Origin of the sequence: Azorhizobium sp. AG788, assembly GCF_004364705.1 — a bacterium.
GTDB lineage: Bacteria > Pseudomonadota > Alphaproteobacteria > Rhizobiales > Xanthobacteraceae > Azorhizobium > Azorhizobium caulinodans.
Window position 1 is genome coordinate 1 of record NZ_SOBM01000003.1, and the last position, 221,429, is coordinate 221,429.

The window sequence follows — 221,429 nt, forward strand, 5'->3', positions numbered from 1 at the left end:
ATCACTCCCCCGACCCGAGACCCGCAAGGACTCCGCCGTCCACGTTTCTCTTTCTTCTCTTCAACCTGTCAAACAGCACGCAGTCCCGAAAGACCGCAAGGGCAGAAGCCCGAATTCATATCCCCACACCTTTAGAAGGCATGGAACCGACAGCCTTTCCTCCGGTGTTTTAACCGGCGGTCACAACATCGAAGTCGTGAGAGGCGTCGGGGACAGCGGCACCGCGTCTGCGGCAACCCGTCGTCGATGGGCGGTTTATAGGAGCCACCGATTTTGGAGTCAACACCCCAAAATCAGCCGACAAATCAACGTCCCCGCGCCATGTGGACGACGCCGGCCCGTTAACCATCGACAGGCCTTATGTAGGCTGGATTTTGCGATGCGCAAGAACCTGTGTGCAAATGCGCAACGCAAATGCAAACGCCCAAAGAATGGGCGTGCCTTTCCGCTCGCACCTCGACGGAAACGCCTTGTTCACCGCGGAAAATGCGCCTGAGCGGGCTTTCAGACCTTGGCCGAACTGAGTTTGGCCGTTCCAACGCCGGTCAAGGCCGGCCAATGGAATAAGGCCACGGCGATAGGTTTGTTCCGGCGCCGCAACGAACCGGTTTGCTGACTGAAAGCGGGAAGCACAGGCGGTCCGCGTCGCCGGACGTCTCAGAAGGCGCCGGATGTTTGCGGCGTCGTGCAGAACCAGTAGCCGTTCGAACTCCCCACACCGCACGGGATCGGCCGTAGGGCGGGAGCAAACGGAGAGTCGGGACGAGACCGTAGTTTCCTGGAAGGACATTCGCCACGGCCGGCGGGCGCCGATCCGGAAGCGACAAGAGCACGACTGGAACAGTCCATCAGTCGTGCGCGGCCCGGTCCATCGGCGCAGCGCGCAGGGCGACGCGTGGAACATGGGGCCAAGCCGGAAGGAAAGCGGCGGGCGCACGGCGCGCCCGCCGGAAACGTCTCAGAGTGCGCCGAGCACGAGGCCGAGGCCCGCCACCGACACCGCCGCGCCGGCTCCGCGCATGAGAGCCGGGCCATGGCGCTCGGCAAGGCGGCCGATACCGAAGCCGACACCGATGCCGGCCAGATGCAGCAGGCCAGTCGCCAGGATGAAGCCTGCGCCATAGGCGAATCCGCTGGCGGTCTCCGGCATTTCGGCGCCATGGGCATGGCCGTGGAAGATGGCGAACAGGCCGACCAGAACCATCGAGACGGCGAGCGGGGCCTTCACGCCGAGCGCGACGGCGGCACCGAGCACGACCACGGACAGGGCAATACCCAGTTCCACATACGGCAAGGTCATGCCCATCATGCCGGCGACGCCGCCGCCCGCCATCAGCACCATGAAGGTGAGCGGGAGCATGTAGACCGCCCGGCCGCCGATCTGCCAGGCCAGCATGCCGACAGCAACCATGGCCAGCACATGATCGAGCCCGCCGATGGGATGCATGAAGCCATGCATGAAGCCATGGGCATCACCCACACCCGTATGGGCGAAGGCGAGCGACGGGGCGAGCATGAGGGCGCCGGCAAGGCCGAGCGTACGGAGGGGAAGACGGGTCATCAAACAAGCTCCTCGGAAGGTTGGCGATTTTTGCGTGATTGCAATGCACAATTCAATGCTTGGCGTCAGCAGATCCGCGGCAACTGATCTCCCACCAGCATGTCCACGATGCGCTCCCCGCCGAAGCGGGTTTCCATGACCACGCGGCCGGGCCGCTCGGCGGCAAGTCGCCCGATGATCGCGGCCTCCCGGCCGAGGAGATGTGCGCGCACAGCGGCAAGCGCTGCCTCAGCTTCTTCGGGAGGCACGACGGCGACAAGCTTGCCCTCGTTGGCGAGATAGAGCGGATCGAGGCCGAGGATCTCGCAGAAGCCGTTCACTTCGGGCCGCAGCGGCACGTCGGTCTCGCGGATGCGCACGCCGACGCCGCTCGCCTCCGCCAGCTCGTTGAGGACGGCGGCGACGCCGCCGCGCGTGGCATCGCGCATCATGCGGATGCCGGGGGCTGCCGCGATCAAGGTGGCGACGAGATCATGCAGGGGCGCACAGTCGCTCTCGATGGGTGTCTCCAGCGCGAGGTCGCCGCGCGCATTGAGGATGGCGGCGCCATGGTCGCCGAGCAGGCCGTTCACCAGCACCACATCGCCCGGCCGCCCCTTGCCGATGCCCACATCGAGCCCGGTGCGCACCACGCCGATGCCGGTGGTGGTGAGGAAGAGCTTGTCGCAGGCCCCCCGCGCCACGACCTTGGTGTCGCCCGTGACGATGGCGACACCTGCTTCGGCCGCTGTCCGCGCCATGGAAGCGGCGACGGCCCGCAGCGTCTCCAGCGGCAGGCCCTCCTCGATGATGACGGCGCAGGAGAGCGCCACCGGGCGGGCGCCGCCCACCGCCAGATCGTTGATCGTGCCACAGACGGCGAGCTTGCCGATGTCGCCGCCGGGGAAGAAGAGCGGATCGACCACGAAGGCATCGGTGGTGAAGGCAAGGCGGTCGCCCTGCGCCGCCAGCGCGCTCAGGTCGAACCGCGCCTGATCCTCCGGGGCCGCGTGGCCGGCGCCGGAGAAGGTTTCAAGAAACACGTCCTCGATGAGATCGCGCATGGCGGTGCCGCCGCCGCCATGGGCCAGCGTCACCTTGGGCTGCGTCACCTTGCGAGGCGCGCGGCGGGGAAGGGAGAAGGGTCCGTTCATGCTGCCCCCCGCAGGCCGCCATATTGATAGTAGGCCGCACAGGCGCCCTCGGATGACACCATAAGGGCCCCGAGCGGCATCTCCGGCGTGCAGGTGGTGCCGAACACCGGACAGGCCCAGGGTTTCACGGCGCCGGTCAGCACTTCGCCGCAGCGGCAGGCAGCGGGATCGGCCACCTTCACGTCCGGCACGGCGAAGCGCCGCTCGGCATCGAAGACGGCATAGGGCTCTCGCAGGCGCACACCCGAGCGCTCGATGGAGCCAAGGCCCCGCCACTCGAACGTGGGCCGAGGCTCATAGACCTCCTCCACGGCGCGCAAGGCGGCGGGGTTGCCGCGCTCGGGCACGACGCGGGCGTACTGGTTCTCGATCCGCGCCTCGCCCGCCGCCATCTGGCGCAGGATCATCAGAAGGGATTGCAGGAGATCGATGGGCTCGAAGCCCGCCACCACCAGCGGCTTGCGGAATTCATCGGCGATGAAGCGGTAGGGCGCCGTACCGATAACCATGGAGACATGGCCGGGTCCGATGAAGCCATCGATGCCGAAGTCCGGCTGCTCCAGCAGCGCCCGCAGCGTCGGAATGATGGTGATGTGATTGCAGAAGAGGGAGAAGTTGGTGATGCGCTCGCGCGCCGCCCGCTGCACGGTGAGCGCGGTAGAGGGCATGGTGGTCTCGAAGCCGAGGCCGAAGAACACCACCTCCCGGTCGGGATTGCGGCGGGCGAGTTCCAGTGCGTCCAAGGGCGAATAGACCATGCGCACGTCGGCGCCGTCGGCCTTGGCCTGAAGCAGGCTCTTGCGGGAGCCGGGCACCCGCATGGCATCGCCGAAGGTGGCGAAGATCACTTCGGGACGCTCGGCGATGGCGACGCAGTCGTCCACGCGGCCCATGGGCAGAACGCAGACCGGGCAGCCGGGGCCGTGCACGAATTCGATCAGGTCCGGCAACAGGCCTTCGAGTCCATAACGGAAGATGGCGTGAGTGTGCCCGCCGCACACCTCCATGACGGTGACGGGATCATCCTTCGCGCGCCCGAGGGTGGCGCAGACGGTCCCGATTTCCCGGATCAGCGCGGCGGCGAGCGCCGGATCGCGGAATTCATCGACGAAACGCATAGGCTCGCCTCCTCAATTAGCCGGAGCGAGGGGTGCGACGGAGCCGGTGCGCATGGCATCCAATTCGCCTTCCATCTCGCCGATCTCCGCCAGCACCTTCAGCGTGGCGGCGGCCTCCTCCTCGTCGATCCGGCTCATGGCGAAGCCCACATGGACGAGCACCCAGACGCCAATGAGTGCGTCCAGCGGTTCGCCCTCCTGCGCCACGCACACCACGTCCACGGTGCGGCGGACGCCGGACACATCGACCACGGCGAGCATCGCGTCTTCATCGGCGATGGCGACGATCCGGCCGGGAATGCCGAGACACATGGGGTCCTCCTAATGCCGGGCGAAGGTGCGGTCGCGGGCGATGCCGTAGCGGTCGAGCTTGGCCCTGAGGCCGACGCGGGAGAGGCCCAGTTCTTCCGCGGCCCGGCTCTTGTTCCAGCGGCAGCGCACCAGGGTTTCGTGCAGGATGGAGGCTTCCATGCGCTCGATCCGGTCCTTCAGCGGCCCGCTGTCCGGCAGCGTGATGGCGGCGAGCATGGGGTCGGCAGCGGCGGCACGCACCACATGGGGCGACAGGAGATCGGCCCCGAGTTCGGGGCCGGGCGCCAGCACCAGCATGCGCAGTACCTCATTCTGCAATTCGCGCACATTGCCGGGCCAGTCATAGGCCTCGATGCAGGCGAGCGCCTCTTCCGTGAAGCCCTTCACCGCCTTGCCGTGCTGGTTGCACAGGCTGTCGAGGATGGCGGCGGCGAGCACCCGCAGATCCTGCTTGCGCTCGCGGAGCGCCGGCATGGCCAGCACCATGGCCGAGAGGCGGTAATAGAGATCCTCGCGGAACTTGCCCGCACTCACCGCCTGCACGAGATCGCGATGGGTGGCGGCCAGCACCCGCACATTCACCCGCTTGGCATCGTTGGAGCCGACGGGACGGATTTCGCCTTCCTGAAGGAAGCGCAGCAGCTTCACCTGAAAAGCGGGAGAAACGTCGCCGATCTCATCCAGAAGAATGGTGCCGCCGTCCGCCTGATCGAGCAGGCCGACGCGGGTCACGTGGGCGCCGGTGAAGGCCCCCTTCTTGTGGCCGAAGAGTTCGGATTCCAGCAGTTCGTCCGGAATGGCCCCGCAATTCACCGCATGGAAGGCGCAGTCGGACCGCAGGCTGGAATAATGGATGGCGCGGGCGAGCAGTTCCTTGCCGGTGCCGGTCTCGCCCTGGATGAGCACGGGAATGTCGAAGACCGCCGCCTGTGCGGCGCGCTGGCAGGTTTCGTTCAGCGGGCTCTGGGGCGTGCGGATCAGCGTGTCGAAAGAGAAGTTGCGCACCACCTTTTCGCGCTGCGAGACGACACGCGCCTGCGCCACGGGCGCTGCGAGCTTCAGTTCCAGCGACAGGCGGTGGTGGTCGCGCTGGAGCGCGAAGAGCTGCGCGGCATTACGGGCCACGAGTAGCAACTGGTCGGGGTGCCAGGGCTTGGTGACATATTGATAGATGCCCGCGCCATTGATGGCGCCGATCATGTCCTCCGGCTCGGTATAGCCGGTGACGATGATGCGCACGATCTCCGGCCAGCGCTCGCGCACCTCGGTCAGGAAGGCGACGCCCGAGAGTTCCGGCATGCGCTGGTCGCAGAAGATGGCCTGCACCCATTCCTGCTCCAACACCGCCCGCGCCTCGGCGGCGCTTGCGGCGGTGAAGACGTCGAACTCCTCGCCGAGCACGCGCGCCATCACCTCCACGGAACGCGGCTCGTCATCGACCACGAGAAGGGCGGGACGCGAGGCGAGCGCGGTCATGGGCCTACTCCGCCGCCCGCCGGGCCGCACCGCGCAGGGCCGCCGCGCGAGCGGCGGCGGCCTCGGCCAGCGCTTCCAGCTTCTCCGCCCGCACATCCTCCAGCCAGGAGAGCCAGGCGCGCATGCCATCGCCGGAACGGCTGGAGAGCGTGAGCACCTTGGCGTGCGGATTGATGCGGCGGACGTTGGCGACGATGAGGTCCACGTCCACGTCGAGATGCGGCACGAGATCGGCCTTGGTAAGCAGTACGAGATGCGCACCCTCGAAGATGTCGGGATATTTGAGCGGCTTGTCCTCGCCCTCGGTGACCGAGAGCAGCGTCACCCGCTTGTCTTCGCCGAGGTCAAAGGCGGCGGGGCAGACGAGGTTGCCCACATTCTCGATGAACAGCACGCCCCCCGCCTCCAGCGGCAGGCGCTCCAGCGCATGGCCGACCATATGCGCGTCGAGATGGCAGCCCTTGCCGGTGTTGATCTGCACCGCCGGCGCGCCGACGGCGCGGATGCGCTCGGCATCATTGCTGGTCTGCTGGTCGCCCTCGATCACGGCAGCGGGGATCTTGTCCTTCAGCGCCTTCAGCGTCTCGACGAGCAGCGTCGTCTTGCCGGCGCCAGGGCCGGCGAGCAGGTTCAGCGCGAAGACGCCGAGGGCGGAAAGGCGAGCGCGGTTGGCATCGGCGAAGCCGTCGTTCTTGGCGAGGATGTTCTGCTCGATCTCCACCAGCCGGCGGGCCTCCAGCCCCGGCGCGTGGGAGCGCACCGGCTGCGGCTCATCTTGGCCATGGTGGTGGTGATCGTCGTGATGATGATGGTCATGGCCGTGATCGCCATGGGCGTGGGAATGGCCATGGTCGTGACCGTGGGAATGGTCATGGCTGTGCGCAGGGTCATGGTGCGTCTCGCCATTCGGGCCGGAAATGGTCACGGCATCGGGGCCGCAGCCGCAGGTCACGCACATCACACCACCTCCAGATCCTTGATGGTCATGCCCGTGCCGCCATTGGGCACGAGGCGCTCGCCGCCGCAGCAGGGACAGGGGTCGAGGCGGGTGGCGAGCGGCACCGTGCGGTTGCAGTCGAAGCACCAGGCGGTGCCCTCCTCTTCCAGCACCACCAGTTCCGCCCCTTCGGCCAGCGAGCCCTGCATCACCACGTCGAAGCCGAAGCGCAGCGCCTCCACCTCGACGCCAGCGAAGGCGCCGATGGCGAGCCGGACCCGCGTGACGCGGGAGAAATCCTGCGCCCGCGCCGCCTCTTCCATGGACACCCGAAGGCTCTCGCAGATGGCCATTTCGTGCATGGTCAGCCCCCCCGCCCCTCTAGCTTCACCGGCACGCAGGGATTGACCGCGAGGAGCGCGAGGCGGCCCAGCATCGGCGTCTCGGCGCGCGACGGCAAGGCGGCGAGCATGCGTTCCAACAGCCCGCCCGGCGCCAGCGTCCAGGCGCTCGGCGGCACGATGCGATAAAAGGCGATGCGCCCCGCCTCCACCCGTGCCCCATGGGCGAGCAGGCCGCGCGCAGCAGCAGCAAAGCCATTGCCGGCGGCCGTCCTGCCGCAGGACGCCGGGCCGCCCTTGAGCACCGACAGCAGATCGACCACCCGCGCCAGAAGCCGGGCAAGCAGGCTGCCGCCTTCGGCCGCCAGAAGCGCCACGAGCAGCGGCGCCTGCCGCACCCGCGTCAGCACCGTCGCATCCCGGGCCGGGAGGTCGCGAGGCGCATCCGCCACGGCAGCATCAAGATCGCTCAAGGTGAGCGGCGGCAGCCCCACACGACCCCAGGCGGGGTCGATGTGTTGGCGCACCTGGCGCAGCTGGCGGGCGGGCAGCGTCTCGCCACGCGCCAGCCACAAGTCGAAATCCGAGAGCGAGAGGCCCGCGAGGTCCACATCGCCGCTCACGCGCCGGGCCAGCTCGGCCCCGCCATCGGGGTTCGCCAGAAGGCCGAGCGCGTCGCGCTCGCCGGGCAGGCCCAGCGCCTCCGGGGCCTGATGGAACAGGGCCAGCGCATGATCGCGTAGCGTCTCCTGCCGGATCGAGGCCTCCGCATCCGGGGCCGGCAGATGGAGCGCCTGCGCGCTCGCCGCACCGTGGGCCGCGGCGCAGAGATTGAAGACGCGGGGGATGAGACGTGCAGCCTCTTCCACCGGCCGGCCCGCCAGCCAGCGGCCCGCGTCGGTGAACGCAGGCGCAGAAAATCCCCGGCGATGCGCGAGGACGGGGCTGGCGGCGAGCGGGCTCATGGGGCCTCCGCCGGACGCGCGGAACGGCCGAAGATCATCTCCCGCCGGGAGCGTTCGGGCGGCGGCACCAACGTCTGCGGCAACGCCTCGGCTCCGTCCTCGGCCTCGGGCTCACCTTCAGGCGCGAGGTCCGGTAGCTTGGGCTGCGCCGCCTCCATGGCCGCCAGTTCCGCCTCGCGCCGGCGGCGGATTTCCGCGCTCGGCACGCCGGGCTCGCGGTGAGCCGGATCGAACAGCGCGACCAAGGCCGCCTGCGCGGTCTCGACCGCCTGCAACATGGAGGAGAAATCGAACATGGGCGAGAAGAGGGAGCAGGCCTTGTAGGCTCCGACCTCCGGCCGCTGGGCGGCCAGGAACTCATAGAAGCCGGACGGGAACTCCACGAGGTCCTTCGCGCCCGTGGCCAGATGGCTCCAGTCCTCATCCGGCCCCGGCAGCAGGATGAGGTTCATGAACCAGGGGGTGATGAGCATGCCCAGCACGCGCCCCTCATGCACCCGGAAGCCCACGGCCTTCACGCTCAGCGTCTCGTTGACCATGGGCACGCCGCGCATCTGGCCGGCATGGATCTCTCGGAACGCGGCTTCCAGCTTGCCAGGCACGTCACGGGCGATGGCGAGAAGGCGCGGGTCCACATCCGGCTCAGCCGCCGCCGACGCAGGGCGAGCCTCCGGCGCGCCCGCATCGAGCACCATGAACTGGTCGCGGGCACCGTCGCACACCGGGCAGCGCCAGTGGTCCGGCAAGGCGGTGAAAGGCGTGCCCGGCGGCACCTGCCACACCTCGCAGCCCTCCGCCGGATCATAGACGTGCCAGCAGATCTTGCATTCGAGCCGGGTCGCCGGGTCGAGCGTCGCGGCCTGACCGCGATAGGAGCCTTCAAAGCGCAGGGAGGCGGTCACACGGGTCTCCTCACGCCAGAGCGTCCAGCACCTGCGCAAGGCGCGCGGCGCTGTCGGCGATGTCCTCCGGCGCAGCCTGCGCCACCTCCGGCAAAGACGTGATCTCCAGCGTGTCGAGGATCAGCATGTCGGTGGAATTGTAATAGCGCACCCGCCAAACATCCCGCCGCGCGGCGGCATCGATGCGGCAATTGCCATAGCCGCGCGAGAGAATGGTGAGGTGCCCCTGCCCCAGCACCTCGTCGATCAGCACGAGGTCTTCCGGCGTGTGCGGCAGCAGGGAGAAATTGATGACATGGGCCGGCGTGCCGGGCGCACGGGCGCTGGTGCGGTGGGCGATCTCGGCCAGGATGGGCGGCGCGTTCACCACGCCCGGGCGCGGCCGGGCGATGTCCTCAAGGTCCATCTGCCATTCCGCCGGGAAGGCGCGCAGCAATGCGCCCCGCGGAAACGCCCCCACCTCGATGCGATCGACGCCCTCCGCGCCGCGCACGCGCCACACGCCGGCGAAGGTCGCTTCCTGGATCTCCAACGGCACGACGCCGGTGACGCGCACCGCCACTTCGCCCTCGCCCAGCGCCTCGTCGATCAAGGCGCGGTTCCGGGCATCGAGCCCGGCCAGCGAAAAGCTCTCGTGGCCGCCCGGCTGCCAGCGGGCCAGCGCATCGCGCACCGCCGCCAGCGTGGCGAGCGCGGCGGCGCAGGGGCCCGCCACGTCCGCATCGAGAAGGTGGGGCTCGTAAACCCGCATGCCGGAGGGCATGGGCATGTAGGCGAGCCCCTCCTCGTCTCCCGTCTGGCTGCCGGGGCCGAATCCGAGGGGCGGCTGGATGGCAAAGGGCGAGGCCATGGAGGCTCCTCAGTGGGTGGCCGCGCCGAGGACGGCGCTCAGGCGGGCGAGATATTCATCCCAGTCGCGCATGCGGGCGACGGAGCCGATGGGCGTTCCGGCCCGCACCACCACCAGCGCCGGCAGAGCGAGCTGAAGCTGCTGGCGCAGTTCCAGTTCCAACGCCGGGCCGGCGACGGCGGCGGAGAGCCGGTCGGCAGTGCCGTTCAGCGACTTCACCAGCTCCGGCAGCACGGCGGCGATGTCCGGCGTCTCCAGATGCGGCTTGCCGTGGGAGGGCAGGAACAGGAGGAGATCGCGCGGCTCGCCTTCGAGGTCTGATAGCGCATCCGCATAGGAATACCCATGCGTGATGACCAAACGCTCAACCAGAGGATGAGGGAGCGGCGCCGGGGCCGTTGCGGCGGAAAGGGACATCAGGCCTCCGTGCGTCCCGCAGCCAGCGCTGCGGCCAGGTGGGGCGGGAGCTGTGGCTCCCGGTCGAGATCGGCAAAGGCGCGGTCGAGCGCGCCGGCGTCGCTTGTGCCGGACATTACGGCCGAGAGGGCCGCCAGCGCGTCGGCGATCTGGCGCGCCTCGACGGCATCGATGAGGCGGCGAGCGGCGCCGAGAAACACAAGCACGTAATCGCCCACCTGCGCCTCCGGCACGAGGGCGAGATCGATGCGCGCAAAGCCTTCCGGGCCGGAGCATTCGGCAAGATGCCCGCTCCGGCTCTCGATGCGCATGGGCAGGCCGACGCACATGGGCTCAGGCCTCGCCGAAGGTGCGAGCCAGCACGCGGGCATCGCCGATGCGGCAGGCCTCCTGCGCGCTCGGCCGTCCCGCCTCGTAGGCGGCCCGTGCCACCGCGGCCGTGACGAGCCCCTCCGGGCTTTCGCTGTCGCGCGGCCGCACCGGAACGTCGAACTCTTCAGTAAGGAGGCGCAAGACCTCGGCCACGGCGGGGGCGACCTGCGCCGCCACCGGCGGGGTCAGGCCTCCACCGTAATCATCAAGCGTATGGGGCTGGACGCCCACGAGGCGCAGATGGCGCGGCAGGCAGCCGCGCAGCTGCAGCAGCGCCAGCACCTCCTGAAAGCCGGTCTGGTGCAGGCTCAGCTTGCGCGCGCCGAGCACGGCGGGAACGTCGCCATCGGACAGGCAATGGAGGGTGCCGGGTGGCAGGCCGTAATCCACCGCATCGAGGATCACCACCACATCCGCCTCTTCCAGCGCGGGCAGGAGATAGAGGCCCTGCGTGCCGCCATCGAGCAGCGTCACATGGTCGGGGAAAGTGAAGGCGCGATCGAGGGCTTCCACCACGCGGACGCCGAAGCCTTCGTCCGCCCACAGGATGTTGCCGATGCCAAGCACGAGGATGTGTTCGCCGTCCATGCGACGCGCCTCTCTCCCTGAGGGACCTCCGACGGTGCGGTCTGCGCCGCCCTTTGGAAACTCTCCAATTCAAGAGCCATGCCAGAAGGTCGCAGGCCCGTGAAATGCAGCGCCGACAATGAAACAGGCGTTCAGGCGGCGAGGTCTACAAACGCCGGAATGAAACATACCCTTCCACTTTCTCCCTGAAATGGAAACCAATCTTCCATACAAAAAAGGCGCGGCCGAAGCCGCGCCAGAGGGGCAGGACAAGCCGCGCGCGCCCTATTCGGGATCGTCGTCGCGGAAGCTGCGGGTGCCGTTGGTCATGGCGGAGATCATCGTCTGGCGGGACATGATGTCCTCCCGGATCACCGAATAGACGTGGATGATCACGAACAGGATGAACACCCACATGCCGATGTGGTGCAGCGTGTGCACCTGCATGGAGCCGCCCAGCAGCGGGATGATCCAGCCGAACATGCGGTCCTGCCAGGAGCCGAGGCCCGCCCCCTCCGAATAGAGGGCGAAGCCGGTGCCGATCATGAACAGCCCGCCCAGCACCATGACGAAGAACATGAAGAACTGCGCCAGGGGGTTGTGACCGACAAACTTCAGCGGCCGCGGCTTCAGGAAGGCATACCACTTCACCTCGATGATGAGCCCGCGCCAGAAGCTCGCGCGCCAGAAGGGGAAGGTGAACAGCTCGCGGGAATATTTATTGCCCACGAAGGCCCACAGCACCCGCCCCACGAAGCCGACCGCGAAGATGTAGGCGGCGGCGAAATGGAAGAAGCGGATGTACCCCATCTGGTAATGCGCGCTCGGCTCACCTGACAGCGTCGGCAGGGGCGAAGCGATGAGATAGCCGGTGATGCACAGGACGACGATGCACAGGGCATTCACCCAGTGCCACAGGCGCACCGGCGCCTCATAGACGTAGACCGTCGGCAGGCGCCGCTCCTTGGGAGCCTCCGCCGCCTTGGGTTGGGAGAGGGGAATGTCGCTCATGGCGCCCTCCCCTCAGCGCACGGTGACGCGGGCGAGTTCCTCCCCGCCCGGCGCAAGCACGTGGGTGGAGCAGGCGAGGCACGGGTCGAAGGAGTGCAGCGTGCGCAGGATCTCCACCGGCTCGTCGGGGCGCTGCATGGGCGTGTTGAGGAGCGAGGCCTCGAACGCGCCGATGTTGCCCTTCGGGTCGCGGGGGCCGCCGTTCCAGGTGGTGGGCACCACGCACTGGTAATTCTCGATGCGGCCGTCCTTGATCTTGATCCAGTGGCCGAGGCCGCCACGCGGCGCGGCCACCGTGCCGACCCCCTTGGCCTCCTTCGGCCAGGTGGAGGGATCCCACTTCTCCACGTTCGCGGTGGAGGTGTCGCCCGCCTTGATGTTGGCGATGAGATGGTTGAAGTCGTCCATCATCATCACCGCGCAGTAATGCGCCTCCAGCGCCCGCGCCAGCGTGCGGCCGATGGTGGTAGGCAGCGCCTGCTTGGGCGTGAAATTCGTGCCGGCGAGGGTGTTGAAGCGCCCAAGCGCCTCGTCCACCTGCCCCTTCACGTAATCGACGCCCTTGGAATAGGCGAGGATGTAGCGGGCGAGCGGGCCCACCTCCACCGCATTGCCGCGCCAGCGCGGCGCCTTGATCCAACTGTATTTGGCAGCCTCGTCCACGGCCTCGATATTGGTCTTGGTGCCCTTGGCAGCCGGGCCGAGCTCATATTTCGGCTCGGTCACGCCATCCCAGGGGTGCAGGCCCTTGTCATTGTTGCCGCTGCCATAGGTGTACCAGGAGTGGGTGACGAACTCCTGCACCTGCTCGGGATCGCGCGGATCGATGGGATGGATCTCGTCCCACTTGCCGCCGAGGATGACGCCGCCCGGCAGACGGTCCGTGGACTTCTGGCCCTGGATGGCTTCGTAGTCGCCGTAATCCATCACGTTGAGCGCCGAGAGGCCGCCGCCATAGAGCCAGTCCTTGTAGAAGCTGGCGATGGCGATGACGTCCGGCACATAGACATTGGCGGAGAATTCCAGCGCCTCCTGAAGCTTCAGCTTCACGAAGTTGAGCCGCTCCATGTTGAGCGGGGCGCCCGCCGACATGTCCCCGTCCATGTTGATGGCGCAGGGCACGCCGCCCACCATGTAGTTCGGATGCGGGTTCTTGCCGCCGAAGATGGTGTGGACCTTCACGATCTCCCGCTGGAAATCGAGCGCTTCGAGATAGTGCGTCACCGCCAGCAGGTCCGCCTCGGGCGGCAGCTTGTAGGCGGGATTGTCCCAGTAGCCGTTCTTGAAGATGCCGAGCTGCCCGCTCTCCACGAAGGTCTTCAGCCGGTTCTGCACATCGCGGAAATAGCCCGGCGAAGATTTGGAATGGTTGGAGATGGACTGCTGGAGGGCGGAGGTCGCCTTGGGATCGGCCTTCAGCGCATTGACCGGGTTCACCCAGTCGAGCGCGTGCAGGTGATAGAAGTGGACCACATGGTCGTGCCACTGCAGCACCTTGGCCATGATCTCGCGGATCAGGAAGGCGTTGTTCGGGATCTTGATCTGAAGGGCATCCTCCACCGCGCGCACGGAAGTGAGCGCATGGCAGCCGGTGCATACGCCGCAGATGCGCTCCACGAAGGCCCAGGCATCGCGCGGATCGCGGCCCTTCAGGATCACTTCCAGCCCGCGCCACATGGTGCCGGTGGAGACCGCGTTGCGGATGACATTGTTGGCGTCGACATTCACCTCGCAGCGCATATGGCCTTCGATGCGGGTGACAGGATCGACGACAATGCGGCGCCCGGCATTATCCAGGCTGAAGCCGTTCGGGGTCTGGATGGTCACTGGGCGTCTCCCTTGTGCTGGGCGCGCTTCAGCGCGCTGACGGCCGCGTGCACGGCCACGGCGCCGCCCACGACGCCTGCGGCGGCAAAGCCGATCTTGTCCGCATTGGCCTCGATGCCGAAGCCTTCACCCTTGATGTCGGTGAGGCGGGCATACCAGGAGCCCTTGTCCCAGAAGCCGTCCTCGGAGCAGCCGATGCAGCCGTGGCCGGCCTGGATCGGGAAGGAGACGCCGTCATTCCAGCGCACGGTGGAACAGGCGTTGTAGGTCGTCGGCCCCTTGCAGCCGACCTTGTAGAGGCAATAGCCCTTGCGCGCGCCCTCGTCGTCGAACTTCTCGACATACTGCCCGGCGTCGAAATGCGGGCGGCGATAGCATTTGTCGTGGATGCGCTGGGAATAGAACATCTTCGGCCGGCCCTGGCGGTCCAGCTCCGGGATGCGGTCGAAGGTGAGCATGTAGGTGATGACGCCGGTCATCACCTCGGCGATGGGCGGGCAGCCCGGCACCTTGATGATCGGCTTGTCGAAGATCACCTCATGCACCGGGGTCGCGCGCGTCGGGTTGGGACGCGCCGCCTGCACGCAGCCATAGGAGGCGCAGGAGCCCCAGGAGATGATGGCCTTGGCGTCCTTCGCCACCTTCTTCAGCTGATCGACGAAGGGCTTGCCGCCGATGATGCAGTACATGCCATCCTCGTTGAGCGGCGGATTGCCTTCCACCGCGAGGATGTAGTTGCCCTTGTACTTCTCCATCACCTCATCGAGGATCGCTTCCGCCTGATGGCCCGCGGAGGCCATGAGCGTGTCGTCATAGTCCAGCGAGATCATGGAGAGCACCACGTCCTTCACCAGCGGGTGAGCGGAGCGGATGAAGCTTTCCGAGCAGCAGGTGCATTCCAGACCATGGAGCCACAGCACCGGCAGGCGCGGCTTGGTCTCCATCGCATGGGCGATTTCCGGCACCATCTCCGGGCCGAGGCCGAGCGCGGCAGCGGTCAGCGAGCAATATTTCAGGAATGAGCGGCGGGTGATGCCCTGCCGGCGCATCACGTCATAGAAGGTCTCGAGGCCGGCCATGCGGCGTCCCTCCGGGGCATGTGTCCAAGCGCGGGCCGGCGTCCCTATGGGACATCCGGCTCCGGCGCGCGCCGCGTCGAGGCGACACGCTCATGCCCCTTCAGCAACCGCCGTGCCACAGGCTGGAAGTTTTCCAGATCAACGGTTTGTGGCTCCCGCGCCAGGGCGACCGGCGGAAAGCGGAACGCCGCTTTCCACGCGCGACGGAAAGCCGCTTACCGGCCCTCTGACGCCATCAGCCGCGCCGCCGCGATGGCCGCCTGGCCGAAGGCGAGACCGCCGTCATTGGCCGGCACATCGCCGGGCAGCAGCACGGTGAGACCATGGGCGGACAGGCGGGCCGCCACGTCGTCCAGCAAACGGGCGTTCTGGAACACGCCGCCGGACAAAGCGACGGTGGACAGCCCCTGCCCTTCCGCCACCCAGGCGGCAAGGTCGGCGAAGGCCGCCGCGACGCCCGCATGGAAGCGCGCCGCCATCGCGGGGGCGGGCACGCCCGCTGCCCGGTCGGCCAAGGCCGCCCGCCAGAGCGGCGCCGGATCCAGTTCCATGAGGCCGTCGGCCTCCCGCACCGCCATGGGATAGGGCGCGGCCGCGATGTCGCCAGCGCAGGCTTCCAGCGCCATCGCTGCCTCGCCCTCGAAGGAGAGGCGATCAGGCGCGAGGCCGAGCAGCGCCGCCATGGCATCGAACAGCCGCCCGGCGGAACTGGCGAGTGGCGCGTTGAGCCCTTTGGCGATCATCGCCCGCACGGTGGCAAGTGGCTTTCCATCCAGAAGGTTCGCCGGAAAGCCTCCTTCCTCCACCGCAGCGTCCAGATGAGCCAGCAGCGCGCGCCACGGCTCGCGGCTCGCAACATCCCCGCCAGCGAGCGCAATGGGAGCGAGGCGCGCCATGCGGCGGCTCTCTCGGTAATCGCAGACGAGCACCTCGGCGCCCCAGAGCGTGCCATCCTCTCCGAAACCCAGACCGTCGAGGGCAAGGCCCACCACGGGACCGGCCGAACGGAGCCAGCCGTTCTCCGCCAGAGTCGCGGCGATATGGGCGTGATGGTGCGGAATAGCCAGCAGCGGCAGGCCCCGCTCCGCCGCCAGTGCCGTGCCGAACTGCGTCGCGCGATAGCCGGGGTGCAGGTCCACCGCCACCGCCTCAGGATGATGTGCGAACACCTCCGCCATATCCGCCAGCGCGCGGGCGAACTCCTCTTCCACGGCGGGCGTATCGAGGTCGCCCAGATGATGGGTCAGCAGCGCCTTGCGGCCGTGGCTGAGGCAGGCGGCGCTCTTGAGATCGCTCCCCAGCGCCAGAATGGGCGGCGCACCCTCGAAATCCGCCGGCCAGTCGAGGGCGCGGGGCGCCTGTCCGCGTCCCCGCCGCATCACCCGCACACCCTTGGCTGCAACCCGCACCACGCCATCCTCCAGCCGCCGGGCGATGGGCCGGTTATGGGTGAGGAGGCCGTCCACGATACCGGCGAGCGCTGTCTCGGCGTCTTCGTCGCGAAACACCTGCGGGGCATTCGCCTTGTTGGCGCTGGTCATCACCAGCGGCCCACCCACGCCCGCCAGCAGCAGGTGATGCAGGGGCGTATAGGCGAGCATCAGGCCCACATGGCTCTGGCGAGGCGCAACCGAGGGCGCGAGCGACCCATCAAGGTGCCGGCGCAACAGAACGATGGGCGCGGACGGATCCGAAAGAGCCTCCGCCTCAAGCTCAGACACTTCCGCCAGTGCGCGGGCGGCGGCAAGGTCCGCCACCATCACCGCGAGAGGCTTCGTCGGCCGCTGCTTGCGGCGGCGCAGGTCCGCCACCACCGCCTCGCGGGTGGCATCGCAGGCGATGTGAAAGCCGCCGATGCCTTTCACCGCAAGGATTGCCCCGGCCTTCAAAGCGCTCGCAGCCGCCGCCAGCGCCGCGTCACCTTCAAGGGCGCCGAAGCGCAGGCGCGGGCCGCAGGCCGGACAGGCGATGGGCTGGGCATGGAAGCGGCGGTCGGCCGGGTCGTCATATTCGCGCCGACAGTCGGGGCACAGGGCGAAGGCGCGCATGGTGGTGCGCGGGCGGTCATAGGGCAGGCCTTCCACGATGGAGAAGCGCGGGCCGCAATCGGTGCAATTGGTGAAGGCATAGCGGAAGCGCCGGGCCTTCGGGTCCGCGATCTCCGCCCGGCAGGCGGAACAGGTGGCGAGATCGGGGACGATGCCCACGGACACGGCCCCTGCCCCACTCTCCGCGATGTTGAACTCCGCCCCCTCGACCGGGGCAGCAGGGACGCGCGTCACCTGCTCGACGCGGGCAAGCGGCGGCGCCTCGGCCACGAGAGCAACCGCAAACGCCTCCCGCGCCGCCGCAGGGCCGGCAAGATGGATGCGCACTGCATCGCCGGTATTGCTGACGCTTCCCGCGAGTCCGAACCGGCGGGCGAGGCGCCAGACGAAGGGGCGGAAGCCCACCCCCTGCACGATGCCGCGCACCGTGATCTCTTCCGCTTCGCCCGTGCGCTCCATGGGCGCCTCAATGCACCGTGCAGACCATGCAGGGATCGAAAGAGCGCACGATATGCTGCACGGAAAGCGGTGTCGTCTCGCCCTCCCGCACCGGCGCACCGATCAGCGCCGCCTCCAGCGGGCCGGGCACGCCCGCCGCGTCGCGGGGCGAGAAATTCCAGGTGGTGGGGGCGATGATCTGATAGCGCGCGATGCGCCCGTTCCGGACCTCCATCCAGTGGCCCAGAGCCCCGCGCGCCGCTTCCGTCAGCCCGGCGCCCCGCCCCTCGGACGGGTTCGTCCCATGGGCGCACCAGGGCGCCGCAGGCTCCAGCGCCCGCACCCAGCCCTCCATGGCGATGAGGGTGCGCGCGGTCTCGATCAACCGGCCGATGACACGGCTGAAGACATTGCCGCCGCCCGCCGCCACCAGCGCGCGGGCGAGCGGCTGGCCGTCCATGAGCTGGCGGGCCAGCGCGCCGGTCTCGAAGGGCTGGCCGGCCAGGCGCGGCGCCTTGCACCAGGTGTAGCCCGTCTCGTCGAAGCCATCGGGAATGGTGGAGCCGGCGAAGGGGTGATGCGGGGCCGCGCGATCCTCCATGCGGGCGAAGGTGTGGTCCTCGGCGATGGCCGCCTCGTCCACGCTGCCCAAGACCCCGTCCGCGAAGGTGCCGGTGGAGTAATGCGGCCCCTCCTCGCCCGGATAGGCACCGAAGCTCAGGAAGCGGTCATAGGCCCGCCCAAGGCGGGTGAGATCTAGGTCAGCGGCGATTTCAAGGAACAGGCGGAAATCGCCATCGGGGCCCGACGCGCGCCACGCCTCCAACTCCTGCGGGTCCGCCAGAGCGGAGATCCGCTCCAGGGGCGCGCCATAGAGGGTTTGTTCCAGCGTTGCCCGCACCGCGCCCAGCGTCGCGAGAAGGCGCATCTGGTCGCGCGGCTCCGCCCGGCGCGTCACGCCGCCGGGCTGGATGGCAAGCGTGTGCGGCCAGCGCCCGGCGAGCAGGCCGAGGATATGCATGAGTGTCGCCCGCGCCTCGATGAGCCGCCGCGCGCTGGTGCCTCGCCCCGCCTTGAAGCGCGCCTCGGCGGCGGCGAACCACGGCCGGTCCGCATAGGCCGCGCGGGCGAAATCCGGCATGAAGAAGAGGTGGAAATGGGTGAGGTGGTCGGCCACATTCTCCGCCGCTACCAGCAGATTGGTGGCGATGCGCCCGTTGGCGGTGGGCGCGAGGCCCTGCCATTGCGCCAGCGCCAGCGCCGCCGCCTGCGACTGCGACACCGAGCAGATGCCGCAGATGCGCGGGGCGATCACCAGCGCATCGAAAGGATCACGCCCCTCCAATATGCGCTCGAAACCGCGGAACAGCGGGGAGGAGACGAAGGCCGCGCGCACCGCGCCGTCCGCCACCTCAAGGCGCACCTCAAGATCGCCCTCCACGCGGTTGAACGGGCCGACGATGAGCCGGGCCGTCCCCTCCTTCTCAGCGTTCATCGGCGCTTGATGTCCCGCACGGTGGGCGGCATCACCACATGGTCGGACACCGCATTGCGCCGCAGCCGCTCGGGCGTTGCCGCCTTGGCGAGCGAGGAGAGCGCGATGAACCAGGCCTTGGGCATATCGGTGGGCAGGCCCACCGGGATGCCGGCGATCTTGGGCGTGGCGAGATAGGGGTGGCCGGGCTCCTCGAATTCCGGCGCTGTGCAATTGATGCAGGCATAGCCGCCGCGCGTGCAGGAGCCCTCCCCGTTCCACGGCCGCGTGTTGCAGTCCGCATGGGCCTGCGTGCCGAGGCACCCCAGATGCTCCATCATGCAGCCGAGGTCCGAGAGCTTCTCCGCGCTCGCCTTGTACTCGTAATATTCGTTGCGCGGGCAGCCGTGGTGCACGAGGTGGTCCGCATAGAAGCGCGGGCGGCGATAGGCATCGAGATCGTCCGCGCCCAGAAGCCCGGCCGAGAGCAGCATCAGCGTCTCGGTGATCCAGTTGGGATGGGTGGGGCAGCCGGCAATGTTGATGACCGGCAGGCCGGAGCGCGAGCGGAAGGCAGCGCCCAGCGCCCCACCTTCGCGGCGCCCGTCATATTGCAGGCCGCAGGCATCCGCCGGATTGGCGCCCGCCGCCGTCACCCCGCCATAGGCCGCGCAGGTGCCGACCGCCACGACGTGCTCCGCGACAGCCGCGAGGTCCTGCACCCACTCGATGGTGGGACGCCCCGTTCCCGCGAGCACATGAAAGCGCCCGGTGCCGTTCGGGCCGCGCAGCAGCGCGCCTTCCACGCACAGCGCATCAAGGCGGATGTCGCCACGCGCTACCGCCTCCAGAAGCTCCACGGCCTCGGTGCCCGTCTCTTCCGACAGGCTCGGGTGCCACAGCAGGCGGATGCCGGCGAAATCCAGCGTCGTGAGCAGGTCCGGCGCCTCGGCGCAGAGCAGCGACATGGTGCAGCCGCCGCAGCCGCCCGATTGCAGCCAGAGCACGTTGAAGCCATTGGCGCGGGATTGGACCGTCATGGCGTGCTCCCGGCGGCGGGCAGGCTCAGCGTCATCACCGCCCCGCCCTCCGGGGCATTGGCGGCGGCAAGCGTGCCCTCGTGCTCCTGCACGATGCGATAGCAGATGGAGAGGCCGAGCCCCGTCCCCTTGCCGACCGGCTTGGTGGTGAAGAAGGGATCGAACACCCGCGAGAGAATGTCCGGCGCGATGCCGGGCCCACTGTCACGCACCCGCACCACCACGCGCTCGCCCTCGCGCCAGCCGGTGATTTCGAGCCGGCGGACGGGCGCGCCCTCCAGCGCATCAAGGGCGTTCTGGACGAGGTTCATCATCACCTGATGCAGTTGCCCCGGATGCCCCGTCACGTCCAGCCCGTCCGGCAGATCGGTGAAGATGGCGACATCCGGCTGCTGGGCCTTAGCCACCCAGTCGAGCGCCGAGCGAACGAGGCCGGCCATGTCCACCGCCTCGTCGCCCTGCCGCCGGTCGGACGAGAAGCGGCGCAGGTCCGCCACGATGTCGCGGACCCGCTCGGCGCCTTCCAGCATGCCGGCGAGCGTCGGACCGAGCTCGGCCAATGTGCGGTCGATCTTCAGCTCACCGCGCAGGCCCGAGACGGCGGCCGGGCTCGGGGCGCCATGCAGCGCATCGAGATAGGTGGCGAGGCGCTCGGCATAGCGCTTCATGGTGTGAGCGTTGCCATAGACAAAGGAGATGGGGTTGTTCAGCTCGTGCGCGACGCCGGCCACCAGACGGCCGAGAGAAGCCATCTTCTCCGCCTGCACTAGCTGCTGCTGGGTTTCCTTCAGCCGCTCATGGGCGGCGGCAAGGTCGCTATAGGCCTTGCGCAGTTCGCCCACCGGCCGGCCCATGAGGGTGATGCCCACGGCCCGCCCGCGCGGATCAAAGCGGATGGCGCCGTTGACCGAAACCGGCAGCGGCCCCTCCGGCGTGAGGAAGGTGAAGTCCCGGTCGGCGATCCGCTCGCGCCGCGCGACGGTCGCCAGAACATCGGAGAAGGAGGCCGGAGATTCCGGCGCGATGAGATCGGCGAGGCGCTGCACCTGAAGGACACTGGCCGGGCGACCGAACAGGCGCTCGGCGGCCACATTCACTTGCTCGATGCGCCCAGAGAGATCGCAGGCGATGAGCACGTCGGTCATGGAGGCCATCACGCCGGCGATGAAGGCGTGCGCTTCCTCCAGCGCCTCGTTCTTGGCCTCCAGTTCCACCTGCTGGGCCAGCAATTCGGCATAGGTCTCGTCCATCTTCTGGATGACGGAGATCCACGCCTGCTCGGCCTCGGCACCCGGCACGGCACCATCCGCCCCGAGGCCAGAGGCCGGGAGCACGGGCAGGGCGCCATCATCGTGCGGAAGGGACATGACCGGAACCGGTTGCAGCGACGGCCCGCATGCTACGCCCGCCGGCGGGCGAACGCCAAGGGCGGCGCGTTGGTGGGCGGCGCGCTCGGATGCGGCTCACCGCAGCGTTTCAAAGCCCGCGCTGACAAAGCGGACGAAATCTTCGCACAGAGCCGGATCGGCGGTTGCGGCGCGGCCCTCCGTCAGGCGCTCGATGCGCTTGTCGCCCACATACATGAGCAAGGCGCCCACCGCATATTCATAGGCCCAGACGATGCGGTCCGGCGGACAGGCGGGAAGCGCCCGCTGCATGGCGCCGAAGAAAGCACGGGCCAGAGGATCGTAGAAGCGCTCGATGATGGCGGTCGCCTCGGGACCCGGATCCCAGGCGGTGCGCGCCACGAGAAGCGCGAAGACGTCGCCTGCCTCCGTGCCGCGCATGGTGATGACCGGCTCGGCCCAGGCCCGCACAAGGGCCTCAACGGCGGCCGGATTGTCGGGCCGGGCGTCCACCGCCTCGATACGCGCGATGCGCTCGGTGATATAGGTCTGGCGCCGCTCGAAGATGGTGGTGAAGAGCTCCGGCTTGCGGCCGAAATAATAGCCCACCAGCGCCACCGGCACGCCCGCCCGCGTGGCGATATCGCGCACCGACACGTCCGCATAGCCGCGCTCGGCGAACAGCGCCTCGGCACTGGCGAGAATGGCGGCGCGGCGATCCGGGCGCCCTGGCGCCTCGGGCGCGAGCGCGGACCGTCTGGCCCCCGCAGCCTGTCCGGACGGCACCGCCCGGCGTCGGTCGCTCTTTCCCTTGTCCTCGCTCATGCCCCTCCGGACCGATGGCTTCATCCTGCGGCCTGCGCCCAAGCTCTTACACAGCCGGATGCCGTTGCGCCACGGGGGCCGCATCGGCTTCATGGCGGACTATTGAACAACCATACAAAATTATGTACGACTGTACAAACAGCCTCGCGCAGACGGGGCGACGCCGCGAAACCGCGGCACGGGAAACGCCAGAGCCGCACCGGACCGGCCTCAGATGCCGAACGGGACGTCTCTTCAGGGAGAGCGCCCTTTGCCACGCTTCATCGACATCTCCATCCCACTGGAGAATGACGTTCCGGCCGATCCGCCCTTCCAGAAGGTGCAGATCGCCTATCACACCCATGGGGACACGGCCGCGCAACTGGTCGCGAGCTTTCCCGGCCTCACCGTGGACCAGTTGCCGGACGGACAGGGATGGGCGGTGGAGATCGCCACCATCTCCACCCACAACGGCACCCATGTGGATGCGCCGTGGCATTATCACCCGACCATGGACGGCGGCGCGCGCGCCATCACCATTGATGAAATCCCGCTGGACTGGTGCTTCCGCCCCGGCGTGAAGCTGGATTTCCGCCACCTGCCCGACGGCCATGTGGTGACGCCGGTCGAGATCGACGCGGAACTTGCCCGCATCGGCCACACGCTTGCCCCCCTCGACATCGTGGTGGTGAACACCGCCGCCGGCGCCCGTTACGGCCATGAGGACTACATCCATTCGGGCTGCGGCTTCGGGCGAGATGCGACCCTGCATCTGGTCAACAAGGGCATCCGGGTCGTCGGCACGGACGGCTGGAGCTGGGACGCGCCCTTCAGCCACACGGCGCGGCGCTTTGCGCAGACGGGCGACGCCAGCCTCATCTGGGAAGGCCACAAGGCCGGCCGCGAGGCGGGCTATTGCCAGATCGAGAAGCTCCACAATCTGGAGGCGCTGCCGGCCACCGGCTTCACCGTTTCCTGCTTCCCCGTGAAGGTGAAGGGCGGCTCCGCCGGCTGGACGCGCGCCGTCGCCATCCTTCCCGACTGATCGCCTCTTCAGCCCCAAGGCGCCGGAACGGGCGCCGTTCACAAGATCCATCAGGGAGCCACGCGCTTGAGCAAGGTCATCATCACCTGCGCGGTCACGGGCGGCATCCACACGCCCACCATGTCCGACGCCCTTCCCATCACGCCATCCGAAATCGCCGAGCAGGCTATCGCCGCCGCCGAAGCGGGCGCCGCCATCCTGCACCTCCATGCCCGCGATCCCAAGGACGGGCGCCCGACGCCCGACCCGAAGGTGTTCATGGAGTTCCTGCCCCGCATCAAGCAGAGCACGGATGCGGTGATCAACATCACCACCGGCGGGGGGCTCAACATGACCGTTGAGGAGCGCCTCGCAGCGCCGCTTCAGGCGGCACCGGAAATGTGCTCGCTCAACATGGGCTCCATGAACTTCGCGCTGCATCCGCTCGCGAAGCGCTACAAGGACTGGAAGCACGATTGGGAAGAGCCCTATCTCTCGGGCACCAAGGACTTCATCTTCCGCAACACATTCGGCGACATCGAGCGCATCTACAAGCTCCTGGGCGAGGGCCACGGCACCAAGTTCGAGCATGAATGCTATGATGTGGGTCATCTCTACAATCTCGCCCACTGCCTCGATCAGGGCTGGTTCAGGCCTCCGGTGTTTCTGCAACTGATCTTCGGCATTCTCGGCGGCATCGGCCCCGATCTCGATAATCTCATGTTCATGAAGCGCACCGCCGACAAGCTGTTCGGCAAGGATTATCACTGGTCGGTGCTCGCCGCCGGTCGCCACCAGATGAACTTCGCCACGCAGGCCGCCATGATGGGCGGCAATGTGCGGGTGGGGCTGGAGGACAGCCTGTTCATCGGCAAGGGCCAGCTCGCGAAGAACAATGCGGAACAGGTGGCGAAGATCCGCCGCATCCTCGAAGAGCTGGGCCACGAGATCGCCACCCCGGATGAGGCTCGCGCGACGCTTGGCCTCAAAGGCGCGGATCTGGTGAAGTTCTGAAGGCGGGGGGCATCACGACCGCTCCTGCCCCAGGCGAGACAGATCCCCTCCCCCCTTGCGGGGGAGGGTTAGGGAGGAGGGTAACGCGGCGGGGGCAGACCGCAACCCAACTCTGAACGTGCTGAGCGTCGGCTTAAACGGAGAGGGCGTACCCCCCTCCCCAGCCCTCCCCCGCAAGGGGGCGGGGGAGCGTTCCTCCCGCCTGCGGGAGAAAGTTGAGAGGGGGCCACCGCCCCCTCTCAAGCGAGAGCATTCCGCGTCTAGGCTTCGAACCACCGCCGAGGCATGCCCATGGCCGCACCCAATCCCATCGATGGCTTCGAGATCGACCCGGCCGCGCTCACCTTTGTGGGCGAAGGATTGCAGCGGCCGGAGTGCATCCTCGCCGAGCCGGACGGCTCGCTGTGGAGCGCGGACGCGCGCGGTGGCGTGGTCCACATCCAGCCCGATGGCACGCAGGCCCTCATCACACAGCACCAGGCGGACAGCTTCGCCGCCGCCACCGACGAGGAACAGCGCTTCGTCTCCGGCACGCTTCCGAATGGCCTCGCCTTCGCCCGCAACGGCGACATCCTCATCTCCAATTTCGGTACCGACCGGCTGGAGGTGATGACCCGCGACGGCGCCCTGCGCGTGCTGGTGGATGAGATCGACGGCTCGCCCATCGGCAAGGTCAATTTCGTGCTGCGCGACAGCCGCGACCGCATCTGGCTCACCATTTCCACGCGCATCAAGAACTGGATGAGCGCCATGAGCCCGAACGTGCGCGACGGCTACGTGGCGCTCTATGACCAGGGCCGGTTGCGCGTGGTGGCGGACGGTTTCGGCTTCACCAACGAGATCCGCCTCGATGCACGGGAAGAGTGGCTCTATGTGGTGGAGACCTGCGGCCGGCGGATCACCCGCCTGCGGGTCGCGGAGGACGGCAACCTCTCCCATCGCGAGACCTTCGGCCCCTCGGATCACGGCGCCTTCATCGACGGCATCGCCTTCGACTCTTATGGCAACCTCTGGGGCACGCACGTGATGACGGACCGCCTGTTCGCCATCACGCCGGACGGCGACCTGCGTATCCTGCTGGACGATGACCGGAACAGCGCCGCCGGCCGCGCGCTGATGGAGGCCTTCGCACAGGACAAGGCGACGCCGGAACTCATGCTGGCCTGCGGCGGCACCATCGCCCCTTGGTTCGCCAGCCTCACCTTCGGCGGGCCGGACCTTCGCACCGGCTACATCGGCAGCCTGCGGGGCACGCGCATCCCCGCCTTCCGCGCGCCCGTCGCCGGTCTGCCCATGGCGCACTGGACCTCATGACCCTTTGAACACCACCGGCTTCAGCGGGCCGCCAGAGCCTGCCAGCCACATCGGGAGGACCCATATGAAACGCTACGTCACGGGCGCCCTTGCTGCGCTCACCGCCTTCTGCCTCGCCGGCACTGCGATGGCAGACATCTCCGACGGCAAGGTCAAGATCGGCGTGCTCACCGACATGTCGGGCGTCTATTCCGACATCACCGGCAAGGGCTCGCTGGTGGCCGCGAAGATGGCCATCGACGACTGCCTGAAGGCCGAGTGCAAGGGCATGCAGATCGAGATGATCTCGTCCGACCACCAGAACAAGGCGGACGTCGCCTCCGCCACCGCCCGCCGCTGGATCGACCAGGAGCAGGTGGACGTGCTGGCCGACATGTCCAACGCCTCCATCCAGCTCGCCATCGCCCCGCTGGTGAAGGAGAAGAACCGCGTTGCCCTGTTCCCGGGCGGCACGGCGCGCCTCACCGGCGATGCCTGCCAGCCGGACCATGTGGTGCAGTGGATGTGGGACACCTATGTGCAGGTGGCTGGCGTCGCCAACCGCCTCACCAAGCCCGGCACCTCCTGGTATCTCGTCACGGCGGATTACGCGCTGGGCCACCAGCTGGAGCTCGACGCCAAGACCGCCGTGACCGCCAAGGGCGGCAAGTTCCTCGGCTCCACCCGCCATCCCTTCCCGGCGGTGGATCTGTCCTCGCCGCTGCTCGCCGCGCAGGGCTCCGGTGCCGACATCATCGCGCTCGCCAATGCGGGCGGCGATACGGTGGCGGGCATCAAGACCGCGCGCGAGTTCGGCATCACCGACAGCAAGCAGAAGCTGGTGGCCTTCTTCCTCACCGCCAATGACGTGAAGAGCGTCGGCCTGCCGGTCGCGCAGGGCACGCTACTCACCGAAGGCTTCTACTGGAACCTCGACGACGGCACCCGCGCCTTTTCCGAGCGCTTCAAGAAGGAACAGGGCGCCATGCCCTCGGCCATCCAGGCCGGCGTCTATTCCTCCATCCTCCACTATCTGAAGGCGGTGGCGGCGGCCAAGAGCGACGATGCCAAGACGGTCGTCGCCAAGATGCGCGAGCTGCCCATCAAGGACGATGTGGTGCGCAACGCCAAGCTCCGCGAGGACGGGCGCATGGTCCACGATTTCTACGTCTTCCAGGTGAAAGCCCCCGGTGCCTCCAAGGGCGATTGGGATCTCTACGACCTCGTCGGCACCATTCCCGGCGACGAGGCGTTCCGGTCCATCGCCGATGGCAAGTGCCCGCTGCTGAGCAAGTGAGGCTTGGCCGGGGCCCCGACGGGCGCCCCGGCCTCTCGCCTATGACGCAGGGGCATGCACAATTGTGCGCATGCCCCTCGCGGAACCGGACACCTACGCTTACGTTTACCTCCCGCGGGCCGCATGATGCGGCCCGATGCGTAGGGAGGGCGCGATGGGCATCATCGGGACCATCATCATCGGTTTCATCGTCGGCCTGGTCGCCAAGTGGCTGCACAGCGGCCCCAATGAACCGTCGGGCTTCATCCTGACGACGATCCTCGGCATCGTCGGCGCCAGCGTCGCGACCTATCTGGGGCAGGCCATCGGCTGGTATCATGCCGGCGAAGGGGCGGGCTTCATCGGCGCGATCGTGGGCGCTGTTATCGTGCTGATGATCTGGAGCGCGCTGTCGCGCCGCATCGCCTGAGCACTTTCCGCTGCCGCCGGACTGGACCTTGGCCGCTCCCGTCGGCTAAGGCCCCTGTATCCATAGCACGGCGCCGGAAGGACAGGACGTGAGCGACGACATCATCGTGAAGGACAGCAACGGCACCCGCCTCGCGGATGGGGACTCCGTCACGCTGATCAAGGACCTCAAGGTCAAGGGCACGTCCGAGACGCTGAAGCGCGGCACGCTGGTCAAGAACATCCGCCTCACCGGCAATCCGGCCGAGGTGGAATGCAACACCAAGCAGGTGAAGGGCCTCGTACTGCGCACCGAATTCCTGAAGAAGGCCTGAGCCGGAGGGCTCGGCTTACGCAGCTTCAAAAGACAAAGAGGCCGGGGAGGATCGCCCTCCCCGGCCTCTTTGCGTCTGCGACCCGGCGCGGGGGCCGGGTTCCAGAGCCTCACTTGCGGGCGAGGGCCCGCTTCTTGGCCTCATCGTCCATCAGCTCGTACCACATGGCGTTGAGCACGGCGAAGGCCGCCGCCAGAGGCAGGCCGAGGATCCAGGCGAAATACCACATGTCTCAGTCTCCTCTTGCTCAGTAGGCGTGGCCGCGGTCTTCGCGGATGGCCTTGGCATCCACCTTGCCCCACATCACCCGGTACACCCACGTGGTGTAGAGCAGGATGATGGGCAGGAAGATCACCGTCGACACCAGCATGATGAACAGGGTGAGATGGCTCGAGGAGGCATCCCACACCGTCAGGCTGAAGCGCGGGTCCACGGTGGAGGGCAGGATGAAGGGGAACATGGACACCCCTACCGTGCTGATGATGCCGAAGATGCCGAGGCCCGAGAGCAGCACGCCCGCGCCTTCCCACTTCAGCCGCAGCGCCAGCCCGGCTGCCAGCATGCCGACGATGCCGATGGCAGGTGCCGCGAGTAGTCCCGGCGCAGTGGCATAATTGGCGAACCATGCGCCGGGGGCGGTGGCCGCCGTCTTCAGAAGCGGATTGGACGGCCCAAGCGGATTGATCGGGCTCGTGATCTTGTAGCCGGCGACGAAGCTGTACAGCAGCACGCCGGCGAGGACGAACAGCACCACGGCCACGAGAGCGGAAATGCTGCCGTAGGTCCGCGCCCGGTCCGCCACCGGACCATCCGCCTTCAGTTGCAGCCAGGTGGCGCCATGGGTCACGAGCATCGCCACGGAGAGCAGGCCGCACAGCAGAGCGAAGGGATTGAGCAGGCCGAAGAAGGTGCCGTCATAGAAGATGCGCAGATCCTCATCGAGCCGGAAGGGCACGCCCTGGAGCGTGTTGCCCACCGCGACGCCGAAGATCAGCGCCGGCACGAAGCCGCCGACGAACAGCGCCCAGTCCCAGCCCTTGCGCCACGCCTCGCTGTCCCGCTTGGAGCGATACTTGAAGCCCACGGGCCGCAGGATCAGCGCCGCCAGAATGGCGAACATGGCGAGGTAGAAGCCCGAGAACGACACGGCATAGAGCGGCGGCCAGGCGGCGAAGATGGCGCCGCCGCCGAGGATCAGCCACACCTGATTGCCTTCCCACACCGGGCCGATGGTGTTGATGGCCACCCGCCGTTCCACGTCCGTCCGGCCGACGAAGGGCAGGAGGGTGGCGACGCCGAGGTCGAAGCCGTCCGTCACGGCAAAGCCGATGAGCAGGACACCGAGAAGCAGCCACCAGATGAGGCGGAGCACCTCGTAATTGATGAGATCATGCAGGATCATGGTGTCACTCCGCGGGCACGACGGTGGCGGGGATGAGTTCGGCTTCCGGCTCATTGTCCGGCGCCGGACCCTTGCGGATCGCCCGCAGCATCAGGCCCATCTCGATGATGAAGAGGGTGGTGTAGATCAGGACGAAGCCGGCGATGGTCAGCAGCACCGTCATCGCCCCGAGGCTGGAGACCGCCGAGGCGGTGGGCAGGATGCCCTCGATGATCCAGGGCTGCCGGCCGAACTCGGCGACGAACCAGCCGCATTCGGCGGCGAGCCACGGCAGCGGGATCGCCAGAACGGCGATGCGCAGCAGCAGCGGGAAGCGGTCGAGCTGGCGGCGGGCCGAGAGGGTGAAGAAGGTAGCCATCAGCAGGATCATGAAGAAGCCGACGCCGACCATGATGCGGAAGGTCCAGAACAGCGGCGCCACCTGCGGCACCGTATCCCAGGCCGCCTTGGCGATCTGCTCGGGCGTTGCCTGACGCGGATCGTCCACATAGCGCTTCAGCAGCAGCGCATAGCCGAGCAGGTTGCCGTTCGCCTCGAAGGTCTTCTGCACGTCGGCCGGCACCGCTGCCGAGCCGGCGGCGCGGATCTTCTGGAGCGCGTCATAGGCGAGCACGCCCTTGGCGATGTTGCCCTTGGCGCGCTCGACCAGCTCCTCAATGCCTTCCACAGGCGTGTTGAGCGAGCGCGTATCGATCAAGCCGCCCACCCACGGGATCTCCACCGCATAGTGGGTCTCGCGGGCCTTCTGATCGGGGAAGCCGACCACGGTGAAGGGTGCGGGCACAGGCTCCGTGCGCCAGATCGCCTCCATGGCCGCGAGCTTCATCTTCTGATGCTCGGTGGTGAGATAGCCGCTCTCGTCACCCAGCACGACCACCGACAGGGCGGCGGCAAGGCCGAAGGAGGCGGCAACCGTCATGGAGCGCTTTGCGAGCTCGATGTGCCGGCCCTTCAGCAGGTACCAGGCCGAGACGCCGAGCACGAAGACCGAGGCCGTGGTGTAGCCGGCCGAGACCGTGTGCACGAACTTGGCCTGCGCCACCGGGTTGAACAGCACGGCATAGAAATCATCGACCTCCATGCGCATGGTCTGCGGGTTGAACACCGCACCCACCGGGTTCTGCATCCAGCCGTTGGCGATCAGGATCCAGAGGGCCGAGAAGTTCGAGCCGAAGGCCACCGCCCAGGTGGCAACGAGATGCCCCACCTTGGACATGCGGTCCCAGCCGAAGAAGAAGAGACCGACGAAGGTCGCTTCCAGGAAGAAGGCCATGAGGCCCTCGATGGCCAGCGGGGCGCCGAAGATGTCGCCCACATAATGGCTGTAGTAGCTCCAGTTCATGCCGAACTGGAACTCCATGACGAGCCCGGTGGCGACGCCCAGCACGAAATTGATGCCGAAGAGCGTGCCCCAGAACTTGGTCATCTGGCGCCAGATGGTGCGGCCGGTCATCACATACACCGTCTCCATGATGGCGACGATGATCGACAGGCCGAGGGTCAGCGGCACGAACAGGAAGTGGTAGAGCGCCGTCATCGCGAACTGAAGTCGCGACAGGGAAACGATATCGAATTCCATCCTCGTTCTCCTCGGGTTGCCCCGAATGAAGGGAGGTCCCGGCGGCGCGACCGTCGGAACCGAACAGCGGTGAATCAGTCGGGCCGAAGGCCGGCGAGCATGGCGTCGAACCCCGGTTCGCCTCGGGCCAGTCGTGCGATGATGCGGCCCTGCGCCATCACCAGCAGGCGATCGCACAGCTCCGCCTCACGGCGAATGTGTGTAGCCACCACCAGCGTGCGCCCTTCCGCGCACGCGGTGAGGCGGGCGAGCACCGCGCGGGCGGTCTCGCCATCCAATCCTTCCGTGGGCTCGTCGAGCAGCCACACGGGCGTGTCCCGCAGCAGCAGGCGCGCCAGCGCGAGACGCCGCCCCTGACCGCCGGACAGGCCGAGCCCGCCCTCCCCCAATCGGGTGTCCAACCCGGCCGGCAGGCCTGCGATATCGGCGGCAAGGCCGGCGGAGGTGAGCGCCTCCCACAGCGCTTCGTCCGACGCGGTGGGGGCCGCGAGGCGCAGATTGTCCCGCACCGTGTCCTGAAACAGCTCGGTGCGCTGGGTCAGCAGCGTGGCGCAGAGACTCTCTACCGTGCCGTCGGTTGGCGAGCGCTCACCGGCGATCAGCCCGAGCAGGCTCGACTTGCCCGCCCCGCTCGCGCCGACGAGCGCGACCCGCTCGCCCGGCGAGATTGTCAGGGAAACGTCATCCAGAAGGGCCCGATGCGCGGCCCGCTGGCGCAGATCGACGCGGGAGACACGCACCGCAATGCCGGCCTCCGCCCTCAGGGGGCCGCGCATCGGGCGCCGATCGGTGAGGCGCGGGCCAAGACGCCCTGCCGCCAGCAGGATCCGGCCCAGTTCCAAGGCCCCCCGCCGCAATCCTCCGAAGGGCTCGAGCACCGCCAGCGCGCCGAGCACGAGGGCGGCGGCCACGGGCCCGTCGATGGTGCCCTGCCCCGCGAGGGCCCCGGCCAGCAGCAGCGCCCCGGCCACGAGGACAGAGGCGGCGATGCCGAAGCCGGCGCCCACCCGCGTCTCGATGCGGTTCAAGGCCAGATCGGCCTCGGCCAGAGTCCGATCCGCCCGCGCCAACGCCTCGCACTGGGCGGGCAACCGACCCGCCATGACAAGTTCCGTCTGCCCGGCCACCAGATCGATGGCCCTCGCCCGCAAAGATTCGGTGGCATAGGCCCGCCGCCGGCTGTGACGATAGGCAGCGCGGGCACCGGCGAGCGGAAGGCCGAGCCCGACGACCATGAGACCGGCGCACAGGGCGATCCCCGGCCCGGAACCGGCAACCAGGCCAAGGCCGACGCCGGCCACAAGGGCCAGCAGCACGGCCGCACCCGCCGGCACCAGCACCCGCAGATAGAGTTGGCCGATGGCATCGATGTCCTCGGTCAGGCGGAACAGCAGGCGCGCTGGCCGCAGGCCCAGCGCGCGGGCCGCCTCCGGCGTCGCCCAGCCGCGGAACAGCCGCTCGCGGAGGCCGGCGAGCACGCCGAGCGTCGCATCATGGGTGACGAGCCGCTCGCCATAGCGCCCGCCGGTTCGAGCGAGCGCGAGGAAACGGATGGCAGCGGCCGGCGTGAAGACGTCGAAGGCGAGCGCCGTTCCGGCCGAAAGACCGGCGATGGCGGTGGCAGCGAGAAACCAGCCCGACAGGCTGAGGAGCGCAAAGCCGGCCAGCACCGTCACACCGGCCAGAAGCGCGCCAGCGAGGAGCCGCGGCCCCCTTTCGGCCCAGAACAGGCGCACGATGGCAGCGAGTGGCCGCAGCGGCACTCCGGCGCGGGCAAAGAGACGCGCGCTCATGGCCGAGGCTCCAGTTGAACCACCGTGTCCAGCCTTGTGGCGAGCACGGGGTCATGGGTGGCGACGATTAGCGTGCGGCCGGTCGCGAGGGTGAGGAGGGCCTCGGTCACCTCGGCTGCGGTCGCGGCATCGAGATGGGCGGTCGGCTCGTCCGCGAGCACGAGCTGGACGCGCGGGTCCACCGCCGCGCGGGCGATGGCAAGCCGCACCAGTTCGCCCCCGGACAGGCCGGCGCCACCTTCGCCGAGGCCGTCATCGGCGCTGCGGCCCCGCACGGCGCGGTCGAGCGTGGCGAAGGCCAGCGCCTCTTCCACGGCCTCGGGGCCGATATCCGGCCGCCCCATCTGCACATTGGCCGCGAGCGAACCGGCGAAGAAGTGGGGGCGCTGACCGATCCAGGCCATGCCGGAGCGCAGTTCTGCAGCGGTCTCCGCCGTGAGGGGGAGCCCGCCAATGCGCACCGAGCCCGTGTGGACCGGTGCAAGACCGGCGGCGAGCGCCAGCAAGGTGGACTTGCCGGCCCCGCTCGGGCCCAGCAGCGCCACGCGGCCGCCGGCAGGCACCGTCAGCGAGAAAGCGGCAAAGGGCGCCCGGCCTTCGGCATGGGTGAAGGAGACGGTGTCGAACACCACATCCGGGGCAGGAGCCGCCGCCGCGGGTACGGGATGCGCCATGTTGGCGCCCGGCAAGGGCAGGCCGTTGGCGGTGAGCAGCTTCAGCGCGGCGAAGGCCGCCTCGCCTGCCGCCCGGTCGTGCCAGACCGCCGACAAGTCGCGCATGGGCTCGAAGAAAGCCGGGGCAAGGATCAGGATGAACAGGCCGTCGCTGAGGTTCAGCGGCACGCCCCAGGTGCCGAACTCCAGCGTGCCGAGGAGATGGAAGCCCACGTAGACGGCCACCATGGCTACGCCCAGCGCTGAGAACAGCTCCAGCACCGCCGAGGAGAGGAACGCGATGCGCAGCACCGCCATGGTGCGGTCCTTCAGCGTCTCAGCACTCGCCCGCAGGCGCAGAGCGGTCACATCCACGGCGCCGAGCGCGCGAATGGTGGCAAGGCCGCGCAGCCGGTCGAGCAGGAAGCCGTTCATGCTTCCCATCTCCTTCAGGTGCGCCTCGCTCGCCGCCTGCGCCCGCCAGCCGATGAGGGCCATGAAGACGGGAATGAGCGGGAGCGCCACCAGCATGACCAGTGCCGCGGCCCAGGAGAGCGGCAGCACCACCGCCAGCATGACGAATGGCACCACGCTCGCCCGCAGGCGGGCAGGCTTGAAGCGCGACAGATAAGGCACCACCGCCTCCGCCTGCTCAGCGAGCGCGCTGGCGACGGCCCCGGCCGCAGGGCGGTTGCGATCCAGTGGAGACCGGGCCGCGACGGCGGCAGCCACTTCGCTGCGCAGCCGGCCAAGGGCGGCGCGGGCCTGCCGGTGGCAGAGCCGGGCGCCCAGCGCCTCCAGAATGGCCCGGACCACGCCCAGCGCTAGGATGCCGGCGGCCGGACCCAGCAGCGCGGGCACCGTGATGGCGCCGGACATGGTGCCGACAGCCCGCGCGATCAGCGCCGCCTGGCCGATGAAAAGGAGAGAAGCCACCAACTGGAGCAGCGCTCCGCCGCGGCTTTCGAGATTCCGGGCAGGACGAGACCGACGCCGACGCGCCGGCGCGGCGTGCGCACCCGCCGTATCCATGCGCGGGCGGGCAGACGTCCCTTCAGCGACGCTGCCGTCCACGAAGCGGCTGTGAGGCGCAGGAAACTGGATGCTCATGGCGCCACATCCTCACCGGGATGGGCGGAGGCCGCTGGCCGTTCGAGCTTGCCCAGCAGGCGGACGATCTTGCCGCCGAGCTTGAGCAAGCTGGAGAGGCGTGCATCGTCGAGACGCTTCACGTCGTCGTACCAGGACGTGAGTTGCACCACGAGATCGTTCATTTGCGCCATCCGGGCCTGGGCGTGGCGCTCGCTCTCCCCGGTCGGCTCGCGTACCAGAAGACGATCGAGCACTGCAAGCGTGGGCGCGACCTCTCGCCGCTTGCGTTCTTCCGCAAGGATACGAAGGATCTGCCAGACATCGTCGGGGGTCGTATAGAAATCGCGCCGGTCACCGGGGCGCGGCTTCATCACCAGCAGGTTCCACGATTGGAGTTCCCGCAGGCTCATGGAAACGTTGGACCGGGAAATACCAAGCGCTGCGACCATGTCTTCGGCGCAGAGCGGCTCGGATGACACAAACAGCAGGGCATATATCTGCCCGACCGTGCGGGTCATGCCCCAGCGACTGCCCATTTCGCCGAAATGGAGCACAAAATCTTGGATAAGGGGCGGCAAGGTCGTCATGGCGACCCAACACCTATTTCAGAATTTCCTGAAATGGTTTGATCTGGAGCAACCTATGTTGCGTCCGACGGGTCCGCCGCAGGCGAGCCGATCATAAGCTCAGCATAAGTATTTGATTTCCGTTCCTTTTCCTGTTGCCACCCGCATCGGCATGGGGTGCGGTAGGCCGTTCACCCTGCACAGAGTGTCCCATGAGCCGATCCAAGGCTGATGCCCGGGCTGCGAGCCGAGCCCCCGAGATCCCGTTGCGCATGAGCGCCTTGCATCTCGACGTGTTCAACGCCGTCGTGGTGACGGGCGGCGTGACCGCGGCCAGCCGCCAGCTTCACCTCTCGCAGCCCGCGGTCAGCCGCCGCCTCGCCGACCTTGAGCGGGTGCTCGGCTTCGATCTCTTCCTCCGGGACGGCAAACGGCTCATCATCACGCCGGAGGGGAAGGCCTTTCACGAAGAATTGTCCATCTCCTATCTGGGGCTCGAGCACCTCACCAAGGTGGCGCTCGACATCCGCGAACTGCGGCGGGGCCATCTGCGGTTCGTGTGCATGCCGGCCATGAGCTTCGGACCGGTGCCGAAGGGACTCGCCGCGTTTTCCGCAAGGCACCCTGACATTCACATCACCCACGAGACCCACTCGGCCGCGCGGATCGAGGACGCGCTGACCTCCAATCTCTTCGACGTGGGGATCGGCATGGCGCCCCGCGACATGGCGGGGCTGGTGAGCGAAGGCCGCTTCGCGTTCTCGTGCGTCTGCGTCATGCGCCCGGACCATCCCCTCGCCACGCAAGAGACGGTCACGGCGACCGATATCTGCCGCGAAGCGGTCGTGGGCATCAATCCGGACACCGAGATCGGGTCGCAGTTGCGGCGGCTCTTCGAGAGCCTGCCTCATTCCGTCAGCCTGCGCATCGAGACCCAGACGTCCATCGCCGCCTGCGGTCTGGTAGAGGCGGGCGCGGGCGTTGCGGTGGTCGACCCCTTCACGGCCGCGCATCTCGGCCGTGGCGGCGGCCTCGTCTCACGGCGGTTTTCGCCGATCATTCCCTTCGACATCCACATCCTGCGGCCGGAGCGGCGGGTTCCCTCCCGCGCGGCGCAGGCGCTCATCGCGGAACTGGCCGCAGCGATGACCTCCGAGGAAGAAGCCAGCTCATGACTGGGTCACATGCAGTCAATGCCTTTATGTCATCCACGCATAAACAGCACACAAAAGAGCATTGGAGCGGCACCCCTAGGTTGTGTTGTTTAGCCGCAGGCTCTTGCAGGGGCCTGGGGGTGAAAACATGGCGAAGGGATCGCGTTCCGTAGGGCAGCGCGCAGCGGAAGAGTACCGTGTGCCGCGCGCCGCGAAGCCTTGCCCTTACCCTTCGACCCATGCAGCCGGTGCTCTGCGTGCCCGCACGCGCATCGCCGGCACCCCCTCCGAATTTCGGGCGTCCGCTTGCGGATCGTCCGGCGCTTCCATGCCTCGCTCACGGCTCCGTCCCGCCGTGTGGGAGGCTGGAGGACATGCAACCAATCTTCAGCCACGGCTCGCCCTGAGGGCAGGCCTGAACGGCCGCTGCACCACTCTGGATTGGCAGCGGTCAAGCTGAAGCTCGGCTATGGTGGTTCCATCGCCGTGGGACGCAACATCGAAGCTAAAAGCTGGGCAGGAAATGCGCCGAGACCGAATTTCAAGGCGTGCGCGGACCTGAGGCTCTGCCCGTTCACCCAGCGAGCATTCATTATGATGGATACAGGTCGTTTGCCCCTTGAGGCAGCAAGGCTGCCTTTTGCGGGACGGCAAGAGGTGCAAGAATTGAGCACCGTTTCATTGGCAGGCGGGAGCGGCGGGCAGATCCGCCGCAGGGCGCCCGTGCAATTTCCCTTTACCTCAACGGGCCGGAGTCGCACCCTAGAGGCCCTGGGCACGCCGTTGGCGTCGTTCCGCTGAAGGATTTGCGGGATGCACATCGGATTTCTGTTCCGCAGAGCCCGCGTCTGGCACGGGGCAAGCGTCGCGCTTGTCGACCGGGTCGGTCCCTGGACGTTCGAAGCCCTGATGGCCCGGATCGCGCGGTTCGGTCAGGCGCTGGCCGGGCTCGGCCTGCTGCGGGGCGAGCGCGTGGCGCTGCTGCTGCCCGACATTCGCGAGCATCTGGAGGCGGATTACGGCGCCATGGCCGCCGGCTTCATCAGCGTTCCGCTGTCAGCCGGCATGCGCCGCCAGGACCTCGTGGCGCATCTGCGGCGCACCGGCGCGCGAGCCGTGGTTGCGGAGGCGACGCTCATTCCGATGCTCGCCGAACTCCGCTCGGAGCTGCCGGACCTCCAGCACATCATCGCGCTCGGCGGCACGGTCGCCGGCGCCCATGACTACGAGGACCTGCTGGCACGCGCCAGCGACCGCTTCCTGCCCCCCGGCGAGAGCGAAGATATCGCCCAGCTTGCGCTCTCCGCCGGCCGCACCGGTCAGCCCAAGATCGTCAAGCTGAGCCACGGCAACATCAGTGCCGTGGCTGGCAACCTCATCGCGGGCCTTCGCATCGGTTCGGACTCCGTCTTCCTGAACGTGCGCCCACTCTGGGCGCCGCTTCAGTTCATGGTGCTGGCCTATCTTCTGGCGGGCAGCCGGATCGTGCTGGGGGGCGCCTTCGATGCGGAGCGCTTCCCCTTCCAGATGGCGCGCTTCTCGGTGACCCGCAGCGCCATGTCTCCCGCGCAGCTCGCCGAGCTCCTGCCGCACCTCGCGCCGGAGGACGTGGCGCTGAACGCCATGGAGATGCTGCACATCGGCGGCGCGGCCCTGCCGGAGGCCGTGTGCGACGAAGCGCTGAACCTTGTCGGCCCCCGCCTCAGCGTCCATTACGGGCTCGCGGAAGCCCCCTTCACCTGCCTTCTGTCTGCCGAGCGCCTGTCGGTGAAGCGGGCGTTGCGCAACGAGCTGCGCACCACCGTGGGCCGCCCCTTCTTCGGCTATGAGACGCGGCTCGAAGGTGTCGAGGACACCTTCGCCACGGAACAGGAAGGCGAAATCCTGATCCGGGGTCCGCATGTGATGGCCGGCTACTGGGATGATCCGGAAGCCACCGCACGCGTGCTGTGCGACGGCTGGCTGCGGACGGGTGATATCGGCGTGCTGAGCAGCGGATATGACCTGAAAGTCATCGGCCGCACGCAGGACCTCATCTTCAGCGCCGGGCAGACCATATCCCTGAGGGAAGTGGAAGCCGCCATCGCGCGGCATCCGGCCATTCGGGAAGTCGCCGTTGTCGGGCTTCCGGATGGCGAGGCCGGCGAGGCGCTGACTGCTTTCGTGGTGCTCAAGGACGAGTCCGCAGCCAGCGCCGAGGAAATCCTCGCCTTCACGCACGGCGCCCTCATCGGTGCCAAGCGGCCGAAGGCGATCCACCTGCGCCGGGAACTGCCCCGGAGCGATTACGGCGGCATCTTCCTGCCGGGCCTGCTCACCGACATCGTGCCACTGCGCGGCTAACCCCCCATCGCGTCCCGATCAAGGGAGCCGGGGCGGCCCGGATCGCACCACCGTGTGTCGGCGCCAGGCGGCGGCCGTGATAGAAGACGATCCGGCTCGCGCCGCGAGGCGCGGGCCGAAGTGATTGCCTTCCCCTCCACCTGCACGGACCCGCACGCAGCCCTCGCGACCGGCCGTAACGGCCACGAAGGATGCTTGGCCCAGGGCCCGCCCGGACAGCACGGCTCGACGCATGCAGCACCGCCCCCTCGGCCGCAGCGGCCTTTCCATCGCCCCGCTCGTTCTCGGCACCAATGTCTTCGGCTGGACCGCCGACGAAGCGACCAGCTTCCGCCTGCTGGATGCCTTCGTCGACGCAGGCTTGAATGCGCTCGACACCGCCGACATCTATTCGCGCTGGGTGCCTGGCCACAGCGGCGGGGAGTCCGAGACCATCATCGGCAAGTGGCTCGCCGCCAATCCGGCCAAGCGGGACAAGGTGCTCATCTTCACCAAGGTGGGCATGGACCACGGTCCCAGCCGCAGCGGCCTCTCGCCCCGCTGGATCCGCGAGTCCGTTGAGGAATCGCTGAAGCGCCTCCAGGTGGAGCAGATCGACCTCTACCAGTCACACACGCCGGACGCCGCGACGCCCGATGCGGAAACGCTCGGTGCTTATCAGGAGCTGATGCGGGCGGGAAAAATCCGCGCCATCGGCGCCTCCAATTATTCGGCCGAGCAGCTTGGCAGGGCAATGGCGGTGGCCGCAGAACAGGGCCTGCCGCGCTATGAGACGCTGCAGCCACTCTACAATCTCTACGACCGCGCCAGTTATGACGGCGCGCTGCGCGATCTCTGCATGCGTGAAGAGATCGGCGTCATCCCCTTCTATGGGCTGGCGGCCGGCTTCCTCACAGGCAAGTACCGCTCGGAAGCGGATTTCGGCAAAAGCGCGCGCGGCGGCAAGATGGCGAATTACCTGAACCCGCGCGGCCTGCGCATCCTCGCCGCCCTCGATGAGGTAGCGGCGGCAAAGGGCGCGGCCCCAGGCGAGGTGGCCCTCGCCTGGCTCATCGCGCGGCCCGGCGTCACCGCGCCGATCGCCAGCGCCACCAGCCTCGCGCAGATGGACGGGCTCATCCGTGCCGTCCATCTCCAGCTATCGGCGGACGAGATCGCCGCGCTCGACGCGGCGAGCGCCTGAGGGATCCCCGCGTCAGGCGGTGCGGGCGCGGATCCACTCGATGATGCCGGAGAAGTCCCGGCCCGCATTGCCTGCCGCCTCGAAGGCGGCATAGAGGGCGGCCGCCTCGGCGCCGAGCCGTGTGGCCGCCCCCGCCTGATCCGCCGCCTGCTGCGACAGCTTGAGATCCTTGAGCATCAGCGCGGCGGCAAAGCCGGGCTGATACTCGCGGTTTGCGGGGCTCGTGGGCACCGGCCCCGGCACCGGGCAATAGGTGGTGAGTGACCAGCACTGGCCGGACGAGGTGGAAGCCACGTCGAACAAAGCCTGATGGGAGAGGCCCAGCTTCTCGCCCAGCACGAACGCCTCGCTCACTGCGATCATGGAGATGCCGAGGACCATGTTGTTGCAGATCTTCGCCGCCTGCCCCGCGCCCGCGCCGCCGCAATGGACGATCTTCTTGCCCATCCGCTCAAGATAGGGTTGCGCCGCCGAGAATGCCGCCTCGGAGCCACCCGCCATGAAGGTGAGCGTGCCCGCCTCCGCGCCGCCGACGCCACCGGAAACGGGCGCATCAAGGCTGGCCATGCCGGCCGCCTCGGCCCCCGCATGGAAGGCGCGGGCGCTCTCCACGTCAATGGTTGAGCTGTCGATGAACAGCGTGCCGGGCCGCGCCGCCGCGAACAGGCCATCCGCACCCGTGACCGCCCCCAGCACATGCGGGCCGGAGGGCAGCATGGTGACGACCACGTCCGCCGCCTTCACCGCCTCGGCCGCACTTACCGCCAGCGAGACGCCGCGCGCGGTAGCCGCTGCCTTGGCGGCCTCCGACAGGTCGAAGCCGTGCACCTCGTGCCCCGCCTTGACCAGATTGGCGGCCATCGGCCCGCCCATGTTGCCGAGCCCGACGAAGGCGATGACGGCCATGGTGTTCTCCCTTAAGGATGCAGTGTTCTGTTGGATGGGCGCGGCGTGCTTCAGTTGCCCCGCGCCACCAGCCCGCGCGCGATGATGACGCGCATGATCTCGTTGGTGCCTTCGAGGATCTGGTGGACGCGCAGGTCGCGCACGATCTTCTCCACCCCATAGTCCGCCAGATAGCCATAGCCGCCGTGAAGCTGGAGCGCCTCGTTGGCGACCTCAAACCCGGCGTCGGTGACGAAGCGCTTGGCCATGGCGCACAGGCGGGTGGCCTTCGGGTCGCTCCGGTCGAGCGCGCTCGCGGCCCGCCACAGGAAGGTGCGGGCCACCTCCAGTTCCGTCTCCATGTCCGCAAGGCGGAATTGCAGCGCCTGGAACTGGTTGATGGCCTTGCCGAAGGCCTTGCGCTCGGCCGTATAGGCCAGCGCCTTGTCGAGAGCCGCCTGCGCGCCGCCCAACGAACAGGCGGCGATGTTGAGCCGCCCGCCATCGAGCCCCGCCATGGCGAACTTGAAGCCATCGCCCTCCGCGCCGATGCGGTTCTCCACCGGCACACGCACGCCGTCGAAGATGACGGCGCGTGTGGGCTGCACGCGCCAGCCCATCTTCTTCTCATTGGCGCCGAAGGACAGGCCCGGCGTGCCCGCTTCCACGAGAATGGTGGAGACGCCGCCCGGCCCCTCGCCCCCTGTGCGCGCCATCACCGTATAAAGATCGGAGGCGCCGGCGCCGGAGATGAACTGCTTCTCCCCGTGCAGCACGTAATGGTCGCCGTCCCGCACCGCCCGCGTCTTGAGTGCGGCGGCATCCGAGCCCGAGCCGGGCTCCGTGAGGCAGTAGCTCGCCACGATGTCCATGGCACAGAGCTTCGGCAGCCACTTGGTGCGCTGCTCAGGCGCGCCGAAGCGGTCGATCATCCAGGCGACCATGTTGTGAATGGAGAGATAGGCGGAGGTGGCCGGGCAACCTTCCGCCAGCGCCTCGAAAATGAGCGTCGCATCAAGACGCGAGAGAGCCGAGCCGCCCACGTCGTCGCGCACATAGATGCCGGCCATGCCGAGCGCGGCGGCGGCCTTCAGCGTGGGAATGGGGAAATGATGCGCCTCGTCCCATTCCAGCGCATAAGGCGCGATTTCCTCGCGTGCAAAGGCGCGCGCCATGTCGCGGATGGCGATCTGGTCTTCCGTCAGCTCGAACATGAGATCCTCCCGTCTGAAACGCACGCTGGCGGTTGATCCGCCATGTCATGCCCCGGCGCGGACGGCAGCGTCCACGCCGGGAGGCCGAGCGTCAATTCATGGTCGGGATGACGAACTCCGCGCCGTCCTTCACGCCGGAGGGCCAGCGGGAGGTGACGGTCTTGGTCTTGGTGTAGAAGCGCACGCCATCCGGCCCGTGCTGATTGAGATCGCCGAAGCCCGAGCGCTTCCAGCCGCCGAAGGTGTGGTAGGCGATCGGCACCGGGATCGGCACGTTGATGCCCACCATGCCCACATTCACCTTGGAGGCGAAGTCGCGGGCGGCATCGCCATCGCGGGTGAAGATGGCGACGCCATTGCCATACTCGTGCTCGGTCGGCAGGCGCAGCGCTTCCTTGTAGTCCTTGGCGCGCACGACGGAGAGCACGGGGCCGAAGATCTCTTCCTTGTAGATGCGCATGTCGGGCGTCACGTGATCGAACAGGCAGCCGCCGAGATAGAAGCCGTTCTCATAGCCCTGCAGCTTGAAGCCGCGCCCGTCCACCAGGAGCTTCGCGCCCTCATTGACGCCGACGTCCACGTAACCCTTCACGCGCTCCAACGCCTCGCGGGTGACGAGCGGGCCGAAGTCGGCGGTGACATCGGTGGAGGGGCCGATCTTCAGGCTCTCCACGCGCGGCACAAGCTTCTCGATGAGCTTTTCCGCCGCCGCATCGCCCACCGGCACGGCCACCGATATGGCCATGCAGCGCTCACCGGCCGAGCCGTAGCCGGCACCGATGAGCGCATCCACCGCCTGATCCATGTCAGCGTCGGGCATGATGATCATGTGGTTCTTGGCGCCACCGAAGCCCTGGATGCGCTTCCCCGTCGCAGCCCCGCGGGCATAAATGTATTGCGCGATGGAGGAGGAGCCGACAAAGCCCACCGCCTGGATGTCGGGATCGTCGAGGATGGCGTCCACCGCCTCCTTGTCGCCGTTCACCACATTGAGGATGCCCGGCGGCAGGCCGGCTTCCAGCATGAGTTCGGCGAGCTTCAGCGGCACGCCGGGATCACGCTCGGAGGGCTTCAGGATGAAGGCGTTTCCGCAGGCGATGGCCGGACCGAACTTCCACATGGGGATCATGGCCGGGAAGTTGAACGGCGTGATGCCCGCGACCACGCCCAGCGGCTGGCGCATGGAATAGACGTCGATGCCCGGCCCGGCGCCGTCCGTGAACTCGCCCTTGAGCAGGTGCGGAATGCCGACCGCGAACTCGATCACCTCCAGACCGCGCTGGATGTCGCCCTTGGCGTCCGGCACGGTCTTGCCGTGCTCACGGGCCAGCAGGTCGGCGAGCGCGTCATAATCGCGCTGCACCAGTTCGAGAAATTTCATCAGCACGCGGGCGCGGCGCTGGGGATTGGTGGCCGCCCACGCGGGCTGGGCCGCCTTGGCGTTCTCGACGGCGGCGCGCATCTCGGCGGCGGAGGCGAGCGCGACGCGGCCCACCACTTCGCCCGTCATGGGCTGCCAGACGTCGGCATGGCGGCCGGACGTGCCGGGCACGTGCTTGCCGCCGATGAAATGGCCCATCTCCCGCATGATGCGATCCTCCCGATGATGCTTGTGTTCTGGTTGGGCGCTACGATGCCCTAGCTTTTTGCGCACATCCATCGCAATTTCCGCACTCGTATCGTGCATAAATCGATAAACCTGAGGTGCAGCGCAGTGACCGGAGCGGACTTCGAGTGGTCGGACCTGCGCTATCTGCTCACCGTGGCGCGCGCCGGATCGCTCACCGCCGCCGCCCGGCAGATGGGCGTGGAGCATTCCACCGTGAGCCGCCGCATCACCGCGCTTGAGACCGCGCTCGGTGCCAAGCTGTTCGACCGGCGGACCGGCGGTCTGCTGCTGACGCCGCAGGGCGAGCGGCTCATGGCGGCGGCGGAGGGCATGGAGGCGCTCGCCCTCTCCGCCCAAGGGGAGATTGCGGGGGCGGATCTCGGCGTGTCGGGCACGGTGCGCATCGGCGCGCCCGACGGCTTCGGCACCGTCTTTCTCGCGCCCCGGCTCGGCGCCTTCTCGCGCCAGCATCCGGCGCTGGAAATCCAGCTCCTCGCCATGCCCCGCCTCATCAGCCTGTCGAAACGCGAGGCGGATATCGCCATCTCGCTGAGCCGGCCCAAGGAGGGGCGGCTGCATGCCCGCAAGCTCACAGACTACCGGCTCGGCCTTTATGCGGCGGCGGCGTATCTTGACACGCACGGACCCATGGAGAGCCGGGCAGCGCTCGGGCGACATCCCTTCATCGGCTATATTGACGATCTCATCTATGCGCCGGAGCTGGACTATGTGCCCCTCGTGGCGCGCGAGCTGAAGCCGCGCATCAAGAGCTCCAACCTCGTCGCGCAGATGGAAGCCACCCGCGCGGGGGCGGGCGTGTGCGTCCTGCCCTGCTTCATGGGGGATGCCATGCCGGACCTTGTGCCGGTGCTGCGCGGCGAGGTGTCGCTCACGCGCACCTTCTATCTGGTGACCCACACGGACATGCGCGACCTAGCCCGCGTGCGGGCGGCAGCGGATTTCATCGCCTCCGAAGTGGGGCAGGCACGGGCGCGCTTTCTCGGCGCGCCCTGAACGGCGGGATCAGGCGATGGCGGCGGAGGCTTCCCGCACCTTGCGGGCGGCGGCCTCCACATGGCTGGTGGCGCTGGCGATCACGCCCATGTCCTGCCTCACCACCTCAATGCCGTGGGCGACGGTCTGCATGGAGGAGGAGACCTCCCGCGTCACGGACGCCTGGCGCTGCACCGCATCGGCAATGCTGCCCGCGATGGCGTTGAGCTGGGTGATGAATTCCGTAACGCTCGCAAGCGCCGTCACCGCTTGGCCTGTGGCGGCCTGGACCTCGGTGACCTGTGCGGCGATCTCGCTCGTCGCCTTCGAGGTCTGGCCGGCGAGGCTCTTCACCTCCTGCGCGACAACCGAGAAGCCCTTGCCGGCCTCGCCGGCACGCGCGGCCTCGATGGTGGCGTTGAGCGCGAGCAGGTTGGTCTGGGCGGCAATGGAATTGATCAGTTCCACCACATGGCCGATCTTCTCGGCCGCACCGCTGAGGCTCGCTACGATCTCGTTGGTGCGATTGCCCTGTTCCACGGCGGCGACGGAGAGTTCGCTCGACTGCTGCACCTGCCGGCTGATGTCGTCGACCGAGGCGGCCAGTTGGCCCGCGCCGGTGGCCACCGACTGCATGTTGTGAGCCGCCGTCTGGGTGGCCTCCGAGGCGGAGACGACGCGCGAATTGGTATCGGTCAGTTCACTGGAGATATCGGAGAGACCCGCGTCGATCTCCCGATAGGCCGCGGCCCGGCGTTCGCGCACGACAACGCGCGTGGTCACATCGGTTGCGAACTTGACGATCTTGGACACCGCCCCATCCGCATCGAGGACGGGATTGTAGGTGGCCTGGATCCAGACCTCGCGACCGCCCTTGCCGATACGCTTGTATTCCGCCGCCTGATATTCCCCGCGGCGCAGCTTGTCCCAGAAGGCCGCATATTGCGGCGACTGGCGCATCTCCTCGGGCACGAACATCGAATGGTGCCGGCCGACGATCTCGTCCAGCCGGTAGCCCATGGTGTCGAGGAAATTCTGATTGGCCTCGAGAATGTTGCCCTTGAGGTCGAACTGGATGACCGCCTGAGACTTGGAAATGGCCGCCAACAGGCTCTCGTGTTCGGCAAAGCGCATCTTCTGTTCGGTGATGTCGGTGGCAAATTTCACCACCTTCAGCACCTTGCCCGAACGGTCGATGAGCGGATTGTAGATGGCGCGAATCCAGACGACCGCACCGCCCTTGCCGATGCGGCGGTAGACTGCCTCCTGATACTGCCCCTTCCCCAACGCCTGCCAAAAGGCGCGATATTCCGCGCTCTCGGCCTCGCGCGGATCGACAAACATGCGGTGATGCTTGCCCTTGATCTCGTTGAGCCCGTAGCCGACGAGCGAGAGGAAATTCTGGTTGGCGTCGAGGATTTCACCCGTCGGGGTGAATTCGATGATGGCCTGTGCGCGATCCAGGGCGGATAGCTTCAGGAGTGCCTCGGACTGGCTGCCGACACCGAACATGGATCGCCTCACTCAGGAACACCGCGGCCAGGCGGCCACGGAACGCGAACGTCTCTCAGGCCGACATCGGACGCGAGGCGGGACGTCCGCCCGGAGACAACCTTCCAGAATACGCGGGAGAGCCGGCCATGGATCGGATTGCGAGCAATCTGATCCGGCCGCTCTCCGTCCGGGAGGCGGTTCGTGGGTGGATGTCATCCGACCCGCTCCATGTCCAACGCTTCAACGGGCGGCAGAGGCGGAGGGCAATCAGCCAATCTTCGGCCCCATGGCTAAGTTGCGTACCTTTCCTCAGGCTTGCATCGATAGATCTATACAACTTTAGATATTTCCTGCGCGCCGGAGTTGTGGGGCGGCGCGCAAGCCCCGCGATCTTGTCAGCGTGCGGGTGCGCGCCGATGATCCCTTGACCGATTCGAAGGTTTCCGCTTTTGGGGAAAGACTGCGGGCGGGGAAGCCGGGGGAGAAGCCTTTTGGGAGACGCCGACGCCGGATACCGGCTGGTCATCGCGGACGATCATCCCCTGTTCCGTGGCGCGCTGCGCGAAGCCGTGGCCGGCGAGTTTCCGTCCGCGGAGATCGTGGAGGTCGGCACGTTCGACGACCTGCACGCGCTGCTGGAACGCGAAGACGACTTCGACCTGATCCTGCTCGATCTCACCATGCCCGGCGCCCGAGGCTTTTCCGGCCTCATCTATCTCAGGGCGCAGTATGCCGGCGTGCCGGTGGTGGTCGTCTCCGGCAATGAGGAACCGGCGGTCATCCGCCGCTGCATCGATCTCGGCGCCTCGGGCTTTATTCCGAAGACCATGGGCATTGCCGGCATGCGGCAGTCTGTCGCCACGGTTCTTGCAGGCGGCACCTCCGTGCCCCCGGATCTTGGTCCCCCCACCGCGCAGGACGGGGAGGCCGACGCCATCATCTCCCGCCTCGCCACGCTGACGCCGCAGCAGGTGCGCGTGCTGATGATGCTGGCGGAGGGGCGCCTCAACAAGCAGATCGCCTATGAGCTCGGCGTCTCCGAGGCGACCGTGAAGGCCCATGTGTCGGCCATCCTCCAGAAGCTCGGCGTGGAAAGCCGCACCCAGGCGGTGATCGCCGTTTCCAAGGTGGATGCGGGCCTGTGGAGCGCCAATCAGGCGTGAGCGGCCGGTCGCACCCGATTGTTTCAGCACGGCGGCTGGCTCAACCTCTAAATTAACATGCGCGCGGGCATGATGCCGCCGGCTTTCCCGCGCGGGCCGGCCCGGCGCAGGCCTCTCCGGCGCCAGTGTCGAGCCGCCCGCCGCCCACGGAACAGGACATGAGCGAGAACACCCTCGAAGCCCCGGGCGCCCGCGCGTCCATGCTCGATGCCGTGAAGGTCTATCTGCGCCCGAGCGTGCTGGTGGTGATTCTGCTCGGCTTCTCCTCCGGCCTGCCGCTGGCGCTTACCGGCACCACGCTCGCGGTCTGGATGACCGAGCGCAAGGTGGACATCGCCACCATCGGCCTCTTCCATCTGGTCGGCCTGCCCTACACGCTGAAGTTCCTCTGGGCGCCGCTGGTGGATGCGCTGGATGTGCCGCTTCTCTCCCACTGGCTCGGACGGCGGCGCGGCTGGCTACTGGCGACGCAGCTCCTGCTCGCCGCTGCCATCCTCTATCTCGGCTTTCAGGATCTCGGCTTTGCTCCTTCCGCCGACGGCACCCGCATGGCGGCGCCCTTCGGGCTCATCGTCGGGGCGGTGCTGGTGGCCTTCCTCTCCGCCACGCAGGACATCGTGGTGGATGCCTATCGCGTGGAGAAGCTCGACACCTCCGAGCAGGCGGCCGGCATGGCCGGCTATGTGGCGGCCTATCGCATCGGCATGCTGGTGTCCGGCGCCGGCATCATCGCCCTCGTGGCGTGGTTCGAGTTCAAGGGCCTGCCGCACGCGCAGGTCTGGGCCTGGGGCTATGGCGTCGCCGCGGCCTGCATGGCGCTCGGCATCTTCGCGACCCTCATCGCCCGCGAGCCGGACGGCGCGCCGCGGGTCGCCCATGAGGGCGGCGCGCTCGGCGCCCTGAAGCGGGTCTTCACCACCGCCTTCGGCGCCTTCTCCGAGTTCCTGACCCGGAGCCACGCCTTCGCCATCCTCGCCTTCGTCACCCTCTACAAATTCTCGGATGCGCTGGCGGGCGGGCTCACCGCGTCCTTCGTCATCTCCATCGGCTTCGACAAGGCAACCTACGCCGCCATCGTGAAGGGCGTCGGCCTCCTCGCGGCCCTGGCGGGCGGCTTTGCCGGCGGCATGCTGGCGCGGGGGCGCTCGCTGGTCACGTGCCTCTGGATCGGCGGCGTGCTCCAGATGGCCTCCAACCTCGCCTTCTCCGTTCAGGCGATGATCGGGCCCGACGTGGGCTTCCTCACCTTCGCGATGATCGTCGAGAACTTCACCGGCGCCATCGGCACGGTGATCTTCGTCGCCTATCTCTCGTCCCTGTGCGGCGCTCGCGCGCACACGGCCACCCAGTACGCCCTGCTGACCGCGCTCACCGCCGTCGGCCGCACCGTCCTCGCCTCGGGCGGCGGCTATATCTATGACGTGACCGGCTGGGCGTGGTTTTTCGTCGTCACGGTCATCGCCGGCCTGCCGGGCCTCGCCCTGCTCGGCTGGCTGCAGGCGCGCGGCCACTTCCGGGAGCTTGGGGCAAAGGGGTGAGCCTCACCCCTTGCGAAAGCGCGGATGGCAGAAGGCCAGAAGGATAAGGGCGAGCGGCAGCGTCAGGTGGTCGGCGACGGCGCCGGGTGGGGTCGCGGTCGTTTCCAGCACCCGATAGGTGGCGACCAGCATGCGACCTGCATATTCTGCCGCCATGAGCAGCAGCAGGAGCGGGATGAGCCCGCGATAACGGATCAGCGCCACCACATAGACGAGGCCCATCAGCAACTGCGACAGCCCCCACAAGGCGAAGACGAAGATAATCGTGCTGGCGGCGGCCGCCGGATAGGTGGAGAGCGGAATGTGCGCCACCGACTGGGCGCCGCCATCGGGCGCGAACATGTGGAAGAGGCTGCGGCCAAGCGTGACCAGCGTGAGCGCGACGAAGATCCAGACCACCGCCGGATGGCCGGGGAAGCTGTTGTCGAGGCGCTTGGGCAATATCCAGTCCATCACCGTCTCGTCCTTCGGCTGGAGACGGCGTGATCCTATTACCGCCGGGCGGAGAGTTGAAGCACCACGCGCTCGGTGATGGCCTGTGCCATGCCGGCGTTGCGACGGGCGGCCAGCACCGCTTCGTCCACAAGCAGGATGGCCCGGAGACACCGCTCGGCATTGAGGCTGCGCAGCGCCCGCTCCAGCTTGGGCTTGCGGGAGAAATGCACCATGGGCCGCGCCTGATCGATGACCCGATCCGCCGGCGTGCCGGCCTGCACCTGCAAGGCCATCTGGTGCAGCGAAGAGAGCGCCCGCAACAGCGCACCGAGCACCGCGTCGGGGCGGGTCGCCGCGCCCCAGGCCTTGGCAAGCGCGGCGGTCGCCTCCACCGCCTGTCCGGCGAGGGTGGAATCCACCACATCATCCAGCGCCAGCGCGGACGCATCGCCGACGATGACGCGCACATCCTCAAGCGTCACCCGCCCCTGCCCCTGCGCATAGAGCGCGAGCTTGGCGATCTCGCCGCGCGAGGCGAGGCGGTCGCCGCCGATGAGGGAAACGAGGAGTTCCTTGGCGTCGCGGTCGATGGCAAGGCCCGCCTCTGAGAGCATGGTGTCCACCAGCTTGCCGAGATCGCGGTCGCCGTCCGCATAACAGGGAATGGCAAGCGCCTTGGGGGAGGCCTCGCACAGGGTGCGCAGGGGCGCGCCCTTCTTGAGGTCGCCCGCCTCCACCACCACCAGCGTCGAGCCGCCCACCTCCAGCACAGGCTCCAGCGCCGGCACGAAGTTTCGCGAGCCCGCCCGCACCCAGACCACGCGTTCGCCGCCGAACAGGCCGACGGTCTGCGTCTCGTCGATGAGCCGCTGGGGATCGCCCGAAAGTTCGTCCCCCTCCAGCCGCACCACGGCGAAGGGGTCGGCCACATCGGGCACCACGCGCTTCACCAGCCCCGCCGCGCGCTCGCGCACGAGGCCCATGTCGGGGCCGAAGATCAGGACGACGGCGTGGCGCGGATCGCGCCGCGCCAGCGCCGTATCGGCATCGCCGGCGCGGACCGCGACCATGGGCTCAGGTGCCCGGGGGCTTTGCCGCCGGCGCGGCGGGGGCCGCCGGGGGCGCCGGCGGGTTGATGAAGTAGGCGGCGAGCTGCGCGCGGATCTGCTCGACCACCATGCGGGCGGCGCGGCTCTCCGCGTCGCGAGTGGCACGCCAGTTGGCGAAGCGCTGCTCGCTCACGTCGATGGAGGCACTGCCGGAGGACTTGCCCTGCAGGACCGGAGGCTTGGTCTCCTCGCCCGCCCGCACCACGCGCCAGTTGGCGGTGACATGGATGATACGGTTCTGCGGCAGGCCAGACGTCGTATCGACGATGGAAGACGCCGAATTGGTCACCACCGTGATGAACATCTTGTAGGGCGCGCCGACCGGGTTTCCGGCCCCGCCCGTGAGCTCGAAGATGAGATCGTTGCGCAGGTCGTTGCCGAGCTTGCCTTCGATCTTCACGATCTCGACCTGGCGCATCATCTCGACCAGCGGCTGGCCGGCGGGCGTGACCGTCTTCTCCGCATACATGGGCTGGAAGCAGCCCGCGAGCGCGAGCGTCGCACCGCCCGCGAGGGCGAGGCGCAGGAGGGTCCGTCGGGCGGGGATGGGGGCGTCAGGCGACGACATTCACGATCCTCTGTGGCACGACGATGATACGCTTGGGCGCCTTGCCGTCGAGGGCCCGGCGCACGCTTTCCATTTCGAGAACAGCAGCTTCCACCTCGGCGGCGGTCGCGTCGCGCGGCACCGTGATGTCGTCGCGCTTCTTGCCGTTGATCTGGATCGGCAGCGTGATGGTGTTCTCCACCAGCAGCTCCGGCTCCGCCTTGGGCCACGCCGCCTCGGCGAGCAGGGTGTCATAGCCGAGCGCGGCCCAGCACTCCTCCGCCAGATGCGGCACCATCGGGCCGACCACCCGCGTCACGATCTCCGCCGCCTCGCGCAGGGCGAAGGCGAGGTCCGCCGGCACGGGGCTGGCGGTGCGGGCGCTCGCGATGGCCTGTCCGAAGGCATTGGCGAACTCGTGCACATGGGCCACCGCCACGTTGAAGCGCAGGCGCTCCACGTCATCGGCCACCTGATGGGCCAAGCCATGGGCGGCGCGGCGCAGCGCGGTCGCGGCGGCATCGAAGCTCGCGGGCTTGTCCGCGCCCTTCGGCGCGCCCAGCTCGATGGCTTCCTGCACCTGACGCCAGACGCGCTGCACGAAGCGCCACGCGCCCTCGATGCCCGACTGCGTCCACTCGCTGTCACGCTCGGGCGGGGTATCGGAGAGCATGAACCAGCGGCCGGCGTCCACGCCATAGGTGTCCACCACCACTTCCGGCGGCACCACATTCTTCTTGGACTTGGACATCTTCTCCGGCGGGCCGACGGTCACGGGCGAGCCGTCGTCCAGCTTCTCCGCCTTGCCGTCGCCGAGGAGCTTCACCTCCTCCGGGAACAGCCAGCGGCCGTCCTTATCCTTATAGGTCTCGTGGACGATCATGCCCTGCGTGAACAGGCCGGCGAAGGGCTCCGCCACATCCACGCGGCCGCAGGCCTTCAGCGCCCGCGTGAAGAAGCGCGAATAGAGCAGATGCAGGATCGCGTGTTCGATGCCGCCGATATACTGGTCCACCGGCAGCCAGTGGCGCACGGCATCCTTGTCCAGGGGCTTGTCGGGATTGTCGCTGGCGTAGCGCAGGAAGTACCAGGACGAATCCACGAAGGTGTCCATGGTGTCCGTCTCGCGACGGGCCGGGGCCCCGCACTTCGGGCACGGCACGTCGCGCCACGCCTTGGCGCGGTCCAGCGGATTGCCGGGCCGGTCGAAGGTCACCTCGTCGGGCAGTTCCACCGGCAGCTGTTCGCGGGGCACCGCCACCGGGCCGCAGCTGTCGCAATGGATGATCGGGATCGGGCAGCCCCAGTAGCGCTGGCGCGAGATGCCCCAGTCGCGCAGGCGGAAGTTCACCTTGCGCGTGCCCTGCGGCTGCTCGCCGACGCGGAAGCGCTCCAGGCGCCGGGCCACCTGCTCCTTGGCGTCCGCGATTGAGAGGCCGTCGAGGAACTGCGAATTGTAAAGCGTGCCCTCGCCGTCATAGGCCTCGCTGCCCACCGTAAAGACAGCCGGATCAGCGCCCGGCGGCAGCACCACCGGCGTGACGGAGAGGCCGTACTTGCGGGCAAAGTCGAGGTCGCGCTGGTCGTGAGCCGGGCAGCCGAAGATGGCGCCTGTGCCGTAGTCCATGAGCACGAAGTTGGCCACATAGACGGGCACCGTGCGGGCAGGGTCCAGCGGATGGACCACCGTGAGCCCGGTGTCGAAGCCCTTCTTCTCCTGCGTCTCGATGGCCTCGGCCGAGGTGCCGCCGGTCTTGCAGTCGGCCACGAAGGCGGCGAGGTCCGGCCGGGTGGCGGCGAGATGCTGGGTCAGCGGATGGTCGGGCGAGAGCGCGAGGAAGGAGGCGCCGAACAGGGTGTCCGGGCGGGTCGTATAGACCTTCACCGCCGACGTTCCGGCCGCCGCCACCGAGCCCTTGGAGAGTTCGAACAGGACTTCGAGGCCCTCGGACCGGCCGATCCAGTTGCGCTGCATGAGGCGCACCTTGTCCGGCCAGCGGTCGAGCGTGTCGATTGCGTCCAGAAGTTCCTGCGCGAAGGCGGTGATGCGGAAGAACCACTGGTTCAGCTTGCGCCGCTCCACCACCGCGCCCGAGCGCCAGCCGCGCCCGTCGATCACCTGCTCGTTGGCGAGCACGGTGTTGTCCACCGGATCCCAGTTGACCTCGCTCTCCTTGCGGTAGGCGAGGTCATTCTCGAACAGGTCGAGGAACAGGCGCTGCTGCTCGGCATAATAGGAGGGGTCGCAGGTGGCGACCTCGCGATTCCAGTCGAGCGAGAGACCGAGCAGCTGGAGCTGCTCCTTCATCGAGGCGATGTTCTCGTAGGTCCAGCTCTTGGGATGGATGCCGCGCTCGATAGCGGCATTCTCCGCCGGCAGGCCGAACGAATCCCAGCCCATGGGATGGAGCACGTTGAAGCCCTGCATGCGCTTGTAGCGCGCGAGCACGTCGCCCATCACATAGTTGCGGCCATGGCCGATGTGGATGCGCCCCGACGGATAGGGGAACATCTCCATAACGAAGAATTTCGGGCGCGGATCGTCGTTGCGGGTGCGGAAGATGCCGCGCTCGTTCCAGATGGCCTGCCAACGGGGTTCCGCGTCGCGCGCGTTATAACGATCTGTGCTCATGTCCGGGAATGCTGATCTCAAACGAGCGCGGACTAGGGCAGAAAGCGGCGCACGGGTCAACCGTCCGCTCCCCCGCCGTGACCTTCGCCGTGGCAGGCCGGCGCCCTGTGCATGGCTTCCGCCGGGGCGCAGGTGCAGCATCTTGAGCCCTGCCCTGCTTGCATCGCCGGAAGGCATCGTCCATCAACGCTATGAACCATCCATCCCACACGCGGGATGGGACGGGACGGCAGCGCGCCGCCCCGCTGACCGGCTCACACAGAACGAGGTGCGGCATGGCTGTAATCGGACGTTGGACCCCGCTGGCGCTCATTCCCGCGCTCCTGGTCCCGATGTCCGCGGCCCATGCGGCCGGCGATGCGGGCTTCAGCGGCGTCGGCCTTTCCCCGCTCTGGGGCGTGCCGTTCGCCGGCATGCTGCTCTCCATCGCTTTGTTTCCGCTGCTGGCGAGCCATTTCTGGCACCATCATTACGGCAAGGTCGCCCTGTTCTGGGGCCTCGCCTTCGTGGTGCCCTTCACCCTCGTCTATGGCCCCAACGTCACCACCCACGAGGTGGTCCATGCGGCGCTGCTGGAATACATCCCCTTCATCGTGCTGCTGGCCGCCCTGTTCACCGTCTCGGGCGGCATTCTGGTGGCCGGGCGCATCAAGGGCGGACCGGTCACCAACACGGCGATCCTCGCGCTCGGCACCGTGCTCGCCAGCCTCATCGGCACCACCGGCGCCTCCATGGTGCTCATCCGCCCGCTGCTGCGCGCCAATGAGGGGCGCAAGCACAACGTGCACACGGTGGTCTTCTTCATCTTCCTGGTGTCGAACATCGGCGGCTCGCTGACGCCGCTGGGCGATCCCCCGCTCTTTCTCGGCTTCCTGAAGGGCGTGAGCTTCTTCTGGACCACCACGCATCTTTTCCACGACACGGCTGTCGTCGCCGGCATCCTGCTGGTGGTCTATTTCATCATGGAGAGCCTCCTCCACGCCCGCGAGGACAAGACCGCCGCGCCGGTGGAAGAAGGCAGCGGGCGCATCGAGCTGCGCGGCCTCCAGAACGTGCCGCTGCTCATCGCCATCATCGGTGCCATCCTGCTCAGCGCTTTGTGGAAGCCCGGCATCGTCTTCGACGTCTACGGCACCCGCGTGGAACTCCAGTGGATCGTGCGCGACGTGCTTCTCGTGCTGGTGGCACTGATTTCGCTCGGCATCACGCCCAAGCTGGTGCGCGAGCGCAACGGCTTCGACTGGGAGCCGATCCTTGAGGTGGGCAAGCTGTTCGCCGCCATCTTCCTCACCATCATTCCGGTGATCGCCATCCTGAAGGCGGGCACCAGCGGCGCCTTCGCGCCGCTCGTCGATCTGGTGACGACCCCGGACGGCAAGCCCGTCAACGTCGCCTATTTCTGGCTCACCGGCATCCTGTCATCCTTCCTCGACAATGCGCCCACCTATCTCGTCTTCTTCAACCTCGCCGGAGGCGATGCCCACCAGCTCATGGGGCCGATGGCGGTGACGCTGGAAGCCATCTCGGCGGGCGCGGTGTTCATGGGCGCGATGACGTATATCGGCAACGCGCCGAACTTCATGGTGCTCTCCATCGCCCGCCACCGCGGCGTGAAGATGCCGAGCTTCTTCGGCTACATGGCCTGGTCGATCATCTTCCTGCTGCCCTGCTTCGCCCTGCTGACCTGGCTCTATTTCATCTGAGGGCGGAAAAGCTGCCGAACAAAAAAGGCCGGCGCGTCGCGCCGGCCTTCTGCATTCCGGAATGACCCGATCTCACGCCACGCAGGAGAGAAAGCCGTTTTCCAGCTTCTCGGTGGGCAGGTGGCGGCCGATGAAGACGATGCGGCTCACCTGGGGCTCGTCCGGCTTCCACGGGCGCTGGTGGTCGCCGTCGAGGATCATGTGCACGCCCTGGAAGACGAAGCGGTCCGGATCGTCCTTGAAGGCGAGGATACCCTTGGAGCGCAGGATGTTCGCGCCGTCGGTCGCCACCACGTTCTGCACCCAGGGGAAGAACTTGTCGGGGTCCAGCAGCTTGTCGGTGGAGAAGGAGACCGACTGCATCTCCTCGTCGTGATAGTGCTTCAGCCCGCCGTGGCTGTGACCATGGTGATGGTCGTGCCCATGGTCATGGTGGTGGCCATGATCGTGATGGTGGTGGTCGTGGCCGCAGTCCGGGCCGCAGGTGTGGTCATGGTCGTGGTCCTCACCCTCTTCGAGGAAGGCGGGCTCCAGCGCCAGGATGCGGTCGAGGTCGAAGGCGCCCTGGTTCAGCACCTTCTCGATCTCGATCTGCGACTTCTGCGTCCGGTAGAGCCGGGCATAGGGATTGATGCCGCGGATGCGGCCCTCCACCTCGGCGAGTTCGTCGGCACTCACGAGATCCGTCTTGTTGAGCAGGATCACGTCCGCGAAGGCGATCTGGTTCTTCGCCTCGGGCGCGTCCTTCAGGCGGTCGCTCAGCCACTTGGCGTCGGCCACGGTCACGACCGCGTCGAGCTTGGTCTTCGCGCCCACTTCCTCGTCCACGAAGAAGGTCTGGGCCACCGGGGCCGGATCGGCAAGGCCGGTGGTCTCGACGATGATGCCGTCGAACTGGCCCTTGCGACGTAGCAGACCGTCGATGATGCGGATGAGGTCGCCGCGCACGGTGCAGCAGATGCAGCCGTTGTTCATCTCGAACACTTCCTCGTCGGCGCCCACCACGAGGTCGTTGTCGATGCCGATCTCGCCGAACTCGTTGACGATGACGGCGTATTTCTTCCCGTGGGGCTCGGAGAGGATGCGGTTGAGCAAGGTGGTCTTGCCCGCCCCCAGATAGCCGGTGAGCACAGTCACGGGGATTTTTTCAGAGCCGGTCTCAGCCATGGGGTCTCCTGTGCGGGCCGCTGCCCGCGCATGCAACGGCGACCGCACCCCTTCCGGATACGGCCGCCGCACGTCAGAACATCCCGGCGCCGGAGCGCCGGATCACAGCCGCAAGGTCACTTGGTCAGCGCCCCCGAGAGCTGGCGGATATTGTATCGCACGAGGTCGATGTAGGTGCTCGCAGGGCCGTTGTCACGGGACAGGGCATCAGAATAAAGCGTGCCGCCGACGATGGCGCCGCTTTCCTTGCCGAGCCGCTCGATCAGGCGCGGGTTGGTGACATTCTCAAGGAACACCGCCGGAATGTGCTGTTCCTTGATCTGGCGGATGATCTTGCCCACGTCCTTGGCCGAGGCCTCGCTCTCCGTGGACACGCCTTCCGGTGCCAGCAGCTTCAGACCATAGGCATCACCGAAATAGCCGAAGGCGTCGTGGGAGGTGATGATGCGGCGGTTGGCCTCGGGAATGGAGGCCATGGCCGCCTTCACTTCGCTCTCCAGCTGGTCGAGCTTGGCGAGATAAGCGGCAGCATTGGCGGTGTAGACATCCTTGCCGGCCGGGTCGGCGGCGATCAGGCCGTCGCGGACGTTCGCCACATAGACCTTGGCATTGGCCACCGACTGCCAGGCGTGCGGGTCGATGGGGCCGTGGTCGTGGCCGGCGTCCGCCTTCTTGCCCTTGGGGCCGTGATCGTCGTCGTCCTGCGGCTCGTCCTTGCTGCGCTCCCGCGGCGTGATGCCCTTTGTGGCCACCACCACGGTCGCCTTGGTGCCGGAGGCCTTCACGAGGCGGTCCATCCAGCCCTCGAAGCCGAGGCCGTTGACGAAGATCACCTTGGCGCCGGCCAGCTTCTTCGCGTCGTTCGGGGTCGGCTGATAGACGTGCGTGTCGGCATTGGGGCCGACGATGGTGCTGAGCGCGATGCGGTCGCCGCCCACGTTCTTCACGAAATCGCCGAGGATGGAGAAGGAGGCGACCACCGGCAGCTTGGCGGCGGGCGCCGGCGACTGGGCAAGCGCCGGGGTTGCGCCGAGCACGAGTGCCGCGGCGAGCAGGGTACGACGGGACAGCATGGAAAGGCTCCGTTATGCCTCGAGATGACGACGTGGCATGAGGCGGGAGAGCACGCCTCCCGCCGGTCCGAAGACGACCGAGACCGCATAGGCGGCACCGGCCACCAGGATGATCGCGGGGCCGGAGGGGGCGCCCACATAATAGGAAATCAGCAGCCCCGCGACGCCGGCCACGAAGGCGATGACGGTCGCCACCACCACCAGCGCGGTGAGATCACGCACCCAGAAGCGGGCGGTGGCGGCCGGCAGCATCATCAGACCCACGGACAGGAGCGTGCCCAGCGCATGGAAGCCGCCCACGAGGTTCATCACCACGAGGGCGAGGAAGATGATGTGGCTCACCCCGCCCGCCCGGCTCACCGAGGCGAGGAAGGTGGGGTCCACGCATTCCAGCACCAGCGGCCGCCAGATGAACGCCAGCGTCACCAGCGTCAGCGAGGCGATGCCCGCCACCAGCAGAAGGGTCGGATCATCGAGACCCAGCACCGTACCGAACAGCACGTGCAGCAGGTCCACGTTGGAGCCCTTGAGCGAGACGATCATCACGCCCAACGCCAGCGAGACCAGATAGAAGGCCGCCATGGAGGCGTCCTCCTTGATCTCGGTCGCCCGTGCCACGACGCCGGCACCCACGGCGACCAGAAGACCCGCGGCGAGGCCGCCGATGGTCATGGCCGCGAGATCGAGGCCGGAGACCAGAAAGCCGATGGCGGCTCCCGGCAGAATGGCGTGTGCCATTGCGTCGCCGGTCAGGCTCATTCGACGCAACATGAGGAAAACGCCCACCGGCCCCGCTCCGAGCGAGAGGGCGAATATGCCCACCAGCGCCCGACGCATGAACTCGAATTCGACGAACGGCGAGACCAGCAGATCGTAAGGGGTCACGCGGCCGCCTCGCACGGCTGTGCCGTCTCGTCCCAGGCCTCGCCCATGCGGCGGGCCTTCAGCAGATTCTCAGGCGCCAGCGCCTCCGCCGTCGGTCCCCACGCCACGGCCGAGCGGGCGAGCAGCAGGGTCTGCGGGAAGTGCGCCCGCACCAGATCGAAATCGTGCAGCACGGCGAGCACCGTGCGCTTCTCGCCATGCCAGCGGCGGACCAGATCAAGCAGGTCCGACATGGTCTTGGCGTCGAGCGCGGTGAAGGGCTCGTCGAGAAGGATCAGGCGGGCGTCCTGCAGCAGCAGACGGGCAAAGAGCGTGCGCTGCATCTGGCCGCCGGAGAGCGTGCCGATGGGGCGGTTCTCGAAGCCTTCGAGCCCGACGGCGGCGATGGCCTCGCCGATGCGGGCACGGTCCGCGCGGCCGATGCCGCCGAACAGGCCGGCGCGGCGCCACAGGCCCATGGCAACCATGTCATAGACATGGATGGGGAAGGAGCGGTCGATCTCCGCGCTCTGCGGCAGATAGGCGATGTCGCGGGGATCGAGGCCGGCACGGTCGATGGAACCGTGAAGCGGACGCAGGGCGCCGGAAATGGCCTTCATGAGGGTGGACTTGCCGGCACCGTTGGGCCCGCAGACCGCCAGAAGCGCGCCTTCCTCCACCACGCCATCCAGGTGATGGACGGCCGGGTGGCGCTCATAGCCGAGGGTGAGATCGCGGAAGCGCAGTTGTACGCTCATGACTGCAACACCAGAAGAACGCCGGCCCACATCACCGCGCCCAGCGCCACCGCCACGCCCAGCCGGACGCCCAGGGAGGCGCGCAGGGCCGAGCCGCCCACGCGCACGTCCGGCCGCGGCCGGCGGGGCGGGGGAGAGGCGTGGGAATGGGACCGGGACATGGCAACTCCGATTTCCCGATTAGAGATACAGAGTATCATTACCCCTGTCCACCCCGGACCGCAGCCTCTGCCGTGCGAAAAATGCAGGGCCCGTGCGCGTTTGCGCGACCTCGGCCGCCTTCCGCAGGGGCGCCAACGGGTCTCCGCCTGAGCCGCCCAGCCTCCCAAGCGAGCCCGGCTTCCACGCCCCTGCCCTGCCGCTTTGCCCTCGACAGCGGCGGCGGGCTGGGCTTCAAAGGGCCATCCGCGCGAACCGGGCACCGGCGCGCGTCGTTGAAGATCGGGCCGCGCCTCAGGCGGCCGATGAGGGAGATGCGTTCATGAGCCAGTCCAACCCGCTTCCGCTGATCGCCCGCGCCCCGGTGATCCCCGTGGTGGTGATCGAGCGCCTGGAAGATGCGGTGCCGCTGGCGCGCGCGCTGGTGGAAGGCGGCCTGCCGCTCATCGAGGTGACGCTCCGCACCCCCGTGGCGCTGCGCGCCATGAGCCTGATCGCCGCCGAAGTGGAAGGCGCCATCGTGGGCGCCGGCACCGTCACCGACCGCTCCCAGATCGAGGCGGTGGTGGAAGCGGGCGCGACCTATATCGTCACCCCCGGCACGACGCCCGCGCTCGCGCAGGCGCTGGCCGAGGCGCCGGTCCCCGTGCTGCCCGGCTGCGCCACCGCGAGCGAAGCCATGGCGCTCGACGCGCTGGGCTTCAAGGTGCTGAAGTTCTTCCCGGCCGAGCCCTCGGGCGGCGCGCCCTTCCTGAAGGGTCTGGCCGGCCCGCTGCCCGCTTTGCGCTTCTGCCCCACCGGCGGCATCGGCCCCTCCAACGCCCCCGACTATCTGGCCCTGCCGAACGTCGTCGCCGTCGGCGGCTCGTGGGTGGTGCCGGGCGATGCCATCAAGGCCGGCAATTTCGAGAAGGTCCGTGAACTCTCGGCGGCTGCTGCGAAGCTCCCGCGCGCGGCCAAGTTCGACTGAGCAGGCGCTGAACCGGGCGGCATTGCCGCCCGGCATGTCCCCCTCAGTGCGACGCCACGCCCTCGTGGGCGGCGCGGGGGATGATGGCGCCGCGATGCATGATGACGCGACCGGCCAGCGCATGGCCGGCGCGGGCGGCGTCCACCGGAGTGGCACCCTTGAGGCGGGCGGCGAGATAGCCGGCGTTGAAGCTGTCGCCGGCGCCGGTGGTGTCCACGGGCTGCACCTCGCGCTCCACGGGCACGAAGACGGTCTGCCCCTCGGCATGGACATAGGCGCCGCCGGGACCGTTCTTCACCACCACTTCCTTCACGCCATAGGTGGTGATGCGGGCGATGGTCGCCTCGGGCGAGGCGTCGCCCCACAGCATCACTTCATCCTCGAAAGTGGGCAGGGCCATGGAGGCGCGCTTCAGCGCCTCGGAGAACACCATGCGGGCGCGGGCGAGATCGCCGCCCCAGCCGCGCGGGCGGAAATTGCCGTCGAACACCCGCCACGCGCCCCGCTCGCCGGCGAGTTCCAGCATCGCGAGGAAGCGGCCGAGGCCGGCGTTGGAGTAAAGCGACAGCGTGATGCCGGAGAAATAGACCGCCTGTGCGGCGACCAGATGCTCGGCCACATCCTGCCAGCCCTCCAGCTCGAACAGGGAGCGGGCGGGGGCGCTGTCGCGCCAGTAATGGAAGGTGCGCTCGCCCTTGTCGTCGGTGGTGATGAGATAGAGGCCCGGCACGCGGCCCTTCACCTCGACGATGGCGCCGGTGGAGAGATTTTCGCTGCGGGCGAGATCGACGATCTGGGCGGAGAAGACGTCATCGCCGAGCGCGGTGGCATAAGCGGTCTCGATGCCGGCGCGGGCGAGATAGACGGCGGTGTTGAACGTGTCGCCGCCGAAGGACTGGCCGTAGCGGCCGTCATTGCCGCGCGCCAGTTCCACCATCACCTCACCCACCGAAACCACCTTGGCCATGTGCGCTTCCTCATTCTGACGCAGGCACCTTTGGGCCAAGCCGCCGCCCGGCGCAAGGCCGGGCGGAAAGGTCGGGACGTGTCGGCGTCAGTCGAGCCGGGGCGTCGTCGGGTCGGTCCAGGTTGCGGGGTGGAAACCCTCGCCCTCCAGCGCCGCCATCTTCGCGGCCAGCACGGGCGGCACGACGGGCTTGGGATAGCGGGCCGCGAGATCGCGGGCCCGGCGGGCGTTGTTCTCAATGAGGCAGAGCGCCCGCTGCTCGAAATTGCCGATGCCCCGCGGCCCCTCGAAGGGCGCGACGCTCTGGCAGTCCAGATTGCGGAACAGCAGGAAGCGCGACTGCGCCTCGTCGAGCTGCCCCTTCCAGCGGTTGCGCTGCACGGCGGCAAGGTCGGTGCGCCCCTCCACCACCGCCATGGCGGCCTCGAAGGCGGCGGTCACCTCCCGCTCGCTCAGGGCCGCCGCCTCGGAGAGGCAGCGGCTGTAGTCGGGCGCGGGCATCCGGCCGGCGCAAGGGTTTGGCTCGCGCCAGGGCCTCTCCTGCGCGCCCGCCGGGGCGGCGGCGAGGAGGAACAGCCCGGCGCCAAGGCGCGCCAGCGTCCGGCCGGCGCGCGCCATTCAGGCGACCTTGCGCTCGGAGAGGAACGCTCCCATGCGCTCCAGCGCGCGGGCGATGTTCTCCGCCGAATTGGCATAGGAGAGGCGGATATAGCCCTCCCCATGAACGCCGAAGTCCGGCCCGCCGATGGTCGCGACGCCCGCGTCCTCCAGCAGCGCGGAGGCCAGCGCCTTGGCCGAGGCCCAGCCGGTGCGGGAGACATTCGGGAAGGCGTAAAAGGCGCCCTTGGGCGTGGCGCAGGTGACGCCGGGCAGCGCGTTGAGCCCTTCCACCACCAGCTTCCGGCGCCTGTCGAACTCCGCGAGCATGGCCGCCACCGGCTCCTGCGGGCCTTCCAGCGCCGCGATGCCGGCATACTGGGTCGCGGCATTGACGCACGACCAGGCGTTCACCGAGAGCTTGCGCACCTTGTCGTAGAGCGCCTTCGGCCAGATGGAATAGCCGAGCCGCCAGCCCGTCATGGCATAGGTCTTCGACCAGCCGTTGAGCAGGATGAGGCGGTCGCGGATCTCGGGGTAAGCCAGCAGCGTCTGGTGGTGCTCGCCGTCGAACAGGAACTGGTCGTAGATCTCGTCCGACATCAGCGCCACATGCGGATGGTCGGCGAGGCCCTTTACCAGCTTGTCGATCTCGGCCTTGGGCGTCACGCCGCCGGTGGGGTTGGCGGGCGAATTGATGATGAGAAGGCGCGTCTTCGGCGTGATCAGCGCCAGCGTCTCTTCCGCCGAGAAGGCAAAGCCGTTCTCCTCGCGGATCGGCACCGGGACCGGCGTCGCGCCCGTGTACTCGATCATGGAGCGGTAGATGGGGAAGCCGGGGTCCGGATAGAGGATTTCCGCGCCCGGCTCGCCGAACAGCAGGATGGCCGCATACATGGTGACCTTGCCGCCGGGCATGATCATCACGAGGCCGGGATCCACCTCCACGTCGAACCGCTTGTGCAGATCGCGCGCCACCGCCTCGCGCAGCGGCTGGATGCCGACCGAGGGCGTATAGCCGTGCTGGCCGTCCTTCAGCGCCTTGATGGCGGCCTCGACGATATGCTCGGGCGTGCGGAAATCCGGCTGGCCGATGCCGAGATTGATGATGTCGCGCCCTTGGGCCGCAAGCGTCGTGGCGCGCGCCAGCACGGCAAAGGCATTTTCCTCGCCGATGCGGTCGAAGGCGGCAACGGTGGTCAGCATGGCGTTCTCCTCGGGCCGGCTTTGGCCGGAACCCATTCCCTGTCCTCGTGTTGTCCGGGTGAGCTGGGGGCTTCCGGGCGCGCCGCATGAACGGGCCGCGCCCCGAACCGATACCATCCCGACACAGGAAAAAGGAGAGACCCCATGGCCAATCGTCTCGATGGACGCAAGGTCGCCGTCCTCGTCGCCGACGGGTTCGAACAGGTGGAACTCACCGAGCCGGTGAAGGCCCTCAAGGAGGCCGGCGCGCAGGTGAAGATCGTGAGCCCCATGAAGGGCCAGGTGCAGGGCGTCAACCACGACAAGAAGGGCGACGCCATCCCCGTGGACCAGCCGCTGGACGGCGCCAATGCGGGTGATTTCGACGCGCTGCTGCTGCCCGGCGGCGTCATGAATCCGGACACGCTGCGCATCAATGACAAGGCCATCGCCTTCACGCGCGCCTTCTTCGAGGCCGGCAAGCCGGTCGCGGCCATCTGCCATGGCCCGCAGTTGCTGATTTCCGCAGGCCTCGTGAAGGGGCGCAAGATGACCGGCTACAGCGCCATCCAGGTGGACCTCGCCAATGCGGGCGCGCAGGTGTCCGACACCGAGGTCATCGTGGATCAGGGCCTCGTGACCAGCCGCAACCCGAAGGACATTCCCGCCTTCAATGCCAAGATGGTGGAGGAGTTCGCGGAAGGGCGTCATCGCGGCCAGCGGGTCGCTGCGGAATAGCCCCGCGACGGTCTGGCATACAACCATACGACACGCCCCGGTCCCAAAGACCGGGGCGCATTGTTTGCGGTATATTTTTGGCCGTTTTTCAGAAGCTGTCAGTTACCGCTTGAATAAAAAGCCTTCGGCGTGTTCAGCTTTGGACGTTCCGTGCGGGAACGTGGAAAGGGACCGGCCTCAGCGAGGCCAAAACGCAACGGGTGTCCCATGGCCGGGCATTTGCGTCGCATCTCCGCGTGCCTGCTGCTCGGACTCCTCCTCTGGGCCGGGCTCGATGTCCGCTTGGGCGAGACGGCGGTGCGGGCGCAGGATTTTCCCAAGCGCGCGATCACGCTCGTGGTGCCCCGCCCTGCCGGCGGCATGAGCGAACGGCTGGCCGAGCTTCTCGCTCCCCCCTTGTCCCGCGCCTTCGGCGTTCCGGTGAACATCCGCCTCATGCCGGGCGACATGGGGGGCGAGGGCGCCCGCTACGTGGTTGCCGCCCCGGCGGACGGCTATACGCTGATGGTCGCCCCCAGTACGCTGCTGCTGTTCGACCCCACCACCCTGCCCAATCTCGGCTTCGTGCCTGACCGCGATCTCGATCCGGTGCTTCTGGCCATCCGCATGCCGACGGTGCTGGTGGTGCAGCCTGCGGTCGCGGCCCGTTCCCTCTCCGAACTGGAAGCGGAAATCCGGGCGAAGCCGGACCTGGTGTTCGGCGCGTCCGCCAAGGGCTCCATCAACGATCTGCTGGCCGCCGAGATGTTCCGGCGCGCCCGGATGCCGCGCAACATCACCTATCTCGGCGGCGGCGGCGCGGTCGAGGCAGCCCTGCTGAAGGGCCAGGTCCAGGCCTCGTTCCAGGAGGCCTCCATCTCCGCGGACGATATCGACCGCGCCCTCGTGCGGGCGCTCGCCATCACCGGCGACGAGCGCTCCCCTCGCCTCCCCGGCGTGCCGACATTTGCCGAACTCGGCGCGCCGGAGATGAACGTCTTCACCTGGCAGGCCGTGGTGGCGCCCGCCGGGCTGAAGGAAGATGTCCGGGCGGCGCTGGAAAACGGTCTGAAGACCGCGCTGCTTGATCGCACCGTCGTCACGGCCATGCAGGCCATCGGCGCGGAAGTGGTGGCCGCCGGCTCCCGGCAGCTCTCCCGCGTGCTGACCGAGGAGCGCGTGCGCTGGCGCGAGCTCGGCACGGCCGATCCCTATTCCGCCACCACGCGCTGAGCGCGCCGCGCGGCGTTTCATCCCGCCGCCTCCCGGTTTTGCCCCTTCCCCTTGAGCGCCGCGCGCTCAAGAATGGGCCGCCGCCGTCCGTGCGGCCCGCGGGCCATCACTGGCCCGTCTCCGGCAACAAATCAGGAAACGCCATGCCTCAGGAAGCGATGCCGCGGAACGCCTTCAAGCGCGCCATCCACGCCGGCCGTCAGCAGATCGGCCTCTGGTGCTCGATCCCGAGCCCGTTCACGGTGGAAGTGCTGGCCGGCTCCGGCTTCGACTGGCTGCTGCTCGACACCGAGCACGCTCCCGCCGACATTCCCGAAATCTTCGCCCAACTCCAGGCCACGGCCGGCGGCAGCGCCAGCCCGGTGGTCCGTGTCCCATCCAACGATCCCGTGGCGATCAAGCGGGCGCTCGACGCCGGCGCCCAGAGCCTGCTCATGCCCATGGTGCAGACGGCGGAGGAAGCCCGCGCCGCCGTGGCCGCCACCCGCTATCCGCCGGAGGGCATCCGGGGCTTTGCCGGCATGAGCCGCGCCACCCGCTTCGGCCGGGTGAAGGACTATTTCAAGCAGGCCCATGACGAGACCTGCGTGCTCGTTCAGGTGGAGAGCGCGCAGGCGCTCGACAATCTGGAAGCCATCTGCGCGGTGGAAGGCATCGACGGCGTCTTTATCGGCCCCGGTGATCTCTCCGCCAGCCTCGGCTTTCTCGACGGACAGGGCGCACCGGAAATGGTGAAGCTCATCGAGGAGACGCTCCACCGCATCGTCGCCGCCGGCAACCGGCCCGGCATCCTCACCGCCGACCGGACGCTCGCCCGCCGCTACATGGCGGCCGGCAGCGTCTTCACCGCCGTGGATATCGACCTCGCCTTGCTGGTGCGCCAGACGGAAGCGCTGGCGGCCGAGTTCAAGGCCGGCTGAGAGCGGAGCACGCCATGAGCACCGATACCTTCAAGGCCATCGTCGCCCGCAAGGCCGAGGGCGGCCAGAGCGTGGCGCTGGAGCAGGCGGACGAGAGCCTGCTGCCCGCCGCCGACGTCACCGTGGACGTGGCCTGGTCCACGCTGAACTACAAGGACGGCCTCGCGCTGAAGGGGCTGGGACGCATCCTGCGCACCTTCCCCATGGCACCGGGCATCGATTTTTCCGGTACCGTGCGCACCAGCGACAGCCCGGAGTTCAAGCCGGGCGATCAGGTGATCCTCACCGGCTGGGGCGTGGGCGAAACCTGGTCCGGCGGCTTCTCCGCGCGGGCTCGGGCCAGGTCCGAATGGCTGGTGAAGCTGCCCGAGGGCATGAGCCCCCGGCAGGCCATGGCCATCGGCACCGCCGGCTTCACCGCCATGCTGTGCGTGATGGCGCTGGAACGCCACGGCATCGAGGCCGGTGGCGAGGTGCTGGTGACGGGTGCGGCTGGCGGCGTCGGCAGCATCGCCGTGCGGCTGCTCTCGCGGCTCGGCTACCGTGTGGTGGCGCTCACCGGCCGTCCGGAGGAGGCCGGCTTCCTGACCGGTCTCGGCGCTTCGGAAATCCTTGATCGCACGGTGCTTCAGGCGCCCGGCAAGCCGATGCAGTCGGAGCGCTGGGCGGGTGTCGTCGATACGGTGGGCGGCACCATCCTCGCCAATGCCATCGCCGCGACCAAGGCGGAGGGTGCGGTCGCCGCCTGCGGCCTTGCGGGCGGCACGGACCTGCCCACAACTGTCCTTCCCTTCATCCTGCGCGGCGTCTGCCTGCTCGGCGTCAATTCCGTGGACGCCCCCATGGCCCGCCGGCAGGAAGCCTGGGCGCGCCTTGCCCGCGAACTGACCCCCGCCGATCTCGACGGGCTGACGCAGGAAGTGGCTCTGGAGGACGTGCTCGGTCTCGCCGACGACATCCTCGCCGGCAAGGTCCGCGGCCGCACGGTGGTGCGGATCTGAGGGGCCTGCCTCCTTACGCGGTTGCAGGAGGAAGTAAGTCAGCGGCAACGGAGCGCCTCGCCACAGAGGTCACAAAGATTGGAAGCCGTCTTACCCCCCTCCCTGCCCTCCCCCTCAAGGGGGGAGGGTCTTCCCGCACGCTGGGCGGAAGCGTTCCGATCGAGCGCCATAGCCCCCCTCCCCCCTTGTGGGGGAGGGCTGGGGAGGGGGGTAATAGCCTCTCCATTCAAACCCGGCTCTGATCTTCTTTCGGAGCGAGAACAGCCCCTCAGCCCTTCAGCTCGTTCATCAGCATGTCGAGCACGCGGCGCAGGCGATCGATGTCCTGCGGGCGGGAGAGGCGGTGGTCACCGTCCTTGATCAGCGAGAACACCACGTCGTCCTCCGCAAGGCAGGTGACGAGATGCATCGCGTGGCGCCACGGCACGTCCGCGTCCTGCGCACCCTGAAGGATGCGCACCGGGCAGCCCACCGAGAAAGGCGCGCCGAGCACCAGGTTGTGCCGGCCGTCCTCGATCAGCGCGCGGGTGATGACATAGGGCCCGCCGTCATATTGCGTCGGGCGCTCGAAGCGGCCCTTGGCCATGATCTCTTCCTTTACCGCCTCCGGGAAGGTCGCCCACATGAGGGCCTCGGTGAAATCGGGCGCCGGGGCGATGAGGACGAGGGCGGCGAGCCGCTTCACCCCCTCCGCCGCCAGCGCGCGGGCCAGCAGCAAGGCGATCCAGCCGCCCATGGACGAGCCGACGAGCACCTGCGGGCCGTCCGTGCTGTCGAAGACGGCGCGCGCCTCCTTGGCCCAGCGGGAGATGGTGCCGTCCTCGAAGGCCCCGCCCGAAGCACCATGGCCGGAATAATCGAAGCGCAGATATTCATGGCCCCGCTCGCCGGCCCAGTCAGCCAGCGCCTGCGCCTTGGTGCCGGTCATGTCGGAGCGGAAGCCGCCCAGCCAGATGACGCCCGGCCCCTGCCCCGGAACGCGGCGGGTGGCGATCTCGATGCCATCGACGGACAGATGCCCGGAGGTCTCCTCGGCCATAATGTTCTCCTTCTTGTCTCAAGCCGCGAAGGTGGCGAAATAGCGCGCGATCAGCCGCTCATAGATGGCGGTCAAGGCAGTGAGATCGGCGACGGGGGTCGCCTCGTTCACCATGTGCATGGTCTGCCCGACGAGGCCGAATTCAACCACCGGGCACAGCGACTTGATGAAGCGCGCATCCGACGTGCCACCGGTGGTGGACATCTGCGGCCGCTGCCCGGTCACGTCCGCCACCGCGTCCAGCACCGTCTCCACGAACGGGCCCGGCGCGGTGAGAAAGCTCTCGCTCGCCCCATCGCGGAACGTCAGGACATAGGGCTCGCCCGCCGTGTCGAGCCGCCGGGCGATCTCCGCCTTGAGGCTTTCGAGGCTGTAGAGGTCATTGTAGCGCACGTTGAACTTGGCGGTCGCGGCACCGGGAATGACGTTGTAGGCGGTGTTGCCCACGTCCACGCTGATGACCTCGAGGTTCGAGGGCGGAAAATGCGCGGAGCCGTTGTCGAGCGGCGCCGCCGTCAGCGCCGTCAGGAGCCGCACGAGGCGCGGCACCGGATTGTCGGCGAGGTGCGGATAGGCCACGTGGCCCTGCCGGCCCTCCACGGTGATGAGGCCGGAGAGACTGCCGCGCCGGCCGATCTTCACCATATCGCCCAGCGCATTGGGATTGGTGGGCTCGCCCACGATGCAGTGGTCGATGACCTCGCCCTTGGCGGCGAGCCAGTCCACGACCTTGGCGGTGCCGTCGATGGAGGGGCCTTCCTCATCGCCGGTGATGAGGAAGGAGAGGCTGCCCTGCGCCGGCGCGCCATAAGCCAGCGCCGCCGCGAGGAAGGCCGCCACCGCCCCCTTCATGTCCACCGCCCCCCGCCCGTAGAGCACGCCGTCCTCCACTGCGCCGGAGAAGGGGCCGTGCCGCCAGGACGCCGCATCGCCCGGCGGCACCACGTCCACATGGCCGGCGAAGCAGAGATTGGGCGAGGCCGTACCGATGCGGGCATAGAGATTGTCCACCGGCACGCCGGCCGTAGAGAAGACCAGCCGTTCCACATGGTAGCCCGCCGCCTTCAGCGCATCGGCCACCACGTCCAGCGCCTGCCCGGCGTCGGGCGTCACGGACGGGGCCTGAATCAGGGCCTTGGCGAAGGCAAGCGCCTGTTCGGAAACGGCGGTGGAAGCGGCAGCGTCGGTCACGGAAGGCCTCGGTCACGGTCGCACGTGGGGCGGGAACTGCCCTTGCCTCGCGCGGGCGGCAGCCGCCGTCAATGGCTTTTTCCCTGCCACGAGGCTGCCGCCTTCAACCCCTAACGGATCGCGGCACTTGCTTTTTGCGGGCCGCTCCCAATGCTGCGGGCGCAAAGTGAAGCGGCGCAGTCCCGCGCCGATCTGGCCCCTCAGCCCCGGAGACAGTCCTGATGCAGCGCGCTTTGGTGCGGATCGCGGTTCTGCTGACCTTGATGCTGGCGCTCGTCGCCGGCCAGAGCGTCTGGGCCGCCCCTCCTGCCGATCCCGCGCTCGCCACCGCCCGCGAGAAGCTGGAAGCCAACCGCTCCGTGCTCGATGCCGTCGAGGCCTCGCTGGGCGTGGACGGCCTGCGGGCGCCCGATCTCGATGAGCTGCGCTCCCGCCTCGATCCGGTCCGCCGTGAGATGCAGGCGCGCTCCGAAATGCTGGGCCCGCGCGCCACCGACGTGAAGACCCGTCTCGATGAACTCGGCCCGGTGCCGGCGGCCGGTGCGGCGCCCGAAGATCCCAACGTGACCGCGGACCGGGAGCGGCTGAAGGTGCTCTCCACCGACATCGACGCGCTGGTGAAGCAGAACCGTGCCCTCGCCGCGCGCGCCGACCAGCTCTCCGACCGCATCAGCACCCGGCGGCGGGAATTGTTCACCGGCCAGCTCTTCGAGCGATCCATCTCCATTGTGGACCCCAGCCTCTGGGGCACCGGCATGGCGGCGGTGCGCTCTGCGCTCCGCAGCATGTCGCTTCTGGTGAGCGATTCCTACGGCTACGCCCGCCAGCGGCAGGACACGCTGACGCTCATCGCGATCGGTGCCGGCATGGCCCTCATCGTGGGGCTCATCGTCTTCCTCGGCCGACTTCTGCGGCGGCGCCTCAGCAGCCATGCGCCGGCGGACGGCGAGCGGATGCCGCGCCTGCGCGCCTCCCGCGAAGCGGTGAAGACCGCGGTCTTCGAAAGCCTCGTCGGCCCGCTGGCGGCGCTCGCCGCCGTCAATTTCGCCAGCGGCTTCGAGGTCGTGCCGGCCCGCGTCGAGGAAATCCTGCGCGGGCTCATGGTGGCCATCTTCATCTATGCACTCGGCCGCGCGGTCGCCCGCGCCGTCCTGGCGCCGAGCCAGCCCTGGCGGCGCCTGCCTCCGCTGTCCGACACGGCGGCGGCCACCATCTTCCGCTTCTTCTCCTGGTCGGTGACCACGCTCGCCATCGGCTCCTTCGTGAATGCGCTCAACCGCGCCCTGTTCACGCCGGTGGCCCTCACCGTCCTCGTCTCGGGCATCATCGTCATCTTCATCAGCGCCTTCACCGCCCTGATGCTGGTGCGCATCGGGCGCATCGCCGAGGAGGAAGAGGCACGCGACACCGCCCTCGCCGAGAGCGGCGGCACGCCCTCCGGCAACCTCGACCTCAACGGCGCGCCGTGGATCCGCACGCTGCTCTGGCTCATCATCGCCGTGCTCGTGGCCTCGCTGGTCGCCGGCTATGTGAGCTTCGCGGTCTTCGTGGCCTCCCGCATGCTGGTGGCGGCGGTCGTCCTCAGCGCGCTCTACATCATCTATGCGCTGATCGACGCCTTCTTCGGCGAGGGCCTCTCGGCGGAAACCCACCGGGCGCGGGTCTTCTCCAAGACCCTCGGCCTGCGGCCCAAGAGCCTGGAGGTCATCGCGACCCTCGTCTCCGGCCTGCTGAAGCTGTGCCTGTTCATCGTCGCGCTGCTGCTGATGGCGGGGAGCTGGGGCACCTCCTCGGCGGACATCCAGGAGACCGTCGAGCGCGTCACCTTCGGCATCCACATCGGCAACACCACGATCACGCTCTGGAACGTGGTCTATGCGGTGACGCTGCTCATCATCGGCGTGCTGCTCGCCCGCGGCCTGCAGAAGTGGATGGCGACGAAACTGCTGCCGGGCACCGGCATCGAGGCCAGCCTCCAGACCTCCATCTCCACCATCATCGGCTATGTGGGCACCATCATCGCCATCATGGTGGCGGCGGGCGAGATCGGGCTCAACCTCCAGAACATCGCCCTCGTCGCCGGTGCCCTCTCGGTCGGTATCGGTTTCGGCCTCCAGTCCATCATCTCCAACTTCGTGTCCGGCCTCATCCTTCTCACGGAGCGCCCCATCCGCGTGGGCGACACCATCAATGTGAAGGGCGAGGAAGGCTACGTGCGGCGCATCAGCGTGCGCTCCACCGAGATCGAGACCTTCGAGCGGGCGACCGTCATCGTCCCGAACTCGGACCTCATCACCGGCATGGTGAAGAACTGGACGCACTCCAACACCACCGGGCGCGTCATCGTGGCGGTGAACATCGCCTATGACGCGGACGTGGAAGAGGTGCGGGACATTCTGGTCGCCTGCGCCTGCGACCATCCGCAGGTGCTCCAGACGCCTCCGCCGCGGGTCTTCATCACCAAGTTCGCCGACACCGGGATCGTCTTCGAGCTGCGCTGCGTGGTGGCGAACGTGGACTATTCGCTCACCGTGAAGAGCGACCTCCACTTCTCCATCCTGCGGCGCTTCCGCAAGCACGACATCGTGATGACCAGCCAGCCCTGGGCAGCGCTGAGCCGTGCCCCGGCCGACCTCGTGCCGCCGCATGTGGACGCAGATCCGGAGCCGCCCGCGGTGGAAGCCAAGCCCTCCACCCCCGTCAAGGGCGGCGGTTCCATCAGCGATTCCACCGGCTGAGCCGGCGCCGCCTGCGATAACCCTTCCTCAACCCTCCGGGCGCATAGAGGCCCCATGAGCGATCTCGGTCTTTCCCCCTTCGCGGGCGCCCGCGCCCTCACGTCTTCCCGCTGGACGCGCCGCGCCCTGCCCTTCGCCCTTCTGGGCGCGCTGGCGCTGGCCGGATGCGGCACGACGGAAGTGGAACAGCCGAGCCAGCCGGCCTTCTATGAGAATCTCGCCAAGACCGGTCAGCCGGTGAATGCGGAGGCCGCCGCCTCCATCATCTCCGACTATCGCACCGGCAAGGGCCTCAACCCGGTCACCATCGACCCGGCGCTGAACCAGGTGGCGCAGGAGCAGGCCAATGCCATGGCCCGCGCCGACACCCTCTCCCATGAAGTGGGCGGGCGCACCTTCGTGCAGCGCATGAACGCGTCCGGCTACAAGCCCAAGGTGGCGGTGGAGAATGTGGGCGCCGGCTATCACACGCTGGCCGAGGCCTTCTCCGGCTGGCGCGACAGCCCGCCCCACAACAAGAACATGCTGGCGCAGGGCGTGACCCGCATGGGCATTGCCACCGCCTTCAATCCCAAATCCAAGTACAAGGTCTATTGGGCGCTCGTGCTGGCGACGCCGGACGCGCGCTGACGCGCCATCCCGACCCCGCCGCCCAAAGCTGAGGCGCCGCTCCGCCTGCCGGAGCGGCAGATGCCGCACTGCGGCATTTTTTTCGCAGACGCACTGGAAGTTTGGCTGCCCAAGGCTTAATCACTTGGGATGCTCGCGAACCTCGGCGATTTCGACCGGCTGCGCGCTGCCTTCCAGTGGCGCATCCCCGCCCGCTACAACATGGCCACCCACGCCTGCGACGGCTGGGCGGCGCGCGATCCCTCTCGCCCCGCGCTCTATGTGCCGCAGGGCGCGGACTTCGTGCCGGTGAGCTACGGCCACCTCGCGGAAGCCTCCAACCGCTTCGCAAATGCGCTTGCCGCCAAGGGCATCACGCGCGGCGACCGGGTGGCGATCCTGCTGCCGCAGAGCATCGAGGTGCTGGTCACGCACCTTGCGGTCTACAAGCTCGGCGCCATCGCCGTGCCGCTGGCCTCCGCCTTCGGCGTCGAGGCCCTCACCTTCCGCCTGAACGATTCCGGCGCGCGGGCGCTGGTGGCCGACGCCGCCGGCCTCGCCAAGCTCGCCGAACGGCCGGACTGGCTCGACCTCATCGTCTCCCGTGACGGCCCCGCCCCCGGCATCGAGGGCTTCGACGATCTCGTGTCGCGCGCCAGCGCCACCGCTCCCGGCATCATCACGGGGCCCGACGATCCGGCGCTGATGATCTACACCTCCGGCACCACCGGCGCGCCCAAGGGCGCCCTGCACGGCCACCGGGTGCTGATCGGCCATGTGACGGGACAGCACTTCACCCACGATTCCATGCCCGCCCCCGGCGACCGCATGTGGACGCCCTCCGACTGGGCCTGGGCCGGCGGCCTGCTCAATACCGTCCTGTCGGCGCTCGCCCATGGCGTGCCCGTGGTGGTGCAGCCGCCCGGCCGGTTCGACCCGGAATCGGCCTTTCGCCTCATGAAGACGGCGGGCGTGCGCAATGTCTTCATCCCACCAACCGCGCTCAAGATGATGCGCGCCGTGGAGAAGCCGAAGGAACGCTTCGGCTTCAACCTGCGCACCGTGGGCACGGCGGGCGAGGCGCTGGGCGCGGAGACCTTCGAATGGGGCCGCGCGGCGCTGGGTGTCGCCGTGAACGAATTCTACGGCCAGACCGAATGCAATTACGTCATCGGCTCCAACGCCCGCCTCGGGGTCGCCCGCGCGGGCGCCACGGGCAAGGCGATTCCCGGCCATGACGTGCGCATCATCCGCACCGACGGCAGCCTCTGCGACATCGGCGAGATGGGGCAGATCGCCATCCGCGCGCCGGACCCGGTGATGTTCCTGCGCTACTGGAACCAGCCGGAGGCGACCGCCCGCAAGTATCTGGGCGACCTGTTCGTGACCGGCGACCTCGCACGGCTCGATGCGGACGGCTACATCCATTTCCAGGGGCGGGACGACGACGTCATCACCTCATCGGGCTATCGCATCGGCCCGAGCGAGATCGAGGACTGCCTGCTGCGTCATCCCGCCGTGCAGATCGCCGCCGTGGTCGGCAAGCCGGACCCGGTGCGCACGGAGATCGTGAAGGCCGTGCTGGTGCTGCGGCCGGGCTACAAGCCGGGGCCGGAGCTGGTGAAGGAGATCCAGGACTTCGTGCGCACGCGCCTTGCGGCCTACGAATATCCGCGCGAGATCGTCTTCATGGACGAACTGCCGCTCACCACCACGGGCAAGGTCATCCGCCGCCTGTTGCGCGACCAGACCTGAACGGCCGCCGGAGCCCGCCGCGACTCAGGCCGTCGCCGGCTGCTGCCACATGGGCATACGGGCGATGAGCGCCTTGTAGGGGCCGAGGAAGACAAGGATCATCGCCAGCTTCACCGCATAGTCGCACAGCGCCCAGGAGGTCCAAGGCAGGCCGGTGCCGGCGAAGGCGAGCGAGAAGAAGACCACCGTATCGATGGCGCTGGAGACGAAACCCGCCATGGCCGGGGGCATCCACCAGGCGCGGCGGCGCAGGCGGTTGAAGACGGTGGCGTCCATGAGCTGAGCCACCAGGAAGGCGCTGCCCGAGGCAAGCGCGATGCGCGGGGTGGCGAAGAGGACGGAGAGCAGCACCGCCAGCGCGAACCCCACATAGATGACGAGACGGGTCCGCTGAACGCCAAGGCGGCGGTTCGTCAGGTCGTTGATGAGGAAGGTCACCGGATAGGTGAAGGCGCCATAGGTGAGGTAATCCTCCAGCCCGAACGGGGTGAAGGGAAACTGCACCAGCACGTTGGCGGTGAGCACCGCCGCGCACATGGCAAAAACCGCGAGCGCGAACGCCCGCGGTTCGGATTTCACAGCTTGCGCGAAGAGACCCAAGGCGGGGCTCAGGCGGCGGCCGGAGCCTCGGCCTGAGCCTTGACGATCTGGCGTTTCAGCTCGAGCACGCGCGGGGCCAGCTCTTCGTCGCGGGCCTTCAGCAGGAAGGCATCGAGGCCACCGCGGTGGTCCACCGACTTCAGCGCATTGGCGCTGATGCGCACGCGGATCGAGCGCTGCAGAACGTCGCTCTGGAGCGTGACGTTGCAGAGGTTCGGGAGGAACCGGCGCTTGGTCTTGCGGTTCGAGTGGCTCACGAGGTGGCCGGTCAGAACCGCCTTGCCGGTCAGGTCGCACCGCCGAGACATGGCAGAAGTCCTTTATTGCTTGTTCGCGCGCTCGTGGCCCGGCCGCGTTCTGCGACCGCTGGCTTGAACCCGCAGGATCAGGAAGGCGCTCCTATAAGGGGCGGGGCAGGTCGCGTCAAGGCGAACGGCGCTGAAAGGCCCACAAGCGACGAGAGGAGCCCGGCGCCAGCATCGCGCGTCCGCTTGAGATACCTCCCATGGCGGTTCATAACCAAGGCGACAGACATCTGCCGGTGGGGGCACATGATGCGACGTTTGCCACGCGCCCTGCGGGCGCGAAATCTTTCGCGCGTGATCTGCCACCTCGCGCTGGCCATGGGAGCGGTCCCGGCCGGCGCCCAGAGCAGCGGCTGGTCGCTCTACAACGGATACAGCACGTCCTACAGCATCCCTTATGCCAACACGCCGGTGTTCGGCGGACCGCAGGCCCAGTTGATGGTGAACGTCACTGTCGGCGGACAGACGACGCAGGTGCAGGTGGACACCGGCTCCCAGGGGCTGGTGATTCCGCAGTATCTGTTCGGCAACCAGACCTTCACCGGCACGCCAGGCACCATCGTCTATTCGTCCAGCGGCAACAACGCGACCGGCATCTGGACCACCATGACGGTGAGCTTTCCGGGCGCGAAAGACCAGAACGGCAATCCCACCACGGCCTCCGCCTCGGTGCCGGTCTTCATCGAGCAAACCGCCAACAACGGCACCAAGGACTGCACCGTCGCCGGCACCGGCTGCTATTTCATGATGGGCATCGGCTACGGCCGGCCGGACAATGGCTGGACGGGCTATCAGCCGTCCCTCAACACCAATCCGCTGCTGCACCTCACCGGCATGGACGAGGGCACGGTCCGCTCCGGCTACATCGTCACCGCCACCGGCATCCAGGCCGGCCTCACCGCCGCCAATGCGGGGCAGGGCTATGCGCTGATCCAGCTTCAGCCCTCGACCGGGCAGGCCTCCGCCAACTGGACCACGCCCCCCGGCACGCTCATCGTCACGCCCAACGGCGGCTCGCCCGCCACGACGGCGCTGCCGGTGCTGGTGGACACGGGCATTTCCTATCTGTGGGGCAATCTCGGCACCGCCTCGACGGCCTGCACCTATCACAACCAGCAGTTCACCTGCGCGCCGGCCGGAACCGCCGTCACGGTCTATCTCGGACCGGGCAGCTATGTGGGCTATTCCTATGTGGTGGGCGGCTCGAACAACAATTCCGCCGCCCCGCCGGCCTCGCGCGACGATGCCATCGGCGCGCTGAACACCGGCATCTCGCCCCTCGCCCAGTTCGATCTGATGTTCGACGCGGTAGGTGGCTTCGCCGGCTACAAGGCCACGGCGCCGAACACCTCCGGCATCTATTTCTCGCCCTATCTCTCCACCGCAGGCGCGCTGTCCGTGCCGGACGGCTTCCTGACGACGCTGCCGGTCTATGTATCGTCGGCCACCACCCTTTCGACCACCGGAACCGCCACCCTGCAGGGCGCGGTGACCGGCGTTGCCGGCCTCACCGTCGCCGGCCCCGGCAACACCTCCTTCTTCGGCACCGTCACCCTGCCCTCCATCACCATCAGCGGCGGGGCGGCGAGCTTCCTGGCCAACGTGACGGCCCCGCAGTTCCAGGTGCTGTCTGGTGCGGCCGCCGCCAACAGCGCGACGCTCACCGCCACGGTGTCCAACGCCGGCACACTGATCAATGCCGGCACCATCGTGGGGGGCGTCAGCAATTCCGGCACGGTCTTCAACTGGCAGACCGTCACCGGCGCGGTGCAGTCCTCCGGCACGTTCGCCAATACGGGCACGGTGAACGGCACGGTGACGAATTCCGGCACCCTCACCAATGACGGCACCATCAACGGCATCGTCATCAGCACGGGCACGATGAACGGCAACGGCATCGTCACCGGGTCGCTCGCCGTCTCCGGCACCGTGGCTCCGGGCCATTCCATCGGCACCATGGCGGTGAACGGGAATGTGGAGTTGCGCCGCGGCTCGGTCTACGAGGCCGAACTCGGCCCCGCCGGCACCAGCGACCGCATCCTCGCGAGCGGCAGCGTCACGCTCGATGGGACGCGCATCGCGGTCTCGCCTTATGCGGGCTATACGCCCGGCCTCGGCAGCTACCAGATCATTACCGCCGGTGGCGGCGTGAGCGGCACCTACAGCGTCTCCGCGCCCGACTTCGGCACCTTGTCGGCCACCTATCCCTTCCTCGCGGCGAACGGCCGCATCACCGGCTCGGGCCTTACCATCGACATGGTGCGCAGCACGGTGCCCTTCGCCGCCGCCGGCATCACCGCCAACGAGACGGCCACCGGCCGCGGCCTCGATACGCTGGGGCAGCAGGGCACCTTGTTCAACGCGCTTCTCGGCCTCAATGCGGCGACCGCCGCCGGGGCCTATGACCAGCTCTCGGGCGAGATCTACGCCAGCACCCAGAGCCTGCTCATCGACCAGTCCTTCTATGTGCGCGACGGCGTGCTCGGCCGGTTGCGGCAGGAGAGCGGCGCGCCCGGCGCCGCCGGTGCGGTGCAGACGGCAACGCTGGTGCCGGGCCTGCCGCTCACCCTCTGGGGCGAGGGCTATGGCGGCTGGGGACAGGCGAGCGGCAACGGCAATTCGGCCGGCGACAGCCGCTCCATCGGCGGCTTCCTCATGGGCCTCGACCTGCCGCTCGGCACCAACTGGCGGGCGGGTCTCGCCGGAGGCTACAGCCAGTCCACCTTCAACACGGACGCGCGCGGCTCTTCCGGCACCAGCGACAATTACGATGTGGCGCTCTATGCGGGCGGCGCGCTGGCGGCGGTCGGCCCCGGCACGCTGAACCTGCGCACGGGGGCAGCCTACGCCTGGCACGACATCGCCATGAGCCGCAGCGCCGCCTTCTCGGGCTTTGCCAATGCGCTCACCGCCGGATACGGCGCCGACACGGCGCAGGTCTTCGCCGAACTGGGCTACGGCTTCACGCTGGAGAAGACGCCGCTGGGCCGCGTCGGTCTCGAACCCTTCGCGGGTCTGGCCTATGTACATCTGTCCACGGACAGCCTGACGGAAACCTTCGGTGCGGCGGCGCTCTCGGTCGCCTCCTCCAGCTTCGATACGACGCTGACGCAGCTCGGCGTCAGGGCATCGGCCGTCGTCCTGCCGGGACCGAACCTGCCGGCGGTGGACGTGCATGGCCTCATCGGCTGGCAGCACGCCTTCGGCGATACGGTGCCGATGGTGGCCGCCAGCTTCGCCAGCGGCAGCCTGCCCTTCACCGTCTCCGGCGCGCCCATCGCCACCGACAGCCTCTTGCTGGGCTTCGGCCTCGACACCGCCATCGGCCAGAATGCACGCCTCGGCGTCGCCTATACGGGCCAACTCGCCAGCAATGTGCAGGACAGCGCCGTGAAAGGCACCTTCTCGCTGCGCTTCTGAGCGCCCTCAGCCCCGCGTCGCCTGCCCGAGAAAGCCCAGAATGATCTGGCGCCGGTGCGGGCGGTCGCGGTGCTCGATCAGATAGATGCCCTGCCATGTGCCGAGACGCGGCCGCCCGGCGAAGACCGGAATGGCGAGCGTGCTGTCGGAGAGCAGCGTGCGCACATGGGCGGGCATGTCGTCCGGCCCCTCCGTCGTGTGCACCCAGCCGCGATTGCGCGGGGCGAGGTCGTTCAGCGCGGTGATGAGGTCCGTCTGCACGTCCGGGTCCGCATTCTCCTGAATGGTGAGGGACGCCGAGGTGTGCCGGCAGAAGACCGTAAGCACGCCCTGCCCGGCGCCGATCTCCGAGAGGAAGGCCGTGGCCTCCCGCGTGATGTCGATGAAGCCGGGACCGCGCGTCGGCACCTCCAGCTCGCACTGGGCCTGGAACTCCACAGGCCCGCTCACCGCCACGCTACGCCTCATCTCATGTCCTTTCCGCCGCCTCACCCTGAGGCAGCTTGCCAGCCGGGCGCGCGATGCCCACCTTGCGGCCGCATGTTCCAGCCCCCGGCCCCCCGGAGCCCGATGACCGTTCTCTCCATCGACCCGCACCTGTTCACCGATGCCGCCGTGGCGCCGGACACGAAAATGGTCAATGCCGCCATCGTCAAGGCGCTCTCCCGGGCGCCGGATCTCGGCCTCGTGCCCTGGGCGGTGGTGCGGCAGGCCCGGCTCTCGGGCAAGGGCACCTTTCCGCTGCCGCCGGAAAGCCCCCGCGCCCGCAACGAGACCATCGAAGGCCCGCGCGGCCCCGTGCCGGTGCGCATCTATCTGCCCGACGGCGCACCTGCCGGCGTCTATCTGCATTTCCATGGCGGCGGCTGGACCATCGGCTCGGCGCGGGAGAATGACGGGCTGAATGACGCGGTGGCGGCCGCCGGCCTCGTGGTGGTGTCGGTGGACTATGCCCTCGCCCCCGAGACGCCCTATCCGGCGGCGCCCGACGATTGCGAGGCGGCGGCCCTCTGGCTGCTGCGGGAGGGCCTGTCGCTGTTCGGGACGGACCGCTTCCTCATCGGCGGAGAATCGGCCGGCGCGCATCTCGCCGTCACCACCCTGCTGCGGCTGCGCGACCGGCACGGCATCTCGCCCTTCGTGGCCGCAAGCCTCCATGCCGGCTGCTACGACCTGCGCCTCACCCCCAGCGCCCGCAACTGGGGCACCGAGCCCTTGGTGCTGAACACAGCGGATATCGAGCGCTTCGTGCGCAACTATCTGCGGCTGGAGGGCGAAGCCGAGCATCCGGATGTCTCGCCACTGCTGGCAGACCTGAAGGGCCTGCCCAAGGCGCAATTCCTCGTCGGCACCCGCGATCCGCTGCTGGACGACACGCTGTTCATGGCCAACCGATGGCTCGCCAGCGGCAACCCGGCGCGGCTTGAGGCGTTTCCCGGCGGGTGCCACGTCTTCATGGGCTTCGTCGGCTCGCTGGCCGACAAGGGCCGGGCGCGGATCGTGGACTTCCTGCGCGACGCCTGATCAGCGGCTGCCGTTCTCGACCCCGTCGATGAAGCCGCGCAGGCGCTGGTAGAGCTTGCCCGCATAGGCATAAGCGGCGTCGAGATCGGACTGCGAGGGCAGCGGCACTTCCAGCTTGTTGCCGGAAGAGGTCGCACCGCCCTTGCCGTCGATCTGCGCCTGCAGGCGGGCGATCTCCGCCTCATAGGCATCGCGGCTGTCCGGCACGGCGAGGCAGGCAAAGCCGGACGTCCCCTTGGAGCAGAAGGAGGCCATGCCAGTGCGGGTGTCGAGCTTCAGCACGCCGCCGTCGACGGGCGTGAAGGTGAAGCGCCCGTTGGCGGTGTCGGCGGTTGTGGGGGCCGGCACGGCGGCATCGGGCGCGGGCGCCGGTTGCGCGAGTGCCACGGCCGGCATCAGAGCGAGCCCGAGACACAGGATCATCCGCCGCATGCTGCACTCCATCGTCGCGTCAGGCCGAACCGCTAAGGTCCAGCGATGACGCAACGGTGACAGGGGAAGCGGGCGGAAGCGGGGCGCGCCTCAGGCCCGGAAGGGCGGACGGCCGGAGGTGAGGGCATCGTCCAGCAGGTCCAGACGATCCTGGCCCCAGAAGACCTCGCCATCCAGCACATAAGAGGGCGCGCCGAACACGTCGCTCTTCAGCGCCAGTTCGCGATTGGCGAGATAGGCCTGCTGGGCTGCCTCGCCATCGGCGGCGGCGACGAGTTCGGCACCCGGCAGCCCCACCTCATCCACCAGCGCCACGATGACGGTGGGATCGGCCAGATTCTCCTGCCGCTGCCAGACGCCCGAGAAGAGGCGGGCCAACAGAGGCTCCACGGGATGGTCGGCTAGAAGGGCGGCGATCACCGTGCGGTCCACGAGGCCGGGATTGAAGGGCCAGTGGGCGGGCTGGATGTGGAAATCGAGGCCCAGCTTCAGCCGCCAGCGCTGAAGCTCCACGAGCCTCTGGCGCTGGCGCTGCGGCGCGCGCTTGGCGAGGGGCAGACCGCCGGTCTCGGCGAACACCGGCCCCAGCTCCACCGGGCGAAACTCCACCGTCGCGCCATGGCGGGCGGCGATCTTCAGCAGGCGGTCGTTGCCGAGGAAGCTCCAGGGGCTGACGATGGAAAAGAAGTATCCGATGCGGCGGGACATGGGCTGAGGGCTCCTGCGGGGCGCCCGAACGTCCTAGCCGAGTCGGGCCTCGAAATTCGATATGAATTTATTCGATCAAATTAGTTGACATGCGGGAGACCTGGCGTCACATTCGTCGTCGATGGTGACGGTCTGTTCGGCCTGCCGAGCATTCCTTTCCTGTTGGTCCTCCCTGAAGGTCAAACTTGGCGCGGGTATCCCCCGCGCCTTTTTCTTTTGCCTCAGGCTCTTGTAGCTTGGGCGCGACCGGGACGGCTTGCGCCTGCGCAAGGCGCTCCGCCGGCGGATGGGGAAAACTGGATCACCGTCCCCTTCACGGCCCAACCGGGAGCGACACATGCCCGCGCGTACCCGCAAGGAACTCCAGGATCTGAAGGCCGAGCTGGCCGCCACGGGCGCGGAGACCGCCGCTGCCCCCAAGCCCCGCCGCCACCGGGCCGCCGCGCATCCGCATGCCCCCGAAGCGCCCCCGCCGGACGTGGAGGCCCCCTCCCCCGAGGCTCCGGCCGCCGCGTCCGAAGCGGAGGCCGCGGCGGAAGCGGAGCCCGAGACCGCCACCTTCGACCAGTTGCACGCCCTCGTCCGCGATCTTCAGGAGGCGCTCCATGAGGCGACCGAGAAGGCCGAGGACGCCGTGACCAGCCATCCCGCCGCCGCGCTCGCCTCCGCCTTCCTCTTGGGGCTGCTGGTGGGCCGCGCCTGGCGCTGACGTTCCGCGCCGGCCCCGCGCCCGCGCCCTTCCATTTCCGGGGGACATGACATGAAGCTCGACGCCGCCGCCCGCAATCTCCGGGTTCTCCTGCGGGCCGATTCCATCATCGCCGAGGTGCGCATGCGCACGCTCGCCACCCGCCTTGCGCTTTATGGCCTTGCGGCGCTGGTGGCCGGCTTCGGCCTGCTGATGCTGGATGCCTCGCTCTATCTCGCCTTAAGCGAGAGCTGGGGCCCGGTGAAGGCCGCCGCCGCCACCGGCGGGCTCAATTTGCTTCTGGCGCTGGTGCTGGTGGGCCTTGCCGCGCTGGTGAAGCCGGGCCGCGATCTCGATTTCGCGCAGGAGATCCACCAATCGGCGCTGGACGCCCTCATGGGCGAACTGAAGACCGCCGAGCAGGACGTCTCGGCGCTGGCCTATGCGGTGCGCCACCCGCTCGATTCCGCGCTGCCGGCGGTCGCGCTGCCGCTCATCACCGGCCTCATCAAGGCCCTGCGCAAGCCCAAAGCCTGAGACGGGCGGCACGGATCACGCCTTGCGGACCCAGCGCCCGTTCTCGTCCTGCTGCCAGTAGGTGAGCGTGTAGCCGGCGGCCTTGGCCTCGCGCCAGCGCTCGCGGGCGGCGGCCACCGCCGTCTCGTCCCGCCCGTCGAACATGTGCACCACCCGCACATAGGGCGAGGCGTCCGCGAGGCGCGCCCCGTCCACGAGGAAGCGCACTTGCGCGTCGTTGGGATTGGCTTCGTCCAGCGTCAGCAGCACCGGCTGGCGCTCCGGGCGCGGCTGGGCGTCCGTGCCGTGGGGCAGGAAGGACGCGTCGTTATAGGTCCACAGATGGGCGTCGAGCGCATCGCGCCGCTCCGGCGAGCCCGCCTGCACCACGCAGCGCCACCCCCGCTCCAGCGACTTCTCCAGCAGCACCGGCAGCGCGTGCTCCAGCGGCCGGCGCTCCAGATGGTAGAAGAGGACTTCGGTCATGCGGTCCTCATGATCGCGGCCCGGCCCGCGCTCAGTAATGATAGCGGCACTGGGCGATCTCCAGGCTCTGGTGCGGCGGCTTGCCGGCGACCCGATAGACGAGACGGTCCTGCAAGGTGATGCGCCGCGACCACCAGCCAGAGAGGTCGCCCTTCAGCGGCTCCGGCCGGCCGGTGCCGGAAAAGGGCGTGCGGCGGCATTCCTCGATCAAGGCGTTCAGCCGCTCCAGCACGTTGCGGTCCGCATCCACCCAATGGAGATAATCCTCCCAAGCGCGGGTGGCGAACACCAGCTTCACGGCACCACAAGGTCGCGTTCGCTGCCGCCGCCGGCTTCAAGCTCGGCCACGCCTTCGCGCAGCCGCGCCGCATTGGCGGGGGAGGAGAGCAGATGCAGCGTCTCCTCCATGGCGCTCCAGTCACTCAAGGAGACCATCACCACCGCCTCCGCCTTCTGGCGGGTGATGACTACCGGCGCATGGTCCTCCACCACCCGGTCCATCACCTCTTTGAGGTTGGCGCGGGTGTCGGAATAGCTCAGCACGTCCATGGCACGGGGTCGGGTCATATGCGATTATATGTACGAAAATCCGTACAACTCAAGGCAAGCCCCGACCGCCGGAACGGCCGGGGACACGCGCTCACTTCTCGTAATTGTCTCGCACCAGTTGGTCGAGCAGGCGCACGCCCCAGCCCGCGCCCCAGCTCTTGTTGATGTCGCTGGCGGGCGAGGCCATGGCCGTGCCGGCAATGTCGAGATGCGCCCACGGCGTCTTGTCCACGAAGCGCTGGAGGAACTGGGCGGCGGTGATGGAGCCGCCGTTGCGCCCGCCGGTGTTCTTCATGTCCGCGAACTTCGAGTCGATCAGCTTGTCGTATTCCGGCGAGAGCGGCATGCGCCACACCTTCTCGCCGGTGGCGGCGCCTGCGGCGGCAAGCTGCGTGCTCAGCGTGTCGTCATTCGAGAAGAGGCCGGCATTCTCGGTGCCGAGCGCCACCATGATGGCACCGGTCAGGGTGGCGAGGTCCACCATGAACTTCGGCTTGAAGCGGTCCTTCGTGTACCAGAGCACGTCCGCCAGAACGAGCCGGCCTTCGGCGTCGGTATTGATGATCTCGATGGTCTGGCCGGAGAGCGAGGTCACGATGTCGCCGGGGCGCTGGGCGGCGCCGTCGGGCATGTTTTCCACGATGCCGATGACGCCCACCGCGTTCACCTTCGCCTTGCGTGCGGCGAGCGCATGCATGAGGCCGGTGACGCAGGCGGCCCCGCCCATGTCGCCCTTCATGTCCTCCATGCCGGCGGCGGGCTTGATGGAGATGCCGCCGGTGTCGAAGGTCACGCCCTTGCCGATGAAGGCGACCGGCGCCTCGCCCGGCTTGCCGCCGTTCCAGCGCATGACGACGACGCGGCTCTCCTTGATGGAGCCCTGCCCGACGCCCAGCAGCGCCCGCATGCCGATGCGCGAGAGCGCGGCATCATCGAGCACTTCCACATCCACGCCCACGGCGGAGAGCTCGGTGGCGCGGCGGGCGAATTCCGGCGGATCGAGCACGTTCGAGGGCTCGTTCACGAGATCGCGGGCCAGCAGCACGCCGTCGCCCACCGCCTCGCGGGGCGTCCAGGCACGCACGGCCGCGGCAGCGTCCGGCACCAGCAGGGTGAGGGTCAGCGTCACCGGATCGGTGTCGCCTTCCTTCTTCCGGGTCTTGTAGCGGTCGAAGACATAGGAGCGCAGGCGCGCGCCGAGCGCGATCTCGGCCGCCGCCTCGGGGGCGAACTTGGCGCCGGGCAGATCGGCAAGGAGGGTCGCCGCCGTGGTGCCGCCGGGGATCTTGCCCGCCGCGATGCCACCGAGGCGCAGGAAATCGGTGGGCTTCAGTTCGCCGGCCTTGCCGGTGCCGAGCACGATGAGGCGGGCCACATCGAGCCCTTCGGGGGCGATCAGTTCCAGCGCACCGCCGAGCTTGCCCTTGAAGCGGTCCGCCTCGAAGGCGCGCTTGATCTGACCGAGGGCGGGCTTCAGCAGCTTCTGCGCCTCGCGGCCGAAATTCAGCGCGTCATCGACGAGGACGAGGAGGACGCCGCTCGGCGCCGCACCGTGCTTGGCGAAGGCAATGGTCACGGGCTCGGACATGAAGCACTCCAGACAGGTCAACGAAATTCAATAGTCGCTCAACCCTGTCTAAAGCCCCCATCCGCAGGAGGGAAGCCGCCCGAGGCCGGGGCGGCGCAAAAGCCGCTCCCGCCGTCACGCGGGGCTGCGGAAATCCTGCCAGCTGCGGGTAGGGAAATCATAGAGGCGGCCGGTCTCCGCGACATCCGTGCGGCACATGGCGACGATGGCCTCCGCCGCCTCTTCGGGGGTCGGCAGCGTCATCGGATCTTCGCCTGGGAAGGCCTTGGCGCGCATGAGGGTGCGGATGGGACCAGGATTGAACAGGTTCACCTTGAGCGCGGTCGTCACCGTCTCCGCCGCCCAGGTGCGGCCCATGGCCTCCAGGCCCGCCTTGGTGATGGCATAGGGCCCCCAATAGGCCCGCCCCTTGTGCGCGGCGCCGGAGGAGATGAACACCGCCCGCCCCGCCGGCGCCATGCGCAGCAGCGGATCGAGCGAGCGGATGAAGCGGTAGTTGGCGGTCAGGTTGATGTTCACCGCCTTGTCCCAGTCCTTCAGCTCCACGTCGCGCATGGGGGTGAGCGGACCGAGGAAGCCGGCATTGCCGACGAAGACATCGAGCCGGCCATAGCGCTCGTAGAGCGCGCCGCCGAGGCGGTCGATCGCGTCGTAATCGGTCACGTCCATGGGAACGAGGGTGGCGGTGCCGCCGGCGGCGGTGATGGCGTCGTCCAGTTCCTCCAGCGCGCCCTGCGTCCGGCCGAGCGCCACCACATGGGCGCCACCGGCACCGAGCGCCCGCGCCACGGCCGCGCCGATGCCGCGCGTGGCGCCGGTGACGACGGCGATCTTGTCGGCAAACGGGCGCTCACTCATTCCGATGTCCTCGACTGGAAACACAAAAGGCGCGGACCGGTCTATCCGGTCCGCGCCTGTCTGTCAGCGGGTCAGCTTGCCGCCGGGCACGCCCGGCGATCCGTCAGCTCGCTTCGGCCAGCAGCGAAAGCTGCTGGGAGGCGACCGCGCTCGCCTTGTCGGTGAGCGGGGTCGGGTAGTCGCCCGTGAAATAATGGTCGGCGAACTGCGGCCGCACCGGATCGCGCTCGCAGCCGAGGGCGCGATAGACCCCCTCCACCGTCAGGAAGGCGAGCGAGTCGGCGCCGATATAGCGGCGCATGCTCTCCAGATCGTGGGTGGCGGCGAGCAGCTTATCCCGGTCCGGCGTGTCGATGCCGTAGAAATCCGGGTGGGTGATCGGCGGCGAGGCGATGCGGAAGTGCACCTCGCGGGCGCCCGCCTCGCGCATCATCTGCACGATCTTCACCGAGGTGGTGCCACGCACGAGGCTGTCGTCCACCAGCACGATGCGCTTGCCTTCCACCACGGAGCGGTTGGCGGAGTGCTTCATGCGCACGCCCTGATCGCGCACCGTCTGGGTCGGCTGGATGAAGGTCCGGCCCACATAATGGTTGCGGATGATGCCGAGCTCGTAGGGGATGCCCGAGGCGCGGGAGAAGCCGATGGCCGCCGGCACGCCCGAATCCGGCACCGGCACGATCACGTCCGCCTCGGCCGGGCCTTCCTTGGCGAGCACTTCGCCGAAGGCCTTGCGCACCTGATAGACGGAGCGGCCGCTCACGACCGAGTCGGGACGGGCGAAATAGATGTACTCGAACAGGCAGGGACGCGCCGCCGTCTCGGGGAACGGCTTGAAGGACTGCACGCCCTCCTCGTCGATCACGATGACCTCGCCATTCTCCACGTCGCGCACATAGCGCGCGCCGATGATGTCGAGGGCACAGGTCTCGGAGGCGAGGATGGGAGCGCCGTCCAGCGAGCCCAGCACCAGGGGGCGGATGCCGAGGGGATCGCGGGCGCCGATGAGCTTGTTGTTGGTCACCGACACCAGCGCATAGGCACCTTCCAGCGCGCGCAGGGCGTCGATGAAGCGGTCGATGAAGCGGTTCTTCTTGGAACGGGCGACCAGATGCAGGATCACCTCCGTGTCCGTGGTGGACTGGGTGATGGCGCCGTCGCGCACCAGCTGCTTGCGCAGGGTGAGGCCGTTGGTGAGGTTGCCGTTGTGGCCCACCGCGAAGCCGCCGGCGTCCAGCTCGGCGAACAGCGGCTGCACGTTGCGCAGCAGGGTCTCGCCGGTGGTGGAATAGCGCGTGTGGCCCACCGCGATGTGGCCGGGCAGGCGCTCGATCACGCGGCTGTCGGAGAAGGTGTCGCCCACGAGGCCGAGGCGGCGCTCGGAATGGAAGCGCCGGCCGTCATAGGTGACGATGCCTGCGGCTTCCTGGCCGCGATGCTGGAGCGCATGCAGGCCGATGGCCGTGATGGCGGCGGCATCGGGATGGTTGAAGATGCCGAACACGCCGCATTCCTCGCGCAACGTATCGCCGTCGAGGCCGAGGTCGATGGTGTCCTCCCGCGAGCCGGCCGCGGCGGGCTCGTAGGTGGCGTGATGTCGGGCGACCTCGTGCGGGTCTTCCAGATGCAACGGTTTGCCCCCCGGGGCGGCGGTGTCCAAATCCATCGATGCCTCCGCTCGGCGGCTCACTGGCCGCTGGCGCGCGTGCTTTCGAGCAGTTGTTCGAACCCTTGCCGCGCATCGCGGCGGTATCCGGCTTGACTGACTTCGATGCTGGTGCTCGCCCCAGCAGCGAACGTGGTTCTCCCCCCACGCTCCGTACGCGGGCCGTTGGTCGAATCGGGGGGTGTGGACCCGTCATCGCTGGCCGGCGGCTTCTTTAGCCGTTTCAAGATGGTGTTTTCCGGATCGTCCGGCAACAAGGAGACGATCCAATTTCCCGCGTTTTGCATCACCGGGCGCGACTTGGCGTTCAGCACCCACGGCGGCTGGGACTTGTCCGGCACGAGCCAGTTGAAGAAGAGGAAGGCGATCACCATGACGAGGAAGCCGCGGGCGAGGCCGAAGGCGAAGCCCAGCGTGCGGTCGAGCGCGCCGATGCGGCTGTCCAGCACCGCGTCCGACAGGCGGGCGCTCAGGATGGTGACGATGAGCAGCGTGCCGAGGAAGAGGCCGCCCACGGTGACGGCGGTCGCCACCATGTCCTGCGCGATGTACTGCTTCGTCACCGGCAGGAGCTGCGGATAGAAATAGACGGTGACGCCGGCGGCGGCGACCCAGGAAACGATGCTCAGCACTTCCCGGATGAGGCCACGCACCATGGCGAGAAGGCCTGAAATCAGCATCACGCCGATCAGGATCAGATCAAGCAGCGTCACTGGCATCGGTGCGTGGATCCGTCAGTGCGGCCGCGTCGGCTCTGGCCGGCGGTCGGTGGGAAAATGGCGGAGCGCCGTGAGCGGCGACGTATAGCGGGCGTGCGGGGCGCCGTCATCATCCCTCTTCATCCGACATCGCGGGCTTGGGCATCGCTGCTCTGCGCGGAGCGCGGGCGGCGATCCCGGCCACGAGGCCGGCAAGGGAGGAGATGGTGTCCACTTCCAGCCCGCTGGCGCTGCCGTCGGCAAGCTGGGGCATCACCACCTTGTTGAAGCCGAGCTTGGCCGCCTCCTTGAGGCGGGCCGCCGCCTGGGAGACCTGCCGCACCGCGCCCGTGAGGCTCACTTCGCCGAAGAAGACCGCATCCGACGGCAGCGGTGCGCCCGTAAGGGAAGAGACCAGCGCCGCCGCAACGGCAATGTCCGCCGCCGGCTCGCTGATGCGCAGGCCGCCGGCCACGTTCAAATAGACGTCATGTCCCCCGAGCCGCACGCCGCAGCGGGCGTCCAGCACCGCGAGCACCATGGCAAGGCGCGCCGAATCCCAGCCCACGACCGCGCGGCGCGGCGTGCCGAGGCTGGAGGGGGCGACCAGCGCCTGGATCTCCATGAGCAGCGGGCGCGTGCCCTCCATGCCGGCGAACACCGCCGTGCCGGGCGCCCCGGCATCGCGATGGGAAAGGAAGAGTTCGGAGGGGTTCGGCACCTGCGAGAGGCCGGTGCCGGTCATCTCGAAGACGCCGATCTCGTCCGTGGGCCCGAAGCGGTTCTTCTGGGCGCGCAGGATGCGGAACTGGTTGGCGCCGTCGCCCTCGAAGGAGAAGACCGCGTCCACCATGTGCTCCACCACGCGGGGACCGGCGATCTGCCCGTCCTTGGTCACGTGGCCGACAAGGATCACCGCCGCCCCGCTTTGCTTGGCGTAGCGCACGAGCAACTGGGCGGAGGTGCGCACCTGCGTGACCGTGCCGGGGGCGGATTCCACGGAATCGCTCCACAGGGTCTGAATGGAATCGATCACCACGAACTGCACCGCCGCCCCGGCGGAGAAGGTGGCGAGGATGTTCTCCGCATTGGTCTCGGCGGCGAGCGCCACAGGCGCCTGGGCGAGACCCAGCCGGCCGGCGCGCATGCGCACCTGATCCACCGCCTCTTCGCCAGACACATAGATAACGCGGTGCCCGGCCTTTGCGAGCGCGGCGGACGCCTGGACGAGCAGCGTGGACTTGCCGATGCCGGGATCCCCGCCCAGCAGAACGATGGAGCCGGGAACGAAGCCGCCGCCCGCCACCCGGTCCAGTTCGCCGATGCCGGAGACGAGGCGCGGGGCGGGCTTGGCCTCACCGTGCAGCGTCTCCAGCGGCACCGCCCGGCCCTTGCGGCCCGCGCGCTGGGCGGCAGGCACGGTGGCGGCGAGGTTCGTCTCTTCCGAGATGGTGTTCCAGCCGCCGCAGGCATCGCACTTGCCCTGCCAGCGGTTATAGACGGCCCCGCAGGACTGGCAGACATAGGACAGGTCGCGTTTCGCCATCACACCTCGCCTAGAGCGCGATCCGAGCGGATTGAATCCATCCGCTCGGTGGATCGCCCTCTGACCTCAAGAAAGAGCACGCACCCGTGGCTGGCGGCAGTTCCCGTGCGCCACATAGCATTCCCCATGCGCTGGGTGTAATGCCCGCATGGCGGCCATGAGCAAAGGGCCATTCTCATTTGTGCACCAACGCTATAGCTTGCCATCCTTCCCCTCTCCCTTCCTGAAGGACTGCGCCATGGCGCCGGGTTCCGTCGAGCTGCTCGTTCTCATTCCGTTTCCGCCCCATGAACTGGCGCGGCTCGAGGCCGTCTTCAAGGTGACCTATGCGCCGACGCCCGAGCAGCGCGCGGCGGCCATCGCCGCCAAGGGGCCGGACTTCCGCGCCGTCCTGACCCACGGCACCGCCGGCATGACCGCCGCCGAGATGGACGCCATGCCCAAGCTCGAGATGATCTCTTGCTTCGGCGTCGGCTATGACCGCATCGACGTGCAGGCGGCCATCGCCCGCCGCATCATCGTGACCCACGGTCCCGGCACCAACACCATTTCGGTCGCCGATCACACGTTGGCGCTGATGCTCGCCGCCATCCGCCGCATCGCCTCGCAGGACCATGCCGTGCGGCAGGGCCAGTGGCACGAGGCCCGTCATTCGACGCCCGAACTCACCGGCATGCGCCTCGGCCTCATCGGCTACGGCTCCATCGCGCGGGAAGTCGCCCGCCGCTGCGAGGCCGGCTTCTCCATGACGGTCGGCTACCACAGCCGCCGCAAGGCCACCGACACGGCCCACACCTATTATGAGACGCCCCTCGCCTTGGCCGAGGCGTCCGACGTGCTGGTGGTAGCGGCGCCCGCGAATCCCCAGACGCGGCACATGGTCAACGAGGCGGTGCTCACCGCGCTCGGCCCCAAGGGCTACCTCATCAACATCGCCCGCGGCTCGCTGGTGGACACCGACGCGCTGATCGACGCCCTCAATGCGGGCCGCATCGCCGGCGCGGGTCTCGACGTGGTGGATGGCGAGCCGGTGGTTCCCGCCGCCTTGCTGCAGGCGCCCAACCTCGTCATCACGCCCCACAGCGCGGGCCGCTCGCCCAATGCCGAGGACAACATGACCACCTTGGCGCTGCGCAACCTCAATGCGCATTTCCACGGCCGGCCGGTCGAAACCCCGGTTCCGGAGTGCGCCAAGGCGGCCGCCTGAGCGCCGAACCTTTCGAAAAGGACGCCGCCCGGCGCCGCCGGGCGGGTCAGCCGGCCTTGCGGAAGGCCATCGGAGCGCCCGCGCTCAGCAGCAGCTCGATCTCGCTGAGCACGGCATCGGCGTCCGCAAAGGCAAGGTCCGTCTCCGCCCCATCCGCATCGGGCACGAGGGGGGCCCCATCGGCCTCGCGGGACAGCACATCGTGCAGGAGCGAGAGCTGGGCCGTTTCCTGCACGGAGCGCTCATATTCGCGCTCGGCGAGCAGATAGATCGCCTCCCGCCAGACCGACGCGGCGTCCGCATAACGGCCGGAGGCGACGAGATCCGCCACGAAGGCGTCTTCGGGGGAGAGAGCGGGGCTGAGGTCCATGGGCAGCCGGTCCTGCCGCGAATCGGCTCGCGGGTGCGGAGAATCATCGCTGCGCCGCGCCGCCGCTGTCGAGCCTTGCCTCACCGCAACCGCCACCCGATTCACTCTGTCGCACCCGGCAGGCCGGGCGCGGCGCCGCGTCAGTGGCGGTCAGGGAAACGGTCCTCTCGGGCGAGATTGCCGAAGCGGGTGAACTGCGCCTCGAAGTGCACCTTCACCGTGCCGGTGGGGCCGTGACGCTGCTTGCCGACGATGATCTCAGCCATCGCCTCGCAGGCCTTCATATCGGTCTCCCACTTGAACCATTCCTCGGTTCCGGGCTTGGGCTCGCGGCTCTTGAGGTAATATTCCTCGCGATACACGAACATGACCACGTCGGCGTCCTGCTCGATGGAGCCGGATTCGCGAAGGTCCGAGAGCTGCGGGCGCTTGTCGTCGCGGCTTTCCACCTGACGGGAGAGCTGGGACAGCGCCATGATGGGCACGTTCAGCTCCTTGGCCAGCGCCTTGAGGCCGGTGGTGATCTCGGTGATTTCCTGCACGCGGTTGGAGCTGGCCTTGCCCGAGCCCGACAGGAGCTGGAGATAGTCCACCACCATGAAGTCGAGGCCGCGCTGGCGCTTGAGGCGGCGGGCGCGGGCCACGAGCTGGGCGATGGAGATGCCGCCGGTGTCGTCGATATAGAGCGGCACCACCTGCATGGACTGGGCGGCGGCGGCGAGCTTGGAGAACTCGCTCTCCGAGATGTCGCCGCGCCGGATCTTGTAGGAGGCGATCTCCGCCTGCTCGGCCAGGATACGGGTGGCGAGCTGCTCGGACGACATTTCGAGCGAGAAGAAGCCCACCACGCCGCCGGACACCGCCTCGATGGAGCCGTCCGGCTTCTGCTCGCCGCGATAGGCGGAGGCGATGTTGTAGGCGATGTTGGTGGCGAGCGAGGTCTTGCCCATGGCCGGGCGCCCCGCGAGGATGATGAGGTCCGACGGCTGGAGGCCGCCCATCTGGGCATCGAGATCGTCGAGCCCGGAGGCGATGCCGGAGAGGTGGCCCTCGCGCTGGAAGGCGCGGCTCGCCATGTCCACCGATTCGCGCAGCGCATCGCCGAAGCGCACGAAGCCGCCGTCGTAGCGGCCGGATTCGGCGATGGCGTAGAGGCGCTTCTCCGCTTCCTCGATCTGGTCCTGTGGCTGCGCCTCGATGGGCGCGTCATAGGCGTCGTTGACGATCTCCTCGCCGATGCGGATCAGCTCGCGCCGCACCGAGAGATCATAGATGGCCCGGCCGTAGTCCTCCGCATTGATGATGGTGGTCGCCTCCGCCGCGAGGCGGGCGAGATATTGCGGGCCGTTGAGGCCGCCGACGTCCAGGTCCGCCGGGAGGAAGGTCTTCAGCGTGATGGGCGTCGCGATCTTGCCGGCGCGGATCAGCGAACCGGTCAGATCATAGATGCGGCCGTGCAGGGGCTCGTAGAAATGCTCCGCCTTCAGGAAGTCGGAGACGCGATAGAAGGCCTCGTTATTGACGAGGATCGCGCCCAGCAGCGCCTGCTCGGCCTCCACATTGTGGGGCGGCTGGCGATAGGCGGGCAGGTCCTCCTTCGACGCGGCAAGATCGAGCATCGGTCACGTTCTGTCTGGGTGGGCGGCTCCCAGATGTACCAGATCGTAGCCGGCTTTTGCGGAGGAGATGCGCCTGCCGTCCCGTGTGAAGAATTGTGGGGATGCGCCGGCTGCCACGCTTGCGGGCCGCACGGTGCCTGGATTTCCGGTTGCCCACAGGGCTGTGGGCAACCGGTGGGTACCGCCGCTATTCGCCGGCGAGCCGGAGCGGCGGCGCGTGCACCGCAAACTCCGCCGCCCGCAGCCGCTCTTCCGCCGCCGCGAGATAGTCGCGGGTGATCGGCACGGCCTCCTGCCGGCGGGCCAGCTGGATCTGGAACACCATCATGTTCTGGTGGCGGAAGGCCATCTCCGAACCCGCCAGATAGAATTCCCACAGGCGGCAGAAGCGCTCGTCCGTCAGGCGCTTGGCCTCTTCCCGGTGGGCCATGAAGCGCTCCCGCCAGGCCTTGAGCGTCTCGGCATAATGCAGGCGCAGGATCTCGATGTCGGTGACGATGAGACCCGCCTTCTCGATGTGCGGGAGCACTTCGGAGAGCGCGGGAATATAGCCGCCGGGGAAGATGTATTTGGCGATCCAGGGATTGGTGACGCCGGGCGGCTCCTGCCGGCCGATGGCGTGCAGCATCATCACGCCATCCTCCTTGAGGAGGTCATGCGCCTTGCGGAAGAAGGTGCCGTAATGGGCGACGCCCACGTGCTCGAACATGCCCACCGAGACGATGCGGTCGAACGTCTCCGGCACATCACGATAGTCCTGCAGGCGGAAGTCCACATGCCGGTCGAGGCCGCGCTCCTTCACCCTGCCCTGGGCCACCGCAAGCTGCTCCTTGGAGAGCGTGACGCCGGTGACGTCGGCCCCACCCACCTCCGACATGTAGAGCCCGAGGCCGCCCCAGCCGCAGCCGATGTCGAGCAGCTTCAGGCCGGGCCGGTCCAGCATCAGCTTGGCGGCGAGATGGCGCTTCTTGGCAAGCTGGGCATCGTCCAGAGACTGGTCCGGATGCTCGAAATAGGCGCAGGAATATTGGCGGTCTGAATCAAGGAAAAGCGAATACAGGCGTCCGTCGAGATCGTAATGGTGCGCGACGTTGCGCTGGGAGCGGCCGCGCGGATTGAACTGGGCGATGCGGCGTCCGGCCATGCGGGCCAGCAGCATCAGGCGCGAGGCGATGGTCGGCGTGGTGACGCCGGGTTGGGCCATCACGAGGTCCAGGAAATCGGTGATGCTGCCCTTCTCGATGACCAGCGTGCCGTCGGTGATCGCCTCGCCGATCTCGAGTTCCGGATCGAACAGCACCGCGCGTTCGGCCGCCTTTGTGGTGAAACGGATATGAACCTTCGGATCACCCGTGCCGGCCACATAGGTCCGGCCGGTGGCGGTGGTGACGCCGAGACTTCCACGGGTCATCACGCGCTTCAAAACACGCTCAAGCAAGGCCTCCATTGCACAGCCTCCATCTGAAATGTGCCCGCCTCCCCGACCCGGGCCTCCCCTCCCGGCGGAATGGACGTCGCTCGGCAGCCCCCATGGCGGCCAGAGCAGCTATTTTCATTTCATTCGAACAATCCGTCGCTCCCGTCCGCACGGTTTCGGACAAGGTGGCAGCGGTGATGGCGCATCGGGTTTCCAGCCGCTGATGCGGCCCAACTCTCGGAAACGCTACGGACAGGAGAAAGTGGCGGGATACCGCACAGTTTTGATGCAATCCGCCGGAGTGCCGACAGAAGCAGCAAATGACACCACCGAATTGACATTTCTGCAACATGCCGCAACGGCAGATCCAAGAGGCCGTTAAGGGGCGGCGCCTCGGGCGCGCGCACATCTTCTCGCCCTCCGAAGAGCGCGATTTTCCGCGCCTTTCGACGATGAAGACAGCATCGGACTTTTCAAAGCGCACGGAGGCACGCCGCAAAGTACACGCGAACGTGTACTTGCCCGCGTCGCGACCCGTGCGTCCTACGGGGACTCAGGGGGACGACATGATGCAGCCGGAGCACTCCGGCGCGGCGCACCACTCCGATCGGGGCTCACGCCGTCCCGCGCACCCGCCAGCGCCCCGGACACAAAAAACCCCGCCGGAGGACCGGCGGGGCTGTGTCTTGAAGTCCGGGGTCGACCGGGACCGATCCGATGGAATCAGGCCTGCGGCTGCGGCTCGGGATTGCCGCCCGGACGGGGACGGTTCTTGCCGGCGCCGGCGGTGGGAACGGTCGGGCCACGCGGGTTGGCGGGCTCGATCACCGTGTCGCGCACCGGGGGCTTGCCGTTCAGCAGGTCCACGATCTCGTCGCCGGTCAGCGTCTCGTACTCGAGCAGGCCGCGGGCCAGCGTCTCCAGGTCCACCGCCTTCTCCGAGAGGATGCGCTTGGCCTCGACATAGCCCTCGTCCACCAGACGGCGCACTTCCTTGTCGATGGTCTGCGCCGTCGCCTCGGAGACGTTCTGGGTGCGGCCCATGGACATGCCCAGGAACACCTCGTCCTGGTTCTCGCCATAGGCCACCTGGCCGAGTTCGTCGGAGAAGCCCCAACGCGTCACCATCATCTTCGCGAGGCGGGTCGCCTGCTCGATGTCGGACGCCGCGCCGGAGGTCACCTTGTCATGGCCGAAGATGAGCTCTTCCGCCACGCGGCCACCCATCATGATGGCGAGGCGCGAGGTCATCTGCTCGTAGGACATGCTGAGCTTGTCCCGCTCGGGCAGCTGCATGACCATGCCGAGGGCGCGGCCGCGCGGAATGATGGTCGCCTTGTGCACCGGATCGGTGGCCGGCACGTTCAGCGCCACGATGGCGTGGCCGCCCTCGTGGTAGGCGGTGAGCATCTTCTCTTCCTCGGTCATCACGAGGGAGCGACGCTCGGCGCCCATCATCACCTTGTCCTTGGCGTCCTCGAACTCGACCATGGTGACCATGCGCTTGTTGCGCCGGGCCGCCATGAGCGCCGCCTCGTTGCAGAGGTTGGCGAGGTCCGCGCCGGAGAAGCCAGGCGTGCCGCGGGCGATCACCTTGAGGTTCACGTCCGGGGCGATCGGGATCTTGCGGGCATGCACCTTCAGGATCTGCTCGCGGCCCACCACGTCCGGGTTCGGCACCACGACCTGGCGGTCGAAGCGGCCGGGACGCAGCAGCGCCGGATCGAGCACGTCCGGACGGTTCGTGGCGGCGATGAGGATGATGCCCTCGTTCGCCTCGAAGCCGTCCATCTCCACGAGGAGCTGGTTGAGGGTCTGCTCGCGCTCGTCATTGCCGCCGCCGAGACCGGCGCCGCGGTGGCGACCCACCGCGTCGATCTCGTCGATGAAGATGATGCACGGGGCATTCTTCTTCGCCTGCTCGAACATGTCGCGCACGCGGCTGGCGCCGACGCCCACGAACATCTCCACGAAGTCGGAGCCCGAGATGGTGAAGAAGGGCACGTTGGCCTCACCCGCGATGGCGCGGGCGAGCAGCGTCTTGCCGGTGCCGGGCGGGCCGACGAGCAGCACGCCGCGCGGGATGCGGCCACCGAGCCGCTGGAACTTCTGCGGATCACGCAGGAAGTCCACGATCTCGGTGAGGTCGCTCTTGGCCTCGTCGATGCCGGCCACGTCCTCGAAGGTCACGCGACCGTGCGCCTCGGTCAGAAGCTTAGCGCGGCTCTTGCCGAAGCCCATGGCCTTGCCGCCCGCGCCCTGCATCTGGCGGGACAGGAAGATCCAGACGCCGATGAGGGCGATGAAGGGCAGCCAGGACACCAGCAGGCTGACGAACCACGGCACGTTGTCAGACGGCGGGCGGGCAGTGATGGACACGCCCTTGCCGTAGAGCCGCTGGACGAGCGTCGGGTCGCTGGGGGCATAGGTCTGGAACTGGCGGCCGTCCGTGAAGGAGCCCGAAATATTCGGCCCCTCGATCACGACGTCGCGCACCCGGCCCTGGTCCACGTCCGAGAGCAGCTGGGAGAACGAAATGTCGTTCGCGCTGCTCCGCTGCCCCGGGCTCTGGAAGAGCGAGAACAGAGCCAGCAGCAGCAGGACGATGATCACCCAAAGGGCGAAATTGCGTAGGTTGGCGTTCATTGGTCCCTCATGGGGCGCAGCAATCCGTTCCGGAGCGGCTTACACAGACAAACGAAGCCTGCTCCCCTCCACGTCCCGCGGCGTCCACCCGTAATTTAGGGGTCGCCCCCCTCCTTGCCAAGGACGAGTGCCCCGCTCGTTCCTGAATTTGCGGCGAGGTGGGCTGCCCCTGCCTGTCGCGCCGGTGCCTGGACGATAGACAGACTGCCTTGCTTCAGGGTGACCAGGGCTCCTGCCAGAGTACGCCGCAGACGGCCCGGCTGGATCACCGCCGCGCGAAGGGCTTCCAGCAGCCGCTCCGCCTTGGCGAGTTCCACGGGCCCCTCGGTGGCGCGCAGCGTCAGCGCCCTCATCAGCAGGCGCAGCGCGATTTCCTGCGGCAGGCGAAAAAAGCCCTCCGCATCAAGGCGCGTCCCGGCCTCGTCGTCCCAGCCGCCATGCACCAGCAGCTTCTGCGCGGCATCGGTCGCGGCCTCCAGCGCATCGTCCGCCCGCGCCGCCCGCTGGGCCAGCACGGCGAGACGCGCGGCGTCCAGCCCTTCCGCGCCCAGCAGGGGCGAGATCGCCCGCAGGCGCGGGCGGGCATAGCGCGTGTCCTCGTTACTTGGATCGCGCACGAAGGGGGTGCCGGACACCGCCAGCGTGGCAACAAGCCGCGCCTTGGCGATGGACAGGAAGGGCCGCAGCACGGCGAGGCCGTTGCGCCGGCTCACCGGCCGCATGGCGGCCAGCCCGCCGATGCCGGAGCCGCGGCAGAGGCGGAACAGTACGGTCTCGGCCTGATCGTCCTGGGTATGGGCAAGCGCGAGGCCATCCAGCCCGTTCTGCCGGGCGAAGGAGCGCAGCAGGGCGAAGCGCTCGTCGCGGGCCGCCTCCTGAATGCCGGAGCGCGGCTTCGGCCCGCGCCACGGCAGGATCACATGGGGCAGGCCCAGTTCTTCGCACAGGGCACCGACGGCGAGTGCCTCGTCCGTCGCCTCGGGGCGCAGGCCGTGGTCCACCGTCGCCACGAAGAAGCTCGGGCCGTCCAGCAGGCCATAGCGCCAGATGCGGGCGAGCACGAGCATGGCCGTGGAATCGGGGCCGCCCGACACGCCGAGAAGGATGCGCCGGTGGCCGCGGAAGATCCCGAACAGCCCCTCGAGTTCTTCCTCCTCGATGGGAGGCGCGTAGTCCTGCTCAGCAGCCTGCACGTTTTTGCTCACGCTCCACAGCTTGACGCACATTCGATGTAGCCCGAGGGAACTTCCGGTCCACCTCGGCGAAAGTTGCGCAAGCCGCCTCCCGTTCGTTCAGCGCGGCCAGCGACTGGCCGAGACGAAGCAAAGCATCGGGTGCCCGCGTGAAGTTTGGATATTTTGTCGAGACCTGCAGAAACTGCTCTGCCGCCTCCTTATAGGTCTGCCGCAAATAGAGCGTTTCGCCAAGCATGAACGTGGCGTCGGGCGTCAGGCGGTCCGAGGGATAGGTCTGCAGGAACTGCTTAAAGGTCTGCTCCGCCTGCGGATAATCCTGCCGCTGCACGTAGGAATAGCCGAGGTCGTAGAGGTCCTTGGGTGTGGACGCTGCGGCAACACCGGCGGCCGCAGGGGGCCGCTGGGCGCCCGAGCCGATGTCGAGCGGCGCGCCGGCAGGGCGCGGCGGCGCCACGGACGCACTGGTGGGTGAGCCGAGCGGCTGCGGCACGCCGGGCGCAGCGGGATCCTCGGAGGGCTCGAACGCGTCCGACCGGCGGCCTCCGGTGGCAACGGGGGGCGTCACGGGCGGGCGCGGCGCCGTCGCGGCGGCCGGCGGCACGCCGCCCGCACCCCGCGCACCGAGCTGCTGCTCGAGCTGTTGATTGCGATACTGCAACTGTTCGATCTGGCCGGTGAGCACGCGCAACTGGTTTTCGATGCGCTCCACACGCATCAGAAGCTCGCTCTGCTGGTTGGCGACCGTATCGTTCTGAACATTCGCCGGCGGCTTGAAGATGTCGCCAAACAGCCCGTTGCCCGACTGCTGTGCCAGCGCCGGCCCGGTCAGCAAGGCGGCAGTAGCCGCCAGAAGTGCAATCTTGACGAGGGCGGAATGTTTCATGGCGCCATACGCTGAAAACACTGATCAAACTAGGGAGCTGCCTCCCTCGCGTCTCACCTTAGGCGTTCGATAACGTCCAAAGTGTGGCCCCACAACGACTGTATCAAATCGCAAAAGCAAAAGAGCCGGCGTGGAGGACGCCGGCTCTCTAGCACGAAACGCAGGTAACTTAGGAATGCCTCGGCGGGGGCAGAGACATTCTTTTTGTGACCAAGCCTCAGCTCGTCGGATTGAGCACGGTGACGGCGCGGCGGTTCTGCGACCAGCAGGAGATGTCGTTACAGACAGCAACCGGCCGTTCCTTGCCGTAGGAGATGGTCCGCATGCGGGCCGGATCGATGCCGCGTGAGGCGAGATAGTCGCGCACGTTCTGGGCGCGCTTGGCGCCGAGCGCGATGTTGTATTCGCGGGTGCCGCGCTCGTCCGCATGGCCTTCGATGGTGAAGGTGTAGCGGTTATACTGCTGCAGCCACTGCGCCTGGCGGTCCAGAATGGCGCGCGCCTCGGGCGAAAGGTCGGTCTGGTCGGTGTCGAAGAAGACACGGTCGCCCACGGAGACGACGAACTCCTGCGGCGAACCGGGAGGGCCGCCGGCCCCGTTCATGCCAGCCCCGCCATTGGCGTTCGGATTGTTGGCGCAGGCGGCAAGCGCCAGCATCACACCGATCATGGCGGCGAACCGGAAGCCGCGCGCAAAACCCAAATGAAGCATTCCGGTGTCTCCCTTCGTGACTCAACCCGGATGGTAACGTTAAGAGCCTGACCTCGGCGCCGGGGCGCGGCCATCCGCTCTCATCAAAGCCTGACGTGCTCTAGCAGCCGCCTGGTTAAGCGGAAGTTCCGCCATCCCGGCCATTCCACCCTCGGACCCGACGTCAACGCCGTTGGACCCCACGACCGCTTTTTATGGTTCGCAAATTCTGAAGATGCCTTTGAGCGCGATCCGAGCGGATTGAAACAATCCGCTCGGTGAATCGCCCTCTAAACTCTAGAAAGAGAACGCGTGATCCGATCCCATTGCGATGCAATCTGATCGGCGCGTGCTCTAGCGGGCGATGCGCCGGCACACAGCCTTGGCGCGGAACCCTGAGTGGGCGCCACCCGTGGCGCCATCATGGCAAAGGCATGGAGCCACGGGGGCGGCGGCCGGTGTGGCCGGCGCGCAACAGGCGCCTTCCGCTCAGGAGCGCAGGGGCGACCAGGCCGGGTCCGAGCCGTAGCTCGGGGTGGGCACGCGCTGCTCGTTGTAGCCGGTCACGTCGATGGTGAAGAGGTTCGGTCCGCCGCCACCGGGCGGATCGCGGAAGAACATGATGACGCGGCCGTTGGGCGCGAAGGTCGGGCCTTCATTATGATAGCCCTCGGTCAACACGCGCTCTCCCTGCCCGTCAGGCCTCATCACGCCAATGGCGAACTTGCCCTCGGCCTGGCGGGTGAAGGCGATCACATCCCCGCGCGGCGACCAGACCGGCGTGTTGTAACGGGCATTGCCGAACGAGATGCGGCGCTGGCCCGAGCCGTCCGCATTCATCACATAGATCTGCGAGGAGCCGCCGCGATCGCTCTCGAAGCAGATCTGGCGGCCGTCCGGCGAATAGCAGGGCGCGGTGTCGATGGCGGGCGTGTCGGTGAGGCGGGTGGTCGCCTTGGAGCGCAGGTCCATCACGAAGATGTTGGCATTGCCCCCCTGCTGGAGACTCATGATCACCCGCTGGCCGTCCGGCGAGAAGCGCGGGGCGAAGCTCATGCCGGGGAAGTTGCCGACGATCTCGCGCTGGCCGGTCTCGATGTTCAGCAGGAAGACGCGCGGCTCCCCCTGCGCGTAGGACATGTAGGTGATTTCCTGGCTGGTCGGGGAGAAGCGGGGGGTCAGCACAAGGGCATCGCCGCGCGTGAGATAGGTCACGTTGGCGCCGTCCTGGTCCATGATGGCGAGCCGCTTCACGCGCCGGTCCTTGGCGCCGCTCTCATCCACGAACACGATCCGGGTGTCGAAATAGCCCTTCTCGCCGGTGAGACGCTCATAGATGGCGTCGGCGATGATGTGGGCGACGCGCCGCCAGTTCTCCGGCTGGGTGAAATACTGCTGGCCCATGAGCTGCTGGCCGGCGAACACGTCCCACAGACGGAATTCCGCCTTCAGGCGCCCGTCGCCCTGGCGGGTGACGCGGCCGGTCACGAGGCCCTGGGCATTGATGACCCGCCAGTCCTGGAAGCGCGGGGCGAGATCGGGATTGCTGATCTGCTCCACGAAGGCCTTGGGATCGATGGGCGCGAACAGGCCGGAACGCTTGAGATCCGCCGTGATGACGCCGCTGATCGCCCGCCCCTGATCGCCCTCGCCGATGAAGTCGGTGACGGCGATCGGAATGGGCTGGGGCGTGCCCGAGGTAATCTCCAGCTTCAGCGCCGCCTGCGCTGCCGGGGCGCCGAGGAGCGAAGCCCCGGCCGCCGCCGCGCCGCCGACGAGGACGGACCGGCGCGAGAGGCGTGGATCGAGGCGATCGGTCAGCAGGCGCGGAAGATGGATCATGGCAGTCTCTTCGATTAGTGGGCCCGGCCGAGCATGTCCTTCAGGCTGAAGCCCATCTCGATCTCCTTCCAGACCGCATATTTGTTGGCCGGAAGGAAGGTATAGGGCGCACAGCGGATGATGGCGCGCAGGGCGCTGTCGGCGAAGGCAGGTCCATAGGGGGAAGATGCAGGCGTGACGCCGGACAACTGCGGCTGCATGGCCAGCGATCCGTCCTGCTTGAAGGAAACGACGATGGTGGCGCGCAGGTCGCTCGCCTCGGAGGCGCCGGCCGGCGGGCCCCAGCACGACTGGATGCGGGCGCGCAGCGCGTCGATCTCGCTCTGGGTCAGCGTCTGGGCCGCGCCGTTGGGCGAGCCGAGCGCCGCCGTCTGCGACACCTGCTGGTCGGCCGCCGCATTGCGCTGGGGCGTGCGCTTGTCGAGCAGGGCCGCGATGCGGTCCGCATCGAACTTCTGCTCCTGCTGCGTCTTGGCGTCATTGTTCGCGCGCGTCGGCTGGGGCGTCGGCGGCGGAGGCGGCTTGCGCTGCGGCAAGGGCGGCGGCGTCTGGGCCTTCGCCTCCTGCTTCTGCTCGTCCTTCTTGGGGTCCGCCTTCAGGCCCTCGTCGGCCTTCTGCTCCGGCGGCGGCTTGTCCGCCTTCGGGGGCGCGGGCTTGGGCTCGTCGGGCTTGGGCTGCGGCGCAGGGGTCGGGGGCTTGGGCTCCTCGGGGCGCGGCGGCGCGGGCGTGGGGGGCGGCGGAGGTGGGGGCGGCGGAGGCGGCGCGGTGGGCTCGATCTCCTGCTTCTCCGACACCTTCAGATTGGGATCGTTGACGGGCTTGGGCGCGTCCACCTTCTCGGCGACGACCTTCTTCACCTCGGTCTTCTTGCCCTTCTCGTTGCCCTTCGTCATCTGCGAGAGGTCCGAGGCGGAGATCACGTCCACATTGATCGGGTCGGGCTGGGGCGTGTCGAAGGCGCTCGGTGCCGAGAAGGACACCAAGGCAAGAACCAGCACCGCCCCGTGGGCAATGCTCGATGCGGTGAGGCCGACACGCATCGCTCTTCGCCTCAGCTCCCCTGTTCGCCTTCGGTGACCAGCGCCACACGCTTGAAGCCGGCGGCGGACAGGCGGCCCATGACCTGCATGACCGTGCCGTAATTCACCGTCTTGTCGCCGCGCACGAAGATGCGCTCGTCATAGCCGTTCTTGGCGATGGCCTGCAGCTTGGGCACCAGTTCGTCGAGCTTGATCTCGGTTTCCTGCAGGAACACCTGACCCTTGTTGTTCACCGAGATGGTGAGCGGGTCCTTGTCCTGATTCATGGCCTGGGCCTGCGTCTTGGGCAGGTCGAGGGGCACGCCCACGGTCAGCATCGGGGCGGCCACCATGAAGACGATGAGCAGCACCAGCATGACGTCCACCATGGGCGTCACGTTGATCTCGGCCATCATGCCGCCGTTGCGCCGGCGGCGCGACCGCCGGCTCTGCCATGCGCCTCCGGCGCCGCCGCCCATGCCCATGGTTCAGCCCCGCTCGTCGATCTGGCGCGACAGGATGGCGGAGAACTCGTCGGCGAAGCCTTCGAGCCGCTGCGCCTGCCGCGACGCCTGATGGACGAACTTGTTGTAGAAGATGGTCGCGGGGATGGCCGCAATGAGGCCCATGGCGGTCGCGAAAAGGGCTTCCGCGATGCCCGGTGCCACAACCGCCAGATTGGTGTTCTTGGACGCCGCGATGGCCTGGAACGAGGTCATGATGCCCCACACCGTGCCGAACAGGCCGATGAAGGGGCCGGCCGAGCCGACCGTCGCCAGCACCAGAAGCTTGCTTTCCAGCGCCTCCACCTCGCGGGAGATGGTGACGTCCATCACCTTCTCGATACGCTGGTTGAGGCCGGTGAGGGATTTGGCCCCGCCCTCATAGGTCCGCTTCCACTCGCGCATGGCGGCGACGAAGATGGCGGCCATGGCCTGGTTCGGCCGGCCGGCGAGGGAGCGGTACAGTTCCTCAAGGCTCTGGCCCGACCAGAAGACCTGCTCGAAGCGGTCCATTTCCTTGCGGGTGCGGGTGAACAGCAGGGTCTTGTCGATGATGATCGCCCAGACCCAGATGGACGCGGCCACAAGGCCCAGCATCACCAGCTTGACGACGAAATGCGCCTGGAGAAACAGCCCGATGAGCGAGATGTTGGCGGTCGGCGCCGCAAGCGCGGCCGATCCGACGTCCGCCTGTGCCCAGGCCGCGGAGGCCGCAAGCACGAGCGCCGTCGCCAGCGCCGGTGTCCACTTCTTCATCGACGCCCCCACGCCCGGATGGCAGGTCTCATCTTCAATCCTCGGCTGGCCCGGCCCGCGCAAAGCGGCAGGCATCGCCCGTCCGTCGTTCCAAATTCAGGAAGCACACCCGCTCTTTCGAGGGGGAGTGCGTCCAAACTTGGGCGAGCGGCCGCGATGCAGCATGCCGGCGGCGGTTCGGACCCTACGGGGATTAAGCTTAAGGGAGGGTTATCGCTGCGGTGCGACAGCACCGGCCACGACGGTGGCATCCTCCAGCGTCGCCCGGCGCAGGGCGTCGGGAATGCGCTTGGCCCGGCCCTGCGAGACGAAGGCAACCCGCACCAGCGCTGAAACCAGCTCCTCCTCGCCCCGCCGCACCGACTGGGCGAGCGTGATGGAGGCCCCGGCCACATCCCTGGACAGGGTCACGACCTCGAGCACGTCGTCGATGCGCGCGGGCTTCTTGAAGTCGATCTGCATGGAACGCACGACGAAGTGAAAACCGGGCGCCTCGGCGGCGGCCTCGGCAAAGAGTTCGCCCTGCACCACGCCCAGCAGGCGCATGTAGTCGGAGCGGCCGCGCTCCATGAACTTCAGGTAATTGGCGTGATAGACGATGCCGGAGAAGTCGGTATCCTCGTAATAGACGCGCAGGCCGAGGCAGTGGCCGCCGGGAATGAGCCGGCCGGCGAGATGGGGATAGGCCTCGCGCTCGCCCGGGGTCGTGGCGCGCTCGCCGGTGAGGTCCAGTTTCATTCCATCGTCCTCAAACTTTGATCCGTTGGGGTGGCCGACCGCCCCTCGGCTGCTGCCGTTCTGAGGCGCGCCTGCACCCGGCCTTGGCCCCCTCCCAACCCTCCCCCGCAAGCGGAAGAGGGCTTTACCGTTTTCCAGTTCGCCGGACGCTGCTCCCTAAGCGCGACAGCCCCCCTCTCCCGCGTGCGGCGGAGGGTTGGGGAGGGGAGGGCACCAAGCGGGACACGTTCTCAAGCTCACGCTTTTCGCGCGTCTCTAATCACCTTCATCGAACAGGGGCAAGGCGCTCGGCGGGCGCTGCGGCTCGGCGAGGCCCAGATGCCGGAAGGCGCCGGAGGTGAGCATCCGCCCGCGCGGCGTGCGCTGCACGAAGCCCTGCTGCACCAGATAGGGCTCGACGATCTCCTCGATGGCATCGCGCGGCTCGGAGAGCGCGGCGGCCAGCGTCTCGACCCCCACCGGCCCGCCGCCATAATGCTGCGCGATCACCGTGAGGTAGCGCCGGTCCATGGTGTCGAGGCCCATGGCGTCGACGTCGAGCGCCATCAGCGCCCGATCTGCGATGGCCCGGTCGATGGCCTCGGCCCCGGCGAACTGGGCGAAGTCGCGCACCCGGCGCAGCAGGCGACCGGCGATGCGGGGCGTGCCGCGCGCCCGGCGGGCGATCTCCCGCGCGCCTTCCGGCACGATGCCGATGCCGAGCAGGCGGGCGCCGCGGGTGACGATGTATTCCAGCTCTTCCAGCGTATAGAAGACGAGCCGCACGGGGATGCCGAAGCGGTCGCGCAGCGGCGTGGTGAGCAGCCCCGACCGCGTCGTGGCGCCCACCAGCGTGAATTTCGGCAGCGAGATCTTCACAGAGCGGGCCGCCGGCCCCTCGCCGATGACGAGATCGAGCTCGTAATCCTCCATGGCCGGATAGAGGATTTCCTCCACCTGCGGCGCAAGGCGGTGGATCTCGTCGATGAAGAGCACGTCGCGCTCTTCGAGATTGGTGAGGATGGCGGCGAGGTCGCCGGCTTTCGCGATCACCGGGCCGGACGTGGAGCGGAAGCCCACCCCCATCTCGCGGGCCATGATCTGGGCGAGCGTCGTCTTGCCGAGGCCCGGCGGGCCGACGAACAGCACATGGTCGAGCGCCTCGCCCCGCGCGCGGGCAGCCTGGATGAAGACTTCCAGATTGGCGCGGGCCTGCGCCTGTCCGACGAAATCGGCTAGCCGCTGCGGACGCAAGGTCGCGTCGGCATCGTCCTCGGGACGGGAATCGGCGGTCATCAGACGGGGAGCCATGCCGCCTTGTGCCACCATGCGCGGCCGGTTTCCAGTCGCTTGAACGGCCGCCCGTGTGCGCCTCAGAGCCGCTCGGCTTTCAGCGCCGCCAGCCAGTGGGCCTGCCGCTCCGTGAGCGCCCGGCCGCGCAGATAGGCATCCGCCTCCTCCGCCAGCGTCTCCACGATCTCGATCTCCAGCGCCGTCCCACCCGACACGACCCATGCGGACTGAAGGGCGCGGTTGGGATGGGTGCCGTGCGCGAGCGTGAACCGCAGGCGGTTTTCCACGCTGGCCAGATTGGGACTCTGACCCACGAAGACCTTGCCGCCACAGCGCACCGCATAGATGCCCGCCGCCACCTTCCGCTCCTTATAGGCCGCGCTCACCGCCCGCCGCTCCGCCTTTTCCATCTCGCCCTCATTTATATCCGGATGTAATTGCCTTCTCATATTTACCCGGATATAAATCCGCAAGCTGAAATCCGAGAAAGACCCATGTCCCCCACCTTCACCGCCTTCTGCGGCCCCCGCCGGATCGCTGCCGGTTCGCTCCTCGACGTCGCGCGTGCCGTCCGCGCGGCGGCCGACACCGCACCGCTGCTGGTCTTCGCCGATGCGACGGGACGGGTCGTGGACCTCGACCTGCGCGGCACTGAGGCCGAACTGGCGGAGCGTTATCCCGCGCCAGCGCCGGAGGAAGAGGCGTCCCCGCGCGGCCGGGGTCGGCCGAAGCTCGGCGTGGTGGCGCGGGAGGTGACGCTGCTGCCGCGCCATTGGGACTGGCTCGCCGCCCAGCCGGGTGGCGCCTCCGTGGCCCTGCGCCGGCTGGTGGAGGAGGCCCGCCGCGCCGACGCGCCGCGCCAGCAGGCACGGGCGGCGCAGGAGATCGCCTACCGCTTCATGAGCGCCATGGCCGGCGACCTGCCGGGCTTCGAGGAAGCAAGCCGCGCCCTCTTCGCCGGCGACCGCCCCCGCATGACGGCTGAAATGGCGCCTTGGCCGGAGGACATCCGCGCCTACACGCTGAAACTCGCCTTCCCCATGGTCATGGAGGACGAAGCATGAGCCAAGTTTATCTCGCCCCGACCGAAGCCGCCGGCCGCCGCTTCTTTTCCCGCGACCGCCAGCGCCCCGTCATGCTGAACCTGCTGCGCTTCCGCGCCATCGCCGATTATTCGGACGCGCCGGACCTCGCCCCGGCCACGCCCATAAGCGGCGCTGAGGCCTACACGCTTTATGTGGCCCACACCCTGCCGCTGCTCCGGGCCAGCGGCGGCGACATTCTGTGGCGCGGGCGCGCGGAAGCGTTCCTGATCGGGCCCGAAGAGGAGATGTGGGACGAGGTGCTGCTGGTGCAGCAGGCTAGCGCCGCAGCGCTCCTCGCCATGGCAAACGATCCGGCCTATCGCAAGGTCATGGGCCACCGCACGGCCGCGCTGGCGGATTCGCGGCTGCTGCCGCTCACCGAGCTGCCGCTGCCGGGCTGAGTCTACTTCGCCAGTTCCTTGAGGCCGAGGCGGATGAGGGTCTCGGTGGTGGCGTCCTCGCCCGCCTTGCGGCCGGCAGCGGCGATGGCGGTGTGCGCCTGCGCCTGTCCATAGCCCAGATTGACGAGGGCCGAGACCGCATCGGCAAGCGCCCCGCCGGCCGCCTCCGTCGCCTCCACGTCGGCGGCGAGGCGGGCAAGGCCCGGATCGGCCGAGGTGAAGGCGGGCACCTTGTCCTTCAGCTCGGTCACGATGCGGGTGGCGACCCGCGGACCCACGCCATTGGCACGGGCGAGCGCCGTCTTGTCGCCCAGCGCCACCGCCTGCGCGAGATCGGAGGGCTTGAGCGTGGAGAGAATGGCGAGCGCCGTCTTCGTGCCGATGCCCTGGATGCCCTGAAGCAGCCGGAACCACTCCCGCTCCGCCTCTGTGACGAAGCCGAACAGCCGGATCTGATCTTCGCGGACATGGGTCTCGATGAACAGCACCGCCGCCTCGCCCACGCGCGGCAGCGCCTGGAGCGTGCGCCCGGAGCAATGGACGAGATAGCCGACCCCATGGACATCAAGGATCAGGTGGTCCTCGCCGAAGCCGTCCACGGTCCCCTTCAACTTGCCGATCATCGCGTCCTGTCCGGCCCGGCCTCAGCCGAGCGTGCCCCAGAGGAAAATGAGGGTGGCGAGCAGGCCAAGGCCCGTGCGCACCATGTGCAACTGACCCCACACGGCCACCAGATGCACGCTCTCCGGCCCCGCCTGCCCTTCCGGGATCGCCAGCAAGCGGCGGTTGGTGGGCATGATGCCGATGAAGGTGAAAGGCCAGTTGGCGAGCATGAGCACGCCGCCCGCCAGAAAATGCCAGTCGCGCGTCTGCCAGAAGGCGAGCGCGCCAAGGGCGAAGCCGATCAGCGCCAGCGTCGCCTGCATGGCGAAGCCCCGCCGATAGGCCGGCTTCCACACCGCCAGCATGGAGCGGGCCTCAAGGCCCAGCCGCGCCGGCTGTTCGACGGCATTGATATAGAAGGCGGCCCCCGTGAACAGGGCCGCGGTCACCAGGGCAAGCTGGCCCCACAGCATGTCGGTCCCCTCCGCCGAACCCGTTCCGCCATTCTACAGCGCCGCGCGCCGCAGTGCAGCAGGTCCGCGATGATGGGCATGGGTCACCGCCACCGCCAGCGCGTCGGCGGCATCCTCCGTCTGCGGCGTCGCCTTGGGCAGCAGAACGCCGATCATCATGCGGATCTGCGCCTTCTCCGCCCGGCCGGCGCCCACCACGGTCTTCTTCACCAGCAACGGCGCATATTCGGCCACCGAAAGCCCCGCCTGCGCCGGCGCCAGCATGACGACGCCGCGCGCCTGCCCGAGCTTGAGGGTGGAGGACGGGTTCATGTTGACGAACGTCTCTTCCACCGCCGCCTCGTCCGGCGCGTGGCGGGCCAGCACCTCGGCAAGACCCCGGTGCAGCTCGGCGAGCCGCTCGGCCATGGGGGCGTTCTCGGGCGGAAGGATGGTGCCGCAGGCGACATAGGTGAGCCGCGTGCCCTGGGCCTCGATGATGCCCCAGCCGGTGCGGCGCAGGCCCGGATCGAGGCCGATGATGCGAATCATGCCGTTGGTCATGCGCCAAACTGGCCCCGGCGGCGCCGGGGCGCCAGCCCGATGCCTCAGCGGGAGGCGGACTTGCGGGGCGTGGCGTCGGCCGGGCCGGCCACTTCCCATTCCGGGCGCACGGCGGTCGAATTGGCGCTCTCCACCACCTTGCCGGGCACGAAGGCGGTGACGGCGGCACGCGCGCGGTCCACCACGCCCGGCTCGGCCTTGGCGGCCACGTCCTCGCGCTTGCGCGCGCTTTCCGTGTCGCCCTGCGCGGCGGCAAGCGAGAACCACTTCCAGGCTTCCGCTCGGTCCACCGCTCCGGACAGGCCGCGCGAATAGATGACGCCGAGATTGAACTGGCTGTCGCGCAGGCCGAGGTCGGCGGCCTTGCGGAACCAGTTCACTGCATTCTGCCAGTCGGGCTTGCCGTCGATCCCGTCGGAATACATCACGCCGAGATTGTGCATGGACCGCAGGTTCCCCCGCTCGGCCGCCCACTGGTAGAGCTTGCGGGCGGCGGGGAGATCCCGCTTGCTGTTCTCATAGATGCTGCCGAGCCGGTAGGCAGCCGGGGCCGAGCCCTGCGAGGCGGCATAAGCGAACCATTTCATGGCCGCCGCCTGATTGGCGTCGGTGCCCCGGCCGTCCGCGTAGCGCGCGCCCACCTCGGCGGCGGCACTTGCGTCACCTGATAGGGCGGCATTCTTCAGCGCCGCCGAACCCACGGGCGGCGGCAGATTGGTGACGAGCGCCGGGTCCACCGGCGCGCCGCCGGCGGTCGCGGGTCCGGCCACACCGGCGCTGGCGCCGTCCGGCGCCGTGCGCGGCAGCAGGAACCAGGTGCCAATCCCGAGGACGAGCGCGCCCAGAGCCACGGCCCCGACGCGGATGGCCAGGCTGGCGCGCCGCTCGGAATCCCGGCGGCGGGCAAGCGCCGCGCCCTTCTCCCGATGCTCCGCCCGATCGGCGGCGGCGACCCAGTCCGTGCGGCAGCGTCCGGTGGCAACCGCCTGCGCATCCTCAAGGGCGGCTTCCAGCGCGGCCACCTGCTTGGCGGTCCATTCGCTGTCCGCCGCCTTCGGGGCCGCATCGGCCCGCGCCTCGCGCCAGACTTCGGCGCTGGAGCGGCGGCGCTCGGCATGGGTTTCCAGAAGCTCGCGCAGTTCGCCCTGCCAGGGCGCCTCGGTCACCTGCCAGGCCGGATCACGGGCAATCTCCGGACGGGGCTCCGCGCGCGGCGCCGGCTCACGGCGCAGGTCGGTGGGCCATTGCGGCCATTCCTCGAGGCTCGGCGCAGCAGCCGGAGCGGCGGGAGGCGCCGCTTCCTGCACCTGCGGCCGGATCTCGGCGGCACGCACCGGCAAGTCCTGCTCCCGCAGCCCCGTGGGATCGATGCCGGCAGGGGCCTGTGTCTCGACGGGGGACCGCCAATCCTCCTCCACCAGCGTCAGGTGAGGCGCCATAACAGCCGTTTCGTGGGGGACAAGGGCCTCGTCCGCGCCATAGGCGATGTCGTCCTGCGGCGCGGCGACCTCGTCGTTGGCCGGCTCCTGCAGGCGCTGCAACTCGCGCGTCAGGCCCTGAAGCATGGCTTCGATGCCGTCGAGGCGGGCGACGTGAACCTGCGTCTCGTCCACGCGCTCGACGAGGCGGGAGAGGTGGCGTTCCAGCACGTCCACCAGCGGCGCCAGCTTGGCGGCCTCGATGGTTTCGTTGCGGTCGAACCGCGCCAGCAGGTCCTCAAGCCGGGCGGCGAAGCGCGGATCACCGGCGCTGCCGAGGGCCTTCACGTCATGGGCCACGGCGTCGAGGCGCTCGCGCAGGACGGTCAGTTCCTCGCTCGGCGCGGTGCGGCGGGCCTGTTCGGCCATGAAGCCGTCCACCCGCGTCTCCAGGCGGGCCAGAGCGTCCATGGCAAGGCGGGTGAATTCGTCCGAGGCGCTGGCGGCAGCCGCATCGCTGGCGGAGCGCTCGTGCAGGACCAGCACGCGCTCGACCAGTTCCTTGAGTTCGCCGGTCTGGCGCTGAAGGCGGGCGATGGCCACCGGGTCCACCGCCTTGGCGCCGAGGACATCCACCTTGCGGGCGAGAATGGCGACGGATTCGGCAAGGGCGCGGGTGAAGCCGGTTCCGGCCGGGTCGAGGATGTCCTCGGGCTGGTCCGCCGGAGCATACAGAGGATGGTCGGCTGGCCCGGGGCTCGCGACCGCCCGCAGGTGGCCGCCATCGGACCACCCGTCGTTAGGCTCCGGCGCATAGACAGGCTCGGCAAGAGCTGCGGCCGAACCGGCCGCTGAACGCCCCATCGTACCGTGCCAGCGATCCATATCCGCCTCCCGGTCGCCGCCGCCGCTTCATCCGATCCCCCGCGAATCGGTCGAATCAGCATCGACGTCCTTTGGTAAACGGAGCATTAATCGTTGAAAAGACTGAGCGCGTAACGGTTACTTTCCCTTACGGAGCCTGCAAATAGCTCCCGTAGCGGGACAGATCGGCTTACCCATCATGCCGGGGTGCACATTGAAGCCCGGCACGGAATGCGCTTTCCGCTCTCTGAGCCATCGCACTGCCGGGCGTGACGCAACTGACGGAGAGTGCAATGGACGTTTCCAATTTCGATGCGCGCAGCCAGGTTTCCGTTCCCGGCCGGACCTATGCTGCCGAGGACGTCTATACGATCGGCGATCTGGCCCGCGAGTTCGGCATCACCCTGCGTGCCCTGCGCTTCTATGAAGACAAGGGCCTCCTCTCTCCGCGCCGCGAAGGCCTTGCCCGCCTCTACTCTCCGGCGGACCGCGAGCGCCTCACCGTTATCCTGAAGGGCAAGCGCCTCGGCTTCACCCTCGCCGAGATCCGCGCCCTGGTCGCTGCCCACGAGGGCCAGAGCGGCAGCGACCTCGCCCTGACCCGTGACCGCTGCCTGACCCAGCTCGGCCAGCTCGAGCGTCAGCGCACCGAGATCGAGGCTGCCATTGCCGAGCTGCGCGAGACCGCCGACCGTCTCGCCGCCGCGGCCTGAACACTCCACCAGCCCAAAAAGAAACCCGGCCGCGTGGCCGGGTTTTTTTTGTCTCCGAACGGGAAAGGGAGGCAGCGCCTCCCACGCCTCAGGCGCTGAGCTTGGCCATCAGGGCTTCGGACAGCTCGAAATTGGCGGTGACGTTCTGGACGTCATCGTTGTCTTCCAGCGTCTCCACGAGGCGCATCAGCTTCTCGCCGGTCTCGTCATCCACGGCGATGGTGTTCTGCGGCCGCCACACGAGGCCCGCCTTGCGCGGCTCGCCGAACTTGGCTTCCAGCGCCTTCTGCACTTCCGCGAGGCTCTCCACCGCGCAGACCACCTCGTGCGTCTCCTCGGAGGAGTTCACGTCGTCCGCGCCCGCCTCGATGGCGGCTTCCAGCAGATCGTCCGCATTCACCTTCGCCGCATCGAACTCGATGGCGCCGAGGCGGTCGAACATGAAGGACACCGCGCCCGTCTCGGCGAGGTTGCCGCCGGACTTGGTGAAGTACGAGCGCACTTCGGAGGCGGTGCGGTTGCGGTTGTCGGTCAGCGCCTCGACGATGACGGCGACGCCGCCGGGGCCGTAGCCCTCGTAACGGATCTCGTCATAATTCTCCATGTCCGCACCGGACGCCTTCTTGATGGCGCGCTCGATGTTGTCCTTGGGCATGTTCTCGGCGCGGGCCGCGAGGATGGCGGCGCGCAGGCGCGCGTTCATGTTCGGATCCGGCAGGCCCATCTTGGCCGAGACCGTGATCTCGCGCGCCAGCTTGGAGAACAGCTTGGAACGCACCGCGTCCTGCCGTCCCTTGCGGTGCATGATGTTCTTGAATTGTGAATGTCCGGCCATGGCCGCCTCCAGATCCCTTGAACCTTGCCCACGCCCGCGCGCCCGCAGCAGGTCGCGCCGCCTCGCCGCGCTCCGATCGGAGCATGGGGGCCGGCCCGTCCGCCGTTCGTGATGCCGAAGCCAAGGCTCCGGAACCAACCGAGCGCCGCCCGGCGTGATGCCAATCCACTGTGCCGCGCCTTATAGGTCGTGGAGGCGGCAAAGAGCAAGAAAGCCCCATGCCGCGCCGCATCACGCCTCCCAGAAAGCCGGGCGCGCCTCGCTGAGATCACCGCCGAGGCGCACGGGGGCCGCCTTCACGGCGAGGCCGGTGGCCGGGTCCGTCTCCACCGCGAAGCCGCAGAGCGTGGCAGGGCCGGCGGCGGGCTCGAAGCGGCCGGCGCCGATCTTGCGGGTGAAGCGGCGCAGCGGCTCGTCCTTGTCCATGCCGATCACGCCGTCATAGCTACCGCACATGCCGGCATCCGTCAGATAGGCGGTGCCGCCGGGCAGGATGCGATGGTCGGCGGTGGGCACGTGCGTGTGGGTGCCCACCACAAGGGTGACACGCCCGTCGCAATAATGGCCGAAGGCCTGCTTCTCGCTGGTGGTCTCGGCGTGGAAGTCCACCACGATGGCGTCCACCACCCGGCCGAGTTCGACGCCATCGAGCGCCCGGTCGATGGCGGCGAAGGGATCGTCCAGCGGATCCATGAAGGCACGGCCCATCACGTTCGCCACCAGCACCCGCGCGCCGCCGCGCGTCTCGATCATGGCGGCGCCGCGCCCCGGCGTGCCGGGCGGATAGTTGATGGGACGCACCAGCGCGTCCGCCCGCTCGATAAAGACCAGGGCCTCGCGCTGGTCGAAAGCGTGGTTGCCCAGCGTCACCGCATCGGCGCCGGCGGTTCGGATCTCGTTATAGATGTTCTCGGTGATGCCGAAGCCGCCGGCGGCGTTCTCGCCATTGACCACGACGAGATCGAGCTTCCAGTCCTGAACGAGACCGGGCAGCCGGCTTGTCACCACGTCGCGGCCGGTCCGGCCAACCACGTCACCGAGAAAGAGAATCCGCATCAGACCCGCCAAGGAAAAGGACACCGGCTTCCGTTACCATCCCATCGAGCGGTTCGTCATGGGGTTCAGCGGGAACGTGATCGGTTTCCTGGCAGGCGAACGCAAGACCGAAGGCCCGGATCGGCTTGTCCCGCCGCAGCAGCGCGAGCGTGCGGTCGTAAAAGCCGGCCCCGTAGCCGATGCGCGCGCCCGTCCGGTCGAAGACCGCGAGCGGCACCATGAGATCGTCGGGCGTCACCTGCGGCGCCTGCGCTCCCGGAGTTGGAATGCCATAGGCCCCCGCCGGTTCCAGCAGGTCGTTTTCGTCCCACAGGCGGAAGATCAGCGGCCGGTCGCGCCCCATCACCACCGGCAGGGCGAGCCGGGCACCCGCGTCCCGCAGCTTGCGCGCCAGCGGGCCGGTATCGATCTCGTCGCGGAAGGGGGCGAACAGGGCGACCGTACGGCCGGCGACCGATCCCAGCGCCATGAGCGCATGCCGCGCGGCCGCGTCGGAAGCGGCGGCGCGACGTCCGGCGCCCATATCGGCGCGCCGCAGCAGCGCCTCGGCCCGCAGGCGGGCCTTCTCGGATCGGAAGGTGGTGGGAGAAGAAAGGGTCACGTGCGGAGCCGCAAAAGCCGTCGGAGGTCGATCCCGGGAAACCTACAACGTAGGTGGGCGCCGTTTGTCCAAGCCCAGGGGCGAGGTCAGGAACAGCTCCCTTAAGGATCGATAAGGCCCCGGGGAAAAGTTCCTAACGAACCCCGCAGCCCCGCCGACCGAATGTAGGAGCTTCTCCTCCCGGGCGCTAGGGCCATTCCCCCACAAGAGTGTGCGGTTTCGTAAATCGCCGCGAAGGGCAGATGACATGTGGGCTTGGCGAGCCTTCGGACGATCGACGCCGTCCGTCGGCTGCGCCGGCTAGGCGATGGGCCTCATCCCATGCCGACGGCGGACTTCTCGCGGGGCGCAAGGTCGCTCGCGAGCTGCTCGATGCGCTCGGCCACCTCGTCGATGGTGCGGGCCACCGCCTCCTCGCCGGCCTCGAGGCGGGCAAGGGCGGAGGCGCGGGCGTCCCGCTGGCCTTCGAGGTCGCTCTCCAGCGCGCGGATGCGGGCGCGGGCTTCGGCCAGTTCGTCGGAAATGGTGATGGCGGCCATGACGGTAAGGCGCTGGTCGCCGATCTCCCCGAAGGTGCCGCGGAGCTGATTGATGCGGGTGTCGATGTCCCGGCCGAGGCGCATGAGATGCTCCTCCTGCCCCTCATCGCACGCCATGCGATAATAGCGTCCGGCGATGGTGACACTCACATGCGCCATGGGGCTGCCCGCTCCTTCAGCCGCCGTGGGTCGCGAGCACGTCGCGAATCGTTGTCATGGCAACATCGAGACGCCGGCCGATCTCGCGGCTGGCTTCCGCCACCTGGGCCGCCTCGGCGCGGGTCGCGTCGAGTTCGGCGGCGAGCCGCGCCCGGTCGTTGCCCAGCGCATGGAGCTGCGCCTGCAACGCCTCCTGATGGCGCTCCGTCTCCCGCCGCCGGTCGAGCGAATCGGACAGGCGGTCGAGCGCCGCGTGGAGGCGCTGGGTTGCCGCCTCGATGGGGCCAAGCTCGGGGGGACGGTGCTTCAGCGCATACATAACGCGGGATATTAACCGAGTCGGCGCGACAAGGGCCATGGGTTGCGTGTCGTCAACCCAAAAGAGAATGAAGGGATTCTTGCGGTCCTGCGGGCGGGCGCGGTATGGCGGTCAGGAACCGGCAAGGCTCACGCTTGAGGAACCGGCCGACGGGAGAAGGGCTGATGCGCGCTGCGTGGTTCTGGACAGTCGTGGTCGCTGCCACCCTCGCGGGCGGGCTGATGGGCTCCGCCCCGCGCGCCCATGCGGCCCCGCAGGCGGCGAAGCCCGCCGCCGCTCCCTCACCGGAGACGCTCATCCGCGATCTCTACGCCCATTATCTCGATACGGCCCCGGACACGGTGGTCGGCTTCGACTTCACCGACCCCACCGTCGCCAACGCCTATTTCGATCCCGCGCTGGCCAAGCTCGTCATCGCCGATGCCAAGGCCTCCGATCCGAAGCTGAATTTCGATCCCTTCATCGAAGGCCAGGATTTCGAGATCAAGGCGGTGACGACCAGCCTCAAGGCGCAGACCTCGACCAGTGCGACGGTCACCGCAGAGTTCGAGAATTTCGAGGAGAAGAAGACCGTCACCTTCAAGCTCACGAAGGTCGGCGGGCGGTGGCGGATCGCGGATATCCAGTGGGAGAGCAATCCCCAGACGCTGAAGGCGCTCCTCGTCGCCAAGAAGATACAATCGCCCTAGCGGAAGCCGAGCCTTTTCCGGCTGCCTCGGGCTTGGGCATGGCCGCGCGCTGGCGCACCTATGCAGGGAACGTGTAGCTGCGATGACAAATCGCGGCCCAACGGCGCCGGTTTGCCTTGACCTTGCCCCAACGCTGCGTTTGACAGCCGGTGGCGCGCTGGTATCAGTGCCGCCGCGAGGTGAACCCTCCGCCCGACCGATCTTTGAAATGGCGCGCCGCGCGCCGGAGACTGCTTTTCATGTCCAGCCGCGAACTCCACAACCGTCTGGCCAACGCCATCCGGTTCCTGGCCATCGATGCGGTGGAGGCCGCCAATTCCGGACATCCGGGCCTGCCCATGGGCGCGGCCGACATGGCGACCGTGCTGTTCACGGAAAAGCTGAAGTTCGATGCGACGGCCCCCAAGTGGCCGGACCGCGACCGCTTCATCCTCTCGGCCGGCCACGGCTCGATGCTGCTCTACGGCCTGCTCCACCTGCTCGGCTATGACGCCGTGAGCATGGACGAGATCCGCCGCTTCCGTCAGCTCGGCTCGCTCACCCCCGGACATCCCGAGAATTTCGTCACCCCCGGCATCGAGACCACCACCGGCCCGCTCGGCCAGGGCATCTCGACGGCTGTCGGTTTCGCCATGGCCGAGCGCCTGATGGCCGCCCGCTTCGGTAGCGAGATCGTCGACCACCGGACCGTGGTCATCGCCTCCGACGGCGACCTGATGGAAGGCATCTCGCAGGAGGCCATCGATATCGCCGGCCACCTGAAGCTCGCCAAGCTGACGGTGCTGTGGGACGATAACCGCATCTCCATCGACGGCCCCACCTCCATCTCCGTCTCCACCGACCAGCAGGCGCGCTTCGCCGCCTCCGGCTGGAACACGCTGGCGGTGGACGGGCACGATCCGGTCGCCCTCCTCGCCGCGCTCAACACGGCTTATGCCTCCGACAAGCCGACCCTCATCGCCTGCCGCACCACCATCGGCTTCGGGTCGCCGGCCAAGGCGGGCTCGGAGAAGGTGCACGGCTCGCCGCTGGGTGCCGCCGAAATCGAGGCCACCCGCAAGGCGCTGGGCTGGGAAGCCGGCCCGTTCGAGATCCCCGCGGACGCGCTGGACGCCTGGCGCGCCGCCGGCCGCAAGGGCGCCGAGGCCCGCGCCGCTTGGCAGGCCCGCTTCGACGCCCTGCCCGAGGCGACCCGCGCCGAGTTCAACCGCCGTATGGCCGGCGAACTGCCTGTATCCGCCCTCAAGGAAGCCATCGCCGCCGTGAAGGCCAAGGCGGTCGCTGACGGTGGCGCCGTCGCCACGCGCAAGTCCTCGGAGATCGTGCTCGACACGCTCACCAAGGCGGTGCCCGAGATGCTCGGCGGCTCCGCCGACCTCACCGGCTCCAACAACACCCGCGCCAAGGGCCAGCAATCCGTCACCCCGACCGACTTCTCCGGCGACTTCGTGCACTGGGGCGTGCGCGAACACGGCATGGCGGCCGCGATGAACGGCATCGCCCTCCATGGCGGCTTCATCCCCTATAGCGGCACCTTCCTCGCCTTCGCCGATTATTCGCGCCCGGCCATCCGCCTCGCCGCGCTCATGGGCGAGCGGGTCATCCATGTCCTGACCCACGATTCCATCGGCCTCGGCGAGGACGGCCCCACCCACCAGCCGGTGGAGCATCTGGCCGCGCTGCGCGCCATTCCCAACACCCTCGTGCTGCGCCCTGCCGACACGGTGGAGACCGCCGAGTGCTGGCAGATCGCCCTTGAGGCGAAGGACCGGCCGAGCTGCCTCATCCTCTCCCGCCAGAACCTGCCGCTCCTGCGCAAGGACGCGGACGGCGAGAACAAGTCCGCCGGCGGCGCCTATGAGCTGCTGGCCGCCAGCGGCGAGGCGCAGGTCTCCCTGTTCGCCACCGGCTCGGAACTGTCCCTTGCTGTGGAAGCCCGCGCGCTGCTCGAAAGCGAAGGCGTGCCCACCCGCGTGGTCTCCGTTCCGTCCTTCGAGCTCTTCCTCGCCCGCCCGCTGGCCGAGCGCCGCGCCGTCATCGGCAAGGCCCCGGCCAAGGTCGGCATCGAGGCCGCCATCCGCATGGGCTGGGACAGCATCATCGGCTCGGATGCCGCCTTCGTGGGCATGACCTCGTTCGGCGCCAGCGCGCCGGCCAAGGAACTCTACAAGCATTTCGGCATTACGCCCCAGGCGGTGGTGGCTGCCGCGCTGGAACAGCTGCGGCAGAGCTGACGGCGGACCCGCGGTCCGCTCCCGGCGGCCGCGATCCTGCTCTGGCAAGGGGAGAGCGCGTGCGGCCTACGGGCCCATGCGCCATACGAATTGCCGCCGGAGAAGGCGGCACGCGTTCGCTCAAGCCGGTCTTGAGGGCCGGCGCATGGAGGATGAAGCTATGACGGTGAAGGTGGCCATCAACGGGTTCGGTCGCATCGGGCGCAACGTGCTGCGCGCCATCATCGAATCCGGCCGCACCGACATCCAGGTGGTGGCCATCAACGACCTCGCCCCGGTCGAGACCAATGCCCACCTGCTGCGCTACGACAGCGTGCACGGCCGCTTCCCGGCCAAGGTGGTGGTGAACGGCGACACCATCGACGTCGGCCAGGGCCCCATCAAGGTCACCGCCATCAAGGATCCGTCCACCCTGCCCCACAAGGAGCTGGGCGTGGACATCGCCATGGAGTGCACGGGCATCTTCACCGCCCGTGACAAGGCCGCAGCCCATCTCACCGCCGGCGCCAAGCGCGTGCTGGTATCGGCCCCCGCCGACGGCGCCGACCTCACGGTGGTCTATGGCGTGAACCACCAGCTCCTGAAGCCCGAGCACACGGTGGTCTCCAACGCCTCCTGCACCACCAACTGCCTCGCCCCCGTGGCCAAGGTGCTGAACGACGCCGTGGGCATCCAGCACGGCTTCATGACCACCGTGCACTCCTACACCAACGACCAGCCCTCGCTGGATCAGGTGCACAAGGACCTCTACCGCGCCCGCGCGGCCGCCCTGTCCATGATCCCGACCTCCACCGGCGCGGCCAAGGCTGTCGGCCTCGTGCTGCCGGAACTGAAGGGCAAGCTCGACGGCGTCTCCATCCGCGTGCCGACCCCGAACGTCTCGGTGATCGACCTCAAGTTCGTCGCCAAGCGCGCCACGACGGTCGAAGAGATCAATGCCGCCATCAAGGCGGCGGCGGACGGCCCGCTGAAGGGCGTGCTCGGCTACACGACGGAGCCGAACGTCTCCATCGACTTCAACCACGACCCGCACTCGTCCACCTTCCACATGGACCAGACAAAGGTCATGGACGGCACGCTGGTGCGCGTCATGTCCTGGTATGACAACGAGTGGGGCTTCTCCAACCGCATGTCCGACACCGCCGTCGCTCTGGCGAAGCTCGGTTGATCGGCTGAAGCGAGGGAGAGCAGCATCATGCCGACTTTCCGCACCCTCGATGAGGCGGACCTCGCCGGCAAGCGGGTCCTCGTCCGTGTCGACCTCAACGTCCCCATGGACGAAGGCCGCGTCACCGACGACACCCGCATCCAGGCCATCCTGCCCACCATCCGCGCCATCACGGAGAAGGGCGGAAAGGCCATCCTGCTCTCCCACTTCGGACGCCCGAAGGGCCGGGACGCGAGCCAGTCGCTCGCCCCGGTCGCGGCCGCCGTCGGGGAGCGTCTCGGCGCGCCCGTGGCGTTCGCCGGCGACTGCATCGGCTCGGATGCCGAGGCCGCCGTCTCCACCCTCGCCCCCGGCGCCGTCCTGGTGCTGGAGAACACCCGCTTCCACGCGGGCGAGGAAAAGAACGCCGCCGATTTCGTCCAGCAGCTCGCGGCGCTGGGCGACATCTATGTGAACGACGCCTTCTCGGCAGCCCACCGCGCCCATGCCTCCACCGAGGGGCTGGCGCACAAGCTGCCGGCCTTCGCCGGCCGCAGCATGCAGAAGGAGCTGGAGGCGCTCGCCAAGGCCCTCGAGGCTCCGCAGCGGCCGGTTCTGGCCGTGGTCGGCGGCGCCAAGGTGTCGAGCAAGCTCGAACTCCTCGGCAATCTTACCGCCAAGGTGGACATCCTCGTCATCGGCGGCGGCATGGCCAACACCTTCCTCGCCGCCAAGGGCGTGAAGGTGGGCAAGTCGCTGTGCGAGCACGACCTCGCCGATACCGCCCGCCAGATCATCGCCACCGCCGCCAGCCATGGCTGCGAGATCGTGCTGCCGGTGGATGCGGTCGTCACCAAGACCTTCGCCGCCCATGCGGAGCACCGCGTGGTGCCGGTGGACCAGGTGGCCGAGGACGAGATGATCCTCGATGCCGGCCCGGCCACCGTGGCGCTGGTGAAGGAGAAGCTCAAGGGCGCCAAGACGGTAGTCTGGAACGGCCCGTTCGGCGCCTTCGAGCTGCCGCCCTTCGACGCCGCGACGGTTGCCGTGGCGAAGGCCGTGGCGGAGGCCACCAAGGCTGGCGTGCTGCTGTCCGTCGCGGGCGGCGGCGACACGGTGGCGGCGCTCAACCATGCCGGCGCGGCCGGGGACTTCTCCTATGTCTCCACCGCCGGCGGTGCCTTCCTGGAATGGCTGGAAGGCAAGCAGTTGCCGGGGGTCGAAGCGCTGCGGCGCTGAGACCTCGGTGTTATACTCAACCCATAAAGTGTAGGCATCGGCCGCAGGGGCGGCTCCAAGGGGATAGGCAGACCATGAACGCTGAACTCGAGACGATCGCGCAGAAGATGGTGTCCGACGGCAAGGGCATTCTTGCCGCTGACGAGAGCACCAGCACGATCAAGAAGCGGTTCGACGCCATCGGTGTCGAGTCCACCGAGGAAAACCGTCGCGATTACCGCGAGCTGCTGTTCCGTTCGGACGAGGCGATGAAGGAGTACATCTCCGGCGTCATCCTGTTCGACGAGACCCTGCGCCAGAAGGCCAAGGACGGCACCCCGCTCGTCAGCCTCATCCAGCAGGCCGGCTCCATCCCCGGCATCAAGGTGGACGCCGGTGCCAAGCCCATGGCGCTGTTCCCCGGCGAGACCATCACGGAAGGCCTCGACGGCCTCGCCGGCCGCCTGAAGGAGTATTACGACTTCGGCGCCCGCTTCGCGAAGTGGCGCGCGGTGATCGATATCGGCGCCGGCATCCCCACCCCCGGTGCCGTTGCCGCCAATGCGCACGCCCTGGCCCGCTATGCGGCCCTGTGTCAGGAAGCCAACATCGTCCCGATCGTCGAGCCGGAAGTGCTCATGGACGGCGACCACGGCATCGAGCGCTGCTACGAAGTGACGGAATACGTCCTGCGCGTGGTGTTCGGCGAGCTCTACCAGCAGCGCGTCGCCCTTGAGGGCATGGTGCTGAAGCCGAACATGGTCGTCCCCGGCAAGAAGGCCCGCACCCAGGCCTCCGTCGCCCAGGTGGCCGAGCAGACCGTGCGCGTGCTGAAGGCCACCGTTCCGGCGGCGGTCCCCGGCATCGCCTTCCTCTCCGGCGGCCAGTCGGACGAGGACGCCACCGCCCACCTCGATGCCATGGTGAAGCTCGGCAACCTGCCGTGGAAGCTCACCTATTCCTACGGCCGCGCCCTCCAGGCCGCGCCGCAGAAGGCGTGGTCCGGCAAGGCCGAGAACGTGGCCGCCGCGCAGGCCGCCTTCACGCACCGCGCCCGCATGAACTCGCTGGCGGCCCTGGGCCGCTGGAGCGCCGAGCAGGAAGCCAAGAAGGCCGCCTGATCGGCCCCTTGCGCCTTTATCCGCGTTGAGAGAGCCCGCCGTCCCGCGAGGGACCGGCGGGCTCTTGCGTTCTCCCCCCGGCCCGCCTAGAGCCTGATGCCATCAGGCCCGGCATCCGAAAGGGCCGGGTGCCCCTCTTTCGCCTGCTTTCTGGCCGAACCCGTCATCATGCCCACAGAACCGGAAATCCCCCGCTGCCGCCTCATGCTCGTGCTTCCGCCCACCCTGTCGGTGGCGGATGCGATCGCCTGCATGGGCGCGGGCGATGTCGCAGCGGTGATCGTCACGACTCCCGCCGGGGATGAAACCGCGGCCAAGGCCCAGCTCTCGGAGCTCTGCGCCGCGACGCAGGCCGCGGGCGTCGCCTTCCTTCTGGCCGACCGGGTGGAGCTGGCCTCCGACATCGGTGCCGATGGCGTTCACCTCGGCAGCTACGCCGCGCTCAAGCGCGCCCTGCCGGCAGTCAAGCCCGGCGGCATCGCCGGCATCGGCCTCGAAGGCCGGCATGAAGCGATGGAAGCGGGCGAGGCCGGCGCGGATTACGTGCTGTTCGGCGCGCGGGACGGCAGCGGCCCCATCGAGCCGGTGATCGAACTGGTGAGCTGGTGGGCGGAAGTCTTCGAGGTGCCGTGCGTGGGCGTCGCGACCACGGTGGAGGATGCCCGCGCCATTGCGGTGGCGGGCGCCGATTTCGTGGCGCTGGCGGCCGTGCCCGCTGGTCCGGATGGTCCAGCACTCGTTGCGGACGTGGAGCGCGCCGTCGCCGCCGTGGACCGCACCGTGGCCGACGCCACGCCCAAGGCCTGAGTGGAAAACGCATGATGGATCGCGTGCTTCGTCTCCTGCGCCCGCTGCTTGGCATTGCGGCGGCCTCCGCCCTCAGTGTCGCCCTCGCCCTGCCGGCGGCGGCCCAGGATCCGAAGCCCGCCCAGAAGCCCGCTGCCAAGCCGGCGGCGAAACCCGCGGCCCCCAAGGCTCCGGTGAGCAGCCAGCCGGAAGACGCCGCTTATGGCGCCTACCAGCGCGGCCTCTATCTCGCCGCCTACAAGGAAGCCTCCGCCCGCGCCGCCGCCGGCCCGGATGCCGCCGCCGAGACACTGCTGGGCGAGATCTATGCGCAGGGCTCCGGCGTGCCGCGCAGCCCGGCCAAAGCGGTGGAGTGGTATCAAAAGGCCATCGACCACGGCTCCGAGCAGGCCGCCTTCTCGCTCGCCATGATGAACCTCATGGGCGACGGCATCCCCCGCGACCTCAAGAAGGCCGCGCAGCTGCTGGAAGTTGCCGCGAAGAAGGGCAACGCCTCGGCCGCCTACAATCTCGGCCTGCTCTATCTCCAGGGCGAGGCCATGCCGCAGGACTTCACACTCGCCGCCAAGTGGTTCCGGCAGGCCGCCGACGCGCAGGTGGCGGATGCGCAATACGCGCTATCGGTGCTGCTGCGCCAAGGTAATGGCGTGCCGGCGGACAAGGATGCCGCCCTGAAGATGCTGGCCGCCGCCGCCGCGCAGGACCATGTGACGGCGCAGGTGGAATATGCCATCGCCATCTTCAACGGCGACGGTGTGCCCAAGGACGAGGCCAAGGCCGCGGCCCTGTTCAAGAAGGCGGCGCTCGCCGGCAATGCAATCGCGCAGAACCGCTATGCGCGCGTCCTTTCCGCCGGTCGCGGCGCGCCGCAGGACAAGGTCCGCGCCGCTGCGTGGCACATGCTTTCCAAGGCGCAAGGCCTTGGAGATCCTTATCTCGACGACTTCGTTGCCAAGCTCACGCCGGAAGAGCAGCAGAAGGCCACGGCGCTGGCCCACAAATGGATGGGCGAATCGCGGTCTTGACGTTGCCATGAGAGGGGGGCACACGGACGCTCCCCTTTTCGATTTGCCGGCAGCCGCGCCCTGGCTGCACAGGGCCTGCCAGGAAACACCCCGCCATGATCCGCTCTCCGCTCATCACCGTCATGGTCCAGGCCGTCCGCAAGGCGGGCCGGAACCTCGCCCGCGACTTTGGCGAGGTGGAGAACCTGCAGGTCTCGCTGAAGGGCCCGGCCAATTTCGTCTCCTCCGCCGACCGCAAGGCCGAAGAGACGCTCTATGCCGAACTCTCCCGCGCCCGGCCCGGCTACGGCTTCACCATGGAGGAGCGCGGCAAGGTCGAGGGGCAGGACGAGGCCAATGAATGGGTCATCGACCCGCTCGACGGCACCACCAACTTCCTGCACGGCATTCCCCTGTTCGCCATCTCGGTGGCGCTGGTGCGCAACGGCGTGCCGTTCGCGGGCGTGATCTTCAACCCGGTCACCGATGAGCTCTACGTCGCCGAGAAGGGCCAGGGCGCCTATCTCAACGACCGCCGCCTGCGCGTCGCCGCCCGCCGCAAGCTCGCCGACTGCGTGGTTGGCTGCGGCATTCCGCACCTCGGGCGCGGCGACCATAACAAGTTCCAGCGCGAACTCGCCCTCGTGCAGGGCCAGGTGGCCGGCGTGCGCCGCACCGGCGCTGCGGCGCTCGATCTCGCCTGGGTGGCGGCGGGCCGCTTCGATGCCTTCTGGGAACGCGACCTGTCCTCCTGGGACATGGCCGCCGGCATGATCCTCATCCGCGAGGCGGGTGGCTCGGTGACCGACCTCGACGGCCACGACAAGAGCCTTGAGAACGGCCACATCATCGCCGGCAATGCGGACATGCGGGAAGATCTCTTCCGCCTGCTCAAGAAGGCCTGAGCCCGCGCGACCGATTGCGGCGGCTGCGATCTACCTCCTGAGGCTGCGCCGGTCCTCATAATCGCTACAATTTTGGCTCCGGATGGCACATGGCGCTGTCATCCGGTTCCCTTTGCGCGTTGGTATGCCATAGTCCGAATCGCGGGGAAGAGTTGCGGGAGCGAGCATGACGCGGGCCGTCGATCCTTTCTTGAAAGTTTCGTCCCCTCGCATCTTCCTGGTGCGGATCATCGTGTTTCTGCTTCTGTGCGCGGCACTGGCGGCCGTGCTCTACAAGCAGATCGCCGCCGCCTTCATGAACAATCCGGGGCTCAACGGCGTCATCTTCGGCGTGCTGGCCATCGGCATCATCCTCGCGATCCGGCAGGTCTCGCGCCTGTTCCCGGAGGTGGAATGGGTGAATTCCTTCCGCCTCGCCGATCCCGGCCTCGCCGTCTCCCGCGCCCCGACCCTACTCGCCCCCATGGCCGCACTGCTGGGCGACCGCATGGGCCGCATGGCGATCTCCCAGTCGACCATGCGCTCGATCCTCGATTCGATCGGCACGCGCCTCGATGAAGCCCGCGACACGGCGCGTTATCTCACCGGCCTTCTCGTCTTCCTCGGCCTGCTCGGCACCTTCTGGGGCCTTCTGGAAACGGTGAGCTCCATCGGCGGCGTCATCGGCTCGCTGCAAGGCGGCGGCGACAGCGCCTCCATGCTGGAGGAGATGAAGTCCGGCCTCTCCGCGCCGCTGGCCGGCATGGGCATTTCGTTCTCGTCCTCGCTGTTCGGCCTTGCCGGCTCGCTGGTGCTGGGCTTCCTCGACCTTCAGGCCGGGCAGGCGCAGAACCGCTTCTACACCGACCTTGAGGACTGGCTGTCCACCACAGTGCGCGACCTCGACGCGGAAGTCCCGAGCCGCGCGCCCGAAGTCCGGCCCGTGCCCATGGACCGCGAGGCCATCGACACCCGCCCGGTGGCCCAGCTTCTGCCGCCCCCCGCGCCCATCGACCTCGACCCGCTGGTGGAGGCCATGGGCCGGCTGGAGCGCACCATGACGGAGGCCGGTTCCCAGCGCGTGACCACCGCCGTCGCGCATCTGGCCGAAAGCCTTCAGGGCCTCGTCACCCACATGCGCACCGAGCAGGCCGTGCTGAAGCAACTCGTGGAGAGCCAGGGCGCCCAGCAGGCGGACATCCGCCGGGTGATCGAGCGGCTGGAGCGGGCGCTGAACGTGCCGGAAGACGCCGGCTCGGGGAGAGGCTGACATGGCCCTCGGCCGGCGCGGGCGCGACCGTCAGGTTGATTACTGGCCGGGCTTCGTGGACGCCCTGTCCACGCTGCTGCTCGTCTTCGTCTTCCTGCTCTCGGTCTTCATGGTCACGCAGTTCTTCCTGTCGCAGGACATTTCCGGCAAGGAGAACGTGCTCCAGCGCCTGCAGGCGCAGATCCGGCAGTTGACCGAACTGCTCTCGCTGGAACGGGCCACCGGCCAGAGCCAGGACAGCGAACTTGCCGCCTTGCGCGCCAGCCTTCAGGCCACCGAGGCCGAGCGCGACCGCCTGAAGGCCGCCGCCGGCCCCGCGCCCACCGGACCCGATCCCTCCCGCGAGGCGGCCCTCGCCCGCGAAGTGGACATGCAGAAGGATGTGGCGAGCCGCGCGCTCGCCCAGATCGAGCTGCTGAACCAGCAGATCGCCGCCCTTCGACGGCAGATGGCGGCGCTGGAGGAGGCGCTGAACGTCTCCGAGAAGCGCGATCAGGAAAGCCAGACCAAGATCGCCGATCTCGGCAAGCGGCTGAACGTGGCGCTGGCCCAGCGCGTGCAGGAGCTGAGCCGCTTCCGCTCCGAATTCTTCGGCCGCCTGCGCGACATCCTGGGCAACCGGCCGGACATCCGCATCGTCGGCGATCGCTTCGTCTTCCAGTCCGAGGTCTTCTTCGACCGCGGCTCGGCTTCGCCCCGCCCCGAGGCGCTGGCGGAGCTGGACAAGCTCGCCTCCGCCATCCTGGAGCTGGAGCGGCAGATCCCGCCGGACATCAACTGGGCGCTGCGCATCGACGGCCACACCGACAGCCGGCCGATCTCGACGCCCCAGTTCCCCTCCAACTGGGAACTCTCCGCCGCCCGCGCCATCGCGGTGACCCAGTATCTCATCTCCAAGGGCGTGCAGCCGCGACACCTCATCGCGGCAGGCTTCGGCGAATACCAGCCCATCGACACCGGCACCTCGGACGAGGCCATGGCGCGCAACCGCCGCATCGAGCTGAAGCTGACCGAGCGGTGAGCGACCACACGCCCCCGCCCAAGCCGCCCTTCCGCATCCGCCCCTTCGCGGAGGGCGACATGGCGGCGCTGGCCGATCTCTGGGTCGCCACCTGGGCCGCCACCATGCCGGACATCGATTTCGAGGCGCGGCGGCCCTGGTTCCTCGACCATTTCGCCAAGCTCCGGGCCGAAGGCGCGCAGGTGCCGGTGGCGGAAACGCGGAATGGCACGCCGGTGGGCTTCGTCATCATCCACCCTGCCACGCGCTATCTCGACCAACTGGCGGTCGCCCCCGCCCAGCGCGGCACGGGCGCGGCCGAGGCACTGATGACGGCGGCGCGGGAGCTTTCGCCCGGTGGCATCGTGCTCGATGTCAACCAGGACAACGGCCGGGCCGTCGCCTTCTATGAGAAGCAGGGTCTGCGCATCACCTCCGCCAGCACCAACCCGATGTCCGGCCGCGCCATCTGGCGGATGGAATGGACGCCGGAGGCTTGAGGGGCGGAAGGTCGTAGCGGCTGAGTCCGGCTCATGATGGTGGTTGCCCTACCCGCACACCCTAAAGCCCTCCACCCTTGTGGGGGAGGGTTGGGAGGGGGGTAGAACGGCCGCCGCCTGGAGCCCGGCCGGAGAAAGCCGCGTGGTTCGCCTGAGGGCACGTGGAGTGGAGAGGGCATTACCCCCCTCCCCGTCCCTCCCCCACAAGGGGGGAGGGGGCACGTGGCCTGGGCGTGGAGCGGGCGCCATGCAGCGGAGAGCGGAAGCGCCCGGTGTTGCCCGCCGGCGCTGATGTCGATCTGCCCTAAGCCAGCGTCGCTCGGTCAGGCGGCACTCGCGAATTGCAAAGCGGCGAGGCGGGCGTAGAGGCCGCCCTTCGCCACCAGTTCCGCATGCGTGCCCTGATCGACGATGCGCCCGTCCTCCATCACGAGGATGCGGTCAGCCGAGAGCACGGTGGAGAGGCGGTGGGCGATGACCAATGTGGTGCGCCCTTCCATGGAGCGCTCCAGCGCCGTCTGAACCAGCGTTTCGCTTTCGGCATCGAGGGCGCTCGTCGCCTCGTCCAGCAGCAGGATCGGGGCTGCCCGCAGGATGGCGCGGGCGATCACAATGCGCTGGCGCTGGCCGCCGGAGAGCGTCACGCCCCGCTCGCCCACCTTGGTGTCCCAGCCTTCCGGAAGGCGGACGACGAACTCGTCCACCAGCGCAGCGCGGCCGGCGGCTTCCACCTCGGCGTCCGATGCCTCAGGACGGGCGAGGCGGATGTTCTCGCGCACCGTATCGGCGAAGATCGCCACTTCCTGCGGCACGAAGGCCATCTGGCGGCGCACCGCGACGGGATCGCAGGCGGCGATGTCCACGTCATCAAGTGCGATATGGCCGCCCTGCGGGTCGTAGAAGCGCTCCAGCAACTGGAACACCGTGCTCTTGCCGGCACCGGAGGGGCCGACGAGGGCCACCCGCTCGCCGGGGGCCACGGTGAACGAAATACCGTTGAGCGCCGGCAGGTCGGGGCGGGCGGGATAGGCAAAGCGCACGCTCTCGAAGCGGATGGCGCCCGAGATCCGGGCCGGCAGCGTCTTCGGCTGCGGGGGCGCCTTGACCGCCGGTTCGATGCGCAGCAACTCGCCGATGCGCTCGGCCGCACCGGCCGCGGCTGAAACCTCGCCCCACACTTGCGACAGCTCGCCGAGCGCGCTCGCCGCCAGCACCGCATAGAGCACGAACTGGCCGAGCTGGCCGGACGACATGGTGCCGGACATGACCGACTGGGCGCCGGTCCAGAGGATGGCGACGATGCTCGCAAAGACGAGGAAGATGCCGATGCCGGTCAGGATCGCCCGCGCACGGACAGCGCCTTGGGCCGCCTCGAAGGCCAGTTCCACCTCCTGGTCGAAACGCCGGCGGGCAGCGGGTTCGGCGGAGGAGGATTGCAGGGCGCGCATGGCGCCGGTCGCCTCCGAGGCATAGGCCGAGGCTTCCGCCAGCGCATCCTGCGCGGCGCGGGACTTCTTGCGCACCCCCCGCCCGGACGCGACGAGCGGCAGCACGATGATCGGGATCGCGACCAGCACCAGCGCGGAGAGGCGCGGGCTGGTCACCACCATCATCACCACCGCGCCCAGGAACAGAACCAGATTGCGCAGCGCCTGCGAGGCCGAGGCGCCCACGGCGGACTTGATCTGCGTGGTATCCGCGGCAAGGCGCGAGGTGATCTCGCCGGCGCGGGACGTGTCGTAGAAGGCGCCGTCAAGCGTCGTCAGATGGGCAAAGACGGCGGTCCGCAGGTCCGCCACCACGCGCTCGCCCAGCGTCGTCACGAGGTAATAGCGGGCGGCGGAGGCGCCGGCCAGCACGCCCACCACCAGCACCAGCATGGCGAAATAGCGGTCGATGAGGCCGGAATGATCGGCGGCGAAGCCGAAGTCGATCATCCGCCGCACCGCCACCGGCATGGCGAGGGTGGCCACGGCGGCGAGGATGAGGGCCACCAGCGCCAGCGCGATGCGGGTGCGATACCGCAGCACATAGGGGAGGATGCGCCCCAGCGGGCGCAGGCTGCGGCGGGCGCGCGGGGCGCTCTCCGGCTTTCCTTCCACGGAAGGGGAGGTCTCGACTTGTCTCAACGCTGCCTCTCGGCTATAGACCCGCGACTTCCGGCAGGAAACGAATTCATACCGGTGCGGGGCCCTGGCTCGGCGCGGCGAGAAGGACGCAACTCATGAAAAGCGACATCCATCCCGATTATCACTTCATCAAGGTGGTGATGACGGACGGCACCGAGTACACGACGCGGTCGACCTTCGGCAAGGAGGGCGACACCCTGGCGCTCGATATCGACCCGCGCACCCACCCCGCGTGGACCGGCGGCACCCAGCAGCTGCTCGACCGCGGCGGCCGCGTTTCGCGCTTCAAGAACAAGTTCGGCGCCCTTCTGAAGGGCTGATCCGCCGGTTTTACCGGTGTGAGCCTGCCTCGGGCCGCGTAAAAAAGCCGGGTATCCATCGGATGCCCGGCTTTTCGCATTCGCACGTCCACGTGAGGCTGTCCCCAGCCGAGGCCTGCCCGAGCCGGGTCGCAGGGCGATTTGGTCGCACCCGGCCGGCCGGATCACGACACACGGGAATGACGGCGGAAAGCGGAAGCCCTCCCGTTACGCGGGAGGCGAGGCGTCGTCGGAATTGGAGACGATCCGCAGGCGGGGCGTGCCCGAGCGCGGCGCAGGGACGGCGCTCTGCTGCTCCGGCGGGCGCTCGCCGCGCTCAAGGATATGCTCGGCCCGCGCCACGACGCGCAGGCGTAGAAGCTCCGCCTCGGCGCGCAGCGCCTTGAGGCCGTCCGGCAGGCCGGAGCCGACAGCGCTGCGCCGGGGGCGCAGTTCGAGGGTTTCCGCTTCGTGATAGGCGTGGTCGAAGGTCATCTCGCCTTCCGCCACCGCACGCTCCATCAGCAGCCAGGCCGCCAGTTGTAGCAGCAGCGTGGTGAGTTCCCGCGCCTCGTCGTGATAGGCAAGGCGGGACGCCAGCGGCAGTTCTTCCGAATAGGTGCGACCCGGCCCGCTCAGATAGGCACTGAGACGCGCCGCAAGGTCGAGACCGTCGCTGTACAGGGCAGCGAATGGCCCGGACCCAGGTTCGGCGGAGGCAGTCATACAAACTCCCATCCGGCGGACGACTGCCGCCGCTACGCTCTTCCCCCGCACCCACCGACATGGGCTTTCCGCCGGGCCGCCGCAAGCCCGGACAAAGCGCGCGAGCGCTGGCGTTCCCGGACGATGACCGCAACCTGGCGTGGCAGACGCACGCCTGCTGGAGAAATCCAGCCACAGCAAGACGGCACGAATCGGGCAGGAAACTCCGAGCCTTGCCCCATTGCCGCCGCAGGCGGCCCGAACGCCGGGCGCGCCAACCGACGGCGGGCACAACCGGACGTCGCAGTCCCGACCTGCGCCTTGCCTTCAGGAAAGCATGGCCAAGCGCGAGACCGCAAGCCAAGCGGAGCGCCTGCCGCAGGCTCCGCTACAGCTTGAACACCGCGTCGGCGGCACTGCGCGACGCGCGCTTGGCCACCAGCGCCGCCTCCAGCCGGACGATCTCCTGCTTCAGCAATTCAATGTGGGCCTCGATCTCGTGCTCGGACAGACGGCTCACGTCCGCGCCCGGCGCGATCGGCGAAGGCGGCGGCGCGGGGCGGTCGTCATCCATGTGAAATCTCCTGTGGGCCGGCGATCCGGTGCTCCGGCATTTTCACCCGAGGCCGGATGGGTTACCAGAGCGCCGAAGGCCGACATCCACCGGCCAGCCGCCGCGCGCCAGCGCGGAAGGCGCCTCAGGCGCACGGCATCATCCCTCGCCTTCCCCTTTCGAGGAGCCGCCATGACCACGCCCCTGCCCGCTACCATGACCGCCATCACCATTCCGACCCCCGGCGGCCCGGAGGCCCTTGTGCCCGGCGAGCGTCCGGTGCCGCAGCCGGTGAAGGGGGAACTGCTGGTGAAGGTGGAAGCGGCCGGCGTGAATCGTCCGGACGTGATGCAGAGGAAGGGCCTCTATCCGCCGCCGGCCGGCGCGTCCGACATTCCCGGTCTCGAGATCGCCGGCACGGTGGTCGCGACGGGCCCGGAGACGCAGCGCTTCAAGGTGGGCGACCGCGTGTGCGCCCTCGTCACTGGCGGCGGCTATGCAGAATATTGCACCACCTCCGCCCTCACGGCCCTGCCCATTCCGGACGGCCTGTCCGCCACAGAGGCGGCGGCCCTGCCGGAAACCTTCTTCACCGTCTGGAGCAACGTGTTCGACCGCGGCCGCCTGCAGCCGGGCGAAGTGCTCCTCGTCCATGGCGGCACCAGCGGCATCGGCACGACGGCGATCCAGCTCGCCAAGGCCTTTGGTTCGAAGGTGTTCGTCACCGTGGGCTCGCCGGAGAAGTGCGAGGCGGCCCGCAAGCTCGGCGCGGATCTCGCCATCGACTACAACACCCAGGACTTCGTGGCCGAGGTGAAGAGCGCCACCGGCGGCAAGGGCGCCGACGTGATCCTCGACATGGTGGCCGGCGATTATATCGCCCGCAATTACGAGGCCGCGGCGGTGGATGGGCGCATCGTGCAGATCGCCTTCCAGAAGGGCTCGAAGGCCCAGGTGGACTTCATGCGCGTCATGCTGAAGCGCCTCACCCACACCGGCTCGACCCTGCGTTCCCGCCCCGTGGCCGACAAGGCCCTCATCGCACAGGCGCTGGAAGAGAAGGTGTGGCCGCTCATCGCCAAGGGCAGCGTGAAGCCGCTGATCGATGCCACCTTCCCGCTGAAGGAGGCGGCTGCCGCCCACGCGCACATGGAAGGCAGCACCCACATCGGCAAGATCGTTCTCACGATCGGGTGAACGAACCGCCCCCGGCTGGCCGAAGTGCCGCTTGGTCATGTGGAAAGCCGCTGGCAGGGCGGGCGCGAAGCCTTATGATGTCAGCGGCGGATGCCTTGCTCCGGCCGCACGCTGCGGCTAGAGCACGCGCCGGCTGGCGGGGCCTGTCCCGGCCGGCGGTGTTCCCCTGATCGCGGTTCGTCCCGGCGCCGGCCGGGGACGGAGGCTAGCTGTTGCGTTCCTTTCTTGCCTTCTGCCTGGTCCTGCTGGGCGCCCTGTCGCTGGCGGCTCCCTCGGCCTTTGCCGTGGATGCCGTCGCCGTGCGCCTCGACGCCAAGGTGACGGACCTGCTGCCGGCGGTGGAGCGCCTGCACACGGACAATGAGCGCGTCCAGATTTCCACCGCGCCGGGCACGGACGGCATCGTGCGCCGCATCGAGGTGCGCTCCAGCGACGGCCAGCCGAACGCCAACTGGGTTGCCTTCGCGCTCTCGAACAACACCGACGAGCAGGTGGACCGGCTCATCGTCGCGCCCTTCTACCGCATGGTGGGCTCCGGCCTGTTCTGGCCCGACCTCGGCAACCGCCGCGTCCTGTCCCTGACCCCGAGCCAGGGCTTCAAGCCCGAGCGGCAGAACGCGCCGGATGCCGACGTCTTCCTTGTGACGCTCGATCCCGGCACCACCGTCACCTTCGTCGCGGAACTGGCCGGCCCCAAGCTGCCGCAGCTCTATCTGTGGCAGCCGGACGCCTACAAGGACAAGGTGAACAGCTTCACCCTGTACCACGGCATCGTCATCGGCATCGCCGGCCTGCTCGCCCTCTTCCTGACCATCCTGTTCGTGGTGAAGGGCTCGGTGATGTTCCCCGCCGCCGCCGCGCTCGCCTGGGCGGTGCTCGGCTATATCGGCCTCGACTTTTCCTTCTGGTCGAAGGTGTTCGGCCTCTCGCCCATCGCCGAGCAGTTCTGGCGGGCTTCCGGCGAGGCGGTGCTGACCGCGACCCTGCTGGTCTTCCTCTTCGCCTATCTCAATCTCAACCGCTGGCATGTGCGCTACATGCATGTGGCCGCCGGCTGGCTGGTCTTCCTCGCCGCCCTCGTGGCGGTGGCGCTGCTGGATGCGCCTGTCGCCGCTGGCATCGCCCGCCTCTCGCTTGCCATGGTGGCGGTCGCCGGCCTCTTGGTGGTGATCTGGCTCTCCCAGCACGGCTATGACCGCGCGGTGCTCATCATTCCCACCTGGATGCTGCTGGTGGTGTGGGTGGTGATGGCCGGCATGACGGTCACTGGCGTCGTCACCAACGATCTGGTGGCCCCGGCGCTCTCGGGCGGCCTCGTGCTCATCGTCATGCTCATCGGCTTCACGGTGATGCAGCACGCCTTCGCCGGCGTCGGCGCCGTGCAGGGCTCCGCCTCCGATCTGGAGCGCCGGGCACTGGCGCTCGCCGGCTCGGGCTACATCGTCTGGGACTGGGACGTGGACAGCGACCGCATCTATGTCTCGCCCGAGGCGGAAGAGGCCCTCGGCCTCAAGCGCCACTCGCTGGAGACGGAAGCCGCCGGCTGGCTGGAGGTTCTGCACCCCGGCGACCGCGACCGCTTCCGCGCGACGCTGGACGGCATCATCGAGCAGCGGCGCGGCCGCATCGACCAGGATTTCCGCCTGCGCGCCATTGACGGCCACTATCTCACCTTCAACCTGCGCGCCCGGCCCGTGGTGGGCGCGGACGGCGAGGTGGTGCGCTGCATCGGCGTGCTCTCAGACGTGACCGGCGACCGCATCGCCGCCGAGCGTCTGCTGCATGACGCGGTGCGCGACAATCTCACCGGCCTTGCCAATCGCGAGCTGTTCCTCGACCGGCTGGATCAGGCACTCGCCTTCGCCAAGACCGACGAGAGCATCCGCCCGACGGTGATGATCATCGACATCGACCGCTTCAAGCAGGTCAACGTCTCGGTGGGCATGGCGGTGGGCGATTCCATCCTGCTCACGGTGGCCCGTCGCCTGATGCGGCTCCTGAAGCCGCAGGATACGCTTGCCCGCATCTCCGGCGACCAGTTCGGCCTGATCCTGCTCTCCGAGCGCGATCCCGAACGCATCACCACGTTCGCGGACACGCTGCGCCGCTCGCTGCGCGCGCCCATTTCTTTTGCGGAGCGGGAGATCTTCATCACCGCCTCCATCGGCCTCGTGCTCTCCAGCGCCGATCCCGGCAAGCGCGAGGACGTGCTGAAGAATGCGGAACTCGCCATGTTCTTCGCCAAGCGCATCGGCGGCGACCGCATCGAGGTGTTCCGGCCCGCCATGCGGCAGCAGAAGATCGACCGCACGTCGCTGGAAAGCGACCTGCGGCGGGCGCTGGAGCGGGACGAGATCACCGTGCGCTACCAGCCGGTGGTACGCCTGCACGACCGGGCCATCGGCGGCTTCGAGGCCTTCATGCGCTGGAAGCACCCGAGCCTCGGCGAACTGGCGGCGGCGGACTTCCTGCACGTGGCGGAAGAATCCGGCGTCATTCTTGAGCTCGGGCTGTTCGTGCTGGAGCGGGCCGCCCGTCAGCTCGGCCAGTGGCAGCGTATCCTCAAGGTCGACCCGCCGCTGTTCATGACGGTCAACGTCTCCTCCCGTCAGTTGCTGCGGCACGATCTCATTCAGGACCTGAAGTCGGTTCTGGCGCGCAATGTGGTGGAGCCAGGCTCGCTGAAGCTGGAGGTGACCGAAGCCCTCGCCATGGAGAATCCAGAATACTCTGCCGTGATGCTCCAGCGCATGCGCGATCTCGGCGCCGGCCTGGTGATGGACGATTTCGGCGTCGGCCAGTCCTCGCTCGCCTATCTGCCCCGCCTGCCGTTCGACGCCATCAAGATCGACAACCGCTTCATCCGCAACACGGTGAAGGGCTCCGTGCGGGCGGCGCGGCCGATCATCGTCGGCTCCATGATCGAGCTCGCCCACCAGCTCGGCATCGAGGTCATGTCGGAAGGGCTGGAGCGGGAGCAGGAAGCGGCCGAACTCGGCCGGCTCGGCTGCGAATATGGTCAGGGCACGCTGTTCGGCGAGCCCCTCACCGCCGAGGAATGCCGCGCGCTGCTGGAGCCCTCGCCCGCCGAGGCCCGCCGCCGGGCCTGACCCCTCAGGCCGTTGTCACGCCCCTCAGGCGTGGCCGGCGTCCGTGGACAGCATGCCGGGGTGCACGCCGAGCTTGCGCAGCGCGAGATCGTATTTGGCGTCCACGCTCTCGCCGAAGATCAGTTCCGGGTCGGCCGGGCAGTGCAGCCAGCCGTTCGCCTGGATCTCCGTTTCGAGCTGCCCCGGAGCCCATCCCGCATAGCCGAGCGCCAGCACCGCGCTCTCCGGCCCCTGCCCGCCCGCGATCGCCTTCAGGATGTCGAGGGAAGCGGTGAGGCAGATGCCGTTGTCGATCGGCAGCGTCGCATTCTCGAGGAAGAAGTCCGACGAGTGCAGCACGAAGCCGCGCCCGGTCTCCACCGGGCCGCCCCGCAGCACCTTCACCAGCTCCGCGCGCGGCGGGAGCTGGATGCGCTTGGTGGCCGGCACCACGTCCAGCTGCACCAGCAGGTCGCCGAAATCGATATGGGTTGCCGGCTGGTTCACCACGATGCCCATGGCGCCTTCGGCGGAATGGGCGCAGATGTAAACCAGCGCACGGTTGAAACGTTCATCGCGCATGCTGGGCATGGCGATGAGCATCTGCCCGTCCAGGAAGTCGCCCGGACCGCGGGGTGATGAAATCGTGCGGTCAGCCATCATCGGGTCAGCGTAACTCGCAACGCCGGGTTTGGGAACGGACCCTGCGCACGCTCACACCAAGGTGCGGAGCGGTTACCCGGCCGCGGAGCCGCCCGGCGCCTTCGCTCCCAGCGCCTCCAGGCATTGGCGTCACGGGAATTTGCGCACCGTGGCCTTTACGATGCGCCGGTCTCCGCGATAGCGCAGAGGCATGATGATCAGCCGCCGCGCCCTCCTCCAGTCCGCCGCCCTCGCCGCCGCCGTGCCGCTGGCGCAGCGGGCGGCGGCCGCGCCGCTGAGCCGGCCGGTGCAGGACCCAAACGCCCAGACGCGCCTTATCGCCGGCCCGGCGCAGGATGGGGTGGCCCAGGCCGGACTGGAGATGGTGCTGGCGCCGGGCTGGAAGACCTATTGGCGCTATCCGGGCGACAGCGGCGTGCCGCCCCGATTCGACTGGAGCGGCTCGAAGAATGTCGCGGACGTCACCGTGCTGTGGCCGGCACCCCATGTCTTTCCCGACGGGTCCGGCGGATCGTCCATCGGCTACAAGGGCCGCGTGCTCCTGCCGCTCGTGGTGCGCCTGAAGAACCCGGCCGACCCGGCCGAACTCGATCTTGCCCTGGATTTCGCCGTCTGCCAGTCCCTGTGCGTCCCGGCGGATGCGCGCCTCAGCGTGCCGCTTCCCGGTACCGAGGCCGAAGCTCCCGCGCTCGCGGAAGCGCGGGCGGAGGTTCCGGTGGCAACACCCTTCGGTGCCGGCAGTGGGCCGGCAGTGCTGAAGGTGGAACGGGACGCCGGGACGACCCCGCCCCGCCTCATCATCACGGCACGGGCCTCTGCGGAGGCCGTGCTCCTGGTGGAAGGGCCGGATGACACCTGGGCGCTGCCCATTCCCGAACGCCAGCCGGGCGCCGGCGAGACAGTGCGCTTCACCCTGCCGCTGCTCGGCGTTCCGTCCGATGCGCGCCTGCCCGGCAGCAAGCTGACGCTGACGCTTGTGGACGGGGCGAAGGCCATTGAAACCACGACCGCGATTCCCGGCGCGTGAGCCGCCGATTGGCGCTTTCCTTGCGGTCAAAACGACCTATTCTCCGCTGCGCCGGCCAAGCCCGGCCCGCCTCCGGCGCACGGCCGGACGGCGCCAGATCGGCGACGCTCCAAAGGGGCCGCCCAACCAGCGGAGTTCGAGATGCCCATTCAGGTCGGCGACAGCCTGCCCAACGTCACCTTCCGCGTGTCCACGTCCGATGGCCCGGTGCCGAAGACCACCGATGAGGTCTTCAAGGGCAAGCGCGTGGTTCTCTTCGCGGTGCCCGGCGCCTTCACGCCCACCTGCCACAAGAACCACCTGCCGGGCTATGTCTCCCGCGCCGAGGAGATCAAGGCCAAGAACATCGACACCATCGCCGTGGTGTCCGTGAACGACCCCTTCGTCATGGGCGCCTGGGAGCAGGCCTCTGGCGCGGACGGAAAGGTGCTCTTCCTCTCCGATGGCAATGGCGACTTCGCCAAGGCGCTCGACCTGTTCTTCGACGGGTCGGCGGTGGGCCTCGGCCTGCGCTCGAAGCGCTATTCCATGCTGGTGGAAGACGGCGTGGTGAAGGTGCTGAACGTCGAGGACGTGCCCTCGAAGGCCGACGCCTCGTCCGCCCAGGCGCTGCTGGCCCAGATCTGAGCCACCGAGGCTCACAAAAACGACGGGGCGCCGAAGCGCCCCGTCTCGAACCTTGAAGTGACCCTGTCGAATCAGGGGCAGCGCACCTGATAGGCATTGCCGTAGGCGTCGCGCGCCCAGCAGGCGTTCGGCGTGGTCGCCGCGCCCACAACGGCACCCGTCGCCGCACCCAGAGCGCCGCCGACGAGCGCGCCCGTGGCATTGCCCGTGGCCGCGCCACCGATCAGGGCGCCGGCACCGGCACCCAGCAGACCGCCGCCCACGGCGCGATCCGATTCCGAATACTGGCTGCAGCCGGCGAGGGCCAACGCGGCAGCGACGACGATCACAGCACCCTTCATGACTTTACTCCTTCGGCGTTCCCGGCGCGGCCGGCTTGCTCATTGCCCGTATCACATCGGCCCGCGCAATGCGCCGACCAGACCTCCCTTCGGATACCCGTCCCGCAGGTCGCCGCGAAGCGCCATCGTGACATGACCCGATCCCGAGCTAACCATAAGTCAGCTGGAGGATGAAACACCGCAACGCGCATGGCCGTTCCGAAGCTTCATCCGGGCTGTGGGACATCAACTTCACAATCAAGTGCGTTTTGTGACGGCGCGTAACCGCCACGCCGTCGGATGATGTCCCCCAAACCTCAGCGGCGGCGATCGGAACCGGAGAAGGCGAACAGCAGCGCGCCCACGGTGAGGCCGACCGCCGCAGCGGCAACCACCGCACGCCCGGGGTTCTCAGCCACCACACGCTCGGCGCGGTGCGCCGTGCGCGCGAGATGCTCGGCCGCCACACGTCCACCCTCGCGGGCCATGCTCAGGCCATTGGACGCCAGATAGCTCGCCTGATCCTCGGCGGCGTCGAACATCCGGCCGGCATAGCGGGCCGCCTGCCGGCGCGGGCCGCGGGAGCGATCCTCGGCAGCCTCGGCCAGAGCTTCGCCGAGGCGGACGACGTCCGCTTTCAGGGCGTCAAGCTGGCGGGAGATGTCGTTGGCGTGGGATCCGTGTCCAAACATGGCTGAAGTCTCCTTGTGTCTCGCCGGAAAAACGCGGCGGCACGGCGGAGGTTCCCGCGACGGCTCAGCTTGAAATGACTCAGTTGAAACGGGCGCGCCAGCATCGGCTGAATCACCCCGCAGCACACGGCTCGACATGACGTTCAATCATCTGTGGCGAAAGCGCGGAGAAGTTTTGGGGGAACCTTGGCGTAGGCGTCACGTTACCCGAACAGGATTATTCCCACGAGGCTTTCATGCATGTTACTTCGGTACCGAAGGAAGAAGGCCGTCCGTCGCGACCTGATGCGGTGCGTCTGTTTGACCCGCGCACCTGTGCCTTCTTCCTCGATGTGGACGGAACGCTGATCGACATCGCCATCCATCCCGATGCGGTGACCGTGCCGAGCGGGCTCCTGACCACGCTCGGAACCCTGAAGACCGCCGCCGATGGTGCGCTCGCCCTGGTCAGCGGCCGCACGGTAGCCGGGCTCGACGCCCTCTTCTCGCCCCTGAAGCTGGCGGCCGCCGGCGTCCATGGCGGCGAGATCCGCCTCGCGCCCGAGGCGCCTGTTGCCCAGCAGAGCGCCACGCTGCCGCCGGAGACCGGAACGCGCATCAGCCGTCTGGCGCGCGATCTCGACGGCGTGCTGATGGAGGACAAGGGCAGCAGCATCGCGGTTCATTACCGCCTCGCCCCGCAGATCGGCCCCGACCTCCAGATCGCGCTGGAGCAGATCGTCACCGATTATCCCGGCCTGTCCCTGCTGCCGGGCCGGCTCGTGTTCGAAGTGAAACGCGCCGGCTGCGACAAGGGCGTGGCGGTGCGCCAGTTCATGGCGGCGCCGGGCTTTGCGGGGCGGACCCCCGTTTTCATCGGCGACGACGTGACGGACGAGGCCGCCTTCGCTGCCGTCTCGCAGATGGGCGGCATCGCCGTCTCCGTCGGCCGCAACCTTCCCGTCGCCGATCTGGTGCTGCCCGAAGCGCAGGACGTGCGCGCCCTGCTCGCCACCCTTGTCGCCCAACAGCCGGAGGAGTGACCCGTGTCGCGCTTGATCGTCGTCTCCAATCGCGTTGCCGTCCCCGAGGCAGGCAAGGTCTCCGCCGGCGGACTGGCCGTCGCCGTGAATGCGGCGCTCAAGGAGCGCTCGGGCATCTGGTTCGGCTGGAGCGGCAAGATCACCGAGCAGCCCTCCGACCAGCCCGCGATTTCCATGCGGAACGGCGTGAAATATGCCGTGGTGGACCTCAAGGAGGATGACTACCAGGAATATTACAACGGCTTCGCCAACCGGGTGCTGTGGCCGATCCTGCATTACCGCGTGGATCTGGCGGAGTTCGTGCGCTCGGACCTGTCCGGCTACATCCGGGTCAACAAGAACTTCGCCGAGCACGTCTCCAAGATTATCGAGGAAGACGACATCATCTGGGTCCACGACTATCACATGATGCCGCTGGCCCGGTATCTGCGGGAGCGCGGGCACAAGAACCGCATCGGCTTCTTCCTGCACATTCCCCTGCCGCCGCCCGACCTCATCCAGACCCTGCCACGGCATGGCGAGATCGTCGGCTCGCTGGTGCATTACGACCTCGTCGGCTTCCAGACCGAGAGCGACAGGGACAATTTCGGCCGCTATCTGGAAGGCCGCGGCGCCCGCCCCGCCAATGACGGCACCTCCTATGAGATCGCCGGCCGCCGTGTGCGCATCGGCGCCTTCCCTGTCGCCATAGAGACGGAGAGCTTCGCACGCCGCGCCCGCCACGCCATGCGCACCAATTTCATGAAGGATTTCCGGGCCAGCCTCACCGGCAAGAAGATGGTGCTGGGGGTGGACAGGCTCGATTATTCCAAGGGTATCCCGAACCGCCTGGAAGCCTTCGAGACGCTGCTGCGCACCGCCCCGGAATGGCACGAGCGCGTGACCTTCGTCCAGATCACGCCCAAGAGCCGGACCTCCGTACCGGAATATGCGGAGATGGACCGCTATGTCTCCACCAAGGCGGGGCAGATCAATGGCGAATTCGGCGACGTCTCGTGGACGCCGCTGCGCTATGTGAACAAGACCTATTCCCGCTCAGCCCTCGCCGGCCTCTACCGGACGGCGGACGTGGCCATGGTAACGCCGCTGCGCGACGGCATGAACCTCGTCGCCAAGGAGTTCGTGGCCGCGCAGGATCCGGAGGACCCCGGCGTGCTGCTGCTCTCGCAGTTTGCCGGGGCGGCGGCCGAGATGGGCGGCGGTGCGCTCATGGTGAACCCGCATGAGGTGGAAGGCGTCGCCTCGGCGCTCCGGCGCGCGCTGGAGATGCCGCTCGCCGAACGCCGGGACCGCCACGCGCGGATGATGACCGTGCTCAACACCAACACCATCGATCATTGGGCGCAGAACTTCCTCGATGCCCTCACCGACCCGCCGGCGCTCGACGCTTTATTGAGCGCGCGATCCAACGGGTTACGACCCTCGGCCCCTGCCTGCCTGATGGACTGGCAGGGGCTGCATCGCGCTCAGGATCTGTAGCGCACCCCTCTCGTACTCGACGTGAAATGGCGGAGCGCAGACGCCGTCGTGCGGACGGCGCCGCTCCGCGTCCGTCCTTCTTGACGATGCAGGCTCAGCGAGCGGCGGCGCGCACGGCGAGGCACGCTTCGTCTACTTTTCGGGCCGACACCTGACGCCCGCTGAAGCGCATCCATCGCACATCGCGGAATCACCACCCGCCCCAGCGCGCCAGCTCCGGCTGCTTCAGCCCCCTCTGACCGACCGTTGCCGCGTGTCCCCCGCTCCCTCTTGGGACCGCGGGCTTAAAAGCGCGCCACTTCCCCCTCCCTAACGTCAACGCCCGCAAGCCGGAGACGGCTCTGCCCGTCCCGGAGGCTGAAATCCGCCTGAAATTTCAGCTTGACCGGACGCGACAATTAGCTTTGCTTGTTACCTAAATTACTTGCATTCCTGCGGCGGCGATGACCGCCGCGCGGAGAGGGGCCGCGCCGTCCATGCTGACGCAGCAGATCATCAACGGCCTGATGCTCGGTGCCATCTACATGCTCGTGGCAGTGGCCTTCACCCTTGCCATCGGCGTCCTGAACTTTCTCAATTTCTCGCTTCCCGGCCTGTTCATGCTGGGCGGCATGGCGGCCTTCGGCTTCCTGAAGCTCGGCTGGCCCTTCTTGGTGGCGGCGGGCGGCGCGCTGCTGATCGCCGCCTTCGTGTCCCTGCTGGTGGAGCGCCTCGCCTACCGCCGCATGCAGGGTGGCGATCCGGAAGTGCCGCTCGTCTCCTCGCTCGGCTTCCTGGTGCTGCTGGAGAACCTCGTCCTCATCCGCTACGGGTCGGACCAGCAGGCCTTCCCTGCCTTGTTCCCCGATATGAACCTGCGCATCGGCGGCCTCGTCGTCGGCATCGCGCAGATGGTGTCGCTCGCCATCTCGCTGGCGCTGGTGGCCTGGCTCTCCTGGTTCCTGCGCACCACGAATACCGGGCGCCGCATCCGCACGGTGGCGGAGAGCCGCGAGACCGCGCTGCTCATGGGCATCAACATCCAGAGCCTCGTGCCGCAGCTCTTCGTGGCCAGCGCGCTGCTGGCTGCGCTCGGCGGACTGCTGTTCGCGGTCAATTACCAGCAGGTGTCGCCCTTCATGGGAGAGGGCATCGGCTTCAAGGGCGTCGCCGCCATGATCATCGGCGGCATGGGCTCCATCTGGGGCGCGGTCATCGGTGGCCTGCTGATCGGCCTCGCCGAGGTGCTTTCCATCAGTCTCATCGGTGCGGATGTGGTGAACATCACTGTATATGGCCTGCTGCTCGCCATCCTGATCCTGCGGCCGCAAGGTCTCTTCGGCCGCCCGCCGGCACGGGAGAAGCTGTGATGAGCGGCTATCTCACCGGCGTCCTCGTCGTCCTGTCCTTCAACATCATGGCGGCCTATGCGGTGTATCTGCCGCTCGCCGCCGGCCAGCTCAATCTCGGCATCGCCGGCTTCATGGCGATCGGCGCCTATGCGGCGGCCTATCTCACCAATGAACTCGGCTGGTCGCTCTGGACCGCCATTCCCGCCGGCAGCGCGGCGGCCGGCCTCGTGGGGCTCATCATCGGCATCCCGGTGCTGCGCACCCATGGCATCTATCTGGCGCTGGCCACCTTCGCGCTCGGCCAGGTGATCGCGGCGATCTTCCTCAATCTCGACGTGGTGGGCGCCGCCGCCGGCTATCCGGTGGCGACCTATGCCGCTCCGCCCGTGGTGTTCGCCGCCACGGTGGGCGTCGTGCTCGTCATGCTGCTGCTCTCGCGCACCCGCTATGCCCTCTATCTCACCGCCGTGAAGAGCGATCCCACGGTGGCCGATCTCATGGGCATCTCGGTGCGCGGCATCCAGGTCTCCGCCTTCGCGCTCGGCGCGGCGGTGGCCGGCTTCGGCGGCGCCTTCTACGCGCACCATTACAGCTTCATCGAGGCCCAGCACTTCAACGTGCTGCTCTCGGTCTTCACCGTCCTCTATGTGCTGTTCGGCGGCGTGCAGACGGTGTGGGGGCCGCTCGCCGGCGCCATCTTCTTCACTCTGGTGCCGGAAGTGCTGCGCGCCTCCGACCAGTGGCGCTATGCGCTCTTCGCCTTCTTCATCATCATCTTCATGGCGCTGCGTCCGCAGGGGCTGGTGACCGCTTCGCTCTTCCGCGTGTTCCGCCGCAAGCCGGGAGCAGCCGCATGAGCACGCCGGCACTCGTCCTCTCCGGCCTCGAGAAATCCTTCGCCGGGGTGCGGGCCATCCGCAACCTGTCCTTCACCGTGCCCAAGGGCCGCGCCACGGCCCTGATCGGCCCCAACGGCGCGGGCAAGACCACGGTCTTCAATCTGGTCAGCGGCGTCTATGGCGTGGACGGCGGGTCCATCCATGTGAACGGCACAGACGTGACGCGGCTGCCCTCCCGCCGACGCATCCGGGCGGGCGTCGCGCGCTCGTTCCAGAACATCCGCCTGATGCCGCACCTCTCCGTGCTGGAGAACCTGCTGGTGGGCCAGCATGTGCGGGCTTCCTCGCTCGCGGCGCTGCTCACGCCCTACCGGATCATTCCCAACCATCGCTGGAAGCGCGAGGCCCGCGCAGCGCTGGAGGAAAGCGGCCTTGGCCAGTATGCGGACGAGACCGTGGGCGCGCTGCCCTATGGCGTGCGCAAGCGCATCGATCTCGTGCGTGCGACGCTCGCCGGTGCCGACGTGCTGATGCTGGACGAGCCGGCCGCCGGCCTCAATCCGAGCGAGACCAACGCGCTGCGCGATCATCTCAATGCCCTCGCGGCGCGCGGGCTGACGTTGCTCATCGTCGAGCACGACATGCACTTCGTGGACAGCATCTGCGAAAATGTGGTGGTGCTCAATTTCGGCGAGAAGATCGCCGAGGGGCGGCTCTCGGACGTGCGCAAGGATCCGAAGGTCCGCGAGGCCTATATCGGCACGGACGAGGAGTGAGGGGCATGGCGCTGCTCGAAGTCTCCGGCCTCGAAGTCGCCTATGGCCGCGTCAACGCGCTGCGGGGCGTGGACCTGCGGGTGGAGGAAGGCCAGATCGTCACCGTGCTCGGCGCGAACGGCGCCGGCAAGAGTACCCTGCTCCGGGCCATCCTCGGCGCCGTGCCTCCGAAGGCCGGCGGCATCGCCTTCGCCGGCCGCGACGTGACGCGCGAGCCGCCGCACACCCGCATTGGCGGCGGCCTCGTGCTGGTGCCGGAAGGCCGGCGCATCCTCATCTCGCTCTCGGTGGAGGAAAACCTGCTGCTGGGCGCCCACATGCGCGCCGACACGCAGAAGGTGCGAACGGAGATGGACGCCATCTACGATCGCTTCCCCAATCTGGCGGAGCGGCGGCACATGCTCGCCTCCTGCCTCTCGGGCGGCGAGCAGCAGATGCTGGCCATCGGCCGCGCCATGCTGGCGAAACCCCGGCTGATGATGCTCGACGAGCCCTCGCTGGGCCTCTCGCCCCTCTTCGTCTCGAAACTGTTCGACCTCATCCGCGAACTGAACCGCGACGGCCTTTCGGTGCTGCTGGTCGAGCAGAACACCGGCAAGGCGCTCGCCTGCGCCCATCATGCGACCGTTCTGGAGCTCGGCCGGGTGGTGATGGCGGGCGATCCCGCGACGCTCGCCGCCGATCCGCGCCTGCAGGAAGCCTATCTCGGCGAGGGCAGCCACGCCCAAGCCCAACACGCGTAAACGCGCTGACGATCATCTTTTCAGAAGGAGCCCGGTTCATGAAGAAGTCGCTGGTTTTCGGTGCAACGCTTCTCGCAGCCGTCTCGGCGGCCGCCATGGCCCGCGCGGCCGACGATGAGCTGGTGCTCGGTTACATGATGGCCAAGAGCGGCCCTTATGTGAGCCTCGCCAACACCAACGAGATCGCTGTCGATCTCGCTGTGGAGGAGATCAACGCCAAGGGCGGGATCAACGGCAAGAAGATCAAGGTGGTGAAGTTCGACACCGCCGGCGATCCCAAGCAGGCCACCACCGCGCTCCGCCGCTTTGCGGAGGACGATTCTGCGCTCGCCGTCATCGGCCCGTTCTCCTCCTCCGAGGTGCGCACCACCTTCCCCGTGGGCGAGCGCTCCGGCATCGCGCAGATGTCCATGGCCTCCTCGGCCCCCGGCCTCACCAAGGGCTTCTCCTACGGCTTCCGCAACACCACGGACGAGGGCATCGTCCTCGACCAGGTAATGACGTCCATCAAGGACAAGAAGCTGCCCGCCGCTTCCGGTGCCGCCGCCTATGCGACGGACGACGTGGTGTCGAAGTCCATCGGCACCCTCGTGGTGCCCAAGCTGTTCGAGAAGTATTCCGTGCCCATGAAGGGCTCGGTGGACTTCCAGCTCGCCGCCTTCGACCTCTCCCCGCAGGTTTCCAAGCTGAAGGAAATGGCCCCCGACATCGTCGGCCTCGGGTCGCCGCCGGAAGGCGCGGTGAACCTTGCCAAGGAACTGAAGCGCCAGGGCGTCTCCACCCGCGTCATCGGCGGCACCACCATCGCCGATCCCGAACTGCCCAAGCGCATGGACGGCGCAGGCGAGAACCTCACCATCGGCACCACCTTCTTCCCCGAGGTGAACGACAAGACCAAGGCCTTCGCGGCCGAGTTCGGCAAGCGCACCAAGGCCGCCGGCCTGCCGCGCACCGAGCCGAACCAGATGGACGCCGCCGTCTATGACATCGTCTATCTCTATGCAGAGGCGATGAAGCGCGCCGCCGTGACCGGGGACAAGGCCAAGCTCGTGGCCGAGCGCACGGGCGTGCGCGACGCGCTCGCCAAGATGAAGGATTTCGAGGCCCTGGAGGGCAAGATCTCCTTCCGTGACGGCGATGCGGTGAAGCCGGTCTACATTCTCGAGGTCAAGGGCGGAAAGTGGACCTTGCTGGACACCCGCATGCCTGAATAAGGCATACGGGCGGGACCGGCAGCGCCCTCTCTCCCCTTGCTGCCGGTCCCACTTCTTTTTCCGCGTACTCAGGAAGCGAACATGACGGGCACCGCCCTCACCTTCACCATCCATGCCGACGGCCGCAGCTTCGAGGAAACCCTGCTGATCCGCACGGCGGTCATCGCCGGCTGGACCGGCCGCGACAAGGTCGCGCTGGAGAAGCACATCCACGAGCTGGAAGAGCTCGGCGTGCCGCGTCCCGCCTCCACCCCGATCTACTACCGCGTCTCCGCTGCCCGCCTCACCACGGCCGGCGCCATCGAGAACACGGGCCCGGATTCCTCCGGCGAGATCGAATTCATGATCGTGCTCGCCGACGGCAAGCGCTATCTGGGCATCGGCTCCGACCATACGGACCGCAAGGTCGAGACCTACAACATCACGGTCTCCAAGCAGATGTGCGACAAGCCGGTGGCATCCGAGCTGTGGTCCCTCGACGAGGTGCTGCCGCACTGGGACAGCCTGATCCTGCGCTCCTATGCCGTCATCAACGGCGAGAAGGTGCTCTATCAGGAAGGTTCGGTGAACGCGATGCTGCCCCCGGAGGAGATCCTCGGCGGCTTCCCGGCGGCCGATCTCAAGGGCGGCTCGGTGATGTTCTGCGGCACGCTGGCGGCCATCGGCGGCATCCGCCCGGCCGAGCGCTTCGAGTTCGAGATCGAGGACCCGATCCTCAAGCGCACCATCCGCCACGGCTATGACGTGGCCGTGCTGCCCGTGGTGGGCTGACATGCTGGAACGCGGCGCCTCCTTCCGCTCGCTTGAAGCCGAAGCGGCGCCGCGCTCGCTGCGCGAAGAAGCCTATGACATCATCAAGCAGCGCATCATCCGCGGCCTCTACCGGCCGGGAGAGGCGCTGAGCGAGGCGGTCGTCTCGTCCTCCCTGAGCCTCGGGCGCACGCCCGTGCGACAAGCCTTCGACCGGCTCATGCGGGACGGGCTCGTGGAGGTGCTGCCGCGCAAGGGCATCATCGTGCGCCCCATCACCGCCGACGAGATCCGCGACATGGTGCACGTGCGCCTCCTCAACGAGGGCTTCTGCGCGCGGCTCGCCGCCGAGCGGGCGGACCAGGCGGTGCTCAGCGTCCTCAACGACACACTCGACCAAAGCCACAAGGCGGCCCGCGACAGCGACATCGAGACGCTCATGGTGCTCGACCGGCGCTTCCACGCGGCGCTCGCCAGCGCGGCCGGCAATGCGGTCCTGAGCGACATCCTGAGCAACCTGCACGACCGCTCGCAGCGGGTGTGGTTCCTCTCCCTGCGCGAACACCAGCACCACGCACGGGTGGTGGAGGAGCATGCCGGCATCGTCGCCGCCATTTCCGCCCGTGACGCAGAAGGCGCGGAGGCGGTGATGCGCGCGCACATCCTGTCGTTCGCGGAAAACCTCAGCCGGCAGCTCTGAGCCACGCCGCGCTTCGGACGCCGCCCGCGCTCACGCGATGATGTCTGGAAACAGCTGATCCTCAAGATGTGATATGCGGTCCTTGAGCTGCAGTTTGCGCTTCTTCAGCCGCTGAATCTGCAACACGTCGGAGCCGGTCACGGAGGTCAGAGCCTCGATGGCCGAATCCAGATCCCGGTGTTCCTGACGCAGGCGTTCCAACAACGCCGTCAGTTCCCGCTCGTCCTCACTGGTCATTCCGTTCCGCCGCGCCCCGCTGAAGCCGAGAACCTTTCGAATAACGCACGGCCTTGCGCACCTGCAAGCGGCCATCCGTCTCAGTCGCTCCCGTGACAGTCGACTCTTTGCCGTCTCCATGACAGGATGACCTTCGTTGCAGACAGGGAGACGCCAAGAATGTCCGTCCAGTCGCACTTGCAGGAGCTGCAGCGTCGTCACGCAGCCCTTGAGTCGGAAATCCACCGCGAGATGGCCAGCCCGGCCGCCGATCCCGCCAAGCTTGCGGAAATGAAGCGCAAGAAGCTGGCTCTGAAGGATCAGATCACCAAGCTTCGCGGCGAAGCTACCCTCCACTGATCATCCTCATCGCAAACGGCGTGGGGTGCTGAGCCCCACCAGCCGTCCCTCGGGCGCGTGCGTCCCGTCGACGGAACGCGGCATGATCTGCCTCAGTGCAGGCTGATCGTCCCTTCCTCGACGAGGCCGTTCGCCCGAAAGGCGGCGTCATGCGCTCCTGCCGCGTTCGACGGATCTCGTCCGGTGGTTCGCGGTTTAAGTGCGGGTAGCGATCGCCCGGAAGGATCGCGGACCTCGTGCAAACCGGCCGGCAGTCGGTGGCCATGGTCCGCCCGCTTCGGGGAGATGCCTGCCCGCGCCGGGGCGCGGTCGTTTCAGAGGATGCGCGCGGGCGAAGCCGTGCGAGCAGCAGGACAGGCGGTCCTGCGGAGACAGCCTTTGCGTTCACGCGCAAGGAAGGCTAATTCCGCGCCATGGCTCCTCCTCTCGTCCTGCTGCAAGACATTCACCTGCGCTTTGGCGCGACGCCTCTCCTCGACGGCGCGGAGCTTTCCGTGGCCCCGGGCGAGCGTTTGTGCCTCGTGGGCCGGAACGGCTCGGGCAAGTCCACGCTGCTGAAGGTGGCGGCGGGCCTGCTGGAGCCGGATGACGGCACGCGCTTCTTCCAGCCGGGCGCGACCGTCCGCTATCTGCCGCAGGAGCCGGATTTCACCGGCTTCGCGACCACCTTGGCCTATGTGGAAGCCGGTCTCGGGCCGGGCGACGACCACTATCGCGCCCAGTATCTGCTGGAGCAGCTCGGCCTGACGGGTCAGGAAGACCCGGCGCATCTGTCTGGCGGCGAAGCCCGCCGGGCGGCCTTGGCGCGCGTCATCGCGCCCGAACCGGACGTCCTCATGCTGGACGAGCCGACCAACCATCTCGACCTGCCCGCCATCGAGTGGCTGGAAAGCGAGCTGAAGAGCCTGCGCTCGGCCCTCGTGCTGATCTCCCATGACCGGCGCTTCCTCGAAAACCTCTCCCGCGCCACCGTCTGGCTCGATCGCGGCACCACGCGACGGCTCGATCAGGGCTTCGGCGCCTTCGAGGCCTGGCGCGATCAGGTGCTGGAGCAGGAAGAAACCGACCGCCACAAGCTCGACCGCAAGATTGTCGCGGAGCTGGATTGGCTGCGCTATGGCGTCACCGCCCGGCGCAAACGCAATGTGCGCCGCCTCGGCGACCTGCACGCCATGCGCAAGGACCGTCGCGAGGTGCGCCGCGCCCAGGGCAATGTGAAGATCACGGTCACCGAGGCGGAGACCTCCGGCAAGCTGGTGATCGAGGCGAGGGCCATCGCCAAGGCCTTCGACGGCGTGAGCGTGGTGCGCGACTTCTCCACCCGCATCGCGAGGGGCGACCGCATCGGCATCGTCGGCCCCAACGGCGCCGGCAAGACCACGCTGCTCAAGATGCTGATCGGCACGCTGAAGCCGGACAGCGGGTCGGTGAAGCTGGGCTCCAATCTCGAGATCGCCTCGCTGGACCAGAAGCGCGCGGCGCTCCGCCCCGAGACCACGCTGCGCGATGCCCTCACCGGCGGGGGCAGCGATACGGTGATGGTCGGCGGCCAGCCCAAGCACGTGATGGGTTATCTGAAGGACTTCCTCTTCACGCCCGAGCAGGCCAATTCGCCCCTCTCCGTGCTCTCGGGCGGCGAGCGCGGCCGGCTGATGCTGGCGCGCGCTCTGGCCCTGCCGTCCAACCTGCTGGTGCTCGACGAGCCGACCAACGATCTCGACCTCGAGACGCTGGACCTCTTGCAGGAGATGGTGGCCGACTATCCCGGCACGGTCATTCTGGTGAGCCACGACCGTGACTTCCTCGACCGCACGGTCACCTCGGTGATCGCGGCGGAGGGCGATGGCGTCTTCTCCGAATATGCCGGCGGCTATTCGGATATGGTGAACCAGCGCGGCCACGGCGTGGAAGCCAAGGCCAAGGCGAAAGCCGAGGGTAAGGCGTCCCCAGCGGCGGCGCCCGCCGCGGGCAAGCCGAAGGAGGCCAAGCGCCGCCTGAGCTTTGCCGAGAAGCACGCCCTCGAAACCCTGCCCAAGACGCTGGACAAGCTCAGGGCAGACGCGGCGGTGCTGGAAAAGAAGATCGCCGACCCGTACCTCTATGCCAAGGACCCCGCCGCCTTCGAGAAGGCGAGCACCGCGCTCGGCAAGATCCATGCGGACATCGAGGCGGCCGAGGAAGAATGGCTGCGCCTCGAAATCCTGAAGGAAGAACTGGGGGGCTGAAGCTCCTTACCTCAGGGCTTGCGGACCGCGCGCGGACACCCGCCCGCGGTCCCGCCAACACGGCGGCTACTGCACGAAGATGGTGCGCAGCGTGCCGATGCCATCGATGCTGACGTCCACCTCGTTACGCGGCTCCTTCATGGAGCCGACGCCGATGGACGTGCCGCAGGCGATCAGATCGCCCGGATTGAGTGTCATGTCCTGCGACAGCAGCGCCACCAGCTTCGCCGGCGGGAAGATCATGTCCGAGAGCGGATAGTTCTGCCGCTCGGCGCCGTTGAGCACGGTGCGCACGCTGGCCGTGGCGGGATCGAGGTCGGTGACGATCCAGGGGCCGAACGGACCATAGCCGTCGAAGCCCTTCGCCCGCGCCCACTGCGGGAAGGTGGGATCCTTGTTCAGGATGTCGGCGGCGGTCAGATCGTTGACGATCGTGTAGCCGAAGATGTGTTCGGCCGCCTCGTTCTCGCTGATGTTGCGGGCGGTCCTGCCGATGACGATGCCGAGTTCGCCCTCATAGACCGTCTTGCCCGAATAGGCCGGCGGACGGCGCACTTCGGCATCAGGGGCGGCGACGGTCGTGGTGGACTTCAGCAGATAGAGCGGCTCGGCCGGCTCGGCCACGTTCAGCTTGGCCGCGAGGCCGTGGAAGTTGTTCCACAGCGCGATGATCTTGGTGGGATCGCAGGGCGCGGCGAGTTGCGCGCCCGCGAGCGGGCGGGTCTCGCCCGTCGGCTGCGCCGTGCCGAACATGTCGCCCGCATGTACCGCGATCTGGTCGCCCTCGACGCGGCCGAAGCCCGTCGCCGCACCATCCGTGAACCGCACCCATTTTGCCATGATGTCCCTCCCGTGGCGCCCGCCGCGGGAGGGCGGCGTCAGCGCGTGCGTTGGCCGTTGAGGCTCGCCATCAGCTCGCGATGCCGGCGTTCCTCATTGTCGTTGTTCACAACCACCACCGCCCAGATGGCCGCCGGCAGCCAGCCGATCAGCGTGATCTGGAGCACCAGGCACAGGATCCCCTGAAAGATCCGGCCGCGCAGCATGAGCGCCAGCCAGGGGAGCAGCACCGCAATCGCAATCATCCTTCCCTCCTGCGCCGCGCGAGCGCGCGGCCCCCTCAACATGGGATGGCAGGCGGAACTTTGCGAGAGGGCCCCTGCGGCAGGCGCCCACAGGATGCGGGCGGCAGACGGTGCGATGGTCGGTGAGTGATGGGGTGCCCTGAGGGCGGAAAAGTCGGGCGCGGCGCCTCAGGCAGCCGGCAGGCCCGTGCCCCGCGCGGAAAACCCGTCGCGCCGGGGTCGAACAGGATCGGATACAGGCCGGTCCGCGCGGTCGCTGCGTCCCGGAAGAAAAGGCCCGCCGCTATCGCGGCGGGCCGAACGCGGGGTCGGCCGGGTCCATCGACCCGGTCGGCCGGATGCGCCAATCAGACCGCGCGCGCCTCGTGCAGGGCCTTGATCTGCTCGGGGGTATAGCCGAGGTCGGCCAGCACTTCGTCGGTGTGCTCACCCAGCAGCGGCGAGCCGGTGATTTCCACCGTCATGTCCGAGAACTTGATGGGCGAACCGACGGTGAGGTACTTGCCGCGCTGCTTGTGATCGACTTCCACGATGGTGCCGCTCTCACGCAGGGACGGATCGTTGGCGATCTCCTTCATCGTGAGCACCGGCGCGCAGGGGATGTCGAACTTGCGCAGGATGTCCACCGCCTCGAACTTGGTCTTGTCCGCGAGCCAGGCCTCGATGAAGGCGAAGATCTCGAAGATCTTGTCCTGACGGGCTTCCGCCGTGTTGTAGGCCGGATCGTCGATCCACTCTTCCTTGCCGAGGGCGCGGCAGATGGGGGCCCAGGCATGGCCCTGGATGGTGAAGTAGATGTAGGCGTTGGGATCGGTCTCCCAGCCCTTGCACTTCAGCACCCAGCCGGGCTGGCCGCCGCCGCCCGCATTGCCGCCGCGCGGCACGACATCCGAGAAGGTGCCGTGCGGATACTGCGGATACTCCTCGAGGTAGCCGACGCGGTCGAGGCGCTGCTGGTCGCGCAGCTTCACGCGGCAGAGGTTGATGACGGAGTCCTGCATGGACACGGCGACCTTCTGGCCCTTGCCGGTCTTGTTGCGGGCGTGCAGCGCCGTGAGGATGCCGATGGCGAGGTGCATGCCGGTGTTGCTGTCACCGAGCGCAGCCGCCGAAACGGTGGGCGGGCCATCCCAGAAGCCGGTGGTGGAGGCGGCGCCGCCAGCGCACTGCGCGACGTTCTCGTACACCTTCAGGTCTTCATAGTGGTGGCCGTCGGAGAAGCCCTTCACCGAGGCGACGATCATGCCGGGGTTGAGCTCCTTGATGTGCTCCCAGGTGAAGCCCATGCGGTCCAGCGCGCCGGGACCGAAGTTCTCCACCAGCACGTCGCTCTCCTTGATGAGCTTCGTGAGCACTTCCTTGCCCTGGGGGGTCTTGGTGTCCAGGGTGAGCGAGCGCTTGTTGGAGTTCAGCATGGTGAAGTAGAGCGCGTCGGCGTTGGAAATGTCGCGCAGCTGGCTGCGGGTCACGTCGCCGGCGCCCGGACGCTCCACCTTGATCACGTCAGCGCCGAACCAGGCCAGCAGCTGCGTGCAGGCGGGGCCGGCCTGCACATGGGTGAAGTCGATGATCTTGATACCCTCGAGTGGCTTCGACATGTGCATTCTCCCTTTCAACGTCTTGCTTCGCGCGTCGCGCGGAAGCGAACTGCTGGCGTCACGACTCTTCTGATGGCAGCAAGCGGATCGGGCCCATTGCGGAAGAGAACGGATCGCACCGGACAAGGCCACTACTGGGGTTGGCTTAGCCGAACTCGACGTCTCGTTTCGCAAGCGGGCCCGCGCGCCGCCGGTCTGCCGCCCTGGAGGCTGACCGGGTCAGCCTGCCGCGGACGGCGGACCCGCCTCCCGCCCTTGAGGGACAGGCCGGCCGGGCCGTTCCGAAGGGCGCCCCGTTGATCCGGAGGTCATCCGGCGAAGCGCCCCAAGGTCCTCTTCGTGCGGGCTCGCGCCCGGCGGCACCCGTCCTTGCGGCGCGGGCACCAGAACGTTCGGCGCCTATTCGGCCGCCTGGCGCACGGGGCTCAGCCCCACCGCGCCGGAATGCTTCACTTCCGCGATGCGGTCGGCATCGAAGCCGAGCACGGTCGCGAGAATTTCCTCCGTGTGCTCGCCCAGCAGCGGTGAGCGCTCCACCGGCACGTCGTTGTCCGACAGCTTGATGGGGTTGCCGACGGTGACATAGGCGCCGCGCACCGGATGCTCGACCTCCACCAGCGTGCCGGTGGCGTAGAGCGAGTCGTCCTCGATGATCTCCTTCATGGAGAGGATCGGGCCGCACGGAATGTCGTACTGGTTGAGGATCTCCATGGCCTCGAACTTGGTGTGGGCCATGGTCCAGGCTTCGATCCGCGTGAAGATCTCATTGAGATGCGGCAGGCGCGCCGCGGCCGTCGCGTAGTTCGGATCGGTCTTCCAGGTCGGCTCGCCGATCACGTCGCAGATCTTCTCCCAGACCGGGGCCTGGGTGATGAAATAGAGATAGGCGTTGGGATCGTGCTCCCAGCCCTTGCACTTCAGGATGCGGCCGGGCTGGCCGCCGCCGCTGTCATTGCCGGCGCGCGGCACCGCCTCGCCAAAGGGCACGCCCTCGCCGAACTGGCTGTATTCGCGCAGCGGACCGCGGGAGAGGCGCTGCTGGTCGCGCACCTTCACGCGGCAGAGGTTGAGCACGCTGTCCTGCATGGCCGCCAGCACCTTCTGGCCGCGGCCGGTATGCTCGCGCTGATAGAGGGCGGTGACGATGCCGAGCGCGAGGTGGAGGCCCGTGCCGCTGTCGCCGATCTGCGCGCCGGTGACCATGGGCAGGCCGTCGCGGAAGCCCGTGGTGGACGCCGCGCCGCCGGTGCATTGGGCAACGTTCTCATAGACCTTGCAGTCCTCGAACGGACCGGGGCCGAAGCCCTTCACGGACGCGAGGATGATGCGGGGATTGATTTCCTGAAGGCGCTCCCAGGTGAAGCCCATGCGGTCAAGCGCGCCCGGAGCGAAGTTCTCAACCAGCACGTCGCACACCTTCACCAGATCCTCGAGCACCTTCTTGCCCTCGGCGTTCTTGGTGTCGAGCGTGATCGAACGCTTGTTCGAATTCAGCATGGTGAAATAGAGGCTGTCGGCATTCGGCACGTCGCGCAGCTGGGTGCGCGTCACGTCGCCCTCGCCGGGGCGCTCCACCTTGATCACGTCGGCGCCGAACCAGGCCAGCAGCTGCGTGCAGGTGGGTCCCGACTGAACGTGGGTGAAATCGAGAATGCGGACGCCGTCTAACGCCTTGCCCATGGCTTCCCTCATATCCTTTCCGCACGCGCCTTAAGCAACGCTTGGGTGTTCGTTGGTCAACGCGGGGGGAGAGGAAGGCGGGGCCCGAAGGTCCCGCCCGGGGTGACTTGAAGTCGTTTCAGACCGAGTGCGCGCTCACTTCTTGCGCACCACCACGCTCTGCGGGTTGAGGCTGCCGATGTTGCCGCTCTCGCTGCCCGCCGCCGGATCGATGACGGCGTTGATGAGCGTCGGCTTGCCACTGTCCATGGCGGCGCTGACCGCGCGATAGAGCTCGTCGGGGGTGGTGACGTTCACGCCCACACCGCCGAAGGCTTCCATCATCTTGTCGTAACGACTGTCCTTCACGAACACCGTGGTGCCCGGATCGCGGCCGGTCGGATCGGTGTCCGTGCCGCGGTAGATGCCGTTGTTGTTGAAGATGACGATGGTGACCGGCAGGTCGTAGCGGCAGATGGTCTCCACCTCCATGCCGGAGAAGCCGAAGGCGCTGTCGCCTTCCACCGCCAGAACCGGCTTGCCGGTCTCGACGGCCGCCGCGATGGCGAAGCCCATGCCGATGCCCATCACGCCCCAGGTGCCCACGTCCAGGCGCTTGCGCGGCTGGTACATGTCGATGATGCCGCGGGCGAGGTCGAGGGTGTTGGCGCCCTCGTTGACGAGGATCGCGTCGGGACGCTCGGCGATGACCTTCTTCAGCGAGCCGAGCGCGCCGTGGAAGTCCATCGGGGAGGAGTTCTTGAGAAGCTTCGGCGCCATCTTGGCGATGTTGGCTTCCTTCTTGGAGCGGATCGACTCGATCCAGTCCGCGGGCGGCGCCTGCCAGGAGCCGTCGATCCGGTCGAGCAGGGCGGAGACCACCGAGCCGATGTCACCCACGAGCGGGGCGGCGATCTCGACGTTGGAGTCCATCTCCTTCGGCTCGATGTCCACCTGGATGAACTGCTTGGAACCGGGCTCGCCCCAGGTCTTGCCCTTGCCGTGCGAGAGCAGCCAGTTCAGGCGGGCGCCGAGCAGGATCACCACGTCGGAGTCCTTCAGCGCGGTCGAACGCGCGGCGCCGGCGGACTGCGGGTGGGTGTCGGGCAGCAGGCCCTTGGCCATGCTCATGGGCAGGAAGGGAATGCCGCTCTTCTCGATGAAGGCGCGGATTTCCTCGTCGGCCTGGGCATAAGCGGCGCCCTTGCCGAGGATGATGAGCGGGCGCTTGGCACCCTTCAGCAGGTTGATGGCGCGATCCACAGCCGCCGGGCCGGGAATCTGGGCCGGGGCCGGATCGATGACCTTCACCAGCGATTTCTCGCCGGCGGCGGCATCCATCACCTGCGAGAAGAGCTTCGCGGGCAGGTCGAGATAGACGCCACCGGGACGGCCGGAAACGGCCGCGCGGATGGCGCGGGCGACGCCGATGCCGATGTCGGCCGCATGCAGCACGCGGAAGGCGGCCTTGCAGAGCGGCTTGGCGATGGCGAGCTGGTCCATCTCCTCATAGTCGCCCTGCTGCAGGTCGACGATCTCGCGCTCGGAGGAGCCCGAGATGAGGATCATCGGGAAGCAGTTGGTGGTCGCGTTGGCGAGCGCGGTCAGGCCGTTGAGGAAGCCCGGCGCGGACACCGTGAGGCAGACGCCCGGCTTCTTGGTGAGGAAGCCGGCGATGGCGGCGGCGTTGCCCGCATTCTGCTCGTGGCGGAAGGAGACGACGCGGATGCCTTCGGCCTGCGCCATGCGCCCGAGATCCGTGATCGGGATGCCCGGCACACCGTAGATGGTCTCGATGCCGTTGAGTTTCAGCGCATCGATGACAAGATGGAAGCCGTCGGTCAGCTCCTGCTGGGCATCGGCTTCGGTTTCGACCCTCTGTGCAACTGCGGACATTCCGCGTCCTCCCGGATGTTCTTCGGATACCGGCTAAAAGCGATCTCAAAGCGTCGGGCGCCGGCGGACCGGCGGACCGTCAAAGGCCGCAACGGCCTCTATTCTGGAAACTGGCCGTGCTTCTCCACGAGAGCGGCCAGCGCCATCGTGTGCTCGCGCACCAGGCGCTCGGCGCGCTCGGGGTCGCGCGCCTCGAGCGCATCGATGATGGCCATGTGCTCCTGCATGGAGACGTCGGAGCGGTTGTCCTGCTGGATGGAGACCGTGCGGATGGCCCGCATGTGCAGGAACAGGTTCTCGGTCATGTCCACGATGAGCGCGCTGCCGCCCATGCGGATGATGGCCTGATGGAAGGCGATGTTCGCCTTGGAATATTCGGGCACGTGCGCGGCCGGGCGTTCGGCCTCGAAATCGTTGAAGAGCCTGCGCAGGGACGCGAGGTCCGCCGCCGTCGCACGGGTCGCGGCGAGGCGCGCCGCCATGCTTTCCAGCGCCGCCCAGACGGTGATCATTTCCACCAGCTGGCGCTTGGTCTTGCGCACCACGAAGATGCCCCGCCGGGGGACAGACCGCACGAAGCCTTCCTGCTCCAGCACCGTCATGGCTTCGCGGATGGGGGTCCGGCTCACGCCGAGATCCTCGGAGAGCTGACGCTCGTCCAGCCGGATGTCGGTGTTGCTGCCGTAAATGTCCATTTCCGTAATGGCCCGCTTAAGAGCATCATAGGCCAAGGCGCGCAGGCTCGAACTCGCCCCGAGGGGTTCGACATTGAGCTTGGGCGTGTCTGCGACCTGATCCACGAGCCCTGTTCCCTTCCCTGTGGCGGCGCCTTCTGTCGGGCGTATGCCGTCGGTGAAATACTGTGTACTGTATGCTAGCAGAGCACGCAATCCCTGGGCGCCGCGGAAAAAATTGCGCGGTGCAGCAAAAATCCAGCGGGGACGGGGAGTTGCGGGGATCAGGGCCGCCCGGCCGAGGCCATCACAGCCTCGGGAGGGACCCGCGGCCCCTCCCCTAGATGCCTCTGAACGTGGGCGATTGTTTCAGAGAGGCCGAATGCGGCCGACGCCTCAGCGGACGATGAAGCCGGCGGTTTCCATCAGCGAGCGGTGGCTGTCCGCCGCCTTGCTGAGCCACGTCTTGTAATCATTGCCGGTGAGGGCGCTCGTGTTGAAGGCGCCGCGCTGCATGAACTCCCTCCACTCGGGCGTCTCGCGCACCCGGCGGAAAAGTTCCACATAATAACCGACCTGATCGGCGGTCAGGCGCGGCGGGCCGAAGATGCCGCGCAGCATCAGATATTCGATATCGAGACCGGCCTCCTTGCAGGTGGCGATATCGGCCCACGAGGTCTGACCGACCACGGGCTCCTTATAGGGCAGGCGCTCGTCGTCGAAGACGCAGAGCGGTCTCACCTCGCCGGCCCGCCACTGCGTCACAGCCTCAATGGGATTGTTCACGGACGCGGTGATCTGCCCCTTCACCAGTTGGGTCGCCACGTCTCCACCGCCCTTGTAGGGCACGTAAATGAAGCGGCCACCGGTCTTCTGCTCGATGGCAGCGGTGATGATCTGGTCTTCCTGCTTGGAGCCGGTGCCGCCCATCTTGAACTCGGCACCGGGGGGTGCCGCCTTGAGGGCGGCGACAAAGCCCGCCACGTCGCTGTAGGACGCCTTGGCGTTCACCCAGAGGATGAACTCGTCCAGCGCCAGCATGGCCACCGGGGTCAGTTCGTCCCAGCGGAAGGGCGCGCCGGTGGCGAGCGGTGTGGTGAAGACGTTGGACAGGCTGATCAGGATCTTGTGGGGGTCGCCCGCTGCGCCCTTCATCTCCAGGAAGCCCTGGGCGCCCGCCCCGCCCGGACGGTTCACCACCACCAGGGGCTGCGCCATCAGGCCATGCTTCTGGATGATTCCCTGAATGACCCGCGCCATCTGGTCGGCGCCGCCGCCGACGCCCGCCGGCACCACCAGTTCCACGGTCTTCGTCGGCTGCCAAGCCTGAGCCGCCGCGGGCGCAAGACAGAGTGCGGCGAGCGCGCCGAGGGACCATCGGTGGAGACGACGCATGAGAGCGCGGGACATTCGGCTTTTCCTCCCGGTCACGTCCACCCTCTGGCCGGAGCGGATCGCAGGCCGCCGGAAAACCTCTCCGATGGCCGCCCGGAAGCCTAAACGCTCCCCTCCACGGGATGCAACGCCCGCGGGCGCGCCCTTTACTGCCAATCGTCAAAAGAACGGTGGGATTGAACCGTGCCCACAGGAAAAGACGATGTAACGGCGGAGCGCATCAATGACCGTTGAGCACATAGTCAGCGATATGTCGCGAAATCCGGCGGCAAGGTCTCGTCGGCGCCGGAATACAGGCGCGTCATCTGGTCGGCGGCGGCGGTGATGAGGCGTCCGAGCCGGGCGACGCGATCGTCCGTCATTCGACCGGAAGGACCGGAGACGGACACCGCCCCAATGGGTTCGCGCCATTCGTTGTAGATGGCCGCCGCCACGGCCCGCATGCCGGTGGTGTGCTCCTCATTGTCCACCGCATAGCCGCGCTCGATGATCTGGGCGATGTCGTCCATGAGGGCGCGCTCGGTTCGGTGGGTGCGCACGCCCAGCGGCTCGTAGCGCACCTGCGCCAGCAGCGCGCCGCGGAAGGCGGGGCCGGCGGCGGCGAGGATGCTCTTGCCGGCGGCGGTCGCGTGGAGCGGGAGCCGCTGGCCGAGACGGAAGAAGGCGCGCACGCTGGCATGGCCTTCCGCCTGCCCGACCACCACCAGTTCGGCGCCGTCGAACATGGAGAGGTTCACCGTTTCGTCCGCATCATGCAGCAGGCGGCGGATGACCGGGCGGCCGATGTCCGGCAGCTTGCGGATGCGCAGATAGGCCGCGCCGATGCGGAACAGGCCCAGCCCCACGGTCCACAGGCCGGTTTCCGCATCATGATTGACCAGTTGGCGCTTCTGGAGCGTCGCCAGCAGGCGATGGGTCGTGGAGGCCGGCAGTTCCGCGCGGCGGGCCACGTCCGTGAGGCTCATGCCGTCGGCTTCGGCGAGGATGCGCAGGAGATGGATCGCCCGGTCCAGCGACTGGACCTCGGCGCCTCCGTCCGGCGACGTGGAGGCCGGACGTCCGCGACGGCGGGGGGCAAGATCCGTATCGGGCATTCAGGGCTCCAGGCGAGCGGCCGGCGTGCCGCCGACGGGGCTCAACTTCTGCCGCCAGCGCTGATTTTGCAAGGGCGCGCGGCCGTTTCACACAGCCGGAAATGCCCTTGCGGAAGACGAGGGCGGCCCGGCTTTTAAAACGATTTTTCCGACAGGCGCTGCATTTTTCCACGTGACGGAAATTAATCTCACGGCTATCCTCTTATTCATCGGCTTCGAAGGCCGCGTCCGCGTCACGCGGTGGCATACAAAATATTCCATTCAAAAGACGAGGAGACGCTGGAATGAAGGTGTGCATCTATGGGGCGGGGGCCATCGGCGGCTATCTCGGCGTTCAGCTGGCCAATGCCGGCGCGGAGGTCAGCCTCGTGGCGCGTGGTGCCCATCTCGAAGCCATGCGACAGAACGGCGTGAAGCTCCTCATCAACGGGGAAGAGCGCGTCGCCCGCGTGAACGCCAGCGATGATCCGGCGGAGCTCGGCCCGCAGGATTACGTCTTCATCTCCCTCAAGGCCCATTCCGTCCCCGGCGTGGTGGAGCGCATGCGCCCCCTGCTCGGCAACGACACCAGCGTCGTCACCGCCGTCAACGGCGTGCCCTACTGGTATTTCTACAAGCACGGCGGCCCGCTGGAAGGCCGGACGCTGGAGAGCATCGATCCGGGTGGAAAGCAGTGGGACGTGCTGCGCCCCGAGCGCGCCATCGGCTGCATCGTCTATCCCGCCACCGAAGTGGTGGAGCCCGGCGTCATCCAGCACATCTACGGCGACAAGTTCCCCATCGGCGAGCCGTCCGGTGAGCGCACCGAGCGCATCCAGCGCCTGAGCGATCTCATGAATTCCGCCGGCCTGCGCGCGCCGGTGGTGGATCACATCCGCGACGAGATGTGGCTGAAGCTGTGGGGCAACCTCTGCTTCAACCCCATCAGCGCCCTCACCAACGCCACCCTCGAAGTGATCGCCGCCGATCCGGACACCCGCTCGGTGGCCAAGGCGATGATGCTGGAGGCGCAGGAGATCGCCACCCGTCTCGGCGTGAGCTTCCGCGTGGACGTGGAGCGCCGCATCAACGGCGCCGGCGCGGTGGGTGCGCACAAGACCTCCATGCTCCAGGATCTGGAGCGCGGGCGCCCCATGGAGATCGATCCGCTGGTGACCGTGGTTCAGGAAATGGGCCGCATGGTGGATGTGCCCACCCCGACGCTCGACGTGGTTCTGGCCCTCGTGCGCCAGCGCGCCGCCACCGCCGGCATCGGCGATCATCTGTCGACCCCGCCGCTCACCGCGGCCGACCTGCGGGCGGCGGACCTTCATGCCTCCACGGGCAAGATGGCCGCGCGGCACTGAGATCTGCCGGAGGGTCTGCCCTCCGGCGACGCCTTACACCTCCAAGCCAACTGCGCCGGCACTCCTTCGGGGGGCCGGCGTTCTTTTTGGTCCGGGAGGCTGTCGCGATGTCTGGGATGAGGTTTTGCCGCGCCCGCGCGCCCAAACCTCATCCCAGCCCGTCCGCGCCAGGGAGATCCCCGGCGCCGAAAGCTGGAATTGAGCGTCCCTCACTCGGAGGCGGAGACGATCGGCGGCGCGCCATGGTTGGTGCCGGCGCTCAGGGCGACACCGGTCAGCACATAGCCCAGCACGAGAACGGCAAAGACGGCGATACGCTTCAGCATGGGAGATCTCTTCGAGAAGGGGTTGGGGCCGCAGGACGCCCGCTTCGGCGCACCGTCCCACGGAAGCGTTGGCAAGACGTTAACGTCTCCTTCATGGATGGGGCGTCGGCCGCCTCATCTTCGCAACGGTTAATGCACAGTCCCGCCACACTGTTCCCGCGGGCGTCGCATTAAGCTTGATCTCCGGTAAACGGCAGGGCCCGCCACGCATGGGAGCCTTGTCCGGAGCGCTGGACAGGGCGCACGCCTCCGTCTAGAGCCTGACCCGGGAACCCATGCGCCGGGCTGCCGCCCGCGCACGTGCCATGCCCGCACCGGCTTTCGCCGGCCTGACCTCCAGCCCTGATGTCCCCCATGATCCGCAAGCTCTATGACTGGGTGCTCGCCTATTCGGCGCGTCCGTCCGCTCCCTGGGCGCTCGCCATCGTTGCCTTTGCGGAAAGCTCCATCTTTCCCGTGCCGCCCGACGTGCTGCAGGTGCCCATGTCGCTGGCGCGGCCGGACAAGGCCTGGCGCTATGCGCTGATTGCCACCATCGCCTCGGTGCTCGGCGGCCTCGTGGGCTATGCCATCGGCGCCCTGCTCTATGACAGCCTCGGCCTGTGGCTCATCAATCTCTATGGCTATGGCCAGAAGGTGGACGCGTTCCGCGCCGCCTATGCCCATTACGGTCACTGGGTGATCCTGCTGAAGGGCCTCACGCCCATTCCCTACAAGCTGGTGACCATCACGTCGGGCTTTGCGGACTACAGCCTGTTCTGGTTCGTCGTCCTCTCGGTCATCACCCGCGGTGCCCGCTTCTTCCTGCTGGCCGCGCTGCTGCACTATTTCGGCCCCGCCGCCCGCGACTTCATCGAGCGCCGCCTCGGCCTCGTGACGCTGGGCCTTCTGGCCATCGTGGTGCTGGGCCTCGTGGCGGCGGCCTATCTGGTCTGAGGAAGCGCCGCGCCGGGGCCCGGAACGCACCATCGGAAATGCAAACGGCCGGGCAAACGCCCGGCCTTTTCGTTTCAGAAGGTGCCGCAGGTCAGCGCGGCAGGGTGGTGGTGCCCATGAGGGCGAGGTCAATGGCGTGGGCCGCCTGACGGCCCTCGCGGATCGCCCACACCACCAGCGACTGGCCGCGCCGCATGTCGCCCGCCGCATAGAGCTTCGGCACGGAGGTCTGATAGTCCGTGACGTTCGCCTTCACATTGCCGCGCCCGTCGAGATCCGCGCCCGACTGCTCGAGCAGGCCCTCATGGATGGGGCTCGCGAAGCCGATGGCGAGGAAGACGAGATCGGCGCGCAGCACGAATTCCGTGCCGGGGATCGGCTGGCGCTTGTGATCGACGCGGGCGCACTTCACGCCGGTCACCCGGCCGTTGCGCCCCTCGATGCCGAGCGTGGCGCAGGCGAACTCGCGCTCGGCGCCCTCGGCCTGCGAGGACGAGGTGCGGAACTTGGTCGGCCAGAAGGGCCACACCGCCAGCTTGTTCTCCTTCACCGGCGGCACCGGGCGGATGTCGAGCTGGGTGACGGAGAGGGCGCCCTGGCGGAAGGCGGTGCCCACGCAGTCGGAGGCGGTGTCGCCGCCGCCCACCACCACCACATGGCGGCCGGAGGCCAGCAGCGGATGCTCGCGGCCGGTGTCCTCATGGCCCACGCGGCGGTTCTGCTGCACCAGATAGGGCATGGCGAAATGCACGCCTTCCAGTTCCTGGCCCGGCAGCTTGGGATCGCGCGGGGCCTCGGCGCCGCCGGCGAGCAGCACCGCATCATAGCTGTCGAGCAGTTCCTGCACCGGCTTCGTCACGCCCACATTGACGCCGTAGTGGAAGGTCACGCCCTCCGCTTCCATCTGCGCCACGCGGCGGTCGATGTGGTGCTTCTCCATCTTGAAATCGGGGATGCCGTAGCGCAACAGGCCGCCGGCCTTGGGCTCGCGCTCGAAGACGTGCACGTCATGGCCGGCACGGGCAAGCTGCTGTGCGGCGGCAAGGCCGGCCGGGCCGGAGCCAACCACGGCGACGGAACGTCCGGTGCGGTGGGCCGGGGGCTCGGGCTTGATCCAGCCCATCTTCCACGCCTTGTCGGCGATGGACTGTTCCACGGTCTTGATGGTGACCGGCATGTCCTCGAGGTTCAGCGTGCAGGCTTCCTCGCACGGGGCGGGGCAGACGCGGCCGGTGAACTCGGGGAAATTGTTCGTGGAGTGGAGGTTGCGGGCCGCTTCCTCCCACTCGCCATTATAGACGAGGTCGTTCCAGTCCGGGATCTGGTTGTGCACCGGGCAGCCGGTGTCGCCATGGCAGAACGGGATGCCGCAATCCATGCAGCGCGCCGCCTGGTTGCTGACTTCCGTCTCCGGCAGCGGCAGGGTGAACTCGCGGAAATGGCGAATGCGATCGGACGCCGGCTGATACTTCTGATCGTGCCGATCGATCTCCAGGAACCCCGTGACCTTACCCATCAGACACCCCTCCGCGGAGCCTCGTCGCGCGCACCGCGCCGCAGCTCCCATTACAAGAATTGTTCCAGCTTGAGGACTCTCGACCCGTCACTTTTTGCGCACGCCAGCCCTTTCGCCGGCGCGGGGCGCAAATGAAGGTTCGGGTCGGAGGCGACTTCCGGCATCCGTGCCAGAAGAGAGGGCCGCGCGCGAGGGCGCGGCCCGTCGTTCGGCTTACTCCGCCGCCTGGAGGCGTTTCTCCATCTCGCGGAGCGCGCGCCGGTATTCGACCGGCATCACCTTCACGAACTTGGAGCGGTAGTCCGCCCAGTTGTCGAGTATCGTCTGCGCCCGCTGCGAACCGGTGTAGTGCAGGTGCTTCACGATCAACTGGTGCAGGCGCTCCTCGTCGTGGCGGGACATGTCGCCCTGCACGTCGATGCGGCCCTTGAACTCCAGATCGCCGCCATGGTGGTGGAGGCGTTCCAGCAGGTCCTCTTCCTCTTCCACCGGCTCGAGATCGACCATGGAGAGGTTGCAGCGCTTGGCGAAGCTCTTGTCCTCGTCCAGCACATAGGCGACGCCGCCGGACATGCCGGCCGCGAAATTACGCCCGGTCTGGCCGATGACGACGACCACGCCGCCGGTCATGTACTCGCAGCCGTGATCGCCCGTGCCTTCAACGACGGCAATGGCGCCGGAGTTGCGCACGGCGAAGCGCTCGCCGGCGACGCCGCGGAAGTAGCACTCGCCCTCGGTGGCGCCGTACATGACGGTGTTGCCGACGATGATCGAGTTCTCCGCCACGATGGCGCTGGTCTCGGCCGGCTTCACGATGATGCGGCCGCCCGAGAGGCCCTTGCCCACATAGTCATTGGCCTCGCCCTCAAGGTTGAGGGTGATGCCCGCCGCGAGGAAGGCGCCGAAGGCCTGGCCGGCGGTGCCCTTCAGGTTCACCTCGATGGTGCCGTCGGGCAGGCCCGCATGGCCATAGCGCTTGGCGACCGCGCCCGAGAGCATGGCGCCGGCGGAGCGGTCCACGCTGCGGATGGCATGGTCGATCACCACCTTCTCGCCCCGCTCCAGCGCCGGCTCGGCCTTGGCGATGAGGGTGCGGTCGAGCACGTGCTCGATCGGGTGGTGCTGGCGCTCCGTGTGGCGGACGGAAACCGTCGGCGGCACCTGCGGCACGGCGAAGATGCGGCTGAAGTCGAGGCCCTTCGCCTTCCAGTGGTCGATGGCGGGCTTCTGGTCCAGCACGTCGGCGCGGCCGACCATCTCGGCCACCGTGCGGAAGCCAAGCTGGGCCATGATCTCGCGCACGTCCTCGGCGACGAAGAAGAAGTAGTTGATGACGTGCTCGGGCGTGCCCTTGAAGCGCTTGCGCAGCACCGGGTCCTGGGTGGCGACGCCAACCGGGCAGGTGTTGAGGTGGCACTTGCGCATCATGATGCAGCCGGCGGCGATCAGTGGCGCCGTGGAGAAGCCGAACTCGTCCGCGCCGAGCAGCGCGCCGATGACCACGTCCCGGCCAGTGCGCAGGCCGCCGTCCACCTGCAGGGCCACGCGGCCGCGCAGACGGTTGGCCACCAGCGTCTGCTGGGTTTCGGCAAGGCCCATCTCCCAGGGCGAACCCGCGTGCTTGATGGAGGTGAGCGGCGAGGCGCCCGTGCCGCCCTCGAAGCCGGAGATGGTGATGTGGTCCGCGCGCGCCTTGGCAACGCCGGCCGCCACCGTGCCGACGCCGACTTCCGACACCAGCTTCACCGAGACGTCCGCATCGGGATTGACGTTCTTCAGGTCATAGATGAGCTGCGCCAGATCCTCGATGGAATAGATGTCGTGGTGCGGCGGCGGGGAGATGAGGCCGACGCCCGGGGTGGAGTGGCGCACCTTGGCGATGACCGCATCCACCTTGTGGCCGGGCAGCTGGCCGCCCTCGCCGGGCTTGGCACCCTGCGCCACCTTGATCTGCATCACGTCGGAATTGACGAGATATTCCGCCGTCACGCCGAAGCGGCCGGAGGCCACCTGCTTGATGGCGGAGCGGGCGCTGTCGCCGTTCGGCAGCGGCTTGAAGCGCTCGGCCTCCTCACCGCCCTCGCCGGTGTTCGACTTGCCGCCGATCCGGTTCATGGCGATGGCGAGCGTGGTGTGCGCCTCGCGGGAGATGGAGCCGAACGACATGGCGCCGGTGGAGAAGCGCTTGACGATGTCGGCCGCCGGCTCGACCTCGGAAATGTCGATGGGCGCGCGGCCGAACTCGTGCGCTTCCTTGAGGCGGAAGAGCGAGCGGATGGTGAGAAGCCGCTTGTCCTGCTCGTTCACCTGATCGGCGAAGTCGCGGTAGCGGTCCTGCGCATTGCCGCGCACCGCATGCTGGAGCGCCGCGACGCTGTCGGGCGACCAGGCATGGTCCTCGCCGCGCATGCGGTAGGCATATTCGCCGCCCACATCGAGCGCGAGGCGATAGACCGGGGCGTCCGAGAAGGCGATCTGGTGACGGCGCACCGTCTCCTCGGCGATCTCGGCGAGGCCCACGCCCTCGATGGTCGAGGCGGTGCCGAAGAAATAGCGCTCGATGACGGCAGAGGAGAGCCCCACCGCGTCGAAGATCTGGGCGCCGCAATAGGACTGGTAGGTGGAGATGCCCATCTTGGACATCACCTTCAGCAGCCCCTTGTCGATGGACTTGATGAAGCGCTTGACGATCTCGGTGTCGTCCACCTCGTCCGGAATGTCTTCCAGCGCGAGCAGGGTCTCGAAGGCGAGATAGGGGTTGATCGCTTCCGCGCCATAGCCGGCGAGGCAGGCGAAATGGTGCACCTCGCGCGCCTCGCCCGTCTCCACCACGAGGCCCACGGAGGTGCGCAGGCCCTTGCGGATCAGGTGATGGTGCACGGCGGCGGTGGCGAGCAGCGCCGGGATCGGGATGCGGTCCGGGCCGACCATGCGGTCAGACAGGATGATGATGTTGTAGCCGCCGTGGACCGCCGCCTCGGCGCGTTCGCACAGGCGCTCCAGCGCGCCTTCGAGCCCCGCCGCGCCCTTGTCGGAGGGATAGGTGATGTCGAGCGTGCGGGTGTCGAACCGCTCCTCCATGAAGCCGATGGAGCGGATCTTCTCCAAGTCCTCATTGGTGAGGATGGGCTGGCGCACTTCCAGACGCTTGCGGCGGGCGGTGCCTTCGAGGTCGAAGATGTTCGGCCGCGGCCCGATGAAGGAGACGAGGCTCATGACCATCTCCTCGCGGATCGGGTCGATGGGCGGGTTCGTCACCTGCGCGAAGTTCTGCTGGAAGTAGTTGTAGAGCAGCTTCGAATTGTTGGAGAGCACGGGGATGGGCGTGTCGGTGCCCATGGAGCCCACGGCTTCCTGACCAGTGATGGCCATGGGGGCCATCAGCAGCTTCACGTCTTCCTGCGTGTAGCCGAAGGCCTGCTGGCGATCGAGCAGGGACACGTCGGTGCGCACCTCGCGCGCCTCCACGGGGCGCAGGTCCTCGAGCACCAGCTGCGTGTGCTTCAGCCAGTCCTTGTAGGGATTGGCGCGGGCGAGCTCGGTCTTGATCTCCTCGTCGGGGACAAGGCGACCTTCCTTCAGATCCACCAGCAGCATCTTGCCGGGCTGGAGGCGCCACTTGGTGACGATCTTCTCTTCCGGGACGGTGAGCACGCCGGATTCGGAGGCGAGCACGATGGTGTCGTCGCTGGTGACGAGATAGCGCGCCGGGCGCAGGCCGTTGCGGTCCAGCGTGGCGACGATCTGGCGGCCGTCGGTGGCGACGATGGCAGCGGGGCCGTCCCACGGCTCCATGAGGGCCGCGTGATACTCGTAGAAGGCGCGCCGCTCCTCATCCATGAGCGGGTTGCCCGCCCAGGCTTCCGGCACCAGCATCATGGCCGCATGGGCAAGGCCGTAGCCGCCTTGGGTCAGGAACTCGAGCGCATTGTCGAAGCAGGCGGTGTCCGACTGGCCCTCATAGGAGATGGGCCAGAGCTTGGAGATGTCAGCACCGAACAGCTCGCTGTCGACGGAGGCCTGGCGGGCCGCCATCCAGTTCACGTTGCCGCGTAGCGTGTTGATCTCGCCGTTATGGGCGACCATCCGGTAGGGATGGGCCAGCGGCCACGCCGGGAAGGTGTTGGTGGAGAAGCGCTGGTGCACGAGGGCGAGCGCGCTCTCGAAGTCCGGATCGTGCAGGTCCGGATAATAGGCCCCGAGCTGGTCGGCGAGGAACATGCCCTTGTAGACCAGCGTCCGGCAGGAGATGGACACCGGGTAATAGCCGGCGGTGCGCGGGTCCTTGGCGTCATAGATGACGTTGGAGATCACCTTGCGCATGACGAAGAGGCGGCGCTCGAAGGCGTCCTCGTCCATCTGCGCCTCACCGTGGCCGATGAAGATCTGCTCGTGGTTCGGCTCGGTGGGGAGCACGCTCTCGCCGAGCGAGGAATTGTCGGTCGGCACGGTGCGCCAGCCGAGCAGGACGAGGCCCTCTTCCGCCACCACGCGCTCGAAGGCGGCGCGCACGATCTCGCGGCCCTCGGCGTCGCGGGGCATGAAGATGTGGCCCACCGCATACTGGCCGGGCTCGGGCAGCGTGAAGCCGAGCTTCTCGGCCTCCTTGGCGAAGAAGCGGTGCGGGATCTGCACCAGCATGCCGGCGCCGTCGCCGGCGCGCGGGTCGGCGCCCACGGCGCCGCGATGCTCCAGATTCAGCAGGATCTGGATGCCGTCCTGAATGATCTTGTGGGACTTGCGGCCCTTGATGTCGGCGATGAAGCCGACGCCGCAGGAGTCCTTCTCGTGCGCCGGGTCGAACAGGCCGAAGGCTTCCGGGCGACCCGCGATCGCCGGGTCTTTGGCGTTAGCGGCACCAAGAGCCACATTTGCCGTCCCGATACTGCGATCCACGTTGGTCATTGTCCCAGGTCCTCTCCTTGAGTCCGGCATTCGCCGATCCAGACATCCCATTGTCCTCGCGCAGGCGCGCGCACGCTCGACCTGAACGCACGCCAACTACGCTGAAGGGGACGCCGATAGGGCAGTAGGACTGCCCTTTCTTTCGAAACATGACAGAAAAGCGGCACGCCCACAAGCACGCTGATGCGCATGAGCCATGTCGACGCTGCATAAATTGCGCAGCCGCCGTCCCGAGCGCAACAACGGTACGAAGAATAGCCCTCCCACGCAACGCTATTGCGAACATGCGATTTCCGGTTCCCCGGTGCGGCAGGCTGGTGGCTTTCACCGGCTCGCGCGGCACGCCGACGCAGGCCACACGCCCCGCCAGCCTCCGGCAATCCTCATGATCGAGAGTGCGTGCCGTTTGGACACCTTCCGGGGGAAAGGTCATGACACCCGCCCGCATTCCGGGGCCGCGCCTCGTCGGCGCCGGCCTCATCGCGGCACTCGTGCTCGTCGCCAGCACCGTTCCGGCGGCCAATGCCGCGGAACGGGGTGTCACCTTCGCGCCCTCGGGCGGCGGGGGATATGGCGGCTACGGCGGCGGATGGAGCGGCGGCGGGGCCCAGCCCGGCCCTCCCGGACCGCCCGGCCCCAACACCGGCATCTGGCTCCAGCCGGACATCAGCGTGCCCATGCCGCCGGACCAGAACCCCATGCCGCCCGGTGCCCCGCTGATCCCGCCGGACCAGATTCAGGCCATCGTCAGCGGTGCCGGCTATGCGCGGGTCGGCACGCCGCAGCTCTCGCAAGGCTATTATTACATGAAGGCCAGTTCCGCCGCCGGCGACGTGATGCTGGCGGTGGATGCGCGCTCGGGCCAGGTGGTCTCCTCCCGCCCCATTCCCTCGACGCCCCGCCCGCCGGTGGTGGACAGCGGCTCACTCATCGGCAACGGCTCGCTCATCGGCACGCCGCCACCCACCGTTCCGCGCGGCCCGCTGGCGCCCGATCCCAACAATCCCGACGGCGAATAACCGGCGGGCAGGCCGCAAACGAAAAAGGGCGGGTGCCGCAGCACCCGCCCTTTTCGCATCCGGACCGGAACGGCTCACTTGCCCTGGAGCAGGGGCGCCAGTTCCTTGTCGAGATCGGCGATGGAGATCGCGCCGGCGATCTTTTTGCCGTTGATGAAGAAGGTCGGGGTCGAATCGACGCCCAGTTCCTTGTTGCCGTACTGGGCGCTCGCCTGAACCTTCTCGGCGAGATCCTTGTCGGTGAGGCACTTCTCGAAGTCCGCCTCGCTCATGCCCGCCTGCTTGGCGACGGTGAGCAGGCCGGCGGCCGGATTGTTGCCGAAGGCCCAGGAGCGCTGGGTCTCGAACAGGGTATCGACCATCGGGAAGTATTTGTCGTCAGGCACGCAGCGCGCCAGCATGAAGGCGGCGGTGGAGACCGGATCGAACGGGAACTCGCGCAGGATGTAGTACACCTTGCCGGTGTCCACATATTTCGTCTTGAGCGTCGGGAAGGTCTGCGTGGCGAAGGCGGCGCAGTGGCTGCAGGTCATCGAGGCATATTCGATGATCGTGACCGGCGCCTTCGGATTGCCGAGCGCCTTCACCGGCAGGGGGCTCGCGGCCGGCGCCGTCAGCTTGGCGTCTTCGACGGTCTGCGCGGCGGCCGGCGAGATAAGATCGACGGACACGCCCAGAAGACGGGCGAGCGGCAGGCCCACGCCGCCGGCCAGGGCAAGGAAGCCGACCCCTTCGAGGAAACGGCGACGGTGAAGCAACATGAAGGTCTCCGGAAACATTCGGCGCAGACAGGATCGCGCTAACATGGCAGGGGTGCGGCGGCAAACCCCTTCCCATTCACCTTTTCCGGCGCAGGCTTCAGACGACCTGCCGGTGCGGCCGTGGGTCAGCCGCCGCCGCGCTCGCGCCGCACCAGGGCACCCAGCCGTGTCAGCGCGCTGGTGAGAGCCTCGTCCTCGCCCGGTGGAACAAGGCGCCGCGCCGCTTCCAGCTCGCTGGGCGCGGGCTCCGGCACGCGGGGCGGCGGTCCGCTGCGCCGGGGCACCGGCCCCTGCCGCAAGGCGAGACGACCGACGCAGCGCCAGCCGAAATAGGCATTGATGCGCTCCACCACGACCGGGGCCGCATATTGCAGTTCGATGGCATAGGCCCCCTCCACCCGCACGATCAGGGTTGCGGGCTCGGTGCCCTGCCGGTTCGGCCACTGCATCTTCAGCGGCAGGGTGCGCGGGGCGAGGTCCGGCCCCACGATCTCGTCCCAGTGGGTGACGATCTCGACGATGGAAAAGCCCGCGCGGCCCAGCGCCTCGGCAATGCTGGGGCCGACGAGATCGGCGAGCAGATGGGCCTGCTTCGGCTTGCGCATGACGAACCGCTGTTCTCCAAAACCACCCACGGGAAGGGCCTTGCCCCGGCCCGCGGCAGACGGCACGGTGCCGCCATGACCGCCCGCGCCACCGCCGCCAAGCCGACCGCCCCGATGCCCGCCGCCACGAAACGGCAGCCCCCCAGGTCCAGCACCGCCCCGGCCCCCTCGGCCCTGCTGGCCTGGTATGACCGGCACAGACGCCGCCTGCCCTGGCGGGCGGAAGCGGGACGCACCGCCGATCCCTACCACGTCTTCCTGTCGGAGATCATGCTCCAGCAGACGACGGTGAAGGCGGTCGGGCCCTATTTCACCGATTTCCTGCGCCGCTGGCCCACCGTGCGGCATCTGGCGGAGGCGCCGCTGGAAGAGGTGCTCTCGGCCTGGGCGGGGCTCGGCTATTACGCGCGCGCCCGCAACCTGCACGCCTGCGCCAAGGCGGTGGTGGCGCGCCACGGCGGACACTTCCCGGCCGACGAGGCAGCCTTGCTCGACCTGCCGGGCATCGGCCCCTATACGGCCGCAGCGATCTCCGCCATCGCCTTCGATCTGAAAGCGAGCCCGGTGGACGGCAATATCGAGCGGGTGGTGAGCCGCCTCTATGCGGTGGACGAGCCGCTGCCCAAATCGAAGCCCCGCATCAAGGCGCTGGCCGCGGCGCTGACGCCGGAGCGGCGGCCCGGCGATTTCGCGCAGGCCATGATGGACCTCGGCGCCACCATCTGCACCCCGCGCAGCCCGGCCTGCCCGCTCTGCCCCTGGATGGAGCCCTGCACCGCACGGGCGGAGGGCGATCCCGCCCGTTATCCGGTAAAGGCGCCGAAGGGCGAGAAGCCCCGGCGCGAGGGTGTCGCCTTCCTGATCGTTCGGGCGGACGGCGCCGTGCTCCTGCGCACCCGCCCGGACAAGGGACTGCTGGCCAAGATGACCGAGGTGCCCTCAACCCCCTGGGGCGCCAGACCCGAAACCCCGGCGACCCACGCCCCGCTGGCGGCACGGTGGCGGCCGCTGCCCGGCGCGGTGGAGCATGTCTTCACCCACTTCGCCCTCACCCTGTCCGTGCTGCGGGCCGATGTGCCGGCGCGCACACCGGCGCCCGATGGCCATCGCTGGGTGCACCCTTCCGGATTTGACCGCGAGGCCCTGCCCTCCGTCATGCGCAAGGTGCTGGCGCACGGGCGGATCGGCGAGGGTTGAAGGAGCTTAAACGCCGCAGAACGGATCTGGATTACTGCTCGATCCGGGATAATGAGTTTCGCAAACGGCCGATTATCCGCAGGACCGAAAGGGCTATCTCTTCCCTCGAAACGGAGCGGCGCTGACGCCGCCCGACATCGAACAAGGAAGACTCCCATGCGCAACCTGTCTTATGCCGCTCTCGCCCTCGTCGCCGGCCTGTCGCTGACCAGCGTCGCCCAGGCGGACGAGTACACCACCCAGGAAGTCCGCGACCAATATGCGGTCGCCGCCGAGAGCGCCGCGCACAACCAGCCCCTGCTGCCCTTTACCGCGCAGGCCACCGCCCGCACCGCTGCCTCCAAGGCGCAGGCCCCTGCCGCGACGCAGGACGCCATCGTCGGCCCCTTCTCGGACAAGGATGCCCATTCGGGCCCGGCCCACTTCGGCATTCCTTCCCGCCTGTGACCGTCCAGGGGTGAAGGCCGCTTAGCGCTCATCTGAAGGCGTCGAGGCGCCTGAACGCTACGGAGGCGACCCGATTGCTTCCGTTTTGGACGCATTCATCTTCGAAATAAGGCGATTATATCCCTATCGGAAAGAGCTATCTCTTCCCTCGACACGGAGCGGCGCTGACGCCGCCCCAACATCAAACAAGGAACACTCCCATGCGCACCCTGTCTTATGCTGCTCTTGCCCTCGTTGCCGGCCTGTCGCTGACCAGCGTCGCCCAGGCGGACGAATACACCACTCAGGAAGTCCGCGATCAGTATGCGGTCGCCGCCGAGAGCGCCGCGCACAACCAGCCCCTGCTGCCCTTCACCGCGCAGGCCACCGCTCGCACGGCCGCTCCGCAGGCGCAGGCTGCGACGCAGGACGCCATTGTCGGCCCCTTCTCGGACAAGGATGCCCATTCGGGCCCGGCTCACTTCGGCATTCCTTCCCGCCTGTGACCGTCCGGCGGCAAAGGCCGCCGAACGGCTGACCTGAAGCCCTCAACGCAAATGGGGCGAGCGGAGATGATCCGCCCGCCCCATTGCCGTTTTCAGAAGATCGGTTCGGCTCACTCTTCCGAGCGGATGCCCATTTCGGCCCGCAGACGGGCGCGCAGCACATCGATGGGATGGCGGCGGCCTTCCTGCTCCACATGCCAGAATGTCCAGCCGTTGCAGGCTTCCGCGCCCTGGGCCAGCGCGCCCATGCGATGAATGGAGCCCACCGCCAGCGTGGCGGCATTCACGAGCGCGATGGTGCCATCGGCGCGCACCACGGCCCGGACATGGCCCTTGGCGTCGGTGAGTTCGAGGCCGGGCGTCACAAGCCCGCTGTCCACCAGCGCCGAGAAGGCGACGCGGGGCGCCTCGCGGGCGCTGGGCGGGGCCACAAGGGCAGCTTCCGGCAGCGGCTCGATGGCATCGATGCGGGCGGCGGCGGCGGCCGCATAGGTCTCGTCGCGCTCGACGCCGACGAAGTGGCGACGCAGGCGCTTGGCCACCGCCGCGCTGGTGCCGGAGCCGAGGAAGGGATCGAGCACCACGTCGCCGGGCTTGGAGGCCGAGAGCATCACGCGGGCGAGCAGCGCTTCCGGCTTCTGCGTCGGGTGCAGCTTGCGGCCCTGCGCATCCTTGAGGCGCTCGCCGCCGGTGCAGATGGGCATCAGCCAGTCGGAGCGCACCTGCACATCCTCATTGCCGCCCTTCAGCGCCTCGTAATTGAACTGGTAGCCCTTGGCGCCGGGATCGCGCGCGGCCCAGATCATGGTCTCGTGGGCATTGGTGAAGCGCCGGCCGCGGAAGTTCGGCATCGGGTTCGACTTGCGCCACACCACGTCGTTCAGGATCCAGAAGCCCAGATCCTGCATCAGCGCGCCGACGCGGAAGATGTTGTGATAGGAGCCGATGACCCAGATGGTCGCGTTCGGCTTCATGACCCGCTTAACCGCCAGCAGCCAGGCGCGGGTGAAGGCGTCATAGGCCTCGAAGCTCTCGAACTGGTCCCAGGCATCGTCAACCGCATCGACGCGGCTGTCGTCGGGACGCTTCAGTTCGCCCTGGAGTTGGAGATTGTAAGGCGGGTCGGCGAAGACCATGTCGACGCTGTGCGGCGGCAGGCTCGCCAGTTGCTCGACGCAATCGCCGATCAGAATGCGGTCCGTCGGGATCGCGCGAGACGGTTCCGCGAAGTCGACCCCGCCGGAGAGGCGGGGCGCCCGGCGGGGCGCCCCTTTACGCACCACACTCATGAGACGCAACCCATACGCAACGCTTACTGTGGGGCAGAGTGTTGCGCGCCGCCGGTAAAGGCGAAGTTAGCGTCAGGGCATTTCGCAAATATTTGCGCGTTTACGCGACCTTCATCTTTCGTTCCACGTAACGCTGCTCCTGCGTGAGGCCGCCATAGCCGTAGGCATCCGCCTTTACTTCCCGCACCAGCACATAGCTTTCCGGGTGAAGCGGCCCGAGCAGCGCCGACATGGCCGCGAACACGCCCGCCACATAAGCGGCCTTCTCGTCCTTGGTATTGGTGCCGTCCACCACCACGATATCGAGCCAGAAGCTGGCAAGACCCGCCTGCGCAAGGCTCTGGCCGGCGATGAACCACTGGTCCGCCGGCACGACGTCGATGGCGACGGCGGTGAGATTCGGGTCCTTGCGCAGGATCTCCTGCGTCAGCCGGGTCAGGGTCTGCGCCACCTGCGCGACAGAGGTGGCAGCGGGGGCTGAGAGCTTCACATTGAGAATGGGCATGGGTGCCTCCTTCAGGGATGGCGCACCCTACCGCCCAACGTAACATGAGAAAAATTGATTGATTTGAGACGAGGATTTTTCAATGCTCATAACATGAGCATCAAGAATCTCGATCTCGATCTCCTGCGCAGCTTCGCGGCGGTGGCGGAGCTGGGCTCCATCTCCGCCGCGGCCCAGAGGATCGGCCGCACCCAGTCCGCGGTGAGCCTCCAGATGGACCGGCTCGCCGAGCAGCTCGGCTTTCCCGTGGTGGAGCGCAAGGGGCGCGGCGTCGCGCTCACCCCGCGCGGCGCCGCCTTTCTCGACGACGCCCGCCGGCTGCTCGACCTGAATGACCGCGTGCTCGGCCACCACCTGCGCAGCGGCTTTTCCGAACCGCTGCGGCTCGGCTTCGTGCAGGATGTGGCGGAATCGGCGCTGCAGCGCATTCTGGCGCGGCTCGGCAGCCTCTTTCCCGGCGCCCCCATCACGGTGCGGGTGTGCTCGACCAACACCATGATCGAGAAGCTGCGGATCGGCGAGCTGGACCTTGCCGCCGGCTATCGCGTGGAGACGGACGTGCCCACGCGGCTCATCATGCGCGAGCAGATGTGCTGGATCGGCGCCCGCAGCCTGCGGCTCGACCCGGAGGAACCAGTGCCCCTTCTGATGTTCGAGAGCCCCTGCATCTTCCGCAGCGCCGCCATCTCGGCACTCACGGCGGCGGGACGGTCCTTCCGCATCGCCCTCACCAGCCCCAGCCTGCCGGGCGTCATGGCGGCCGTGGGTGCCGGTCTCGGCATCACCCTGCGCTCGGCTCGTTCGCTGCGGCCGGACCTGATGACCATCGGCGACCTCGGCACGCAGCCGCTGCCGCATTTCGAGTATGCGCTCTACAGCCGGGCGGAGAACCGCCTGCCGGCCCTCGACCAGATCGAGCAGGTGATCGAGGAGGAACTGCGCCGCGAGCGGCCGCTTTTCGCGGTGGCGTGAGGGCGCGGACGAACCGCCCGCGCCCTCCCCCGTTCAGTGCTGGTGGCCCATGTTGCCCATCCCGCCGGCGGCGGGGGCCGTCGCGCCGATGCCGCGCACGTCGAAGGTCACGTCCACCTTGCCGGCCTTCTCGAACACGAGGGTGCCCTTCACCTTCTCGCCTTCCTTCAGCGGCTGCTTCAGGTCCATGAACATGAGGTGGTAGCCGCCCGGCGCCAGTTCGACGGTCTTGCCGGGCGCGATCTCGAGGCCGCCGGCCAGCTCGCGCATGGTCATGACGCCATTGGCCATGCTCATCTCATGCACCTCGCCCTTGGCCGCCCGCTCGAAGCTGGCGGACAGCAGCTTGTCCGGCGCGCTGCCGGTGTTGGTGATCTTGAGGAAGCCGCCGGCCACCTTGGCCCCGCCAGGGGTTGCGCGCGTCCAGGGGGCATCGAGCACGAGATCGCCCACCTTCACCTGCGCCGAAGCGGCCGGAGCGGAGGCTGCCGCCTGCGCCACCTTGAGGATGGCCGGGGGACGGGGCGGCACGGGCTGGCCGGCAACCGGCGTCTCCGCCCAGTTGGTGGAGCCCTTCTCGCAGGTCTGGAGCACCGGGAAATAGAGGGTCTGGCCGGCCACGTCCGGGGTGAGGGTCGAGACGAAGACGAACTCGTCATAATAAGCGTCGGGCAGGTTGCCGCCGGACCAGGTGATGGTCTTCACGCCCTCGGTGGCGGGCTTGCCGTGCATCATCGGATAGGCCTTGGCATAGGGGCCGGTCTCGATGGCAATGGTCCAGCCGGCCTTGGGCTGGGGCTTCACACCCACCACGCCCTCGGGAATGGTGACCTTGATGGCGGTGGTCGCGCTGCCGTCGCAGCCGTGACCCACCTTGAGCGTGCCCTGATAAGAACCCGGCAGGGCTTCCTTCTGCGCCAGCACCACATGGGCGGAGGCGGAACCGGCGGTGAGCGAGAACAGCGCGGCCACGGCAAGCGGGCGCGCGCGCGAAACGAACGTCTGGGACATGACAGTCTCCTGAAGGACCTGAAGGGGGAAGATCGGTGGCGAGGGATCAGACCCGCGCCGGAGGCCCCCGGGCCGCAAAGGAGAGCTGAAGCCGCGCCCGCGCCGGTGCGCCGTCGGGCAGCGGAGCGAGGCGGATGACGGCGGTGTCGCGCTCTGTCAGGAGAAAAGGCGCCGGCGGATCGAGCAGAGCCGGCGCGGCGGCGGCCGTGCAGCCGAAGACGCAGCACAGGGCATCGTGTCCCGCGCCGTCCGACGGGCCGTGGTCCATGCCCGCGCTGCCTTCGCAGACGAAGCCGGCAGCCACACCAACGCTGTGCTCGGTCGAAGCCAGCGTGCCGATGACGGACTGGATGAGCAGCGCATAGGCCAGCAGCAGGGGGAAGACCCACCGCCCGAAGCCCGATCGTGATGCGCGCCAGAAGCTCATGACCAGACCTCTAGGGCTGCCCCGGCCCCGGCGCAAGCGCAGCCACGCCGCAGGGGCGCCAATCCCCGGCGTCAATGGTATGAATTGATTTCCTTGGGTCATTTGGGGCGGGGCGGGAAAATGGTCTTCTGGGTTCCGATCATGGCCTGGGTGCTGGTTCTCGTCTGCACGGGCCTTGCCGTGCGCCGGGCGCAGACGCGCACCCTCGGCTTCGCGCTGGAGCGGCTCATCGCCTACATCCTGCTCTTTCCGGTCGGGCTCGTCGGCCTGTGGGCCGCGCTCGGACACATCGTCTTCGCCGCACAGGCCGCCGCCAGCATCGGCTGGGCGCCGAGCCCATTCCAGTATGAGGTGGGCGTCGCCAATCTCGGCATCGGCGTCGCCGGCCTCATCGGCGCCTGGTACCGCAACTGGGGCTATCGCCTTGCGGTGGCAGTGATGACGGGCGGCTTTCTCGGGGGCGCGGCGGTGGGTCACGTCGTGCAGATCGTGACCACGGGCAATCTTGCAGCCGGCAATGCCGGCCCCATTCTTTATACAGACGTGCTGACCCCTCTCTCCCTGCTCGTCCTCCTGGCGCTCACCGTCCGATCCGCACGCAGCTGAGCGGCGTAAAGGGGGCGAGCAGAAAAGGCGCCCCATGACTTCTCAAGACGATGCCGAACGCAACCGCTTCTCCGCGCGCGCCGCGCGCTATGCCCGTGTGGGCGTGAATGTGGGGGGCGTCGCCGCGCGCATCGCTGGCGCGCGTCTGATGGGCGGGGCGGGCGCGGGCAATGCGGAAGCGCTGGCGGCGGCGCTCGGCGGACTCAAGGGGCCGCTCATGAAGGTGGCGCAGCTCATGGCCACCGTGCCGGACGTGCTGCCGCCGGAATATGCGAGCGAACTCCAGAAGCTCCAGAGCGATGCCCCGCCCATGGGCTGGAGCTTCGTGCGCCGGCGCATGATGGCCGAGCTGGGCCGCGACTGGGAAAGCCGCTTCTCCTCCTTCGAGCACAAGCCCGCCGCTGCTGCCTCGCTGGGGCAGGTGCACCGGGCGGTGGCGCTCGATGGCGACCAGCTCGCCTGCAAGCTCCAGTATCCGGACATGCAGGCCGCCGTGGAGGCGGACCTCAACCAGTTGGACGTCCTCTTCTCCATTCACCGCCGCATGGACCCGGCCATCGACACGCGGGAGATCGCCACCGAGATCGGCGCCCGCATCCGCGAGGAACTGGATTACCGGCGCGAGGCCAAGCACGCGAAGCTCTATGCGCGGATGCTCGCCGGCCAGCCCCATGTGCGCGTGCCCCATGTGCGCGATGACCTCTCCACCGGCCGCCTGCTGACGCTGCAATGGCTGGAAGGCACCAAGATCCTTGCCTTCAAGGATCACAGCCTCGAGGAGCGCAACCTGCTGGCGCGGGCCATGTTCACCGCCTGGTGGCTGCCCTTCAGCCAGTATGGCGTCATCCATGGCGACCCCCACCTCGGCAATTATACCGTCTTCACGGATGCGGACGGCGGGCCGCAGGGCATCAACCTGCTCGATTACGGCTGCATCCGCATCTTCCCGCCGCGCTTCGTGGCGGGCGTGGTGGACCTCTACCGGGGCCTTGAGGCGCATGACGAGGCCCGCGTGGTCCATGCCTATGAGACGTGGGGCTTCAACGGCCTCACCCGCGAACTCATCGACACCCTCAACATCTGGGCGCGCTTCATCTATGGCCCGCTGCTGGACGACCGGGTGCGCACCATCGCCGACGGCGTGGAGCCGGGCCAGTACGGCCGGAAGGAGGCCTTCCAGGTGCACACCGCCCTGAAGCGCCTCGGCCCCGTGACGGTGCCCCGCGAATTCGTCTTCATGGACCGGGCCGCCATCGGCCTCGGTGCCGTCTTCCTGCACCTGAGGGCCGAGCAGAATTTCCATGCGCTGTTCGAGGAGGCCATCGTCGGTTTCTCCCACGAGGCGGTTGCGGCCCGTCAGGCGGAGGCGCTGGCGGAGGCCGGCCTGTGAACAGGGCGGGATTCGAACCCTTGGCAACGCTCGGGAATTGACATCCGTCCGCGCGCCCCGTATCAGGCGCGCTCCGATCCATTCTAATGGCCCGATGAGCCGCGCGGTGAAGCGCGCCGCGGTCGGCCGAAGGCAAGTGTCATGAAGATCCGCAACTCGCTGAAGTCCCTGCTCGGCCGTCACCGCGACAACCGTCTGGTCCGTCGCAAGGGCCGCATCTACATCATCAACAAGACCCAGAAGCGCTACAAGGCGCGCCAGGGCTGAGGTCTGCCGCGCCGCTCCGTGCGGCGCGATCACAGATGCGCGGCTTGGCCGGCCACGGTGTTGACGGGCGCATCCTTGCGCCCGACACTTGGCTCATGAAGCCGCCGCGCATTCTTGCTCCGCATCCCGGACGCATCCCATCCAAGAAGCTCGCGCTCCGCGGGAGCCGGGTCACCACGCGCGCCGCGCTGGTGACGCACTTCAAGTCGCGCCGCATGGCCCTCGTGCTGGCGGTGGCGCTGGCCGCCGCCTCGCAGGCCGAGGCGCAGACGACGGGACCCGTGCCGTCAAGGCCCGAGGCGACTGCGCCCGCCGAGACAGCCCCCCGCCCCAAGCCTCCCCGCGACAAGCGCACCCAGATCAACGCCCTGTTTGAGGCCCTGCGGCTCGCGCCCGACGAGGCAACTGCGGAAGCCGTGGGCGAACGGCTGGAGCCGCTCCTCGGCGAGACCCAGAGCACGGCCGGCGAACTCCTGCTCGCCCGCGCCAATGCTGCTGCGGAAGCCAAGCAGTATGATCTCGCCCTCGCCCTGCTCGATCAGGTGGTGGAGATCGAGCCCGACTCGCTCGCCGGCTTCAGCCGCCGGGCCACGGTCTATTATCTCCAGGACGATTATGCGGATGCGCTGCTCGACATCCGCGAGGTGCTGGCCCGCGAGCCGCGCCACTACACCATGCTGCTCGGACTGGCGATGATCCTGCGCGAGATCGGCGACGAGCCGCGCGCGCTGGAGGCGGCCCGCAAGGCGCTCGCCGTCAATCCCAACCTCGCGCCTGCCAAGGAACTGGTCTCCCAGCTCGCCACCAAGGTGGACGGCCGGGGCATCTGAGGTCCCGGCTTCAGCGGCGCGCCGGAGGCGCCGGCGGCGGCATGGGCGCGGGTGAGGCCGCCCCCTGCGGGCGGGTGCCGGTCTGGTTGCTCTCGGTGAGCTGCACCGTCCAGCCCTTCTGCTCCTTGGTATCCACCTCAAGGAAGCCGGTGCGGTCGAAGCCGCGCGCGAGGCAGTCCTCCACCCCGCGGATGGTGAATTCCTTGTCGCGGGTGCACATGAAGGCCTTGCCGGACCACTCGCCGCCCTGGTCGTAATCGACGGCATAGAGATAATAGAAGCGCGCGACCAGATCGCCGCGCAGCAGCGTCTCGCAGCTGTTGGCGGCGATGTTCCACCAGCCTTCCGTGGCCCAGTTCTCCCCTTCCTTATAGCCGATGGCGACCCCCACTCGGCTCGGCGTGCGGTTGCACAGGCGGAAGTCGGCCGCGGCGGGATCGGGAAGGACGACGCTGAACAGACCGACGGTGCCGAGCAGCGCCAGCAGCAGCGGAAGGCGTGCGCGCATCCGCATTCGGATCGCGCGGAAATGCTCCAGATGGCGGAGAAACGGTCGGATCATGCCTGCGGAGTGCTTCGGATCGTCTGACACCATGAGCGCCGTTGTGTGCCTGCCGGAGGTCTGGCCGTCAACACGGCTGAGAATAAGAGGGAATCGGCGCCGGACGGGCCGGGCCGGCCGGCTTCCCTGACACCGGAAGGCGGCAGCATGGAGGCGCCCCACGCCGGCCCTCACGGCAGGCCGGGTTCGGGAACCGGGCCAGGGCGCGGGCGCGCCAGCACCAGCCCGAGCACGATGAGGGCAGCGCCACAATATTGCAGCAGGCCGAGATGCTCGCCGAGCACCAGCCAGCCGAGCGCCGCCGCCGACACCACCTCCAGAAAGAAGACCAGCGCGCCGAAAACCGGCGGCACCACGGAGAGCCCCACAGCCATCAGCCCCTGCCCGCCCACCTGGCTCACCACGGCCAGCGCCAGCACGGCGAGCGCGCCCTGAAGCGTATGCGGCAGCAGCACCGGCTCCATCACCAGCGCCACCACGAGGAGGGCAAGACTGGTGATGGCGGTGGAGAGAAAGGTCACGAGCCCCGCCCCGAACCGCCGCCGCGCCACCCGCACCGAGAGGAAATAGGAGGCGAAGAACATGGCCGTGATGAGCCCCGCCGCATCGCCAGCCAGCTTCTCCGGCGCGAATTGCCAGCTCTGACCGATCAGCGCCAGCGTACCGGCGAGGCACAACAGGAGCCCCGCCACCAGCGGCTTCGTGAAGGGCTCGCGCAGCATGAAGAAGGCATAGAGCGCCACCCAGATGGGGGAGGTGGTGGCCAGGACCGCCGCATTGGCGACCGTCGTGCCGAGAATGGCGAGGTGCCAGAAGATGAGGTCACCTGCGAAGAACAGGCCGGCGAGCACGCTCGCCCGATCCGGCACCGGCAGGCGCGGCCCGGTCTCGATCCGCGCCCAGACCAGCAGGAAGGGCAGCGCGAGGGCGGTGCGCCAGAAGGCGCTGGCAAACGGACCGACGTCGGCAAGGCGTACGAAGAGCACGGAAGCGCCCATGGCGAGCGCGCCCAGCACGAGGGCGGAAATGCCGGCGGCGAGGCGCAGGGACGGCGCAGGCTGGCCGGTCATGGGCGCGCACCCGCGCCGACGCGGACGAAAGACACGGAGATAAGGGACATGGAGGCGTGAAAATTCTCGAAGCAGGCGGGAGCGACGGCGGGGCCGCAGCGGCCTAAAGCTTGCACGAACGGCCCCGCCGCGCCACATCGGGAGCCAACATCGCCCCACACCCGCGCAAGCGGGACGCCGAGGAGCCTGAACATGACCGACCTGTCGGAAGACGAACGCACCAAGCTGGAGGCTGCCGCCTTCCGCCGGCTGGTGGCGCATCTCGCCGCACGCACCGACGTGCAGAACATCGACCTGATGAACCTCGCCGGCTTCTGCCGCAACTGCCTGTCCAACTGGTATCTGGACGCAGCCCAGGAAGCGGGCCTGCCGCTGAGCAAGGACGAGAGCCGGCAGGCCATCTACGGCATGCCCTATGAGGACTGGAAGGCGCTCCACCAGCGCGAGGCGACCGACGCCCAGAAAGCCGCCTTCGAGCAGGCCAAGCCCAGCCATTGAGGCAACAGGAGTTGCGGGGTTTTCCCCACCGGCGTGGATTGCGGGGACGCGTCCTTGACGGGACGCTCTTCTTTGCCCCTCTATCCTCCCCCCAATGGTGGATGGGCGCGCAGGCTTCCGGCCGGGTGCCACCTTCCCCTTCGACAGCGGCCTCTCGGGGCCGGACCGCTCTTGATGGAGGAGCGCAGGACAATTCTGCACCGTGATGGTGCACATGGCCCGGACGGACGGGCAGGAGTGAGAGAATGACGGCAGACGTGGCTGATACCGGGGTCGCCGCAGATGAGCTCAGGCAGTTCGTCGAGCGCATCGAGCGCCTTGAAGAAGAGAAGAAGGCGATCGCGGACGACATCAAGGACGTCTATGCGGAGCTGAAGGCGCGTGGCTTCGATTCCAAGGCCGTCCGCAAGATCGTGCAGATCCGCCGCCAGGACGCGCAGGAGCGTCAGGAGCAGGAAGCGATCCTCGAACTCTACATGCAGGCCCTCGGCCTCGCCTGAGGCGGCACGGCCCCTCGGAACACAAAAAGGCCCGGCGCATCGCGCCGGGCCTTTTTTCATGTCTGGACCATCGCGCGAAAGGCGCGGTCACAGCCCGCGCTGGCTCAGGCGCACGGGCGGCGCCTGGAAGACATAGGTCGGCAGCACAGCAATCGCCTCGCCGCTGAAGCGCGAGGTGGAGAGGCCGCCCGTGGGGTCCTTGCCGAACCCCTGCGCCACCACTTCCTGCGGCGCGGTGAGGAAGGCGGTGAAGACCCGCGTCTCCGGCATCTTGAGATAGGCCTCGCCCCACAGGCCCGGACCGCGGAACACGCGGCCGAACGGGATGTCCGCAGCCGTGCGGCTCGAACCGCGCAGGCGCGGCTGGGGCGCGGCGGCGATGGCGGGATTGGGCGGCAGGGCCGACGCGATGTCGCCGCCGGCGGCATAGCCGAGCGCGGTGGAGGGCGGCGGCCCCATGATCTCGCTACGCTCGCTGGTGCCGCGCATGATGACGGCGGGCAACGGCACCGGCGCGCCAGCCGGTTCCAGGCTCGCCACCTGCGTCGGCGCCTGCGGCCGCTTGATGGGCAGCGGCGCAAAGGGCGCGTTGGTGGCGTGGGCGGTGAGCATGGCGGCGGCCGCGATCTCGGCCGGACGGGCGGAGGGCAGCGGCGTCGTGGAAACGGCGGTCACGACCGGACGGGAGGCCTGCGGCGGCGGCAGAGGCGCAGAAGCGGCGGGCGCCGGAGCCGGTGTCGCGGCACGGGACGGGGCCGCGCTCGCCACCTGGGTGGCGCGCGGCGCGCGCTCGGGCTGCACGCCTTCCACTTCGCCCGCGTCGCTTTCCTCCGGCGCCGGCTTGCCGAACAGGGAGGCGAAGAAATTGCGGATGCCCTTGAAGCCGTCGGCCTGCGGCGCGTCGGAGGCGACGCTGCCACGCGCTTCCAGTTCCGCCAGCGCCAGCTGGTAGCCGGACATGGGCTTGCCGTCGGTGGGAATGAGCACGGTCTTGCCATCCGGGAAGACGCGGGCCAGTTCCTCGCGGCTCATGCGCGGCCACATGCGCACGCCGCCGGTGTCCATATGGACGAAGTTCTGCGACGGATAGAAGCCGACGCCGCCGCGCTGGAGCCGCAGGCCGGTCTCGCGCAGCTCCGCGAGGCGCACCCCGGGGATGTAGAAGTCCATCGCCCTGCCGCGCATGTGCTGGCTGGTCTCGGCCACCGCCTTGCTGCGGGAGCGGAGCATCGCATTGGTGGAGGGCGAGCGGTAGCCGCACAGGAGGGTGATGGGCGCGGTTGCCCCGACCTCCCGATAGACCTCCCAGAGGAGATCAAAGAGATGGGGGTCCATCTCGATGGGCTCATCCTTGCGCCAGTCGCGCGCGAGCCAGTTAAGCTGCTTCAGCACTTCCGGGTCGTAGCGGCCATCCTTCTTGAAGGTGAAGGAGCCGGCTTCGCCCGTGTGGGGATTCGTGAAGGTGAGCGTGCGCGTGTCGCCGTTCGCGACGGCGTTCTGCAACGTGCCGGTGCCGCACAGGAAGAGGGTCGCCGCCACCGCCAGCGAACGGGCGGTCCGCCGCACGGAGGGCGAGAGCGCGATGCCGCTCCGGTCCGACGTCCAGATGCGAAGCGGAAGGCGAGTGTTGTTCTTGTTCGGCAAAATCCAGAACCCGAGGCTCAGGTCTATCCATGCCGCGCGCGTACGCGCGGTGCGATGCTCAACAGAGTCTTGCCGGGCTCGGTTAAGGGCGGGTTGACGCCCATCGCCCCGTAGTCACGCTGGCGTGAGTAGCCGTGCACTGTGGCGGAATCTTGCCGCCCGCCTGTGTCACGCAAGTTACACGCAAGCTTTAGTTAACGGAAATTCCAAATGAATTCCTAAACAGGCAGATTGCCGCCAACGCCCGTTGCCACAATCCCGACCGATTTACCCACGGCTTTTCAGCCGAGCGGGCAGGCTTCAAAAGCAAAAGGGGCCGCACGCGGGCGGCCCCTTTCGGACATCGGGATCAGTGCGGCTAGAAGCGCCCTCAGCGGGCGACGGGCACCGCGCGGCCGGCCACCTTCTGCTCGCCGTCGAGGCCGAGGGCCTCCTTCACCTTGGCGTTGGTGCCATAGACATCCTCGCGCGAGACGAGGCGGCCGCCGTCGTCCACGAAGGTGGTGAAATAGACGAGGTGAACGGGAATGCGCTGCTTGAGCGTGAGATAGCGCTCCGCGCCGCCGAGCATCTTGCCGATCTTCTCATCGGTCCAGCCCTGTCCGGGCATGCCGATGTTGAAGATGACCTCGGCGAACTTCAGCGGATCCTGCACGCGGATGCAGCCGTGGCTGTACGCGCGCCGGTCGTTGGCGAACAGCGCCTTGGACGGCGTGTCGTGCAGATAGACCGAGTGGTCGTTCGGGAACATGAACTTGATGCGGCCGAGCGCATTGCGCTCGCCGGGGGGCTGGCGGAAGGAATAGCCGCCGGTGCCCTGCGCCCAGTTCACCGTGCCGGGGTCCACCACGCGTCCGTTCTTCACCACCTCCATGCCCTGGCGGGCGAGGAAATAGGGATCGCGCTGGAGGTTCGGCAGCATCTCCTTGCGGGCGATGGAGGGCGGGATGTTCCAGTAGGGGTTCAGCACGACATATTCCATGTCGTGCGTCAGCAGCGGCGTCTGGTTCTCCGGCTTGCCCACCACCACGCGGGTCTGGTGGATGGTCTTGCCGTCATCCACCACGCGCACCACGAACTCGGGAATGTTCACCATCACATGGACGGAGCCGAGATCGCGCGGCAGCCAGCGCCAGCGCTCCATGTTGGCGATGATGTCGGCGCGGCGCTCGGCGGGGTTTTCCACCCGGTTCAGCACTTCCAGCGTCGAGGGACCGACGACGCCGTCCGCATTGAGGCCCGAGGCGCCCTGGAAGGCGGCGACGGCGCGGGCGAGATCGGCGTCATAGAGGCGGTCGCCGGCGGTCGCGGACTTGAGGCCGAGGCGGGCCCGCAGCGCCGGCACGCGGGCATCCATGTCACCGGGACGCAGCGTCGGGCCGCCGGGCACCCGCATGGGCGCGGGGCCGGCGTGGCTGTCTGCCAGCGCGAGCTTCGCCTTCAGGGCCTTGTAGCCGGCATGGGTGGGGTTGTAGGCGGCCAGCGCCGCGCTGGCGTCCTTGGCGTCGACGAGGCCGGAGAGCACCGTCACCGGATCGGGGAAGGTGCGCAGCGGCGTGAGCTGGGGCGAGATCCGCGAGGGATCGAAGCGGCCGGCCTGGGCGTGGCGCGCGTAAAGGAGGGCCGATGCGGCAAGCCGCACCTCGGCGCGGGCAAGCGCCGGCAGGTCCGGCTGGGCCGCGAGCTTGGGCACCGGATAGGCGGCCGGATCGAGGCCATCCTCGGCGGCGGCGGCGAAACGCGCCTCGACGCCCTTGCCGACGGCATTCAGGCCCTTGTCGGTGACGAAGACCGGCTCGTCCTGACGCGCGGCATAGAAGGACTGGATGGCCTCCTGCTCGCGCTTGGTGATGCCGAGCCCCTCCAGCGCCGGAACGGCGAGGATCTGGCGCACCTGCTCAGCCAAGGGATTGAGCTTGGGGGCTTCCGCCGTGGTGGACGGGGTTGCGGCCGCAGGCGCCGCCGGAGTGGCAGCGGCATTGGCCGGCGCCTCGGGGGCGGACGGAGCGGGGGTTGCAGCCTGTGTCGCGGCGGGCGCCGTCGTTACGGGAGTGGCGGGGCTCGCCTGCTTCGCGGCCGGCGTGGAGACGTGGCCCGGCTCCACATGGGCCGGCGGCCAGGCGATGCCGTTGGCCTCGGAGGCCGCAGCCGCACGGCTCGCGGGGGAGGTGTCATCGGTGGATGCGACGGCCGGGTCGGCCGGCATCAGCACCGGCAGGCCGGCGCCGGCGAACACCGCACCGAGCATCAAGCCGGCGAAGACGCGGCCGGCGGACGGCCACGGAAGAGGACGCAGCAAGGGACGCTCCATCTGACCCAACTTTTCTCAGCCTGCCCCAACTTTGCCCACCACCCTGCGCCTCAGCGCCGGATGCGGTTCGCCTGACATGGCCTGACCTGACGGTGCGACCCGCGCAGCGAGTCACATGCTTAACCATAGCGAGCATTGCCATCGCCGCCGGAAAAGCAAAATCAATCCTGCTTTCCAAACGCGACGGACGCCGCCCTGTCACTCGGCGGCAACAGCCAGCGGCGAAACCGGCTCGGGAACAGGCAAGCCCAAAGCACTTAGCTTTCGGTAAAGGGTGGACCGGCCGATGCCGAGGCGGCGCGCCACCTCGCTCATGCGCCCGCCGTAGAGCGAAACCGCCGCGCGGATGGCGTCCGCCTCGAGCTGCTCCAGCGTGCGTGTATGGCCGAGGGCATCAAGGAACGGCAGACTCTCGTTGATGCCGCAGGCTTTTGCGGCCGGCTGGCCGCTGCGGTCCTGCGCCGTCCAGTCCGCGTCATGGGCCAGACGCAGGCGCACCGGCGCTCCGGCAACGGGCGCGGCAGGGCGCTCGGACACCGCCCCTGCCCCGGCGAGCGCCAACGCATTCGTGATCGCCACCTTGAGGCGAAGGGCGCCGGCGGGCTTCACCACGAAGTCCCGCGCGCCCGCCCGGATGGCGGATGCAGCGCCGTCGATGCCGGCCGGCGTCACGCTGACAATGACCGGCACGCTGGACCCGCGCGCCTCGAGCGTCCGCAGCACGCCCATGCCGTCGAGGCCGGGCAGCACCAGATCGAGCAGCATGAGGTCAAACGGCTCGCCATCGAGACGGGCGAGCGCCGCGTCCCCGTCGCCGACGCAGACCACCTCATGCCCCTGATGCAAGAGCGCCGATTCGACCCGGCTGCGTTCAAAAAAATCGTCTTCCACCAAAAGGATACGCGACATAACAGGAATCCGGCCCCGCACGATTCCAACAAGCTTCACCGGATGGGGTTAACGAAACGGGCACAGCTGCGGCATCAAAAGGGCGCGGGTGGCGTTGAAGGCGGGCGCGGTTGCGCGGTATGACCGGCTCAGTCGTTTCGACGCTTCTGGAGGCGCCATGTTCGGTCCCGTTTCCTTCCTGACCCCTGACGCCGCGACCGCCTCCGCGCCGGCCACGCCGCTGCCGGAATGGAACCTCACCGACCTCTATGCGGGCATGGACGATCCCAGGATCGCCACCGACCTTGCCGAGGCCGATGCCCTCTCGAAGGCCTTCGAGACGGACTACAAGGGCAAACTCGCCGATATCGCCGCCGCTCCCGATGCGGGCGCGCAGCTCGGCGCCGCGGTGAAGCGCTATGAGGCCATCGACGACCTGATGGGTCGCGTGGCCTCCTTCGGCAGCCTTGTCTATGCGGGCGACACCGCCGATCCGGCCCGCGCCAAATTCTTCAGCGACATTCAGGAAAAGCTCACCGACAGCTCCACCCATCTCCTGTTCTTCACGCTGGAGATGAACCGGCTGGAGGATGCGCAGGTGGAAGCGGCGCTGAAGGATGCCGCCTTCGGCCACTACCGCCCGTGGGTGGAAGACCTGCGCAAGGACAAGCCCTACCAGCTCGAAGACCGCGTGGAGCAGTTGTTCCACGAGAAGTCGAGCCCGGCGCGCGGCGCCTGGGGCCGGCTGTTCGACGAGACCATGTCCTCGCTGCGCTTCAGCGTCGACGGCAAGGAACTCGCCATCGAGCCCACGCTGAACCTGATGCAGGATCCGAACGAGGCCGTGCGCAAGGCGGCCGGTCAGGCCCTCGCGCAGACCTTCTCGGAGAATCTGCGCCTCTTCAGCCTCATCACCAACACGCTGGCCAAGGACAAGGAAATCTCCGACCGCTGGCGCGGCTTCGAGGATGTAGCCGACAGCCGCCACCTCGCCAACCGCGTGGAGCGCGAGGTGGTGGACGCCATGGTGGCCTCCATCCGCGAGGCCTTCCCGCGCCTGTCGCACCGCTATTACGCCTTGAAGGCCAAGTGGTTCGGCAAGGAGAAGCTGGAGTTCTGGGACCGCAACGCCCCCCTGCCGAAGGTGGACACCCGCGACATCGACTGGGACGAGGCCCGCGACACCGTCCTCGGCGCCTATTCCACCTTCTCGCCGCGCATGGCGGACATCGCCCGCGTCTTCTTCGACAAGAACTGGATCGATGCGCCGGTGCGCCCCGGCAAGTCGCCCGGCGCCTTTGCGCACCCGACCGTCCCCTCGGCGCATCCCTATGTGCTGCTGAACTACCAGGGCAAGCCGCGGGACGTGATGACGCTCGCCCACGAGCTGGGCCACGGCGTGCATCAGGTGCTGGCCGGCCGGCAGGGCGCCCTCATGGCCCCCACCCCGCTGACGCTGGCGGAGACGGCCTCTGTGTTCGGCGAGATGCTGACCTTCCGCCGCCTGCTCGCCGCCGCCGAGACGCCGCAGGCCCGCAAGATCATGCTCGCCCAGAAGGTGGAGGACATGATCAATACGGTGGTCCGACAGACCGCCTTCTACACCTTCGAACGCAAGGTCCACACCGAGCGCCGGCAGGGCGAGATCACCGCCGAGCGCATCGGCGAACTGTGGATGGACGTGCAGACCGAGAGTCTGGGCCCGGCCATCAACCTCAGCGCGGGCTACGAGACCTTCTGGACCTACATCCCGCACTTCATCCATTCGCCCTTCTATGTGTACGCCTATGCCTTCGGCGACTGCCTCGTGAACTCGCTCTATGCGGTCTATCAGAAGGCCTCTGACGGCTTCGCCGAGCGCTATCTGGAGATGCTGGCGGCGGGCGGCACCAAGCACCATTCGGAGCTTCTGGCCCCGTTCGGCCTCGATGCCCGCGACCCGGCCTTCTGGCAGACCGGCCTCGGCCTCATCGAGAGCATGATCACCGAACTGGAGCAGATGGAAGGGGCGTAAGCGCGCCGCTGTCCAGCCTGAAAGGGAAGACGGGGCGGCCGGTGCCGTCCCGTCACCAATGGAACCGGCGCTCAGGAATGCCTGCGATCATCGCGGGACGGGAGCTGCCGCTGGAACGGGTGGATCGGGCGCCTTTGCGCGCTTACTGCCGTCCCCCTTCCATTCACGCCCGCAATCCGCCCCATCCTTCCGCGAAGCCAAACGCTCTTTTGAAACGCCTCCCGGCAGGTCTCCGCCCGTCGCGACCGGATCAGCTTCGTGTGTGCGGAAACGGGGGATTGCCGCCCGAACCCCGTTGCCGAACAGGCTCCGGGCAAGTCAGCCATGGTCAGCCTCATGCAAGCGGCTCGCGCGACGTTCGTTCTCATCTCTGCATGATGAGGGCGCCCCCATGGTTGTCATATCGGACAAGATCCTGAGGATCGTCGCTCCATCCGGGAGACCCGCCACCACCGCCGCGCTCTACAAGCTCAATCTCCAGGAGAAAGCCCTGGAGAGGCAGATCAGTGAATTGAAAAGCTCCTCCGGCACGGGCGGAGCTGATGTTCAGGAAGAGATCCGCAAGCTTGAGACCAAACTCAGCGAGATTCAGAAGAAGATGGAGCCGCTAAAGGCTCAGCTTGAAGAATTGCGGGAGCAGGAGGACAAGGAAGCCGAGGCGAGCGCCGCCGCACGCGAAGCCGCCTTGCGCAAGGGGGAAAACCCCTACGCTCACCCCCTGAAAATCGACCTGACATCGATTGACAGAAAATAGGCTTATCTCGGTTTCCTGGCGGCGGTCCCTCCCGGTTTGCCCCCCTCACTTCAGGGCGGCGGCCACCTGCGGGGCGAGTTGGGCGGCAATGGCCTTGTAGCCGTCCGGCAGCAGGTGCTGGCCATCGGCCTGGCGCGGATAGCCGGCGAAGGCGTGATTGGGCAGCATCACCACCTTGATGTGGCGGGCTTCCAGCTCCGCCTTCATGGCGCTGACATTGGCGCTGGTCTGATCCGCCTGCCCCTTCATCTTGTCGTTGCCGCCGGGCTGGAGGATCACCACCCGCGTATCGGCGCCGACCACGGAAGGCAGGCGCGCCCGCATGCCGGCGGTGGTGTCCCCGTTCACGCCCGCATTTCGGACGCTCACCTTGAGCCCCTGCTCCCGCAACAGAACCTGAAGGCGGGAGGGATAGTCCTCGCCCCGCGCCACTCCCTTGCCATAGGTCTGGCTGGCGCCGAGCGCCACCACCTCGGCCGCGGCGGCCGGCAGCGCGCCGGCGAGGAAAGCCAGTGCCACAAGGGCGGCTCGGCAGCGTCCGGTGAACGGCGGTCTCCTGTGCAGGCCCATGGGACTCCCCCCTTTGTCGTTACCCCATCAGAGTAGGGGGAAGCGCGGGCGAGGCAACCGAAGAGGCCCATGCGCCATCGCGCTTACGGAATTGACGACAGGTTGATGCGGGCATATACCCAATTCATGTCTCCATCGTGCCACTGCACCCGCCTGCGGATCGCCACCCGCAAGATGACGGCCCTCTACGATACGGCGCTGGCGCCCACCGGCATCAATGTCGCGCAATTCTCCATCCTGCGCACCATCGAGCGGCGGCAGCCGGTCAGCCTGACGGAGCTGGGGCGGCTGCTGGCCCTCGACCGCTCCACCATGGGCCGCAACGTCCGCGTGCTGGAGAAGCAGGGGCTGGTGACGCTCGGGCGCGGCAAGGACCAGCGCGAGGCCGCAGCTTCGCTCACGGAGACCGGCACGGCCACACTGCGGGCGGCCGAGCCGCTCTGGGAAGACTGCCAGACGGACATGGGCCGGCGCTTGGGCGCCGAGCGTCTCGCCCTGCTGGACCAACTGAACCAGTTGCTGTGATCTTTTACCCTGATACGGGCATGCGCCCCTAAATTGGATTCCGCCATGTCCTCCCCCGCCCCCGCTCTACAGCCCGCCGTCCCGGCCGCCTTTGCCCGCCTGGGCATCCATTACGGCTGGGTCGTCGCCTTCGTGACCTTCCTCACCATGCTGGTCACCGCCGGCGCGGTGGGCACGCCGGGCATCCTCATCGGACCACTGCAGCAGGAGTTCGGCTGGAGCACCTCGGCCATCTCGTCCGCCTTCGCAATCCGCCTCGTGCTGTTCGGCTTCATGGGACCGTTCGCGGCGGCCTTCATGAACCGGTTCGGCGTGCGGCGGGTGGCCGTGGTGGCCCTGTCGCTCATCTTCGCAGGCGTGCTGGGCTCCTTTGCCATGACGCAGCTCTGGCAGCTCGTTCTGCTCTGGGGCTTTGTGGTCGGCTTCGGCACCGGGCTCACCGCCATGGTGCTCGGCGCAACGGTGGCCACCCGCTGGTTCGTCGCCCGGCGCGGGCTCGTCATCGGGCTGCTCACCGCCAGCACGGCCACCGGGCAACTTGTCTTCCTGCCGCTGCTCGCCGAACTGACCCAGACGCTCGGCTGGCGCAGCGCATTGACCGTCGTGCTGGTGCTGCTTGGTGTCGCCGCTCTCATCGTGCTGGCACTGATGCGCGACCGGCCCTCGGATATCGGTCTTGCGCCCTTTGGAGCGCCTGCCGGCATGGTCCCGGCCACGCCCGCCGGGCCGGCGAGCCTCTCCGCCATGCTCGCCTCGCCGCTACTGGCCCTGCGCGATGCCGCCCGCACCCGCATCTTCTGGATGTTGTTCGGCACCTTTTTCGTCTGCGGCGCCAGCACCAACGGTCTGGTGCAGACCCATTTCGTCTCGCTGTGCGGAGATTTCGGCCTGGCGCCCGTCGCCGCCGCGGGCATGCTCGCCGTCATCGGCGTCTTCGATTTCGCCGGCACGGTGGGATCGGGCTGGCTCTCCGACCGCTTCGACAGCCGCACCCTGCTGTTCTGGTATTACGGACTGCGCGGCCTGTCGCTGATCTACCTGCCCTTCACCAGCTTCAGCTTCTACGAACTGTCCGTCTTCGCCGTCTTCTACGGGCTGGACTGGGTCGCCACCGTGCCACCCACGGTGAAGCTCACGGCAGACCGGTTCGGCGAGCGGGCCAATCTCGTCTTCGGCTGGGTGTTCGCCGGGCATCAGATGGGGGCCGCCTTCGCCGCCTGGGGCGCCGGCTTCACCCGCACCGCCTATGACACCTACCTGCCCGCCTTCTTCTTCGCCGGCGTGCTCTGTGTCGCCGCAGCGCTCGCCATCATCGCCTTGCGCGAACCCCGCGTGCCGGCACCGGCGGTGGCGTGAGATTTGGCGGCGGAGATTGCCCAGCCCTTCCTCTCGCAGATCGAAACCGGCAAACGGGAGGGTGACATAGACACGCTGAAGCGGATCGCTTCCGCCCTCGGCGTCGCCTTGGACGATCTGGTCTAACCGCTCGATCCCGACCGGAACCGCAACACCTTGCCAAAACAAAAGGCCCCGGAGCGACGCTCCGGGGCCTTTCTGTTTCGATCCCGCGGGAAGAACCCGATCAGAGGTTCTTCACCACTTCCTCGGTGACCTTCTTGGCGTCGCCGAAGAGCATCAGGGTGTTGTCGCGGAAGAACAGCTCGTTCTCCACGCCCGCATAGCCCGAGCCCATGCCGCGCTTGATGAAGAGAACGGTCTTGGCCTTCTCCACGTCGAGGATCGGCATACCGAAGATGGGCGAGGCCGGATCCGTCTTGGCGGCGGGGTTGGTCACGTCGTTGGCGCCGATGACGAAGGCCACGTCCGCCTGGGCGAACTCCGAGTTGATATCTTCCAGCTCGAAGACCTCGTCGTACGGCACCTGGGCTTCCGCCAGCAGCACGTTCATGTGCCCCGGCATGCGCCCCGCCACCGGGTGGATGGCGTACTTCACCTCGACGCCTTCCGCCTTCAGCTTGTCGGCCATCTCGCGCAAGGCATGCTGGGCCTGCGCCACCGCCATGCCGTAGCCCGGCACGATGATGACCTTCTGCGCGTTCTTCATGATGTAGGCCGCGTCGTCCGCCGAGCCCTGCTTCACGGGACGGGCCTCCACCGCGCCGCCGGCCGCACCCGCCACCTCGCCGCCGAAGCCGCCGAGGATGACCGAGATGAAGGAGCGGTTCATGCCCTTACACATGATGTAGGACAGGATGGCGCCGGAGGAGCCGACCAGCGCGCCCGTGATGATGAGCGCGGTGTTGCCCAGGGTGAAGCCGATGCCGGCCGCCGCCCAACCCGAATAGGAGTTGAGCATGGAGACGACCACCGGCATGTCGGCGCCGCCGATCGGGATGATCAGCAGGCCGCCGAGCACCAGCGACAGGATGGTGATGAGCCAGAACAGCACCGAGGAACCGGTCATCACGAAGGCGACGATCAGCACCAGCAGCAGCAGCGTCAGACCGCCGTTGATGTAGTGCCGGCCCGGCAGCATGATCGGCTTGCCCGACATGTTGCCGTTGAGCTTGGCGAACGCGATCACCGAACCGGTGAAGGTGATGGCGCCAATGGCGACGCCGAGCACCATTTCCACGAGGCTCGCGCCGTGGATGTGGCCGTAGTCACCGATGCCGAAGGCGGCGGGCGCATAGAGCGCGGCAGCCGCGACCAGCACCGCCGCGAGGCCCACCAGCGAGTGGAAGGCGGCGACGAGCTGCGGCATGGCGGTCATGGCGATGCGGCGGGCCACCACGGCGCCGACACCGGCGCCGATGGCGATGCCCGCGATCACCAGCACCCAGCCGAACGCGTCGGCAGGCGGGGAGAGCGCCAGCGTGGTGAGCACGGCGATGCCCATGCCGACCATGCCGAACAGGTTGCCCTGCCGCGACGTGGTGGGATGCGAGAGGCCCCGCAGCGCCAGGATGAACAGGATGCCCGCGATGAGATAAAGCAGGGCGGCCAGATTGGCAGTCATCGGTGCGCCCTCACTTCTTCTTCTGGTACATGGCGAGCATCCGGCTGGTCACGAGGAAGCCGCCGAAGATGTTCACCGATGCAAAGATTAGCGCGATGAAGCCGAAGCCGCGCGCCCACCAGGTGTGGCCTGGGTCGCCAACGGTGGAGACACCCACCGCCAGCAGCGCACCGACCACGATCACCGACGAGATGGCGTTGGTGACCGACATGAGGGGGGTGTGGAGCGCCGGGGTGACCGACCACACCACGTAATAGCCGACGAACACCGCCAGCACGAAGATGGACAGACGGAACACGAAGGGGTCGATGGCCCCGCCGGTGGCCGCATGGGCGACCGCGCCGACGGCGGCGGCGGCCTGATCGGCATAGAGCTGGGCGGCGTCCGCGGCCTGCCGGGCGATCTCGGCGGCAGCCTTCGCCTGGGCGGCGGAATCAGCCGCGGCCTGAGCGGTGATGGGGTTCATTGGGCAGCTCCCTCAACCTTGGGGGCGAAATTCGGATGCACCACGGCGCCGTCGCGGGTGAGCAGGGTGGCCTTGACCAGCTCGTCGTCCCACTTCACCGCCAGCGCCTTCGCCTGCTTGTCCACGAGGGTCTCGAGGAAGGCGAAGAGGTTCTTGGCATAAAGCTGCGAGGACGAGGCAGCGAGGCGGCCGGGCACGTTGAGGTGGCCGACGATCTTCACGCCGTTCACGTCCGCGACCTCGCCGGGCACCGCGCCTTCCACATTGCCGCCGCGCTCGACCGCGAGGTCGACGATCACGGAGCCGGGCTTCATGGAGGCCACCATGGCGGCGGAGACCAGACGCGGCGCGGGCCGGCCGGGGATCAGCGCCGTGGTGATGACGATGTCCTGCTTCTTGATGTGCTCGGCGACGAGGGCCGCCTGCTTGGCCTGATATTCGGCGGACATGGGCTTGGCGTAGCCCGCCGCCGTCTCGGCCTGCTTGAACTCCTCGTCCTCCACGGCGACGAACTTGGCGCCGAGGGATTCCACCTGCTCCTTGGCGGCGGGACGCACGTCGGTGGCGGTGACGACCGCGCCGAGGCGGCGGGCGGTGGCGATGGCCTGAAGGCCGGCGACGCCGGCGCCCATCACGAAGACCTTGGCGGCCGGAACGGTGCCGGCGGCGGTCATCATCATGGGCAGGGCGCGGCCGAACTCGGCCGAGGCGTCGATCACGGCGCGATAGCCGGCGAGATTCGCCTGCGAGGACAGCACGTCCATCACCTGCGCGCGGGTGATGCGCGGCATCAGCTCCATGGCGAAGGTGGACAGACCGGCCTTGGCGAGCTCGGCCAGAGCCGCCTCGTTGCCATAGGGATCCATGATGCCGATGACGAGGGCGCCGCTCTTGTAGCCGGCGATCTCTTCCACCGTGGGACGGCGCACCTTGAGCACAACGTCAGCTCCGCTCACCGCGTCGCCGGCGGTGGCGGCAATGGTCGCGCCAACGGCCTGATAATCGGCATCGGGAATACCCGAGGCGAGGCCGGCGCCCGACTGGACAGCCACCTCCGCGCCAAGGCCGATCAGGCGCTTGACCGTATCCGGGGTCGCAGCAACCCTCGGCTCGCCGAGATCAACCTCGGCGGGTACAGCGATTTTCATCTGAAACCTCTACGAGTTCCGAGCAGCGCTCAGAGGAGAGTGAACCACATGATGACCATCAGGGCGGCGACGGCGACCGTGCCCCATTTGGTCAGCGCGGTGAAAAGCTCGTAGGTCCGCTTGTGCTCGGCATAATCATTGCCGTCAGCAGTCGCGTATTCGATCGCACCGTGCTCGGACATCGGATCCCCCCCTGGCGGATGGTGGATTAGGCCCTTTAGCGGATGAGGGCTCTTGTGGCAACTTTGCGGTGGTGGACAATATACCAGTCAAGCGCCTGATCAAGCGCAAAACGCGCTCCTCTACCGGGAAGTTTGTTCTTGTTTTGTTCCTAACTTGGACGTAGGATTCCAAGCATGGAATTGCATCGCGACTCTTCCCCCTCCTCCGCCCCGGACTTTGCCGCCCTGCCGGACGACCGCTGGTCGGCGGCGCGCGAACGGCTGGATGCGGCGCGACGTCACAGCGCCGAAGCGCTCGCCAAGGCCCGCAGAAGCCTGGGCGAGCCCGCCGGGGAGGAGCCCCGCACCTCGAGGGGCGCGCGCATCATGGGCCGGCTCGCGGAAGAGCGCGACCGCCCCATGCCCACGCCGCGCGCGGCGGCGCAGGACGCGGCCGCCGGCGAGGGCGGAACGCAGGTGGACGAGACGGCACGTCGCGGGCGCGGCGCGCTCTCCAATGCCGCGGGCCGCTTCGAGCCAGCCGCCCGCGTGCTCTTCGACGACGGATGGCAGTCGCTGGACGAGCTGCCCCCCTTCCGCACGCAGGTCACCGAGGAGCGGGCGCGCACCGTCATCACCCGCAACCAGTCCCCGGACATCGGCTTCGACCGCTCCATCAATGCCTATCGCGGCTGCGAGCATGGCTGCATCTATTGCTTCGCGCGGCCCACCCACGCCTATCAGGGCCTCTCCGCTGGCCTCGATTTCGAGACAAAGCTGTTCGTGAAGCCCGATGCGCCCGAGTTGCTGGCGCGCGAGCTGGCGCAGCCGCGCTACCAGCCGCGCACCATCGCCATGGGCACCAATACGGACCCCTACCAGCCCATCGAGCGCCAGCACGAGATCACCCGTCGCATCCTCCAGGTGCTGAGCGACTTCGGCCATCCGGTCGCCATCGTCACCAAGTCGGCGCTGGTGGCGCGGGACATCGACATCCTCGCCCCCATGGCCGAGAAGGGGCTCGCCAAGGTGGCCATTTCCGTCACCACGCTGGACCCGCATCTCGCCCGCCTCATGGAGCCGCGGGCCGCGGCACCGCACCGGAGGCTCGCCACCATCCAGCGCCTGTCGGAGGCCGGCATTCCCACCGCCGTCCTCTCCGCCCCGCTCATTCCCGCGCTCAACGACAGCGAAATCGAACGCATCCTCGATGCGGCGAAGTTCGCCGGCGCGACGGAAGCCGGCTATGTCACCCTGCGCCTGCCGCTGGAGATAGCCGATCTCTTCAAGGAGTGGCTGGTGACGCATTTTCCCGACAAGGCCCGCCATGTGATGGCGCTGGTGCGGGAGATGCACGGCGGGAAGGATTATGATTCGACCTTCGGCAAACGCGGGCGGGGCGACGGCCCCTATGCCTGGACGCTCGGCCGCCGCTTCGAGATCGCCGCCAAGCGCCTCGGGCTCAATGCCCGCAGCCACAAGCTCTCCACCGCCCATTTCCGCCGCCCGGTTCAGGCCGGCCAGCAGCTCTCGCTTTTCGACTGAGGTCCCGATGCTCCCCGCCTTCGCGCTCCATCTCGTCACGCTCGGCGTCGCCGATCTCGCGCGCGCCACCGCCTTCTATACGGCCATGGGGCTGGAGCGGCGGGAGCATGCCACAACGGGTGTGTCCTTCTTTCAGGCGGGCGGCGTCGCCTTGTCCCTGTTCCCGCGCGCGGCACTCGCCGCGGACGCGGGCCTTGACGCCAAAGCGGGCACGGGACGGGCGGCAGCAACGCTCGCCTTCAACGTGCCGGACGAGGCGAGCGTCGATGCCGCCCTCGCCCATGCGGCGCGCCTCGGCGCGGAAATCGTAAAGCCCGCCCAGCGGGCCTTCTGGGGCGGCTATTCCGGCTATTTCGCCGATCCAGACGGCCATCTGTGGGAAGTGGCTCACAATCCGTTCTGGCCACTGGATTCGGACGGGCGTCCCACTCTGCCGGACTGATGACGGCATCGACTGTCCCGACCGTCGTCTGGGGACCGGACGGATCACGCGCGTCCGCGCGGCGTGCGAAACGCAAAAGCCCCGGCCGGAGCCGGGGCTTTGAGACTGTCAGACGCGGACCGGATCAGTTGCAGCGCACATAGACCATGGTGCCGTAGCGCTTGTTCACTTCCGGATCCACCCACTTGAGCACCAGCACATGGCCGTCCCAGCGCAGCACCTGCCGGTCGCGCACGTCGCCGGCCGCATCCTCGGGCGGGCCGATGTAGGTGGGACCGCCGGCGGCCTTGGAGACCACTTCCGTCAGCTTCGGATCGTCGGCCAGATACATCATGACGCCGCCATTGGGGCCAGCGGTGATGATGTAGGGGTTGGAGCACTGGGCGCGGGCCTGCGCCTCGGTGCGCCCGGCATCCTCGGGGCGGTGGTAGGCCGCAAGACCGTAGCGGCCCACGAGGCTCGAGGCCGGGATCGGGCTCGTATACTGGGGCGGGCCGGGCGGCGGCGGGGGCGGCGGCGCCTCCGTGGTGGCGCAGGCGGCCAGCAGCAGGCCCGCGCACGTGACGGCCGCGATCGCGCCCAGCGAACGGCGTTTTCCTGAAGCGACATCCGCGCGAACCGGACGGATGGACGACTGAGGCATTCAACTACTCCGAGGCGCGAGAGCCCAGATATCGGGGAAGGCCGCTCCCCAGGCGAACGGTAGCGGACGGACCATAGAACGGGGCGGATGCGGCGTCGACCCGGAGCCACCCGCGCCGCTGCCGGCGGTCGCCACGCCCGCTGAAGCAAGAGCTTAAGACAGACGAAGTTACCACTTGGTTCCCGAACCTGCCGTCGCGATCCCGTGAGGCGTCCGCCCCGGCGCCGCCCATTTCTGCTGCGATGTGTTGTCCATCAGCCTTGACGCGGCGAGGGGCCGACCTTATCTCCGGGCCGAGTTTGGCACTCCCATCCGGTGAGTGCCAGCAATGCGAGCGCGCCTCGCTTCACTGCCCGAGAGGATCAGGCCCATGTCCTTCCGTCCCCTGCATGACCGCGTGGTCGTCAAGCGCATCGAAGCCGAGCAGAAGACTGCCGGCGGCATCATCATCCCCGACACCGCCAAGGAAAAGCCCCAGGAGGGCGAGGTGGTCGCCGTGGGTCCGGGCGCCCGTGACGAGAACGGCAAGGTCGTGGCCCTCGACGTGAAGGCCGGCGACCGCGTGCTGTTCGGCAAGTGGTCCGGCACCGAGGTCAAGATCGACGGCCAGGACCTGCTGATCATGAAGGAAAGCGACATCCTCGGCGTGATCGGCTGATCCGCGCCCGCCTGTCCCTTCCTCCCGTTTCCCATTCAGGAGAGCCAACATGGCTGCCAAAGAAGTCAAGTTCGCCGGCGAAGCCCGCGAGAAGATGCTGCGCGGCGTGGACATCCTCGCCAACGCGGTGAAGGTCACTCTCGGCCCCAAGGGCCGCAATGTGGTGATCGAGAAGTCCTTCGGCGCCCCGCGCATCACCAAGGACGGCGTCTCCGTCGCCAAGGAGATCGAGCTCGAGGACAAGTTCGAGAACCTCGGCGCCCAGCTGGTGCGTGAAGTCGCCTCCAAGACCAATGACCTCGCCGGTGACGGCACCACCACCGCCACGGTGCTGGCCCAGGCCATTGTCAAGGAAGGCGCCAAGGCGGTTGCCGCCGGCATGAACCCGATGGACCTGAAGCGCGGCATCGACCTCGCCACCGCCGCTGCGGTGAAGGACATCCAGGCCCGCGCCAAGAAGGTCTCCTCCTCCGCCGAGGTGGCTCAGGTCGGCACCATTTCCGCCAATGGCGACAGCTCCATCGGCGAGATGATCGCCGGCGCGATGCAGAAGGTCGGCAACGAGGGTGTCATCACCGTCGAGGAAGCCAAGACCGCCGAGACCGAGCTCGAAGTGGTCGAAGGCATGCAGTTCGACCGCGGCTATCTCTCTCCCTATTTCATCACGAATGCGGAGAAGATGATCGCTGACCTCGAAGATCCCTTCCTGCTGATCTTCGAGAAGAAGCTCTCCGGCCTCCAGCCGATCCTGCCGGTCCTTGAGGCCGTGGTGCAGTCCGGCAAGCCGCTCGTCATCGTGGCCGAGGACGTCGAGGGCGAGGCTCTGGCCACCCTCGTGGTCAACAAGCTGCGCGGCGGCCTCAAGGTCGCGGCCGTGAAGGCTCCCGGCTTCGGTGACCGTCGCAAGGCCATGCTCGAGGATATCGCCATCCTCACCGGCGGCCAGGTGATCTCCGAGGATCTCGGCATCAAGCTCGAGAACGTGACGCTGGCCCAGCTCGGCCGCGCCAAGAAGGTCATCCTCGAGAAGGAAAAGACCACGATCGTCGACGGCGTCGGCGAGAAGGCGGAGATCGAGGCCCGCGTGGCGCAGATCAAGGCGCAGATCGAGGAGACCTCCTCGGACTACGACCGCGAGAAGCTCCAGGAGCGTCTGGCCAAGCTCGCGGGCGGCGTCGCCGTCATCCGCGTCGGCGGCTCCACGGAAGTGGAAGTCAAGGAGAAGAAGGACCGCGTGGACGACGCGCTGAACGCCACCCGCGCTGCGGTGGAAGAAGGCATCGTCCCCGGCGGCGGCGTGGCCCTGCTGCGCGCCAAGAAGGCCGTGGAAGCCCTTTCCTCCGAGAACCCCGACATCGCCGCCGGCATCAAGATCGTGCTGCGCGCCCTTGAGGCCCCGATCCGCCAGATCGCCGAGAACTCCGGCGTGGAAGGCTCCATCGTGGTGGGCAAGGTGCTCGAAAGCGAAGGCAACTTCGGCTTCAACGCCCAGACCGAGCAGTATGTGGACCTCGTCGCTGAAGGCGTCGTGGACCCGGCCAAGGTCGTGCGCACCGCCCTCCAGGACGCCTCTTCCGTGGCCAGCCTGCTGGTGACCACCGAGGCGCTCATCGCCGAGCTGCCGAAGAAGGACGCCGGCATGCCCGCGATGCCGGGCGGCGGCATGGGTGGCATGGGCGGCATGGACTTCTGAGGACGTCCAAGCCGACCAACAGTTCAGGTATTCCGAAGCTGGCGAAGGCCAGCTTCGGTGGCGGCATGGACTTCTGAGGACGTCCAAGCCGACCAGAGTTCAGTATGCGTAGGAGGGAGCCGGTTCGCCGGCTCCCTTTTCTTTTGCGCGGTCATGCGGCCTTGAGCAGGTCCGCGAACTTGCCCGGCTGGCCATAGAGCTGCGTGTGCGGGAGCACGTCGAAGCGACCGTCGCTCTCGCGCACGAAGCCGGGAAAGCCGCCGAGCCCGAAGCGGGCCATGAGCCTGCGGGTCTGCGACAGATGATCGGCGACGGGCTGGCGGCCGAGCGCCGAAACGAAGCCCTCCCGGTCGAGACCCAGTCCCTGCGCAAGATCAGCCAGCGTCTCCGGCTCCACCACCCTTTTGCCGTCCACATAATGGGCGCGCTGGATGGCGACGTGCATCCCGAGCCCCTGCCCCGCCAGCTCCTCGGCCGCCATCACCGCCGCGATGGGCGGCAGCGAGTGGAGGCGCAGGGCGGGGTCCGGCAGCAATTCGTCCAGATAGGGCCGCCCGAACGCCTGTCCTGTCATCTGCGCGATGCGGGCGTCCGCCGCGCGGATGTGGCTCACCATGGCCGGGGCGAGTTGGGCGGGCTCCGGAAAGAGCCCGCCTCCATGCAGCACGATCTCGACGCCCGGAACGGCGGCCGCAGCTTCGGCGAGCGGCGCGGCGGCGTAGCACCATCCGCACAGCGGATCATGGATGTAGTGCAGGCGGATGGTCATGACGCCCTCAGTAGCCGACGGTGAAGCGCGCGCGGGGGTGGCGCGGCGTCTCGATCTCGTCCGCCAGCGCGATGGCATAATCGGCGAAGGAGATGGAACTGTTGCCATCCGCCGCCACCAGGAGCCCATCACCGCCGACGCGGAAGGTGCCGGTGCGCGGGCCATGGAAGAACAGAGCGGCGGGTGAGAGGAAGGTCCAGTTGAGGTCCGGCTCGGCCTTCAGCTTGTCGAGGAAGGCGCCGCCCGCCTTGGCTTCGCCGAGGTAGATCGCCGGGAAATCCGGCGTATCGAACAGCTTCACCCCGGGCGCCACCTCAAGGCTGCCGGCCCCGCCGACCACCAGATAGCGCGGCACACCCGCCTGCTTCACCGCGGAAATCAGCTCATCCGCGTCGCTGGCCAGGAAATGGATGGAGCTGACCACGGCATCATGGCCGGCGATCAGCTTGGCGATTCCGGCGGCATCGCCCGCATCGCCGGCTACGGCCGTCACGCCGGGCAGCTTGGCGATCTTGTCCGCATTGCGGGCGATGGCGGTGACCTGATGGCCGCGGCGGGCGAGTTCGGCGGTGATTTCGGCGCCGGCATTTCCCGAGGCGCCGATGACTGCGATCTTCATGACGATCTGTTCCTTAAGTTTCCGATAGAAACCAGATGTCCTTTTTAGTATCAGGTGTAAAGAACGCACCTTGGCGTGATCTGGTCACCGTCTGGAAACCTCACGATCCCGCCGCAGCGCCATAGAGCCGCCGATGCAGACCGATCTCCCGCCGAACACCTATGCCGCCGATTGCCCCACCCGCCAGATTCTCGACCGGATCGCGGACAAATGGGCCGTGCTCATCCTGCAGTTGCTGGCGGACGAGCCCCAGCGCTTCAACGCGCTGCGGCGGAAGATCCAGGGCCTGTCGCAGAAGGTCCTCTCGCAGACACTGAAGACACTGGAGCGCGACGGCTTCGTCACCCGCACGGCTTTCCCCACGGTGCCGGTGACGGTCGAATATGCCCTCACGCCCCTCGGGGCCTCGCTCGCGGAAACCCTCACGCCCCTGTCCCGTTGGGCGGAGGCGCACATCAAGGATGTGGAAGCCGCCCGCGCCGCCTTCGACCACCGCCGGGCCACGTCCGGCGAGGGCGTTCCGCAAGGCCAAACGGAGAGCCACGCCCCGGTCGCGCTTTGACAGTACGGAACGTCTCCCGAGATCGGTGGGGGCGGATCACCTCCATTTCGTGAACGCAGCATTTCGAAATCACACTCTGGAACGCCTCCAGGTTGTGATTACGTAAGGCTCGTTTTTCGAACCGCCGCGCTTCAGCCGGCGGCAGGGAGTCCGCCATGCCCATCACCCTTTCCATCAACGGCCAGACCCGGACGGTCGAGGCCGAGCCGGACACGCCCCTTCTCTGGGTGCTGCGCGACGAACTGGACCTCACCGGCACCAAGTTCGGCTGCGGCCAAGCCCTCTGCGGCGCCTGCACGGTGCATGTGGACGGCACCGCCGTTCGCTCCTGCCAGACCGCCATCGGCGACGTTGGCGACGCCAAGGTCACCACCATCGAGGGCCTGAAGAGCCGCGAGGCCGAGGCCGTCCAGGCGGCCTGGCGTCAGCTCGATGTGGTCCAGTGCGGCTATTGCCAGTCCGGCCAGATCATGTCCGCCGTCGCGCTGCTCACCGACAACAAGAAGCCCACGGACGCCGACATCGACGCCGCCATGGACGGCAATGTCTGCCGCTGCGCCACCTACCAGCGCGTCCGCGCCGCCATCCACGACGCCGCCCGCCGGCTGGAGGCCTGAGCCATGAATGCCATTCTCAAAGCCGCCGAAGCCGGTCTCTCGCGCCGCGCCATCCTCAGGGCCATGGGCGGGGTCGGCATCGGCCTCGTCATCGGCACCGACATCCTGCCCACCGGCCCCGCCGCCGCGGCGACGGATGCCGCCGCCGCCAGCATCAATCCCTTCGTGCGCATCGCGCCGGACGGCACCATCACGGTGGTGGTGAAGCATCTCGACCTCGGCCAGGGCACCACCACGGGCTTTGCCACGCTGGTGGCGGAGGAACTGGACGCCGACCTCTCCAAGGTGAAGACCGAGTTCGCCCCGCTCGACCCCAAGGTCTATGGCAATGCCGCCTTCGGCGGCGCGCAGGGCACCGGCGGCTCCACTTCCATGGCGGCAAGCTTCGACGTCTATCGCCGGGCGGGTGCTGCGGCCCGCGCGATGCTTCTGGCGGCGGGCGCCAAGGCGCTCAACGTGCCGGCGGATGCCATCACCATCACTTCCGGCACGCTGATGGCCGGCCCGAAGACCGCGACCTTCGGCGAACTCGCCGCCTCGGCCGCGCGCGAGCCGGTGCCGCAGGACCCGCCGCTCAAGAAGGCGGCCAATTACGCGCTGGTGGGCAAGGAGGGCACGCACCGCGTGGACAACCTCCTCAAGACCACGGGCACCGCCACCTATACGCAGGACGTGAAGCTGCCCGGCATGCTGGTGGCGGTGGTGGCCCATCCCCCGCGCTTCGGCGCCAAGGCGCTGAAGGTGGACGATGCCGCCGCCCGCGCCGTGAAGGGCGTCGAGGCGGTGGTCGTGGTGCCGCAGGGCGTCGCGGTGCTGGCCAAGACCACCTATGCCGCCATGAAGGGCCGCAACGCCCTGAAGGTGGAGTGGGACGAAGCCAAGGCGGAGAAGCGCGGCACCGATGCGCTGCGCGAGGAATATCGCGCGCTGCTGGGCAAGCCCGGCAACGTGGCCGAGACCGAAGGCAATGTGGAGGACGCCTTCAAGGCGCCCGGCGTGAAGGTGGTGGAGGCGGATTTCGAATTCCCCTTCCTCGCCCACGCGCCCATGGAGCCCATGAATGCGGTGGCCCAGATCACCGGTGATCAGGTGACCATCTGGACCGCCTCGCAGTTCCCCTCCGCCGACGCCCCCGGCGCGGCGGCGGCGGCGGGCACCAGCGTCGACAAGGTGACCATCAACAGCCTCTGGGCGGGCGGCAGCTTCGGCCGCCGCGCGGTCGCCAATGCCGACTTCGTGGTGGAGGCCGTGGCCATCGCCAAGGCCCATGGCAAGGGCGTGCCGGTGAAGCTGGTGTGGACCCGCGAGGACGACATGAAGGCGGGCTACTACCGCCCCATGTATCTGCACCGGGTGAAGGCGGCGGTGGACGCCTCCGGCAAGCCGGTGGCGTGGAAGCACCATGTGGTCGGCCAGTCCATCCTCTCGGGCACCTTCTTCGAGAAGATGATGGTGGTGAACAATATCGACGCCACCTCCATCGAGGGCGCGGCGGGCATGGGCTACGCCATTCCCAACCTGCATGTGGAGCTCACCAGCCCCAAGGTGGGGGTGCCGGTGCTGTGGTGGCGCTCGGTCGGCCACACCCACACCGCTTATGCGGTGGAGGTGATGATCGACCAGCTCGCCAAGGCCGCCGGGAAGGACCCGGTGGCGTTCCGGATGGAGATCCTGAAGGACCCGCGCCTCAAGGCGGTGCTGGCGCTGGCGGCCGAGAAGGCGCGCTGGGGCACTACGCTGGAGAAGGGCCGCTTCCGGGGCGTTGCCGCCCACAAGAGCTTCAACACCTATGTGGCTGAAGTGGCGGAGATCACGCTGCTGGAGAAGGGCTACCGGGTTGATCGCGTGGTGGCGGCGGTGGACTGCGGCTTGGTGGTCAATCCCGACGTGGTGCGGGCGCAGGTGGAAGGCGGCGTCGGCTTCGGCCTCGGCCATGTGATGCAGGACGCCATCACGCTGACCGACGGCCAGGTGGACCAGGCCAATTTCGATACCTACGAGCCGCTGCGCATGTCGCAGATGCCCAAGGTGGAGGTGCATATCGTGCCCTCCACCGAGAAGCCCACGGGCATCGGCGAGCCCGGCGTGCCGCCCATCGGGCCGGCGGTGGCCAACGCGCTGTTCGCGGCCACGGGCAAGCCGATGCTCAACCTGCCCTTCAACCGGCAGACCATCGGCTCCTGACTTTCACCGACCAGACGATACGAAGGGGCGGAGCGATCCGCCCCTTCGTCATTTCAGCGGCCGGAAGCCGACATAACCGCCGTCGGCGTCATAGAGATAATCGAAGCCGTTGAGGAAGCGGACGGACGTGTTCACGAAGGGCGCCGGATTGGTGTCCCGCCCCACCAGCACCACGTTGAGCGGCGCCACCGGGTTCGCGGTGTCCCCCGCCGCAAAGCTATAGCTGATGCCCTGTGCGCCGGTTACGGAGACGGACACGCTGGTGCCGGGCACGAGCGCCGGCTGGTCCTTGGCATCGGGCGCGGTCAGGCCCGACAGTTGCTCGGGCGGCACCTTGAGATACATGGTGGTGACGCCCGTATCCATGAGCATCGTCCCGCAGGCGGGCGGCGTGCGCCCGGCCACCGAGAGGCAGGCCGGCACCGCCTGCCAGTCCGGATAGGTCGGGCTCTTCTCCAGCTTCAGGAAGGTGAAGCCCTGCGTGCTCGGGACGTCGAGGCCCACCAGCACGCCGGCGCGGGAGACCACATAGCCCCGGCGCATGGCACCCGGCTGGCTGGGCGTGCCCATGCCCTCGATGCTGAGCAGCGGATTGTGATCCGGCGTGCTCTGGGCCTGATGGTCATGCTGGCGGGCAAAGCCCACGCCCACCATGGCGATGTGCGTCGGGTTCGGATTGGGCCGGCAGCGCCGCGCCTTGGGCATGCAGGCCACTTCCTGCACCGCCAGCACGGGCATGGGCCGGGTGGTGACGCGGGTGCCGTCGGCTCCCCGCAGGGTGAGCGGCGTTTGCACCCACACGCCCTTCTCGATCTGGCCGGAGCTGGAATAGGTGAGCGAGCCCGGCCCCAGTTGCGGCAGCTGGCTGAGGTTCGGAATGAGATTGGCCGAGACGACGACGCCGGTGGACCCGGTATCCATCACCGCCCGGCGCTTGCGCCCGCCGGGGAAGCGGATCTCCAGCTTGGGCGTGCGGGCGATGGCTTCGCCCGACGCCGGCGCATTGAGGAAGGGGAGGAAGACCGCGCCGGTTGCCGCGGAGAGATCGGGCCCCGCCATCTGCGCGGCGGCCGGTGCCATCCCGGCCGGCAGCGCGAGACCCACGGCCAGAGCGAGGCACAGACCGTGCCGGAACAATCGGTTCATGGATCAGGCCCTCGCGCATGCCGGTCCGATGTGGCGTTCGCCGGCCGGCTGGAGGCCCCTTCATACCACACATTCCGGACCCGCCGATGGGTCCCCCGGCGCGTCGACGATCAGGCTGCGAGCGTCTTCAGCATGTAGATGCGCTTCAGGCCCTTCTCCTCGGCCCGGTGGGTCTCGCGATAGCCGATGCGGCTATAGAGCGCGACATTCTCGACCATGATCTCCTGCGTGTAGAGCCGGATCGCGCCATAGCCGGCGGCACGGGCGCTCTCCTCTGCAAACAGGAGCAGCGCGCGGCCGATGCCGGTGCCGTGCCGCGCGGGGTCCACCGCCACATTGTCGAGCAGCATGGCATCGTCCTGTGGCAGCAGGACCAAGAGGCCGGCGATCGCGCCATCCGCCTCTGCCACATGGACCCGGCCTTCTCCGATGAGTTGGCCGTAATCATCGCGCATGGGGCCGGGCAGCAGCCCGTTGCGCGCGACATAAGGCGAATAGGCGGCACGGACCAGCGCTTCGATGGCGGCGCGGTCCTCGGGTCGGGCGGGGCGGATGGGCAGCGTCATGCGCCGATCCTAGCACGCTCCCGCAACTCCGGCCCGCAGTCCCCCGGGGGCGTGTCGCACAGGATGAAGCGCGCCGCGAATTCGCGCGCGGGCATCGGCCGCCCGAACAGATAGCCCTGCGCCTCGTCGCAGCCATTCTCCCGCAGGAAGGCCATCTGCCGCTCGTCTTCCACCCCTTCCGCGATGACCGACATGCCGAAGGCCCGGCCGAGGAAGAGCACGGCCTTCACGATGGCGGCGTCCTGCGGTGCGTCGTTCACATTGCGCAGGAAGGAGCGGTCGATCTTCAGCCGGGAGACGGGATAGCGCTTGAGGAGGCTCAAGGACGCAAAGCCGGTGCCGTAATCATCGAAGGCGAGGCCGACGCCGAGCGCGCGCAGATCATGCAGCAGGCGGATGGTGGCGGGGTCCGTCTGTAGCAGGATCGTCTCCACGATCTCCAGTTCCAGCGCGTCGGGCGGCAGGCCGCTCTCCGCCAGCGCCCGACGCACCGTGCTCATCAGCCGGCCGGAGCGGAACTGCGCCTCGAACAGATTGACGCCCATGCGGAAGCCCGGCACCGCCACCCGCCATTCAGCCGCCTGCCTCAGCGCGGTGTTGAGGATCCATTCCCCCACCTCCGCGGCGGAAGGCTTGTGACTCAGCACGTCCAGGAAGGCGGCGGGGGTGAGAAGGCCGCGCTGCGGATGGTTCCAGCGCAGCAGCGCCTCGGCCCCCATCAGCTAGCCGCGTGAAGTGAGCACCTGCGGCTGGTAATAGAGCTCGAACTCGCCGTTCTCGAAGGCCCGGCGCAGTTCCTCCTCGAAGGCGCGGCGGGCGATGGCCACCTCGCGCAGCATCGGCGTGAAGACCTCGTAGCAGCCCTTGCCGCCGGCCTTCGCCCTGTAGAGCGCAAGATCCGCGGCGCTGATGAGATCCTCGCCGCGCGCGCCATGAGCCGGATAGAAAGCGATGCCGATGCTGGCGCCGATGGAGACCTTGCGCTCGCCGACGCCGTAGCGGTCGGTGACGGCCGCGACCACGCGCTCGGCCACCACCCGCGCCCGATGCTCGTCATTACCGGCCAGCAGCACCACGAACTCGTCGCCGCCGAGCCGCGCCACGATGAGCGCCTCATGGCAACTGGAGGCCAGGCGACCCGCCACCTCCTTGAGCACCGCATCACCGGCGGAATGCCCGAGCGTATCGTTGGCTTCCTTGAAGCCGTCGAGATCGATCATCAGAACGGTGGCACCGGGCTCGGAGGCCAGCGTCTGCGACAGGCACTGGCGCCACGCGCTGCGGTTAGGCAGGTCGGTGAGCGTATCCCGCGAGGCGAGGCGGAAGAGCCGCTCCTCATTCTGCCGCCGGTCGCTCACATCGCGCACGATGGCCCCCACGCTGAGGTTCGGGCCGTCACGCCAGATGGAGAGGGAGCATTCGGCGGGAAACTCGACGCCGTCCCTGCGCCGGCCCGTCACCTCGAACGTGCGCAGGGCAGAGCCGAGGCCGCCGCCCCGGCGCATGCGCTCCATCAGCACGTCATAGGCCCGGCGCAGGTGACCGGGCACCAGAATGCGGCAGGACCGGCCGTGAATGTCCTTCGCCCCATGGCCGAACAGGCGCTCGGCGGAACTGTTCCAGAAGCCGATCTCGCCCTGCGCATTCATGCAGATGATGGCATCGGGGGAGGTGGCGGCGATGTTCTCGAACCGGGCCTGGCTGATGTTGCGGGCGTGGTCCAGCCGCCGCAGTTCCATGCGGTCCACCGCCATGGCGGCAAGGTCGTTGAGATTGTGCCGATCGGTCTCGGTGAAGCGGAAGCGGGGCTCGTGATCGATGAGGCAGACCGTGCCCACCTTCTCGCCCGTGGGCGCGATCAGCGGGCGGCCGGCATAGAAGCGGATGAAGGGCGGGCCGAGCACCAGCGGGTTGGCGCGGAAGCGCGGATCGCGGGTGGCATCGGGAATGACGAGGATCTCGTCCTGCATGATGGCATGGGCGCAGAACGAGACCTCCCGGCTCGTCTCGCAGACGGGAAAGCCCACGCTCGCCTTGAAGAACTGCCGGTCGCGGCCCAGCAGCGACACGAGGACGATGGGCACGTCGAAAACCCGCGCCGCCAGGGCGGCCAGCCGGTCGAAATCCGCCTCCGGCGGGGTATCCATCAGATGGTAGGAGGCCAGCACCGCGAGGCGTGCCTCCTCATTGTCCGGCACCGGATAGGGCAGAGCCTGCTGCACCATCGGCTGCGACTGGTCCTGCCCGCACGCCCGCGCGGCCTCGCCGGAGGCCTCGATCTTCTCACTCGCCATACGTCCGTCCACCTCGTCCGCGACCGTCGCGGCATGGAAGCGGAGCCGTCGCCAGCGCGCGCTTTCCGCCAGTCTGCCCGTCATCCCTTGCCGGAAACTGGCGTGCACGCCTGTGACTGCGCGTTCTCATCCTACGCCCGCACCAGAGCCGCAGATGACCGGCTTGCCCCCCATGCGCGCCACCGGCACTCTGCGCCTCCCACTCTCTCGAGGCTTGCCATGCGCCACCAGATCACCGGCACCACCCTCCCCGTCCTTCAGGTCACGCTGGCGGCGGGCGAGACGCTGCTGGCCGAAACCGACCGCCTGTCCTGGATGACCAACAACATCGCGCTGGAGACCACCACCAGTGCGGGCACGGGCGGCGGCGGCTTCTTCGGCGCCATCGGCCGGGCCATCTCCGGCGGTGGGCTGTTCATGACCCACTTCACCGCGCAGGGCGGCGAGGGGCTGGTGGCCTTTGCCGCCACCGTGCCGGGCGCGATCATCGAGGAACAGGTCTCGCCAGGGCGCGGGTTCATGATCCACCGCCACGGCTTCCTTGCCGGCTCGGCGGAGCTCACGCTCGCCATCGGCTTCCAGCAGAATCTCGGCTCCGGCGTGTTCGGCGGCAACGGCTTCGTGCTCCAGCGCCTCACCGGCCAGGGCACCGCCTTCATCGAACTGGGCGGCGAGATCGTGAGCTATGAGTTGCAGCCGGGCCAGCAGCTTCTGGTGCACCCCGGCCATGTGGGCATGTTCGAGGAGAGCGTCGGCTTCGACATCACCATGATGCGGGGCATCCGCAACGTGCTGTTCGGCGGCGATGGCCTGTTCCTCGCCCAGCTCACTGGCCCCGGCCGCGTGTGGCTCCAGACCCTCACCCCCTCCAAGCTCGCCCACGCGCTAGAGCCCTATCTGCCGCGCGACCAGAAGTGAGGGGTCGGGGGCACCCCGTTGGTGATCGGGTGCTTTCGGATCGTCTGCTTACTGAGAGCGCGTGTACCCCCCTCCCCGGCCCTCCCCCGCAAGGGGAGAGGGAGTGGCGGTGCGCGAACGAAGAACGCGCCCTGTAACGGACGGATCGTCAGGCGACGAGCGTCACCTCTCAGATTTCACCCTCCCCCCTTGCGGGGGAGGGCAGGGAGGGGGGTAGAACGCTCGCCGCAAAAGCAACGACTGCGGAAAAGCGCGCGCCGAAGAAGCACCCGCTCAACCGAGCGCGCGAACCACCCGCCCCCTCACCCGTGCATCAACGCCGTCACATGCGCGGCGGCGGACTGGGCGAGGCCTTCGAGGTCGTAGCCGCCCTCCAGAATGGAGACGAGGCGGCCGTCCGAATGCTTGTCGGCCACATCCATCAGCTTCTTCGTCACCCAGCCGAAGTCCGTGTCCACGAGGCGCAGGGAGGCCAGTGGATCGTTCTTGTGGGCGTCGAAGCCGGCGGAGATGATGACGAGCTCGGGCCGGAAGGTCTCAAGCCGCGGCAGGATGCGGCTCTCGAACGCCTCCTTGAACTTGTCGCCCGCATCGCCGGAGCGCAGCGGCGCGTTCACGATATTGCCGGTGATGCCCACCTCGCCCACCGCGCCGGTGCCGGGATAGAGCGGCATCTCGTGGGTGGAGGCATAGAGCACGCTGTCGTCGGCCCAGAAGATCTCCTGCGTGCCGTTGCCGTGATGCACGTCGAAATCGATGATCGCCACCCGGCCGAGGCCGTATTTCGCCTGCGCGTGGCGGGCGGCGATGGCGGCCTGGTTGAGCAGGCAGAACCCCATGGGCCGGCGCGTCTCGCAATGGTGGCCCGGCGGCCGCATGGCGACGAAGGCGTTGTCCACGCGCTTCTCCATCACCTCGTCCACGGCGAAGCAGGCCCCGCCCACGGCCCGGAGCACCGCTTCCCACGAGCCGGGCGAGAGGATGGTGTCGCTGTCGATGCGCACGATGCCCTCGGCCGGGGTCGCCTCGCCCAAGGCGTCCACGAAGTCCGCCGGATGCACGCGGATGATGTCCTCCCGCTCCCCGCGCGGCGCCTGATCGCGCAACAGATTGGCGAAGCGCTCCTGCTCGAAGATGCGATCGAGCGCCCGCAGCCGGTCGGCCCGTTCCGGATGGCCGGTGGGGGTCGCGTGGGCAAGGCCCGCGGGATGGGTGATGAGCAGGGTGGTCATTGGCGTTCGGCCTCTCTGGCGGGCAGTTTCCTCGACTTCTGATATACCTTATTCCACGCCTACCGCTTTGATCCAGCGCCGTATGGCGCGCTTTTCCGGTGGCCCGCCGCGCCCGCCGACAGCGCCCACGTTCAAGCGCCCCGGTCCGCGATCTGCTAGGAGAGCGGTCCCATTTTCGGAGTTTCCCGCCTTGTCTCTCCTCGAACTCGGGCTCGACACCTTCGGCGATGTCACGGTCGCCGCCGACGGCACGCCCAAGCCCCACGCCCAGGTGTTGCGCAACGTGGTCGCCGAAGCCGTCCTCGCCGATGAGGTCGGCGTCGATTTCATCGGCCTCGGCGAGCACCATCGCGACGACTTCGCCATTTCCGCCCCCGACGTGGTGCTTGCCGCCATCGCCGCCCGCACGCAGCGCATCCGCCTCGGCTCGGCGGTGACCGTGCTCTCCTCGGATGATCCGATCCGCGTCTTCCAGCGCTTCTCCACCTTGGACGCGCTGTCCAACGGCCGGGCGGAAGTCATCCTCGGGCGCGGCTCCTTTACCGAGAGCTTCCCGCTGTTCGGCTTCGCGCTTCAGGATTACGAGACGCTGTTCACCCAGAAGCTCGATCTCTTCGCGGCGCTGCTCACCAATGCGCCGGTGACATGGTCGGGCTCCATTCGCCCGCCGCTGAAGGACCAGAAGGTCTTCCCGCCCATCGAGGCGGGCCGGCTGAAGACCTGGATCGGTGTCGGCGGCACGCCGGAATCGGTGGTGCGCGCGGCCCATTACGGCCTGCCGCTCATGCTGGCCATCATCGGTGGCGCCCCCTCGCGCTTCCGCGCCTATGCGGAGCTCTACCGCCGCGCGCTGGAAGAGGCCCGCCAGCCCGCCTTACCGCTCGGCGTCCACTCGCCCGGCTATATCGCCGATACGGACGAGGCGGCGAAGGAGGAGATGTTCGGCCCCTACAAGACCATGCGCGACCGCATCGGCGCCGAGCGCGGCTGGCCGCCCATGGGCCGGGATGAGTTCGAGCGGGAAGTCTCCCACGGCTCGCTCTATGTGGGTTCGCCCGAGACCGTGGCCCGCAAGATCGCCGCCACGGCGAAGGCTCTGGGTCTCGACCGCTTCGACCTGAAATACAGCGGCGGCCCCATCCCCCACGCGGGCCAGATGCGTTGCGTCGAGCTCTACGGCACCAAGGTCATCCCCATGGTGCGCGACATGCTGGGCTGAGGGGACTCTTTCTGAGGACGGAGGAAGGTGGACGGCGTTCTACCCCCCTCCCAACCCTCCCCCACAGGGGGGAGGGCTTTAGCGCTGAAGCCCCACAGAAGAGCGACACGGTACCCACCCGTGCAACGAACCCCCTCCCCCGCTTTGCGGGGGAGGGCTGGGGAGGGGGTAATGCCCTCTCCGCTCGAAGCACCCAACAGCCCCGCGCACCGCACCAAAAAACGAAAACGGGCGCCCAGCGGCGCCCGTTTCCAGTTCAGAACAGAGCCGGGCTCACGCCTGGCTGGCGGCCTTGCGGCCGAGCGCGGCCTGCGCGGCGGCGAGGCGGGCGATCGGCACGCGGAAGGGCGAGCACGACACGTAGTCGAGGCCCACCTCGTCGCAGAAGGCGACCGAGGCCGGATCGCCGCCATGCTCGCCGCAGATGCCGAGCTTGATGTCGGGGCGCGACTGGCGGCCGCGCTCCACGCCGATCTTCACCAGCTCGCCCACGCCTTCCACGTCGATGGAGACGAACGGGTCCACCTCGATGATGCCCTTCTGGACATACGGGCCGAGGAAGGTGCCCGCGTCGTCGCGCGAGACGCCGTAGCATGTCTGGGTGAGGTCGTTGGTACCGAACGAGAAGAACTCGGCGGTCTCCGCGATCTCCTTGGCGCGCAGGGCGGCGCGCGGCAGCTCGATCATGGTGCCCACCTGGAAGGTGAGCTTGGCGCCGGTCTCTTCCTCGACCGCCTTGGCCACGGCCTGGATGCGGGCGTTGACGATGTCGAACTCCGCCTTGGTGGCGATGAGCGGCACCATCACTTCCGGCACCACGGCCTCGCCGGTCTTCTTCGCGGCGATGACGGCCGCCTCGAAGATGGCGCGGGCCTGCATCTCGGCGATTTCCGGGAAGGCGATGGCGATGCGGCAGCCACGGAAGCCGAGCATGGGGTTGACCTCATGCAGCTCCTTCTGGCGGCGCTCGATGCGCTCCACCTCGACGCCGAGGCTCTTGGCGACTTCCTGAACTTCCGCGTCGGTGTGCGGCAGGAACTCGTGCAGCGGCGGGTCGAGCAGGCGGATCGTGACGGGCAGGCCCTTCATGATCTCGAACAGCTCGACGAAGTCCTCGCGCTGCATGGGCAGCAGCTTGGCAAGCGCCGAGCGGCGGCCGGCCTCGTCGTCGGCCAGGATCATCTCGCGCACGGCGAGGATGCGGCCGGCGTCGAAGAACATGTGCTCCGTGCGCGAGAGGCCGATGCCCTCGGCGCCGAAGGAGCGGGCCATGCGCGCGTCCAGCGGGGTTTCCGCATTTGCGCGGATCTTGAGGCGGCGCACCTTGTCGGCCCAGCCCATGAGGGTCGCGAACTCGCCGGAGAGTTCCGGCTGCTGCATCGGAACCTCGCCGGCCAGCACCTGGCCGGTGGAGCCGTCGATGGTGAGGGTCTCGCCCTTCTTGTAGGTCTTGCCGGCCACGGTGAGCGTCTGCGCCGCATAGTCGATGCGCAGCGAGCCGGCGCCGGAGACGCAGGGCTTGCCCATGCCGCGCGCCACCACGGCGGCGTGGGAGGTCATGCCGCCGCGCGAGGTCAGGATCCCCTCGGCCGCGTGCATGCCGTGGATGTCTTCCGGCGAGGTCTCGATGCGGACCAGGATCACCTTGTGGCCCTGGTGCTTCATCGTCTCGGCCTCGTCTGCCGAGAAGACGATGGCGCCCGCCGCCGCGCCGGGCGACGCCGGCAGGCCGGTGGCGATCACGTTGCGCTCGGCCTTGGGGTCGATGGCCGGGTGCAGGAGCTGGTCGAGAGAGGCGGGATCGACGCGGGCGACCGCCTCCTCCTGGGTGATGAGGCCTTCATTGGCGAGCTCCACCGCGATCCGCAGCGACGCCTTGGCGGTGCGCTTGCCGGAGCGGGTCTGGAGCATCCACAGCTTGCCCTTCTCGACCGTGAATTCGAGATCCTGCATGTCCCGGTAGTGCTTCTCCAGCACGTGGGAGATGCGCTCGAATTCCTTGAAGGCGTCCGGCAGGGCGCTTTCCATGGAGGGCTTGTCGGAGCCGGCGGCGATGCGGGCGCGCTCGGTCAGGTCCTGCGGGGTGCGGATGCCCGCCACCACGTCCTCGCCCTGCGCGTTCACGAGGAACTCGCCATAGAGCGCGTTCTCGCCGGTGGAGGGGTTGCGGGTGAAGGCGACGCCCGTGGCCGAGGTCTCGCCCATGTTGCCGAACACCATGGCCTGCACGTTCACGGCCGTGCCCCAGCTCTCCGGAATGGAGTGCAGGCGGCGGTAGGTGATGGCGCGCTGATTCATCCAAGAGCCGAACACGGCGCCGATGGCGCCCCAGAGCTGGTCCTGCGGATTTTGCGGGAAGGGCTTGCCCAGCTCCTTCTCGACCTTCGCCTTGTACTCCACGACGAGCTTCGCCCAGTCGTCGGCATCAAGGTCGGTGTCGAGGGTGTGGCCGTGCTGCGACTTGTAACCCTCGAGGATCTCCTCGAAGTGGTGGTGGTCCACGCCGAGCACCACGTCGGAATACATGGTGATGAAGCGGCGGTAGCTGTCGTAGGCGAAGCGGCGGTCGTTGGCGAGCTTGGCCACGGCTTCCACGGTCTCATCGTTGAGGCCGAGGTTGAGCACGGTGTCCATCATGCCCGGCATGGAGGCGCGGGCACCGGAGCGGACCGAGACGAGAAGCGGATTGGCGGGATCGCCGAAGGTCTTGCCGGTGAGCGCGCCGACCTTGGCGAGCGCGGCCTCCACATCACCCTTCAGCTCGGCCGGATAGGTCTCGCCATGGGCGTAATAATAGGTGCAGACTTCGGTGGTAATCGTGAAGCCAGGAGGAACGGGCAGGCCGAGATTGGCCATCTCGGCGAGGTTCGCACCCTTGCCGCCGAGCAGGTTCCGCATCTCGGATTTTCCTTCGGCCTTGCCGTCGCCGAAGGAGTAGACCCATTTCGTCATCTCGGAGATCCCCTTAGGGTAGCGCGCGCGTCAGAGGCCGACGGCGCGGTTGCTTTAGCTTGCGAAAGGGCAAGCTTCAACTGCACGGAACGGCCCGCCCTGAGGGAAGGCCCGAATGCGGTATCAATGGGGCACAAGACCAAGGATCCCCACGACGATCAGGTAGATCGCCACCAGAACGTTCAGCAGGCGTGGAAAAAGCAGGATGAGGATGCCCGCTATCAGAGCGACGATCGGCTGGATGATCACGAGGTCGAAAGTCATCTGAGGCTCTCCTTATGCGTGTGCGCCGGCAGCGCTCACGCTAGAAAGAGGCGGGGGTCGTCTCTGGTTCCGTCCTTCTAGCCATCTCGCGCGTGCAATGCCACATCAACCTCACGCCGCTGTGATCATCCCTTGGACGGAGGCCGATTGCTGCGCAGCAGCAGGTGTGCGGTGATTTCCCAAGGTCAGGTCCGTTGATGGGGATGGCGGCCATGCTTGGACGATGGGTGCGACAGCTCTGGCCCTTCCAGCCCCGCCCGGCGTCGGGCCCGCGCCATCCGGTCGCACCCTGCCACGTGCTGGGTCTTGCGGCCCTGGCGCTCCTGGCCATGCCCTTTCTCGTCGCTGCGCCGGCGGCGGCGGAGCCGGAGAAGTGCCCGCGCATGGTGGCCGGGCCGGTGCTGAAGCCCCGTGTCATCCCGGCGGCCTTCCGGCTCGCAGCGGCGGAGGGCGGGCAGGTGCGGCTCACCTTCGTCGGCCACGCCACCTTCCTGATCGAGAGCCCGCACGGCGTCACCATCGCAACCGACTATAACGACTACGTCCGCCCGAACATCGTGCCGCAGATCGTCACCATGAACCGGGCGCACGATACCCACTACACGAACAACCCCGATCCCGGCATCGCGCACATCCTGCGCGGCTGGAACGACGACGGCACGCCGCCGCGCATCGAACTCACCGTGGACGACGTGTGGATCCGCAACGTCTCCACCAACATCCGGCAGGGCAGCGCCACGCGCTATGACGGCAATTCCATCTTCGTCTTCGAGGTGGCGGGCCTGTGCATCGCCCATCTCGGCCATCTGCATCACATTCTGACGCCCGACCATCTGGAGGCGCTGGGCCGCATCGACGTCGTGCTGGCGCCGGTGGACGGCTCCTACACGCTCGACATCGAAGGCATGATGGAGAATCTGAAGGCCATCAACGCGCCGCTGGTCATCCCCATGCACTATTTCAGCTCTTGGGGACTGGACCGCTTCCTCTCGCGCCTCGGCAAGGAGTACCAGATCCAGCGCTCCGAAAGCCCCAGCGTCCTGCTCGCCCGCGAGACCCTGCCGCGCAAGCCGACCGTGCTCGTGCTGCCCGGCCGGTGACGCACGGCACCTCCGCATCCGGGCGAGATGCCTTGACCTGACACGCCGGAGCGCCTTTAAGCCCGAGCGCGCACGGCGGCGGCCCGCCGTGGCCCGGCACGGCCGGTCTTCAGGCACCGGACAGATGAGCGCTTCCCTCGCCCCGCCCTCCGCTTCCCGCAGCACGCAGGTGCTGCCGGCGACCTCTCTCGCCCGCGCCAAGGCGGCGGCAGTGGTCGCGGGGCGGCTCATCGGCGAGGGCAAGGTGGTCGCCTTCCCCACCGAGACGGTCTACGGCCTGGGGGCCGACGCGGGCAACCCGCGGGCGGTCGCGGACGTCTATGCCGCCAAGGGGCGCCCGGCCTTCAACCCGCTCATCTCCCACGTGCCGGATCTTGCCGCCGCCGAGCGGCTGGGCGTGCTGAATGCGGATGCGGTGAAGCTCGCCCGCGCCTTCTGGCCGGGGCCGCTCACCCTCGTGGTGCCCTGCCGCGACACGGATGCCATCTGCGACCTTGCCCGCGCCGGCCTCGCCACGACGGCACTGCGGGTGCCCAACCACCCGGCCGCCCTCGCCTTCCTTGCGGCTGCGGGACGGCCCGTGGTGGGGCCGAGCGCCAACCGCTCCGGCCATGTCTCGCCCACGACGGCCGCCCATGTGATGGCCGATCTCGACGGTCGCATCGACGCGGTGCTGGATGCGGGGCCGACAATGGTCGGCGTCGAATCGACCATCGTCGACTGCTCGGGCGCGGAACCGCGCCTGCTGCGGCCCGGCGGGCTCGCACGTGCCGACATCGAAGCCGTACTCGGCCGCCCCCTGCCCGATGCGGCGGGCGGCGATGAGGCCAAGCCCTCCGCCCCCGGCCGGCTCGCCTCACATTACGCGCCAAACGCCACCGTGCGGCTGGATGTGGCGGAGGTGCAGCCCGGCGAGGCGCTGCTCACCTTCGCCGGCCACCGGCCGACGGGCAGCGAGGGCGCCGCCTTCGTCTATGACCTCTCCCCCGCCGGCGATCTCGCGGAGGCGGCGAGCCGCCTCTATGGGGCGCTGCGCGCCATCGACGCGCGCGGCGCGGCGGGCATCGCCGTGGTGCCACTGCCCCGCGAGGGGCTGGGCGAGGCCATCGCCGACCGCCTCGGCCGCGCCGCCGCCCCCCGCCCGCACGACTGACAACTCCTGTCCGAGGTCTTCTCCATGAGCGACGCGCCCCCCGCCCTTGCCATCGGCCATGCCGCGCCGGAGGACACGGAGGCCCTTGTGGCGCTCTGGCAGCGCTGCAACCTCACCCGCCCCTGGAACGACCCGCACGCGGACATCGCCCTCGCCAAGCGCGGGCCGCATTCCACCATCCTCGTCCTGCGCGACGGCGCGCGTCTTGCCGCCTCCGTCATGGTCGGGCACGACGGCCATCGGGGCTGGATGTATTATCTCGGCGTTGATCCCGACTATGAAGGCACCGGCCTCGGCCGGAAGCTGGTGGCGGCTGCCGAGGACTGGCTGAAAGCGCGCGGCGTGCCCAAGGTGATGCTGCTGGTACGCCCGGACAATGAGAAGGTGCGCGGCTTCTATGAGGCGCTCGGCTATCTCGACGAACCGCGCGTCGTCTTTTCCAAGCGCCTCGACGAAACCGCCTGACCCTCACCCGCCGATCCGCGCCAGCCAGCGGCGGGCGGCGCTTGCCAGCTCCTCCGGCGGGAAGCCGGAAAACCCGATGACGAGGCCGGCCTCAGGCGGCCGATCCACATGGAGCGGCGAGAGCGCGCGGGGGCCGAACCCCTCCGCCCGCGCCGCCGCGAGCAGCGGCGCGTCCTGGGTCCAGTCGGGCCGTCGGGCCACGAGGTGCAGGCCCTGATCGGGCGCCGCGACAGACAGGCCGCCTTCGTTCAGCACGTCCACCAGCGCATCGCGGGCGTCTCGCGCGCGGCGGCGGGCCCGGCGCAGGTGGGCGGAGAAATGCCCTTCGCGCAGGAAGTCCGCCAGTGCGTCCTCCAGCAGCGAGGGCGGGAAGCGGTCCGAGCGGTTGCGCACGGCAATCATCGCGTCCAGCAGCGCCTCCGGCACCACGGCATAGCCCACCCGCAGGCCCGGAAAGAGCGCCTTGGAGAAGGTGCCCACATAGATCACCCGCCCCGCCCCATCGATGCCCTGAAGAGCGGTGAGCGGGGGGCCGGCATAACGATATTCGCTGTCGTAATCGTCCTCGATGATCCAGCCCCCGGCGCGCCGCGCCCAGTCGATGAGGGCGAGGCGGCGGGCCATGGTGAGGGTGACGCCCAGCGGAAACTGGTGCGAGGGTGTCACATAGACCGCCCGCGCATGGGGCGCCCGCGCTTCGCCCGCCGCCGGATCGAGACCCTCCCCGTCCACCGGCACCCCGATGAGGCGCATGCCGGCGCCCTCGAAGGCGGCACGGGCCATGGGATAGCAGGGATCCTCGATCCACACCGGATCGCCGGGCTTGAGCGCCGCGCGGATGATGAGATCGAGCGCCTGCTGCGAGCCGGAGGTCAGCACCACCTGGTCGCCATGGCAGCGCACGCCGCGCGCCGTGCGCAGATAGGCCGCCACCTCCTCCCTGAGCGCCCGGCTGCCCCGCGGATCGCCATAGCCGAAGTGATGGCGGGCCGGCACCGCCAGATGGCGGGTGATGAGCCCGCGCAGGATCTGGAAGGTGCGCGCGTCGGGCGCCGCGCGGCCGAGCGCGCCGGGCAGCGGCGGCGCCACGGCGGGGCGCGGGTCCGGCGGCGGCGCGGCAGGGGCGATCTGCGGCACGGCGGCGGCGACGAAAGTGCCCGCCCCCACCCGCGCCTCGGCAAAGCCCTCCGCCAGCAGCAGCTCGAACGCCGCCACAGCCGCCCCGCGCGAGAGGCCGAGCCGCGCCGCCAGCTCCCGCGTGGGCGGCAACTTGGTGCCGGGGCGCAGGACGCCGCCTTCGATCAGCCGCCGCAATTCCGCATAGAGCGCCACCGGTCGTGGGCCAGCCTTGGGCAGCACGGGAATGAGGGCCGACCAGTCGGCGGCATGGACCTCCGGGGCAGCGGCCTCGGAAAGATTGGTCTCGTCGGAACGGCGCATATTGGATCTATCTCAGGTCCAATCCAGAGCCTAGCTCTGAGCCTGCCCGCGCAGAAAGGCAAGCCATGAGCCACGAGACGACCGAGACACGCTTCTCCGAGACCACCTTCCCCGTCACCGACCGCAACCGGGTGAAGCGCCTGCACGAGCGCGGCTCCTATGACCGCGCGGTCGTCTATCCGATCCTCGACGCCGCCTTTCTCTGCCATGTGGCCTATGCCATCGACGGCCAGCCCTTCGCAACGCCCACCATCCACTGGCGCGAGGGCGATACGCTCTATTGGCACGGCTCCTCCGCCAGCCGCATGCTGCGGCACCTGAAGGGCGGCACGCCGGCCTGCCTCACCGTCGCCCATCTGGACGGCCTCGTGCTCGCCCGCTGCGGCTTCAACCATTCGGCCAACTATCGCTCGGCCATGTGCTTCGGCACCGCGCGCATCGTGGAAGAACCGGAGGAGAAGGCGCGTGCCCTCTCCGCGCTGGTGGACCGCTTCTATCCCGGCCGCGACGCCACGCTGCGCCCCTCGACCGCGCAGGAGGTGAAGGCGACCATGGTCATCGCCATGCCCATCGAGGACGCCTCCGCCAAGGTGCGGGCGAAGGGCGTGGGCGATGATGAGGACGATCTCGGCCTGCCCATCTGGGCCGGCGTCATTCCCGTGCGCACGGTGCTCGGAGCGCCCGAGACGAGCCCGCATGTGCCCGCCGGCGTGCCGGTGCCGGATGGCCTCGGCATCTATGCGCTGGGGGCCCCGCTCGATGAGGCCCTGCTCGCCGCACAGCGGATGTATGAGGCGGCGGATTAGGGATCGCGCGCGAACCCGGACAGGCCTATCGTCAGCCATCCTTCCGAGTCGCCCCTCCTCGCCATGGACGCCGTCCTTCTCCGCGTGCTCTGCGTCACCGCCGTCATCCAGCTTATCGCCTGGGGGACGGCGAGCCTTCTGGCCATCGTCGGCATCCGCATGGCGGCGGATCTGGGCATAGACGTGCCGACCGTCTTTGCCGGCAGCACCGTCTTCTATTGCGTCATGGG

At 68.2% G+C, this 221,429-nt stretch carries 212 protein-coding genes, 1 other RNA gene and 2 pseudogenes (1 of these 215 running past the window's edge); 88 read left to right on the forward strand and 127 right to left on the reverse strand.

Annotation, left to right across the window (positions count from 1 at the left end; genetic code table 11):
• Window positions 1–958 precede the first annotated feature (958 nt).
• The 21 genes from DFO45_RS07735 to DFO45_RS07835 form a co-directional block, all read right to left on the reverse strand.
• Window positions 959–1,561 (reverse strand): HupE/UreJ family protein, encoded by a 603-nt coding sequence (locus tag DFO45_RS07735; RefSeq protein ID WP_012169144.1) that lies wholly within the window; start codon window positions 1,559–1,561, stop codon window positions 959–961.
• A gap of 65 nt (window positions 1,562–1,626) precedes the next feature.
• Window positions 1,627–2,694, reverse strand: a complete 1,068-nt coding sequence (hypE, locus tag DFO45_RS07740) for a hydrogenase expression/formation protein HypE (protein WP_133864438.1) — start codon at window positions 2,692–2,694, stop codon at window positions 1,627–1,629.
• Window positions 2,691–3,812: a hydrogenase formation protein HypD gene (gene hypD / locus DFO45_RS07745; RefSeq protein ID WP_133864439.1), complete on the reverse strand. Its 1,122-nt coding sequence runs from the start codon at window positions 3,810–3,812 to the stop codon at window positions 2,691–2,693. Before hypD ends, hypE begins: the two co-directional genes overlap by 4 nt.
• A gap of 12 nt (window positions 3,813–3,824) precedes the next feature.
• Complete coding sequence (gene hypC, locus DFO45_RS07750; RefSeq protein WP_133864440.1) at window positions 3,825–4,124, reverse strand: HypC/HybG/HupF family hydrogenase formation chaperone; 300 nt, start codon at window positions 4,122–4,124, stop codon at window positions 3,825–3,827.
• A gap of 9 nt (window positions 4,125–4,133) precedes the next feature.
• Window positions 4,134–5,600, reverse strand: a complete 1,467-nt coding sequence (locus tag DFO45_RS07755) for a sigma-54 dependent transcriptional regulator (protein ID WP_133864441.1) — start codon at window positions 5,598–5,600, stop codon at window positions 4,134–4,136.
• Window positions 5,601–5,604: 4 nt separating this feature from the next.
• Window positions 5,605–6,558: a hydrogenase nickel incorporation protein HypB gene (gene hypB, locus DFO45_RS07760; protein ID WP_133864442.1), complete on the reverse strand. Its 954-nt coding sequence runs from the start codon at window positions 6,556–6,558 to the stop codon at window positions 5,605–5,607.
• Window positions 6,558–6,899: a hydrogenase maturation nickel metallochaperone HypA gene (hypA, locus tag DFO45_RS07765; protein ID WP_012169138.1), complete on the reverse strand. Its 342-nt coding sequence runs from the start codon at window positions 6,897–6,899 to the stop codon at window positions 6,558–6,560. Before hypA ends, hypB begins: the two co-directional genes overlap by 1 nt.
• Window positions 6,900–6,901: 2 nt before the next feature.
• A complete protein-coding gene (locus tag DFO45_RS07770; protein ID WP_133864443.1) occupies window positions 6,902–7,843 on the reverse strand; it encodes a nickel-dependent hydrogenase large subunit in 942 nt (313 codons plus the stop codon).
• Window positions 7,840–8,745, reverse strand: coding sequence for a [NiFe]-hydrogenase assembly chaperone HybE (gene hybE / locus DFO45_RS07775; protein WP_133864444.1), 906 nt, complete (start codon window positions 8,743–8,745; stop codon window positions 7,840–7,842). The genes DFO45_RS07770 and hybE overlap by 4 nt, the downstream gene beginning before the upstream one ends.
• Before the next feature lie 10 nt (window positions 8,746–8,755).
• Complete coding sequence (locus tag DFO45_RS07780; RefSeq protein WP_133864445.1) at window positions 8,756–9,595, reverse strand: hydrogenase expression/formation protein; 840 nt, start codon at window positions 9,593–9,595, stop codon at window positions 8,756–8,758.
• 9 nt (window positions 9,596–9,604) lie between these two features.
• Entirely contained in the window at window positions 9,605–10,012 is a 408-nt protein-coding gene (locus tag DFO45_RS07785) for a hydrogenase (RefSeq protein ID WP_133864446.1), read from the reverse strand.
• Window positions 10,012–10,341 (reverse strand): HypC/HybG/HupF family hydrogenase formation chaperone, encoded by a 330-nt coding sequence (locus DFO45_RS07790; protein ID WP_133864447.1) that lies wholly within the window; start codon window positions 10,339–10,341, stop codon window positions 10,012–10,014. Before DFO45_RS07790 ends, DFO45_RS07785 begins: the two co-directional genes overlap by 1 nt.
• Window positions 10,342–10,345: 4 nt before the next feature.
• Window positions 10,346–10,972 carry a HyaD/HybD family hydrogenase maturation endopeptidase gene (locus DFO45_RS07795; RefSeq protein ID WP_133864448.1) on the reverse strand — a complete coding sequence of 209 codons (627 nt, stop codon included), beginning with the start codon at window positions 10,970–10,972 and terminating at the stop codon, window positions 10,346–10,348.
• Between the two features lie 264 nt (window positions 10,973–11,236).
• The gene (gene cybH / locus DFO45_RS07800; protein ID WP_012169131.1) at window positions 11,237–11,962 is read right to left on the reverse strand and encodes a Ni/Fe-hydrogenase, b-type cytochrome subunit; all 726 of its coding nucleotides are present in this window, start codon (window positions 11,960–11,962) and stop codon (window positions 11,237–11,239) included.
• 12 nt (window positions 11,963–11,974) lie between these two features.
• Window positions 11,975–13,789 (reverse strand): nickel-dependent hydrogenase large subunit, encoded by a 1,815-nt coding sequence (locus DFO45_RS07805; RefSeq protein ID WP_133864449.1) that lies wholly within the window; start codon window positions 13,787–13,789, stop codon window positions 11,975–11,977.
• Window positions 13,786–14,868: a hydrogenase small subunit gene (locus tag DFO45_RS07810; RefSeq protein ID WP_012169129.1), complete on the reverse strand. Its 1,083-nt coding sequence runs from the start codon at window positions 14,866–14,868 to the stop codon at window positions 13,786–13,788. Before DFO45_RS07810 ends, DFO45_RS07805 begins: the two co-directional genes overlap by 4 nt.
• Window positions 14,869–15,083: 215 nt before the next feature.
• Window positions 15,084–17,375, reverse strand: a complete 2,292-nt coding sequence (gene hypF, locus DFO45_RS07815) for a carbamoyltransferase HypF (RefSeq protein ID WP_133864450.1) — start codon at window positions 17,373–17,375, stop codon at window positions 15,084–15,086.
• A 7-nt stretch (window positions 17,376–17,382) separates the two neighbouring features.
• The gene (locus tag DFO45_RS07820; RefSeq protein ID WP_133864451.1) at window positions 17,383–18,849 is read right to left on the reverse strand and encodes a nickel-dependent hydrogenase large subunit; all 1,467 of its coding nucleotides are present in this window, start codon (window positions 18,847–18,849) and stop codon (window positions 17,383–17,385) included.
• Window positions 18,846–19,868, reverse strand: a complete 1,023-nt coding sequence (locus DFO45_RS07825) for a HupU protein (protein WP_133864452.1) — start codon at window positions 19,866–19,868, stop codon at window positions 18,846–18,848. The genes DFO45_RS07820 and DFO45_RS07825 overlap by 4 nt, the downstream gene beginning before the upstream one ends.
• Window positions 19,865–21,235 (reverse strand): ATP-binding protein, encoded by a 1,371-nt coding sequence (locus DFO45_RS07830; RefSeq protein WP_133864453.1) that lies wholly within the window; start codon window positions 21,233–21,235, stop codon window positions 19,865–19,867. Before DFO45_RS07830 ends, DFO45_RS07825 begins: the two co-directional genes overlap by 4 nt.
• Window positions 21,236–21,331: 96 nt before the next feature.
• Complete coding sequence (locus DFO45_RS07835; protein ID WP_166657074.1) at window positions 21,332–22,039, reverse strand: TetR/AcrR family transcriptional regulator; 708 nt, start codon at window positions 22,037–22,039, stop codon at window positions 21,332–21,334.
• Window positions 22,040–22,289: 250 nt separating this feature from the next.
• Between DFO45_RS07835 and DFO45_RS07840 the strand changes: the two genes are divergently transcribed.
• The 6 genes from DFO45_RS07840 to DFO45_RS07865 all read left to right on the forward strand — a co-directional run bounded on the left by DFO45_RS07840 (window position 22,290) and on the right by DFO45_RS07865 (window position 27,368).
• The gene (locus DFO45_RS07840; protein WP_245517987.1) at window positions 22,290–23,063 is read left to right on the forward strand and encodes a cyclase family protein; all 774 of its coding nucleotides are present in this window, start codon (window positions 22,290–22,292) and stop codon (window positions 23,061–23,063) included.
• Between the two features lie 66 nt (window positions 23,064–23,129).
• Window positions 23,130–24,056, forward strand: a complete 927-nt coding sequence (locus tag DFO45_RS07845) for a 3-keto-5-aminohexanoate cleavage protein (RefSeq protein ID WP_012169122.1) — start codon at window positions 23,130–23,132, stop codon at window positions 24,054–24,056.
• Window positions 24,057–24,347: 291 nt separating this feature from the next.
• Window positions 24,348–25,370 (forward strand): SMP-30/gluconolactonase/LRE family protein, encoded by a 1,023-nt coding sequence (locus DFO45_RS07850; protein ID WP_245517988.1) that lies wholly within the window; start codon window positions 24,348–24,350, stop codon window positions 25,368–25,370.
• Between the two features lie 64 nt (window positions 25,371–25,434).
• Window positions 25,435–26,646, forward strand: a complete 1,212-nt coding sequence (locus tag DFO45_RS07855; RefSeq protein ID WP_133864457.1) for an ABC transporter substrate-binding protein — start codon at window positions 25,435–25,437, stop codon at window positions 26,644–26,646.
• Between the two features lie 154 nt (window positions 26,647–26,800).
• On the forward strand, window positions 26,801–27,055 hold the full coding sequence (locus DFO45_RS07860; protein WP_043878833.1) for a GlsB/YeaQ/YmgE family stress response membrane protein: 255 nt from the start codon (window positions 26,801–26,803) through the stop codon (window positions 27,053–27,055).
• A gap of 88 nt (window positions 27,056–27,143) precedes the next feature.
• Entirely contained in the window at window positions 27,144–27,368 is a 225-nt protein-coding gene (locus tag DFO45_RS07865) for an alkylphosphonate utilization protein (RefSeq protein ID WP_133864458.1), read from the forward strand.
• Between the two features lie 109 nt (window positions 27,369–27,477).
• Here DFO45_RS07865 and cydX read toward each other — a convergent pair whose 3' ends face one another.
• From cydX to DFO45_RS07895, 6 genes are all read right to left on the reverse strand, one after another.
• A complete protein-coding gene (cydX, locus tag DFO45_RS07870; protein ID WP_133864459.1) occupies window positions 27,478–27,597 on the reverse strand; it encodes a cytochrome bd-I oxidase subunit CydX in 120 nt (39 codons plus the stop codon).
• An 18-nt stretch (window positions 27,598–27,615) separates the two neighbouring features.
• Window positions 27,616–28,770, reverse strand: coding sequence for a cytochrome d ubiquinol oxidase subunit II (gene cydB, locus DFO45_RS07875; RefSeq protein WP_133864460.1), 1,155 nt, complete (start codon window positions 28,768–28,770; stop codon window positions 27,616–27,618).
• Between the two features lie 4 nt (window positions 28,771–28,774).
• The gene (locus DFO45_RS07880; RefSeq protein WP_133864461.1) at window positions 28,775–30,349 is read right to left on the reverse strand and encodes a cytochrome ubiquinol oxidase subunit I; all 1,575 of its coding nucleotides are present in this window, start codon (window positions 30,347–30,349) and stop codon (window positions 28,775–28,777) included.
• Window positions 30,350–30,423: 74 nt separating this feature from the next.
• A complete protein-coding gene (gene cydC, locus DFO45_RS07885; protein ID WP_133864462.1) occupies window positions 30,424–32,142 on the reverse strand; it encodes a thiol reductant ABC exporter subunit CydC in 1,719 nt (572 codons plus the stop codon).
• A complete protein-coding gene (cydD, locus tag DFO45_RS07890) occupies window positions 32,139–33,827 on the reverse strand; it encodes a thiol reductant ABC exporter subunit CydD (RefSeq protein ID WP_133864820.1) in 1,689 nt (562 codons plus the stop codon). The genes cydC and cydD overlap by 4 nt, the downstream gene beginning before the upstream one ends.
• Before the next feature lie 74 nt (window positions 33,828–33,901).
• The gene (locus DFO45_RS07895) at window positions 33,902–34,474 is read right to left on the reverse strand and encodes a GbsR/MarR family transcriptional regulator (RefSeq protein ID WP_012169112.1); all 573 of its coding nucleotides are present in this window, start codon (window positions 34,472–34,474) and stop codon (window positions 33,902–33,904) included.
• Window positions 34,475–34,725: 251 nt separating this feature from the next.
• Here DFO45_RS07895 and DFO45_RS07900 point away from each other — a divergent pair, with 251 nt between their 5' ends.
• From DFO45_RS07900 to DFO45_RS07910, 3 genes are all read left to right on the forward strand, one after another.
• Window positions 34,726–35,628: a LysR family transcriptional regulator gene (locus DFO45_RS07900; RefSeq protein WP_043878832.1), complete on the forward strand. Its 903-nt coding sequence runs from the start codon at window positions 34,726–34,728 to the stop codon at window positions 35,626–35,628.
• A 792-nt stretch (window positions 35,629–36,420) separates the two neighbouring features.
• A complete protein-coding gene (locus DFO45_RS07905) occupies window positions 36,421–37,950 on the forward strand; it encodes an AMP-binding protein (protein ID WP_133864463.1) in 1,530 nt (509 codons plus the stop codon).
• Window positions 37,951–38,182: 232 nt separating this feature from the next.
• Window positions 38,183–39,133 (forward strand): aldo/keto reductase, encoded by a 951-nt coding sequence (locus DFO45_RS07910; protein WP_133864464.1) that lies wholly within the window; start codon window positions 38,183–38,185, stop codon window positions 39,131–39,133.
• A gap of 12 nt (window positions 39,134–39,145) precedes the next feature.
• Here DFO45_RS07910 and mmsB read toward each other — a convergent pair whose 3' ends face one another.
• From mmsB to DFO45_RS07925, 3 genes are all read right to left on the reverse strand, one after another.
• Window positions 39,146–40,075, reverse strand: coding sequence for a 3-hydroxyisobutyrate dehydrogenase (gene mmsB / locus DFO45_RS07915; protein ID WP_280960282.1), 930 nt, complete (start codon window positions 40,073–40,075; stop codon window positions 39,146–39,148).
• 14 nt (window positions 40,076–40,089) lie between these two features.
• Complete coding sequence (locus DFO45_RS07920) at window positions 40,090–41,232, reverse strand: isobutyryl-CoA dehydrogenase (protein WP_133864466.1); 1,143 nt, start codon at window positions 41,230–41,232, stop codon at window positions 40,090–40,092.
• A 91-nt stretch (window positions 41,233–41,323) separates the two neighbouring features.
• The gene (locus tag DFO45_RS07925; RefSeq protein ID WP_133864467.1) at window positions 41,324–42,820 is read right to left on the reverse strand and encodes a CoA-acylating methylmalonate-semialdehyde dehydrogenase; all 1,497 of its coding nucleotides are present in this window, start codon (window positions 42,818–42,820) and stop codon (window positions 41,324–41,326) included.
• A gap of 126 nt (window positions 42,821–42,946) precedes the next feature.
• Between DFO45_RS07925 and DFO45_RS07930 the strand changes: the two genes are divergently transcribed.
• Window positions 42,947–43,855: a LysR family transcriptional regulator gene (locus tag DFO45_RS07930; protein ID WP_133864468.1), complete on the forward strand. Its 909-nt coding sequence runs from the start codon at window positions 42,947–42,949 to the stop codon at window positions 43,853–43,855.
• 9 nt (window positions 43,856–43,864) lie between these two features.
• Here the strand turns inward: DFO45_RS07930 and DFO45_RS07935 are convergent, their stop codons facing one another.
• Entirely contained in the window at window positions 43,865–45,346 is a 1,482-nt protein-coding gene (locus DFO45_RS07935; RefSeq protein ID WP_133864469.1) for a PAS domain-containing methyl-accepting chemotaxis protein, read from the reverse strand.
• Between the two features lie 473 nt (window positions 45,347–45,819).
• On the opposite strand from DFO45_RS07935, the gene DFO45_RS07940 reads away from it, so the two are divergent.
• Complete coding sequence (locus DFO45_RS07940; RefSeq protein WP_012169103.1) at window positions 45,820–46,491, forward strand: response regulator transcription factor; 672 nt, start codon at window positions 45,820–45,822, stop codon at window positions 46,489–46,491.
• A 158-nt stretch (window positions 46,492–46,649) separates the two neighbouring features.
• Window positions 46,650–48,029, forward strand: coding sequence for an MFS transporter (locus tag DFO45_RS07945; RefSeq protein ID WP_133864470.1), 1,380 nt, complete (start codon window positions 46,650–46,652; stop codon window positions 48,027–48,029).
• 3 nt (window positions 48,030–48,032) lie between these two features.
• Here the strand turns inward: DFO45_RS07945 and DFO45_RS07950 are convergent, their stop codons facing one another.
• From DFO45_RS07950 to leuS, 4 genes are read right to left on the reverse strand one after another with little or no spacing between them, the layout of a single operon-like run.
• Window positions 48,033–48,482 (reverse strand): hypothetical protein, encoded by a 450-nt coding sequence (locus DFO45_RS07950; RefSeq protein ID WP_133864471.1) that lies wholly within the window; start codon window positions 48,480–48,482, stop codon window positions 48,033–48,035.
• 38 nt (window positions 48,483–48,520) lie between these two features.
• A complete protein-coding gene (gene holA, locus DFO45_RS07955; protein ID WP_012169100.1) occupies window positions 48,521–49,534 on the reverse strand; it encodes a DNA polymerase III subunit delta in 1,014 nt (337 codons plus the stop codon).
• A 4-nt stretch (window positions 49,535–49,538) separates the two neighbouring features.
• Entirely contained in the window at window positions 49,539–50,141 is a 603-nt protein-coding gene (gene lptE / locus DFO45_RS07960) for an LPS assembly lipoprotein LptE (protein WP_052285836.1), read from the reverse strand.
• Window positions 50,128–52,752: a leucine--tRNA ligase gene (gene leuS / locus DFO45_RS07965; RefSeq protein ID WP_133864472.1), complete on the reverse strand. Its 2,625-nt coding sequence runs from the start codon at window positions 52,750–52,752 to the stop codon at window positions 50,128–50,130. The genes lptE and leuS overlap by 14 nt, the downstream gene beginning before the upstream one ends.
• A 332-nt stretch (window positions 52,753–53,084) precedes the next feature.
• Here leuS and DFO45_RS07970 point away from each other — a divergent pair, with 332 nt between their 5' ends.
• Window positions 53,085–54,455 (forward strand): sodium:proton antiporter, encoded by a 1,371-nt coding sequence (locus DFO45_RS07970; protein ID WP_133864821.1) that lies wholly within the window; start codon window positions 53,085–53,087, stop codon window positions 54,453–54,455.
• Between the two features lie 72 nt (window positions 54,456–54,527).
• On the opposite strand, the gene DFO45_RS07975 is transcribed toward DFO45_RS07970, so the two are convergent.
• The 5 genes from DFO45_RS07975 to DFO45_RS24905 all read right to left on the reverse strand — a co-directional run bounded on the left by DFO45_RS07975 (window position 54,528) and on the right by DFO45_RS24905 (window position 58,478).
• Entirely contained in the window at window positions 54,528–55,622 is a 1,095-nt protein-coding gene (locus DFO45_RS07975) for a GTP-binding protein (RefSeq protein WP_133864473.1), read from the reverse strand.
• A 116-nt stretch (window positions 55,623–55,738) separates the two neighbouring features.
• Window positions 55,739–56,695 (reverse strand): metal ABC transporter substrate-binding protein, encoded by a 957-nt coding sequence (locus DFO45_RS07980; RefSeq protein ID WP_133864474.1) that lies wholly within the window; start codon window positions 56,693–56,695, stop codon window positions 55,739–55,741.
• Window positions 56,696–56,707: 12 nt separating this feature from the next.
• Window positions 56,708–57,532, reverse strand: a complete 825-nt coding sequence (locus DFO45_RS07985; RefSeq protein ID WP_043879954.1) for a metal ABC transporter permease — start codon at window positions 57,530–57,532, stop codon at window positions 56,708–56,710.
• A gap of 44 nt (window positions 57,533–57,576) precedes the next feature.
• Entirely contained in the window at window positions 57,577–58,317 is a 741-nt protein-coding gene (aztA, locus tag DFO45_RS07990) for a zinc ABC transporter ATP-binding protein AztA (RefSeq protein WP_012169093.1), read from the reverse strand.
• A complete protein-coding gene (locus DFO45_RS24905) occupies window positions 58,314–58,478 on the reverse strand; it encodes a hypothetical protein (RefSeq protein WP_158304093.1) in 165 nt (54 codons plus the stop codon). Before DFO45_RS24905 ends, aztA begins: the two co-directional genes overlap by 4 nt.
• Window positions 58,479–58,798: 320 nt before the next feature.
• Here DFO45_RS24905 and eda point away from each other — a divergent pair, with 320 nt between their 5' ends.
• A complete protein-coding gene (gene eda, locus DFO45_RS07995; protein ID WP_133864475.1) occupies window positions 58,799–59,446 on the forward strand; it encodes a bifunctional 4-hydroxy-2-oxoglutarate aldolase/2-dehydro-3-deoxy-phosphogluconate aldolase in 648 nt (215 codons plus the stop codon).
• 43 nt (window positions 59,447–59,489) lie between these two features.
• Here eda and DFO45_RS08000 read toward each other — a convergent pair whose 3' ends face one another.
• The 3 genes from DFO45_RS08000 to DFO45_RS08010 form a co-directional block, all read right to left on the reverse strand.
• Window positions 59,490–60,413 (reverse strand): sugar kinase, encoded by a 924-nt coding sequence (locus DFO45_RS08000; protein ID WP_133864476.1) that lies wholly within the window; start codon window positions 60,411–60,413, stop codon window positions 59,490–59,492.
• Window positions 60,414–60,500: 87 nt separating this feature from the next.
• Entirely contained in the window at window positions 60,501–61,031 is a 531-nt protein-coding gene (locus DFO45_RS08005) for a lysozyme inhibitor LprI family protein (protein WP_133864477.1), read from the reverse strand.
• Window positions 61,032–62,216 (reverse strand): pyridoxal phosphate-dependent aminotransferase, encoded by a 1,185-nt coding sequence (locus tag DFO45_RS08010; RefSeq protein ID WP_133864478.1) that lies wholly within the window; start codon window positions 62,214–62,216, stop codon window positions 61,032–61,034.
• Window positions 62,217–62,360: 144 nt separating this feature from the next.
• Between DFO45_RS08010 and DFO45_RS08015 the strand changes: the two genes are divergently transcribed.
• From DFO45_RS08015 to DFO45_RS08030, 4 genes are all read left to right on the forward strand, one after another.
• Window positions 62,361–62,933 carry a type 1 glutamine amidotransferase domain-containing protein gene (locus DFO45_RS08015; protein ID WP_012169088.1) on the forward strand — a complete coding sequence of 191 codons (573 nt, stop codon included), beginning with the start codon at window positions 62,361–62,363 and terminating at the stop codon, window positions 62,931–62,933.
• Window positions 62,934–63,140: 207 nt separating this feature from the next.
• The gene (locus tag DFO45_RS08020; protein ID WP_133864479.1) at window positions 63,141–64,145 is read left to right on the forward strand and encodes a tripartite tricarboxylate transporter substrate binding protein; all 1,005 of its coding nucleotides are present in this window, start codon (window positions 63,141–63,143) and stop codon (window positions 64,143–64,145) included.
• 143 nt (window positions 64,146–64,288) lie between these two features.
• Entirely contained in the window at window positions 64,289–65,065 is a 777-nt protein-coding gene (locus tag DFO45_RS08025) for an HpcH/HpaI aldolase/citrate lyase family protein (RefSeq protein WP_245517990.1), read from the forward strand.
• Between the two features lie 14 nt (window positions 65,066–65,079).
• Window positions 65,080–66,066 carry an MDR family oxidoreductase gene (locus DFO45_RS08030; RefSeq protein ID WP_133864480.1) on the forward strand — a complete coding sequence of 329 codons (987 nt, stop codon included), beginning with the start codon at window positions 65,080–65,082 and terminating at the stop codon, window positions 66,064–66,066.
• Window positions 66,067–66,334: 268 nt separating this feature from the next.
• Here DFO45_RS08030 and DFO45_RS08035 read toward each other — a convergent pair whose 3' ends face one another.
• Both DFO45_RS08035 and dapE read right to left on the reverse strand, forming a co-directional pair.
• Window positions 66,335–67,105, reverse strand: a complete 771-nt coding sequence (locus DFO45_RS08035) for an alpha/beta hydrolase (protein WP_012169084.1) — start codon at window positions 67,103–67,105, stop codon at window positions 66,335–66,337.
• A gap of 18 nt (window positions 67,106–67,123) precedes the next feature.
• Complete coding sequence (dapE, locus tag DFO45_RS08040; protein WP_133864481.1) at window positions 67,124–68,296, reverse strand: succinyl-diaminopimelate desuccinylase; 1,173 nt, start codon at window positions 68,294–68,296, stop codon at window positions 67,124–67,126.
• Between the two features lie 221 nt (window positions 68,297–68,517).
• Between dapE and DFO45_RS08045 the strand changes: the two genes are divergently transcribed.
• The 3 genes from DFO45_RS08045 (at window position 68,518) to DFO45_RS08055 (ending at window position 73,398) form a co-directional block, all read left to right on the forward strand.
• Window positions 68,518–71,034, forward strand: coding sequence for a DUF3772 domain-containing protein (locus DFO45_RS08045; RefSeq protein WP_012169082.1), 2,517 nt, complete (start codon window positions 68,518–68,520; stop codon window positions 71,032–71,034).
• Between the two features lie 54 nt (window positions 71,035–71,088).
• Window positions 71,089–71,664 carry a CAP domain-containing protein gene (locus tag DFO45_RS08050; protein ID WP_133864482.1) on the forward strand — a complete coding sequence of 192 codons (576 nt, stop codon included), beginning with the start codon at window positions 71,089–71,091 and terminating at the stop codon, window positions 71,662–71,664.
• A 129-nt stretch (window positions 71,665–71,793) separates the two neighbouring features.
• Window positions 71,794–73,398 carry an AMP-binding protein gene (locus tag DFO45_RS08055; protein ID WP_133864483.1) on the forward strand — a complete coding sequence of 535 codons (1,605 nt, stop codon included), beginning with the start codon at window positions 71,794–71,796 and terminating at the stop codon, window positions 73,396–73,398.
• Between the two features lie 24 nt (window positions 73,399–73,422).
• On the opposite strand, the gene DFO45_RS08060 is transcribed toward DFO45_RS08055, so the two are convergent.
• Window positions 73,423–73,935 carry a queuosine precursor transporter gene (locus DFO45_RS08060; protein ID WP_133864484.1) on the reverse strand — a complete coding sequence of 171 codons (513 nt, stop codon included), beginning with the start codon at window positions 73,933–73,935 and terminating at the stop codon, window positions 73,423–73,425.
• Between the two features lie 71 nt (window positions 73,936–74,006).
• Window positions 74,007–74,306, reverse strand: a complete 300-nt coding sequence (gene rpmB, locus DFO45_RS08065; protein WP_012169078.1) for a 50S ribosomal protein L28 — start codon at window positions 74,304–74,306, stop codon at window positions 74,007–74,009.
• A 243-nt stretch (window positions 74,307–74,549) separates the two neighbouring features.
• Between rpmB and DFO45_RS08070 the strand changes: the two genes are divergently transcribed.
• Window positions 74,550–77,723, forward strand: coding sequence for an autotransporter domain-containing protein (locus tag DFO45_RS08070; RefSeq protein ID WP_133864485.1), 3,174 nt, complete (start codon window positions 74,550–74,552; stop codon window positions 77,721–77,723).
• Window positions 77,724–77,729: 6 nt separating this feature from the next.
• Here DFO45_RS08070 and DFO45_RS08075 read toward each other — a convergent pair whose 3' ends face one another.
• Window positions 77,730–78,191 carry a secondary thiamine-phosphate synthase enzyme YjbQ gene (locus tag DFO45_RS08075; RefSeq protein ID WP_133864486.1) on the reverse strand — a complete coding sequence of 154 codons (462 nt, stop codon included), beginning with the start codon at window positions 78,189–78,191 and terminating at the stop codon, window positions 77,730–77,732.
• Window positions 78,192–78,293: 102 nt separating this feature from the next.
• On the opposite strand from DFO45_RS08075, the gene DFO45_RS08080 reads away from it, so the two are divergent.
• Entirely contained in the window at window positions 78,294–79,247 is a 954-nt protein-coding gene (locus DFO45_RS08080; RefSeq protein WP_133864487.1) for an alpha/beta hydrolase fold domain-containing protein, read from the forward strand.
• On the opposite strand, the gene DFO45_RS08085 is transcribed toward DFO45_RS08080, so the two are convergent.
• Window positions 79,248–79,679 carry a hypothetical protein gene (locus DFO45_RS08085; protein ID WP_245517991.1) on the reverse strand — a complete coding sequence of 144 codons (432 nt, stop codon included), beginning with the start codon at window positions 79,677–79,679 and terminating at the stop codon, window positions 79,248–79,250. It lies immediately after the preceding gene.
• Between the two features lie 90 nt (window positions 79,680–79,769).
• A complete protein-coding gene (locus tag DFO45_RS08090; RefSeq protein ID WP_133864488.1) occupies window positions 79,770–80,387 on the reverse strand; it encodes a 2-hydroxychromene-2-carboxylate isomerase in 618 nt (205 codons plus the stop codon).
• A 337-nt stretch (window positions 80,388–80,724) separates the two neighbouring features.
• On the opposite strand from DFO45_RS08090, the gene DFO45_RS08095 reads away from it, so the two are divergent.
• Complete coding sequence (locus DFO45_RS08095; RefSeq protein WP_133864489.1) at window positions 80,725–81,096, forward strand: hypothetical protein; 372 nt, start codon at window positions 80,725–80,727, stop codon at window positions 81,094–81,096.
• Window positions 81,097–81,147: 51 nt separating this feature from the next.
• Complete coding sequence (locus DFO45_RS08100; protein ID WP_133864490.1) at window positions 81,148–81,612, forward strand: phage holin family protein; 465 nt, start codon at window positions 81,148–81,150, stop codon at window positions 81,610–81,612.
• A gap of 15 nt (window positions 81,613–81,627) precedes the next feature.
• Here the strand turns inward: DFO45_RS08100 and DFO45_RS08105 are convergent, their stop codons facing one another.
• The 8 genes from DFO45_RS08105 to radA form a co-directional block, all read right to left on the reverse strand.
• Window positions 81,628–82,077 (reverse strand): DNA polymerase III subunit chi, encoded by a 450-nt coding sequence (locus tag DFO45_RS08105; RefSeq protein WP_133864491.1) that lies wholly within the window; start codon window positions 82,075–82,077, stop codon window positions 81,628–81,630.
• Window positions 82,078–82,108: 31 nt separating this feature from the next.
• Complete coding sequence (locus tag DFO45_RS08110) at window positions 82,109–82,375, reverse strand: Txe/YoeB family addiction module toxin (protein ID WP_012169070.1); 267 nt, start codon at window positions 82,373–82,375, stop codon at window positions 82,109–82,111.
• On the reverse strand, window positions 82,372–82,644 hold the full coding sequence (locus DFO45_RS08115) for a type II toxin-antitoxin system prevent-host-death family antitoxin (RefSeq protein WP_245517992.1): 273 nt from the start codon (window positions 82,642–82,644) through the stop codon (window positions 82,372–82,374). The genes DFO45_RS08110 and DFO45_RS08115 overlap by 4 nt, the downstream gene beginning before the upstream one ends.
• Window positions 82,645–82,717: 73 nt before the next feature.
• A complete protein-coding gene (locus tag DFO45_RS08120) occupies window positions 82,718–84,214 on the reverse strand; it encodes a leucyl aminopeptidase (RefSeq protein ID WP_133864492.1) in 1,497 nt (498 codons plus the stop codon).
• A gap of 114 nt (window positions 84,215–84,328) precedes the next feature.
• Window positions 84,329–85,072: an SDR family NAD(P)-dependent oxidoreductase gene (locus DFO45_RS08125; RefSeq protein WP_133864493.1), complete on the reverse strand. Its 744-nt coding sequence runs from the start codon at window positions 85,070–85,072 to the stop codon at window positions 84,329–84,331.
• Window positions 85,073–85,175: 103 nt separating this feature from the next.
• Window positions 85,176–86,738, reverse strand: coding sequence for an amidophosphoribosyltransferase (gene purF / locus DFO45_RS08130; protein ID WP_133864494.1), 1,563 nt, complete (start codon window positions 86,736–86,738; stop codon window positions 85,176–85,178).
• Window positions 86,739–86,758: 20 nt separating this feature from the next.
• Entirely contained in the window at window positions 86,759–87,457 is a 699-nt protein-coding gene (locus DFO45_RS08135) for a CvpA family protein (protein WP_012169065.1), read from the reverse strand.
• Window positions 87,458–87,566: 109 nt separating this feature from the next.
• Window positions 87,567–88,982, reverse strand: a complete 1,416-nt coding sequence (gene radA / locus DFO45_RS08140) for a DNA repair protein RadA (protein ID WP_133864495.1) — start codon at window positions 88,980–88,982, stop codon at window positions 87,567–87,569.
• Window positions 88,983–89,220: 238 nt separating this feature from the next.
• Between radA and DFO45_RS08145 the strand changes: the two genes are divergently transcribed.
• Window positions 89,221–90,189 (forward strand): 2-hydroxyacid dehydrogenase, encoded by a 969-nt coding sequence (locus tag DFO45_RS08145; RefSeq protein ID WP_133864496.1) that lies wholly within the window; start codon window positions 89,221–89,223, stop codon window positions 90,187–90,189.
• 46 nt (window positions 90,190–90,235) lie between these two features.
• Here the strand turns inward: DFO45_RS08145 and DFO45_RS08150 are convergent, their stop codons facing one another.
• From DFO45_RS08150 to DFO45_RS08215, 14 genes are all read right to left on the reverse strand, one after another.
• Window positions 90,236–90,559: a hypothetical protein gene (locus tag DFO45_RS08150; RefSeq protein WP_043878817.1), complete on the reverse strand. Its 324-nt coding sequence runs from the start codon at window positions 90,557–90,559 to the stop codon at window positions 90,236–90,238.
• A gap of 140 nt (window positions 90,560–90,699) precedes the next feature.
• On the reverse strand, window positions 90,700–92,178 hold the full coding sequence (locus DFO45_RS08155; RefSeq protein ID WP_012169061.1) for a replicative DNA helicase: 1,479 nt from the start codon (window positions 92,176–92,178) through the stop codon (window positions 90,700–90,702).
• Between the two features lie 187 nt (window positions 92,179–92,365).
• Window positions 92,366–93,625 carry a cyclopropane-fatty-acyl-phospholipid synthase family protein gene (locus tag DFO45_RS08160; RefSeq protein ID WP_133864497.1) on the reverse strand — a complete coding sequence of 420 codons (1,260 nt, stop codon included), beginning with the start codon at window positions 93,623–93,625 and terminating at the stop codon, window positions 92,366–92,368.
• Window positions 93,626–94,318: 693 nt separating this feature from the next.
• Window positions 94,319–96,241, reverse strand: coding sequence for an ATP-dependent zinc metalloprotease FtsH (gene ftsH / locus DFO45_RS08165; RefSeq protein WP_012169059.1), 1,923 nt, complete (start codon window positions 96,239–96,241; stop codon window positions 94,319–94,321).
• Between the two features lie 95 nt (window positions 96,242–96,336).
• The gene (gene tilS / locus DFO45_RS08170) at window positions 96,337–97,434 is read right to left on the reverse strand and encodes a tRNA lysidine(34) synthetase TilS (protein ID WP_052285834.1); all 1,098 of its coding nucleotides are present in this window, start codon (window positions 97,432–97,434) and stop codon (window positions 96,337–96,339) included.
• Window positions 97,421–98,320 carry a tol-pal system protein YbgF gene (ybgF, locus tag DFO45_RS08175; RefSeq protein ID WP_133864498.1) on the reverse strand — a complete coding sequence of 300 codons (900 nt, stop codon included), beginning with the start codon at window positions 98,318–98,320 and terminating at the stop codon, window positions 97,421–97,423. The genes tilS and ybgF overlap by 14 nt, the downstream gene beginning before the upstream one ends.
• A 217-nt stretch (window positions 98,321–98,537) precedes the next feature.
• Window positions 98,538–99,032, reverse strand: coding sequence for a peptidoglycan-associated lipoprotein Pal (gene pal, locus DFO45_RS08180; RefSeq protein ID WP_012169056.1), 495 nt, complete (start codon window positions 99,030–99,032; stop codon window positions 98,538–98,540).
• A gap of 468 nt (window positions 99,033–99,500) precedes the next feature.
• Window positions 99,501–100,853: a Tol-Pal system beta propeller repeat protein TolB gene (gene tolB, locus DFO45_RS08185; RefSeq protein ID WP_012169055.1), complete on the reverse strand. Its 1,353-nt coding sequence runs from the start codon at window positions 100,851–100,853 to the stop codon at window positions 99,501–99,503.
• Between the two features lie 14 nt (window positions 100,854–100,867).
• Entirely contained in the window at window positions 100,868–101,893 is a 1,026-nt protein-coding gene (locus tag DFO45_RS08190) for a cell envelope integrity/translocation protein TolA (protein WP_012169054.1), read from the reverse strand.
• 11 nt (window positions 101,894–101,904) lie between these two features.
• Window positions 101,905–102,357: a protein TolR gene (tolR, locus tag DFO45_RS08195; protein WP_012169053.1), complete on the reverse strand. Its 453-nt coding sequence runs from the start codon at window positions 102,355–102,357 to the stop codon at window positions 101,905–101,907.
• Between the two features lie 3 nt (window positions 102,358–102,360).
• Window positions 102,361–103,131: a protein TolQ gene (gene tolQ / locus DFO45_RS08200; RefSeq protein WP_081433881.1), complete on the reverse strand. Its 771-nt coding sequence runs from the start codon at window positions 103,129–103,131 to the stop codon at window positions 102,361–102,363.
• 210 nt (window positions 103,132–103,341) lie between these two features.
• Window positions 103,342–103,869, reverse strand: coding sequence for a tol-pal system-associated acyl-CoA thioesterase (ybgC, locus tag DFO45_RS08205; RefSeq protein ID WP_133864499.1), 528 nt, complete (start codon window positions 103,867–103,869; stop codon window positions 103,342–103,344).
• Window positions 103,870–104,124: 255 nt separating this feature from the next.
• A complete protein-coding gene (gene ruvB / locus DFO45_RS08210; protein WP_043879943.1) occupies window positions 104,125–105,159 on the reverse strand; it encodes a Holliday junction branch migration DNA helicase RuvB in 1,035 nt (344 codons plus the stop codon).
• A gap of 62 nt (window positions 105,160–105,221) precedes the next feature.
• Complete coding sequence (locus DFO45_RS08215) at window positions 105,222–105,551, reverse strand: GIY-YIG nuclease family protein (RefSeq protein WP_133864500.1); 330 nt, start codon at window positions 105,549–105,551, stop codon at window positions 105,222–105,224.
• An 84-nt stretch (window positions 105,552–105,635) separates the two neighbouring features.
• Here DFO45_RS08215 and DFO45_RS08220 point away from each other — a divergent pair, with 84 nt between their 5' ends.
• Both DFO45_RS08220 and DFO45_RS08225 read left to right on the forward strand, forming a co-directional pair.
• Window positions 105,636–106,205, forward strand: coding sequence for a DUF2239 family protein (locus DFO45_RS08220; protein ID WP_133864501.1), 570 nt, complete (start codon window positions 105,636–105,638; stop codon window positions 106,203–106,205).
• Window positions 106,202–106,627: a DUF1330 domain-containing protein gene (locus DFO45_RS08225; protein WP_133864502.1), complete on the forward strand. Its 426-nt coding sequence runs from the start codon at window positions 106,202–106,204 to the stop codon at window positions 106,625–106,627. Before DFO45_RS08220 ends, DFO45_RS08225 begins: the two co-directional genes overlap by 4 nt.
• Window positions 106,628–106,629: 2 nt before the next feature.
• Here DFO45_RS08225 and ruvA read toward each other — a convergent pair whose 3' ends face one another.
• The 4 genes from ruvA to DFO45_RS08245 are packed head-to-tail and all read right to left on the reverse strand — an operon-like array spanning window position 106,630 to window position 110,549.
• Window positions 106,630–107,250 carry a Holliday junction branch migration protein RuvA gene (ruvA, locus tag DFO45_RS08230; protein WP_133864503.1) on the reverse strand — a complete coding sequence of 207 codons (621 nt, stop codon included), beginning with the start codon at window positions 107,248–107,250 and terminating at the stop codon, window positions 106,630–106,632.
• Between the two features lie 21 nt (window positions 107,251–107,271).
• A complete protein-coding gene (locus tag DFO45_RS08235) occupies window positions 107,272–107,703 on the reverse strand; it encodes a DUF1772 domain-containing protein (RefSeq protein ID WP_012169045.1) in 432 nt (143 codons plus the stop codon).
• Between the two features lie 33 nt (window positions 107,704–107,736).
• Entirely contained in the window at window positions 107,737–108,246 is a 510-nt protein-coding gene (gene ruvC, locus DFO45_RS08240; RefSeq protein ID WP_133864504.1) for a crossover junction endodeoxyribonuclease RuvC, read from the reverse strand.
• A 44-nt stretch (window positions 108,247–108,290) separates the two neighbouring features.
• On the reverse strand, window positions 108,291–110,549 hold the full coding sequence (locus DFO45_RS08245) for a tetratricopeptide repeat protein (protein ID WP_133864505.1): 2,259 nt from the start codon (window positions 110,547–110,549) through the stop codon (window positions 108,291–108,293).
• Between the two features lie 272 nt (window positions 110,550–110,821).
• On the opposite strand from DFO45_RS08245, the gene DFO45_RS08250 reads away from it, so the two are divergent.
• Complete coding sequence (locus DFO45_RS08250; protein ID WP_043878815.1) at window positions 110,822–111,241, forward strand: MerR family DNA-binding transcriptional regulator; 420 nt, start codon at window positions 110,822–110,824, stop codon at window positions 111,239–111,241.
• A gap of 88 nt (window positions 111,242–111,329) precedes the next feature.
• Here DFO45_RS08250 and DFO45_RS08255 read toward each other — a convergent pair whose 3' ends face one another.
• The 6 genes from DFO45_RS08255 to DFO45_RS08280 form a co-directional block, all read right to left on the reverse strand.
• On the reverse strand, window positions 111,330–112,076 hold the full coding sequence (locus DFO45_RS08255; RefSeq protein WP_133864506.1) for a YebC/PmpR family DNA-binding transcriptional regulator: 747 nt from the start codon (window positions 112,074–112,076) through the stop codon (window positions 111,330–111,332).
• Between the two features lie 231 nt (window positions 112,077–112,307).
• Window positions 112,308–113,132, reverse strand: a complete 825-nt coding sequence (locus DFO45_RS08260; RefSeq protein ID WP_133864507.1) for a TIGR00282 family metallophosphoesterase — start codon at window positions 113,130–113,132, stop codon at window positions 112,308–112,310.
• Window positions 113,110–113,733: a 5-formyltetrahydrofolate cyclo-ligase gene (locus DFO45_RS08265; RefSeq protein ID WP_245517994.1), complete on the reverse strand. Its 624-nt coding sequence runs from the start codon at window positions 113,731–113,733 to the stop codon at window positions 113,110–113,112. The genes DFO45_RS08260 and DFO45_RS08265 overlap by 23 nt, the downstream gene beginning before the upstream one ends.
• Window position 113,734: 1 nt before the next feature.
• Window positions 113,735–113,888: non-coding RNA, 6S RNA (ssrS, locus tag DFO45_RS08270), on the reverse strand.
• 159 nt (window positions 113,889–114,047) lie between these two features.
• Entirely contained in the window at window positions 114,048–114,431 is a 384-nt protein-coding gene (locus DFO45_RS08275; RefSeq protein ID WP_133864508.1) for a cell division protein ZapA, read from the reverse strand.
• Between the two features lie 16 nt (window positions 114,432–114,447).
• The gene (locus DFO45_RS08280) at window positions 114,448–114,750 is read right to left on the reverse strand and encodes a DUF4164 domain-containing protein (protein ID WP_043878813.1); all 303 of its coding nucleotides are present in this window, start codon (window positions 114,748–114,750) and stop codon (window positions 114,448–114,450) included.
• A 164-nt stretch (window positions 114,751–114,914) separates the two neighbouring features.
• On the opposite strand from DFO45_RS08280, the gene DFO45_RS08285 reads away from it, so the two are divergent.
• From DFO45_RS08285 to DFO45_RS08335, 11 genes are all read left to right on the forward strand, one after another.
• Window positions 114,915–115,439, forward strand: a complete 525-nt coding sequence (locus tag DFO45_RS08285) for a DUF3828 domain-containing protein (protein WP_052285832.1) — start codon at window positions 114,915–114,917, stop codon at window positions 115,437–115,439.
• 239 nt (window positions 115,440–115,678) lie between these two features.
• A complete protein-coding gene (gene tkt, locus DFO45_RS08290; protein ID WP_133864509.1) occupies window positions 115,679–117,673 on the forward strand; it encodes a transketolase in 1,995 nt (664 codons plus the stop codon).
• Window positions 117,674–117,833: 160 nt separating this feature from the next.
• Window positions 117,834–118,841, forward strand: a complete 1,008-nt coding sequence (gap, locus tag DFO45_RS08295; RefSeq protein WP_133864824.1) for a type I glyceraldehyde-3-phosphate dehydrogenase — start codon at window positions 117,834–117,836, stop codon at window positions 118,839–118,841.
• A gap of 27 nt (window positions 118,842–118,868) precedes the next feature.
• The gene (locus DFO45_RS08300) at window positions 118,869–120,059 is read left to right on the forward strand and encodes a phosphoglycerate kinase (protein WP_133864510.1); all 1,191 of its coding nucleotides are present in this window, start codon (window positions 118,869–118,871) and stop codon (window positions 120,057–120,059) included.
• A 74-nt stretch (window positions 120,060–120,133) separates the two neighbouring features.
• A complete protein-coding gene (locus tag DFO45_RS08305; protein ID WP_133864511.1) occupies window positions 120,134–121,159 on the forward strand; it encodes a class I fructose-bisphosphate aldolase in 1,026 nt (341 codons plus the stop codon).
• Between the two features lie 168 nt (window positions 121,160–121,327).
• Window positions 121,328–121,966 (forward strand): thiamine phosphate synthase, encoded by a 639-nt coding sequence (locus tag DFO45_RS08310; protein ID WP_166657075.1) that lies wholly within the window; start codon window positions 121,328–121,330, stop codon window positions 121,964–121,966.
• 14 nt (window positions 121,967–121,980) lie between these two features.
• Complete coding sequence (locus tag DFO45_RS08315) at window positions 121,981–122,991, forward strand: tetratricopeptide repeat protein (protein WP_158304092.1); 1,011 nt, start codon at window positions 121,981–121,983, stop codon at window positions 122,989–122,991.
• Between the two features lie 95 nt (window positions 122,992–123,086).
• Window positions 123,087–123,875: an inositol monophosphatase family protein gene (locus tag DFO45_RS08320; RefSeq protein ID WP_012169029.1), complete on the forward strand. Its 789-nt coding sequence runs from the start codon at window positions 123,087–123,089 to the stop codon at window positions 123,873–123,875.
• Window positions 123,876–124,041: 166 nt separating this feature from the next.
• Entirely contained in the window at window positions 124,042–125,124 is a 1,083-nt protein-coding gene (locus DFO45_RS08325) for a hypothetical protein (RefSeq protein WP_012169028.1), read from the forward strand.
• Between the two features lies 1 nt (window position 125,125).
• Entirely contained in the window at window positions 125,126–126,145 is a 1,020-nt protein-coding gene (locus DFO45_RS08330) for a peptidoglycan -binding protein (protein WP_133864513.1), read from the forward strand.
• The gene (locus DFO45_RS08335; RefSeq protein ID WP_245517995.1) at window positions 126,142–126,624 is read left to right on the forward strand and encodes a GNAT family N-acetyltransferase; all 483 of its coding nucleotides are present in this window, start codon (window positions 126,142–126,144) and stop codon (window positions 126,622–126,624) included. The genes DFO45_RS08330 and DFO45_RS08335 overlap by 4 nt, the downstream gene beginning before the upstream one ends.
• Before the next feature lie 323 nt (window positions 126,625–126,947).
• On the opposite strand, the gene DFO45_RS08340 is transcribed toward DFO45_RS08335, so the two are convergent.
• Window positions 126,948–128,753, reverse strand: a complete 1,806-nt coding sequence (locus DFO45_RS08340; RefSeq protein ID WP_133864514.1) for an ABC transporter transmembrane domain-containing protein — start codon at window positions 128,751–128,753, stop codon at window positions 126,948–126,950.
• 95 nt (window positions 128,754–128,848) lie between these two features.
• Here DFO45_RS08340 and rpmE point away from each other — a divergent pair, with 95 nt between their 5' ends.
• A complete protein-coding gene (gene rpmE / locus DFO45_RS08345; protein ID WP_012169024.1) occupies window positions 128,849–129,073 on the forward strand; it encodes a 50S ribosomal protein L31 in 225 nt (74 codons plus the stop codon).
• A 207-nt stretch (window positions 129,074–129,280) separates the two neighbouring features.
• Here the strand turns inward: rpmE and DFO45_RS08350 are convergent, their stop codons facing one another.
• Entirely contained in the window at window positions 129,281–129,778 is a 498-nt protein-coding gene (locus DFO45_RS08350) for a DUF1465 family protein (protein ID WP_166657076.1), read from the reverse strand.
• A gap of 367 nt (window positions 129,779–130,145) precedes the next feature.
• Entirely contained in the window at window positions 130,146–130,331 is a 186-nt protein-coding gene (locus DFO45_RS08355) for a DUF1192 domain-containing protein (RefSeq protein ID WP_133864516.1), read from the reverse strand.
• A 171-nt stretch (window positions 130,332–130,502) separates the two neighbouring features.
• On the opposite strand from DFO45_RS08355, the gene DFO45_RS08360 reads away from it, so the two are divergent.
• Window positions 130,503–131,507, forward strand: a complete 1,005-nt coding sequence (locus tag DFO45_RS08360) for an NAD(P)H-quinone oxidoreductase (protein ID WP_133864517.1) — start codon at window positions 130,503–130,505, stop codon at window positions 131,505–131,507.
• A gap of 212 nt (window positions 131,508–131,719) precedes the next feature.
• On the forward strand, window positions 131,720–134,617 hold the full coding sequence (locus tag DFO45_RS08365; RefSeq protein WP_133864518.1) for an EAL domain-containing protein: 2,898 nt from the start codon (window positions 131,720–131,722) through the stop codon (window positions 134,615–134,617).
• 24 nt (window positions 134,618–134,641) lie between these two features.
• Here DFO45_RS08365 and DFO45_RS08370 read toward each other — a convergent pair whose 3' ends face one another.
• A complete protein-coding gene (locus tag DFO45_RS08370; protein ID WP_012169019.1) occupies window positions 134,642–135,259 on the reverse strand; it encodes a YqgE/AlgH family protein in 618 nt (205 codons plus the stop codon).
• 190 nt (window positions 135,260–135,449) lie between these two features.
• Between DFO45_RS08370 and DFO45_RS08375 the strand changes: the two genes are divergently transcribed.
• Window positions 135,450–136,286 carry a protein-disulfide reductase DsbD domain-containing protein gene (locus tag DFO45_RS08375; protein ID WP_133864519.1) on the forward strand — a complete coding sequence of 279 codons (837 nt, stop codon included), beginning with the start codon at window positions 135,450–135,452 and terminating at the stop codon, window positions 136,284–136,286.
• Window positions 136,287–136,427: 141 nt separating this feature from the next.
• Window positions 136,428–136,913: a peroxiredoxin gene (locus tag DFO45_RS08380; RefSeq protein WP_012169017.1), complete on the forward strand. Its 486-nt coding sequence runs from the start codon at window positions 136,428–136,430 to the stop codon at window positions 136,911–136,913.
• Between the two features lie 71 nt (window positions 136,914–136,984).
• Here DFO45_RS08380 and DFO45_RS08385 read toward each other — a convergent pair whose 3' ends face one another.
• Both DFO45_RS08385 and DFO45_RS08390 read right to left on the reverse strand, forming a co-directional pair.
• The gene (locus tag DFO45_RS08385) at window positions 136,985–137,254 is read right to left on the reverse strand and encodes a glycine zipper domain-containing protein (protein ID WP_012169016.1); all 270 of its coding nucleotides are present in this window, start codon (window positions 137,252–137,254) and stop codon (window positions 136,985–136,987) included.
• A gap of 296 nt (window positions 137,255–137,550) precedes the next feature.
• The gene (locus tag DFO45_RS08390; RefSeq protein WP_133864520.1) at window positions 137,551–137,925 is read right to left on the reverse strand and encodes a hypothetical protein; all 375 of its coding nucleotides are present in this window, start codon (window positions 137,923–137,925) and stop codon (window positions 137,551–137,553) included.
• 236 nt (window positions 137,926–138,161) lie between these two features.
• Between DFO45_RS08390 and otsB the strand changes: the two genes are divergently transcribed.
• From otsB to DFO45_RS08435, 9 genes are all read left to right on the forward strand, one after another.
• On the forward strand, window positions 138,162–138,947 hold the full coding sequence (otsB, locus tag DFO45_RS08395; RefSeq protein ID WP_133864521.1) for a trehalose-phosphatase: 786 nt from the start codon (window positions 138,162–138,164) through the stop codon (window positions 138,945–138,947).
• A gap of 3 nt (window positions 138,948–138,950) precedes the next feature.
• Window positions 138,951–140,426: an alpha,alpha-trehalose-phosphate synthase (UDP-forming) gene (gene otsA, locus DFO45_RS08400; RefSeq protein WP_133864522.1), complete on the forward strand. Its 1,476-nt coding sequence runs from the start codon at window positions 138,951–138,953 to the stop codon at window positions 140,424–140,426.
• A gap of 476 nt (window positions 140,427–140,902) precedes the next feature.
• Window positions 140,903–141,775, forward strand: coding sequence for a branched-chain amino acid ABC transporter permease (locus DFO45_RS08405; protein ID WP_043878805.1), 873 nt, complete (start codon window positions 140,903–140,905; stop codon window positions 141,773–141,775).
• Complete coding sequence (locus tag DFO45_RS08410) at window positions 141,775–142,614, forward strand: branched-chain amino acid ABC transporter permease (protein ID WP_133864523.1); 840 nt, start codon at window positions 141,775–141,777, stop codon at window positions 142,612–142,614. Before DFO45_RS08405 ends, DFO45_RS08410 begins: the two co-directional genes overlap by 1 nt.
• On the forward strand, window positions 142,611–143,372 hold the full coding sequence (locus DFO45_RS08415; protein WP_012169010.1) for an ABC transporter ATP-binding protein: 762 nt from the start codon (window positions 142,611–142,613) through the stop codon (window positions 143,370–143,372). The genes DFO45_RS08410 and DFO45_RS08415 overlap by 4 nt, the downstream gene beginning before the upstream one ends.
• Window positions 143,373–143,377: 5 nt before the next feature.
• Window positions 143,378–144,115: an ABC transporter ATP-binding protein gene (locus tag DFO45_RS08420; protein ID WP_133864524.1), complete on the forward strand. Its 738-nt coding sequence runs from the start codon at window positions 143,378–143,380 to the stop codon at window positions 144,113–144,115.
• Window positions 144,116–144,153: 38 nt separating this feature from the next.
• Window positions 144,154–145,329, forward strand: a complete 1,176-nt coding sequence (locus DFO45_RS08425) for an ABC transporter substrate-binding protein (protein ID WP_012169008.1) — start codon at window positions 144,154–144,156, stop codon at window positions 145,327–145,329.
• Window positions 145,330–145,410: 81 nt separating this feature from the next.
• On the forward strand, window positions 145,411–146,100 hold the full coding sequence (locus tag DFO45_RS08430) for a DUF2848 domain-containing protein (RefSeq protein ID WP_043878804.1): 690 nt from the start codon (window positions 145,411–145,413) through the stop codon (window positions 146,098–146,100).
• A gap of 1 nt (window position 146,101) precedes the next feature.
• On the forward strand, window positions 146,102–146,779 hold the full coding sequence (locus DFO45_RS08435; protein WP_166657078.1) for a GntR family transcriptional regulator: 678 nt from the start codon (window positions 146,102–146,104) through the stop codon (window positions 146,777–146,779).
• Between the two features lie 30 nt (window positions 146,780–146,809).
• On the opposite strand, the gene DFO45_RS08440 is transcribed toward DFO45_RS08435, so the two are convergent.
• Complete coding sequence (locus DFO45_RS08440) at window positions 146,810–147,016, reverse strand: DUF465 domain-containing protein (protein ID WP_012169005.1); 207 nt, start codon at window positions 147,014–147,016, stop codon at window positions 146,810–146,812.
• A 159-nt stretch (window positions 147,017–147,175) separates the two neighbouring features.
• Between DFO45_RS08440 and DFO45_RS08445 the strand changes: the two genes are divergently transcribed.
• Both DFO45_RS08445 and DFO45_RS08450 read left to right on the forward strand, forming a co-directional pair.
• Window positions 147,176–147,355: a DUF465 domain-containing protein gene (locus DFO45_RS08445; RefSeq protein WP_043878803.1), complete on the forward strand. Its 180-nt coding sequence runs from the start codon at window positions 147,176–147,178 to the stop codon at window positions 147,353–147,355.
• 413 nt (window positions 147,356–147,768) lie between these two features.
• Window positions 147,769–149,580, forward strand: a complete 1,812-nt coding sequence (locus DFO45_RS08450; RefSeq protein ID WP_133864526.1) for an ATP-binding cassette domain-containing protein — start codon at window positions 147,769–147,771, stop codon at window positions 149,578–149,580.
• Between the two features lie 66 nt (window positions 149,581–149,646).
• Here DFO45_RS08450 and DFO45_RS08455 read toward each other — a convergent pair whose 3' ends face one another.
• The 8 genes from DFO45_RS08455 to DFO45_RS08490 form a co-directional block, all read right to left on the reverse strand.
• A complete protein-coding gene (locus tag DFO45_RS08455; RefSeq protein ID WP_133864527.1) occupies window positions 149,647–150,420 on the reverse strand; it encodes a fumarylacetoacetate hydrolase family protein in 774 nt (257 codons plus the stop codon).
• Window positions 150,421–150,458: 38 nt separating this feature from the next.
• Complete coding sequence (locus DFO45_RS08460; RefSeq protein ID WP_043878802.1) at window positions 150,459–150,665, reverse strand: YqaE/Pmp3 family membrane protein; 207 nt, start codon at window positions 150,663–150,665, stop codon at window positions 150,459–150,461.
• A gap of 347 nt (window positions 150,666–151,012) precedes the next feature.
• A complete protein-coding gene (frc, locus tag DFO45_RS08465; protein ID WP_012169001.1) occupies window positions 151,013–152,263 on the reverse strand; it encodes a formyl-CoA transferase in 1,251 nt (416 codons plus the stop codon).
• 399 nt (window positions 152,264–152,662) lie between these two features.
• Window positions 152,663–153,943, reverse strand: a complete 1,281-nt coding sequence (gene frc, locus DFO45_RS08470) for a formyl-CoA transferase (protein ID WP_133864528.1) — start codon at window positions 153,941–153,943, stop codon at window positions 152,663–152,665.
• Window positions 153,944–154,078: 135 nt separating this feature from the next.
• Window positions 154,079–155,818 (reverse strand): oxalyl-CoA decarboxylase, encoded by a 1,740-nt coding sequence (gene oxc / locus DFO45_RS08475; protein ID WP_133864529.1) that lies wholly within the window; start codon window positions 155,816–155,818, stop codon window positions 154,079–154,081.
• Window positions 155,819–155,916: 98 nt separating this feature from the next.
• Window positions 155,917–156,618 (reverse strand): GntR family transcriptional regulator, encoded by a 702-nt coding sequence (locus tag DFO45_RS08480; RefSeq protein WP_043878801.1) that lies wholly within the window; start codon window positions 156,616–156,618, stop codon window positions 155,917–155,919.
• Between the two features lie 270 nt (window positions 156,619–156,888).
• On the reverse strand, window positions 156,889–157,887 hold the full coding sequence (locus DFO45_RS08485) for a tripartite tricarboxylate transporter substrate-binding protein (RefSeq protein WP_133864826.1): 999 nt from the start codon (window positions 157,885–157,887) through the stop codon (window positions 156,889–156,891).
• Window positions 157,888–158,129: 242 nt separating this feature from the next.
• Entirely contained in the window at window positions 158,130–158,981 is an 852-nt protein-coding gene (locus DFO45_RS08490; protein ID WP_012168996.1) for an IclR family transcriptional regulator C-terminal domain-containing protein, read from the reverse strand.
• A gap of 284 nt (window positions 158,982–159,265) precedes the next feature.
• On the opposite strand from DFO45_RS08490, the gene DFO45_RS08495 reads away from it, so the two are divergent.
• Window positions 159,266–160,327: a 2-dehydropantoate 2-reductase gene (locus DFO45_RS08495; protein WP_012168995.1), complete on the forward strand. Its 1,062-nt coding sequence runs from the start codon at window positions 159,266–159,268 to the stop codon at window positions 160,325–160,327.
• Window positions 160,328–161,007: 680 nt separating this feature from the next.
• The gene (locus DFO45_RS08500; protein WP_043878800.1) at window positions 161,008–161,589 is read left to right on the forward strand and encodes a YqaA family protein; all 582 of its coding nucleotides are present in this window, start codon (window positions 161,008–161,010) and stop codon (window positions 161,587–161,589) included.
• Between the two features lie 91 nt (window positions 161,590–161,680).
• On the opposite strand, the gene DFO45_RS08505 is transcribed toward DFO45_RS08500, so the two are convergent.
• Together DFO45_RS08505 and gltB are read right to left on the reverse strand one after the other, a co-directional pair.
• Window positions 161,681–163,105 (reverse strand): glutamate synthase subunit beta, encoded by a 1,425-nt coding sequence (locus DFO45_RS08505; RefSeq protein WP_043878799.1) that lies wholly within the window; start codon window positions 163,103–163,105, stop codon window positions 161,681–161,683.
• 213 nt (window positions 163,106–163,318) lie between these two features.
• Window positions 163,319–168,010 (reverse strand): glutamate synthase large subunit, encoded by a 4,692-nt coding sequence (gene gltB / locus DFO45_RS08510; RefSeq protein WP_043878798.1) that lies wholly within the window; start codon window positions 168,008–168,010, stop codon window positions 163,319–163,321.
• Window positions 168,011–168,441: 431 nt separating this feature from the next.
• Between gltB and DFO45_RS08515 the strand changes: the two genes are divergently transcribed.
• Window positions 168,442–169,029 carry a hypothetical protein gene (locus DFO45_RS08515; RefSeq protein ID WP_133864530.1) on the forward strand — a complete coding sequence of 196 codons (588 nt, stop codon included), beginning with the start codon at window positions 168,442–168,444 and terminating at the stop codon, window positions 169,027–169,029.
• Between the two features lie 74 nt (window positions 169,030–169,103).
• Here DFO45_RS08515 and DFO45_RS08520 read toward each other — a convergent pair whose 3' ends face one another.
• Together DFO45_RS08520 and DFO45_RS08525 are read right to left on the reverse strand one after the other, a co-directional pair.
• A complete protein-coding gene (locus DFO45_RS08520) occupies window positions 169,104–169,790 on the reverse strand; it encodes a DsbA family protein (protein ID WP_208299761.1) in 687 nt (228 codons plus the stop codon).
• 125 nt (window positions 169,791–169,915) lie between these two features.
• Window positions 169,916–170,395 carry a DciA family protein gene (locus DFO45_RS08525; RefSeq protein WP_043878796.1) on the reverse strand — a complete coding sequence of 160 codons (480 nt, stop codon included), beginning with the start codon at window positions 170,393–170,395 and terminating at the stop codon, window positions 169,916–169,918.
• Between the two features lie 114 nt (window positions 170,396–170,509).
• On the opposite strand from DFO45_RS08525, the gene mutY reads away from it, so the two are divergent.
• From mutY to DFO45_RS08540, 3 genes are all read left to right on the forward strand, one after another.
• Window positions 170,510–171,592: an A/G-specific adenine glycosylase gene (gene mutY / locus DFO45_RS08530; protein ID WP_133864828.1), complete on the forward strand. Its 1,083-nt coding sequence runs from the start codon at window positions 170,510–170,512 to the stop codon at window positions 171,590–171,592.
• A 156-nt stretch (window positions 171,593–171,748) separates the two neighbouring features.
• Window positions 171,749–172,039 carry a hypothetical protein gene (locus DFO45_RS08535; RefSeq protein WP_133864531.1) on the forward strand — a complete coding sequence of 97 codons (291 nt, stop codon included), beginning with the start codon at window positions 171,749–171,751 and terminating at the stop codon, window positions 172,037–172,039.
• A 200-nt stretch (window positions 172,040–172,239) separates the two neighbouring features.
• The gene (locus DFO45_RS08540; RefSeq protein ID WP_043878794.1) at window positions 172,240–172,524 is read left to right on the forward strand and encodes a hypothetical protein; all 285 of its coding nucleotides are present in this window, start codon (window positions 172,240–172,242) and stop codon (window positions 172,522–172,524) included.
• Window positions 172,525–172,634: 110 nt separating this feature from the next.
• On the opposite strand, the gene DFO45_RS08545 is transcribed toward DFO45_RS08540, so the two are convergent.
• On the reverse strand, window positions 172,635–173,813 hold the full coding sequence (locus DFO45_RS08545; RefSeq protein ID WP_133864532.1) for a site-specific DNA-methyltransferase: 1,179 nt from the start codon (window positions 173,811–173,813) through the stop codon (window positions 172,635–172,637).
• A gap of 100 nt (window positions 173,814–173,913) precedes the next feature.
• Window positions 173,914–174,318: a 4-oxalocrotonate tautomerase family protein gene (locus DFO45_RS08550; RefSeq protein WP_133864533.1), complete on the reverse strand. Its 405-nt coding sequence runs from the start codon at window positions 174,316–174,318 to the stop codon at window positions 173,914–173,916.
• A 93-nt stretch (window positions 174,319–174,411) separates the two neighbouring features.
• Here DFO45_RS08550 and DFO45_RS08555 point away from each other — a divergent pair, with 93 nt between their 5' ends.
• On the forward strand, window positions 174,412–175,290 hold the full coding sequence (locus DFO45_RS08555) for a LysR substrate-binding domain-containing protein (protein ID WP_133864534.1): 879 nt from the start codon (window positions 174,412–174,414) through the stop codon (window positions 175,288–175,290).
• A 33-nt stretch (window positions 175,291–175,323) separates the two neighbouring features.
• On the opposite strand, the gene DFO45_RS08560 is transcribed toward DFO45_RS08555, so the two are convergent.
• Together DFO45_RS08560 and DFO45_RS08565 are read right to left on the reverse strand one after the other, a co-directional pair.
• On the reverse strand, window positions 175,324–176,301 hold the full coding sequence (locus DFO45_RS08560) for a DUF1775 domain-containing protein (RefSeq protein ID WP_133864535.1): 978 nt from the start codon (window positions 176,299–176,301) through the stop codon (window positions 175,324–175,326).
• A 46-nt stretch (window positions 176,302–176,347) separates the two neighbouring features.
• Complete coding sequence (locus DFO45_RS08565; RefSeq protein WP_133864536.1) at window positions 176,348–176,728, reverse strand: DUF2946 family protein; 381 nt, start codon at window positions 176,726–176,728, stop codon at window positions 176,348–176,350.
• A gap of 120 nt (window positions 176,729–176,848) precedes the next feature.
• On the opposite strand from DFO45_RS08565, the gene DFO45_RS08570 reads away from it, so the two are divergent.
• The 4 genes from DFO45_RS08570 to DFO45_RS08585 all read left to right on the forward strand — a co-directional run bounded on the left by DFO45_RS08570 (window position 176,849) and on the right by DFO45_RS08585 (window position 179,821).
• Window positions 176,849–177,334 carry a DUF6790 family protein gene (locus DFO45_RS08570; RefSeq protein WP_133864537.1) on the forward strand — a complete coding sequence of 162 codons (486 nt, stop codon included), beginning with the start codon at window positions 176,849–176,851 and terminating at the stop codon, window positions 177,332–177,334.
• Window positions 177,335–177,368: 34 nt separating this feature from the next.
• On the forward strand, window positions 177,369–178,724 hold the full coding sequence (locus DFO45_RS08575; RefSeq protein WP_012168978.1) for an AarF/ABC1/UbiB kinase family protein: 1,356 nt from the start codon (window positions 177,369–177,371) through the stop codon (window positions 178,722–178,724).
• 141 nt (window positions 178,725–178,865) lie between these two features.
• Window positions 178,866–178,991, forward strand: a complete 126-nt coding sequence (ykgO, locus tag DFO45_RS08580; protein ID WP_012168977.1) for a type B 50S ribosomal protein L36 — start codon at window positions 178,866–178,868, stop codon at window positions 178,989–178,991.
• Between the two features lie 35 nt (window positions 178,992–179,026).
• Window positions 179,027–179,821 carry a tetratricopeptide repeat protein gene (locus DFO45_RS08585; protein WP_133864538.1) on the forward strand — a complete coding sequence of 265 codons (795 nt, stop codon included), beginning with the start codon at window positions 179,027–179,029 and terminating at the stop codon, window positions 179,819–179,821.
• Window positions 179,822–179,831: 10 nt separating this feature from the next.
• Here the strand turns inward: DFO45_RS08585 and DFO45_RS08590 are convergent, their stop codons facing one another.
• Both DFO45_RS08590 and DFO45_RS08595 read right to left on the reverse strand, forming a co-directional pair.
• Window positions 179,832–180,329, reverse strand: coding sequence for a DUF1036 domain-containing protein (locus DFO45_RS08590; protein ID WP_245517996.1), 498 nt, complete (start codon window positions 180,327–180,329; stop codon window positions 179,832–179,834).
• A 224-nt stretch (window positions 180,330–180,553) separates the two neighbouring features.
• Window positions 180,554–181,453 carry a DMT family transporter gene (locus DFO45_RS08595; protein ID WP_133864539.1) on the reverse strand — a complete coding sequence of 300 codons (900 nt, stop codon included), beginning with the start codon at window positions 181,451–181,453 and terminating at the stop codon, window positions 180,554–180,556.
• Between the two features lie 192 nt (window positions 181,454–181,645).
• On the opposite strand from DFO45_RS08595, the gene DFO45_RS08600 reads away from it, so the two are divergent.
• Both DFO45_RS08600 and DFO45_RS08605 read left to right on the forward strand, forming a co-directional pair.
• Window positions 181,646–181,951: a DUF1244 domain-containing protein gene (locus DFO45_RS08600; RefSeq protein WP_012168973.1), complete on the forward strand. Its 306-nt coding sequence runs from the start codon at window positions 181,646–181,648 to the stop codon at window positions 181,949–181,951.
• 245 nt (window positions 181,952–182,196) lie between these two features.
• Window positions 182,197–182,451, forward strand: coding sequence for a DUF2312 domain-containing protein (locus DFO45_RS08605; protein ID WP_081433878.1), 255 nt, complete (start codon window positions 182,197–182,199; stop codon window positions 182,449–182,451).
• Between the two features lie 87 nt (window positions 182,452–182,538).
• On the opposite strand, the gene DFO45_RS08610 is transcribed toward DFO45_RS08605, so the two are convergent.
• The 4 genes and pseudogenes from DFO45_RS08610 to DFO45_RS25195 all read right to left on the reverse strand — a co-directional run.
• Complete coding sequence (locus DFO45_RS08610; RefSeq protein ID WP_245517998.1) at window positions 182,539–184,095, reverse strand: DUF882 domain-containing protein; 1,557 nt, start codon at window positions 184,093–184,095, stop codon at window positions 182,539–182,541.
• A gap of 370 nt (window positions 184,096–184,465) precedes the next feature.
• Window positions 184,466–186,394, reverse strand: a complete 1,929-nt coding sequence (locus tag DFO45_RS08615) for a L,D-transpeptidase family protein (RefSeq protein WP_133864540.1) — start codon at window positions 186,392–186,394, stop codon at window positions 184,466–184,468.
• Window positions 186,395–186,604: 210 nt separating this feature from the next.
• A pseudogene (locus tag DFO45_RS25190) lies at window positions 186,605–186,784 on the reverse strand (helix-turn-helix domain-containing protein); the annotation flags it as partial.
• A 204-nt stretch (window positions 186,785–186,988) separates the two neighbouring features.
• Window positions 186,989–187,315: pseudogene (locus DFO45_RS25195) on the reverse strand (response regulator); the annotation flags it as partial.
• A gap of 157 nt (window positions 187,316–187,472) precedes the next feature.
• Between DFO45_RS25195 and DFO45_RS08625 the strand changes: the two are divergent.
• Both DFO45_RS08625 and DFO45_RS08630 read left to right on the forward strand, forming a co-directional pair.
• Window positions 187,473–189,308: a M3 family oligoendopeptidase gene (locus DFO45_RS08625; RefSeq protein WP_133864541.1), complete on the forward strand. Its 1,836-nt coding sequence runs from the start codon at window positions 187,473–187,475 to the stop codon at window positions 189,306–189,308.
• Window positions 189,309–189,699: 391 nt separating this feature from the next.
• A complete protein-coding gene (locus DFO45_RS08630; RefSeq protein WP_133864542.1) occupies window positions 189,700–190,062 on the forward strand; it encodes a FlxA-like family protein in 363 nt (120 codons plus the stop codon).
• 45 nt (window positions 190,063–190,107) lie between these two features.
• On the opposite strand, the gene DFO45_RS08635 is transcribed toward DFO45_RS08630, so the two are convergent.
• A complete protein-coding gene (locus DFO45_RS08635; protein ID WP_245517999.1) occupies window positions 190,108–190,581 on the reverse strand; it encodes a GDSL-type esterase/lipase family protein in 474 nt (157 codons plus the stop codon).
• Window positions 190,582–190,737: 156 nt separating this feature from the next.
• On the opposite strand from DFO45_RS08635, the gene DFO45_RS08640 reads away from it, so the two are divergent.
• Genes DFO45_RS08640 through DFO45_RS08650 form a run of 3 tightly spaced genes read left to right on the forward strand, consistent with a single transcriptional unit; the run spans window position 190,738 to window position 192,639 of the window.
• Window positions 190,738–191,157: a MarR family transcriptional regulator gene (locus DFO45_RS08640; RefSeq protein ID WP_245518000.1), complete on the forward strand. Its 420-nt coding sequence runs from the start codon at window positions 190,738–190,740 to the stop codon at window positions 191,155–191,157.
• Between the two features lie 45 nt (window positions 191,158–191,202).
• Window positions 191,203–192,513, forward strand: a complete 1,311-nt coding sequence (locus tag DFO45_RS08645; RefSeq protein ID WP_133864544.1) for an MFS transporter — start codon at window positions 191,203–191,205, stop codon at window positions 192,511–192,513.
• Between the two features lie 3 nt (window positions 192,514–192,516).
• Window positions 192,517–192,639, forward strand: a complete 123-nt coding sequence (locus DFO45_RS08650) for a helix-turn-helix transcriptional regulator (RefSeq protein ID WP_133864545.1) — start codon at window positions 192,517–192,519, stop codon at window positions 192,637–192,639.
• 100 nt (window positions 192,640–192,739) lie between these two features.
• Here the strand turns inward: DFO45_RS08650 and DFO45_RS08655 are convergent, their stop codons facing one another.
• From DFO45_RS08655 to DFO45_RS08670, 4 genes are read right to left on the reverse strand one after another with little or no spacing between them, the layout of a single operon-like run.
• Complete coding sequence (locus tag DFO45_RS08655; RefSeq protein WP_012168963.1) at window positions 192,740–194,137, reverse strand: NAD(P)(+) transhydrogenase (Re/Si-specific) subunit beta; 1,398 nt, start codon at window positions 194,135–194,137, stop codon at window positions 192,740–192,742.
• A gap of 10 nt (window positions 194,138–194,147) precedes the next feature.
• Window positions 194,148–194,603 carry a proton-translocating transhydrogenase family protein gene (locus tag DFO45_RS08660; protein ID WP_012168962.1) on the reverse strand — a complete coding sequence of 152 codons (456 nt, stop codon included), beginning with the start codon at window positions 194,601–194,603 and terminating at the stop codon, window positions 194,148–194,150.
• On the reverse strand, window positions 194,600–195,751 hold the full coding sequence (locus tag DFO45_RS08665; RefSeq protein WP_012168961.1) for a Re/Si-specific NAD(P)(+) transhydrogenase subunit alpha: 1,152 nt from the start codon (window positions 195,749–195,751) through the stop codon (window positions 194,600–194,602). The genes DFO45_RS08660 and DFO45_RS08665 overlap by 4 nt, the downstream gene beginning before the upstream one ends.
• Window positions 195,752–195,780: 29 nt before the next feature.
• The gene (locus DFO45_RS08670) at window positions 195,781–195,933 is read right to left on the reverse strand and encodes an aa3-type cytochrome c oxidase subunit IV (protein ID WP_012168960.1); all 153 of its coding nucleotides are present in this window, start codon (window positions 195,931–195,933) and stop codon (window positions 195,781–195,783) included.
• 174 nt (window positions 195,934–196,107) lie between these two features.
• Between DFO45_RS08670 and DFO45_RS08675 the strand changes: the two genes are divergently transcribed.
• Together DFO45_RS08675 and DFO45_RS08680 are read left to right on the forward strand one after the other, a co-directional pair.
• Window positions 196,108–197,457, forward strand: coding sequence for a PA0069 family radical SAM protein (locus DFO45_RS08675; RefSeq protein ID WP_245518001.1), 1,350 nt, complete (start codon window positions 196,108–196,110; stop codon window positions 197,455–197,457).
• Between the two features lie 7 nt (window positions 197,458–197,464).
• A complete protein-coding gene (locus DFO45_RS08680; RefSeq protein ID WP_133864546.1) occupies window positions 197,465–197,899 on the forward strand; it encodes a VOC family protein in 435 nt (144 codons plus the stop codon).
• A gap of 124 nt (window positions 197,900–198,023) precedes the next feature.
• Here the strand turns inward: DFO45_RS08680 and DFO45_RS08685 are convergent, their stop codons facing one another.
• Window positions 198,024–198,542 (reverse strand): hypothetical protein, encoded by a 519-nt coding sequence (locus tag DFO45_RS08685; RefSeq protein ID WP_012168957.1) that lies wholly within the window; start codon window positions 198,540–198,542, stop codon window positions 198,024–198,026.
• A gap of 370 nt (window positions 198,543–198,912) precedes the next feature.
• Here DFO45_RS08685 and groES point away from each other — a divergent pair, with 370 nt between their 5' ends.
• Both groES and groL read left to right on the forward strand, forming a co-directional pair.
• Window positions 198,913–199,200 (forward strand): co-chaperone GroES, encoded by a 288-nt coding sequence (gene groES, locus DFO45_RS08690; RefSeq protein WP_012168956.1) that lies wholly within the window; start codon window positions 198,913–198,915, stop codon window positions 199,198–199,200.
• Window positions 199,201–199,249: 49 nt separating this feature from the next.
• Window positions 199,250–200,893 (forward strand): chaperonin GroEL, encoded by a 1,644-nt coding sequence (groL, locus tag DFO45_RS08695; protein WP_012168955.1) that lies wholly within the window; start codon window positions 199,250–199,252, stop codon window positions 200,891–200,893.
• 151 nt (window positions 200,894–201,044) lie between these two features.
• Here the strand turns inward: groL and DFO45_RS08700 are convergent, their stop codons facing one another.
• Together DFO45_RS08700 and DFO45_RS08705 are read right to left on the reverse strand one after the other, a co-directional pair.
• A complete protein-coding gene (locus DFO45_RS08700) occupies window positions 201,045–201,662 on the reverse strand; it encodes a DsbA family protein (protein WP_166657079.1) in 618 nt (205 codons plus the stop codon).
• Between the two features lie 7 nt (window positions 201,663–201,669).
• Window positions 201,670–202,281 (reverse strand): NAD(P)-dependent oxidoreductase, encoded by a 612-nt coding sequence (locus DFO45_RS08705; protein WP_012168953.1) that lies wholly within the window; start codon window positions 202,279–202,281, stop codon window positions 201,670–201,672.
• Between the two features lie 133 nt (window positions 202,282–202,414).
• On the opposite strand from DFO45_RS08705, the gene DFO45_RS08710 reads away from it, so the two are divergent.
• From DFO45_RS08710 to DFO45_RS08720, 3 genes are all read left to right on the forward strand, one after another.
• A complete protein-coding gene (locus DFO45_RS08710; RefSeq protein WP_012168952.1) occupies window positions 202,415–202,843 on the forward strand; it encodes a helix-turn-helix domain-containing protein in 429 nt (142 codons plus the stop codon).
• Window positions 202,844–202,998: 155 nt separating this feature from the next.
• Window positions 202,999–203,460 (forward strand): (2Fe-2S)-binding protein, encoded by a 462-nt coding sequence (locus DFO45_RS08715; protein WP_133864548.1) that lies wholly within the window; start codon window positions 202,999–203,001, stop codon window positions 203,458–203,460.
• A 3-nt stretch (window positions 203,461–203,463) separates the two neighbouring features.
• Window positions 203,464–205,644, forward strand: coding sequence for a xanthine dehydrogenase family protein molybdopterin-binding subunit (locus tag DFO45_RS08720; protein ID WP_133864549.1), 2,181 nt, complete (start codon window positions 203,464–203,466; stop codon window positions 205,642–205,644).
• Between the two features lie 48 nt (window positions 205,645–205,692).
• Here the strand turns inward: DFO45_RS08720 and DFO45_RS25200 are convergent, their stop codons facing one another.
• From DFO45_RS25200 to DFO45_RS25085, 4 genes are all read right to left on the reverse strand, one after another.
• Window positions 205,693–206,790 carry a hypothetical protein gene (locus DFO45_RS25200; protein ID WP_245518002.1) on the reverse strand — a complete coding sequence of 366 codons (1,098 nt, stop codon included), beginning with the start codon at window positions 206,788–206,790 and terminating at the stop codon, window positions 205,693–205,695.
• A gap of 110 nt (window positions 206,791–206,900) precedes the next feature.
• Entirely contained in the window at window positions 206,901–207,356 is a 456-nt protein-coding gene (locus DFO45_RS08730; RefSeq protein WP_133864550.1) for a GNAT family N-acetyltransferase, read from the reverse strand.
• Complete coding sequence (locus DFO45_RS25080) at window positions 207,353–208,075, reverse strand: EAL domain-containing protein (RefSeq protein WP_208299762.1); 723 nt, start codon at window positions 208,073–208,075, stop codon at window positions 207,353–207,355. Before DFO45_RS25080 ends, DFO45_RS08730 begins: the two co-directional genes overlap by 4 nt.
• 3 nt (window positions 208,076–208,078) lie before the next feature.
• Window positions 208,079–209,650, reverse strand: a complete 1,572-nt coding sequence (locus tag DFO45_RS25085; RefSeq protein WP_208299763.1) for a diguanylate cyclase — start codon at window positions 209,648–209,650, stop codon at window positions 208,079–208,081.
• Between the two features lie 219 nt (window positions 209,651–209,869).
• Between DFO45_RS25085 and DFO45_RS08740 the strand changes: the two genes are divergently transcribed.
• Complete coding sequence (locus DFO45_RS08740; protein ID WP_012168946.1) at window positions 209,870–210,568, forward strand: TIGR00266 family protein; 699 nt, start codon at window positions 209,870–209,872, stop codon at window positions 210,566–210,568.
• A gap of 302 nt (window positions 210,569–210,870) precedes the next feature.
• Here DFO45_RS08740 and DFO45_RS08745 read toward each other — a convergent pair whose 3' ends face one another.
• The gene (locus DFO45_RS08745) at window positions 210,871–211,800 is read right to left on the reverse strand and encodes a histone deacetylase family protein (protein WP_012168945.1); all 930 of its coding nucleotides are present in this window, start codon (window positions 211,798–211,800) and stop codon (window positions 210,871–210,873) included.
• A 190-nt stretch (window positions 211,801–211,990) separates the two neighbouring features.
• Between DFO45_RS08745 and DFO45_RS08750 the strand changes: the two genes are divergently transcribed.
• Window positions 211,991–213,019, forward strand: coding sequence for an LLM class flavin-dependent oxidoreductase (locus DFO45_RS08750; RefSeq protein WP_245518003.1), 1,029 nt, complete (start codon window positions 211,991–211,993; stop codon window positions 213,017–213,019).
• 273 nt (window positions 213,020–213,292) lie between these two features.
• Here the strand turns inward: DFO45_RS08750 and ppdK are convergent, their stop codons facing one another.
• Window positions 213,293–215,971: a pyruvate, phosphate dikinase gene (gene ppdK / locus DFO45_RS08755; RefSeq protein ID WP_012168941.1), complete on the reverse strand. Its 2,679-nt coding sequence runs from the start codon at window positions 215,969–215,971 to the stop codon at window positions 213,293–213,295.
• Window positions 215,972–216,094: 123 nt separating this feature from the next.
• Window positions 216,095–216,235: a DUF3096 domain-containing protein gene (locus DFO45_RS08760; protein ID WP_012168940.1), complete on the reverse strand. Its 141-nt coding sequence runs from the start codon at window positions 216,233–216,235 to the stop codon at window positions 216,095–216,097.
• 212 nt (window positions 216,236–216,447) lie between these two features.
• Here DFO45_RS08760 and DFO45_RS08765 point away from each other — a divergent pair, with 212 nt between their 5' ends.
• From DFO45_RS08765 to DFO45_RS08775, 3 genes are all read left to right on the forward strand, one after another.
• A complete protein-coding gene (locus DFO45_RS08765; RefSeq protein ID WP_133864552.1) occupies window positions 216,448–217,335 on the forward strand; it encodes an MBL fold metallo-hydrolase in 888 nt (295 codons plus the stop codon).
• Between the two features lie 124 nt (window positions 217,336–217,459).
• Window positions 217,460–218,488 carry an L-threonylcarbamoyladenylate synthase gene (locus DFO45_RS08770; protein ID WP_133864553.1) on the forward strand — a complete coding sequence of 343 codons (1,029 nt, stop codon included), beginning with the start codon at window positions 217,460–217,462 and terminating at the stop codon, window positions 218,486–218,488.
• Window positions 218,489–218,512: 24 nt separating this feature from the next.
• Complete coding sequence (locus tag DFO45_RS08775; RefSeq protein WP_133864554.1) at window positions 218,513–218,953, forward strand: GNAT family acetyltransferase; 441 nt, start codon at window positions 218,513–218,515, stop codon at window positions 218,951–218,953.
• Between the two features lie 3 nt (window positions 218,954–218,956).
• On the opposite strand, the gene DFO45_RS08780 is transcribed toward DFO45_RS08775, so the two are convergent.
• Window positions 218,957–220,393 (reverse strand): PLP-dependent aminotransferase family protein, encoded by a 1,437-nt coding sequence (locus tag DFO45_RS08780; protein WP_133864555.1) that lies wholly within the window; start codon window positions 220,391–220,393, stop codon window positions 218,957–218,959.
• Window positions 220,394–220,458: 65 nt separating this feature from the next.
• On the opposite strand from DFO45_RS08780, the gene DFO45_RS08785 reads away from it, so the two are divergent.
• Together DFO45_RS08785 and DFO45_RS08790 are read left to right on the forward strand one after the other, a co-directional pair.
• Complete coding sequence (locus tag DFO45_RS08785) at window positions 220,459–221,199, forward strand: pyridoxamine 5'-phosphate oxidase family protein (protein ID WP_133864556.1); 741 nt, start codon at window positions 220,459–220,461, stop codon at window positions 221,197–221,199.
• A 63-nt stretch (window positions 221,200–221,262) separates the two neighbouring features.
• On the forward strand, window positions 221,263–221,429 hold the 5' portion of the coding sequence (locus tag DFO45_RS08790) for an MFS transporter (protein WP_133864557.1). Its footprint extends 1,027 nt past the window's final position; the window shows 167 of its 1,194 coding nt (coding positions 1–167); it begins with the start codon at window positions 221,263–221,265; the stop codon falls past the right edge of the window.

What these genes read in the sequence shown, in the direction of transcription:
- DFO45_RS07970 (WP_133864821.1), top strand. Translation starts at nt 53,085, where the DNA reads ATGTCCGCGGCCCATGCGGCCGGCGATGCGGGCTTCAGCGGCGTCGGC.
- DFO45_RS08555 (WP_133864534.1), top strand. Translation starts at nt 174,412, where the DNA reads ATGAGCATCAAGAATCTCGATCTCGATCTCCTGCGCAGCTTCGCGGCG.
- DFO45_RS08280 (WP_043878813.1), bottom strand. Translation starts at nt 114,750, where the DNA reads ATGTATGCGCTGAAGCACCGTCCCCCCGAGCTTGGCCCCATCGAGGCG.
- DFO45_RS24905 (WP_158304093.1), bottom strand. Translation starts at nt 58,478, where the DNA reads ATGTCCCGGTCCCATTCCCACGCCTCTCCCCCGCCCCGCCGGCCGCGG.
- ruvC (WP_133864504.1), bottom strand. Translation starts at nt 108,246, where the DNA reads ATGACCAACGGCATGATTCGCATCATCGGCCTCGATCCGGGCCTGCGC.
- DFO45_RS08085 (WP_245517991.1), bottom strand. Translation starts at nt 79,679, where the DNA reads ATGCGGCGGATGATCCTGTGTCTCGGGCTCGCTCTGATGCCGGCCGTG.
- frc (WP_012169001.1), bottom strand. Translation starts at nt 152,263, where the DNA reads ATGTCGAAGCCACTCGAGGGTATCAAGATCATCGACTTCACCCATGTG.
- DFO45_RS08600 (WP_012168973.1), top strand. Translation starts at nt 181,646, where the DNA reads ATGACCGACCTGTCGGAAGACGAACGCACCAAGCTGGAGGCTGCCGCC.
- DFO45_RS08645 (WP_133864544.1), top strand. Translation starts at nt 191,203, where the DNA reads ATGTCCTCCCCCGCCCCCGCTCTACAGCCCGCCGTCCCGGCCGCCTTT.
- DFO45_RS08015 (WP_012169088.1), top strand. Translation starts at nt 62,361, where the DNA reads ATGGCCAATCGTCTCGATGGACGCAAGGTCGCCGTCCTCGTCGCCGAC.
- ppdK (WP_012168941.1), bottom strand. Translation starts at nt 215,971, where the DNA reads ATGACGAAATGGGTCTACTCCTTCGGCGACGGCAAGGCCGAAGGAAAA.
- DFO45_RS08680 (WP_133864546.1), top strand. Translation starts at nt 197,465, where the DNA reads ATGCTCCCCGCCTTCGCGCTCCATCTCGTCACGCTCGGCGTCGCCGAT.
- DFO45_RS08245 (WP_133864505.1), bottom strand. Translation starts at nt 110,549, where the DNA reads ATGGATCGCTGGCACGGTACGATGGGGCGTTCAGCGGCCGGTTCGGCC.
- rpmE (WP_012169024.1), top strand. Translation starts at nt 128,849, where the DNA reads ATGAAAAGCGACATCCATCCCGATTATCACTTCATCAAGGTGGTGATG.
- DFO45_RS08305 (WP_133864511.1), top strand. Translation starts at nt 120,134, where the DNA reads ATGAACGCTGAACTCGAGACGATCGCGCAGAAGATGGTGTCCGACGGC.
- DFO45_RS08260 (WP_133864507.1), bottom strand. Translation starts at nt 113,132, where the DNA reads ATGCGGATTCTCTTTCTCGGTGACGTGGTTGGCCGGACCGGCCGCGAC.
- DFO45_RS08255 (WP_133864506.1), bottom strand. Translation starts at nt 112,076, where the DNA reads ATGGCCGGACATTCACAATTCAAGAACATCATGCACCGCAAGGGACGG.
- DFO45_RS07735 (WP_012169144.1), bottom strand. Translation starts at nt 1,561, where the DNA reads ATGACCCGTCTTCCCCTCCGTACGCTCGGCCTTGCCGGCGCCCTCATG.
- DFO45_RS08640 (WP_245518000.1), top strand. Translation starts at nt 190,738, where the DNA reads ATGCGGGCATATACCCAATTCATGTCTCCATCGTGCCACTGCACCCGC.
- DFO45_RS07785 (WP_133864446.1), bottom strand. Translation starts at nt 10,012, where the DNA reads ATGTCCCTTTCCGCCGCAACGGCCCCGGCGCCGCTCCCTCATCCTCTG.
- gltB (WP_043878798.1), bottom strand. Translation starts at nt 168,010, where the DNA reads ATGACCAACGTGGATCGCAGTATCGGGACGGCAAATGTGGCTCTTGGT.
- DFO45_RS07825 (WP_133864452.1), bottom strand. Translation starts at nt 19,868, where the DNA reads ATGACGGTCCAATCCCGCGCCAATGGCTTCAACGTGCTCTGGCTGCAA.
- DFO45_RS08310 (WP_166657075.1), top strand. Translation starts at nt 121,328, where the DNA reads ATGCCCACAGAACCGGAAATCCCCCGCTGCCGCCTCATGCTCGTGCTT.
- DFO45_RS08505 (WP_043878799.1), bottom strand. Translation starts at nt 163,105, where the DNA reads ATGGGTAAGGTCACGGGGTTCCTGGAGATCGATCGGCACGATCAGAAG.
- DFO45_RS08080 (WP_133864487.1), top strand. Translation starts at nt 78,294, where the DNA reads ATGACCGTTCTCTCCATCGACCCGCACCTGTTCACCGATGCCGCCGTG.
- DFO45_RS08740 (WP_012168946.1), top strand. Translation starts at nt 209,870, where the DNA reads ATGCGCCACCAGATCACCGGCACCACCCTCCCCGTCCTTCAGGTCACG.
- DFO45_RS07935 (WP_133864469.1), bottom strand. Translation starts at nt 45,346, where the DNA reads ATGTTCGGTGTCGGCAGCCAGTCCGAGGCACTCCTGAAGCTATCCGCC.
- DFO45_RS08225 (WP_133864502.1), top strand. Translation starts at nt 106,202, where the DNA reads ATGAGCCAAGTTTATCTCGCCCCGACCGAAGCCGCCGGCCGCCGCTTC.
- hypB (WP_133864442.1), bottom strand. Translation starts at nt 6,558, where the DNA reads ATGTGCGTGACCTGCGGCTGCGGCCCCGATGCCGTGACCATTTCCGGC.
- DFO45_RS07920 (WP_133864466.1), bottom strand. Translation starts at nt 41,232, where the DNA reads ATGTTCGAGCTGACGGAAGACCAGATCGCCATCCGCGACATGGCGCGC.
- DFO45_RS07835 (WP_166657074.1), bottom strand. Translation starts at nt 22,039, where the DNA reads ATGAGCGAGGACAAGGGAAAGAGCGACCGACGCCGGGCGGTGCCGTCC.
- DFO45_RS07780 (WP_133864445.1), bottom strand. Translation starts at nt 9,595, where the DNA reads ATGGCCTCGCCCTTTGCCATCCAGCCGCCCCTCGGATTCGGCCCCGGC.
- DFO45_RS08405 (WP_043878805.1), top strand. Translation starts at nt 140,903, where the DNA reads ATGCTGACGCAGCAGATCATCAACGGCCTGATGCTCGGTGCCATCTAC.
- DFO45_RS08325 (WP_012169028.1), top strand. Translation starts at nt 124,042, where the DNA reads ATGACGCGGGCCGTCGATCCTTTCTTGAAAGTTTCGTCCCCTCGCATC.
- DFO45_RS07790 (WP_133864447.1), bottom strand. Translation starts at nt 10,341, where the DNA reads ATGTGCGTCGGCCTGCCCATGCGCATCGAGAGCCGGAGCGGGCATCTT.
- DFO45_RS07900 (WP_043878832.1), top strand. Translation starts at nt 34,726, where the DNA reads ATGAGCGCCTTGCATCTCGACGTGTTCAACGCCGTCGTGGTGACGGGC.
- hypD (WP_133864439.1), bottom strand. Translation starts at nt 3,812, where the DNA reads ATGCGTTTCGTCGATGAATTCCGCGATCCGGCGCTCGCCGCCGCGCTG.
- DFO45_RS08460 (WP_043878802.1), bottom strand. Translation starts at nt 150,665, where the DNA reads ATGATTGCGATTGCGGTGCTGCTCCCCTGGCTGGCGCTCATGCTGCGC.
- DFO45_RS08630 (WP_133864542.1), top strand. Translation starts at nt 189,700, where the DNA reads ATGGTTGTCATATCGGACAAGATCCTGAGGATCGTCGCTCCATCCGGG.
- DFO45_RS08495 (WP_012168995.1), top strand. Translation starts at nt 159,266, where the DNA reads ATGAAGGTGTGCATCTATGGGGCGGGGGCCATCGGCGGCTATCTCGGC.
- groL (WP_012168955.1), top strand. Translation starts at nt 199,250, where the DNA reads ATGGCTGCCAAAGAAGTCAAGTTCGCCGGCGAAGCCCGCGAGAAGATG.
- DFO45_RS25085 (WP_208299763.1), bottom strand. Translation starts at nt 209,650, where the DNA reads ATGGCGAGTGAGAAGATCGAGGCCTCCGGCGAGGCCGCGCGGGCGTGC.
- DFO45_RS08730 (WP_133864550.1), bottom strand. Translation starts at nt 207,356, where the DNA reads ATGACGCTGCCCATCCGCCCCGCCCGACCCGAGGACCGCGCCGCCATC.
- DFO45_RS08025 (WP_245517990.1), top strand. Translation starts at nt 64,289, where the DNA reads ATGCCTCAGGAAGCGATGCCGCGGAACGCCTTCAAGCGCGCCATCCAC.
- pal (WP_012169056.1), bottom strand. Translation starts at nt 99,032, where the DNA reads ATGCTTCATTTGGGTTTTGCGCGCGGCTTCCGGTTCGCCGCCATGATC.
- DFO45_RS08360 (WP_133864517.1), top strand. Translation starts at nt 130,503, where the DNA reads ATGACCACGCCCCTGCCCGCTACCATGACCGCCATCACCATTCCGACC.
- DFO45_RS08160 (WP_133864497.1), bottom strand. Translation starts at nt 93,625, where the DNA reads ATGGAGGCCTTGCTTGAGCGTGTTTTGAAGCGCGTGATGACCCGTGGA.
- DFO45_RS07950 (WP_133864471.1), bottom strand. Translation starts at nt 48,482, where the DNA reads ATGGACTGGATATTGCCCAAGCGCCTCGACAACAGCTTCCCCGGCCAT.
- DFO45_RS07980 (WP_133864474.1), bottom strand. Translation starts at nt 56,695, where the DNA reads ATGCTGTCCCGTCGTACCCTGCTCGCCGCGGCACTCGTGCTCGGCGCA.
- DFO45_RS08060 (WP_133864484.1), bottom strand. Translation starts at nt 73,935, where the DNA reads ATGTGCGCGGCGGTGCTCACCGCCAACGTGCTGGTGCAGTTTCCCTTC.
- DFO45_RS08670 (WP_012168960.1), bottom strand. Translation starts at nt 195,933, where the DNA reads ATGTCCGAGCACGGTGCGATCGAATACGCGACTGCTGACGGCAATGAT.
- DFO45_RS08235 (WP_012169045.1), bottom strand. Translation starts at nt 107,703, where the DNA reads ATGCTGTGGGGCCAGCTTGCCCTGGTGACCGCGGCCCTGTTCACGGGG.
- cydC (WP_133864462.1), bottom strand. Translation starts at nt 32,142, where the DNA reads ATGAGCGCGCGTCTCTTTGCCCGCGCCGGAGTGCCGCTGCGGCCACTC.
- DFO45_RS07860 (WP_043878833.1), top strand. Translation starts at nt 26,801, where the DNA reads ATGGGCATCATCGGGACCATCATCATCGGTTTCATCGTCGGCCTGGTC.
- DFO45_RS08420 (WP_133864524.1), top strand. Translation starts at nt 143,378, where the DNA reads ATGGCGCTGCTCGAAGTCTCCGGCCTCGAAGTCGCCTATGGCCGCGTC.
- DFO45_RS08350 (WP_166657076.1), bottom strand. Translation starts at nt 129,778, where the DNA reads ATGACTGCCTCCGCCGAACCTGGGTCCGGGCCATTCGCTGCCCTGTAC.
- oxc (WP_133864529.1), bottom strand. Translation starts at nt 155,818, where the DNA reads ATGTCCGCAGTTGCACAGAGGGTCGAAACCGAAGCCGATGCCCAGCAG.
- DFO45_RS08100 (WP_133864490.1), top strand. Translation starts at nt 81,148, where the DNA reads ATGAAGCTCGACGCCGCCGCCCGCAATCTCCGGGTTCTCCTGCGGGCC.
- DFO45_RS08760 (WP_012168940.1), bottom strand. Translation starts at nt 216,235, where the DNA reads ATGACTTTCGACCTCGTGATCATCCAGCCGATCGTCGCTCTGATAGCG.
- hypC (WP_133864440.1), bottom strand. Translation starts at nt 4,124, where the DNA reads ATGTGTCTCGGCATTCCCGGCCGGATCGTCGCCATCGCCGATGAAGAC.
- DFO45_RS07810 (WP_012169129.1), bottom strand. Translation starts at nt 14,868, where the DNA reads ATGGCCGGCCTCGAGACCTTCTATGACGTGATGCGCCGGCAGGGCATC.
- DFO45_RS08370 (WP_012169019.1), bottom strand. Translation starts at nt 135,259, where the DNA reads ATGATGGCTGACCGCACGATTTCATCACCCCGCGGTCCGGGCGACTTC.
- tolQ (WP_081433881.1), bottom strand. Translation starts at nt 103,131, where the DNA reads ATGAAGAAGTGGACACCGGCGCTGGCGACGGCGCTCGTGCTTGCGGCC.
- DFO45_RS08605 (WP_081433878.1), top strand. Translation starts at nt 182,197, where the DNA reads ATGACGGCAGACGTGGCTGATACCGGGGTCGCCGCAGATGAGCTCAGG.
- DFO45_RS08440 (WP_012169005.1), bottom strand. Translation starts at nt 147,016, where the DNA reads ATGACCAGTGAGGACGAGCGGGAACTGACGGCGTTGTTGGAACGCCTG.
- cydB (WP_133864460.1), bottom strand. Translation starts at nt 28,770, where the DNA reads ATGATCCTGCATGATCTCATCAATTACGAGGTGCTCCGCCTCATCTGG.
- DFO45_RS08515 (WP_133864530.1), top strand. Translation starts at nt 168,442, where the DNA reads ATGACACCCGCCCGCATTCCGGGGCCGCGCCTCGTCGGCGCCGGCCTC.
- DFO45_RS08450 (WP_133864526.1), top strand. Translation starts at nt 147,769, where the DNA reads ATGGCTCCTCCTCTCGTCCTGCTGCAAGACATTCACCTGCGCTTTGGC.
- DFO45_RS07975 (WP_133864473.1), bottom strand. Translation starts at nt 55,622, where the DNA reads ATGGCTGAGACCGGCTCTGAAAAAATCCCCGTGACTGTGCTCACCGGC.
- tkt (WP_133864509.1), top strand. Translation starts at nt 115,679, where the DNA reads ATGTCCAGCCGCGAACTCCACAACCGTCTGGCCAACGCCATCCGGTTC.
- DFO45_RS08045 (WP_012169082.1), top strand. Translation starts at nt 68,518, where the DNA reads ATGCAGCGCGCTTTGGTGCGGATCGCGGTTCTGCTGACCTTGATGCTG.
- DFO45_RS08575 (WP_012168978.1), top strand. Translation starts at nt 177,369, where the DNA reads ATGACTTCTCAAGACGATGCCGAACGCAACCGCTTCTCCGCGCGCGCC.
- DFO45_RS08520 (WP_208299761.1), bottom strand. Translation starts at nt 169,790, where the DNA reads ATGTTGCTTCACCGTCGCCGTTTCCTCGAAGGGGTCGGCTTCCTTGCC.
- ruvB (WP_043879943.1), bottom strand. Translation starts at nt 105,159, where the DNA reads ATGGCTCCCCGTCTGATGACCGCCGATTCCCGTCCCGAGGACGATGCC.
- DFO45_RS08135 (WP_012169065.1), bottom strand. Translation starts at nt 87,457, where the DNA reads ATGCCAGTGACGCTGCTTGATCTGATCCTGATCGGCGTGATGCTGATT.
- DFO45_RS08020 (WP_133864479.1), top strand. Translation starts at nt 63,141, where the DNA reads ATGGCCGGGCATTTGCGTCGCATCTCCGCGTGCCTGCTGCTCGGACTC.
- DFO45_RS08595 (WP_133864539.1), bottom strand. Translation starts at nt 181,453, where the DNA reads ATGACCGGCCAGCCTGCGCCGTCCCTGCGCCTCGCCGCCGGCATTTCC.
- DFO45_RS08685 (WP_012168957.1), bottom strand. Translation starts at nt 198,542, where the DNA reads ATGCCTCAGTCGTCCATCCGTCCGGTTCGCGCGGATGTCGCTTCAGGA.
- DFO45_RS07945 (WP_133864470.1), top strand. Translation starts at nt 46,650, where the DNA reads ATGAGCGAGAACACCCTCGAAGCCCCGGGCGCCCGCGCGTCCATGCTC.
- tolR (WP_012169053.1), bottom strand. Translation starts at nt 102,357, where the DNA reads ATGGGCATGGGCGGCGGCGCCGGAGGCGCATGGCAGAGCCGGCGGTCG.
- cybH (WP_012169131.1), bottom strand. Translation starts at nt 11,962, where the DNA reads ATGAGCGACATTCCCCTCTCCCAACCCAAGGCGGCGGAGGCTCCCAAG.
- DFO45_RS08145 (WP_133864496.1), top strand. Translation starts at nt 89,221, where the DNA reads ATGGCGCCGGGTTCCGTCGAGCTGCTCGTTCTCATTCCGTTTCCGCCC.
- DFO45_RS08425 (WP_012169008.1), top strand. Translation starts at nt 144,154, where the DNA reads ATGAAGAAGTCGCTGGTTTTCGGTGCAACGCTTCTCGCAGCCGTCTCG.
- tolB (WP_012169055.1), bottom strand. Translation starts at nt 100,853, where the DNA reads ATGATCCATCTTCCGCGCCTGCTGACCGATCGCCTCGATCCACGCCTC.
- cydD (WP_133864820.1), bottom strand. Translation starts at nt 33,827, where the DNA reads ATGGATACGGCGGGTGCGCACGCCGCGCCGGCGCGTCGGCGTCGGTCT.
- DFO45_RS08710 (WP_012168952.1), top strand. Translation starts at nt 202,415, where the DNA reads ATGCAGACCGATCTCCCGCCGAACACCTATGCCGCCGATTGCCCCACC.
- DFO45_RS08095 (WP_133864489.1), top strand. Translation starts at nt 80,725, where the DNA reads ATGCCCGCGCGTACCCGCAAGGAACTCCAGGATCTGAAGGCCGAGCTG.
- DFO45_RS08500 (WP_043878800.1), top strand. Translation starts at nt 161,008, where the DNA reads ATGATCCGCAAGCTCTATGACTGGGTGCTCGCCTATTCGGCGCGTCCG.
- DFO45_RS08445 (WP_043878803.1), top strand. Translation starts at nt 147,176, where the DNA reads ATGTCCGTCCAGTCGCACTTGCAGGAGCTGCAGCGTCGTCACGCAGCC.
- DFO45_RS08010 (WP_133864478.1), bottom strand. Translation starts at nt 62,216, where the DNA reads ATGCTGACCACCGTTGCCGCCTTCGACCGCATCGGCGAGGAAAATGCC.
- DFO45_RS08535 (WP_133864531.1), top strand. Translation starts at nt 171,749, where the DNA reads ATGCGCAACCTGTCTTATGCCGCTCTCGCCCTCGTCGCCGGCCTGTCG.
- DFO45_RS08775 (WP_133864554.1), top strand. Translation starts at nt 218,513, where the DNA reads ATGAGCGACGCGCCCCCCGCCCTTGCCATCGGCCATGCCGCGCCGGAG.
- DFO45_RS08655 (WP_012168963.1), bottom strand. Translation starts at nt 194,137, where the DNA reads ATGACTGCCAATCTGGCCGCCCTGCTTTATCTCATCGCGGGCATCCTG.
- DFO45_RS08560 (WP_133864535.1), bottom strand. Translation starts at nt 176,301, where the DNA reads ATGTCCCAGACGTTCGTTTCGCGCGCGCGCCCGCTTGCCGTGGCCGCG.
- mutY (WP_133864828.1), top strand. Translation starts at nt 170,510, where the DNA reads ATGCCCGCCGCCACGAAACGGCAGCCCCCCAGGTCCAGCACCGCCCCG.
- purF (WP_133864494.1), bottom strand. Translation starts at nt 86,738, where the DNA reads ATGGATTTGGACACCGCCGCCCCGGGGGGCAAACCGTTGCATCTGGAA.
- DFO45_RS08585 (WP_133864538.1), top strand. Translation starts at nt 179,027, where the DNA reads ATGCGCGGCTTGGCCGGCCACGGTGTTGACGGGCGCATCCTTGCGCCC.
- DFO45_RS08765 (WP_133864552.1), top strand. Translation starts at nt 216,448, where the DNA reads ATGCTTGGACGATGGGTGCGACAGCTCTGGCCCTTCCAGCCCCGCCCG.
- DFO45_RS08300 (WP_133864510.1), top strand. Translation starts at nt 118,869, where the DNA reads ATGCCGACTTTCCGCACCCTCGATGAGGCGGACCTCGCCGGCAAGCGG.
- DFO45_RS08625 (WP_133864541.1), top strand. Translation starts at nt 187,473, where the DNA reads ATGTTCGGTCCCGTTTCCTTCCTGACCCCTGACGCCGCGACCGCCTCC.
- DFO45_RS07925 (WP_133864467.1), bottom strand. Translation starts at nt 42,820, where the DNA reads ATGCGGGAGATGGGCCATTTCATCGGCGGCAAGCACGTGCCCGGCACG.
- DFO45_RS08745 (WP_012168945.1), bottom strand. Translation starts at nt 211,800, where the DNA reads ATGACCACCCTGCTCATCACCCATCCCGCGGGCCTTGCCCACGCGACC.
- DFO45_RS08675 (WP_245518001.1), top strand. Translation starts at nt 196,108, where the DNA reads ATGGAATTGCATCGCGACTCTTCCCCCTCCTCCGCCCCGGACTTTGCC.
- DFO45_RS08375 (WP_133864519.1), top strand. Translation starts at nt 135,450, where the DNA reads ATGATGATCAGCCGCCGCGCCCTCCTCCAGTCCGCCGCCCTCGCCGCC.
- DFO45_RS08545 (WP_133864532.1), bottom strand. Translation starts at nt 173,813, where the DNA reads ATGAGTGTGGTGCGTAAAGGGGCGCCCCGCCGGGCGCCCCGCCTCTCC.
- DFO45_RS08455 (WP_133864527.1), bottom strand. Translation starts at nt 150,420, where the DNA reads ATGGCAAAATGGGTGCGGTTCACGGATGGTGCGGCGACGGGCTTCGGC.
- groES (WP_012168956.1), top strand. Translation starts at nt 198,913, where the DNA reads ATGTCCTTCCGTCCCCTGCATGACCGCGTGGTCGTCAAGCGCATCGAA.
- DFO45_RS07910 (WP_133864464.1), top strand. Translation starts at nt 38,183, where the DNA reads ATGCAGCACCGCCCCCTCGGCCGCAGCGGCCTTTCCATCGCCCCGCTC.
- DFO45_RS08780 (WP_133864555.1), bottom strand. Translation starts at nt 220,393, where the DNA reads ATGCGCCGTTCCGACGAGACCAATCTTTCCGAGGCCGCTGCCCCGGAG.
- leuS (WP_133864472.1), bottom strand. Translation starts at nt 52,752, where the DNA reads ATGAGCACAGATCGTTATAACGCGCGCGACGCGGAACCCCGTTGGCAG.
- ykgO (WP_012168977.1), top strand. Translation starts at nt 178,866, where the DNA reads ATGAAGATCCGCAACTCGCTGAAGTCCCTGCTCGGCCGTCACCGCGAC.
- DFO45_RS08525 (WP_043878796.1), bottom strand. Translation starts at nt 170,395, where the DNA reads ATGCGCAAGCCGAAGCAGGCCCATCTGCTCGCCGATCTCGTCGGCCCC.
- DFO45_RS08785 (WP_133864556.1), top strand. Translation starts at nt 220,459, where the DNA reads ATGAGCCACGAGACGACCGAGACACGCTTCTCCGAGACCACCTTCCCC.
- DFO45_RS08030 (WP_133864480.1), top strand. Translation starts at nt 65,080, where the DNA reads ATGAGCACCGATACCTTCAAGGCCATCGTCGCCCGCAAGGCCGAGGGC.
- DFO45_RS07820 (WP_133864451.1), bottom strand. Translation starts at nt 18,849, where the DNA reads ATGAACGCTGAGAAGGAGGGGACGGCCCGGCTCATCGTCGGCCCGTTC.
- DFO45_RS08665 (WP_012168961.1), bottom strand. Translation starts at nt 195,751, where the DNA reads ATGAAAATCGCTGTACCCGCCGAGGTTGATCTCGGCGAGCCGAGGGTT.
- DFO45_RS08355 (WP_133864516.1), bottom strand. Translation starts at nt 130,331, where the DNA reads ATGGATGACGACCGCCCCGCGCCGCCGCCTTCGCCGATCGCGCCGGGC.
- DFO45_RS08770 (WP_133864553.1), top strand. Translation starts at nt 217,460, where the DNA reads ATGAGCGCTTCCCTCGCCCCGCCCTCCGCTTCCCGCAGCACGCAGGTG.
- DFO45_RS07985 (WP_043879954.1), bottom strand. Translation starts at nt 57,532, where the DNA reads ATGCGTCGGGCGCTGGTGGGCATATTCGCCCTCTCGCTCGGAGCGGGG.
- radA (WP_133864495.1), bottom strand. Translation starts at nt 88,982, where the DNA reads ATGGCGAAACGCGACCTGTCCTATGTCTGCCAGTCCTGCGGGGCCGTC.
- DFO45_RS08660 (WP_012168962.1), bottom strand. Translation starts at nt 194,603, where the DNA reads ATGAACCCCATCACCGCTCAGGCCGCGGCTGATTCCGCCGCCCAGGCG.
- DFO45_RS08190 (WP_012169054.1), bottom strand. Translation starts at nt 101,893, where the DNA reads ATGCGTGTCGGCCTCACCGCATCGAGCATTGCCCACGGGGCGGTGCTG.
- rpmB (WP_012169078.1), bottom strand. Translation starts at nt 74,306, where the DNA reads ATGTCTCGGCGGTGCGACCTGACCGGCAAGGCGGTTCTGACCGGCCAC.
- DFO45_RS07770 (WP_133864443.1), bottom strand. Translation starts at nt 7,843, where the DNA reads ATGAGCCCGCTCGCCGCCAGCCCCGTCCTCGCGCATCGCCGGGGATTT.
- DFO45_RS08330 (WP_133864513.1), top strand. Translation starts at nt 125,126, where the DNA reads ATGGCCCTCGGCCGGCGCGGGCGCGACCGTCAGGTTGATTACTGGCCG.
- cydX (WP_133864459.1), bottom strand. Translation starts at nt 27,597, where the DNA reads ATGTGGTATTTCGCCTGGATCCTCGGCCTGCCTCTGGCGGCGGCCTTC.
- DFO45_RS08570 (WP_133864537.1), top strand. Translation starts at nt 176,849, where the DNA reads ATGGTCTTCTGGGTTCCGATCATGGCCTGGGTGCTGGTTCTCGTCTGC.
- DFO45_RS07830 (WP_133864453.1), bottom strand. Translation starts at nt 21,235, where the DNA reads ATGTCCCTTCCGCACGATGATGGCGCCCTGCCCGTGCTCCCGGCCTCT.
- DFO45_RS08485 (WP_133864826.1), bottom strand. Translation starts at nt 157,887, where the DNA reads ATGCGTCGTCTCCACCGATGGTCCCTCGGCGCGCTCGCCGCACTCTGT.
- DFO45_RS08435 (WP_166657078.1), top strand. Translation starts at nt 146,102, where the DNA reads ATGCTGGAACGCGGCGCCTCCTTCCGCTCGCTTGAAGCCGAAGCGGCG.
- DFO45_RS25200 (WP_245518002.1), bottom strand. Translation starts at nt 206,790, where the DNA reads ATGAACCGATTGTTCCGGCACGGTCTGTGCCTCGCTCTGGCCGTGGGT.
- DFO45_RS08550 (WP_133864533.1), bottom strand. Translation starts at nt 174,318, where the DNA reads ATGCCCATTCTCAATGTGAAGCTCTCAGCCCCCGCTGCCACCTCTGTC.
- DFO45_RS08590 (WP_245517996.1), bottom strand. Translation starts at nt 180,329, where the DNA reads ATGCGCGCACGCCTTCCGCTGCTGCTGGCGCTGCTCGGCACCGTCGGT.
- DFO45_RS08720 (WP_133864549.1), top strand. Translation starts at nt 203,464, where the DNA reads ATGAATGCCATTCTCAAAGCCGCCGAAGCCGGTCTCTCGCGCCGCGCC.
- DFO45_RS08120 (WP_133864492.1), bottom strand. Translation starts at nt 84,214, where the DNA reads ATGTCCGAGCCCGTGACCATTGCCTTCGCCAAGCACGGTGCGGCGCCG.
- DFO45_RS08490 (WP_012168996.1), bottom strand. Translation starts at nt 158,981, where the DNA reads ATGCCCGATACGGATCTTGCCCCCCGCCGTCGCGGACGTCCGGCCTCC.
- DFO45_RS08565 (WP_133864536.1), bottom strand. Translation starts at nt 176,728, where the DNA reads ATGAGCTTCTGGCGCGCATCACGATCGGGCTTCGGGCGGTGGGTCTTC.
- otsB (WP_133864521.1), top strand. Translation starts at nt 138,162, where the DNA reads ATGCATGTTACTTCGGTACCGAAGGAAGAAGGCCGTCCGTCGCGACCT.
- lptE (WP_052285836.1), bottom strand. Translation starts at nt 50,141, where the DNA reads ATGTCGTCGCCTGACGCCCCCATCCCCGCCCGACGGACCCTCCTGCGC.
- ruvA (WP_133864503.1), bottom strand. Translation starts at nt 107,250, where the DNA reads ATGATCGGCAAGTTGAAGGGGACCGTGGACGGCTTCGGCGAGGACCAC.
- DFO45_RS08390 (WP_133864520.1), bottom strand. Translation starts at nt 137,925, where the DNA reads ATGTTTGGACACGGATCCCACGCCAACGACATCTCCCGCCAGCTTGAC.
- DFO45_RS07905 (WP_133864463.1), top strand. Translation starts at nt 36,421, where the DNA reads ATGCACATCGGATTTCTGTTCCGCAGAGCCCGCGTCTGGCACGGGGCA.
- DFO45_RS08050 (WP_133864482.1), top strand. Translation starts at nt 71,089, where the DNA reads ATGAGCGATCTCGGTCTTTCCCCCTTCGCGGGCGCCCGCGCCCTCACG.
- DFO45_RS08125 (WP_133864493.1), bottom strand. Translation starts at nt 85,072, where the DNA reads ATGAGTGAGCGCCCGTTTGCCGACAAGATCGCCGTCGTCACCGGCGCC.
- DFO45_RS07895 (WP_012169112.1), bottom strand. Translation starts at nt 34,474, where the DNA reads ATGACGACCTTGCCGCCCCTTATCCAAGATTTTGTGCTCCATTTCGGC.
- DFO45_RS08285 (WP_052285832.1), top strand. Translation starts at nt 114,915, where the DNA reads ATGCGCGCTGCGTGGTTCTGGACAGTCGTGGTCGCTGCCACCCTCGCG.
- DFO45_RS08415 (WP_012169010.1), top strand. Translation starts at nt 142,611, where the DNA reads ATGAGCACGCCGGCACTCGTCCTCTCCGGCCTCGAGAAATCCTTCGCC.
- DFO45_RS08075 (WP_133864486.1), bottom strand. Translation starts at nt 78,191, where the DNA reads ATGAGGCGTAGCGTGGCGGTGAGCGGGCCTGTGGAGTTCCAGGCCCAG.
- DFO45_RS08315 (WP_158304092.1), top strand. Translation starts at nt 121,981, where the DNA reads ATGGATCGCGTGCTTCGTCTCCTGCGCCCGCTGCTTGGCATTGCGGCG.
- ftsH (WP_012169059.1), bottom strand. Translation starts at nt 96,241, where the DNA reads ATGAACGCCAACCTACGCAATTTCGCCCTTTGGGTGATCATCGTCCTG.
- DFO45_RS08115 (WP_245517992.1), bottom strand. Translation starts at nt 82,644, where the DNA reads ATGACCCGACCCCGTGCCATGGACGTGCTGAGCTATTCCGACACCCGC.
- DFO45_RS08700 (WP_166657079.1), bottom strand. Translation starts at nt 201,662, where the DNA reads ATGACCATCCGCCTGCACTACATCCATGATCCGCTGTGCGGATGGTGC.
- DFO45_RS08410 (WP_133864523.1), top strand. Translation starts at nt 141,775, where the DNA reads ATGAGCGGCTATCTCACCGGCGTCCTCGTCGTCCTGTCCTTCAACATC.
- DFO45_RS08275 (WP_133864508.1), bottom strand. Translation starts at nt 114,431, where the DNA reads ATGGCGCATGTGAGTGTCACCATCGCCGGACGCTATTATCGCATGGCG.
- DFO45_RS08715 (WP_133864548.1), top strand. Translation starts at nt 202,999, where the DNA reads ATGCCCATCACCCTTTCCATCAACGGCCAGACCCGGACGGTCGAGGCC.
- DFO45_RS08000 (WP_133864476.1), bottom strand. Translation starts at nt 60,413, where the DNA reads ATGGCCAAGGTGGTTTCGGTGGGTGAGGTGATGGTGGAACTGGCGCGC.
- DFO45_RS08155 (WP_012169061.1), bottom strand. Translation starts at nt 92,178, where the DNA reads ATGCTCGATCTTGCCGCGTCGAAGGAGGACCTGCCCGCCTATCGCCAG.
- DFO45_RS08090 (WP_133864488.1), bottom strand. Translation starts at nt 80,387, where the DNA reads ATGTCCCGCCGCATCGGATACTTCTTTTCCATCGTCAGCCCCTGGAGC.
- DFO45_RS07850 (WP_245517988.1), top strand. Translation starts at nt 24,348, where the DNA reads ATGGCCGCACCCAATCCCATCGATGGCTTCGAGATCGACCCGGCCGCG.
- DFO45_RS08385 (WP_012169016.1), bottom strand. Translation starts at nt 137,254, where the DNA reads ATGAAGGGTGCTGTGATCGTCGTCGCTGCCGCGTTGGCCCTCGCCGGC.
- DFO45_RS08430 (WP_043878804.1), top strand. Translation starts at nt 145,411, where the DNA reads ATGACGGGCACCGCCCTCACCTTCACCATCCATGCCGACGGCCGCAGC.
- DFO45_RS08705 (WP_012168953.1), bottom strand. Translation starts at nt 202,281, where the DNA reads ATGAAGATCGCAGTCATCGGCGCCTCGGGAAATGCCGGCGCCGAAATC.
- DFO45_RS08250 (WP_043878815.1), top strand. Translation starts at nt 110,822, where the DNA reads ATGGACGTTTCCAATTTCGATGCGCGCAGCCAGGTTTCCGTTCCCGGC.
- DFO45_RS07855 (WP_133864457.1), top strand. Translation starts at nt 25,435, where the DNA reads ATGAAACGCTACGTCACGGGCGCCCTTGCTGCGCTCACCGCCTTCTGC.
- DFO45_RS08150 (WP_043878817.1), bottom strand. Translation starts at nt 90,559, where the DNA reads ATGGACCTCAGCCCCGCTCTCTCCCCCGAAGACGCCTTCGTGGCGGAT.
- DFO45_RS08105 (WP_133864491.1), bottom strand. Translation starts at nt 82,077, where the DNA reads ATGACCGAAGTCCTCTTCTACCATCTGGAGCGCCGGCCGCTGGAGCAC.
- eda (WP_133864475.1), top strand. Translation starts at nt 58,799, where the DNA reads ATGAGCCAGTCCAACCCGCTTCCGCTGATCGCCCGCGCCCCGGTGATC.
- DFO45_RS08070 (WP_133864485.1), top strand. Translation starts at nt 74,550, where the DNA reads ATGATGCGACGTTTGCCACGCGCCCTGCGGGCGCGAAATCTTTCGCGC.
- DFO45_RS08055 (WP_133864483.1), top strand. Translation starts at nt 71,794, where the DNA reads ATGCTCGCGAACCTCGGCGATTTCGACCGGCTGCGCGCTGCCTTCCAG.
- aztA (WP_012169093.1), bottom strand. Translation starts at nt 58,317, where the DNA reads ATGAGCGTACAACTGCGCTTCCGCGATCTCACCCTCGGCTATGAGCGC.
- DFO45_RS08005 (WP_133864477.1), bottom strand. Translation starts at nt 61,031, where the DNA reads ATGGCGCGCGCCGGCCGGACGCTGGCGCGCCTTGGCGCCGGGCTGTTC.
- DFO45_RS08220 (WP_133864501.1), top strand. Translation starts at nt 105,636, where the DNA reads ATGTCCCCCACCTTCACCGCCTTCTGCGGCCCCCGCCGGATCGCTGCC.
- DFO45_RS08540 (WP_043878794.1), top strand. Translation starts at nt 172,240, where the DNA reads ATGCGCACCCTGTCTTATGCTGCTCTTGCCCTCGTTGCCGGCCTGTCG.
- hypF (WP_133864450.1), bottom strand. Translation starts at nt 17,375, where the DNA reads ATGGAGCGCACGGGCGAAGCGGAAGAGATCACGGTGCGCGGCATCGTG.
- DFO45_RS07795 (WP_133864448.1), bottom strand. Translation starts at nt 10,972, where the DNA reads ATGGACGGCGAACACATCCTCGTGCTTGGCATCGGCAACATCCTGTGG.
- DFO45_RS08320 (WP_012169029.1), top strand. Translation starts at nt 123,087, where the DNA reads ATGATCCGCTCTCCGCTCATCACCGTCATGGTCCAGGCCGTCCGCAAG.
- DFO45_RS25080 (WP_208299762.1), bottom strand. Translation starts at nt 208,075, where the DNA reads ATGGGGGCCGAGGCGCTGCTGCGCTGGAACCATCCGCAGCGCGGCCTT.
- hypE (WP_133864438.1), bottom strand. Translation starts at nt 2,694, where the DNA reads ATGAACGGACCCTTCTCCCTTCCCCGCCGCGCGCCTCGCAAGGTGACG.
- holA (WP_012169100.1), bottom strand. Translation starts at nt 49,534, where the DNA reads ATGGTCGCGGTCCGCGCCGGCGATGCCGATACGGCGCTGGCGCGGCGC.
- DFO45_RS08215 (WP_133864500.1), bottom strand. Translation starts at nt 105,551, where the DNA reads ATGGAAAAGGCGGAGCGGCGGGCGGTGAGCGCGGCCTATAAGGAGCGG.
- frc (WP_133864528.1), bottom strand. Translation starts at nt 153,943, where the DNA reads ATGGGCAAGGCGTTAGACGGCGTCCGCATTCTCGATTTCACCCACGTT.
- hypA (WP_012169138.1), bottom strand. Translation starts at nt 6,899, where the DNA reads ATGCACGAAATGGCCATCTGCGAGAGCCTTCGGGTGTCCATGGAAGAG.
- DFO45_RS08380 (WP_012169017.1), top strand. Translation starts at nt 136,428, where the DNA reads ATGCCCATTCAGGTCGGCGACAGCCTGCCCAACGTCACCTTCCGCGTG.
- gap (WP_133864824.1), top strand. Translation starts at nt 117,834, where the DNA reads ATGACGGTGAAGGTGGCCATCAACGGGTTCGGTCGCATCGGGCGCAAC.
- ybgC (WP_133864499.1), bottom strand. Translation starts at nt 103,869, where the DNA reads ATGAAACTGGACCTCACCGGCGAGCGCGCCACGACCCCGGGCGAGCGC.
- DFO45_RS07755 (WP_133864441.1), bottom strand. Translation starts at nt 5,600, where the DNA reads ATGACCGCGCTCGCCTCGCGTCCCGCCCTTCTCGTGGTCGATGACGAG.
- DFO45_RS08035 (WP_012169084.1), bottom strand. Translation starts at nt 67,105, where the DNA reads ATGGCCGAGGAGACCTCCGGGCATCTGTCCGTCGATGGCATCGAGATC.
- DFO45_RS07880 (WP_133864461.1), bottom strand. Translation starts at nt 30,349, where the DNA reads ATGGAATTCGATATCGTTTCCCTGTCGCGACTTCAGTTCGCGATGACG.
- ybgF (WP_133864498.1), bottom strand. Translation starts at nt 98,320, where the DNA reads ATGAAACATTCCGCCCTCGTCAAGATTGCACTTCTGGCGGCTACTGCC.